The organism is Streptomyces sp. NPDC058796, assembly GCF_042745235.1.
GTDB lineage: Bacteria > Actinomycetota > Actinomycetes > Streptomycetales > Streptomycetaceae > Streptomyces.
In genome coordinates this window covers 479,741-710,426 of sequence record NZ_JBHYOP010000001.1, presented here as the reverse complement: position 1 = coordinate 710,426, position 230,686 = coordinate 479,741, and the positions used below count along the sequence as shown (strand labels likewise).

The 230,686-nt window shown below is 72.1% G+C and carries 177 protein-coding genes, 7 tRNA genes and 2 pseudogenes; 103 read left to right on the top strand and 83 right to left on the bottom strand.

Going from position 1 to position 230,686, the window contains the following annotated elements:
• Nucleotides 1–107: 107 nt before the first annotated feature.
• Nucleotides 108–181 (bottom strand) — tRNA-Gly (locus ACFW47_RS03180).
• A gap of 172 nt (nt 182–353) precedes the next feature.
• On the opposite strand from ACFW47_RS03180, the gene ACFW47_RS03175 reads away from it, so the two are divergent.
• The 5 genes from ACFW47_RS03175 (at nt 354) to clpX (ending at nt 5,230) form a co-directional block, all read left to right on the top strand.
• Nucleotides 354–430, top strand: a tRNA-Pro gene (locus ACFW47_RS03175).
• Nucleotides 431–598: 168 nt separating this feature from the next.
• Nucleotides 599–1,993 (top strand): trigger factor, encoded by a 1,395-nt coding sequence (tig, locus tag ACFW47_RS03170; RefSeq protein WP_386278714.1) that lies wholly within the window; start codon nt 599–601, stop codon nt 1,991–1,993.
• A 389-nt stretch (nt 1,994–2,382) separates the two neighbouring features.
• A complete protein-coding gene (locus tag ACFW47_RS03165; RefSeq protein WP_073723932.1) occupies nt 2,383–2,988 on the top strand; it encodes an ATP-dependent Clp protease proteolytic subunit in 606 nt (201 codons plus the stop codon).
• An 83-nt stretch (nt 2,989–3,071) separates the two neighbouring features.
• Nucleotides 3,072–3,752 carry an ATP-dependent Clp protease proteolytic subunit gene (locus ACFW47_RS03160; protein ID WP_386278716.1) on the top strand — a complete coding sequence of 227 codons (681 nt, stop codon included), beginning with the start codon at nt 3,072–3,074 and terminating at the stop codon, nt 3,750–3,752.
• 191 nt (nt 3,753–3,943) lie between these two features.
• Complete coding sequence (gene clpX / locus ACFW47_RS03155; RefSeq protein ID WP_043372961.1) at nt 3,944–5,230, top strand: ATP-dependent Clp protease ATP-binding subunit ClpX; 1,287 nt, start codon at nt 3,944–3,946, stop codon at nt 5,228–5,230.
• Between the two features lie 66 nt (nt 5,231–5,296).
• Here clpX and ACFW47_RS03150 read toward each other — a convergent pair whose 3' ends face one another.
• The gene (locus tag ACFW47_RS03150; protein WP_386304559.1) at nt 5,297–6,244 is read right to left on the bottom strand and encodes a hypothetical protein; all 948 of its coding nucleotides are present in this window, start codon (nt 6,242–6,244) and stop codon (nt 5,297–5,299) included.
• A gap of 138 nt (nt 6,245–6,382) precedes the next feature.
• Here ACFW47_RS03150 and ACFW47_RS03145 point away from each other — a divergent pair, with 138 nt between their 5' ends.
• The 20 genes from ACFW47_RS03145 (at nt 6,383) to ACFW47_RS03050 (ending at nt 36,371) form a co-directional block, all read left to right on the top strand.
• Nucleotides 6,383–9,007, top strand: a complete 2,625-nt coding sequence (locus ACFW47_RS03145; protein ID WP_386304556.1) for a valine--tRNA ligase — start codon at nt 6,383–6,385, stop codon at nt 9,005–9,007.
• 168 nt (nt 9,008–9,175) lie between these two features.
• The gene (locus ACFW47_RS03140; protein WP_386304555.1) at nt 9,176–10,699 is read left to right on the top strand and encodes a bifunctional folylpolyglutamate synthase/dihydrofolate synthase; all 1,524 of its coding nucleotides are present in this window, start codon (nt 9,176–9,178) and stop codon (nt 10,697–10,699) included.
• A 9-nt stretch (nt 10,700–10,708) separates the two neighbouring features.
• Nucleotides 10,709–11,065: a DUF4233 domain-containing protein gene (locus ACFW47_RS03135; protein ID WP_386304554.1), complete on the top strand. Its 357-nt coding sequence runs from the start codon at nt 10,709–10,711 to the stop codon at nt 11,063–11,065.
• A 146-nt stretch (nt 11,066–11,211) separates the two neighbouring features.
• The gene (gene ndk, locus ACFW47_RS03130) at nt 11,212–11,625 is read left to right on the top strand and encodes a nucleoside-diphosphate kinase (RefSeq protein WP_386278726.1); all 414 of its coding nucleotides are present in this window, start codon (nt 11,212–11,214) and stop codon (nt 11,623–11,625) included.
• 337 nt (nt 11,626–11,962) lie between these two features.
• A complete protein-coding gene (locus ACFW47_RS03125) occupies nt 11,963–12,982 on the top strand; it encodes a rod shape-determining protein (RefSeq protein ID WP_030381728.1) in 1,020 nt (339 codons plus the stop codon).
• Nucleotides 12,983–13,148: 166 nt separating this feature from the next.
• A complete protein-coding gene (gene mreC, locus ACFW47_RS03120) occupies nt 13,149–14,141 on the top strand; it encodes a rod shape-determining protein MreC (RefSeq protein WP_386278729.1) in 993 nt (330 codons plus the stop codon).
• 13 nt (nt 14,142–14,154) lie between these two features.
• Nucleotides 14,155–14,826, top strand: a complete 672-nt coding sequence (mreD, locus tag ACFW47_RS03115; protein WP_386278731.1) for a rod shape-determining protein MreD — start codon at nt 14,155–14,157, stop codon at nt 14,824–14,826.
• Nucleotides 14,827–14,933: 107 nt separating this feature from the next.
• Nucleotides 14,934–17,249 (top strand): penicillin-binding protein 2, encoded by a 2,316-nt coding sequence (gene mrdA / locus ACFW47_RS03110; protein WP_386304551.1) that lies wholly within the window; start codon nt 14,934–14,936, stop codon nt 17,247–17,249.
• Nucleotides 17,246–18,445, top strand: coding sequence for a rod shape-determining protein RodA (rodA, locus tag ACFW47_RS03105; RefSeq protein WP_386278735.1), 1,200 nt, complete (start codon nt 17,246–17,248; stop codon nt 18,443–18,445). The genes mrdA and rodA overlap by 4 nt, the downstream gene beginning before the upstream one ends.
• A gap of 118 nt (nt 18,446–18,563) precedes the next feature.
• The gene (locus ACFW47_RS03100) at nt 18,564–20,507 is read left to right on the top strand and encodes a TIGR03960 family B12-binding radical SAM protein (RefSeq protein ID WP_386278737.1); all 1,944 of its coding nucleotides are present in this window, start codon (nt 18,564–18,566) and stop codon (nt 20,505–20,507) included.
• 62 nt (nt 20,508–20,569) lie between these two features.
• Nucleotides 20,570–21,655, top strand: coding sequence for a hypothetical protein (locus ACFW47_RS03095; protein ID WP_386304827.1), 1,086 nt, complete (start codon nt 20,570–20,572; stop codon nt 21,653–21,655).
• A gap of 48 nt (nt 21,656–21,703) precedes the next feature.
• On the top strand, nt 21,704–22,480 hold the full coding sequence (locus ACFW47_RS03090) for a TIGR03936 family radical SAM-associated protein (RefSeq protein ID WP_386304549.1): 777 nt from the start codon (nt 21,704–21,706) through the stop codon (nt 22,478–22,480).
• A 273-nt stretch (nt 22,481–22,753) separates the two neighbouring features.
• Complete coding sequence (locus tag ACFW47_RS03085) at nt 22,754–26,965, top strand: Rne/Rng family ribonuclease (protein ID WP_386304548.1); 4,212 nt, start codon at nt 22,754–22,756, stop codon at nt 26,963–26,965.
• Between the two features lie 150 nt (nt 26,966–27,115).
• The gene (locus tag ACFW47_RS03080; protein WP_386278743.1) at nt 27,116–28,177 is read left to right on the top strand and encodes an iron-containing alcohol dehydrogenase family protein; all 1,062 of its coding nucleotides are present in this window, start codon (nt 27,116–27,118) and stop codon (nt 28,175–28,177) included.
• A 218-nt stretch (nt 28,178–28,395) separates the two neighbouring features.
• Nucleotides 28,396–28,716, top strand: a complete 321-nt coding sequence (gene rplU, locus ACFW47_RS03075) for a 50S ribosomal protein L21 (protein WP_004931419.1) — start codon at nt 28,396–28,398, stop codon at nt 28,714–28,716.
• A 14-nt stretch (nt 28,717–28,730) separates the two neighbouring features.
• On the top strand, nt 28,731–28,985 hold the full coding sequence (rpmA, locus tag ACFW47_RS03070; protein ID WP_003976205.1) for a 50S ribosomal protein L27: 255 nt from the start codon (nt 28,731–28,733) through the stop codon (nt 28,983–28,985).
• A 116-nt stretch (nt 28,986–29,101) separates the two neighbouring features.
• Nucleotides 29,102–30,538 (top strand): GTPase ObgE, encoded by a 1,437-nt coding sequence (obgE, locus tag ACFW47_RS03065; RefSeq protein ID WP_386304545.1) that lies wholly within the window; start codon nt 29,102–29,104, stop codon nt 30,536–30,538.
• Nucleotides 30,539–30,752: 214 nt separating this feature from the next.
• The gene (locus ACFW47_RS03060) at nt 30,753–32,546 is read left to right on the top strand and encodes a stealth family protein (RefSeq protein ID WP_386304543.1); all 1,794 of its coding nucleotides are present in this window, start codon (nt 30,753–30,755) and stop codon (nt 32,544–32,546) included.
• A complete protein-coding gene (locus tag ACFW47_RS03055) occupies nt 32,546–33,535 on the top strand; it encodes a hypothetical protein (RefSeq protein WP_386304541.1) in 990 nt (329 codons plus the stop codon). Before ACFW47_RS03060 ends, ACFW47_RS03055 begins: the two co-directional genes overlap by 1 nt.
• A 7-nt stretch (nt 33,536–33,542) precedes the next feature.
• Nucleotides 33,543–36,371 (top strand): stealth conserved region 3 domain-containing protein, encoded by a 2,829-nt coding sequence (locus tag ACFW47_RS03050; protein WP_386278754.1) that lies wholly within the window; start codon nt 33,543–33,545, stop codon nt 36,369–36,371.
• Nucleotides 36,372–36,447: 76 nt separating this feature from the next.
• Here the strand turns inward: ACFW47_RS03050 and ACFW47_RS03045 are convergent, their stop codons facing one another.
• From ACFW47_RS03045 to ACFW47_RS03035, 3 genes are all read right to left on the bottom strand, one after another.
• Nucleotides 36,448–38,181, bottom strand: coding sequence for an FG-GAP repeat domain-containing protein (locus ACFW47_RS03045; RefSeq protein WP_386278756.1), 1,734 nt, complete (start codon nt 38,179–38,181; stop codon nt 36,448–36,450).
• Between the two features lie 214 nt (nt 38,182–38,395).
• On the bottom strand, nt 38,396–40,633 hold the full coding sequence (locus tag ACFW47_RS03040) for a CDP-glycerol glycerophosphotransferase family protein (protein ID WP_386304539.1): 2,238 nt from the start codon (nt 40,631–40,633) through the stop codon (nt 38,396–38,398).
• 173 nt (nt 40,634–40,806) lie between these two features.
• Nucleotides 40,807–42,843, bottom strand: a complete 2,037-nt coding sequence (locus ACFW47_RS03035; protein WP_386279454.1) for a hypothetical protein — start codon at nt 42,841–42,843, stop codon at nt 40,807–40,809.
• A gap of 346 nt (nt 42,844–43,189) precedes the next feature.
• Here ACFW47_RS03035 and proB point away from each other — a divergent pair, with 346 nt between their 5' ends.
• From proB to ACFW47_RS03010, 5 genes are all read left to right on the top strand, one after another.
• Entirely contained in the window at nt 43,190–44,296 is a 1,107-nt protein-coding gene (gene proB, locus ACFW47_RS03030; RefSeq protein WP_386279456.1) for a glutamate 5-kinase, read from the top strand.
• Between the two features lie 136 nt (nt 44,297–44,432).
• The gene (locus ACFW47_RS03025) at nt 44,433–44,918 is read left to right on the top strand and encodes a hypothetical protein (RefSeq protein WP_386278760.1); all 486 of its coding nucleotides are present in this window, start codon (nt 44,433–44,435) and stop codon (nt 44,916–44,918) included.
• A gap of 350 nt (nt 44,919–45,268) precedes the next feature.
• Nucleotides 45,269–46,555 (top strand): glutamate-5-semialdehyde dehydrogenase, encoded by a 1,287-nt coding sequence (locus ACFW47_RS03020; RefSeq protein ID WP_386278762.1) that lies wholly within the window; start codon nt 45,269–45,271, stop codon nt 46,553–46,555.
• Between the two features lie 133 nt (nt 46,556–46,688).
• Nucleotides 46,689–47,258 (top strand): hypothetical protein, encoded by a 570-nt coding sequence (locus ACFW47_RS03015; protein WP_386278764.1) that lies wholly within the window; start codon nt 46,689–46,691, stop codon nt 47,256–47,258.
• A gap of 86 nt (nt 47,259–47,344) precedes the next feature.
• The gene (locus tag ACFW47_RS03010) at nt 47,345–48,415 is read left to right on the top strand and encodes a hypothetical protein (RefSeq protein WP_386304537.1); all 1,071 of its coding nucleotides are present in this window, start codon (nt 47,345–47,347) and stop codon (nt 48,413–48,415) included.
• Nucleotides 48,416–48,444: 29 nt separating this feature from the next.
• Here the strand turns inward: ACFW47_RS03010 and ACFW47_RS03005 are convergent, their stop codons facing one another.
• Nucleotides 48,445–49,599 (bottom strand): M48 family metallopeptidase, encoded by a 1,155-nt coding sequence (locus tag ACFW47_RS03005; protein ID WP_386304825.1) that lies wholly within the window; start codon nt 49,597–49,599, stop codon nt 48,445–48,447.
• A 141-nt stretch (nt 49,600–49,740) separates the two neighbouring features.
• Between ACFW47_RS03005 and ACFW47_RS03000 the strand changes: the two genes are divergently transcribed.
• The 9 genes from ACFW47_RS03000 to ACFW47_RS02960 all read left to right on the top strand — a co-directional run bounded on the left by ACFW47_RS03000 (nt 49,741) and on the right by ACFW47_RS02960 (nt 54,931).
• The gene (locus tag ACFW47_RS03000) at nt 49,741–49,902 is read left to right on the top strand and encodes a hypothetical protein (protein ID WP_386278768.1); all 162 of its coding nucleotides are present in this window, start codon (nt 49,741–49,743) and stop codon (nt 49,900–49,902) included.
• A 141-nt stretch (nt 49,903–50,043) separates the two neighbouring features.
• A complete protein-coding gene (locus tag ACFW47_RS02995) occupies nt 50,044–50,211 on the top strand; it encodes a hypothetical protein (protein ID WP_043373015.1) in 168 nt (55 codons plus the stop codon).
• 73 nt (nt 50,212–50,284) lie between these two features.
• Nucleotides 50,285–50,983 carry a nicotinate-nucleotide adenylyltransferase gene (nadD, locus tag ACFW47_RS02990; RefSeq protein ID WP_386278771.1) on the top strand — a complete coding sequence of 233 codons (699 nt, stop codon included), beginning with the start codon at nt 50,285–50,287 and terminating at the stop codon, nt 50,981–50,983.
• Between the two features lie 16 nt (nt 50,984–50,999).
• Nucleotides 51,000–52,721: a LytR C-terminal domain-containing protein gene (locus ACFW47_RS02985; protein WP_386304535.1), complete on the top strand. Its 1,722-nt coding sequence runs from the start codon at nt 51,000–51,002 to the stop codon at nt 52,719–52,721.
• An 82-nt stretch (nt 52,722–52,803) separates the two neighbouring features.
• Nucleotides 52,804–53,250 (top strand): ribosome silencing factor, encoded by a 447-nt coding sequence (rsfS, locus tag ACFW47_RS02980; RefSeq protein ID WP_217251888.1) that lies wholly within the window; start codon nt 52,804–52,806, stop codon nt 53,248–53,250.
• Entirely contained in the window at nt 53,247–53,918 is a 672-nt protein-coding gene (locus ACFW47_RS02975; protein WP_386278776.1) for a histidine phosphatase family protein, read from the top strand. Before rsfS ends, ACFW47_RS02975 begins: the two co-directional genes overlap by 4 nt.
• Nucleotides 53,919–54,051: 133 nt before the next feature.
• A tRNA-Ala gene (locus ACFW47_RS02970) sits at nt 54,052–54,124 on the top strand.
• A 378-nt stretch (nt 54,125–54,502) separates the two neighbouring features.
• Complete coding sequence (locus ACFW47_RS02965; protein WP_003976229.1) at nt 54,503–54,736, top strand: hypothetical protein; 234 nt, start codon at nt 54,503–54,505, stop codon at nt 54,734–54,736.
• A gap of 122 nt (nt 54,737–54,858) precedes the next feature.
• Nucleotides 54,859–54,931, top strand: a tRNA-Ala gene (locus ACFW47_RS02960).
• A gap of 49 nt (nt 54,932–54,980) precedes the next feature.
• On the opposite strand, the gene ACFW47_RS02955 is transcribed toward ACFW47_RS02960, so the two are convergent.
• Both ACFW47_RS02955 and ACFW47_RS02950 read right to left on the bottom strand, forming a co-directional pair.
• Entirely contained in the window at nt 54,981–56,594 is a 1,614-nt protein-coding gene (locus ACFW47_RS02955) for an NADH-ubiquinone oxidoreductase-F iron-sulfur binding region domain-containing protein (protein ID WP_386278782.1), read from the bottom strand.
• On the bottom strand, nt 56,591–57,859 hold the full coding sequence (locus tag ACFW47_RS02950; protein ID WP_386278784.1) for a cytochrome b/b6 domain-containing protein: 1,269 nt from the start codon (nt 57,857–57,859) through the stop codon (nt 56,591–56,593). Before ACFW47_RS02950 ends, ACFW47_RS02955 begins: the two co-directional genes overlap by 4 nt.
• Nucleotides 57,860–58,347: 488 nt before the next feature.
• On the opposite strand from ACFW47_RS02950, the gene leuS reads away from it, so the two are divergent.
• The 5 genes from leuS to ACFW47_RS02925 all read left to right on the top strand — a co-directional run bounded on the left by leuS (nt 58,348) and on the right by ACFW47_RS02925 (nt 66,837).
• Nucleotides 58,348–61,227, top strand: coding sequence for a leucine--tRNA ligase (gene leuS, locus ACFW47_RS02945; protein WP_386278786.1), 2,880 nt, complete (start codon nt 58,348–58,350; stop codon nt 61,225–61,227).
• Nucleotides 61,228–61,407: 180 nt separating this feature from the next.
• Nucleotides 61,408–62,142: a hypothetical protein gene (locus ACFW47_RS02940; RefSeq protein ID WP_386278788.1), complete on the top strand. Its 735-nt coding sequence runs from the start codon at nt 61,408–61,410 to the stop codon at nt 62,140–62,142.
• Between the two features lie 72 nt (nt 62,143–62,214).
• Nucleotides 62,215–63,060, top strand: a complete 846-nt coding sequence (locus ACFW47_RS02935; RefSeq protein ID WP_386278790.1) for a DegV family protein — start codon at nt 62,215–62,217, stop codon at nt 63,058–63,060.
• Nucleotides 63,061–63,187: 127 nt separating this feature from the next.
• Nucleotides 63,188–64,210, top strand: coding sequence for a helix-hairpin-helix domain-containing protein (locus ACFW47_RS02930; RefSeq protein WP_386304533.1), 1,023 nt, complete (start codon nt 63,188–63,190; stop codon nt 64,208–64,210).
• Complete coding sequence (locus ACFW47_RS02925; protein WP_386278794.1) at nt 64,207–66,837, top strand: ComEC/Rec2 family competence protein; 2,631 nt, start codon at nt 64,207–64,209, stop codon at nt 66,835–66,837. The genes ACFW47_RS02930 and ACFW47_RS02925 overlap by 4 nt, the downstream gene beginning before the upstream one ends.
• 44 nt (nt 66,838–66,881) lie before the next feature.
• On the opposite strand, the gene ACFW47_RS02920 is transcribed toward ACFW47_RS02925, so the two are convergent.
• The gene (locus ACFW47_RS02920; protein WP_386304531.1) at nt 66,882–67,505 is read right to left on the bottom strand and encodes a histidine phosphatase family protein; all 624 of its coding nucleotides are present in this window, start codon (nt 67,503–67,505) and stop codon (nt 66,882–66,884) included.
• A 126-nt stretch (nt 67,506–67,631) separates the two neighbouring features.
• Between ACFW47_RS02920 and ACFW47_RS02915 the strand changes: the two genes are divergently transcribed.
• The 4 genes from ACFW47_RS02915 to holA all read left to right on the top strand — a co-directional run bounded on the left by ACFW47_RS02915 (nt 67,632) and on the right by holA (nt 70,801).
• Complete coding sequence (locus ACFW47_RS02915) at nt 67,632–68,477, top strand: arylamine N-acetyltransferase (protein ID WP_386304529.1); 846 nt, start codon at nt 67,632–67,634, stop codon at nt 68,475–68,477.
• A 149-nt stretch (nt 68,478–68,626) separates the two neighbouring features.
• Nucleotides 68,627–69,508: a YceI family protein gene (locus ACFW47_RS02910; RefSeq protein ID WP_386278800.1), complete on the top strand. Its 882-nt coding sequence runs from the start codon at nt 68,627–68,629 to the stop codon at nt 69,506–69,508.
• A 15-nt stretch (nt 69,509–69,523) separates the two neighbouring features.
• A complete protein-coding gene (locus ACFW47_RS02905) occupies nt 69,524–69,769 on the top strand; it encodes a hypothetical protein (protein WP_386278802.1) in 246 nt (81 codons plus the stop codon).
• Nucleotides 69,770–69,811: 42 nt separating this feature from the next.
• The gene (gene holA, locus ACFW47_RS02900; RefSeq protein WP_386278804.1) at nt 69,812–70,801 is read left to right on the top strand and encodes a DNA polymerase III subunit delta; all 990 of its coding nucleotides are present in this window, start codon (nt 69,812–69,814) and stop codon (nt 70,799–70,801) included.
• 198 nt (nt 70,802–70,999) lie between these two features.
• Here holA and rpsT read toward each other — a convergent pair whose 3' ends face one another.
• Nucleotides 71,000–71,266 carry a 30S ribosomal protein S20 gene (rpsT, locus tag ACFW47_RS02895; protein WP_030180898.1) on the bottom strand — a complete coding sequence of 89 codons (267 nt, stop codon included), beginning with the start codon at nt 71,264–71,266 and terminating at the stop codon, nt 71,000–71,002.
• A gap of 253 nt (nt 71,267–71,519) precedes the next feature.
• Between rpsT and lepA the strand changes: the two genes are divergently transcribed.
• The 5 genes from lepA (at nt 71,520) to ACFW47_RS02870 (ending at nt 79,778) form a co-directional block, all read left to right on the top strand.
• A complete protein-coding gene (gene lepA, locus ACFW47_RS02890; protein WP_386278807.1) occupies nt 71,520–73,388 on the top strand; it encodes a translation elongation factor 4 in 1,869 nt (622 codons plus the stop codon).
• Nucleotides 73,389–73,683: 295 nt separating this feature from the next.
• Nucleotides 73,684–75,561, top strand: a complete 1,878-nt coding sequence (locus tag ACFW47_RS02885) for an AMP-dependent synthetase/ligase (RefSeq protein ID WP_386304527.1) — start codon at nt 73,684–73,686, stop codon at nt 75,559–75,561.
• Between the two features lie 195 nt (nt 75,562–75,756).
• Nucleotides 75,757–77,823, top strand: a complete 2,067-nt coding sequence (locus ACFW47_RS02880) for a SpoIIE family protein phosphatase (protein ID WP_386304524.1) — start codon at nt 75,757–75,759, stop codon at nt 77,821–77,823.
• A 43-nt stretch (nt 77,824–77,866) separates the two neighbouring features.
• Nucleotides 77,867–79,099 (top strand): radical SAM family heme chaperone HemW, encoded by a 1,233-nt coding sequence (gene hemW / locus ACFW47_RS02875; protein WP_386278813.1) that lies wholly within the window; start codon nt 77,867–77,869, stop codon nt 79,097–79,099.
• 100 nt (nt 79,100–79,199) lie between these two features.
• On the top strand, nt 79,200–79,778 hold the full coding sequence (locus ACFW47_RS02870; RefSeq protein WP_386278815.1) for a Uma2 family endonuclease: 579 nt from the start codon (nt 79,200–79,202) through the stop codon (nt 79,776–79,778).
• Here the strand turns inward: ACFW47_RS02870 and ACFW47_RS02865 are convergent.
• Together ACFW47_RS02865 and ACFW47_RS02860 are read right to left on the bottom strand one after the other, a co-directional pair.
• Nucleotides 79,756–80,574 (bottom strand): DUF3097 domain-containing protein, encoded by an 819-nt coding sequence (locus ACFW47_RS02865; RefSeq protein WP_383279542.1) that lies wholly within the window; start codon nt 80,572–80,574, stop codon nt 79,756–79,758. The two genes, ACFW47_RS02870 and ACFW47_RS02865, sit on opposite strands and share 23 nt — an antisense overlap.
• A gap of 34 nt (nt 80,575–80,608) precedes the next feature.
• A complete protein-coding gene (locus ACFW47_RS02860; protein WP_383279539.1) occupies nt 80,609–81,343 on the bottom strand; it encodes an MBL fold metallo-hydrolase in 735 nt (244 codons plus the stop codon).
• Between the two features lie 193 nt (nt 81,344–81,536).
• Here ACFW47_RS02860 and hrcA point away from each other — a divergent pair, with 193 nt between their 5' ends.
• The 4 genes from hrcA to ACFW47_RS02840 all read left to right on the top strand — a co-directional run bounded on the left by hrcA (nt 81,537) and on the right by ACFW47_RS02840 (nt 85,633).
• Complete coding sequence (hrcA, locus tag ACFW47_RS02855) at nt 81,537–82,553, top strand: heat-inducible transcriptional repressor HrcA (RefSeq protein ID WP_272585749.1); 1,017 nt, start codon at nt 81,537–81,539, stop codon at nt 82,551–82,553.
• Nucleotides 82,554–83,690, top strand: a complete 1,137-nt coding sequence (dnaJ, locus tag ACFW47_RS02850) for a molecular chaperone DnaJ (RefSeq protein WP_073722961.1) — start codon at nt 82,554–82,556, stop codon at nt 83,688–83,690. It begins immediately after the preceding gene.
• Between the two features lie 111 nt (nt 83,691–83,801).
• Nucleotides 83,802–84,887, top strand: a complete 1,086-nt coding sequence (locus tag ACFW47_RS02845) for a nitronate monooxygenase (RefSeq protein WP_386278820.1) — start codon at nt 83,802–83,804, stop codon at nt 84,885–84,887.
• Nucleotides 84,884–85,633 (top strand): 16S rRNA (uracil(1498)-N(3))-methyltransferase, encoded by a 750-nt coding sequence (locus ACFW47_RS02840; RefSeq protein WP_386304522.1) that lies wholly within the window; start codon nt 84,884–84,886, stop codon nt 85,631–85,633. Before ACFW47_RS02845 ends, ACFW47_RS02840 begins: the two co-directional genes overlap by 4 nt.
• Before the next feature lie 7 nt (nt 85,634–85,640).
• Here ACFW47_RS02840 and ACFW47_RS02835 read toward each other — a convergent pair whose 3' ends face one another.
• Nucleotides 85,641–86,000 (bottom strand): hypothetical protein, encoded by a 360-nt coding sequence (locus ACFW47_RS02835; protein WP_386304520.1) that lies wholly within the window; start codon nt 85,998–86,000, stop codon nt 85,641–85,643.
• 72 nt (nt 86,001–86,072) lie between these two features.
• Between ACFW47_RS02835 and ACFW47_RS02830 the strand changes: the two genes are divergently transcribed.
• From ACFW47_RS02830 to ACFW47_RS02810, 5 genes are all read left to right on the top strand, one after another.
• The gene (locus ACFW47_RS02830) at nt 86,073–86,600 is read left to right on the top strand and encodes a hypothetical protein (RefSeq protein WP_386278826.1); all 528 of its coding nucleotides are present in this window, start codon (nt 86,073–86,075) and stop codon (nt 86,598–86,600) included.
• Between the two features lie 72 nt (nt 86,601–86,672).
• The gene (locus ACFW47_RS02825) at nt 86,673–89,870 is read left to right on the top strand and encodes a S41 family peptidase (protein ID WP_386304518.1); all 3,198 of its coding nucleotides are present in this window, start codon (nt 86,673–86,675) and stop codon (nt 89,868–89,870) included.
• Between the two features lie 53 nt (nt 89,871–89,923).
• Nucleotides 89,924–90,277: a histidine triad nucleotide-binding protein gene (locus tag ACFW47_RS02820; protein ID WP_386278830.1), complete on the top strand. Its 354-nt coding sequence runs from the start codon at nt 89,924–89,926 to the stop codon at nt 90,275–90,277.
• Between the two features lie 23 nt (nt 90,278–90,300).
• Nucleotides 90,301–91,206: a ribonuclease Z gene (locus ACFW47_RS02815; RefSeq protein WP_386278832.1), complete on the top strand. Its 906-nt coding sequence runs from the start codon at nt 90,301–90,303 to the stop codon at nt 91,204–91,206.
• A 20-nt stretch (nt 91,207–91,226) separates the two neighbouring features.
• A complete protein-coding gene (locus ACFW47_RS02810) occupies nt 91,227–92,225 on the top strand; it encodes an adenosine deaminase (protein WP_386304515.1) in 999 nt (332 codons plus the stop codon).
• Between the two features lie 3 nt (nt 92,226–92,228).
• Here the strand turns inward: ACFW47_RS02810 and ACFW47_RS02805 are convergent, their stop codons facing one another.
• Nucleotides 92,229–93,584 (bottom strand): MFS transporter, encoded by a 1,356-nt coding sequence (locus tag ACFW47_RS02805; protein ID WP_386278836.1) that lies wholly within the window; start codon nt 93,582–93,584, stop codon nt 92,229–92,231.
• A gap of 306 nt (nt 93,585–93,890) precedes the next feature.
• On the opposite strand from ACFW47_RS02805, the gene ACFW47_RS02800 reads away from it, so the two are divergent.
• Nucleotides 93,891–95,180 carry a glucarate dehydratase family protein gene (locus tag ACFW47_RS02800; protein ID WP_386304513.1) on the top strand — a complete coding sequence of 430 codons (1,290 nt, stop codon included), beginning with the start codon at nt 93,891–93,893 and terminating at the stop codon, nt 95,178–95,180.
• 156 nt (nt 95,181–95,336) lie between these two features.
• Entirely contained in the window at nt 95,337–96,473 is a 1,137-nt protein-coding gene (locus tag ACFW47_RS02795; RefSeq protein ID WP_386279460.1) for a carbohydrate kinase family protein, read from the top strand.
• Between the two features lie 22 nt (nt 96,474–96,495).
• On the opposite strand, the gene era is transcribed toward ACFW47_RS02795, so the two are convergent.
• Together era and ACFW47_RS02785 are read right to left on the bottom strand one after the other, a co-directional pair.
• Nucleotides 96,496–97,449, bottom strand: coding sequence for a GTPase Era (gene era, locus ACFW47_RS02790; RefSeq protein ID WP_073723920.1), 954 nt, complete (start codon nt 97,447–97,449; stop codon nt 96,496–96,498).
• Between the two features lie 129 nt (nt 97,450–97,578).
• Nucleotides 97,579–100,746 (bottom strand): DNRLRE domain-containing protein, encoded by a 3,168-nt coding sequence (locus ACFW47_RS02785; RefSeq protein WP_386304511.1) that lies wholly within the window; start codon nt 100,744–100,746, stop codon nt 97,579–97,581.
• A 514-nt stretch (nt 100,747–101,260) separates the two neighbouring features.
• Here ACFW47_RS02785 and ACFW47_RS02780 point away from each other — a divergent pair.
• Nucleotides 101,261–109,054, top strand: coding sequence for a ricin-type beta-trefoil lectin domain protein (locus tag ACFW47_RS02780; protein ID WP_386304824.1), 7,794 nt, complete (start codon nt 101,261–101,263; stop codon nt 109,052–109,054).
• A 613-nt stretch (nt 109,055–109,667) separates the two neighbouring features.
• Here ACFW47_RS02780 and ACFW47_RS02775 read toward each other — a convergent pair.
• A pseudogene (locus tag ACFW47_RS02775) lies at nt 109,668–109,991 on the bottom strand (tyrosine-type recombinase/integrase); the annotation flags it as partial.
• 588 nt (nt 109,992–110,579) lie between these two features.
• On the opposite strand from ACFW47_RS02775, the gene ACFW47_RS02770 reads away from it, so the two are divergent.
• Nucleotides 110,580–111,143: a hypothetical protein gene (locus tag ACFW47_RS02770; protein ID WP_386304510.1), complete on the top strand. Its 564-nt coding sequence runs from the start codon at nt 110,580–110,582 to the stop codon at nt 111,141–111,143.
• A 56-nt stretch (nt 111,144–111,199) separates the two neighbouring features.
• Here ACFW47_RS02770 and ACFW47_RS02765 read toward each other — a convergent pair whose 3' ends face one another.
• The 8 genes from ACFW47_RS02765 to ACFW47_RS02730 form a co-directional block, all read right to left on the bottom strand.
• Nucleotides 111,200–111,553, bottom strand: a complete 354-nt coding sequence (locus ACFW47_RS02765; protein ID WP_191884081.1) for a cytidine deaminase — start codon at nt 111,551–111,553, stop codon at nt 111,200–111,202.
• Nucleotides 111,554–111,590: 37 nt separating this feature from the next.
• Nucleotides 111,591–111,950 carry an MmcQ/YjbR family DNA-binding protein gene (locus ACFW47_RS02760; protein ID WP_386304508.1) on the bottom strand — a complete coding sequence of 120 codons (360 nt, stop codon included), beginning with the start codon at nt 111,948–111,950 and terminating at the stop codon, nt 111,591–111,593.
• A complete protein-coding gene (locus ACFW47_RS02755) occupies nt 111,947–113,251 on the bottom strand; it encodes a hemolysin family protein (RefSeq protein WP_386304506.1) in 1,305 nt (434 codons plus the stop codon). The genes ACFW47_RS02760 and ACFW47_RS02755 overlap by 4 nt, the downstream gene beginning before the upstream one ends.
• Complete coding sequence (gene ybeY, locus ACFW47_RS02750; protein WP_386278846.1) at nt 113,248–113,745, bottom strand: rRNA maturation RNase YbeY; 498 nt, start codon at nt 113,743–113,745, stop codon at nt 113,248–113,250. Before ybeY ends, ACFW47_RS02755 begins: the two co-directional genes overlap by 4 nt.
• A gap of 12 nt (nt 113,746–113,757) precedes the next feature.
• Nucleotides 113,758–114,837 (bottom strand): PhoH family protein, encoded by a 1,080-nt coding sequence (locus ACFW47_RS02745; protein ID WP_386278848.1) that lies wholly within the window; start codon nt 114,835–114,837, stop codon nt 113,758–113,760.
• Nucleotides 114,838–114,958: 121 nt separating this feature from the next.
• On the bottom strand, nt 114,959–116,275 hold the full coding sequence (locus ACFW47_RS02740; protein ID WP_386278850.1) for a GH1 family beta-glucosidase: 1,317 nt from the start codon (nt 116,273–116,275) through the stop codon (nt 114,959–114,961).
• A 67-nt stretch (nt 116,276–116,342) separates the two neighbouring features.
• Entirely contained in the window at nt 116,343–116,609 is a 267-nt protein-coding gene (locus ACFW47_RS02735; RefSeq protein WP_383279503.1) for a protealysin inhibitor emfourin, read from the bottom strand.
• A 21-nt stretch (nt 116,610–116,630) separates the two neighbouring features.
• A complete protein-coding gene (locus ACFW47_RS02730) occupies nt 116,631–117,707 on the bottom strand; it encodes a M4 family metallopeptidase (protein ID WP_386304504.1) in 1,077 nt (358 codons plus the stop codon).
• 333 nt (nt 117,708–118,040) lie between these two features.
• Here ACFW47_RS02730 and leuA point away from each other — a divergent pair, with 333 nt between their 5' ends.
• Entirely contained in the window at nt 118,041–119,762 is a 1,722-nt protein-coding gene (leuA, locus tag ACFW47_RS02725) for a 2-isopropylmalate synthase (protein WP_386278854.1), read from the top strand.
• A gap of 184 nt (nt 119,763–119,946) precedes the next feature.
• Nucleotides 119,947–120,642 (top strand): TerB family tellurite resistance protein, encoded by a 696-nt coding sequence (locus ACFW47_RS02720; protein WP_386278856.1) that lies wholly within the window; start codon nt 119,947–119,949, stop codon nt 120,640–120,642.
• Here ACFW47_RS02720 and ACFW47_RS02715 read toward each other — a convergent pair.
• Complete coding sequence (locus ACFW47_RS02715; RefSeq protein ID WP_386278858.1) at nt 120,639–121,208, bottom strand: GNAT family N-acetyltransferase; 570 nt, start codon at nt 121,206–121,208, stop codon at nt 120,639–120,641. The two genes, ACFW47_RS02720 and ACFW47_RS02715, sit on opposite strands and share 4 nt — an antisense overlap.
• 275 nt (nt 121,209–121,483) lie before the next feature.
• On the opposite strand from ACFW47_RS02715, the gene ACFW47_RS02710 reads away from it, so the two are divergent.
• The 6 genes from ACFW47_RS02710 (at nt 121,484) to ACFW47_RS02685 (ending at nt 128,218) form a co-directional block, all read left to right on the top strand.
• Nucleotides 121,484–122,254 carry an SCO2525 family SAM-dependent methyltransferase gene (locus tag ACFW47_RS02710; RefSeq protein WP_386278860.1) on the top strand — a complete coding sequence of 257 codons (771 nt, stop codon included), beginning with the start codon at nt 121,484–121,486 and terminating at the stop codon, nt 122,252–122,254.
• Between the two features lie 54 nt (nt 122,255–122,308).
• A complete protein-coding gene (locus tag ACFW47_RS02705; protein ID WP_386278862.1) occupies nt 122,309–124,153 on the top strand; it encodes an SCO2524 family protein in 1,845 nt (614 codons plus the stop codon).
• Nucleotides 124,154–124,155: 2 nt separating this feature from the next.
• Nucleotides 124,156–125,073: an SCO2523 family variant P-loop protein gene (locus ACFW47_RS02700; RefSeq protein WP_386304822.1), complete on the top strand. Its 918-nt coding sequence runs from the start codon at nt 124,156–124,158 to the stop codon at nt 125,071–125,073.
• Nucleotides 125,070–126,035 carry an SCO2522 family protein gene (locus ACFW47_RS02695; protein ID WP_386278864.1) on the top strand — a complete coding sequence of 322 codons (966 nt, stop codon included), beginning with the start codon at nt 125,070–125,072 and terminating at the stop codon, nt 126,033–126,035. The genes ACFW47_RS02700 and ACFW47_RS02695 overlap by 4 nt, the downstream gene beginning before the upstream one ends.
• Before the next feature lies 1 nt (nt 126,036).
• Nucleotides 126,037–127,017, top strand: a complete 981-nt coding sequence (locus ACFW47_RS02690) for an SCO2521 family protein (protein WP_386304502.1) — start codon at nt 126,037–126,039, stop codon at nt 127,015–127,017.
• 91 nt (nt 127,018–127,108) lie between these two features.
• Nucleotides 127,109–128,218 (top strand): hypothetical protein, encoded by a 1,110-nt coding sequence (locus tag ACFW47_RS02685; protein ID WP_386278868.1) that lies wholly within the window; start codon nt 127,109–127,111, stop codon nt 128,216–128,218.
• Nucleotides 128,219–128,276: 58 nt separating this feature from the next.
• Here the strand turns inward: ACFW47_RS02685 and ACFW47_RS02680 are convergent, their stop codons facing one another.
• The 4 genes from ACFW47_RS02680 to ACFW47_RS02665 form a co-directional block, all read right to left on the bottom strand.
• On the bottom strand, nt 128,277–129,767 hold the full coding sequence (locus ACFW47_RS02680) for an alpha/beta hydrolase (protein ID WP_386278870.1): 1,491 nt from the start codon (nt 129,765–129,767) through the stop codon (nt 128,277–128,279).
• A gap of 103 nt (nt 129,768–129,870) precedes the next feature.
• On the bottom strand, nt 129,871–130,350 hold the full coding sequence (locus tag ACFW47_RS02675; protein WP_386278872.1) for a cupin domain-containing protein: 480 nt from the start codon (nt 130,348–130,350) through the stop codon (nt 129,871–129,873).
• Nucleotides 130,351–131,080: 730 nt separating this feature from the next.
• Entirely contained in the window at nt 131,081–131,314 is a 234-nt protein-coding gene (locus ACFW47_RS02670; RefSeq protein ID WP_386278874.1) for a DUF397 domain-containing protein, read from the bottom strand.
• A complete protein-coding gene (locus tag ACFW47_RS02665; protein ID WP_386278876.1) occupies nt 131,296–132,129 on the bottom strand; it encodes a helix-turn-helix domain-containing protein in 834 nt (277 codons plus the stop codon). The genes ACFW47_RS02670 and ACFW47_RS02665 overlap by 19 nt, the downstream gene beginning before the upstream one ends.
• A 115-nt stretch (nt 132,130–132,244) precedes the next feature.
• Here ACFW47_RS02665 and ACFW47_RS02660 point away from each other — a divergent pair, with 115 nt between their 5' ends.
• The 5 genes from ACFW47_RS02660 to ACFW47_RS02640 all read left to right on the top strand — a co-directional run bounded on the left by ACFW47_RS02660 (nt 132,245) and on the right by ACFW47_RS02640 (nt 135,117).
• On the top strand, nt 132,245–132,451 hold the full coding sequence (locus ACFW47_RS02660) for a hypothetical protein (protein ID WP_386278878.1): 207 nt from the start codon (nt 132,245–132,247) through the stop codon (nt 132,449–132,451).
• Nucleotides 132,448–132,684, top strand: coding sequence for a hypothetical protein (locus ACFW47_RS02655; protein ID WP_386304501.1), 237 nt, complete (start codon nt 132,448–132,450; stop codon nt 132,682–132,684). Before ACFW47_RS02660 ends, ACFW47_RS02655 begins: the two co-directional genes overlap by 4 nt.
• Nucleotides 132,685–132,706: 22 nt before the next feature.
• The gene (gene recO, locus ACFW47_RS02650) at nt 132,707–133,453 is read left to right on the top strand and encodes a DNA repair protein RecO (RefSeq protein WP_361208293.1); all 747 of its coding nucleotides are present in this window, start codon (nt 132,707–132,709) and stop codon (nt 133,451–133,453) included.
• Nucleotides 133,454–133,465: 12 nt separating this feature from the next.
• Nucleotides 133,466–134,296, top strand: a complete 831-nt coding sequence (locus ACFW47_RS02645; protein ID WP_386304499.1) for an isoprenyl transferase — start codon at nt 133,466–133,468, stop codon at nt 134,294–134,296.
• A gap of 89 nt (nt 134,297–134,385) precedes the next feature.
• Complete coding sequence (locus ACFW47_RS02640) at nt 134,386–135,117, top strand: YoaK family protein (protein WP_386278885.1); 732 nt, start codon at nt 134,386–134,388, stop codon at nt 135,115–135,117.
• On the opposite strand, the gene ACFW47_RS02635 is transcribed toward ACFW47_RS02640, so the two are convergent.
• Genes ACFW47_RS02635 through ACFW47_RS02620 form a run of 4 tightly spaced genes read right to left on the bottom strand, consistent with a single transcriptional unit; the run spans nt 135,114 to nt 138,294 of the window.
• Nucleotides 135,114–135,536, bottom strand: coding sequence for a Fur family transcriptional regulator (locus tag ACFW47_RS02635; protein ID WP_386278887.1), 423 nt, complete (start codon nt 135,534–135,536; stop codon nt 135,114–135,116). The genes ACFW47_RS02640 and ACFW47_RS02635 overlap by 4 nt on opposite strands.
• Nucleotides 135,537–135,596: 60 nt before the next feature.
• The gene (locus tag ACFW47_RS02630; RefSeq protein WP_386278889.1) at nt 135,597–136,499 is read right to left on the bottom strand and encodes a metal ABC transporter permease; all 903 of its coding nucleotides are present in this window, start codon (nt 136,497–136,499) and stop codon (nt 135,597–135,599) included.
• On the bottom strand, nt 136,499–137,269 hold the full coding sequence (locus ACFW47_RS02625; protein WP_386278891.1) for a metal ABC transporter ATP-binding protein: 771 nt from the start codon (nt 137,267–137,269) through the stop codon (nt 136,499–136,501). The genes ACFW47_RS02630 and ACFW47_RS02625 overlap by 1 nt, the downstream gene beginning before the upstream one ends.
• 26 nt (nt 137,270–137,295) lie before the next feature.
• A complete protein-coding gene (locus tag ACFW47_RS02620) occupies nt 137,296–138,294 on the bottom strand; it encodes a zinc ABC transporter substrate-binding protein (RefSeq protein ID WP_386304497.1) in 999 nt (332 codons plus the stop codon).
• Nucleotides 138,295–138,453: 159 nt separating this feature from the next.
• Here ACFW47_RS02620 and ACFW47_RS02615 point away from each other — a divergent pair, with 159 nt between their 5' ends.
• Nucleotides 138,454–139,836, top strand: a complete 1,383-nt coding sequence (locus ACFW47_RS02615; RefSeq protein WP_386278895.1) for a glycine--tRNA ligase — start codon at nt 138,454–138,456, stop codon at nt 139,834–139,836.
• Nucleotides 139,837–140,032: 196 nt separating this feature from the next.
• Nucleotides 140,033–140,650: a LysE family translocator gene (locus ACFW47_RS02610; RefSeq protein ID WP_386304495.1), complete on the top strand. Its 618-nt coding sequence runs from the start codon at nt 140,033–140,035 to the stop codon at nt 140,648–140,650.
• A gap of 6 nt (nt 140,651–140,656) precedes the next feature.
• Here the strand turns inward: ACFW47_RS02610 and ACFW47_RS02605 are convergent, their stop codons facing one another.
• Entirely contained in the window at nt 140,657–141,727 is a 1,071-nt protein-coding gene (locus ACFW47_RS02605) for a chitinase (protein ID WP_386278899.1), read from the bottom strand.
• 97 nt (nt 141,728–141,824) lie between these two features.
• Complete coding sequence (locus ACFW47_RS02600) at nt 141,825–142,193, bottom strand: VOC family protein (RefSeq protein ID WP_386278901.1); 369 nt, start codon at nt 142,191–142,193, stop codon at nt 141,825–141,827.
• A 196-nt stretch (nt 142,194–142,389) separates the two neighbouring features.
• Between ACFW47_RS02600 and ACFW47_RS02595 the strand changes: the two genes are divergently transcribed.
• Nucleotides 142,390–143,091 (top strand): hypothetical protein, encoded by a 702-nt coding sequence (locus tag ACFW47_RS02595; protein ID WP_386304492.1) that lies wholly within the window; start codon nt 142,390–142,392, stop codon nt 143,089–143,091.
• A 9-nt stretch (nt 143,092–143,100) separates the two neighbouring features.
• On the top strand, nt 143,101–147,462 hold the full coding sequence (locus ACFW47_RS02590) for an HAD-IC family P-type ATPase (RefSeq protein WP_386304489.1): 4,362 nt from the start codon (nt 143,101–143,103) through the stop codon (nt 147,460–147,462).
• 36 nt (nt 147,463–147,498) lie between these two features.
• On the opposite strand, the gene ACFW47_RS02585 is transcribed toward ACFW47_RS02590, so the two are convergent.
• Nucleotides 147,499–148,164 (bottom strand): hypothetical protein, encoded by a 666-nt coding sequence (locus ACFW47_RS02585; protein WP_386278907.1) that lies wholly within the window; start codon nt 148,162–148,164, stop codon nt 147,499–147,501.
• 171 nt (nt 148,165–148,335) lie between these two features.
• Nucleotides 148,336–149,781, bottom strand: coding sequence for an MFS transporter (locus ACFW47_RS02580; protein WP_386278909.1), 1,446 nt, complete (start codon nt 149,779–149,781; stop codon nt 148,336–148,338).
• Between the two features lie 107 nt (nt 149,782–149,888).
• On the opposite strand from ACFW47_RS02580, the gene dusB reads away from it, so the two are divergent.
• Complete coding sequence (dusB, locus tag ACFW47_RS02575) at nt 149,889–151,055, top strand: tRNA dihydrouridine synthase DusB (RefSeq protein WP_386278911.1); 1,167 nt, start codon at nt 149,889–149,891, stop codon at nt 151,053–151,055.
• Between the two features lie 10 nt (nt 151,056–151,065).
• Here dusB and ACFW47_RS02570 read toward each other — a convergent pair whose 3' ends face one another.
• The gene (locus tag ACFW47_RS02570; protein WP_386304487.1) at nt 151,066–152,850 is read right to left on the bottom strand and encodes a CDP-alcohol phosphatidyltransferase; all 1,785 of its coding nucleotides are present in this window, start codon (nt 152,848–152,850) and stop codon (nt 151,066–151,068) included.
• A gap of 482 nt (nt 152,851–153,332) precedes the next feature.
• On the opposite strand from ACFW47_RS02570, the gene ppdK reads away from it, so the two are divergent.
• Complete coding sequence (gene ppdK, locus ACFW47_RS02565; RefSeq protein ID WP_386278915.1) at nt 153,333–156,062, top strand: pyruvate, phosphate dikinase; 2,730 nt, start codon at nt 153,333–153,335, stop codon at nt 156,060–156,062.
• 145 nt (nt 156,063–156,207) lie between these two features.
• On the opposite strand, the gene ACFW47_RS02560 is transcribed toward ppdK, so the two are convergent.
• From ACFW47_RS02560 to ACFW47_RS02540, 5 genes are all read right to left on the bottom strand, one after another.
• Complete coding sequence (locus tag ACFW47_RS02560; protein ID WP_386278917.1) at nt 156,208–156,675, bottom strand: excalibur calcium-binding domain-containing protein; 468 nt, start codon at nt 156,673–156,675, stop codon at nt 156,208–156,210.
• A gap of 151 nt (nt 156,676–156,826) precedes the next feature.
• A complete protein-coding gene (locus ACFW47_RS02555; RefSeq protein ID WP_386304485.1) occupies nt 156,827–157,981 on the bottom strand; it encodes an alkaline phosphatase PhoX in 1,155 nt (384 codons plus the stop codon).
• A gap of 214 nt (nt 157,982–158,195) precedes the next feature.
• Nucleotides 158,196–158,546 (bottom strand): nitrite reductase small subunit NirD, encoded by a 351-nt coding sequence (nirD, locus tag ACFW47_RS02550; protein ID WP_386278921.1) that lies wholly within the window; start codon nt 158,544–158,546, stop codon nt 158,196–158,198.
• Nucleotides 158,543–161,143, bottom strand: coding sequence for a nitrite reductase large subunit NirB (gene nirB, locus ACFW47_RS02545; protein ID WP_386304483.1), 2,601 nt, complete (start codon nt 161,141–161,143; stop codon nt 158,543–158,545). Before nirB ends, nirD begins: the two co-directional genes overlap by 4 nt.
• A complete protein-coding gene (locus tag ACFW47_RS02540; protein WP_386278925.1) occupies nt 161,143–162,381 on the bottom strand; it encodes an NAD(P)/FAD-dependent oxidoreductase in 1,239 nt (412 codons plus the stop codon). Before ACFW47_RS02540 ends, nirB begins: the two co-directional genes overlap by 1 nt.
• A gap of 175 nt (nt 162,382–162,556) precedes the next feature.
• Here ACFW47_RS02540 and ACFW47_RS02535 point away from each other — a divergent pair, with 175 nt between their 5' ends.
• On the top strand, nt 162,557–163,339 hold the full coding sequence (locus ACFW47_RS02535) for a sulfite exporter TauE/SafE family protein (RefSeq protein WP_386304481.1): 783 nt from the start codon (nt 162,557–162,559) through the stop codon (nt 163,337–163,339).
• 35 nt (nt 163,340–163,374) lie between these two features.
• On the opposite strand, the gene ACFW47_RS02530 is transcribed toward ACFW47_RS02535, so the two are convergent.
• From ACFW47_RS02530 to ACFW47_RS02520, 3 genes are all read right to left on the bottom strand, one after another.
• A complete protein-coding gene (locus tag ACFW47_RS02530) occupies nt 163,375–164,004 on the bottom strand; it encodes a class F sortase (protein WP_386278928.1) in 630 nt (209 codons plus the stop codon).
• A gap of 122 nt (nt 164,005–164,126) precedes the next feature.
• The gene (locus ACFW47_RS02525; protein WP_386278930.1) at nt 164,127–164,657 is read right to left on the bottom strand and encodes a hypothetical protein; all 531 of its coding nucleotides are present in this window, start codon (nt 164,655–164,657) and stop codon (nt 164,127–164,129) included.
• 249 nt (nt 164,658–164,906) lie between these two features.
• Complete coding sequence (locus tag ACFW47_RS02520; RefSeq protein ID WP_386304478.1) at nt 164,907–166,553, bottom strand: M4 family metallopeptidase; 1,647 nt, start codon at nt 166,551–166,553, stop codon at nt 164,907–164,909.
• A 127-nt stretch (nt 166,554–166,680) separates the two neighbouring features.
• Between ACFW47_RS02520 and ACFW47_RS02515 the strand changes: the two genes are divergently transcribed.
• Nucleotides 166,681–167,199, top strand: coding sequence for a gamma-glutamylcyclotransferase family protein (locus tag ACFW47_RS02515; RefSeq protein ID WP_386278934.1), 519 nt, complete (start codon nt 166,681–166,683; stop codon nt 167,197–167,199).
• Here the strand turns inward: ACFW47_RS02515 and ACFW47_RS02510 are convergent.
• Together ACFW47_RS02510 and ACFW47_RS02505 are read right to left on the bottom strand one after the other, a co-directional pair.
• On the bottom strand, nt 167,156–169,330 hold the full coding sequence (locus tag ACFW47_RS02510) for a molybdopterin oxidoreductase family protein (protein WP_386304475.1): 2,175 nt from the start codon (nt 169,328–169,330) through the stop codon (nt 167,156–167,158). The two genes, ACFW47_RS02515 and ACFW47_RS02510, sit on opposite strands and share 44 nt — an antisense overlap.
• A 254-nt stretch (nt 169,331–169,584) precedes the next feature.
• Complete coding sequence (locus ACFW47_RS02505; RefSeq protein WP_386278938.1) at nt 169,585–170,271, bottom strand: vancomycin high temperature exclusion protein; 687 nt, start codon at nt 170,269–170,271, stop codon at nt 169,585–169,587.
• A 167-nt stretch (nt 170,272–170,438) separates the two neighbouring features.
• On the opposite strand from ACFW47_RS02505, the gene ACFW47_RS02500 reads away from it, so the two are divergent.
• The 5 genes from ACFW47_RS02500 to ACFW47_RS02480 all read left to right on the top strand — a co-directional run bounded on the left by ACFW47_RS02500 (nt 170,439) and on the right by ACFW47_RS02480 (nt 177,378).
• Complete coding sequence (locus ACFW47_RS02500; protein WP_386304473.1) at nt 170,439–171,278, top strand: sirohydrochlorin chelatase; 840 nt, start codon at nt 170,439–170,441, stop codon at nt 171,276–171,278.
• Between the two features lie 39 nt (nt 171,279–171,317).
• Complete coding sequence (locus ACFW47_RS02495) at nt 171,318–172,592, top strand: deoxyguanosinetriphosphate triphosphohydrolase (protein WP_386278942.1); 1,275 nt, start codon at nt 171,318–171,320, stop codon at nt 172,590–172,592.
• A gap of 145 nt (nt 172,593–172,737) precedes the next feature.
• Nucleotides 172,738–174,003, top strand: a complete 1,266-nt coding sequence (locus ACFW47_RS02490; protein ID WP_386304470.1) for an NAD(P)/FAD-dependent oxidoreductase — start codon at nt 172,738–172,740, stop codon at nt 174,001–174,003.
• A 29-nt stretch (nt 174,004–174,032) separates the two neighbouring features.
• Nucleotides 174,033–175,970, top strand: a complete 1,938-nt coding sequence (gene dnaG / locus ACFW47_RS02485) for a DNA primase (protein ID WP_386304467.1) — start codon at nt 174,033–174,035, stop codon at nt 175,968–175,970.
• 244 nt (nt 175,971–176,214) lie between these two features.
• Nucleotides 176,215–177,378, top strand: a complete 1,164-nt coding sequence (locus ACFW47_RS02480) for an RNA polymerase sigma factor (protein WP_386304465.1) — start codon at nt 176,215–176,217, stop codon at nt 177,376–177,378.
• 16 nt (nt 177,379–177,394) lie between these two features.
• Here ACFW47_RS02480 and ACFW47_RS02475 read toward each other — a convergent pair whose 3' ends face one another.
• The 5 genes from ACFW47_RS02475 to ACFW47_RS02455 all read right to left on the bottom strand — a co-directional run bounded on the left by ACFW47_RS02475 (nt 177,395) and on the right by ACFW47_RS02455 (nt 183,333).
• Nucleotides 177,395–177,667 (bottom strand): hypothetical protein, encoded by a 273-nt coding sequence (locus ACFW47_RS02475; RefSeq protein ID WP_386304463.1) that lies wholly within the window; start codon nt 177,665–177,667, stop codon nt 177,395–177,397.
• Between the two features lie 31 nt (nt 177,668–177,698).
• Nucleotides 177,699–179,627: an ABC transporter ATP-binding protein gene (locus ACFW47_RS02470; protein WP_386304461.1), complete on the bottom strand. Its 1,929-nt coding sequence runs from the start codon at nt 179,625–179,627 to the stop codon at nt 177,699–177,701.
• Nucleotides 179,627–181,360: an ABC transporter ATP-binding protein gene (locus ACFW47_RS02465; protein WP_386278956.1), complete on the bottom strand. Its 1,734-nt coding sequence runs from the start codon at nt 181,358–181,360 to the stop codon at nt 179,627–179,629. Before ACFW47_RS02465 ends, ACFW47_RS02470 begins: the two co-directional genes overlap by 1 nt.
• A 140-nt stretch (nt 181,361–181,500) precedes the next feature.
• Complete coding sequence (locus ACFW47_RS02460; RefSeq protein ID WP_386278958.1) at nt 181,501–182,955, bottom strand: FGGY-family carbohydrate kinase; 1,455 nt, start codon at nt 182,953–182,955, stop codon at nt 181,501–181,503.
• Nucleotides 182,956–183,027: 72 nt separating this feature from the next.
• On the bottom strand, nt 183,028–183,333 hold the full coding sequence (locus ACFW47_RS02455) for a hypothetical protein (protein WP_100046281.1): 306 nt from the start codon (nt 183,331–183,333) through the stop codon (nt 183,028–183,030).
• 150 nt (nt 183,334–183,483) lie between these two features.
• On the opposite strand from ACFW47_RS02455, the gene ACFW47_RS02450 reads away from it, so the two are divergent.
• The 3 genes from ACFW47_RS02450 (at nt 183,484) to ACFW47_RS02440 (ending at nt 183,896) form a co-directional block, all read left to right on the top strand.
• Nucleotides 183,484–183,556 (top strand) — tRNA-Asn (locus tag ACFW47_RS02450).
• A 5-nt stretch (nt 183,557–183,561) separates the two neighbouring features.
• Nucleotides 183,562–183,634 (top strand) — tRNA-Asn (locus tag ACFW47_RS02445).
• 188 nt (nt 183,635–183,822) lie between these two features.
• Nucleotides 183,823–183,896, top strand: a tRNA-Ile gene (locus ACFW47_RS02440).
• Nucleotides 183,897–184,269: 373 nt separating this feature from the next.
• Here the strand turns inward: ACFW47_RS02440 and ACFW47_RS02435 are convergent.
• From ACFW47_RS02435 to ACFW47_RS02420, 4 genes are all read right to left on the bottom strand, one after another.
• Entirely contained in the window at nt 184,270–184,422 is a 153-nt protein-coding gene (locus ACFW47_RS02435; RefSeq protein ID WP_386278961.1) for a hypothetical protein, read from the bottom strand.
• A 255-nt stretch (nt 184,423–184,677) separates the two neighbouring features.
• Nucleotides 184,678–185,889 carry an MFS transporter gene (locus ACFW47_RS02430; protein ID WP_386278962.1) on the bottom strand — a complete coding sequence of 404 codons (1,212 nt, stop codon included), beginning with the start codon at nt 185,887–185,889 and terminating at the stop codon, nt 184,678–184,680.
• 45 nt (nt 185,890–185,934) lie between these two features.
• Nucleotides 185,935–186,888, bottom strand: coding sequence for an EamA family transporter (locus ACFW47_RS02425; RefSeq protein WP_386278963.1), 954 nt, complete (start codon nt 186,886–186,888; stop codon nt 185,935–185,937).
• 54 nt (nt 186,889–186,942) lie between these two features.
• Nucleotides 186,943–187,584, bottom strand: a complete 642-nt coding sequence (locus ACFW47_RS02420) for a disulfide bond formation protein DsbA (protein WP_234954466.1) — start codon at nt 187,582–187,584, stop codon at nt 186,943–186,945.
• Nucleotides 187,585–187,816: 232 nt separating this feature from the next.
• Between ACFW47_RS02420 and ACFW47_RS02415 the strand changes: the two genes are divergently transcribed.
• Together ACFW47_RS02415 and ACFW47_RS02410 are read left to right on the top strand one after the other, a co-directional pair.
• Nucleotides 187,817–188,731, top strand: coding sequence for a LysR family transcriptional regulator (locus tag ACFW47_RS02415; RefSeq protein WP_384478219.1), 915 nt, complete (start codon nt 187,817–187,819; stop codon nt 188,729–188,731).
• A gap of 133 nt (nt 188,732–188,864) precedes the next feature.
• A complete protein-coding gene (locus ACFW47_RS02410) occupies nt 188,865–189,257 on the top strand; it encodes a VOC family protein (RefSeq protein ID WP_365899128.1) in 393 nt (130 codons plus the stop codon).
• On the opposite strand, the gene metF is transcribed toward ACFW47_RS02410, so the two are convergent.
• From metF to ACFW47_RS02355, 11 genes are all read right to left on the bottom strand, one after another.
• On the bottom strand, nt 189,191–190,162 hold the full coding sequence (gene metF / locus ACFW47_RS02405; RefSeq protein ID WP_386278965.1) for a methylenetetrahydrofolate reductase [NAD(P)H]: 972 nt from the start codon (nt 190,160–190,162) through the stop codon (nt 189,191–189,193). The genes ACFW47_RS02410 and metF overlap by 67 nt on opposite strands.
• 37 nt (nt 190,163–190,199) lie before the next feature.
• Nucleotides 190,200–191,183, bottom strand: coding sequence for a carbohydrate kinase family protein (locus ACFW47_RS02400; protein WP_386278967.1), 984 nt, complete (start codon nt 191,181–191,183; stop codon nt 190,200–190,202).
• Between the two features lie 52 nt (nt 191,184–191,235).
• Nucleotides 191,236–192,462 carry a methionine adenosyltransferase gene (metK, locus tag ACFW47_RS02395; protein WP_386278969.1) on the bottom strand — a complete coding sequence of 409 codons (1,227 nt, stop codon included), beginning with the start codon at nt 192,460–192,462 and terminating at the stop codon, nt 191,236–191,238.
• Between the two features lie 101 nt (nt 192,463–192,563).
• Nucleotides 192,564–193,286: a HemK2/MTQ2 family protein methyltransferase gene (locus ACFW47_RS02390; protein WP_386278972.1), complete on the bottom strand. Its 723-nt coding sequence runs from the start codon at nt 193,284–193,286 to the stop codon at nt 192,564–192,566.
• Nucleotides 193,287–193,352: 66 nt separating this feature from the next.
• A complete protein-coding gene (locus ACFW47_RS02385; RefSeq protein WP_386278974.1) occupies nt 193,353–194,312 on the bottom strand; it encodes a pseudouridine-5'-phosphate glycosidase in 960 nt (319 codons plus the stop codon).
• A 10-nt stretch (nt 194,313–194,322) separates the two neighbouring features.
• Nucleotides 194,323–198,402 (bottom strand): amino acid adenylation domain-containing protein, encoded by a 4,080-nt coding sequence (locus ACFW47_RS02380; protein ID WP_386278977.1) that lies wholly within the window; start codon nt 198,400–198,402, stop codon nt 194,323–194,325.
• Between the two features lie 133 nt (nt 198,403–198,535).
• A complete protein-coding gene (locus ACFW47_RS02375) occupies nt 198,536–199,219 on the bottom strand; it encodes an NAD(P)H-dependent oxidoreductase (RefSeq protein WP_386278979.1) in 684 nt (227 codons plus the stop codon).
• 123 nt (nt 199,220–199,342) lie between these two features.
• Nucleotides 199,343–200,014, bottom strand: a complete 672-nt coding sequence (gene upp, locus ACFW47_RS02370; protein ID WP_386278981.1) for a uracil phosphoribosyltransferase — start codon at nt 200,012–200,014, stop codon at nt 199,343–199,345.
• Nucleotides 200,014–200,715: a phosphoribosylanthranilate isomerase gene (locus tag ACFW47_RS02365; protein ID WP_365899119.1), complete on the bottom strand. Its 702-nt coding sequence runs from the start codon at nt 200,713–200,715 to the stop codon at nt 200,014–200,016. Before ACFW47_RS02365 ends, upp begins: the two co-directional genes overlap by 1 nt.
• Before the next feature lie 89 nt (nt 200,716–200,804).
• Nucleotides 200,805–201,497: a type 1 glutamine amidotransferase domain-containing protein gene (locus ACFW47_RS02360; RefSeq protein ID WP_386278983.1), complete on the bottom strand. Its 693-nt coding sequence runs from the start codon at nt 201,495–201,497 to the stop codon at nt 200,805–200,807.
• Between the two features lie 127 nt (nt 201,498–201,624).
• Nucleotides 201,625–202,404: an alpha/beta fold hydrolase gene (locus tag ACFW47_RS02355; RefSeq protein ID WP_386304458.1), complete on the bottom strand. Its 780-nt coding sequence runs from the start codon at nt 202,402–202,404 to the stop codon at nt 201,625–201,627.
• Nucleotides 202,405–202,897: 493 nt separating this feature from the next.
• Here ACFW47_RS02355 and ACFW47_RS02350 point away from each other — a divergent pair, with 493 nt between their 5' ends.
• Nucleotides 202,898–203,758, top strand: a complete 861-nt coding sequence (locus ACFW47_RS02350) for a helix-turn-helix domain-containing protein (RefSeq protein WP_386278987.1) — start codon at nt 202,898–202,900, stop codon at nt 203,756–203,758.
• 1,470 nt (nt 203,759–205,228) lie between these two features.
• Here the strand turns inward: ACFW47_RS02350 and ACFW47_RS02345 are convergent.
• The 8 genes from ACFW47_RS02345 to ACFW47_RS02310 form a co-directional block, all read right to left on the bottom strand.
• Nucleotides 205,229–205,372 carry a hypothetical protein gene (locus ACFW47_RS02345; protein ID WP_386278989.1) on the bottom strand — a complete coding sequence of 48 codons (144 nt, stop codon included), beginning with the start codon at nt 205,370–205,372 and terminating at the stop codon, nt 205,229–205,231.
• Nucleotides 205,373–205,450: 78 nt separating this feature from the next.
• The gene (locus ACFW47_RS02340; RefSeq protein WP_386278991.1) at nt 205,451–206,119 is read right to left on the bottom strand and encodes an ANTAR domain-containing protein; all 669 of its coding nucleotides are present in this window, start codon (nt 206,117–206,119) and stop codon (nt 205,451–205,453) included.
• Between the two features lie 176 nt (nt 206,120–206,295).
• Complete coding sequence (locus tag ACFW47_RS02335; protein ID WP_386304455.1) at nt 206,296–207,708, bottom strand: GAF domain-containing sensor histidine kinase; 1,413 nt, start codon at nt 207,706–207,708, stop codon at nt 206,296–206,298.
• A gap of 57 nt (nt 207,709–207,765) precedes the next feature.
• Complete coding sequence (locus tag ACFW47_RS02330; RefSeq protein WP_386278995.1) at nt 207,766–208,815, bottom strand: rod shape-determining protein; 1,050 nt, start codon at nt 208,813–208,815, stop codon at nt 207,766–207,768.
• Between the two features lie 134 nt (nt 208,816–208,949).
• Nucleotides 208,950–212,858 carry an SAV_2336 N-terminal domain-related protein gene (locus ACFW47_RS02325; RefSeq protein WP_386304452.1) on the bottom strand — a complete coding sequence of 1,303 codons (3,909 nt, stop codon included), beginning with the start codon at nt 212,856–212,858 and terminating at the stop codon, nt 208,950–208,952.
• Nucleotides 212,858–213,883 carry an AAA family ATPase gene (locus ACFW47_RS02320; protein WP_386304450.1) on the bottom strand — a complete coding sequence of 342 codons (1,026 nt, stop codon included), beginning with the start codon at nt 213,881–213,883 and terminating at the stop codon, nt 212,858–212,860. The genes ACFW47_RS02325 and ACFW47_RS02320 overlap by 1 nt, the downstream gene beginning before the upstream one ends.
• A gap of 143 nt (nt 213,884–214,026) precedes the next feature.
• Nucleotides 214,027–215,685, bottom strand: coding sequence for a trypsin-like peptidase domain-containing protein (locus ACFW47_RS02315; RefSeq protein WP_386304447.1), 1,659 nt, complete (start codon nt 215,683–215,685; stop codon nt 214,027–214,029).
• Nucleotides 215,682–216,065 (bottom strand): CU044_2847 family protein, encoded by a 384-nt coding sequence (locus ACFW47_RS02310; protein WP_386279466.1) that lies wholly within the window; start codon nt 216,063–216,065, stop codon nt 215,682–215,684. The genes ACFW47_RS02315 and ACFW47_RS02310 overlap by 4 nt, the downstream gene beginning before the upstream one ends.
• Nucleotides 216,066–216,291: 226 nt before the next feature.
• Between ACFW47_RS02310 and ACFW47_RS02305 the strand changes: the two genes are divergently transcribed.
• Entirely contained in the window at nt 216,292–219,951 is a 3,660-nt protein-coding gene (locus ACFW47_RS02305) for a S8 family serine peptidase (RefSeq protein ID WP_386304444.1), read from the top strand.
• Between the two features lie 259 nt (nt 219,952–220,210).
• Here the strand turns inward: ACFW47_RS02305 and ACFW47_RS02300 are convergent, their stop codons facing one another.
• The 3 genes from ACFW47_RS02300 to ACFW47_RS02290 are packed head-to-tail and all read right to left on the bottom strand — an operon-like array spanning nt 220,211 to nt 224,439.
• The gene (locus tag ACFW47_RS02300) at nt 220,211–221,575 is read right to left on the bottom strand and encodes a carboxyl transferase domain-containing protein (RefSeq protein ID WP_386279005.1); all 1,365 of its coding nucleotides are present in this window, start codon (nt 221,573–221,575) and stop codon (nt 220,211–220,213) included.
• Complete coding sequence (locus tag ACFW47_RS02295) at nt 221,568–223,025, bottom strand: acyl-CoA synthetase (protein WP_386279007.1); 1,458 nt, start codon at nt 223,023–223,025, stop codon at nt 221,568–221,570. The genes ACFW47_RS02300 and ACFW47_RS02295 overlap by 8 nt, the downstream gene beginning before the upstream one ends.
• Nucleotides 223,026–223,083: 58 nt before the next feature.
• Complete coding sequence (locus tag ACFW47_RS02290; protein WP_386279009.1) at nt 223,084–224,439, bottom strand: SLC13 family permease; 1,356 nt, start codon at nt 224,437–224,439, stop codon at nt 223,084–223,086.
• Nucleotides 224,440–224,613: 174 nt separating this feature from the next.
• Between ACFW47_RS02290 and ACFW47_RS02285 the strand changes: the two genes are divergently transcribed.
• Both ACFW47_RS02285 and ACFW47_RS02280 read left to right on the top strand, forming a co-directional pair.
• A complete protein-coding gene (locus tag ACFW47_RS02285; protein ID WP_386279011.1) occupies nt 224,614–225,321 on the top strand; it encodes a FadR/GntR family transcriptional regulator in 708 nt (235 codons plus the stop codon).
• A 28-nt stretch (nt 225,322–225,349) separates the two neighbouring features.
• Complete coding sequence (locus ACFW47_RS02280; protein WP_386304820.1) at nt 225,350–226,219, top strand: RimK family alpha-L-glutamate ligase; 870 nt, start codon at nt 225,350–225,352, stop codon at nt 226,217–226,219.
• Here ACFW47_RS02280 and ACFW47_RS02275 read toward each other — a convergent pair.
• A complete protein-coding gene (locus tag ACFW47_RS02275) occupies nt 226,216–226,809 on the bottom strand; it encodes a hypothetical protein (RefSeq protein ID WP_386304441.1) in 594 nt (197 codons plus the stop codon). The genes ACFW47_RS02280 and ACFW47_RS02275 overlap by 4 nt on opposite strands.
• Nucleotides 226,810–226,945: 136 nt before the next feature.
• Between ACFW47_RS02275 and ACFW47_RS02270 the strand changes: the two genes are divergently transcribed.
• Complete coding sequence (locus ACFW47_RS02270; protein WP_386279015.1) at nt 226,946–227,719, top strand: IclR family transcriptional regulator; 774 nt, start codon at nt 226,946–226,948, stop codon at nt 227,717–227,719.
• Entirely contained in the window at nt 227,716–228,579 is an 864-nt protein-coding gene (locus ACFW47_RS02265) for an SMP-30/gluconolactonase/LRE family protein (RefSeq protein ID WP_386304440.1), read from the top strand. The genes ACFW47_RS02270 and ACFW47_RS02265 overlap by 4 nt, the downstream gene beginning before the upstream one ends.
• 66 nt (nt 228,580–228,645) lie before the next feature.
• Here ACFW47_RS02265 and ACFW47_RS02260 read toward each other — a convergent pair whose 3' ends face one another.
• Nucleotides 228,646–230,040, bottom strand: coding sequence for an FAD-dependent oxidoreductase (locus tag ACFW47_RS02260; RefSeq protein ID WP_386304438.1), 1,395 nt, complete (start codon nt 230,038–230,040; stop codon nt 228,646–228,648).
• Nucleotides 230,037–230,582: pseudogene (locus ACFW47_RS02255) on the bottom strand (DUF6545 domain-containing protein); the annotation flags it as partial. The gene ACFW47_RS02260 and the pseudogene ACFW47_RS02255, both read right to left, overlap by 4 nt.
• Nucleotides 230,583–230,686: the final 104 nt, after the last annotated feature.

Genomic DNA, 230,686 nt, shown 5'->3' with positions numbered 1-230,686 from the left:
GTCCCTGCGGTACGACCTCAGGGCTCCGGACACGACCGACTGATCAGGGCCCGGAAAGCGATCAGGGCCAAGCGGAGGAATGATCCTCCGCTTGGCCCTGAGCCGTCTGGAGCGGGCGACGGGAATCGAACCCGCGTAGCTAGTTTGGAAGACTAGGGCTCTACCATTGAGCTACGCCCGCACAGCCGCGCCGCAGGTCGGTGACCGCGGCACTGGAGGCATCGTAGCGGGTCGCACCCCTTTCCCGCACACCCCTTCCGGTCCGCGCCGGAGTCCACGGGCACGTGCGCGGGCACCCGGGAAACCAGGCGTGCCCGGTGCCTGGCGGCATGTACCCTACGTGTCGCACCAGACGGGGTGTGGCGCAGCTTGGTAGCGCGTCCGCTTTGGGAGCGGAAGGCCGTGGGTTCAAATCCCGCCACCCCGACCACCGACCGATCACCGGGTGATCGCCTTTTGGGCGGTGTAGTCGCTGCCGTTACTATGCAAGCTGCACGCCCGTGTGTCTCAGAGTCTGAAGTCTCCGGGCGGCGAATCCGCCGGACGCCCCGCTGGCCCCGGCAGAACCCAAGAAGTCAGCCACCAAGGAGACCGAACCGTGAAGAGCGCCGTGGAGACCCTGAACCCGACCCGGGTTCGGCTCACTGTCGAGGTGCCCTTCGAGGAGCTCAAGGACAGCCTCGACGCGGCGTACAAGAAGATCAACCAGCAGGTCACGGTGAAGGGCTTCCGCAAGGGCAAGATCCCCGCCCGGGTCATCGACCAGCGGTTCGGTCGTGGCGCCGTCCTGGAGGAGGCCGTCAACGACGCGCTCCCGAAGTTCTACACCGACGCGGTCAACGAGGCCGACCTGAACCCGCTGGGTCAGCCCGAGGTCGACATCACCGAGCTGAAGGACGGCGAGACGCTGAACTTCACCGCCGAGGTCGACGTCCGCCCGACCGTCGAGATCCCGGACTACTCCGGCATCGAGGTCGAGGTCGACGCCGTCGAGGTCACCGACGAGGACGTGGAGAAGTCGGTCGAGCAGCTGCGCGAGCGCTTCGCCTCCACCTCCCCGGTCGAGCGTGCCGCCGAGGACGGTGACGTGGTCACCCTCGACCTGCAGGCCAAGGTCGAGGGCGAGATCCTCGAGGACGGCGTCGCCGACGGCGTCTCCTACACCATCGGCTCCGGTGAGCTGCTGGAGGGCATCGACGATGCCGTGAAGGGCCTGGAGGCCGGTGGCGAGGCCACCTTCACCTCCGAGCTCAAGGGCGGCTCGGCGGCCGGCAAGGAGGCCGAGGTCACCGTCAAGGTCACCCAGGTCGCCGCGCGCGAGCTGCCCGAGCTGGACGACGACTTCGCGCAGCTCGCGTCGGAGTTCGACACCCTGGAGGAGCTGCGCGCCGACAGCCGCAAGCGCCTCGCCAACATGAAGCAGTACGACCAGGCCACGCAGGCCCAGGAGCGCGTCCTGGACAAGCTGCTCGAGCTGGTCGAGGTCCCGGTCCCCGAGAAGCTCCTCGAGGACGAGATCAACACCCGTAAGCACAACCTCGAGCACCACCAGCTCGGCCAGATGGGTCTCGACCTCGAGAAGTACCTGGAGCTCCAGGGCAAGACCGCCGAGGAGTTCGACACCGAGACCCGCGAGGCCGCGGTCAAGGGCATCAAGACCCAGTTCGTCCTCGACGAGCTGGTCAAGCAGGAGAAGCTCAACGTCAGCCAGGAGGAGCTCACCGAGCACCTCATGCGCCGCGCCGCCTCCTCCGGCATGTCCCCCGACCAGTTCGCCCAGGCCGTCGTCGAGCAGGGCCAGGTCCCGCTCCTCGTCGGCGAGGTCGCCCGCGGCAAGGCCCTGGCCGTCGTGGTCGAGAAGGCCACGGTCAAGGACACCAACGGCGAGGTCGTCGACCTGGACGACGAGGAGGAGACGGAGGAGGCCACCGAGGCCGCCGCCGAGTCCACCGAGTCCGACGCCGACAAGGCCGAAGAGAAGACCGAGGGCTGATCACCCTCGCGCCTCCGCAGACGGACGCAGAACGGGCCCCGGGACGATCAGTGCCGGGGCCCGTTCCGCGTACGGCGGGGCAGCCCCGCCAGGGGCGCGGGCTGCCCCGTGTGCGGCTCCGCCGCGCGGGCGCGAGCAACCACGAGGGACCGCACCCGCCGACGAACCCCCAGCGCAACGGCGAGGCTCCGCACCCGCGCCCGCACCCCGCGGAGCGCTACGCCCCCGGCGAACACCCGCGGAACCGGGATGGCGCCGCAGGCCCTGCGCGTTAGGGTCCATGAATACGAGGGCAGGGGAGTCCCCGAAAGCGGCTCCAGCCCCGCAGGGAAACGTGAGACGGCCCGGCGCCGTCGTAAGACGAGCAGGTGGATTACGTGACGAATCTGATGCCCTCCGCCGCCGGCGAGCCTTCCATCGGTGGTGGCCTCGGCGACCAGGTCTACAACCGGCTGCTCAACGAGCGGATCATCTTCCTCGGCCAGCCGGTCGACGACGACATTGCCAACAAGATCACCGCACAGCTGCTGCTCCTTGCCGCCGACCCGGACAAGGACATCTTCCTGTACATCAACAGCCCGGGCGGTTCGATCACGGCGGGCATGGCGATCTACGACACCATGCAGTTCATCAAGAACGACGTGGTGACGATCGCCATGGGTCTCGCGGCCTCCATGGGTCAGTTCCTGCTCAGCGCCGGCACCCCGGGCAAGCGCTTCGCGCTCCCGAACGCCGAGATCCTGATCCACCAGCCCTCCGCCGGCCTGGCCGGCTCGGCCTCGGACATCAAGATCCACGCCGAGCGGCTGCTGCACACCAAGAAGCGCATGGCCGAGCTCACCTCGCAGCACACCGGCCAGACGGTCGAGCAGATCACCCGCGACTCGGACCGCGACCGCTGGTTCGACGCCTTCGAGGCCAAGGAGTACGGCCTCATCGACGACGTCATCCCCACGGCCGCCGGTATGCCGGGCGGCGGCGGCACCGGGGCCTGAGCCCTCCGCGGGCCCCAGCGGGCCCCAGGAGCGCGCCCCAGCCCGCCCCCAGCCGACGCCTCAGCCCCTTCCCAGGAGACACAGTGAACGACTTCCCCGGCAGCGGCCTGTACGACCGCACGCGCGCCGAGTACACCGGCCCGACCGCCGAGTCCCGCTACGTGATCCCGCGCTTCGTCGAGCGCACCTCGCAGGGCGTGCGCGAGTACGACCCGTACGCGAAGCTCTTCGAGGAGCGCGTGATCTTCCTCGGCGTCCAGATCGACGACGCCTCCGCCAACGACGTCATGGCGCAGCTGCTGTGCCTGGAGTCGATGGACCCCGACCGGGACATCTCGGTCTACATCAACAGCCCCGGCGGCTCCTTCACGGCTCTCACGGCCATCTACGACACGATGCAGTACGTGAAGCCGGACATCCAGACGGTCTGCATGGGCCAGGCCGCCTCCGCCGCCGCCGTCCTGCTGGCCGCCGGCACGCCGGGCAAGCGCATGGCGCTGCCGAACGCCCGGATCCTGATCCACCAGCCGTACAGCGAGACCGGCCGCGGCCAGGTCTCCGACCTGGAGATCGCCGCCAACGAGATCCTGCGGATGCGCTCGCAGCTGGAGGAGATGCTGGCCAAGCACTCCACCACGCCGGTCGAGAAGATCCGCGAGGACATCGAGCGCGACAAGATCCTCACGGCCGAGGACTCGCTCGCGTACGGCCTGATCGACCAGATCATCACCACCCGGAAGATGGACAACTCCTCTCTCCGCTAGGCGGGAGGCTGTATCGTCTGCCGCTCCTTGGCATGGTTTGACGCGATTCACGTCAAAGCGAACCGTGCCAAGGGGGGCCCGGACGGGGGGCCCGGCAAGGTACCGTCGGACATAAGGCAGCACCAGGAGTCCGCCGGCCGTTGACGTCACGTCGGCGGCCAGGCGTCTCCCAGGCGAAGGGGAAGCACACCGTGGCACGCATCGGTGACGGCGGCGATCTGCTCAAGTGCTCGTTCTGCGGCAAGAGCCAGAAGCAGGTCAAGAAGCTCATCGCAGGGCCCGGTGTGTACATCTGCGACGAGTGCATCGACCTCTGCAACGAGATCATCGAGGAAGAGCTGGCGGAGACCAGCGAGGTGCGCTGGGAGGAGCTCCCCAAGCCCCGCGAGATCTACGAGTTCCTCGAGGGCTACGTGGTCGGCCAGGAGGCCGCCAAGAAGGCCCTGTCCGTCGCGGTGTACAACCACTACAAGCGGGTCCAGGCCGGCGAGAACGGCGGCGCCCAGGGCCGTGACGACGCCATCGAGTTGGCGAAGTCCAACATCCTCCTGCTGGGCCCCACGGGCTCCGGCAAGACCCTCCTCGCCCAGACCCTCGCCCGCATGCTGAACGTGCCCTTCGCGATCGCCGACGCCACGGCGCTCACCGAGGCGGGGTACGTCGGCGAGGACGTCGAGAACATCCTGCTCAAGCTGATCCAGGCCGCCGACTACGACGTCAAGAAGGCCGAGACCGGGATCATCTACATCGACGAGATCGACAAGGTCGCGAGGAAGAGCGAGAACCCGTCGATCACGCGTGACGTCAGCGGCGAAGGCGTCCAGCAGGCCCTGCTGAAGATCCTGGAGGGCACCACGGCCTCGGTCCCGCCCCAGGGCGGCCGCAAGCACCCCCACCAGGAGTTCATCCAGATCGACACGACGAACGTCCTGTTCATCGTGGGCGGCGCCTTCGCGGGCCTGGAGAAGATCATCGAGGGCCGGGCCGGCGCCAAGGGCATCGGCTTCGGCGCGCAGATCCGCTCCAAGCGCGAGGTCGAGTCCAAGGACCAGTTCGAGCAGGTCATGCCGGAGGACCTGGTCAAGTTCGGCATGATCCCCGAGTTCATCGGCCGCCTCCCGGTCATCACCTCGGTCCACAACCTCGACCGCGAGGCGCTCCTCCAGATCCTGGTCGAGCCGCGCAACGCCCTCGTCAAGCAGTACGAGCGCCTCTTCGAACTCGACGGCGTGGAGCTGGACTTCGAGCGCGAGGCCCTGGAGGCCATCGCCGACCAGGCCATCCTCCGCCAGACCGGCGCCCGCGGCCTGCGCGCCATCATGGAGGAAGTCCTCCAGGGCGTGATGTACGAGGTCCCGTCCCGCAAGGACGTCGCCCGCGTCGTCATCACGGCCGACGTGGTCCTCTCCAACGTCAACCCGACGCTGATTCCGCGGGATTCGCGGGGGCGGGGTTCGGGGGAGCAGAAGACGGCGTAGCCGACAGCCATACGGAAGGGGCCCGGTCGACCGACCGGGCCCCTTCCGCGTTGTCGCGCGTCTCCGTCAGGCCTTGACGCGGACCTCCTTGCGGAGCTTGGCGGCGATCTCGGCGGACGCGGCGGGGTCGGGCTTCTTTCCGGCCGCGATGTCGAGGATGTCCATCGGCATGACCCAGCCCAGCGTGCTGTGGTCGCCCCAGATGCAGTACGTCATGTTCATCTTCTTGGGCTCGTTCGCACTGCCGTTGGAGTTGTCGACCTCTGCCTCCTGGCACTTGATGATCGCGCCCTCCAGGGAGTCCGGCTTGTACTCCTTGGGGTCGCCCTGCATCGTGATGTCCTCGTCGCTGCCGCCCTTCTCACTTTCCTTCTTCATGTGGGCGAACATCGCGTCGACGGCTGCCTCGGGGTCGTCGATGGTGCCGTAGACACCGGCGAACATCATCTGCTTGCTGGCCAGCGGGTTGTCCTCGTTCTCGGTCGAGTACGAGGCGCTGACGTCCTTGGCGTCCTTCACTCCCCAGGACTCGGCGTCCTTCAGGTCGCTCGCGTCCATGGTGCCGCTGTCGCTCTCGCCCTTCTTGTACTCGCCGAGCACCGTCGCCGGAGTCGTCAGCTTGTGCGGCCCGTCGTCCGCGATGTCCGAGCCGCCGCCACCGCCGCCGCCGAACACGAAGTACGCCCCCACGCCGATCGCGGCCACGACGGCGACCGCGCCGATGATCAGACCCGTCTTCTTCTTCCCGCCGCCCGGCGCCGGGGGCTGGGGCATGCCGTAGGGCTGCTGGCCGTACGGGGCCTGCTGGCCGTACGGCGGCTGCTGCGGCGGGACGCCGCCCTGCTGGGGCTGCTGAGGGTAGCCGTAGCCCGGCTGCGGGGGAGGCGTCTGCTGGGGGTAGCCGTAGCCGGGCTGGGGGGCCTGCGGCGGCTGCTGGCCGTACGGTCCCGGCTGGCCGTACGGTCCGGGCTGCTGGGGCTGCCCGCCGTACGGGCCCGGCTGGTTGTGACTCATTTTCTGGGTTCCCCTCCAGACGCTTACGTGGTGCTGACATCCTGACGCAGGCATGGCGTGCGCAGGTCACCGGGGGCCGCACCGTTACAAACGAAACGCGTTTCGGGACACGGTCGTGACGCCCGTAAACTGACCCCCGTGACCGAGAACTCTCAGCAGCCGCAGCCCGCGCCCACCACCGAACTGCCGACCCAGTACACGCCGGCCGAGGTAGAGGGGAAGCTGTACGAGCGCTGGGTAGAACGGGGTTACTTCGAGGCCGACGCGGACAGTGACAAGCCGCCGTACACCGTCGTCATCCCGCCGCCGAACGTCACCGGCAGCCTGCACCTGGGGCACGCCTTCGAGCACACGCTCATCGACGCCCTGACCCGCCGCAAGCGGATGCAGGGCTTCGAGACGCTGTGGCAGCCCGGCATGGACCACGCCGGCATCGCCACGCAGAACGTCGTCGAGCGGGAGCTGGCCAAGGAGGGCAAGTCCCGGCACGACCTCGGCCGGGAGGCGTTCGTCGAGCGCGTCTGGCAGTGGAAGGGCGAGTCCGGTGGGCAGATCAGCGGGCAGATGCGGCGCCTGGGAGACGGCGTCGCGTGGTCGCGTGAGCGGTTCACGATGGACGAGGGCCTGTCGCAGGCCGTCCAGACCATCTTCAAGCGCCTCTACGACGACGAGCTGATCTACCGCGCCGAGCGCATCATCAACTGGTGCCCCCGGTGCCTGACGGCCATCTCCGACATCGAGGTCGAGTACCAGGACGACGACGGCGAGCTGGTCTCCATGAAGTACGGGGACGGGGACGAGACCATCGTCGTCGCCACCACCCGTGCCGAGACGATGCTCGGTGACACCGCCGTCGCCGTCCACCCGGAGGACGAGCGGTACAAGCACCTTGTCGGCAAGCTGATCAAGCTGCCGCTGACCGACCGTTCCATCCCGGTCGTCGCCGACGAGCACGTCGACCCCGAGTTCGGCACCGGCGCCGTCAAGGTGACGCCCGCCCACGACCCGAACGACTTCGAGATCGGCCAGCGCCACGACCTGCCCGCCATCGCGGTCATGGACGAGCACGCCGTCATCACCGCCCACGGCCCCTTCCAGGGCCTGGACCGGCTGGAGGCCCGCTCCGCCATCGTCGCCGCGCTGCGCGCCGAGGGCCGGATCGTCGCCGAGAAGCGGCCCTACGTCCACTCCGTCGGCCACTGCTCGCGCTGCAAGACCACCATCGAGCCGCGCCTGTCGATGCAGTGGTGGGTCAAGGTCGGCCCGCTCGCCAAGGCGGCCGGTGACGCCGTCCGCGACGGCAAGGTCAAGATCCACCCGCAGGAGATGGAGAAGCGCTACTTCGACTGGGTCGACAACCTCCACGACTGGTGCATCTCGCGCCAGCTGTGGTGGGGCCACCGCATCCCGGTCTGGTACGGCCCGGAGGGCGAGGTCGTCTGCGTCGGCGCCGACGAGGAGCCGCCCAGCGGCGAGGGCTGGTACCAGGACTCCGACGTCCTGGACACCTGGTTCTCCTCCGGCCTGTGGCCGTTCTCCACGCTGGGCTGGCCGGAGCAGACCGACTCGCTCGCGAAGTTCTACCCGAACTCCGTCCTGGTCACCGGCTACGACATCCTCTTCTTCTGGGTCGCCCGGATGATGATGTTCGGCCTCTACGCGATGGACGGCACCCCGCCGTTCCACACCATCGCCCTGCACGGCATGGTTCGTGACCAGAACGGCAAGAAGATGTCCAAGTCCTTCGGGAACGTCGTGAACCCGCTGGACTGGATGGACAAGTACGGCTCCGACGCGCTCCGCTTCACGCTCGCGCGCGGCGCCAACCCGGGCGTCGACGTCCCGATCGGCGAGGACTGGGTCCAGGGCTCCCGGAACTTCGCCAACAAGATCTGGAACGCCACCCGCTTCGCGCTGATGAACGGCGCGACGGTGGAGGGCCCGCTGCCGGACGCGTCGAAGATGTCCGCGACGGACCGGTGGATCCTGTCGCGGCTGAACTCGGTCGTCGCCGAGGTCGACGCGTACTACGAGGACTACCAGTTCGCGAAGCTCTCCGACGCCCTGTTCCACTTCGCGTGGGACGAGGTCTTCGACTGGTACGTCGAGCTGTCCAAGACCACCTTCCAGGCGGGCGGCGAGGCGGCCGAGGTCTCCAAGCGCGTCCTCGGCGAGGTCCTGGACGTCACGCTGCGGCTGCTGCACCCGGTCGTCCCCTTCGTCACCGAGACGCTGTGGACGACGCTCACCGGTGGCGAGTCGGTCGTCATCGCCGAGTGGCCGTCGGACTCCGGATTCCGGGACGCCGACGCCGAGCGGGAGATCGAGACGCTCCAGTCCGTCATCACCGAGGTCCGCCGGTTCCGCGCCGACCAGGGGCTCCAGCCCGGGCAGCGGGTTCCGGCCCGGCTGACCCTCGTGGGCAGCGCGCTCGCCGCTCACGAGGCGGCCGTCCGGCAGCTGCTGCGGCTCCAGCCGGAGGGTGACGCCTTCACGGCTACGGCGACGCTGCCGGTGGCGGGTGTGGAGGTCGCCCTCGACCTCTCCGGTGTCATCGACTTCGCCGCCGAGCGCAAGCGCCTCGCCAAGGACCTCGCCGCCGCCGAGAAGGAGAAGGCCCAGGCCAACGGCAAGCTCGGCAACGAGGCGTTCCTCGCCAAGGCGCCGGACCACGTCGTGGACAAGATCCGGGGGCGGCTGGCCAAGGCGGACGAGGACATCGCCCGCATCCAGGCCCAGCTGGAGAAGCTGCCGCAGGCGTAGACGCCGGTACGTCAATGAAGGTCCCCGGAGCATTCCGCGCCGGGGACCTTCATCACCCAGGGGCGCGGGGAACTGCGCGACCAGCCACAACGCCGCCGCACTCACCGCGAAGCCCAAGCCACCCCACTCCGTGGGCGCCCCGTCGGCCGACCTCCGTAGACTGTCCCCGTGAGCGACATCCCCGGCCAGAACGACCAGCCCGACCCCTCCGACCCCGCCAACGACTTCGACGAGATCATCGCGGCGGAGACCACCCGCGACCCCGACCTCGCCGTCATCGAGGCCGGCAGCCGCACCCTGCGTACCCAGGGCGGCCCGCCGCAGGCCGACATCCCCGGGCGCCCCGAGGATCCCGAGGTCGACGCCGCGCTGCGCGAGGTCGAGGCCGAGCTCGCCACCCGCTGGGGCGAGACCAAGCTGGAGCCGTCCGTCACCCGGATCGCCGCGCTCATGGACGTGCTGGGGGAGCCGCAGCGCTCGTACCCCTCCATCCACATCACGGGGACGAACGGCAAGACTTCCACCGCCCGCATGATCGAGGCCCTGCTCGGCGCCTTCGAGCTGCGCACCGGGCGGTACACCTCGCCGCACGTGCAGTCGATCACCGAGCGGATCAGCCTGGACGGCGCCGCGATCTCCGCCGAGCGGTTCATCGAGACGTACCAGGACGTCAAGCCGTACGTCGAGATGGTCGACGGGCAGCAGGAGTACCGGCTGTCGTTCTTCGAGGTGCTGACCGGCATGGCCTACGCGGCCTTCGCCGACGCGCCCGTGGACGTGGCCGTCGTCGAGGTAGGGATGGGCGGCTCCTGGGACGCCACCAACGTCATCGACGGGGACGTCGCCGTCGTCACCCCCATCGACCTGGACCACACCGACCGGCTCGGTGAGACGCCCGGCGAGATCGCGGCCGAGAAGGCCGGCATCGTCAAGCAGGACGCCACCCTGATCCTCGCCCAGCAGCCGGTGGACGCCGCGCAGGTCATGCTGAAGAAGGCCGTGGACGTCAACGCGACCGTCGCGCGAGAGGGGCTGGAGTTCGGGGTCGTCGCCCGGCAGGTCGCCGTCGGCGGGCAGCTGGTGACGCTGCGGGGCCTGGGCGGTGAGTACACCGAGGTCTACCTGCCGCTGCACGGCGCCCACCAGGCGCACAACGCGGCCGTCGCGCTCGCCGCCGTGGAGGCGTTCTTCGGCGTCGGCTCGCAGCGTCCCGAGCCGCTGGACATCGACACCGTGCGCAAGGCCTTCGCCGCCGTCGCCTCGCCGGGACGGATGGAGGTGGTGCGGCGTTCGCCGACCGTGGTGCTGGACGCCGCGCACAATCCGGCCGGCGCCCGGGTGACCGCCGAGGCGGTGGGGGAGGCGTTCCAGTTCAGCCGGCTGATCGGTGTGGTCGGCGCGAGCGGCGACAAGAACGTACGGGGGCTGCTGGAGGCGTTCGAGCCGGTCTTCGCCGAGGTAGTCGTCACCCAGAACTCCAGCCACCGGGCGATGGACGCCGACGAGCTGGCCGGGATCGCCGTCGAGGTCTTCGGCGAGGACCGCGTCCAGGTCGAGCCGCGGCTGCCGGACGCCCTGGAGGCCGCGATCACGCTGGCCGAGGAGGAGGGCGAGTTCGCGGGCGGCGGTGTGCTCGTCACCGGTTCCGTCATCACCGTCGGCGAGGCCCGGCTGCTGCTGGGGAAGGGCTGAGGATTTTCCGTGCGTACGCTCTGTGCTTCGACCTTGATCGGCGAGTTCTTCGTCATCGGCTTCGCCGGGCTGGTCGCCATGAAGGACCCGGACCTGTCCATGGGGACGGTGTGGACGGTCAGCGGCATCGCCATGTTCCTGTGCGTGGCGCTGTGCGGCGTGGTGACCCGGCCGGGCGGCATCGCCTTCGGCTGGGCCCTGCAGATCGCGCTGATCGCGTCCGGTTTCGTGGTGCCGACCATGTTCTTCCTGGGGGCGGTCTTCGCCGCCCTGTGGTGGGCGTCGGTGCACTACGGGCGGAAGATCGACGAGGCGAAGGCGAGGTTCGCCGCGCAGGCCGATGCCGCCGCGCCCGATGCCGTCTGACGCTGCGTGACGGGCGGCGCGACACGCCCGGTAACCTCTGTCATCAATTCGTGCGACGCGGCGTTCGCACCGTCGCCCCCCCGCACGCGCATCACCCGTACGCGACGTGCGCACAACAGCACACCCGCATATTCCAAGGAGCCCCCGTGACCCAGCGCAGCCTCGTCCTCCTCAAGCCCGACGCCGTCCGTCGCGGCCTGACCGGCGAGATCATCAGCCGTATCGAGCGCAAGGCCGGCTGGCAGATCACCGCGCTGGAACTGCGCACCCTGGACACCGAGACGCTGGAGCAGCACTACGGTGAGCACAAGGGCAAGCCCTTCTACGAGCCGTTGGTCGAGTTCATGTCGTCCGGCCCGGTCGTCGCCATGGTCGTCGAGGGCGAGCGGGTCATCGAGGGTGTGCGCGCGCTGGCCGGTCCGACCGACCCGATCGCCGCCGCCCCCGGCTCCATCCGCGGGGACTACGGCGTCATCGTCCGGGAGAACCTGATCCACGCCTCTGACTCCGAGGAGTCCGCCGAGCGCGAGCTGAAGATCTTCTTCCCGGGCCGGGTCTGAGGCTCGACAGGCCTCGACGCCTCCGTCCGGACACGCCGGACGCGTCTTTTTTCTGACGCCGCGTCAGCCGAATGGCCCGCTGCGGACCAGGGCGGTCGCGTAAAAGCGACCGCCCTGTGGCATATGCGCGCCTGTTCGGGGGAACGGATGCCTCCGTTCGCCCGTCTCCACAAGCGAGGCGGTGCGCCATCTGCTGACAATGGCGAAGACCCTCGCGCAGTGTTCGCGAAAGCGCGTCTACGATGGAAGCCTCCACGCGTCACTGCACCCACTTCGCCTACCTGAAAAGCCCTCAAAAGCTCCTGGGAAGGCCAGTCGAATCCTGATGGGGAACTCAATGTCGTTCATCGGCCGTGACATGGCTGTCGACCTCGGGACCGCCAACACGCTGGTGTACGTCAGGGGTCGCGGGATCGTACTCAACGAGCCGTCCGTCGTCGCGATCAACACCAACACCGGTGGCATCCTCGCGGTCGGCGCCGAAGCGAAGAAGATGATCGGGCGCACGCCCGGCAACATCGTTGCCGTGCGCCCGCTGAAGGACGGCGTCATCGCCGACTTCGAGATCACCGAGCGGATGCTCCGCTACTTCATCCTGAAGATCCACAAGCGGCGGTATCTGGCTCGTCCGCGGGTCGTCGTCTGTGTGCCCTCGGGCATCACCGGCGTCGAGCGCCGCGCCGTCATCGAGGCGTCGTCCCAGGCCGGCGCCCGACAGGTGCACATCATCGAGGAGCCCATGGCCGCAGCCATCGGCTCCGGCCTGCCGGTCCACGAGGCCACGGGCAACATGGTGGTCGACATCGGCGGCGGCACCACGGAGGTCGCGGTCATCTCGCTCGGCGGCATCGTCACCGCCCAGTCCATCCGCGTGGCGGGTGACGAGCTGGACAACGCGATCATCCAGCACGTGAAGAAGGAGTACAGCCTTCTCCTGGGTGAGCGCACGGCCGAGCAGATCAAGATCACGATCGGTTCGGCGTACGACCTCGACTCCGACGAGCACACCGAAATCCGCGGCCGGGACCTCGTCTCCGGGCTGCCCAAGACCGTCGTCATCTCCGCCGCCGAAGTGCGCAAGGCGATCGAGGAGCCGGTCAACGCGATCGTCGACGCCGTCAAGACGACCCTCGACAAGTGTCCGCCGGAGCTGTCCGGCGACATCATGGACCGGGGCATCGTCCTGACCGGCGGCGGCGCGCTGCTGCGCGGGCTCGACGAGCGGCTGCGCCGGGAGACCGGAATGCCGATCCACATCGCCGAGGACCCGCTCGACAGCGTGGCGCTCGGCTCCGGCAAGTGCGTCGAGGAGTTCGAGGCGCTCCAGCAGGTGCTGGACGCCCAGCCCCGCAGATGACGTAACACTTCGGTTCCGCCGTACGAGACGATCTCCTCTCGTGCGGCGGATCGTTGATATAGAGGCTTGGTACCGCGCGTTTCGTACCGCACGTACCGAATCCCCTGAATTCCTGAACACCGCCACGTAATTGTCGAATTCGACGAGGAAGGCACGGCCGCCGCACGTGAGGGACACGAAAGAGAGCCGGCTGCTCCTGGTGCTGCTGATCGCCATCGCGTTCGCGCTGATCACGGTGGACATCCGCGGCGGGGAGGACTCACCGGTCGACGGTGCCCGGCAGGCCGCGGCCGGAGTCTTCGGTCCGATCGAGAACGGGGTGTCGTCCGCGGTCGACCCGATCGGCAACGCGATCTCCGCCGTCCGTGACTCCGGCGACCGCCACGACCGGCTCGCCGCACTGGAGACGGAGAACGCGGCCCTGAAGGCGAAGCTCGGCAGCGACGAGCGCGGCCGCAGCCGCCTGAAGCAGTTCGACAAGATGCTCGGGCTGGCCGGCGCCGGCCAGTACGGCATCAAGGGCGCCCAGGTCATCGCCATAGGAGCCGCGCAGGGCTTCTCCTGGACGATCACCATCGACGCGGGCGCCAATGACGGCATCGAGCGCGACATGACGGTGCTCAACGGCGACGGCCTCGTCGGCCGCGTCACCACCGTCGGCCCGAACACCGCCACGGTGCTGCTCGCCAACGACCCCGACTTCACGGTCGGCACCCGGATGGAGGGCAGCGACGAACTCGGCTTCGCCTCCGGTCAGGGCGGCCGCCCCCTGAGCGTCGAGCTGCTCAACGGCAAGGCCCAGGTCAAGAAGGGCGACCGCCTGGTGACCTTCGGCTCCCAGGCCGACAAGCCGTTCGTGCCCGGCGTCCCCGTCGGCACCGTCTCCCGGGTCGACCCCTCGGGCGGCGACCTGACCCGCAGGCTCGAGGTCACGCCGTTCGTCAGCTTCACCAAGCTCGACATCGTCGGCATCGTGGTCCAGGGTCCGCAGAAGGACCCGCGCGACACGGTGCTCCCGGAGAAGAAGCAGCCGAAGCCCACGCCGACCGTCACGGTGACCGCGACCCCCGGAGCCGACCCCGACGGCCAGGCCCAGGACGGTCAGGCCCAGGACGGCGGGACCGCGCAGAACCAGCAGTCCGAGCAGAACGAGCAGTAGGAGCTTTCACCCCATGCGCGTCAACCGGATCCTGCTCTCCGCCTCCCTCGTCGTCGTCGCCCTGGTCATCCAGGTGAGCGTCCTCGCCCGCCTCCACCTGCCCGGCGCCGTACCCGACCTGCTGCTGCTCACCGTCCTCGGCCTCGCCCTGGTCTACGGCCACGTCGGCGGCGCCCTCGTCGGCTTCGGCGCCGGACTCCTCGCCGACCTCGCACCGCCCGCCGACCACGCCGCCGGCCGCTACGCCCTGGTGCTCTGCGTCATCGGCTACCTCGCCGGCCTCGCCAAACCGGAGAACGGCCGGCTCAGGTCGGCCACCGGCCCCATGGCCGTCGTGGTCGTCGCCGCCCTCGGCACCACCCTGCTCTACGCGGGCGTCGGCGCCCTCGTCGGTGACACCGCCGCCCGCCATGTCGGCCTGCCCGGCCTGCTGTTCACCGCCGCCCTCTACGACCTGCTGCTCGCGCCCTTCGTCGTCCCCGGCATCATGGCGCTGGCCAGACGCGCGGAGAACGACCCGCTGGCCGACACCAACGCCGCCGGCCAGAAACCGGACATCTCCTCCGGCTGGCTCTCCGGCGGCACCGGCCTGCGCATCGGCGGCCAGCGCAACGGACTTCGGGTGAAGGCGGCGCGGGCCCGGGTGGCCCGGGCCGGACGCATCAAGGGGGTCAAGCGGCTGTGACGACGCGGCAGCACACAAGGAGCACGCACTTCACCAGGGGGAGGCAGACACGGTGACCAACTCCCGCCCGTCGCCCACCACCACCCTCAACGGAATGGGCTACGCCCATGACTAACATTCCGGAGACCGGCCGCAGCACACGCGTCCAGACCCGGCTCGTCGTCATCCAGGTCCTCGTCCTCTCCCTCCTCGCCACCCTCGGCGGCCGGCTCTGGTACCTCCAGATCCGCCAGGGCGACGAATACGCCGCGGAGGCGTCCGGCAACCACGTCCAGCAGGTCGTCCAGCCCGCACCCCGCGGCTCGATCCTGGACGCCCGCGGGGTCCCCCTCGCCGACAACGAGGCACGTCTGGTCGTCTCAGCCTCCCGCACCGACCTGCTGAAGATGAAGGACGACGGCAAGGCCGTCCTCACCAAGCTCGCCGGCGTCCTCGGCATGGAGCCCAAGGAAGTCATGGACAAGGTCCGGCTCTGCGACGCCGAGACCCCCCAGCCCTGCTGGAACGGTTCGCCCTACCAGCCGATCCCCGTCACCGACGAGGCCACCCCCAAGCAGGCCCTCCAGATCCGCGAGCGCGCCGAGGACTTCCCCGGCATCACCGCCGAGCCCATGGCCGTACGCCGCTACGCCGCCCCCGGCAAGGCAAACACCGGCCAGGTCCTCGGCTACCTCTCCCCGGTCACCGACGAGGAGATCAAGAAGGCCGAGGACACCGACTCGCCGTTCCTGCGCTCGGACCAGGTCGGCCGTTCCGGCCTGGAGCGCCAGTACGACAAGGCGCTGCGCGGCAAGGCCGGGGTCACCCGCTACGAGGTCGACAACCTCGGCCGCGTCATCGGCGAGGCCGAGTCCGACCCCGGCGTGCCCGGCTCCAACCTCGTCACCAGCCTCGACGCCCGCGTCCAGCGGGTCGCCGAGTACGAGCTGAACGAGGCGATGAAGGAGGCCCGCAAGGTCTACGACGACAACACCGGCGAGAACTACAAGGCCGACGCCGGCGCCGTCGTCGTGATGGAGGCCAAGACCGGCCGCGTCGTCGCCATGGCCTCCAACCCGACGTACGACCCCAACGCCTGGGTCGGCGGCATCTCCGCCAAGGACTACAAGAGGCTCACCGGCAAGGACTCCAACTACCCGCTGCTCAACCGGGCCACCCAGGGCCAGGCCGCCCCCGGCTCCATCTTCAAGGTGGTCTCCACCTCCGCCGCCGTCGAGGCCGGCTACGACTTCAACGGCGGCTACGACTGCTCCAGCTCCTACTCCGTCGGCGGCCAGGTCTTCAAGAACTACGAGTCCGCCAGCTACGGCTCGATCGACCTCGGCCGCGCCCTGGAACTCTCCTGCGACACCGTCTACTACCGCCTCGCCCACCAGGAGTGGAAGAAGGACGGCGGCAACAACCCCAAGAACCCCAACGACTACTTCTACAAGGCCGCCCACGAGTTCGGCCTCGGCAAGAAGACCGGCATCGACCTCCCCAACGAGGTCAGCGGCCGCGTCCCCGACCGCGCGTGGAAGCAGGACTACTGGGAGGCCAACAAGGACGCCTGGTGCAAGTCCGGCAAGAAGGACGGCTCCTACGTCGAGAGGCTCGCGTACGAGGGCTGCCTGGAGGGCAACAAGATGCGCGCCGGTGACGCCATCAACTACTCCATCGGCCAGGGCGACACCCTCACCACGCCCATCCAGATGGCCACCATCTACGCGGCCATCTCCAACGGCGGCACCCTCTACGACCCCACCATCGGAAAGGCGATCGTCAGCCCCGACGGCAAGGACGTCGAGGCGATCGAGCCCCGGGCGCACGGCAAGCTGCCCATAAGCAAGACCACCCTCGCCCAGATGGACGAGGCCCTCGCGGGCGTCGCCACGCGCGGCACCGCCGCCTGGCGGTTCGCCCAGGTCGGCTGGCCCCAGGACGAGATCCCGATGCACGCCAAGACCGGTACCGCAGAGGTCCACGGCAAGCAGACCACCTCCTGGTTCGCCACCTACACCGACGAGTACGCGATCGTCATGACGATCTCCCAGGGCGGCACGGGCTCCGGTGCCTCCGGTCCCGCCGTCCGCAACATCTACGACGCGCTCTACGGCGTCTCGGACGACGGGGAGATCGACCCCAAGAAGGCGCTGCTGCCGAAGCCGCAGGCGAAGCTGCCGGCGATCAAGGCCGACGGGACCATCCCCGCACCGAAGATCCCCAAAGACATCGTCAAGGACCTCCTGCCCGACGAGAAGGCCTCCCCGGAGGAGGAGTACGCCCCCATCGACGAACAGCAGCAGGGCGCCACGACGCCGACCCAGAACGGCGACAACCGCGACACCCGCCGCCACCGGCGACGCGGCGGCGGCCGCGGCCGCGGTCGTGGACCCGGCCGGCGCACCGCGGCCGGCCACGGAAGCCGGAGGACACACGCATGACCGGCGCCAACAGCTTCCAGGTCTCCGGATACGGACCCGAGAAGGCCGGCTGGACCCGGGTCTTCGCCCGGGACGGCATGGCACGGCGGCTCGACTGGCCGATACTGCTGGCCTGCGTCGCGCTCTCCCTGATGGGCTCCCTGCTCGTCTACTCCGCGACCCGCAACCGCACCGAACTCAACCAGGGCGACCCGTACTACTTCCTCACCCGCCACCTGCTGAACACCGGCATCGGGCTCGCCCTGATGGTCGGCGTCGTCTGGCTCGGCCACCGCGCCCTGCGCACCGCCGTGCCGGTCCTCTACGGCGCCTCCGTGTTCCTGATCCTGCTGGTGCTCACGCCGCTCGGCTCGACCATCAACGGCGCCCACTCCTGGATCAAGCTCCCCGGCGGCTTCTCCCTGCAGCCCTCGGAGTTCGTGAAGATCACGATCATCCTCGGCATGGCGATGCTGCTCGCCGCCCGCGTCGACGCGGGGGACCGGCCGCACCCCGACCACAAGACCGTCCTCCAGGCCCTCGGCCTGGCCACCGTGCCGATGCTGATCGTGATGCTCATGCCCGACCTCGGGTCGGTCATGGTCATGGTCATCATCGTGCTGGGCGTGCTGCTCGCCTCCGGCGCCTCCAACCGCTGGGTCTTCGGACTCCTCGGCGCCGGAACCGCCGGCGCCCTCGCCGTCTGGCAGCTCGGCATCCTGGACGACTACCAGATCGCCCGCTTCGCCGCCTTCGCCAACCCGGCACTCGACCCCGCGGGCGTCGGCTACAACACCAACCAGGCCCGCATCGCCATCGGCTCGGGCGGCCTGACCGGCTCCGGCCTCTTCGAGGGCTCGCAGACCACCGGCCGGTTCGTCCCGGAGCAGCAGACCGACTTCGTCTTCACGGTCGCCGGCGAGGAACTGGGCTTCCTCGGTGCCGGCCTCATCATCGCCCTGCTCGGCGTCGTCCTCTGGCGCGCCTGCAAGATCGCCCGCCAGACCACCGACCTCTACGGGACGGTCGTCGCCGCGGGGATCGTCGCCTGGTTCGCCTTCCAGATCTTCGAGAACATCGGCATGACCCTCGGCATCATGCCGGTCACCGGCCTGCCGCTGCCCTTCGTGTCGTACGGCGGTTCGTCGATGTTCGCGGTGTGGATGGCGATCGGACTCCTCCAGTCGATCACCGTGCAGAAACCGATGTCGGCGTAGCGGCGCAGGCGTAGGGCGGCCTCTGCCCGCGAGGCGGACGGGACGAGCGGTACGGGGGACCATCCGGGCCGGGTTAGGCTGGATGGTCCCCCTTGTCAGCACACGAAGGTTCCGTGAGATGCCTGCCGAAGCCGCCGAGTCTGTGAAGTCTGTTTTTCCGCAGCTCGAAGCTCTGCTCCCGCATGTGCAGAAGCCGATCCAGTACGTCGGCGGAGAGCTCAACTCCACGGTCAAGGAGTGGGAATCCTGTGACGTCCGCTGGGCCCTGATGTATCCGGACGCCTACGAGGTCGGCCTGCCCAACCAGGGCGTCATGATCCTCTACGAGGTGCTGAACGAGCAGCAGGGCGTCCTCGCCGAGCGCACCTACAGCGTCTGGCCGGACCTGGAGGCGCTGATGCGGGAGCACTCCGTCCCGCAGTTCACCGTCGACAGCCACCGCCCGGTGAAGGCCTTCGACGTCTTCGGCCTCTCCTTCTCCACAGAGCTGGGCTACACCAACATGCTGGCCGCCCTGGACCTCGCGGGCATCCCGCTGGAGGCCAAGGACCGCGGCATCGACGACCCGGTCGTCCTGGCCGGCGGACACGCGGCCTTCAACCCGGAGCCGATCGCCGACTTCATCGACTGCGCGGTCATCGGCGACGGCGAGCAGGCTGTCCTGGAGATCACCGCGATCATCCGGGCCTGGAAGGCCGAGGGCCGCCCCGGCGGCCGCGAGGAGCTGCTGCTGCGCCTGGCGAAGACCGGCGGCGTCTACGTCCCCGGCTTCTACGACGTCGAGTACCTCCCCGACGGCCGCATCGCCCGCGTCGTACCGAACCGCAGCGGTGTTCCGTGGCGGGTCAGCAAGCACACGGTCATGGACCTCGACGAGTGGCCCTATCCCAAGCAGCCGCTCGTCCCGCTCGCCGAGACCGTCCACGAGCGCATGTCGGTCGAGATCTTCCGCGGCTGCACCCGCGGCTGCCGCTTCTGCCAGGCCGGCATGATCACCCGCCCGGTGCGTGAGCGCTCCATCACCGGCATCGGCGACATGGTCGACAAGGGGCTGAAGGCGACCGGCTTCGAGGAGGTCGGCCTCCTGTCCCTCTCCTCCGCCGACCACTCGGAGATCGCCGACGTCGCCAAGGGCCTCGCCGACCGTTACGAGGACGACAAGATCGGCCTCTCCCTGCCCTCCACGCGTGTCGACGCCTTCAACATCGACCTGGCCAACGAACTGACCCGCAACGGCCGCCGCTCCGGGCTCACCTTCGCCCCCGAAGGCGGCTCCGAGCGCATCCGCAAGGTCATCAACAAGATGGTCTCGGAGGACGACCTCATCCGGACCGTCGCCACGGCATACGGCAACGGCTGGCGCCAGGTGAAGCTGTACTTCATGTGCGGCCTGCCCACCGAGACCGACGACGACGTCCTCCAGATCGCCGACATGGCCACCCGCGTCATCGCCAAGGGCCGCGAGGTCTCCGGCTCCGGCGACATCCGCTGCACGGTGTCGATCGGCGGCTTCGTCCCCAAGCCGCACACCCCCTTCCAGTGGGCGCCGCAGCTGTCCGCCGAGGAGACCGACGCCCGCCTGCAGAAGCTCCGCGACAAGATCCGCGGCGACAAGAAGTACGGCCGCTCCATCGGCTTCCGCTACCACGACGGCAAGCCCGGCATCGTCGAGGGCCTCCTCTCCCGCGGCGACCGCCGCACCGGCGCCGTCATCCGCGCCGTCTACGACGACGGCGGCCGCTTCGACGGCTGGCGCGAGCACTTCTCCTACGACCGCTGGATGGCCTGCGCCGACAAGGCCCTCGCGCCCTTCGGCGTCGACGTCGACTGGTACACCACGCGCGAGCGCGGCTACGAGGAGGTCCTGCCCTGGGACCACCTCGACTCGGGCCTCGACAAGGACTGGCTCTGGGAGGACTGGCAGGACGCCCTCGACGAGACCGAGGTCGAGGACTGCCGCTGGACGCCGTGCTTCGACTGCGGGGTGTGCCCGGCGATGGACACGGAGATCCAGATCGGCCCGACGGGCAAGAAGCTGCTGCCCCTGACGGTGGTCAAGTAGCGGTACGCGACCCGGCCGACGCCGCGGGGATCCGAACGGGTCCCCGCGGCGTCTTCGTGGACATGGTCGATCTGGAGAAGGCGTCCGCCGGCGAGAGCCCGGCACGGGAACCGGGGCCCCGGACGGACGGAGAGGGCTGTCTCGTCGTCGCGGTCCGGCTGCCGGTGCGGATCGTCGTCCTGGTGCTGGTCCTGCCGGTGCGGATGGCGTGGGACGCGCTGGCCGTCGCCGGGCGGTTCCTGCTGGACACGGTGGGGCGGCCGGTGGGGCGGGCGCTGGCGTGGACCGGGCGGGCCGTCTTCGTGTGGCCGCTGGTCGGCCTGTGGCGGTACGTCGTCGTGCCGGTGGCCAAGGGCGCGGGGTGGCTGGGGAACGTGCTGCTCGTCGTGCCGGCGGTGTGGGTGTACCGGTGGGTACTGACGCCGGTGGGGCACGCGACCGCCTGGTTCTGCCGGGGAGTGGGCGCGGTGCTCGCTGCCGTCGGGCGGGGGCTGTACGCCGGTCTGGCCTGGCTGACGCGGTGTCTCGTGGTCGTGCCCGCCGCGTGGCTCTACGCCTGGGTGCTGACGCCGGCCGGGCATCTGCTGGCCTGGTGCGGGCGCGGGCTGGCCTGGTGCGGCAGGTCAGTGGTCTGGTGTCTGGGCCAGGCCGTCACGGGCGTCGGCGTGGTGTTGTACTGGACCGCCCGGGTGCTGCTCGTGCTGCCCGCCCTCGCCGCGTGGCGGTGGGTGCTGGCGCCGGTCGGCCGGGTGCTCGCCGTCATCGGCCGGGAGGTCCTGGACGCGCTCGGGCACGCCTGGCGCGTCGCCGGGTACGTCTCGCGCGCCGTCGGACGGGCGCTGGGCACCCTGTTCCGGTGGACCGTCGCCGAACCGGCGCGGTGGGTGTACCGGAGTGTGCTCACGCCGGTGGGGCACGCCGTGCGGGACACCGTCCTGCGGCCCGTCGCGGAGGCGGCGCGCGATGCCCGGAGGGCCGGCCGGCAGGCGCTCCGCTCCGCCCGGCTGTCGGTCCGGCAGGCCCGCGCCGACCTGCGGCGGACGCTGTTCGGAGAGCCGGAGCGGGCACTGCCGGCGGACCGCCGGGAACCATCCGGCTCCGAGGCACGTACTCTTGATGGCAGTACGACCGCTCTCACGAAGGACTGAACGACACTGGGCAAGCGACAGCCCGAAGGCCCGCCGCCCGTACCCGCGGTGCAGCGCATCCGTCTGCGTTACACCAAGCGCGGCCGCCTCCGGTTCACCAGCCACCGTGACTTCCAGCGCGCCTTCGAGCGTGCGCTGCGCCGCGCCGAGGTGCCCATGGCGTACTCGGCGGGGTTCACTCCGCACCCGAAGGTGTCGTACGCCAATGCCGCACCCACCGGCACGGGCAGTGAGGCGGAATACCTGGAGATCGCGCTCACCGAGGCGCGGGACCCGCAGCGGCTCAGGGCACTCCTCGACGAGTCCCTGCCCGCCGGGCTCGACATCGTCGACGCGGTTCAGGCTCGGACCTCCGGACTCGCCGACCGGCTGACGGCCTCCGTGTGGGAGCTGCGGCTGGCCGGTCTGGAGCCGGCGGACGCCGAGCGTGCCGTGGCGGCGTTCAACTCGGCCCCGGCGGTGGAGGTCCAGCGCCGGACCAAGAACGGCGTCCGCACCTTCGACGCCCGCTCCGCCGTCGCGCACCTCGAGAGCGTCACCACGCACGGTTCGCCGGCTGATAGGCCGACCGACCAGCCCTGTGCGATACTGCGGCTGGTTGTTCGGCACGTGACGCCTGCCGTACGACCCGACGACGTCCTGTCCGGTCTTCGCGCCGTGGCCGACCTGGCGCCGCCGGTCCCCGCAGCGGTGACCAGGCTGGCGCAGGGGCTGTTCGATGAAGAGACCGGTGCGGTGACCGACCCGCTCGCGCCCGACCGCGAGGCAGAAGCGCCCGAGCCGCAACCGGCCGCCGCTTCCGCCGCCGCGAAGGCGTCGGCGTAAGGAAGGTTCCGCTCAGGGACGGACGTCGTAGCGCCGCCCTCGAACTCGGGAGCCACCTGGGTCGGGCAGCGCACCGACCACAAGACTTTCGCCAGGCCGTGCACGACAAGGGGTACGGAACCGGCGAGACAAGACACGAGAGCTTCCGAGCGGCGCCCGCGCCCCGGACGGCGGCGACCGCGCACCAGCGCGAGCCGCGGACGTCACCGGCGGTCGACCTGTCGACGCCGGACCAGGCGCGGCGCCCGGGAGCCTGACGGGAGAAACCCCCGCATGCTCGAACCGACCGAACCCACCGGGTCCGCGACCACCTCGACGGACACCGAGTCGAACACCCCCAGCGACACCCTGCCGCCGCGCCGTCGGCGCAGGGCCGCCTCCCGCCCGGCCGGCCCGCCGTCCGGCGCTTCCGCGTCGTCGGCGGAGACCGTCGCGCCGGCGGATGCGACGCCCGAGGCCGTCGAGGCCGACGAGGTGGAGACGGCGGCCGACGAGGCCGTCACCGAGGCCGCCGGGGCGACTGCTGAGCCCGCGCCCGCGGGCCGTCCGCGGCGCCGTGCCGTGCGCCGTGCCTCCTCGCCCGCCGGGACCCCGGCGTCGGCGGAGGCGGCCGAGACCGTCGTTCCGGCGTCTCCCGCCACGGAGGCCCCCGCACAGCCCGAGCAGCCCGCCGCGTCCGAGCCGGCCGCCGAGGACGCCGCGCCGCGCCGTAGCCGTCGTCGTGCCACGCGTACGGTCACCGCGCCCGCCGAGACCGTGCCCGCCGTGGCCGATGCCTCCGCGCAGCCCGAGCAGCCCGCCGCGTCCGAGCCGGCCGCCGAGGACGCCGCGCCGCGCCGTGGTCGTCGTCGTGCCACGCGTACGGTGACGGCGCCCGCCGAGCCGGCCGCCGAGACCGACGCCTCCGCGCAGTCGGAGCCGGCCGCCGCGTCCGAGCCGGCCGCCGAGGACGCCGCGCCGCGCCGTGGTCGTCGTCGTGCCACGCGTACGGTCACCGCGCCCGCCGAGCCGGCCGCCGAGACCGACGCCTCCGCTTCGGCCACGGACGCCGAGCCCGCCACCGCGCCGCAGGCGGAAGCCGTCGACGACACCGCCGGGGACGCCGCTCCCCGTCGTACCCGGCGTCGTGCCACGCGGCGCGTGTCCGCCCCTGCCGAGCCGGTCGCCGAGGCAGGCGCCGACGTGAGCGAGCCCGCGCCCGCCGCCGAGGCCGCCCCGGCACCCGAGACCTCCGCCGAGCCCGCCGAGGACGCCGCTCCGCGCCGTGCGCGCCGCCGGTCCACCCGCAAGGCCGCCACCGGTTTCGCCGCGCCCGCCCAGAGCGCCGCCGCGGCTTCCGAGGAGGCGGACGCCCCCAAGCGGCCGTCGCGTCCGGCCGTGGCCGTCTTCCAGGCCCCCGTCTTCGCCGAGCCCCAGTTCCAGACGCCCGAGCGGGCCGCGGCCGAGGCCGCCGCCGAAGCGGCCGGGGCCGCACCGGCGCAGGACGTCGAGGAGACCGAGGAGCTCCCGGAGGAGCAGCCCGCCGGGTCGCGCCGCCGTCGTCGCCGCCGGGGAGCCGCCGAGGAGAGCACCGAGGAGCGGGCCACCGCCCCCGCCGCCGCGCAGGACGAGCCGGAGGACCGGGCCGGCACCGACGCCGACGCCGACACCGACACCGACGCCGACGAGTCGGGCGAGGACCAGGACGACGCCGAGGGCTCCGAGGAGTCCGGCTCGCGCCGCCGCAGGCGCCGGGGCGGCCGTCGCCGCCGTCGCGGCGACGCCGCCGACGGGGAGAACGGCGAGGGCGCCGAGGACATCGAGCACGTCGCCGCCGAGCAGGCCGTCCAGGACGCCGAGGACACCGCCGAGCAGGCGGAGGAGGACGCCGAGGAGAACGGCGAGTCCTCCGGCGAGAGCGGCGGCTCCAGCAGCAGCCGTCGCCGGCGCCGCCGCCGTCGACGGGCCGGGGACGGTTCCGGTGAGGCCGACGCGTCCGCCGACGACCCCGAGCGCACCGTCGTCAAGGTCCGCGAGCCCCGCCCGAAGCCCGAGCCGTCCGACGAGGTGCAGTCCATCAAGGGCTCCACGCGTCTGGAGGCCAAGAAGCAGCGCCGCCGCGAGGGCCGCGAGCAGGGCCGCCGCCGTGTGCCGATCATCACCGAGGCCGAGTTCCTGGCCCGCCGAGAGGCCGTCGAGCGCGTCATGGTCGTCCGCCAGCACGGCGAGCGCACCCAGATCGGCGTCCTGGAGGACGGCGTGCTCGTCGAGCACTACGTCAACAAGGAGCAGGCCACCTCGTACGTCGGCAACGTGTACCTCGGCAAGGTGCAGAACGTGCTGCCGTCGATGGAGGCCGCCTTCATCGACATCGGCAAGGGCCGCAACGCCGTCCTGTACGCCGGTGAGGTCAACTTCGAGGCGCTGGGCATGGCCAACGGCCCGCGCCGCATCGAGTCCGCCCTGAAGTCCGGCCAGTCGGTCCTCGTGCAGGTCACCAAGGACCCGATCGGCCACAAGGGCGCCCGCCTGACCAGCCAGGTCTCGCTGCCCGGCCGCTACCTGGTCTACGTGCCCGAGGGCTCGATGACCGGCATCAGCCGCAAGCTGCCCGACACCGAGCGCTCCCGCCTCAAGACCATCCTGAAGAAGATCGTTCCCGAGGACGCGGGCGTCATCGTGCGCACCGCCGCCGAGGGCGCGAGCGAGGACGAGCTGCGCCGCGACGTCGAGCGGCTCCAGGGGCAGTGGGAGGAGATCCAGAAGAAGGCCAAGGGCGGCGGCTCCGGCGCGCCCACGCTGCTGTACGGCGAGCCGGACATGACCGTCCGGGTCGTGCGGGACATCTTCAACGAGGACTTCTCCAAGGTCGTCGTCAGCGGCGACGACGCCTGGCAGACCATCCACGGCTACGTGTCGCACGTGGCGCCGGACCTCGCCGAGCGGCTGTCCAAGTGGACGAGTGAGGTCGACGTCTTCGCCACGTACCGGATCGACGAGCAGCTCGCCAAGGCGCTGGACCGCAAGGTCTGGCTGCCCAGCGGCGGTTCGCTGGTGATCGACCGGACCGAGGCGATGGTCGTCATCGACGTCAACACCGGCAAGTTCACCGGTCAGGGCGGCAACCTCGAGGAGACGGTCACCAGGAACAACCTGGAGGCGGCCGAGGAGATCGTGCGCCAGCTGAGGCTGCGCGACCTCGGCGGCATCATCGTCATCGACTTCATCGACATGGTGCTGGAGTCCAACCGGGACCTGGTGCTGCGACGCCTGCTGGAGTGCCTGGGCCGGGACCGGACCAAGCACCAGGTCGCCGAGGTGACCTCGCTGGGCCTGGTCCAGATGACCCGCAAGCGCGTCGGCCAGGGTCTGCTGGAGTCGTTCTCCGAGACCTGCGTCCACTGCAACGGCCGCGGCGTCATCGTCCACCTCGACCAGCCGACGTCCGCCGCCGGTGGCGGCGGTGGCAAGCGCCGCAAGCGGGCGCGGGCCGGCGCCGAGCAGCCGCACGAGCACGAGGCGGTCGCCGGCGTCGAGACCGGCCCGACGGCGGAGCAGGAGGCGGAGACCGAGTCCGAGGTCGCCGCCGAGGTGGCCGAGCCGGTCGCCCTTCCGGCGCCCGAGTTCACCCCGGACGAGGAGCTGTACAGCAGCGCCGCCGAGGCCGAGGCCGCCGCCACGCGCGGTCGCGGCCGGCGCCGCACGAGCCGTCGGGCGTCCGCCCCGGCGGGTGCCCCGAAGGCCGCCACGGGCGAGAGCCCGGCCGCCGCCCAGGTGCCCACCGCGCAGGACGTCACGGCCGCCGAGGAGGCCGAGCGTCCCGTCGTGCGGGAGCCCGCCGCCGAGGTGCTGGCCGAGCCCGCCGCCGTCGAGGACGCGGTTTCCGGCGCCCCGGCCCCCGAGGCCCCGGCCACGGAGGAGGCCGCGCCCAAGGGCCGCACCCGCCGCCGGGCCACCCGGAAGGTGACCGCACCGGCCGGTTCACCCGCGGGTGCCGAGGCCGCCGTCGTGACGGTCGCGGAGACCGCGCAGGCCGAGCAGCCGCAGGCCCCCGCCGAGACGGCAGCCGAGGCCCCGGTGGCCGCGGAGCCCGCCGAGAGCGCCGCGCCGGCCCGTCCGCGCCGGCGTGCCGTGCGCAAGGCCACCGCCCCGACCGCGCCCGAGGAGACGGCCGTCGTGGTCGTCCCGTCGGCCCCGGCTCCGGACGCGGCCCCGGACGCGCAGGCCGAGGAGGGCGCGGAGACCGCCGACGAGGCCGTTCCGGCCAAGAAGGCGGCCGCCCGCAAGACGGCCAAGAAGGCGACGGCGAAGAAGGCCGCCACCAAGAAGACGGCGGCCAAGAAGACGACGACGGCGAAGAAGGCCACCGCCAAGAAGGCGGCCAAGACGACGACCGCCAAGAAGGCCACGGCGAAGACCACGGCCAAGAAGACGGCGTCGAAGAAGACCGCGGCGGCCGCTCAGCAGAGCCCGTCCTCGGTCACGGCCGCCACCGAAGAGGGCTGAACCGGCACCGTCTGATCCGGTAACTGTCGCAAAACGTGTGGTCCTGTCCGTTCGGAATCCGATCGGGCAGGACCACACGTTTCCCCGGACGTGACCGCGCGCATCATCACCGGGCAGTCACCGATCCCCCCCGTGAGGAGACAAGATCACGTGCCGGTACTGACGAGGCTCATTCCCTCGCCGCTCGCCGTGGACATCCGGCCGGGCGCACTCGACGACCTCGCGGGCGTCCTGGCGGACGAGCGGATCTCCCGCTCCGGCCGCCTCGCCGTGGCGATCAGCGACGGCTCGGGGGCACGGCTGCGCCGCAGACTGGAGCCGTCCCTGCCCGGTGCCGACTGGTTCGAGGTCGGCGGCGGCACGATCGACGACGCCGTGCGGCTGGCCGACGGGATGAAGTCGGGCCGTTACGACGCGGTCGTCGGCCTCGGCGGCGGCAAGGTCATCGACTGCGCCAAGTTCGCGGCGGCCCGGGTGGGCCTGCCCATGGTCGCCGTGGCCACCAACCTCTCCCACGACGGCATCTGCTCACCGGTGTCGATACTCGACAACGACGCGGGCCGCGGTTCGTACGGCGTGCCGACGCCCATCGCCCTCGTCGTCGACCTCGCGGTGATCCGCGAGGCGCCGATCCGCTTCGTACGCTCCGGGATCGGCGACGCGGTCTCCAACATCTCCGCGGTGGCCGACTGGGAGCTGGCGCACCGCGTGGGCGGCGAGAAGGTCGACGGTCTCGCCGCCGCCCTGGCCCGGCAGGCCGGCGAGGCGGTGCTGCGCCATCCCGGCGGCTGCGGCGACGACGGTTTCCTGACGGTGCTGACCGAGGGCCTGGTCCTGTCGGGTATCGCCATGACGATCGCCGGGCACACCCGGCCCTCGTCCGGTGCGTGTCACGAGATCAGCCACGCGCTCGACCTGCTGTACCCGAGGCGGGCGGCCTCCCACGGCGAGCAGGTGGGCATCGGCGCGGCCTTCGCGACGTTCCTGCGGGGCGACCGCGACGGTTCGCTGCTGATGGCCCGGACGCTGCGCCGGCACGGGCTGCCGGTGGTGGCCGAGGAGATCGGGTTCGGCGACGACGAGTTCGTGCGTGCCGTGGAGTTCGCGCCGCAGACCCGGCCGGGCCGGTACACGGTCCTGGAGCACCTCGACATGTCGCCGGAGCGGACCAAGGAGGCGTACGCCGAGTACGTCGCGTCGGTAGCCGGCTGAGGCGCCGCCGGGTGACCGGGGCCGGCCCGGTTTGACCCCTGTCATGCGGCCCCGTAACCTTGACCGTCGGCGTGTCGACTGACGCGTCACATTCCCGTAAACCTCATTCCCTCCGGGTGCGGGCCCTCGCGGGCCGGGACCGGGAGAGGCCGTCCGCGTATGCCGCCGGGCGGCTGGACTGCGGGGGTGCCGTTCCCGAGCGAGAGAGTGAGATCCGCGTGTACGCCATCGTGCGCAGCGGTGGTCGCCAGCACAAGGTTGCTGTCGGCGACATCGTTGAGGTTGACAAGATTTCCACCGCCAAGGTCGGCGACACGGTCGAGCTCTCGACCCTGCTCGTTGTCGACGGCGACGCTGTGACCAGCGACCCGTGGGTGCTGGCCGGCATCAAGGTCCAGGCCGAGGTCGTGGACCACCACAAGGGCCAGAAGATCGACATTCTGCGCTACAAGAACAAGACCGGCTACCGCCGCCGTCAGGGCCACCGCCAGCAGTACACGGCGATCAAGGTCACTGAGATCCCCGCGGCTGCGAAGTAAGGGACTGAGGAGACATGGCACACAAGAAGGGCGCATCGTCCACCCGGAACGGTCGCGACTCCAATGCCCAGCGGCTCGGCGTGAAGCGCTTCGGCGGTCAGGCCGTCAACGCGGGTGAGATCCTGGTCCGCCAGCGCGGCACCCACTTCCACCCGGGCGCGGGCGTCGGCCGTGGCGGCGACGACACGCTGTTCGCCCTGCAGGCCGGCGCGGTGCAGTTCGGCACCCACCGTGGCCGCAAGGTCGTGAACATCGTCCCGGTCGCCTGACCGGACACTTTCGCGAGGCGGGCCTCACTTCCCCGAGGGGAAGCGGGTCCGCCTTTCGCGTGTTACCCAAGAGACATTCCGCAGTAGGCAGTAATCGGTAACTGGAGGCACATCCCATGACCACCTTCGTGGACCGCGTCGAGCTGCACGTCGCCGCGGGTAGCGGGGGCCACGGCTGTGCCTCCGTCCACCGTGAGAAGTTCAAGCCGCTCGGCGGCCCGGACGGCGGCAACGGCGGCCGTGGCGGCGACGTGATCCTCACCGTCGACCAGTCGGTGACCACGCTCCTCGAGTACCACCACTCCCCGCACCGCAAGGCCACCAACGGCAAGCCCGGCGAAGGCGGCAACCGCTCCGGCAAGGACGGCCAGGACCTCGTCCTCGCCGTCCCCGACGGCACCGTGGTCCTCGACAAGGCGGGCAACGTGCTCGCCGACATGGTCGGGCACGGCACGTCCTACGTCGCCGCACAGGGCGGCCGGGGCGGCCTCGGCAACGCGGCCCTCGCGTCCGCGCGCCGCAAGGCACCCGGCTTCGCGCTGCTCGGCGAGCCGGGGGACCTCGGGGACATCGTCCTGGAGTTGAAGACCGTCGCCGACGTGGCCCTGGTCGGCTACCCGAGCGCCGGCAAGTCCTCGCTGATCTCCGTGATGAGCGCGGCGAAGCCGAAGATCGCCGACTACCCCTTCACGACGCTCGTCCCGAACCTCGGCGTGGTGACGGCCGGTGAGACCGTCTACACCATCGCCGACGTCCCCGGCCTCATCCCCGGGGCGAGCCAGGGCAAGGGCCTCGGACTGGAGTTCCTGCGGCACGTGGAGCGGTGCAGCGTGCTGGTGCACGTCCTGGACACGGCGACGCTGGAGTCCGACCGCGACCCGGTCTCCGACCTGGACATCATCGAGGCGGAGCTGCGCGAGTACGGCGGCCTGGACAACCGGCCGCGCGTCGTCGTCCTCAACAAGATCGACGTGCCCGACGGCAAGGACCTCGCCGAGATGGTCCGCCCGGACCTGGAGGAGCGCGGCTACCGCGTCTTCGAGGTGTCGGCGGTGGCCCACACGGGCCTGAAGGAGCTGTCGTTCGCGCTGGCCGACCTGGTGGCCACGGCGCGGGCCGCCCGGCCGAAGGAGGAGGCGACGCGGATCGTCATCCGGCCCAAGGCCGTGGACGACGCGGGCTTCACCGTCACCCGCGAGGAGGACGGCCTGTTCCGGGTGCGCGGCGAGAAGCCCGAACGCTGGGTGCGCCAGACCGACTTCAACAACGACGAGGCCGTCGGCTACCTCGCCGACCGGCTCAACCGCCTCGGTGTCGAGGACGAGCTGATGAAGGCCGGCGCCCGGAGCGGCGACGGCGTGGCCATCGGCCCCGAGGACAACGCGGTCGTCTTCGACTGGGAGCCGTCCGTGTCGGCCGGCGCAGAGATGCTCGGCCGCCGCGGTGAGGACCACCGCCTTGAGGAGTCCCGCCCCGCCGCCCAGCGGCGCCGGGACCGGGACGCCGAACGGGACGAGGCGCAGCGGGAGTTCGACGGTTTCGAGCCGTTCTGAGCGACGCGTGGCACAGCCCCCGACGCCCGTGACGGCGTCGGGGTTGCACCGTTTTTTTGTCTCCCATATCACAGATGTTGATGGTTACTGGGTGGGTGCACGAAGGCGGACGTGACGTGAACGCGTTGCATACTTGACATGTCTGTATTCCGCCCGCGTCATCATCAAGGGGATCGTCGTCCTCGACACCGGTCCCGTCGGAGGAGCTCCCGCAGTGCGAAATCCTGAAGCACCCCGGTTGGTCGGTGTCTACCGTCGTGTAGTCCCGGTGGGTGCGCGCCGTGTGATCGCCGAGCACGTGGACAGTGGCTTCCGCCAGCAGGTCAAAGAGGGCATCGCCGCCGCTGCCGCCAAGCGGGATCAGATCAAGCGGGTGCGCGTCGCCCGCAGCCACCGCAAGCTGCTGGCCCGCCACGACCGGCGGGTCGTCAGCGTGGGCAGGGCGCCGCGCATCGCCCACGTCGTACCGAGGGTCACGCCGCTGGACGCCCGGCGCGCCAACCTCGAGGACGTGACCGAGGCGCTGCGGCACGCGGACATCGACTACTTCTGCGTACGTTCGGCCTCCGAGACGTCCACCGCGGTGGCGGTCCGCGAGGACGACCGGGAGCGCGTGATCACCGCGCTGCGCCAGGCCTGCCGGGTCAGACCCGGCTACGTGGTACCCATACGCAAGGGCGAGCCTCTGGACGAGGCCGCCCTGCCTGCCTTCGGGGCCGGTCCGTGGAAGCGGGTGTCAGGATCCCCGGTCTTCCGCTGCACCTGGTACCGCACCGACGAGACGGGCCGCATGGTCTTCGGCCTGCGGTACGGCTGCGACATAGAGTTCTGGAAGCGCGAGGGCGCCGAACTGCTCTCCCCCCGCCGCAACCCGGTCGCCGAGGCCGTCCCGGCCGACGAGGAGCCGGCGGAGGCGGACGAGGCGCTCTTCACCGACCTCGCCCCGCTGCCGGCGCCCCGCGCCCCGCAGGACACCGAGGACCCGGACACCCGGGACGGCGGCCGCCCCGCGCGCGTGCGTACCCGCCCCGCCTTCGCCGCCGGAACGGTCGGACGCCGCACCTTCCCCATCGACGTGGTGTACACCTGGGTCGACGGCTCCGACCCCGAGTGGATACGCAGCCGGGCCGAGTTCTCCGACCGGCCCTACCACGAGGAAGCGGCCAACGCGGCGCGGTACCTCAGCAGGGACGAACTGCGCTACTCGCTGCGCTCCCTGAACCTGTACGCGCCCTGGGTGCGCAACATCTACCTGGTGACCGCCGACCAGACCCCCGCGTGGCTGAACACGGACCACCCGCGTCTGAAGGTCGTGAGCCACAAGGAGATATTCAGCGAGCCCACGTCCCTGCCGACGTTCAACTCGCACGCCATCGAGAGCCAGCTGCACCACATCGACGGCCTCTCCGAGCACTTCCTCTACTTCAACGACGACGTGATGCTCGGCCGGGAGACGCTGCCCCAGCACTTCTTCCTGCCCAACGGCCTCGGCCAGTTCTACCTGTCGCCCGCACTCATACCCTTCGGCGAGCCGACCAGTGAGGACCCGCCCGTCGCGGCCGCCGGAAAGAACAACCGCCGGCTGATCGCCGAGCGCTTCGGCGGCACCATCTTCCGCAAGATGAAGCACGTGCCGCACGCACTGCACCGCAGCGTGCTGGAGGCGATCGAGACAGAGTTCGCCGACGAGCACCGGCGCACCGCGGCAAGCCGTTTCCGCAGCGCCGGTGACATCTCGGTCACCTCGTCGCTCCACCACTACTACGCCTTCCACACCGGCCGCTCCTTCCCGGGCGACCAGCTCGTCTACCGCTACCTCGACGTCGGCAGGCCGGGCGCCGAACGGGTCCTGGGCCGGCTCCTCGCCGAGCGCGAGGCCCACGTCTTCTGTCTGAACGACACGACGTCCACCGAGGCCGAGCTCGCCCACCAGCAGAACCTGATGACCCGTTTCCTGGACGAGTACTTCCCGTTCCCGAGCCCCTATGAGCGCGGTGCAGACGACTGATGAGACAACTTCCCACCCCCCACCAGGTGATGCGCAAGGGCTACGCCGCCGTGCGTTCGGCACGGTCGCGGCTGGACAGCCTGGTCCTCGTCCCGCCGAGCCCGGACGACTGGCCGCGCGTCACCGCCGACCACCTGTCCCTGCTGGACGGCCGCACGCTCAACGTCTGCGTCCCTGTGCCCGACGACCTCACCGCGTCGGCCGCGTCGCTGGTCCTCGGCTCGGGCTCCTCCCCGGTCGTCGTCCCGCTGGCGCTGGTGCAGCGCGGTGACGGACGCGTCGAGGCACGGGGCACCTCGGTCATCGACCTGCTGGAGGGCGTCCGCGCCGACAGCCCGCCGGTGCCCGCGGGGATGCGCAGGTTCCTGCTGGAAGCCGGACAGTGGCGGATGTCCGTCGTCTACACCGACGTCCGTGGCGAGGAACGCCGCTTCGCGCTGGCCGCCGCGCCCCGGCTGATGCCCGACGGCCCCACGCTCCCCGAGCCCGTGCGCGACGACGGCACCTACTGTCGCGTCATCGCGTCCAGCACCGGCCGCGCGTACCTCTCCCTGGGCAGGGACCACGCCGAGGCCGAGGTCCTGACCGTCGACATCGGCTGGTCGCAGGTCACGCTGCGGGGCCGGCTCGTCAACTCCCCGGCGGAGGCCTGCAACGGGGACGTGGAACTGATCCGCCGCAACGGCAAGGTGAGCCGGACGGTCCCCGCCACCTGGCAGGGCGACGTCTTCACCTGCGCCATTGGCACCGCTGACTTCGGCGCCGTCGGTGCCAAGGAACAGATCTGGGACCTGCGCCTGCGCCGGCCGCGCGGCCGGTCGCTGAAGCTGTGCCGGCGACGGACCGACGTACGCAGCCCCGGGGACGTCTTCAAGATGCCGAACCGCCTGCTGACGGCGGACGACGGCACCGCGCTGCGGATCAACCCCTACTACACGCCCGTCGGCAGCCTGGCCTTCCGTGCCGCGCCCATCCCCTCTGGAAGTTGACAAACAGATGAAAATCACCTTTCTCCTCACCTGGGGTGACGAGATGGGCGGCACGGAGCAGGCCGTCTACACCCAGGCGACCCACCTGGCTCCCCGGCACGACATCGAGGTGCTCAGCGTCTTCAAGACGCGTGAGCAGCCGTTCTTCGGCGTCGACGAGCGGGTCTCGGTGCGCTACCTGGTGGACCGCACCGGCAAGACCGAGCGCCCGGTGCGCGAGAGCGGCCTCACCGCCGAGGAGTGCCGGCACCTCGCCGGGCTGCCGAGCGACCTGATCAGCCCGAAGTGGGAGGCGACGTTCGACGCGCTCTCCGACGTCGAGATGCAGCGCGCGCTGCGGACCATCGACACCGACGTGCTGATCACCACCTCGCCCGCGCTGATGTCGGCGGTGGCCGACCTGGCGCCCTCCCGGGTGATCACCATCCAGCAGGAGCACCGGCCGTCCCAGCTGCGCGGCGGCACGGGTGAGCCGCTGCTGCTGAGGGCGCCCGCCATCGACTCGCTCGTGGTGCTCACCGAGCGCACGAAGCAGTGGCTCGAGGAGTCCCTCGGCAAGGCGGCCCCCCGTCTCGCCGCCATCCCGAACGCGATCCCGGAGGGCTTCCGGCCGCGCTCCAGCCTGACCGGCAAGACGATCGTGATGCCGCGCCGGCTGGTGCCCGACAAGCAGGTCGACCACGCCATCCACGCGTTCGCCAAGGCACTGCCGGACCACCCGGGCTGGCGGCTGCGCATCTTCGGCGACGGGCCCCAGATGTCCCGCCTGCGCAACCTCATCCAGGGTCTGGGCCTGCACGACTCCGTGGAACTCCTCGGTCCCAGCCAGCACATGACCGAGGAGTGGGCCAGGGCCAGCCTGACCATCCTCCCGTCGCAGGACGGCGAGGCCTTCCCGCTGGTGCTGCTGGAGGCGTTCGCGGCCGGCGTCCCGGCGGTGGCGTACGACATCGTCACCGGCCCCGCCGAGATCATCCGGCACGGCGAGGACGGGCTGCTCGTGCCGCCCAACGACATCGACTCCCTGGCCGAGGCGATCTCCCGTCTGATGGGCGACGAGGAGCTGCTGCGCTCCTACGGCGAGAAGGCCTACGAGGGATCCGCGCGGTTCGCGGCCGAAGTGATCGTCAAGCAGTGGGAGGAGCTCTTCACCGAGCTGGTCTCCCGGCGTGACGACCCGCGGCGGATGGCGGAGCGCGCCGACCGCATAGCCCACCGGGTGGCCCACGGCGGCGCGGGCCGCTTCCACGCCGCCGTCGCCGCGGACCGCACGGCGCCCTCCTCGGGCGACCAGCGGGCCCGGGAAGTCGTCATCGGCGCGTCCGACCGCTCGCTGGTGCGCGCCGGTGGCCGGCTGTCCGAGGTCCGTGACGACCTGCAGGGCTCGGAGATCATCCAGCGCAACTTCGAGACGGTCGTCGAGGCGCTCGAGTCACACGGCATCCCGTACGTGCTCCTGCGGGACCGCGACGACAACCCCCGGCGCCGGCTGGCCGTCGACGCGGTCGAGCAGGGCCGCGTCCGCAAGGCGCTCGCCGGCGCGTACGAGGGCAAGGCGGTCTACGCCGAGCTGCTCAAGCCCCGTACGCACGCGCCCGGCGTGCTGCTCGCCGAGCGGCTCGAGGCGGCGGGCGAGGTGGCCGGTCTGCGGGTGTTCCGTCCGGTGGTGACCTCCAGCCGCACGCTGCGCTTCGGCCCCGCGTACGGCTGCGACATCGAGTTCTGGCGCCAGGTGCCGGAAGAGGAGGGCGGGGACGGCCAGTTCGTCGCGCCGCTCAGGCCCAGCGCCGTCGGCCCCAAGCTGCCGTCGCTGACCGCCGACGCCCGCACCCGCGTCCGCGACCGCGAGTACCCGACGCTGGAGCCGCTGACCAGGAAGCTGGTGAGCGACCTCACCTTCCCCGTGGACGCCGTCTACACCTGGGTCGACGACTCCGACCCCCGCTGGCAGGAGCGCCGTGCCCGCCGGCGCGCCGCCCTCGGGCTGGAGGCGGAGAGCTCCGGGGACGAGGCCGCCCGGTTCCGCAACCGCGACGAACTCCGCTACTCCCTGCGGTCGCTCGCCATGTTCGCGCCCTGGATCCGGAAGATCTACCTCGTCACGGACGACCAGACCCCCGAGTGGCTCAACACCGAGCACCCGGACGTCGAGGTCGTCTCGCACCGGGACATCTTCGCCGACGGCGACTGCCTGCCGACGTTCAACTCGCACGCCATCGAGAGCCAGCTGCACCACATCGACGGCCTGTCCGAGCAGTTCCTGTACCTGAACGACGACGTGTTCATCGGGCGGCCGATCGGCCCCCAGCGCTTCTTCCTGCCGAACGGCGCGAGCCGGTTCTTCTGGTCCCCGACGACCGTGCCGATCGGTGAGCCGACCGAGGAGGACGAGGGCTACTTCGCGGCGGCCAAGAACAACCGCTCGCTGCTGGAGGAGCGGTTCGGGGTGACGGTGGCCAACAGCTTCGTGCACGCGCCGCACCCGTTGCGCAGGAGCGTGCTGGAGCGCATCGAGGAGGACTTCCCCGAGAGCGTGGCCCGCACGGCCGCCACCCCGATGCGCGGCTGGCAGGACATCTCCATGGTGTCCTCGCTGCACCACCACTACGGCTACCTCACCGGGACCGCGGTGCCGAGCAGCATCCGGTGCGCGTACATCGACGTGGGCACCTACAGCCGCCACCCGGAGCTGACGCGACTGCTGGCCATGCGCGGCCACGACGTGTTCTGCCTCGGCGAGTCCCGGGACGCGGAGGTGCCGGAACACGAGCAGGCGCGCATCGTCGAGGCGTTCCTGCGGGCCTACTTCCCCGTGAAGAGCCCGTACGAGCGCTGACCCGAAAGGGCCCGGACAACGGGGAAGGGGGCTGCCGGCACGACGTGCCGGCAGCCCCCTTCGTACACCGTCCGCGTCAGTACAGGTCGCGGTAGGTGTTCCAGCCGGTGCCCAGCTTCACCCGGGCCTTGAACCGCCCGTCGGTGTAGGAGGTGTAGCGGAACAGCTCGCCGCGGGAGTTGGCGGCGATCAGGTCGGCGCGGCCGTCGCCGTCGATGTCGCCGGGGGAGGCCAGCTTGTTGTACTGCTGCCAGCCGGGGCCCAGGTCGATCTTGCGCTCGAACGGCGCGGTGCTGACGCCGGTACCGCGGTACAGGTACAGCTGGCCGGCCGGGGTGCGCGCCACGATGTCGGTACGGCCGTCCCCGGTGAAGTCACCGGCGCCGACGAGCTTGTCGTAGGCGTTCCAGCCGCCGCCGACCTCGAGCGGCGAGGACAGGTACGCTCCGTGGCCCTTGCCCCGGAAGAGGTACAGGGTGCCGGAGGTGTCCCGGGCGAGGAGGTCGCCCTTGCCGTCGTCGTTCAGGTCGCCCGGGCCGAGGAACAGGTTGTACCCGCCCCAGCCGGTGGCCAGGTAGTCGTCGGCCGTGTCGGCGTAGTTGTAGAGCACGCCGTCGTACAGCTCCAGCAGGTCCGCGTACCCGTCCTTGTCGAGCGAGGACGCGTAGGCCACCCGGGCGCCCGCCCAGCCGCCCGTGTCGCTGATCTGGGTGCGGGCGGTCAGCTGGCCGTCGTTCTTCACGCCGTACCAGTAGAGCGTGCCGCCCGTGTCCATGCCGATCACCGACGCCTTGCCGAAGTGCGGGTACGCACCGCTGCCGGCGAAGAGCTCCACCGGCTCGAAGCCCGTGCCCGTCTGCTGCTTGGCGTCGAAGTTCCCGGTGCCGTCGGCCCGGTAGTAGTACAGGTCGCCGGAGCGGGTGCGGCCGAGCAGGTCGCCGAGGCCGTCGCCGTCCCAGTCGTCGGCGGCGATGATCTGGTTGTAGTCGGTCCAGCCCTGGCCCATGTAGTCGCGGGTGGCGAGCGGGGCGGTGGCGCTGCCCTTGCCGGCGTAGAAGTACAGGAAGCCGAGGCGGGTGCGGGCCACGACGTCGCCGATGCCGTCGCCGTTCATGTCCCCCATGCCGACCAGCTGGTCGAACATCTCCCAGCCGCCGCCGACCTTCACCCGCCCGCGGAACGGGGAGTCGACGCTTCCCGTCCCCTCGTACAGGTACAGGTCGCCGCCGTAGGTCCGCGCGAGCAGGTCGGGCCTGCCGTCACCGGTGACGTCGCCGGGCGTGAGGACCTTGTTGTAGATCTGCCAGCCCGTCCCGCTCCAGGTGGCGTAACCGGTGCCGTCCACGCCCCAGCTCTGGAACAGGGACAGGGTGCCCGTCGACGACAGCGTGAGGACCTCCGGACCCCCGGTGCCGTCGAGGTCGCCGGGCGTGAGGATGTCCTTCTGCTTCTCCTCGTAGTCGTCGACGTTGATGGTGTACGGGGTGAACTCGCCCGTGGTGGTGCGCCAGACGTACGTCTCGCCGTCCTGCAGGCGCATCAGGGCGTCGGTGAAGCCGTCACCGTCCACGTCGAAGCGGGCGCCGGGGGCAGCGGCGGCGGCGCGCATCCGCTCGGACTGCTTCGGCTGGGGCACGGTGCGGTCCAGCTCGGGCAGTTCGGACGCGGGCGGCGTCACCTCGACCCCGGGCGAGGGCTTGTCGGCGGCGACGGCCGGGGTGGTGAGCAGCATGCCCGCGGCCACCGCGAGGGCGGTGCAGCCGAGCAGGCGGGAGCGCCGGGTTCTGCGGCGCGTGCGAGAAGTTGACAAGGATCCCCCCACAGGTGAAGTCGATGAGTCGGCACGGTGAAGAAGAAGTGATCACGGCCGATGATCATCGGATTGTAGGTGATGCCTGTGACAGAGGGAACGTTGATTCGACAACAACGTCTCCCGGCGCGCGGTGACGCCAGGAGACGGAGTGGGGTTCAGCTTCACGGCGGTGCCCCCGGTGGGGTGGCCCGCGCCCTGGTTCTCCTCCCGGTCAGGGGTGCTCCGGCTCGGCCACTTCGAGCGCCTGGGCCGGGGTCGGGACGGGGCGGCGCTCGTCGAACGGGACGACGGGCAGCGGTGCCTGCTCGCCCAGGAAGACGCGCCGCACGACGCGCTCCGCCGCGTGCCCGTCGTCGAACGTGCAGAAGCGGCGGCGGAACGCGTCCCGGTGCTCGGTCGCCTCCGGAGCGTCGTACTCGCCCGTGGTGAGCAGCCGGAGCAGCTCCTCCTGCGTGGTCGCCACCGCGCCGGGCGGCTCCTGGAGCAGGTCGAAGTAGGTGCCGCGGACCACGGAGTAGGTCTCCCAGTCGGGGATGTAGCTGATGATCGGACGGTCCAGTACGGCGTAGTCGAACATCGCCGAGGAGTAGTCCGTGATCAGGGCGTCCGCCGCGAGGTACAGCTCCTCCACCGTGGGGTGCCCGGAGACGTCGACGATCCGGCCCGTGCTGCGCAGCTCGTCGGCGTGGGCCGAGTTGCCGTAGAAGTAGTGGCCGCGCAGCAGCACGGTCACGTCGGGCCCGAGTTCGTCGGCGAGCCTGGCGAGGTCCAGCGGCGGAGTGAAGTCCGGCTGGTACTCGCGGTGGGTCGGCATGTACAGGAACACCTTGGTGCGCTCGCCCAGCCCCAGCGCCGCACGCGCCCTGCGCACGGCTTCGGAGTCGGCGTTGACGAGGACGTCGTTGCGCGGGTAGCCGGTCTCCAGCGTGGTGTAGGAGCAGGGGTAGACCCGCTCCCACACCAAGGTCGAGAAGCGGTTGGAGCTGATGCTGAAGTCCCAGCGGTCGCAGCGCTTGAGGAGCTTGGAGAAGCTCATGTTGGTGGACGCCGGGTACTTCCGCTGGTCCAGTCCCATGGTCTTCAGCGGAGTGCCGTGGTGCGTCTGTACGTGCACCTGGCCTTCCCGCTTCACCACGTTGTCCCCGAAGTTCACGTTGTTGACCAGGTACTTGGCGCGCGCCATGACCGCCCAGTACTCACGCGAGCCCACCCGCACGTAGTCCGTGCCCGCGGGCACCTGGTCCACCGCGTCCGGCCGGATCGCCCATACCCGGCGGATGTGCGGAGCGGCACGGGCGACTTCGGCCTCGATCGCCGCGGGGTTGCAGGAGACACTGCGGTTCCAGTAGGCGGAGAACACCGCGAGGTTCTCGTCGAGCGGCAGTCTGAGCTGGGAGCGGTAGAAGACCCCCATGGCACGGCGCTTGGACCGGTTCAGGGCGGAGCGGGCCCGCTTCTTGACCTCCTGACGCAGCCGCACCGCGCGTGTGGCGTTCACCATGGTGTTGTAGGCGCCGCGCTCCAGCATGGCGTACTTGTGGCCCTGGCCGCCGGCCGGCCGGGCGAAACCTCGCGGGACGCGGGCGCGGTAGTCGGCCGAGGCGCGGCCGAAGAACTCCGCCCGTGCCTTGTGCGGCAGACGGCCCGGGTGCTCCAGCACGGTCAGGTAGTGGTCGACCATCTTGCGGAACAGCGGGCCGCGCCACTGCTCCAGTTCCTCGTGCTCGTCGAGGTAGTCGAAGACGCGGCGGTACTGGTCGAACACGTCGAAGTGCTTGCGGCTGACCGTCTTGAGGATGTTGCCGCCCTCACGGCGCTGCCGGTAGTACACGCAGACGCGGTCCAGGAGGGTGATCCGCTCCGCACTGATCAGGGAGCAGAACGTCCAGGGGGCGTCCTCGTAGTACCCGGGCGGGAAGGTGAGCCCGGTACGGGCGACGAAGTCGCGCCGGTACGCCTTGTTCCACACGATCTGGAGGAGGTCCAGCAGCTCCGGACGGTCACGCAGCGAGATGACGTCCGGTCCGTCGTTCACCAGCAGGTCGGCCCGCTGGTTGCGCCTGACCTTGCCGTCCCAGTAGGTGCGGGCGTAGTCGTAGATGAGTATCTCGGGGTCGCCCGTGGCGTCGAGACGGTCGGATATCGCCGTCAGCGCCCCCGCGGACAACGTGTCGTCGCTGTCCAGGAACAGTACGTAGTCGCCCTTGGCCTTCTCCAGACCCGCGTTCCGCGCTCGCCCCAGCCCCACGTTCTCGGTGAGGTGAATCACCTCGATCCGCGCGTCGCGCGCCGCGTACTCGTCCAGGAGGACTCCGGAACCGTCCGGCGAGCAGTCGTCGACCGCGATCACCTCGAAGTCCGTGTAGTCCTGCCCGAGCACGGAGTCGAGGCACTCGGGCAGATAGGCCTGCACCTTGTGCACGGGGATGATGAGGGAAAGCCTGGGCATCCTTTGCAACCTGTTCCAAGGGGGCTGGCGGGGTTCCGAGACACCGTAGCGGGCCAGTCTGTGACGTGCCGCCAAGCGTAATGCCCACCCTGTGGGCCTACGCTTCGCTTCGGCCGGATTGCCTTTTGAGGATTCACACATACGTTGAACCGTGCGCACAAATCGCGCACGGTTCACACGCGCCGCTCCGGAACCCCGGCGGGCAGGGTGTCCGGCGACTGCTGCCGGGGACCGGGCAGGGGCAGCTCCGTCGCGAGCCGCCCCGCCATCCGCGCCCGGTGTTCCCCGGCCGCCGCGCACAGCGCCCGCACGGCCCCGGCGAAACGGTCCTGGGACGGCGGTTCGGCGGGGCCCAGCAGGTGCCGGGCCAGCAGGGCCCGGTCCGCCGCCCGCTCGTCGCGCTCGGGGTGCCGGACCGCGTCCAGCAGCGCGGGCACCCCGGCCGCGTCCGGCGCCAGTACGGTCGCCGCCGCCACCGTCGGGAACGTCTTGCGGAATCCGTCCTCGGCCAGCCCGCTGGTGTTGGCCACCGCGTGCGGCTTGCCGCTCGCCAGGAAGTCGCTGATGACACTCGACACATCGCTGATCAGCAGGTCGGCCCGGTTGAAGCAGGCGTACAACGGCGGCCGGGCGTCGGTGACGACCTGGTGCTCCCACTCGGGCAGCGAGGCCCAGTACGCCTCCTCCCAGGCGGCCGTCGCGCGCGCCACCGCCGCGGCCCGCCCCGGCTCCGGCGCCGGCTGCCGCAGCATCCGCTCCGCCTGGTCGGCGGCGGAGCGGAAACCGGACGTCGTCAGCCGGTCCAGCTCCGCCGTCAGCCGGCCCAGCTCGGCCACGGCCGACGCGTCCGGCCGGGGCCCGCCCCGGTCCCGGTTCGCGGCCCGCACCAGCTCCCGGATGCGAAGATCGGCGGCGCGGGCCCGCGGGTCCACCGATCCCGTCAGCGGGTGCGGCTTGTACAGCAGCCGCACGCCCGGGTCCGCGAGCAGCGCCCGCACCAGGTTCTCGCCGGCCTCCACCACCGACGTGTTGCCGGGGTTGCCGTCCCAGCCCTCCCAGGTCGGCGCGTACAGGACCGTCATGCGGGCGCCGGGCGCGGGCGGCCCCGCGTACGGCCGTACGGCGTCCAGTTGCGGGCGGCCGATCTCCACCACGTCCTTGTCCTCGACGCCGACCTCCGCCAGCGCGTACCGCTCGCGCGCCGCCGGACCGGCCACCCACACCTCGTCGTAGGCCTTCGCGTACGGATTGCAGGAGGACAGCTTGTCGCTCTCCCCGTGGTTGACGAAGGCGTGCTTGATCGTGGGGATCCGCAGGACCTGCGAGGTCTTGCCCGAGTTGGAGGGGTGCAGGAGGACCCGTAGCGTGGAGTGCTCCAGGCGCATCAGCGTGGACACCTTCGGCAGGCACACCACGGGGATGTCGGTCGCCGCGATCCGCTGCACCATGTGCCGCTCCCGCAGCACGATCACCGGGCGCCCCTCCAGCCGCGCCAGCGGCTCCAGCCACATGTTGGCCTGGTACGCCGAGGACGCCCCGCCCGAGAAGTACAGGCCGACGGTCGGCCGGTACTCCGCCAGCCAGGCGTCGAACCAGTCCAGGACCTCCTGCTCGCCCGCGGGCCGGCGCCCCGGCAGCAGCCGCAGCAGCAACACGCCCAGGCCGGCCAGCGCCATGGCCAGCGACAGCGCGAGGCCGGCCGCCCCGTACACCGGCGCGTCGACGGCGGCCGTGGCCAGCAGCCCGGCCGTCGCGGGCAGCCCGAGGACCGCCAGCCGGTGGCCGGGGCGGCGCAGCAGCGCGGGCGGGGCGGGGGACAGGCGCAGCGCGGAGGCGTCCACGTTCCGGGTCACCACGGGCAGCGTGCGGGTGCGCCGGACCAGCACGGAGGCGGCCTGGATCGCCCAGTGCAGCCCGTAGAAGGCGAGCAGGGCGGCGACCAGCGGGGCGTACGCGGGTTCCCGGTGCTGCTCGCCCAGGCGCAGCAGGCCGACCACGAGCAGCAGGTCCCGCAGCACGTGCCGCACCGTGACGTCGGCGTGCGACTTGGCGAACAGCGACACCATGCCCCGCTGCCACCGGTACAGCACCCCTTCGGCGGCCAGCGAACCGGCGGTCGCGGCGAGCAGCAGCGGCACGTGCGGCAGCAGCGCGCCGACGGCCTGTGCGACCGACGCGGTGGCCAGCACGGCGAGGACGAGCAGCTTCACGGCGGTCCGGCGGGGCAGCAGGGCGAGGCCGGGGACCCGGGGGCGTGGACGGCCCGGGCGGGGGACACGGCGGGGAAGTCTGCGGCGGGGCAGGGATAGGGGCACTGCGGTCGCTCCAGGCTTGCTCGTCGCGCATCGGACATACGGGTTAACGCACGGCGACCTCCCGACGACACGCACGTGTTGCCCCGGCCCTCGGTACGGGAGCCGGGCCGAGGGCCTGTCCGCAGCCTGGACCGCGGCGCGGGGCGCGATCCGCTTCGCGTAGATTGCCTGGCGGGCGCCCGGACGGGCGCGCGTCGACGGGGAAGGACGGGCGGCAACAGTGGCTGGGGCAAGGCAGGCCGTGGGCGATGCCCGCAGGATCGTCGTCAAGGTCGGTTCCTCCTCGCTGACCACCGCGGCCGGCGGCCTGGACGCCGACCGGGTCGACGCGCTCGTCGACGTCCTCGCCAAGGTCCGCGGCGGCGGGGAGCGGGAGATCGTCCTGGTCTCCTCCGGCGCCATCGCCGCCGGTCTCGCCCCGCTGGGCCTGCGCCGCCGCCCCAGGGACCTCGCCCGCCAGCAGGCCGCCGCCAGCGTCGGACAGGGCCTGCTGGTCGCCCGCTACACCGCGTCCTTCGCCCGCTACGGCGTCCGCGTCGGCCAGGTGCTGCTGACCAGCGACGACATGAGCCGCCGCGCTCACCACCGCAACGCCTCCCGCACCCTCGACAAGCTGCTGGCGATGGGCGCCTTCCCGATCGTCAACGAGAACGACACCGTCGCCACCGACGAGATCCGCTTCGGCGACAACGACCGGCTCGCCGCCCTCGTCGCCCACCTGGTCCGTGCCGACCTGCTGGTGCTGCTGTCCGACGTGGACGGCGTCTACGACGGAGACCCGAGCAGGCCCGGCACCTCGCGGATCGCCGAGGTGCGCGCACCGGCCGACCTCGCGGACATCGAGATCGGCAGCGCCGGCAAGGCGGGCGTCGGCACCGGCGGCATGGTCACCAAGGTCGAGGCGGCCCGCATCGCCGCGGCCGCCGGCATCCCCGTGGTGCTGACCAGCGCCGTCCACGCCGCCGAGGCCCTGGCCGGGGGCGACACCGGCACCTACTTCCACGCCACCGGCAAACGCTCCGCCGACCGGCTGCTGTGGCTCCAGCACGCCTCCACCCCGCAGGGCGCCCTCGTCCTCGACGACGGGGCGGTGCGCGCGGTCGTCGAGGGCCGCAAGTCGCTGCTGCCGGCCGGCATCGCCGGCGTCGAGGGCGAGTTCGCCGCGGGTGAGCCCGTCGAGCTGCGGGACGGGGCGGGCCGTGCGGTCGCCCGGGGGCTGGTCAACTTCGACGCCAGGGAACTGCCCCGGCTGCTCGGCCGCTCCACCCGGGAGCTGGCGCGCGAACTCGGACAGGCGTACGAACGTGAGGTCGTACACAGGGACGATCTGGTGATCCTGCACCCGTAATGGGCCGAAACGTCCCCGAATCGGCGGTGTACGTTCCGCAAAACCGCCCCGCGATCTTGCGCGGCCTGCTCAACTTTCCTTCAGGGACAGGCCCGGTCGACCACCGGGCTCGGCAGTGTGCGTGAAGGAGGCCGTCGTGAGCGGAGTGCGCCCTGGAACGGCGGCGTCCCGCGCCCGCCCGGGCGGCGGTGCCCGCAAGGGGTCCCGCACGGCCGGCGAGGAACGCCCCCTGACCAGTGTCGCGGCCGGCGACCGCTACCGGGGCGGGGAACCCGAGCACACCCCTCGCCTGTGGCACGTCACGCTCAGCGTCTCCGGCGCCCGCGCCCCGCTGCCCGAGGTCCGCCGCGCCCTGGAACAGCTCGCCCACGACCACCCCTTCCTGTTGACCAGCCGCTACGCCGACGACCACGCCGAGATCCGGTACTGGGAGGAGGCCCGCGACCTGCACGACGCCGCCGCCGTCGCCCTGCGCCTGTGGGGCGAGCACCGGCAGACCGCGGGACTGCCGCCCTGGGAGATCGTCGGCCTCGAGGTCATCGACCGGGCCACCTACCATCAGCGCATCGCCGCCGGGTACGGACCGGCCCCGGCGACACCGGTCGGGGTCCACCCGTTCTAGGCCCGACACCGGGCACCCGCCGTTGTTTCCGGGTCGTCTCCGAGCGCCGCCACCCGCGAGCTGCCCGAGCCGCTGCCGCGTTGCCGCCGGCTGCCCCGGGCCGCACCGAGCCGCCGCTGGGCTGCCCCCGAGCCGCCGTCGGGCTGCCCCCGAACCGCCCCGGAGCAGCGGGCTGCCTCCGAGGCACCCCCCACCGCCGCCACGCTCCTCCAGGCCACCACGCTCGCCTCCCGGAGCGGCGACCGATGTGCGGCCGGGGCCCGGGCCCGTCCCTTTCCGCCCCGTCCGGCGCATGTCTCGGGGTTTGGGACGACCGGTGGGCGCCCCGTCCGCCCTACTACGCTTCCCCCATGACCACGCTCTCGCCGTACGACTCGATGTCCCCGGTCACCCGGGCCGCCTACCGGGCCAAGTCCGCCGCGGCCGACCTCGCGCCGCTGCCGAGGGCCGCCAAGGACGACGCGCTGCTCGCCGTCGCGGACGCGCTGGAGGTCCGTACCAGCGAGATCGTCGAGGCCAACGCCCAGGACGTGGCCAAGGCCCGCGCCGCCGGGACCAGCGAGGCCATCATCGACCGGCTGACGCTGACCCCGGAGCGGGTCCGTGCCATCGCCTCCGACGTGCGCGACGTCGTCGCCCTGCCCGACCCGGTCGGCGAGGTCGTGCGCGGCAACACCCTGCCCAACGGCATCGACCTGCGCCAGGTCCGCGTGCCGCTCGGCGTCGTCGGCATCATCTACGAGGGCCGGCCCAACGTCACCGTCGACGCCGCCGCCCTGTGCCTGAAGTCCGGCAACGCCGTGCTGCTGCGCGGCTCCTCATCCGCCTACCAGTCCAACACCGCCCTCGTCCGGGTCCTGCGCGACGCCGTGGGCGGGGCCGGACTGCCCGCCGACGCCGTGCAGCTGGTGCCCGGTGAGAGCCGCGAGAGCGTGCGCGAGCTGATGCGGGCGCGCGGCCTGGTCGACGTGCTCATCCCGCGCGGCGGCGCCTCGCTGATCAACACCGTCGTCCAGGAGTCCACCGTCCCCGTCATCGAGACCGGCACCGGCAACTGCCACGTCTACGTCGACGCGCGGGCCGACCTCGACACGGCCGTCGACATCCTCATCAACTCGAAGGCTCAGCGGGTCGGCGTCTGCAACGCCGCCGAGACCCTCCTGGTCCACCAGGACATCGCCGCCGAGTTCCTGCCCCGCGCCCTGGACGCCCTCGCCGAGGCCGGTGTCACCGTGCACGCCGACGAGCGGGTCATGGCGTACGCCGAGGACTCGAAGGTGACGGCCGTCGAGGCCACGCCGGAGGACTGGGAGACGGAGTACCTGTCGTACGACATCGCCGCGGCCGTCGTCGACTCCCTCGACAAGGCCGTCGAGCACATCCGGCTGTGGACCTCGGGCCACACCGAGGCGATCGTGACGACCTCGCAGCAGGCCGCCCGCCGCTTCACCCAGTTGGTCGACTCCACCACCGTCGCCGTGAACGCCTCCACGCGCTTCACCGACGGCGGCCAGTTCGGCTTCGGCGCCGAGATCGGCATCTCCACGCAGAAACTGCACGCCCGGGGCCCGATGGGGCTGCCGGAGCTGACCAGCACCAAGTACATCGTCACCGGAGACGGGCACGTACGGCGCTGACGGCCGGCCCCGCGCCCCACGGCGCACACCGAGGAGGGGCGGGCGCGCCCGTGACCCGATCGGGGCATCTCGCCCACCGGATGAATTTCCCCGCCGTCTGCCCAAAACGCCCCCTCAGGTCTACTCTGGACCCGTGCCGGAGGACGTGGGGGGTAGGCCGTTCCCTGACGGCTGGGAGCCCGACGACGACCACGACCACGGGGTGTCGGACGAAGAGTTCGCCTCCGTGGTCTTCGACGAGGCCTTCGTGCAGGCGGCCGCGGTGCACGAGCCGTCCGCCGTCGAACGCCTCCTGGCCGCCGCCGAGGCCAGAGCCGAGGCCACCGAGGCGGAAGCGGCCCGCCGCGGCCGCAGCAGAGCCGAGCGCCACGACGACGGGTACGGCGATTTCGGCCACGATCCCGACCTCGACGACCCGGACGACGACCGCGACCTCCTCGACCGCCCCTACGGGGCCCCGCCGGCCTCCGGCAAGCAGGTCCGCTGGCACCGGCCGGTCGCCTGGATGCTCGCCGTCGTGATGGGCGTCGGCATGGTCGCGCTGGCCTTCGCGGCGGTCTACCGCGGCGCCTCCTCGGGCGGCGGCACCCAGCAGGTGCCCCCACCGGCCTCCACCGGCCCCGAGCAGGGCGGCAAGGTGACCCCGTCGGCCTCCGCCGATTACTCCCAGCCCGCCGTCCCGGTCATCCCGCACAGCCCCTGACCTGCGCGCCCGGCGGCTCGAAAGCTGTTCCGACTTGACCCTCGGCGGCGCGTTTACAGGGCCTCCGGCAGACCAACCCTGAAGGTATGGCAGGGCTTGGCGACCCGCCCGGAGGGACGCCCGAGGGCTCCCCCGGAGGCGGAGAGGACGAGTACCGATCCGTCGTCTTCGACGAGTCGTTCGTCCGCGCTGCCCGGCTCGAGGAGTTCTCCGCCCAGGAGCGCATGGCCGACCACGCGCACGCCGTACGCCGCCGTACCCCGCTGCGCCGGGCCGGCCTCTCCCGGCAGGCGCTGATCCTCGTTGTCCTCGTCGCCGTCGCCGTCGGCACCGCCCTCTACATGGGCGTGCGGCACCCGTACCAGAGCCCGGCCACCCAGCGGCCCGCCGAGCCGGTGCGGATGGCCGTCGTCCCGCTCGCCCCGCAGGGCGAGGTGCCCGGCGCGGACGACGCCGCCCACCTGTACGAGCACAGCCCCGCCGCGGAGTTCCGGACCGCGGCGAAGGGCGTCCCGCTGCCGGGCCACCACCGCACCGCGCACTTCTCGGACGACCAGGTGCTGAACGCCCTGACCACCGCCAAGCACTACATCGTCCGCTCCGCGCTGGACCCGGACGTGCTCGGCGGCGAGGAGGTCCGGTCGGTGCGCCTGCTGCTCGACCCGGCCCAGCTGGAACAGTTCGACCAGAGCTTCGAGAGGCCCACCCCGGACGGCCGGCACGCGGCCACCGGATGGCTGGTGCGCTTCGATCCCGCCCGCACCGAGCTGGCCGACGCCGAGATCCGGGTGCACGGCAGCATGCGGTTCACGGAGACCGACGCCTCCACGCTGGAGGTCACCGCCGACCACACCATGGTCTACCCGCTGCGGCCCGCCGGCGACGACCGGGCCGAGACGTCCCTGTTCACCGTCCGGCGCGAACTGCACTTCCGCTTCGACCGCGACGACCTGCGCCTGCGGCAGACGCAGCTCGTCGCCTCCCACGTCCAGGCCGGACCGCTCTCCTGCGCCGACGACTCGGCCGATCACCTGCGCCCGCTGCTCGCCGGCCAGAAGGCCGGGGCAGGAGTCCCCGCCGGCACCGACCCGTACACCGAGGACAACCCCACGGCTCTGTGCGGCACGCTCGCGGCGAGCGCCCAGCCGAAGGTCTAGGGCCTGTCCTCAGGCGCCCCCGCGACCTCTCAGGCGCCGCCGCCCGGCGGACGGTCGTCCGGCGTCTCGGGACCGCCCGACGTCCCCTCCGGCCCCGGCCCCTCGGACGGTGACCCGCCCTCGCCCTTGGGCGGCCTCGGCTGCGAGGACGTGAAGCCGCCGAAGCCGCGCCGCATCCGGTCGCCGAGGTCCCCGGCGCCGCCGGCGATGTCGTTCACCAGCTTCATCAGCGGGTCCTTCGAGCCGCGCACATGGGTGGCGTAGCTGGACGCCGACTCGCGGAAGGAGTCCCGTACCGAGGTGTCCTTGTCCTCCTCGCGCCGCGGGTAGTGGCCGTCCATGATCCGCTGGTAGTCCCGGGAGGCCGCCCACTTCTTCAGCTCGGCGGCCCGCACCGTCGTGAAGGGGTGCGAACGGGGCAGCACATTGAGGATCTTCAGCACGGAGTCGCGCAGGTCGCCGCCCGCCTCGTACTCGTCGGCCTGCTCCAGGAACGCGTCCACGTTCATCTCGTGCAGGTGGTTGCCGCCCGCGATCTTCATCAGGCCCCGCATGGACGCCTGGAGGTCCTGGCCGACCAGCAGCCCCGCGCGGTCGGCGGACAGCTCCGACTTGCGGAACCACTCGCGCAGCGCGGTGACGATCGCCATGATCGCCACGTTGCCCAGCGGGATCCAGGCGACCCGGACCGCGAGGGAGGTCAGGAAGAGCAGGATGGTCCGGTAGACCGAGTGCCCGGACAACGCGTGCCCGACCTCGTGCCCGACGACCGCCCGCATCTCCTCCTCGTCGAGCAGCTCGACCAGGCCCGTGGTGACCACGATGATCGGCTCGTCCAGGCCGATGCACATCGCGTTCGGCTTGGGGTCCTGGTTCACGTACATCGCCGGGACCTTCTCCAGGTCCAGGATGTAGCAGGCGTCGCGCAGCATGACGTTCAGATGGGCGAACTGCCGGTCCGAGACGCGTACCGAGTCGGACAGGAACAGCAGCCTGAGACTGCGCTCGGGCAGCAGCCCGCTCAGCGCCTTGAACACCGTGTCGAAGCCGCTCAGCCTGCGCAGCGCCACCAGCGCGCTGCGGTCGGCCGGGTGCTCGTACGCACGCGAGGAGATTCCGGGGAAGCGCCTGCGCTGCCTGCTCGGCACGTTCTCGTGCCCGTTGTGCTGGTGGCCGTCGGACATGTCTTCCCCCATGTGCGTGTGTGTGGCCTGTGCGTATGTCTGGGCCTTTGCGAACCCTTGTACGGCCCTTTGCGCCCCCGGAGCCGTGCCCAGCCTAGGCGGAGATACCGTGGACGGGCAGTACAGCGAAGGAGTCCCGTCATGGCGCACACCCCCCACACCGACTTGCTCGCCGCCGCGGCGAGGGCGGCAGAGCAGCAGGGGCCGGGGAATCTGCTCCGGATCGTGCTGATCGTGATGGTGGTGGGCTGTGTGCTGACCGCGTGGTTCCTGCTGCGGGGGTACAGCCGGAAGGACGACTGACGCCACCCGAAGGTTCCCCGGACCACCCCGGATCGCCCCGGACCGTCCCCGACGGCGGAGTCGGCGTGATCGCCCGTGAGGCGCCCGCATACGATGAGGCGACGTCTTTATTCCGCCCACACCGGATAGGTCCTGCCGAAGATGAGCTTCCACAGCACCGCTGCCCAGATCGTGACCCTCGCCTCCGAGGGCGGCGAGGAGCACAGCGGCAACCACGAGAGCCTCAGCCCCTACGTCACCGGCATCGGCGCGTTCGTCATCCTGATGCTCCTGCTGTGGATCACCACCCGGTTCAACCGCGACCGCTGAGCCCGGGGGCCGCGTGCCCCTGGACCGTGGGCCGGGCAGGAGCCTTCGCACCGGGCCGGTAGGGTCTGCACGCATGGGAGAGCAGGACATGCCTACCGGTCCGGCGCACGACACAGCGCACGCGCCGGAGCGCGGCACGCAGAACCGCGCGGTACCCGCCGGCGGCGGTGGCCCGGCGCCCTCGGGCAAGCGCCGCCTCGGCGTCATGGGCGGCACCTTCGACCCGATCCACCACGGCCACCTCGTGGCGGCCAGCGAGGTCGCCGCGCAGTTTCACCTCGACGAGGTGGTGTTCGTGCCCACCGGGCAGCCCTGGCAGAAGAGCCACCGCACCGTCTCCGCCGCCGAGGACCGCTATCTGATGACGGTCGTGGCGACCGTCGAGAACCCGCAGTTCTCCGTGAGCCGCATCGACATCGACCGCGGCGGCCCCACCTACACCGTGGACACCCTGCGCGACCTGCGCGCGCTCAACCCGGACGCCGACCTGTTCTTCATCACCGGCGCCGACGCCCTCGCGCAGATCCTGACCTGGCGCGACAGCGAGGAACTGTTCTCCCTCGCCCACTTCATCGGCGTCACCCGGCCCGGTCACACGCTGACGGACGCCGGACTCCCCAAGGGCGGCGTCTCGCTGGTCGAGGTGCCCGCCCTCGCCATCTCCTCCACGGACTGCCGTGCGAGAGTCGCCAAGGGCGACCCCGTCTGGTACCTGGTGCCGGACGGGGTCGTGCGCTACATCGACAAGCGCCAGCTGTACCGCGGCGAGTGAGCCGAGAGGGGCACCGGTGAACGACGGATACGACGCGGGATACGGCGGCGACCAGTACGAGATCGTCGGCTACGACGAGTACGGCCGGCCCGTGTACCGCCAGGCCCAGGGCCAGACCCCGTCCCAGGCAGGCGGTCAGCAGCCGTACGACCCCTACGACTCGTACGGGCAGTACCAGGCCGCGCATGACCAGCAGAGCCATCCGGACCACCAGAACCATCAGGGCTACGGCTACGCCCCGTACGCGGGCGGCGGTCAGCAGCCCTACGGTGCCCACGACTCCTACGGCTCCCAGACGGGCTGGGACACCGGTCAGCAGCCCTACGACCCGTACGACCCCTACGGCCAGGCGGCCGCCGGCACCCCGCGGCCCCCGGTCGCCGAGCAGACCGCGCACATTCCGCAGCAGGCGGGCCCGCCCGACGAACCGGAGCCCGCCGCCGAGAGCGCCGAACCCGACCGGGAGTACCACACCGAGCAGTTCGCCTTCGTCGAGGAGCCCACCGACGACTCCGAGGACGTCATCGACTGGATGAAGTTCACGGAGAACCGCACCGAACGCCGCGAGGAGGCCCGGCGCCGCGCCCGCGCGCGGATCGTCGCCCTGGTCGTCGTCCTGGCGCTGGTCGCGGTCGGCGGCGTCGGCTACCTCTGGTACGCCGGGAAGCTGCCCGGCACCTCCTCCTCGGACGACAGGACGGGCGGTACGGCGGCGGCGGGCGCCCAGAAACGCGACGTGATCGCCGTCCACCTGCACGACACCGACGGCGGCGGCACCTCCACCGCGCTGCTCGTCGACAACACCACCGCCAAGCGGGGCACCGCCGTCCTGCTGCCCAACACCCTCGCCCTGACCGCCGACGACGGCACCGCGACCACGCTCGCGAAGTCCGTCGACGAGGCCGGCCCCGACGCCACCCGCACCGCGCTCGACACGGTCCTCGGCACCGACATCGAGGGCACCTGGCGCCTGGACACGCCCTACCTCCAGATCCTGGTCGACCTGGTCGGCAACATCGAGGTCGACACCGACACCGACGTCCCCGACCCGGACGCCAAGGACAAGGGCGCCGCCCCTCTCGTCCGCAAGGGCGAGGCACAGACCCTCAGCGGCAAGATGGCCGTCGCCTACGCCACCTACCAGGGCTCCGGTGAGGAGGCCGGCGCCCAGCTGCAGCGGTTCGGGCAGGTCATGCAGGGAGTCCTGCGCAAGCTGTCCTCCGATCCGCAGGCCGCGACGACCACCGTCCAGACCCTCGGGCTGATCCTCGACCCGCCGCTGACCGAGAAGGACCTCGGCTCCTTCCTCGCCGGGCTCTCCGACCTCGCCAAGGGCGGCGACTTCAAGACCGCGCTGCTGCCAGTCCAGGGCGACGGCAGGCTCAGTGCCGAGGCCGCCGACAGCGTCGTCAAGGACGTCCTCGGCGGCACCGCCGAGAGCCCCGACAAGGACGCCGCGGTCAGCGTCTCGGTCCGCAACGCCACCGGCGACGAGGACCGCACCGCCAAGGCCCGCGTCACCCTCCTCAACGGCGGCTTCACCTTCCTGTCCGGCGGCACCGCCTCCGGTACCGAGGCGACCTCGCAGGTCGTCTACGCCGAGGCCGCCGACAAGGAGAACGCCGTCCAGGTCGCCAAGACCCTGGGCCTGTCCGCCGACGCGGTCGAGCAGGGCGAGGTCTCCGCCAACGCCAGGGTCTCCGTGGTCCTCGGCCAGGACTACGAACCGGCGTCGTAGGGGGCCGACGTTTATCGCGTGGGCCGCCGTCGGCGGTCGTGAGACCCTTGAGGTCAACCGACCGCCGACCGAAAGCCACGCAGTGACCGCGACCGACCGATCCATCGAACTCATCAACACCGCCGCCCAGGCGGCAGCCGACAAGCTCGCGCACGACGTCATCGCCTACGACGTCAGCGACGTGCTGTCGATCACGGACGCCTTCCTGCTGGCCTCCGCGCCCAACGACCGCCAGGTCAAGTCGATCGTCGACGAGATCGAGGAACGGCTCAACAAGGAACTCGGCGCCAAGCCGGTGCGCCGAGAGGGCGACCGCGAGGCCCGCTGGGTCCTGCTCGACTACGTCGACATCGTCGTCCACGTCCAGCACAGCGAGGAGCGCGTCTTCTACGCCCTGGAGCGGCTGTGGAAGGACTGCCCCGAGCTGGAGCTGCCCGCCGACGCCAAGGAGACCCGCGGCAAGGCCCAGGAGCACGCCGAGCGCCAGGCCGCCGAGGAGGCGACGGAGACCGACGGGGACTGGCGGTGAGCGCCACCGGCGAGGTGACGGCCGGCCGGCCCGGCCGCGGCCGGCGCGTCATCCTGTGGCGGCACGGCCAGACCTCGTGGAACGTGGAGCGCCGCTTCCAGGGCACCACCGACGTCGAGCTCACCGAGACCGGCGTCGCCCAGGCCCGGCGCGCCGCCCGGCTGCTGGTGCACCTGAAGCCCGACGCGATCGTCGCCTCCGACCTCGCGCGCGCCGCGAACACGGCCGCGGAGCTGGCGGCGCTCACCGGCCTGGAAGTGACCTTGGAGGAGGGCCTGCGGGAGACCTACGCGGGCGTCTGGCAGGGCCTGACCCACGACGAGATCATCGCCCGGCACGGCGAGGAGTACGCGGCGTGGAAGCGCGGCGAGCCGGTCCGCCGCGGCGGCGGCGAGCTGGAGACCGAGGTCGCCGACCGCGCCGCCCCCGTCGTGCTCCGGCACGCCGAGAAGCTCGGCGAGGACGGCACCCTGGTCGTGGTCAGCCACGGCGGCACGATCCGCACCACGATCGGCCGCCTGCTCGGTCTCGAGCCGCACAGCTGGGAGAGCCTCGGCGGCCTCACCAACTGCTGCTGGTCCGTCCTGGGCGAGGGCGCCCGGGGCTGGCGCCTGCTGGAGCACAACGCCGGCACCCTGCCGGAGCCGGTGCTCGGCGACGACGACTGAGCGGCCGGGGAGCGGGCTCCGGACGGGCCCGGTACCCGGATTTCACTTTCCGGCAGGTCGCAGGCTAAAGTTCTTCTTGTTCGCCCCGCCGAGCGGGACGGAACACCACACGGCTCCGGCCGGGTGGCAGCAAGGGGCTATAGCTCAGTTGGTAGAGCGCCTGCATGGCATGCAGGAGGTCAGGAGTTCAATTCTCCTTAGCTCCACAGCCCACGGACGAATCCCGTCCCCCTCGGGGGGCGGGATTTTTCGTTTGCCTCCGCTTGAGCGACACGTGTCCCACAGGCGTATACCTCGGTGGAACTCCGTGTCCGGACTGGTACTGAGGCGTCGCTGACCGTATTGGCCCGCTCGTGGCAGAATCAAACGGCCGGAAGGGGACCGCGACCCGACGGGAGGGAGTGGCGATGCCTGCGAGCGTCATCGAGGAGGTCGGTCACCTCCTCGGCTCAGCGGTGACACGGAACACGGCCACTCGTCTCCTCTGCCCCTCCTGCGGTTCCGGGCACGTGGCCCAGGTCCTCGGGGACAACGGCGGAATCTCGTACGTGTGCACGGCCTGCGGCCACAGCTGGAGCTGATCGATGGGTGCACACAGGCGGAAGTGCGACTGGTGCGGCAGCGGCACGCCGATCGTGCGGGACATGGAGCCGGTGAACCCGGACTACCAGTACTGGTGCGAGGAGTGCGCGCGGGCGCTGATCATAAAGGGCGACCCGATCGAGACGTACCGCGAACTCGAGGGCGAGCCGATCTACGGCCGGCTCCTGGAGGAGCACTGCACGCTCAAGCGGTTCTACTCGTTCGTCACGGCGTAGCGGACCTGTGCGGCGGCCCTGCATGCGGGCAAATCGGGCGAACCGGAAACGATTTGGTGTTGTGCCCGGTGGACCGTGTAATGTTGGCGTCGCCGCCGGGGAAACCGGGCGGAACGAAGCAAGGGGCTATAGCTCAGTTGGTAGAGCGCCTGCATGGCATGCAGGAGGTCAGGAGTTCAATTCTCCTTAGCTCCACAGGAAACAGGGAAACCCCCGGATCACCGATCCGGGGGTTTTCTCGTGTTCAGCGGCCGAGCGCCCGGCGGCCCCGGCCCGGGGAGAGGACCGGCAGGTTGGTCCGCGAGGACGGGGCGGCCTGAGACCGGGTGTCCCCCTCGATGCGCAGCGCGAGCGCCGGACAGCGGCGCACCGCGCGCACGGCCTTGGCCTCCGCGAAGCGCGGCACGTCGGCCTGCGCGACCGTCGGGAAGCCGTCGGCGCCGAGCTGGAAGACCTCCGGGAGGACGTCCGCGCACAGCCCGTGGCCCCGGCACAGCGTCCAGTCCACGAATATCTTCTGCCGGCTGGGCCCGTTCTCCTCGTCGCCGCCCGGGATGCCCGTAGGGGTCCCCCCGCCTTCCAGGAGCGGCAGGACACCCTCCACGGGCCGTCCGCAGCCGTTGCCGAGGACGTGGGCGGCGAGGTCGTCCGTGAACGCCTTGAGCGTCGACTCCAGGAACATCGCCGAACCGTCCGGGTGCGAGCAGGCGCCGCGCCGCTTCACGTTCCGTGCGACCTGCTTGACCGCCTCCAGGGCGGCCGGGCCGCCGCCGTTCAGGATGTCCTCCAGGCCCCGCGCGGCGGCCGGCAGACCGAGGTAGCAGGGGCCGCACTGGCCCGCGCTCTCCTGCGCCAGCCACTGGGCCACCCGCAGCGACTCGCCCAGCGGGCAGGTGTCCTGACCGATCGGCAGGATCGCGCCCGCGCCGAGCGAGCCGCCCACCTGCTGCAGCGAGTTGCGGGAGACGATCGCCTCGTCGACGGTCGCCGCGTCGATCCACTTGCCGTGGTAGCCGCCGGTCAGCACCCCCTGCGGCACCGGCGGGGCGCCGGTCAGCTGGAGGACGTAGCGCAGCGGCACGCCCGTCGGCACCTCGATCACCATCGGCCGGGCGACCGCCCCGGAGACGGTGAGCATGACGGTGCCCGGCTCGTCGTACAGGCCGGTGTTGCCGTAGCGCTCCGGGCCGATGCGGGCGGCGATCGCGAGCTGCGCGAAGGTCTCGGCGTTGGACAGCAGGGTCGGCGCGCCGCCCACGCCGCTCTTCGAGGCGCTGACCTTGCGGCCGGGCGGGATCGCCGGGCCGCCGTCGATGGAGCGGATCAGCGAGGCCGCCGCGCCGGTGACCATGCGCACCGGGTTGCGCTGCACGCGCGCGCGCAGGGCGGACCGGCGTCCGTTGCTCAGGCCGCGTTCGGCGAGGGCCGCCTCCATGGAGCGCTGGGTGGACTCGCGGGTGACGCCGATGACGAGGGTGCGGGCGCCCATCGCCTCGGCGCACAGCAGCGCGCCGTCCAGGATCAGGTGCGGGGCACGGTTGATCAGCACCGTGTCCTTGCGGCAGGCCGGCTCGTCCTCACTGCCGTTGACGACCACGACCGGCCGCACGCCGCGCTTGATGGCGGACTCGGCGACCGAGCGCAGCTTCTTGTGGAAGGGGAAGCCCGCGCCGCCGCGGCCCTTCAGGTTGATGCGTTCGGAGAGCTGCGCGAGCTGCTCCCCGCCCATCGGTTCGAGCGGCCCGTGCACCTTGAGGTGCATGGGCAGATCCAGGCGCTCGACAAGGTCGAAGCCCGACGTGAGCTGGGGAAGACCGACCACGCGGACTTCGGGGACGTCGGGCAGGGCCTCGTTCACTTAAAGCCTCCGGAGGGCGTGTTCCAAGGTTCGCCCGAACCCGGTGCCTCGAAGTCGTGGGACGACGAGGGCGCACCGGGGCTTGGTTCGGTTGCGGGACCGCTGTTGTACGTGTCGTTCGGGTAGTACGTGTCGTACACGGCGTTCGTCTCACCGGTGTCGTACACGTCACTCGAGCCGTAGCCCGACGAGTGGCCGGCGGGGTCCGGGGCGCCGTAGACCGGGATGGTGTGTCCGGTGTCGTTGAGCGGGTCGTACGCCGACGGTGGCGCCTCCCCGACCGGGGGCGGCGAGGGCACCGGCCAGCTTCCCGACGTGCTGCCGACGCCGTCCACGAGGGGCATCGCCTCGGTGGGCCGCAGGTCCGGCGGCAGCCGGTCGGACGCGGCCGTGTCGGCCGTCAGCGGCCGGCGGCGTCCGCCCGACGGGTTGGACACCGCGCGGTAGGCCGCCGCGAAGCCGCCCGCCGGTTCCGGTGCCGTGAGCCGCTCCGCGGGCTCGTACAGCGGTGCGGAGGACTCGTACGGAGGTGCGGAGGAGGAGGTTCCGCGCGGCCGGGACGCCGCGCGGCTCCCGTAGCCGGGCAGCGCGGCGGCCGTGGCCCGAAGCCGGCTCTCCTCCAGTTCCTCGCGGGCCACCCGCTCCTCGGTGCCCAGGAGGGCGGCGATCCGGGCGGCGACCCCGCGCTTGACCGGGCGGGGCGCCGCGCGCAGCGCCAGGGCCGCCATGACGCCGAGTACGGACAGCGCGTACAGGACCGTGAACAGCGGTTTCGCCGCGCGACCCGCGTAGAGCCCGTGCAGCAGGGCCAGGCACCACGCCGGGTAGGCCAGCATGTGCATGGCCCGCCAGCGCGAGGCCACCTGCGCCGGGGCGGCGAAGCGGTTGCGCAGGGCGCCGGTGACACCCACGAAGATCATGAGCATGCTGGCCAGGGTGCCGAAGCCGATGAGCACGGACCGGCCCCCGAACGCCTCGTCGTCCGTGGCCAGCAGCCCGAAGGGGATCACCGCGGCGACCCAGGTGGTGTGGTCCAGCGCCAGCTTGACCCCGATGTGCACCAGCAGGAACACCAGCGAGGCGACGGCGGTGGTCCGGTGCACCGCCTGGGCCAGGATGCGCCGGCGGGCATCCAGGACGACCCGGTCCTGGGCGACCAGCCCCCAGATCACGGAGCAGCTGAGGAGGACGAGGGAGAGGACGCCCGCGCCGAAGTTGAGGAACTCGGCGAAGGTGTCGTCCACCGTGCTGTCGTTCGTCACCACGGCAGACCACCCCGCGTCGGGGGGATCCGGGGAGGGGGCGAGCTGTCACTGCCCGGGTGGATCAGGGGAGGAGGGTTCATGGGGGCGACTCCGAGCGGTTCGGGAAAGCGGTCCCGCTGCCGCACTCTAAGTGGCGCCATACCCGTGAGTACGAGGTTTGAGTTATTGCGTTGTTATCAAACGACAATGCGCTCGTGGTGTTGTCCCCTTAGTGGTCGTTACGCGAAGTAACCTTTGACCTTGGTTCAGGTTGCCGGAAGCCCGTCGCGGCCCGCGCGGCGACTGCGGTACCCTGACGCCATGCGTGCCGTACGCCTTCTGCTTAGCGAGCCGCGCTGATCAGTCCCGACCCCGGTCCCGTTCCGGCGGTCGGAATCGGCGCGGCGTCCCCTCCTGTGCGAGGGGATTTTTCATTTCCCGGCAATCGCAGCCGCTGGTCTTGAAGGTCGCAGCCGCTGGCAGAGACGATCGATGGAGCTTTGAGGATCATGAGCGAGACGAACCCCGCGGCGACCGCCCCCGTGACGGCGGACGCCGCGCCGCACCGCTACACGGCGGCCATGGCCGCCGAGATCGAGGCACGCTGGCAGGACTTCTGGGACGCCGAGGGGACGTACGCCGCGCCGAACCCCAAGGGTGACCTGGCGGGCGACCCGGAGGTGGTCGCCCGGCCCAAGAAGTTCATCATGGACATGTTCCCGTACCCCTCGGGCGCGGGCCTGCACGTCGGCCACCCCCTGGGCTACATCGCCACCGACGTCTTCGCCCGCTTCCAGCGGATGACCGGCCACAACGTCCTGCACACCCTGGGCTTCGACGCCTTCGGCCTGCCCGCCGAGCAGTACGCCGTGCAGACCGGCACGCACCCGCGCGTGTCCACCGAGGCCAACATCAAGAACATGCAGAGCCAGCTGCGCCGGCTGGGCCTGGGCCACGACAACCGCCGGTCGTTCGCCACGATCGACCCGGAGTACTACAAGTGGACCCAGTGGATCTTCCTGCAGATCTTCAACTCCTGGTACGACGACGAGGCGAAAAAGGCCCGCCCGATCTCCGAGCTGGTCGCCCAGTTCGAGTCCGGTGAGCGCGCCGTTCCCGGCGACCGTTCCTGGGACGAGCTGACCGACGGCGAGCGCGCCGACGTCCTGGGCGAGTACCGCCTGGCCTACGCCTCCGACGCGCCCGTCAACTGGTGCCCCGGCCTGGGCACCGTGCTGGCCAACGAGGAGGTCACCGCCGACGGCCGCTCCGAGCGCGGCAACTTCCCCGTCTTCAAGTCCAAGCTGCGCCAGTGGAACATGCGCATCACCGCCTACGCCGACCGGCTGCTGGACGACCTGGACGAGCTGGACTGGCCCGAGGCCATCAAGCTGCAGCAGCGCAACTGGATCGGCCGCTCCGAGGGCGCCCGCGTCGACTTCCCGATCGACGGCGAGAACATCACCGTCTTCACCACCCGCCCCGACACCCTGTTCGGCGCCACCTACATGGTGCTGGCGCCCGAGCACCCGCTGGTCGAGAAGTTCACCCCGGCCGCCTGGCCCGAGGGCACCCACGACGCGTGGACCGGCGGCCACGCCACCCCGACCGAGGCCGTCGCCGCCTACCGCGCGCAGGCCGCGTCCAAGTCCGACGTCGAGCGGCAGGCCGAGGCCAAGGACAAGACCGGCGTCTTCGTCGGCGCGTACGCGACCAACCCGGTCAACGGCGAGCAGGTTCCGGTCTTCATCGCCGACTACGTGCTGATGGGGTACGGCACCGGCGCGATCATGGCGGTCCCGGCGCACGACGCCCGTGACTTCGAGTTCGCGCGCGCCTTCGAGCTGCCGATCCGCTGCGTCGTCGAGCCGACGGACGGCCGGGGCACGGACACGTCGACCTGGGACGAGGCGTTCGCATCGTACGACGCCAGGATCGTGAACTCCTCCGGTGCGGACGTCTCCCTGGACGGCCTGGGTGTCGTCGAGGCCAAGGCCCGCGTCACCGAGTGGCTGGAGCGTTCCGGTACCGGCCGCGGCACCGTCAACTTCCGCCTGCGCGACTGGCTGTTCAGCCGCCAGCGCTACTGGGGCGAGCCCTTCCCGATCGTCTACGACGAGGACGGCATCGCCCACGCCCTGCCCGAGTCGATGCTGCCCCTGGAGCTGCCGGAGGTCGAGGACTACTCCCCGCGCACCTTCGACCCCGACGACGCCGACACCCGGCCCGAGACGCCGCTGTCCCGCAACGAGGACTGGGTCAACGTCACCCTGGACCTGGGCGACGGGCCGAAGAAGTACCGGCGCGAGACCAACACCATGCCCAACTGGGCCGGCTCCTGCTGGTACGAGCTGCGCTACCTGGACCCGCACAACGGCGAGAAGCTGGTCGACCCCGAGATCGAGCAGTACTGGATGGGCCCGCGCGAGGGCCTGCCGCACGGCGGCGTCGACCTGTACGTCGGCGGCGCCGAGCACGCGGTGCTGCACCTGCTGTACGCCCGCTTCTGGTCCAAGGTCCTGTTCGACCTGGGGCACGTCTCCTCGGCCGAACCGTTCCACAAGCTGTTCAACCAGGGCATGATCCAGGCGTACGTCTACCGCGACGCGCGCGGCATCGCCGTGCCCGCCGCCGAGGTCGAGGAGCGCGACGGGGCGTACTTCTACCAGGGCGAGAAGGTCTCCCGGCTGCTGGGCAAGATGGGCAAGTCCCTGAAGAACGCGGTCACCCCGGACGAGATCTGCGCCGAGTACGGTGCGGACACCCTGCGCCTGTACGAGATGGCCATGGGCCCGCTGGACGTGTCCCGCCCCTGGGACACCCGCGCGGTGGTCGGCCAGTTCCGGCTGCTGCAGCGGCTGTGGCGCAACATCGTCGACGAGTCGACGGGCGAGGTCACCGTCGTCGACACCGAGGCCGACGAGGACACCCTGCGCGCCCTGCACAAGGCCATCGACGGCGTGCGGCAGGACCTGGAGGGCATGCGGTTCAACACCGCGATCGCCAAGGTCACCGAGCTGAACAACCACCTGACGAAGGTGGGCGGCCCGGTCCCGCGCACCGTCGCCGAGCGCCTGGTGCTGCTGGTCGCGCCGCTGGCCCCGCACGTCGCCGAGGAACTGTGGCGCAAGCTGGGCCACACCGACTCGGTCGTCCACCAGGACTTCCCGGTGGCCGACCCGGCGTACGTGGTCGACGAGACCGTGACCTGCGTCGTCCAGATCAAGGGCAAGGTCAAGGCGCGCCTGGAGGTCTCCCCGTCCGTCTCCGACGAGGACCTGGAGAAGGCGGCGCTGGCCGACGAGAAGGTCGTGGCCGCGCTGGGCGGCGCCGGGATCCGGAAGGTGATCGTGCGGGCGCCGAAGCTGGTGAACATCGTTCCGGCGTGAGGCGGGCGTCCGAGTAGGGCGGCCCCCTACGGGCCGTTTCAGGGATGTGTGCGGGCAGGTTCGGGGTTCCGTCGGAACCTGGGGCCTGCCCGCTGCGTTTACCGTGGAAGAACGGCGCGGAGAGTGCCGTGGTCTGCCGGCCTGCCGGCCGGCGGGCCGGACACTCGGAGGAGGAGCTTCGTGGAAGCAGCCATCACAGTCTTCGCCCTGCTCTTCCTGCTCGCCGTCGTGCTCGGCGTCTACGCCACGGTGAAGGCCGTCGGCGCCGCCAAGCGCAGCGTGGACCGCGGCATCACCCAGGCCCGCCGCACGGTCGAGGACCACACCCTGCGCGCCAAGTCCTTGGTCCAGGTCGGCCCGGCCGCCGAGCTCGCCCAGCTGCGGCTGACGTTGCGCACGTCGATGCGGGCCACGCAGGACGCCCTGCACGCGGGCGTCGCCGAGGACGAGTCCCTCAAGGAGTCCCTGGGCCTCTTCGAGCGGCTCAGCGCGCACGGTTTCGAACTGGACGGGGAGCTCAGGCGGCTGGAGTCCGAGCCCGACCGTGCCACGCTCGCCCAGCGCCTGCCCGAGCTGCGGGAACGCACCGAGCGCATCACCCGGTCGGCGGAGTCCCTGCGCTGGGCGGCCCGCGACCGGGCCCGCCGCTTCGCCGACGACGACCTGGACTCGCTCAGCGCCCAGATCGACGTCGAGGCCGGTGCGCTGCGGCACTGGACCGAGACGGAGCCCGCCGCGGCGCCGCCGTCCTGGCCCGAGGCCCCGGCCGCCGACGCCCCGCCCGCCGCGCAGAGTTGGCCGAAGGACCCGCGGCCGCAGCCGGCGGAGGAGCCCGCGCGGCCCGCCATCACCCCACCCGGCCCGAGCCCCGTGTACCCCTGGCAGAAGAAGGCCCGTCCGGAGAACACGACCTGATCACAGCCCTGCGAGCGCCGGTCGTCGGGGCCGGGCTGCCGTGTGGGCGCTACGGCAGGTAACCTCCAGCTCATGTCCCGCCATGTCGCGATCGTCACCGATTCAACGGCCTACCTCCCGGCCCGGACGATGGAGCGGCACGGCATCACCGCGGTACCCCTGACCGTCGTCCTGGGCGACAGGGCACTGGAAGAGGGCACCGAGATCTCGACCCGTTCGCTGGCCCAGGCCCTGCAGAAACGGCGCCCGGTCACCACCTCCCGCCCCGCGCCCGAGCTCTTCGCCGAGACCTACCGCCGCATCGCCGAATCCGGTGCCGACGCCATCGTCTCCCTCCACCTCTCCGCGGAGCTCTCCGGCACCCACGACGCGGCCGTCGTCGCCGCGCGCGAAGCGCCGGTGCCGGTGCGGGTCGTGGACACCGGCATGATCGCGATGGCCCTCGGGTTCTGCGCGCTCGCCGCGGCGGAGACGGCGGAGGCGGGCGGCACCGTGGACGAGGCGGTCACGGCAGCGGAGAAGCGGGCCGCGGGCACCTCCGCCTACTTCTACGTCGACACGCTGGACTATCTCCGCCGGGGCGGCCGGATCGGAGCCGCCCAGGCCCTGTTCGGCTCCGCGCTCGCGGTGAAGCCCCTGCTGCAGCTGGCCGACGGCCGCATCGAACCCCTGGAGAAGGTCCGTACGGCGTCCAGGGCCATCGCCCGGCTGGAGGAGATCGTCGCCGAGCGCGCGGGCAGTGCGCCCGTCGACATCGCCGTCCACCATCTCGCCGCGCCCGACCGGGCGTCGGCCCTGGCGGAACGCCTGCGGGAGCGGGTGCCGGAACTGACCGACCTGCATGTGAGCGAGGTCGGCGCGGTGATCGGGGCGCACACGGGGCCGGGGCTGTTGGGGGTCGTGGTCTCGTCGCGTTGACGCGGCGCGTCACCCGGGACGCTTCGTATCACTCGTGTGAGGGCCGGAGTTGTCCACAACCCGTTGGTAGTCCCCCGGAATCGAGCATGATCACCGCAGCGTGACGAGGTGCCCTCATCCTCGTCGCATGGCTCTTCGATCACGCACAGGTACACCGCAGGCGACCAGCGGCCCCGGCCGCGGACCGGCCTCGGACGGCCGTGCCCGCCACCGCCGCGCACTCCGTTCCCGTTCCGGTCCACCCGGCGGCCCGCGCCACGGGCGTCACCGTCCGCCGCCGGAGGACCTCCGCCTCCGCGCGGAGGCGATCTTCGGCGAAGGCGCCGGTGTGCGGGGGGAGACGGGGAAGGGACCGCCGGGCGGGGAGCAGGAGAGGGAGCCGGGCAGGGCGGGAACCGCACCGGGTCCGGTCGCCCTCCCGGCCGCCGGCGCGCTCACCTGGCGCGAGCGCGCCGGGCAGGCGCTGCGGGAGCGGGTGCCGGTGTGGCTGCAGACCCGGTGCGGGATGGAGCGGCGCAGCGCGGTCGCGCTCACGGTCCTGCTCGTGGTCGCCGCGGTCTTCGCCGTGCAGCACTTCTGGACCGGCCGCACCCAGCCGGTCTCCGCGCCCGAGGTGGTGCGGGAGGCGGCGGCTTACGGTGCCGGGGAGCAGAGCGAGGCGGCCGACGGGCGGGCGGCCACCGACACGCCGACGGGCACAGCGCCGGCGACGGCCGGGGCCGAGATCGTGGTGGATGTCGGCGGCAAGGTGCGCGAGCCCGGGGTCCACCGCCTCCCGGCCGGTTCACGGGTCGAGGACGCCCTGCGCGCCGCCGGGGGAGTACGGCCCGGCACGAAGACCGACGGCCTGAACCGCGCCCGCTTCCTCGTGGACGGCGAGCAGGTGATCGTCGGCGCTCCGGCGCAGTCCGCGGGGGCCGGCCCGAGTGGCGCGGCGGTCGGACCGGCGGCTCCCACGGCACCGGTTTCCCTCAACACGGCGACCGCCGACCAGCTCGACACCCTCCCGGGCGTCGGCCCGGTGCTGGCCCAGCACATCATCGACTACCGCACTCGGAACGGCGGTTTCCGCTCGGTCGACCAGTTGCGCGAGGTCAACGGTATCGGCGACCACCGCTTCGCCGACCTGCGGAATCTCGTGCGGCCATGAGCACCGGGACGGACGAGGCACAGGCGAGCGCCGCCGGTGGCACCGGCACCGCCCGCCCGGACCCGCAGCGGACCTCTGCCAACGGCTCGGCACCTCCGCGCGCCCCCGTGCACGCCGCCTCCGGGCACCGGCTCGGGGCTGCCCACCCCCGGCAGGAGGGCCCCGCGGACCTGCGGCTGGTCCCGCCCGCGCTCGCCGCCTGGGCCACGGCGGCGCTGCTGCTGGACGCGCCGGCGGGGTGGGCCGTGGGCGCGGTGACGGCCGGTCTGTCGGCGGCCGCCCTCCTGCTGCTGAGGACACGGACACGCGGGCCCGGACCGGGGCGGTTCCGGGCCTCGGTCGCCGCCCTCCTCCTCTGCGTCGCCGCCTCCGCGGCCTCGGCCGCGCTGCACGGCGCCGACCTGCGGCGCGGTCCGGTACCGGCACTGGCCCGGCAGTACGCCACCGTCACCGCGGAGGTCGAGATCACCGCCGACCCCCGCCTCACCCGGCCCAGGATCCGGGGGAACCGTGCCGTGCCGCCCACCGTACTGATCGAGGGCGACGTACGGGTGACCGAGAGCGGCGGAAGGGAGGTGCGGACACGGACGCCGGTGCTGATGCTCGTCGACGTGGGCGGGAGCGACGAGTCGGTCAAGGCAGGGGCCGGCGCCGCCCGGTGGCTGGAGCTCCTGCCCACCACGCGGCTCCGCGTCACCGCCCGCACGGCACCGCCGAGGACGCGCGGCGACCGCATCGCCGCCGTGCTGCGGGTACGCGGCGGGGGCAAGGCGCCCGAGGTGGTGGCCGGTCCGTCGGACGCGCAACGGCTCGCGGGACGACTGCGGGCGGGTCTGCGGGAGGCCACCGACGGTCTGCCGGCGGATGCGCGAGCCCTGCTGCCGGGGCTGGTCGTCGGGGACACCTCACGCATCACACCCGAGCTGGAGGAGGCGTTCAAGGAGACCGACCTCGCGCACACGCTGGCCGTGTCCGGGGCCAACTTCACGATCGTGCTGGCGCTGCTGCTCGGACCGCCCGGACTGGCCCAGCGCAGCGAACGCCGGGGACTGGCGCCACGCCTCGGCATCTCCCTGCGGACGACCGCGCTGCTCGGCGGGGTCCTCGCACTGGCCTTCGTCGTGGTGTGCCGCCCCGACCCGAGCGTGCTGCGTGCCGCCGCCTGCGGAACCGTCGCCCTGCTCGCCCTGGCCACCGGACGCCGCAGATCCCTGCTCCCGGCGCTGGCGACGGCGGTCCTGCTGCTGGTGCTGTACGACCCGTGGCTGGCCCGCAGTTACGGTTTCCTGCTCTCCGTGCTGGCCACCGGCGCCCTGCTCACCCTCGCCCCGCGCTGGAGCGCGGCACTGCGCCGACGCGGTGTCCCGCCCCGGCCCGCCGAGGCACTGGCCGCCGCGGGCGCGGCGCAGGCCGTGTGCGCGCCGGTCGTCGCCGTGCTGTCGGCGCGGGTGAGTCTGGTCGCGGTGCCGTGCAACCTGCTCGCGGAGTTCGCGGTGGCGCCGGCCACGGTGCTGGGCTTCGCGGCCCTCGCGACGGCACCGTCGGCGATGCCGTTGGCCAAGGCGCTGGCCTGGTGCGGCGGCTGGCCGGCCGAGTGGATCGCGGGGATCGCCCGCACCGGCGCCGCGCTGCCCGGCGCGGGAGTGGACTGGCCGGGCAGCTGGCCGGGCGCGGCGCTGCTCGCCCTCGTCACGGTGGCGGTGCTGTTCCTCGGCCGACGGCTGCTCAGGCACCCATGGTGGTGCGGTGTCTGCGCGGTGGTGCTGGCACTGGCGGTGGTGCAGCCGCTCCCGCTGACCCGGGTGATCGCCGGGTGGCCCCCACCAGGATGGCGGATGGTGATGTGCGACGTCGGACAGGGCGACGCCCTGGTCCTCGCGGCGGGCGACGACACGGCCGTCGTCGTGGACGCCGGACCCGACCCGGCGCTGGCCGACCACTGCCTGCGCTCACTCGGCATCACCCGCGTCCCACTCGTGGTGCTGACCCACTTCCACGCCGACCACGTGGCGGGACTGCCCGGGGTGCTGCGGGGACGCTCGGTGGGCGCGATCGAGACGACTGCCCTGGAAGAGCCCGCCGACCAGGCGGAGTCCGTGCGCAGACAGGCGGCGGCCCGACAGATCCCCCTGCGGCACGCCACCGCCGGAGAACGACGGCGGACCGGCCCGCTGTCCTGGGAGGTGGTGTGGCCGCCCCCGAGCACACCACCGGCCGCCGCGTCGCCGGGTTCGCCCACGCCCCCGCCACCGAGCACGGAAGGCCCCAACGACGCCAGCGTCACCCTCCTGGTGCGGACGGCGGGCCTGCGTCTGCTGCTGCTCGGAGACCTGGAGCCCCCGGCCCAGCAGGCCCTGGCGAGATCACCGGCCGCCGCGGCCCTGGAGGAGGTCGACGTGCTGAAGGTCGCCCATCACGGCTCCGCCCACCAGGACCCCGGCCTCATACGGCGGGTGGCCCCGCGGCTGGCGCTCATCAGCTGCGGTGAGGACAACACCTACGGCCACCCCGCGCCGGCCACCGTCGCCGCGCTGCGCTCGCGGGGCGCGACGGTGCTGCGCACGGACCGGGACGGGGCGCTGGCGGTCACCGGCACGGGGGAGGCGCTGCGGGTGGCGGGTGACTGAGGGAACGGGCGGCTGCCGGGCGGAACCACGCGCTATGAGCACCCTCAGATGTGCACCTCGGGGGGAAAGCCGGTCCAGCGCAGCTCGGTGGGCAGGTGGCGCATGTCGTTGGTGGTGAGGACGGAGGCGGGCCGGCCGGGCGCGTACCGGATGACCGTGAGCGCGGCGTTGCCGTGGTTGAGGCCGAGCCAGCGCCACGGCGGCGCGTGCATGGCGTCCCGTACGAGCCAGGCGATCAGGAAGTTGTGGGTGACGACCAGTTCGTGCCGGTCCTGTTCACCGTCCACCGGCCCGGTGAACATGTCCAGCGCCCGGCGGGCGAGCGCGGGTCCGTGCTTCCGCTCCTCCTTGGTGGCACCGGCGAGGAAGCGGAGGCAGAAGTCCGCCGACTCCACCGGGAGCTCGTCCCTGACCGGCACGTGAGGAACGTAGTCACCGGCGACTTCCGAGACGTGGAGAGGAACGTTCCCCAGCTGGTCACCGATGAGACGTGCGGTCTGTTCGGCCCGGGGCAGCGGGCCGTGGTGAACGGCAGCGAAGGGGATGTCCCGGAGGCGTCGGCCGAGCAGCACGGCTTGCCGGCGGCCGTTCTCCGTCAGCCCGCTCCCGCCCGACGACGCCTCGCCGTGCCGGACCAGACAGAGGTATCGGCTGGCTGTGCCGGTCATCGAAGGCTCCTCCATGTCCACCAGCGATCTTGTGCACCGATGGACGCCTCGTCCTGCATCGCCGGTTCCGTCAGCTCGGCCTGCTCGGCCTGCTCGTCAAGGAGCCAACTCCGGGAGACTGCTGGCATGGAGACATCACACGTCGACGCCTACCTCCGCCGGCTCGGAGCCGGGGCTCCGGCCCGGCCCACCCTCGACGCCCTGCGCGAGCTGCATCTGCGCCATCTGCGGACGGTGCCCTTCGAGAACCTGTCCGTCCACCTGGGCGAGGAGATCGTGCTGGAGGAGGCGCGGCTGCTGGAGAAGGTCGTGGGCGCGCGGCGGGGCGGGTTCTGCTACGAACTCAACGGGCTTTTCGGCACGTTGCTGTCCGCGCTCGGGTACGAGGTCACGCTGCTCGCGGCGCGGGTGTACGGGGACGGGGGCGTGCTCGGGATCCCGTACGACCACCTGGCGCTGCTGGTGCGCACGGCGGACGCGGGCGACTGGCTGGCGGACGTCGGGTTCGGGGCGCACAGTCACGGTCCGCTGGAGTTCGGTCAGCGGGGTGAGCAGGAGGACCCCGGGGGGACGTTCCGGATGGCGGCGGGGCCGGACGCGGCCGGGGTGCGCGGCGGGCACGACGCGGCCCGCGCTGCCGACCTGGACGTGCTGTGCGACGGGAAGCCCGTGTACCGGCTGGAGTCGCGCCCGAGGGTGCTCGGCGACTTCGTGGCCGGTGCGTGGTGGCACAGCACCTCGCCCCGGTCGCACTTCCTCCAGTCCCCGGTGTGCTCGCGGCTCACGGAGGACGGAGGGCGGGTCACGCTCAGCGGGCGCAGGCTCACGACGACCGCCGCCGGCGGGGGACGGGAGGTGCGTGAGGTGGCGACGGACGAGGAGGTGCTGGGGGTGTACCGGGACCTCTTCGGTGTCCGCCTCGACCGGGTGCCCGCTGTGCCCGCACGTGAGAAACCCGGTCGGGAGCCCTGAAACCGGGGCACACGGGAGCTACTCGTACGTACCCACAGCACATCGCCGCTTTCCCGCGATGTGGCCCCGTGTTGCCTCGAAAGCCCCAATGGTGATCGAATGTTTCTTCGTCAACCAGTCTTTTCCACGTCACACAGAGGGTGTCGCAGATGATCGGCCGCTTGCCGGGGAACCGTACGAAGCGGATGCAACGGACGGGACCCCTGGCCGCGGTGCGAACGCCGCCGAACGCGGGAGTGCTCAGCTGCCGGGTCCTCGACCCGGTCAACGAGCCGGTGGCGAACGCGGAGTTCGCGGTCAGCGACACCATGGGGCGCAAGGTGGTCGGCGGCGGGACGGACCCGTTCGGGTCGTTCGTGGCGACGGTGCCCGCGGGGGAGTACCGGCTCGCCGTGTCCGCCGACGGCTACACGCCCTACCGGGCGTCCGCGACGGTCACCGAGGACGCGCTGGCGTCGCTCGGTGACGTGACGCTGCAGGTGGCCCAGCCCCCGGAGCTGCCCGCGCCGGGCGACTGGGAGATCGAGCCGACCCACTCCTCGATCGCGTTCACCGCGCGGCACATCGGTCTGGCCCGCATCCACGGCCGCTTCAACGCGTTCGCGGGCGCGGTGCGGATCGCCGAGGACATGGAGCAGTCGGCGATGCACGTGGTGATGGACGCGGCGTCCATCGACACCAACGTGAAGATGCGCGACGACCACCTGAGGTCCGCGGACTTCCTGGACGTGCAGCGGTACCCGACGCTGGAGTTCTACAGCGAGAAGTTCACGCACCGGGGCGGCAACCGCTGGGCCGTGACCGGCGCTCTGTCGCTGCACGGCGTGACGCGCACGGTCACGCTGGACGCCGAGTACCTCGGCCTCGGCAACGGCATGGAGGGCGAGACCCGGGCGGCCTGCCGCGCCACCACCGAGCTGCACCGCGACGACTTCACGGTCAGCTGGCAGACGATGCTGGCGCGCGGCATCGCCGTCGTCGGGCCCAGCATCCGCATCGACCTCGACGTGCAGATCGTGCCCAAGGGCTGACCGACAATGGCACCCGTGAGTGATGTGAGACATGTGCTGGTGCTGCCCGACCGCGATGCCGCCCAGGAGCTCGTCCAGGAGCTCGGGGAGCGGTTCGGGATCGACGAGGAACCGCGGATCCTGAGGGACGCGCTGGCCGGCGAGGACGACGCCGAGGACGCCCAGTGGCTCGTCGTCCTGCGGGACGAGAGCGAGGCCCTGGACCCCGGCGAGCTGGACGCGTTCGCGGGGGAGTGGGAGGGCTGGCGCGAGGAGCCGTAGGACACGCCGCCGCTGTCAGTGGCGCATGCGATGCTTGTCGCGATGGCCAGGAAGACTGCGAACGACGACCCTCTCGCCCCGGTGACCCTTGCCGTGGGCCAGGAGGACCTCCTGCTCGACCGTGCCGTGCAGGAGGTGGTGGCCGCCGCGAGGGCCGCCGACGCCGACACGGACGTACGCGACCTGACCCCCGACCAGCTGCAGCCCGGCACGCTCGCCGAGCTCACCAGCCCCTCGCTCTTCGCCGAGCGCAAGGTCGTCGTCGTACGCAATGCGCAGGACCTGTCCGCCGACACGGTCAAGGACGTCAAGGCCTACCTCGGCACGCCCGCCGAGGAGATCACCCTCGTACTGCTGCACGCGGGCGGCGCCAAGGGCAAGGGCCTGCTGGACGCCGCGCGCAAGGCGGGCGCCCGCGAGGTGGCGTGCGCCAAGATGACGAAGCCCGCGGACCGGCTGGCCTTCGTGCGGACGGAGTTCCGCACCGCCGGACGGTCCGCCACCCCGGAGGCGTGCCAGGCGCTGGTCGACGCGATCGGCAGCGACCTCAGGGAGCTGGCCTCGGCGGTGTCCCAGCTGACCGCCGACATCGAGGGCACGATCGACGAGGCCGTCGTCGGGCGGTACTACACCGGGCGGGCCGAGGCCTCCAGCTTCACGGTCGCCGACCGCGCGGTCGAGGGGCGGGCGGCGGAGGCCCTGGAGGCGCTGCGCTGGTCCCTGGCGACCGGAGTGGCGCCGGTGCTGATCACCAGCGCGCTCGCGCAGGGCGTGCGGGCCATCGGCAAGCTCTCCTCCGCCCGCGGCGGCCGCCCCGCCGACCTCGCCCGCGAGCTGGGCATGCCGCCGTGGAAGATCGACCGAGTCCGGCAGCAGATGCGCGGCTGGACCCCGGACGGCGTCTCGGTGGCCCTGCGCGCGGTGGCCGAGGCGGACGCGGGTGTGAAGGGCAGCGGGGACGACCCCGAGTACGCCCTGGAGAAGTGCGTGGTGACCATCGCGCGGGCGGCCCGTTCACGGGGACGCGCGTAACCCGGTCGGACAGCCGCTCGTACCGAAGGCCCCGGCGTGCGTCCTGGGGAAGGACGGCCACCGGGGCCTTCGGATCAAGCTCGCGGATCCATGCCCGCGTGGCGAACGCAGGCCGCGCATGGATCCTGGGTGCCGGACGGGGGCGGATGAGAGAGGGCCCGCCCTGGGTCCTTCCGGCGATCAGACCAGATTAGGGGTTCAGCCCTTGAGGGCGCCGACCTTCTGGGCCAGGGCCGACTTCTTGTTGGCGGCCTGGTTCTTGTGGATGACGCCCTTGGAGACGGCCTTGTCGAGCTGGCGCGAGGCAACGCGCTGGTACTCGGTGGCCTTCTCGACGTCGCCCGCGGCAGCGGCCTCACGAGCCTTGCGGATCGCGGTCTTCAGAGAGGACTTGACGGCCTTGTTGCGCAGCCGGGCCTTCTCGTTGGTCTTGTTCCGCTTGATCTGGGACTTGATGTTCGCCACGAATGAGCCTTTGCAGGTTCAGGCACGAGGCCGCGAAGGTCCCGTGCCGGTGAATTTCTTGAAGGAGTGCCTCGCGCTGAGAGGGCATGAGACACAGCCACCCACACTACCAGCGGCCGCTCGGCCCGCCCAAACCCGGCCTCAACCCCTCCCAAACCCATCCCGGCGCCCCACCCGTGGGACGATGGAGGCTACGTATCGATCCGACCCGAGACCGCAGACACTGCGGACGCCTCAAGAATCAGGACCCTGCGTGCCCGCGATCCCTAGCCATGTGCCCGAGCCGAGCCGTACCGACCCGGCTCTGATCCGCAATTTCTGCATCATCGCGCACATCGACCACGGCAAGTCCACGCTCGCCGACCGGATGCTCCAGCTGACCGGTGTGGTCGAACAGCGGCAGATGCGCGCCCAGTACCTCGACCGCATGGACATCGAGCGCGAGCGCGGCATCACGATCAAGTCCCAGGCGGTGCGACTGCCGTGGGCCCCCACCCACGACAAGAGCAGCACGCACATCCTCAACATGATCGACACCCCGGGGCACGTCGACTTCACCTACGAGGTCTCGCGGTCGCTGGCCGCCTGCGAGGGCACCATCCTCCTCGTCGACGCCGCCCAGGGCATCGAGGCCCAGACCCTCGCCAACCTCTACCTGGCGATGGAGAACGACCTCACGATCATCCCCGTGCTGAACAAGATCGACCTGCCGGCCGCGCAGCCCGAGAAGTTCTCCGAGGAGCTCGCCAACCTGGTCGGCTGCGACCCCGACGACGTGCTCAAGGTCTCCGCCAAGACCGGCCTCGGCGTCGACGCCCTGCTGGACAAGGTCGTCGCCGAGGTCCCCGCGCCGGTCGGCGTCAAGGACGCTCCCGCCCGCGCGATGATCTTCGACTCGGTCTACGACTCCTACCGCGGTGTCGTGACGTACGTCCGTGTCATCGACGGCCAGCTCAACAAGCGCGAGCGCATCCGGATGATGTCCACCGGCGCCACGCACGAGCTGCTGGAGATCGGCACCAACTCGCCGGAGATGCTCTCCGCCGACGGTCTGGGCGTCGGTGAGGTGGGCTACCTGATCACCGGTGTGAAGGACGTCCGCCAGTCCAAGGTCGGTGACACCGTCACCAGCCAGCACAAGGGCGCCGAGGAGGCGCTCGGCGGCTACAAGGACCCCAGGCCCATGGTCTTCTCCGGCCTGTACCCGCTGGACGGCTCCGACTACCCGCTGCTGCGCGAGGCCCTGGACAAGCTCCAGCTCAACGACGCCGCGCTGGTCTACGAGCCGGAGACCTCCGCCGCCCTCGGCTTCGGCTTCCGCGTCGGCTTCCTCGGCCTGCTCCACCTCGACGTGATCCGCGAGCGGCTGGAGCGCGAGTTCGGCCTCGACCTGATCGCCACCGCGCCCAACGTGGTCTACCGCGTGGTCATGGAGGACGGCACCGAGGTCGAGGTCACCAACCCGAGCGAGTTCCCCGAGGGCAAGATCAACGAGGTCTACGAGCCGGTCGTGCGCGCCACGATCCTGGCGCCGACCGAGTTCATCGGCGCCATCATGGAGCTGTGCCAGACCCGGCGCGGCACCCTGCTCGGCATGGACTACCTCTCCGAGGACCGGGTGGAGATCCGCTACACCCTCCCGCTCGCGGAGATCGTCTTCGACTTCTTCGACCAGCTGAAGTCCAAGACCCGCGGCTACGCCTCCCTGGACTACGAGCCCACCGGCGAGCAGACCTCCAGCCTGGTCAAGGTCGACATCCTGCTGCACGGCGACAAGGTCGACGCCTTCTCGGCGATCACCCACAAGGACCAGGCGTACGCGTACGGCGTCCGGCTCGTCGCCAAGCTCAAGGAGCTGATCCCGAGGCAGGCCTTCGAGGTGCCGGTGCAGGCCGCCATCGGCTCCCGGGTGATCGCCCGCGAGACCATCCGCGCCATCCGCAAGGACGTCCTCGCCAAGTGCTACGGCGGTGACATCTCCCGCAAGCGGAAGCTGCTGGAGAAGCAGAAGGAAGGCAAGAAGCGGATGAAGATGGTGGGTTCCGTGGAGGTTCCGCAGGAGGCCTTCATCGCGGTGCTGTCGAGCGACGACAGCGCGGGGTCGGGCAAGGGCAAGAAGTAGCCGCCAGGCCGCACGCGCCGCACGCCGAGTCCGGGCGAAACGGACGCGAAGGGGCCCGTCGTACGAAAGTGCGGCGGGTCCCTTCGCATGTCACGGGCGCGCATCTGTAGGAAGTGACAGGGCGCGGACTCTTACGCCGAGGCCACTCGCCCTTTACTCTGATGCCTGCCCCGTAGTTACTCGTGAGTTAAACAAGTGATCGGGCAACCGTCCGACCCCCTGCCCGACCACCGCCCGAGAGTGAATCCAGCCGCACCTGAGCAAGCCGCACCGTCGCGGGCCCACGGAGGATGTCGTGAGCGACACACAGACACTGATCGAGAACCGTCCGCCCTCCGTGGCGGGGCTCTTCCTGGAGCGGGTGGCGGCCACGCCGGACGCCGAGGCGTACCGCTACCCGGTGCCGTCCGCGTCGGGTGACGGCCCGGACGACTGGAAGTCGCTGACCTGGGCGCAGGCGGCCGAGCGCGTCTACGCGATCGCGGCCGGCCTCATCGAACTGGGCGTGCAGCCCGAGCAGCGCGTGGCTCTGGCCTCCTCCACCCGCATCGAGTGGATCCTGGCCGACCTCGGCATCATGTGCGCCGGCGCCGCGACGACCACCGTCTACCCGCAGACCAACGCGGAGGAGTCGGCGTACATCCTCTCCGACTCCGAGAGCCGGGTGCTGATCGCGGAGGACGCCGCCCAGCTGGCCAAGGCCAGGGAGAAGCGGGCCGAGCTGCCCGAGCTCACCCACGTCGTGGTCGTCGACGCGGCCGGCGCCGACACCTCCGAGGACTGGGTCCTCACCCTCGACGAGCTGGAGCGCCGGGGCGCCGCCCGCCTGGAGCAGGACCCGGAACTGGTCAGGAAGCGGGTCGGCGCGCTCACCAAGGACCAGCTCGCCACCCTCATCTACACCTCCGGCACCACCGGCCGGCCCAAGGGCGTCCGCCTCCCGCACGACAACTGGTCGTACATGGCGAAGGCGATCGCGGCGACCGGCCTGGTCACCGAGGGCGACGTGCAGTACCTGTGGCTGCCGCTGGCGCACGTCTTCGGCAAGGTGCTCACCTCCGGCCAGATCGAGGCCGGTCACGTGACCGCCGTCGACGGCCGCGTCGACAAGATCATCGAGAATCTGCCGGTGGTCCAGCCGACCTACATGGCGGCCGTGCCCCGCATCTTCGAGAAGGTCTACAACGGGGTCGCCGCCAAGGCCCGCGCGGGCGGCGGGGCCAAGTACAAGATCTTCCAGTGGGCCGCCGGGGTCGCCCGCGAGTACGCCAAGGTCACCCAGGACAACTTCAAGCGCACCGGCACCGCGAGCGCCCCCGCCGGCCTGCGCACCAAGCACGCCGTCGCCGACAAGCTGGTGTACGCCAAGATCCGCGAGGCCTTCGGCGGCAACCTGCGCGCCTGCGTCTCGGGCTCGGCCGCCCTCGCCCCGGAGATCGGCTACTTCTTCGCCGGCGCCGGCATCCACATCCTGGAGGGCTACGGCCTCACCGAGTCCTCCGCCGCGTCCTTGGTGAACCCGGGCGAGGCCTACCGCACCGGCACCGTCGGCAAGCCGCTGCCCGGCACCGAGGTGCGCATCGCCGACGACGGCGAGATCCTGCTGCGCGGCCCCGGCATCATGGAGGGCTACCACAAGCTGCCCGAGAAGACCGCCGAGGTCCTGGAGTCCGACGGCTGGTTCCACACCGGCGACATCGGCGAACTCTCGCCCGACGGCTACCTGCGCATCACCGACCGCAAGAAGGACCTGATCAAGACGTCGGGCGGCAAGTACATCGCGCCCGCCGAGGTAGAGGGCCAGTTCAAGGCGGTCTGCCCCTACGTCTCCAACATCCTCGTCCACGGCGCCGACCGGAACTTCTGCACCGCGCTCATCGCCCTCGACGAGATCGCCATCACCGAGTGGGCCAAGGAGAACGGCCTGGAGGGCAAGCCGTACGCGGAGATCGTCGCGGCGCCCGTCACCGTGGAGATGGTCGACGGCTACGTCAGGCAGCTCAACGAGGGTCTCCAGCGCTGGCAGACCATCAAGAAGTTCCGCCTGCTGCCCCGCGACCTCGACGTCGAGCACGGCGAGATCACGCCCAGCCTGAAGCTGAAGCGGCCGGTCGTGGAGCGGGAGTACAAGCACCTGATCGAGGAGATGTACGAGGGCTCGCGGGAGGCGTAGCGCGGGCGAACGTCGTGGTCCGTACGGCGAATGCCCGGAACTGACCGGCTTCCGGCCGTGTTCGAGCATTCGCCTACCACGGATCTCACCCATGGCGACCCACTTCGGTAACTCCGCGCTTGTGGACGGGACCGGTCTGTCACTCTGTCGGCATTGACCGCGAAGCATGCGCACGCACTGCCCGGGGAGCCGTCCATGGGGGCCATTCCGACGCAACGGGAGACCGTGTCCCGCACCACAGGGGCGCCCGCGCACCCTGCCGGCGTGTCCGTCCAGGAGTGCGCGCGGGCACACGTGACCCTGCTCGGCAGCTCCCTCGCGCCGGGCGCGGCCCGGGCCATGGTGCGGGCGGCGCTGGCCGACTGGTCCGCCCTCGGCCTGCCCGGCACGGAGCAGCTGACCGAGCACCTGGCCGCCGACGCTCTGGTGGCCGTCAGCGAACTGGTCACCAACGCCGTCGTGCACGCGGGCACCGACGTCGAGGTGGTCTGCCGGCTGGAGGAGACGGGCACCCTCGTCGTCGAGGCCACGGACCACCACCCGTCCCGGGCGCCGAGGAGCGGCGACCGGGAGACGCCGCACGAGACCCCCGAGTACGGCCGGGGCCTGCGCCTCGTCGCCGCGCTCGCGGAGGCCTGGGGCATCACCTACCGGCCGGGCACCAAGACGGTCTGGGCGCGGTTGCGGGCCGCGGGCGCGGAAGCGGTGGCGGAATCGGCCGAGCGGGTCGAGGCGTACGCGCAGGGGCGTGACCTGCCGTTCGCGCCGGACCCGGACCCGGTCCCCGGCGGCCACCGGGCCCCGGACCGCACGGAACCCCCCGGCCCCGACCGCCCGGAACCCGAGCACTCACGGCCCACGGCGTTCCCCGACCGCTCCGACCCCCAGCAGTGGGCGGGCCGGCGGGACGGCCGGGACGGCACCGCCCGGCGCGGTCTCCGTGACCGCGAGTGGCTGGGCCACGGCGCCCTGTCCTTCCTCGCCGAGGCCTCCGACCTGCTGGCCGGGCAGCTCGACGAGGACCTGGTCGCCTCCCTCACCGGCCAGCTGATCGTGCCGCGCCTCGCCGACTGGTGCGCGGTGTGGCTGGAGGACGAGTCCCTGGGCCGGGGTGCCTGGAGCGACACCCCCGGCGCGGTCGTGGGCGCGCGGCTGGCCCGCGTCTGGCACGGCAGCGAGAGCCGCATCGAGGAACTGCGCCGCGCCCTGGAGAAGGACCCGCCCCGCCCGCGCGACCCGTGGCGCTCCGGCCCCGTCGCCCACCCCTGGCCCGGCGAGGCGCTCGGCCCGGACGGCACCCGCGGAGCCGCGCTCGCCTACCGCCTGGTCGCCGGGGGCCGGCCGCTGGGCACCCTGGTCATCGGACGGACCGGCCCCGCAGGCTTCCCCGACGAGATCACCGGCCTCGTGGAGGACCTCAGCCGCCGTGTCGCGCTCGCCATCGGCGCCGCCCGTCAGTACGCCCGCCAGGCCACCATCAGCGCCGTCCTCCAGCGCGGCCTGCTGCCCGGCGCCGTCGCCGAGATCCCCGGCGTGCGCAGCGCCCTCGTCCACGAACCGTGCGACAAGGGCGGCCCCAGCGGCGACTTCTACGACCTCTTCCCGGCCGGCGACGGCCGCTGGTGCTTCGCCCTCGGCGACGTCCAGGGCAAGGGCCCCGAGGCCGCCGTCGTCATCGGGCTCGCCCGGCCCTGGCTGCGGCTGCTGGCCCGCGAGGAGTACGGCGTCCCCGACGTCCTGGACCGCCTCAACCAGCTCCTCCTCGACGACGCCACCGAGGCCGCCGACGCCGCCGCCCGCGCCCTGGTCGCCGCGGGCGGCCCACCGGTTGCCCCGGGCGACGGACCCCAGACCCGCTTCCTGTCCCTCCTCTACGGCGAACTGGTCCCCCACGACGACGGCGTACGCTGCACCCTCGCCTCCGCCGGCCACCCGCTGCCCCTCCTCCTCGGCCCCGACGGCACCGTCCGCACGGTCGCCGAGCCGCAGACCCTGCTCGGCGTCGTCGAGGACGCCACGTACACGAGCGAGACCTTCGAGCTGTGCTCCGGCGACACCCTCCTGTGTGTGACGGACGGGGTCACCGAGCGGCGCAGCGGCTCCCGCCAGTTCGACGACGGGGACGGGCTGGCCACGGCCCTCGCCGGGTGCGCGGGCCTGGACGCCGGGCTGGTCGCGGAGCGGATCAGGCGGCTGGTGCACGAGTTCGGGGCCCGGCCTCCCGAGGACGACCTGGCGCTGCTGGTGCTCCGGGCCGAGTAGCCGGGCAACCGAGCAGCAGCCGCCGTACGGGACAATGGAACGCATGCCCTCCGCACTCCCCGACGGCGAGCCCGTCCCCGCCGACGGCGCCCTCCCGGCGTCCGCGCTCGCCGGCGCCGCCGACCGCCCCCTCGGCTTCTACCTGCACGTCCCGTACTGCGCGACCCGCTGCGGCTACTGCGACTTCAACACCTACACCGCGACCGAGCTGCGCGGCACCGGTGGCGTCCTGGCCTCCCGCGACAACTACGCCGAGACGTTGACCGACGAGATCCGCCTCGCCCGCAAGGTGCTCGGCGACGACCCCCGTGAGGTCCGCACGGTCTTCGTCGGCGGCGGTACGCCCACCCTGCTGGCCGCCGGTGACCTGGTGCGGATGCTGCACGCGATCCGCGACGAGTTCGGTCTCGCACCGGACGCGGAGATCACGACGGAGGCCAACCCGGAGTCCGTCGACCCGGCGTACCTCGCCACCCTCCGCGAGGGCGGCTTCAACCGGATCTCCTTCGGCATGCAGAGCGCCAAGCAGCACGTGCTGAAGATCCTGGACCGCACCCACACCCCCGGCCGCCCCGAGGCGTGCGTCGCCGAGGCCCGCGCGGCCGGCTTCGACCACGTCAACCTCGACCTGATCTACGGCACCCCCGGCGAGACCGACGACGACTGGCGCGCCTCCCTGGACGCCGCGCTCGGTGCCGGACCCGACCACGTCTCCGCGTACGCCCTGATCGTCGAGGAGGGCACCCAGCTCGCCCGCCGCATCCGGCGCGGCGAGGTCCCCATGACCGACGACGACGTCCACGCCGACCGCTACCTGATCGCCGAGGAGACCCTCGCCGCGGCGGGCTTCGACTGGTACGAGGTGTCCAACTGGGCCACCTCCGACGCCGGGCGCTGCCTGCACAACGAGCTGTACTGGCGGGGCGCCGACTGGTGGGGCGCGGGGCCGGGCGCACACTCCCACGTGGGCGGGGTGCGCTGGTGGAACGTGAAGCACCCGGGGGCGTACGCGGGGGCGCTGGCGGCAGGCAAGTCGCCGGGGGCCGGGCGTGAGGTCCTGTCGGACGAGGACCGGCGCGTGGAGCGCGTCCTGCTGGAGCTGCGCCTGCGGGAGGGCGTCCCGCTGTCCCTGCTGCGGGAGCCGGGGCTCGCGGCGGCCCGGCGGGCGCTGTCGGAGGGGCTGTTGCAGGCGGGACCGTACGAGGACGGCCGAGCCGTGCTGACTCTGCGCGGGCGGCTGCTGGCGGACGCGGTGGTGCGGGACCTGGTGGACTGATCACTCGGGTGAGTGAATGCCTGCTGAACGCGGGTTCGGTCCCTACTCTAGTTCGTAGGCTGCCGCCAAAAGGACGCGGCGGATGTGGAGGGCCACGGAGATGACCGCTGTGGACGAGCGCGGGATGACCAGGTACTTCGAGGAGCTCCAGCCTCCCGAGGGTGTGCGGGTCGAGCTTCTCCGGGGGGAAATCGTGATGATGGCCACCCCTGACCTGGTCCACAACATGATCGTGGAAGACGTACTGGACCAGATTCCGCGCAGACGTTGGTCGAGGCTGCAGACTCAGGACGTTGACATCATCGACGAAGCCAGCGAGCCGGTGCCCGATCTCGTGGTCCTCGCACGCGACGCCCTGCCGGGGTCGGGCCGACTGCTGCCGTCGGGACTTCTGACGCTGGTGGTCGAGGTCGTGTCCAAGACCAGCGTGATCCGGGACTACACCATCAAGCGGTCGATCTACGCTGCGGGCAAGGTCCCGGCCTACCTGGTAGTCGACCCGATCATGGCGCACTGTGTCCTGTTCACGCTGCCCGCCGGGGACGGAGAGGACGCGGACTACCAGGCGCAACTGACGGTGAAGTTCGGTGATCCCTTGCCGCTGGAGATGCTCGGCACCAACCTTGACACCAGCGAGTTCGGCACCTTCACCGGCGTCAGGCCCCACCGCTACCCGTGACGAAGTCGATCAGTTCCTCCACCCGCCCCAGCAGCGCCGGCTCCAGGTCCTTGTACGACCCCACCCGCGCCAGGATCGCCTGCCACACCGCCCCGGTGTTCTCCGACGGCCACCCCAGCGCCCGGCACACCCCCGTCTTCCAGTCCTGGCCGCGCGGCACCCGGGGCCAGCCCTCGATCCCCAGCGACGACGGCTTCACCGCCTCCCAGATGTCGATGTAGGGATGGCCGACGACCAGCGCGTGCTCGCTCGTCACGGACTCCGCGATCCGCCACTCCTTCGAACCCGGCACCAGGTGGTCCACCAGGACCCCGAGCCGCGCGTCCGGGCCCGGAGCGAATTCGGTGACGATCGAGGGGAGGTCGTCGACACCTCCCAGGTACTCCACCACCACGCCCTCGATGCGCAGGTCGTCGCCCCAGACCTTCTCGACCAGCTCGGCGTCGTGCCGCCCCTCGACGTAGATGCGCCCGGCGCGCGCCACCCGCGCGCGGGCCCCCGGAACCGCCACCGAACCCGACGCCGTACGGGAGGGCCGCACCGGACCCGGGGACGACGACGGCCGCACCAGCGTCACCACCCGCCCCTCCAGCAGGAAGCCGCGAGGTTCCATCGGGAAGACCCGGTGCTTTCCGAAGCGGTCCTCCAAGGTCACCGTGCCGGCCTCGCAGCCGATCACCGCGCCGCAGAACCCGGTGCCGGGCTCCTCGACCACCAGACCGGGGTCGGCCGGGACCTCGGGTACCGGCTGCGGCTTCTTCCACGGAGGGGTCAGGTCGGCGGAGTACTGGCGCATTCTGCCGACGATACGAGGAACCCAGGCCCCAAGATCAGCGCGACACGCCGAAGCGTGCCGCCAGCGCGTCCCGTTGGGCCCGCACGAACGCCGCGTCCACCACCGCCCCGTGCCCCGGCACGTACAGGGCGTCCTCGCCGCCCAGCTCCAGCAGCCGGTCCAGCGCGGCCGGCCACCGGGACGGTACGGCGTCGGAGCCCGCCTGCGGCTCGCCGGACTCCTCGACCAGGTCGCCGCAGAAGACGACCTCCACCTCGCCCGGCACCAGCACCGCCAGGTCGTGGCCGGTGTGCCCGGGGCCCACGTTGGCCAGCAGGACCTGCCGGCCGCCGCCCAGGTCGAGGGTCCACTCGCCGCACACCTCGTGCCGGACGCCGACCAGCGCGTCGGCCGCCTCCTGAGCGGACCGCGCCTCCAGCCCCTCCGCCTCCGCCTCCGCGCACAGCGCCTCCCGCCCGTGTCCGCCCCGAGCGAACACCGCGCCGGTGCCCACCGCCCCGTACACCTCCGCGCCCGCGAACGCCGCCGCGCCGAAGACGTGGTCGAAGTGCGGGTGGGTCAGCGCGAGATGCGTCACACGGTGACCGGCGAGCGCCTGCGCCGCGGCGCGCAACCGGGCGCCCTCGGAGAGGCTCGACCCGGCGTCCACGAGCAGCGCGGCGCCCGCGCCGACCACCAGCCCCGCCGTGCAGTCCCACCCCGGCAGGCGGCACCGCCCCACCCCCGGGGCCAGCCGCTCCCACCCCAGCTCTTCCCAAGTCACGCTCATGACGGCGACGCTATCGGGGCACGCGCCCCCGGCGCGGCGGCACCGTACCGGCGGTGACCGGCCCGGTGCCCGGCCTTGCCGTGGGTGTACCCCACAGCCGTACACTGGGCCGGGGAAGTCTGGCACTCGCGCACCGTGAGTGCCAGGACAGACAGGCAGGACAACGGGCCGACGACTTCTGGAGGTGTGCGCGATGCTCAGTGAACGCAGGCTGAAGGTGCTGCGCGCCATCGTCCAGGACTACGTCGGCACCGAGGAGCCCGTCGGTTCCAAGGCCCTCACCGAGCGGCACAACCTCGGCGTCTCCCCGGCCACCGTGCGCAACGACATGGCGGCCCTGGAGGACGAGGGGTTCATCGCCCAGCCGCACACCAGCGCGGGACGCATCCCGACCGACAAGGGCTACCGGCTCTTCGTCGACAAGCTGGCCGGCGTCAAGCCGATGACCGCGCCCGAGCGCCGCGCCATCCAGAACTTCCTGGAGGGCGCCGTCGACCTCGACGACGTCGTGGCCCGCACGGTGCGGCTGCTCGCGCAGCTCACCCGGCAGGTCGCCGTCGTGCAGTACCCGTCGCTGACCCGCTCGACCGTGCGCCACGTCGAGCTGCTCTCGCTCGCGCCCGCGCGTCTGATGCTCGTGCTGATCACGGACACCGGGCGGGTCGAGCAGCGCATGGTCGACTGCCCGGCGCCGTTCGGCGAGGCGTCCCTCGCCGATCTGCGGGCGCGGCTCAACAGCCGGGTGGCGGGGCGGCGGTTCACGGACGTGCCCGGTCTGGTGGAGGACCTCCCGGAGGCCTTCGAGGCCGAGGACCGGGGTACGGTCTCCACCGTGCTCTCCACTCTCCTGGAGACGCTGGTCGAGGAGAACGAGGAGCGGCTGATGATCGGCGGCACCGCCAATCTCACCCGCTTCGGGCACGACTTCCCCTTGGTGATCCGGCCGGTGCTCGAGGCGCTGGAGGAGCAGGTCGTGCTCCTCAAGCTGCTCGGCGAGGCGAAGGATCCGGGCGTGACCGTCCGTATCGGTCATGAGAACGCCCACGAAGGACTCAACTCCACGTCCGTCGTGTCGGTGGGCTACGGTTCGGGCGGCGAGGCGGTTGCCAAGCTCGGCGTGGTCGGACCGACCCGCATGGACTACCCGGGAACGATGGGAGCGGTACGCGCAGTGGCACGGTACGTCGGACAGATCCTGGCGGAGTCGTAGGTGGCCACGGACTACTACGCCGTACTCGGCGTGCGCCGCGACGCGTCCCAGGACGAGATCAAGAAGGCGTTCCGGAGGCTCGCCCGCGAGCTGCACCCGGACGTCAATCCCGATCCGAAGACCCAGGAGCGGTTCAAGGAGATCAACGCCGCCTACGAGGTGCTGTCGGACCCGCAGAAGAAGCAGGTCTACGACCTCGGCGGAGACCCGATGTCCCAGGCGGGCGGTGGCGGAGCCGGCGGCTTCGGCGCGGGCGGCTTCGGGAACTTCTCGGACATCATGGACGCGTTCTTCGGCACGGCGTCGCAGCGCGGACCGCGCTCGCGCACCCGCCGGGGCCAGGACGCCATGATCCGCATCGAGGTCGAGCTGGACGAGGCGGCCTTCGGCACGACCAAGGACATCCAGGTCGACACGGCCGTGGTCTGCAACACCTGCAACGGCGAGGGCGCCGCCCCGGGCACCTCGGCGCAGACGTGTGACATGTGCCGCGGCCGCGGCGAGGTCTCGCAGGTCACCCGGTCCTTCCTGGGCCAGGTCATGACCTCGCGGCCCTGCCCCCAGTGCCAGGGCTTCGGCACGGTGGTCCCGACCCCGTGCCCCGAGTGCGCGGGCGACGGCCGCATCCGCTCCCGTCGCACGCTGACGGTGAAGATCCCGGCCGGCGTCGACAACGGCACCCGCATCCAGCTCGCGGGCGAGGGGGAGGTCGGCCCCGGCGGCGGTCCCGCCGGCGACCTGTACGTCGAGATCCACGAGCTGCCCCACTCGACCTTCCAGCGCCGCGGCGACGACCTGCACTGCACGGTCACCATCCCGATGACGGCGGCGGCCCTCGGCACGAAGGTGCCGCTGGAGACCCTGGACGGCATGGAGGAGGTCGACATCCGCCCGGGCACCCAGTCCGGCCAGTCGATCCCGCTGCACGGCCGGGGCGTCACCCACCTGCGCGGCGGCGGCCGGGGCGACCTGATCGTCCACGTCGAGGTGACCACGCCGACCAAGCTCGACCCCGAACAGGAACGCGTGCTGCGCGAGCTCGCCAAGATGCGCGGCGAGGAGCGTCCGCAGGGGCAGTTCCAACCGGGTCAGCAGGGCCTCTTCTCCCGTCTGAAGGACGCCTTCAACGGGCGCTGACGGGCACGTGGCGAGGTAGGGCGCCAGGAGCCTTCCGATGCGGATGCTCCTGGCGTATGCCAACGGAAGCCCGGATTCGGACTTGTTCGGAGGACGTGACAACATGCGCTCATGTCCTCCGCACTGACCGATCTCTTCCCCTACCCGATCGTGCAGGCGCCCATGGCGGGCGGCGTCTCCGTGCCGCAGCTCGCGGCCGCGGTCTGCGATGCGGGAGGGCTGGGATTCCTCGCCGCCGGGTACAAGACCGCGGACGGCATGTACCAGGAGATCAAGCAGCTGCGGGGACTGACGGCCCGCCCCTTCGGCGTCAACCTCTTCATGCCGCAGCCCGAGACGGCCGACCCGGCCGCCGTCGGCGTCTACGCCCATCAGCTGGCCGGCGAGGCCGCCTGGTACGAGACGGAGCTCGGCGACCCCGAGTGCGGCCGGGACGACGGCTACGAGACCAAGCTCGCGGTGCTGCTGGACAACCCGGTGCCGGTGGTGTCGTTCCACTTCGGCGTCCCGAGCCGCGAGGTCGTCGACTCCCTGCACCGCGTCGGCACCTTCGCGCTGGTCACCGCGACCACCGCGGACGAGGCCCGGGCCGTCGAGCACTGTGGCGCCGACGCGGTGATCGCACAGGGCGCCGAGGCCGGCGGACACCAGGGCACGCACCGGGACAGTCCGGAGACCGGCGGCTCGGGCACCGGGCTGCTGTCCCTGGTCGCCCAGATCCGCGAGGCGGTCAGCCTGCCCGTCGTCGCCGCCGGCGGCATCATGCGCGGCGGCCAGATCGCCGCCGTCCTCGCGGCCGGCGCGAGCGCGGCCCAGCTCGGCACCGCCTTCCTCGCCACCCCCGAGTCCGGCGCCCACGCCCTGCACAAGCAGGCCCTGACCAACCCGCTGTTCGTGCGCACCGAACTGACCCGCGCCTTCTCCGGCCGCCCGGCCCGCGGCCTGGTCAACCGCTTCCTGCGCGAACACGGCCCCTACGCCCCGGCCGCCTACCCCGAGGTGCACCACCTCACCGCGCCCCTGCGCAAGGCGGCGGCGAAGGCGGGCGACGCGCAGGGCATGGCCCTGTGGGCCGGACAAGGGCACCGGATGGCGCGGGAACTGCCCGCCGGTCAGCTGGTGGAAGTCCTGGTGGCCGAACTCGCCTCCGCCGGGACAGCGTTGTCAGGTTTCACGACGGGAGGTACGGGCCGATGACGGCACCGGTGTTCGTGGTCGACTCCCTCACGCCGGGCGGCCTGCCCGGCGGGGAGTACGTCCTGGACGGCCCCGAGGGACGGCACGCGGTCTCCGTGAAGCGGCTGCGGCCCGGCGAGGACGTCGTCCTCACCGACGGGCGCGGGCGCTGGACCGAGGGCGTGGTGAAGGCCGCCGAGGGCAAGGACCGCCTCGTCGTCACCGACCTGGGGGCGGTCCACGAGGAGCCCGAGGAGCGGCCCCGCATCACCGTCGTCCAGGCGCTGCCCAAGGGGGACCGTGGCGAGCTGGCCGTCGAGACGATGACCGAGGTAGGCGTCGACGCGGTCGTGCCGTGGGCGGCGTCCCGCTGCATCACGCAGTGGAAGGGCGACCGAGGCGTGAAGGCGCTCGGCAAGTGGCGGGCCACGGCCCGGGAGGCCGGCAAGCAGTCCCGGCGGGTCCGCTTCCCCGAGGTCGCGGACGCGGCGACGAGCAAGCAGGTTGCCTCACTTCTGGCCGACGCCGACTTCGCCGCCGTACTCCACGAGAGCGGCGAGGAACCCCTGGCCGCCACCGAACTCCCCGCCTCCGGCGACATCGTGCTGGTCGTCGGCCCCGAAGGCGGCGTCTCCCCGGAGGAGCTGGCGCTCTTCGCGGAGGCCGGCGCCCGGCCCTACCGCCTGGGGCGCAGCGTCCTGCGCACCTCCACGGCGGGCACCGCGGCGACCGCCGTCCTGCTGGCCCGCACCGGCCGCTGGTCCTGAAGCCCCGTCAGCCGGCCGTCTCGCGGGCGGCGACGACCACGGCCGGGAACAGCTCCCAGCCGTCCAGGTCCGCGGACCGGTCCAGCAGCCCGCGCCGAGCCGCCTCGTCGACGAAGCACCGTACGACGCCCGGTTCGTGCAGGTTGAGGGCGGCGTCCCCCAGCGCCACACAGCCCGAGGGCAGGAAGCCGTCGGGGACGTACCGTCCCTCGCCGCCCCGGAACAGCAGACGGGTCCGCGTCCCGTCCCGGGACAGGGTGAGCACCTCCTGGCACGGCCCCGCGGCACTGTGCCGGTGACGCACCGACCACACGCAGGCGGCCGCCTCGTCCACCACCAGCCGTCTCAACCGGCGTCCGTCGCGCATGAGCGCAACGGTAGTGAGGAGTGGCCGTATGCGCCCTACCGCCGCCCCCGCACCGGTGGCAGGCTGCCCTCCATGGGGGCGTCGAGGCGGATTTGGCGTGTGGCTCCGGTGGTCGTCGGTTCGGTGGTCGCCGTCGGTGGTGTCGTCGGGTGCGAACCGGGCGGACTCAGCTCCGCCTCGGTGGCGTTCACGACCGACCAGACCGTGACGCGTGAGCTGGAGCGGCGGAAGGCGGAGGTCCGGTGGATCACCTGTACCGCCTCCTACGGCGACGAGGGCGACCGGGGCGGCGGCTCCGCCTCGGCGACCGAGAGCACCGTCGCCTCCGTCGACTGCGACGGCAAGACGGACGACGGCAAGGACATCACCGTCGACGGCAAGGTGACCCGCGTGGTCGACGGTGCCTGCGTGCGGGGCGACCTGACCGCGAAGGTGGCCGGCAAGCAATGGTTCCGGGTCGACGGGCTGGGCGACTGCGACGCCGCCGGCGCCCCTCCCGCGAACCGGCCTTCCCAGCAGCGGCCCGGACCCACCGTGACCGTCACGCGGACCATCTGGTGCCCGGACGATCCGCACTGCCGGCCGGTGGAGGGCAAGTAGCCCGGCGTGCCGTTGGCCGGTAAGTGATCCAAACCTCTGTCGGCGGGCGCCGCCCCTGCATAGGGTGAGGGGGTGACACAGCCCGCAGCGCCTGCCTACCTCCGCTTTCCGCACCCGCACGGCGAGTTGGTCGCCTTCACCGCCGAGGACGACGTGTGGCTCGCCCCGCTCGACGGCGGCCGGGCCTGGCGGGTCAGTGCCGACAACGTGCCGGTCAACCACCCGCGGATCTCGCCCGACGGCACCACCGTCGCCTGGACCTCCACCCGCGACGGCGCCCCCGAGGTGCACGTGGCGCCCGTCGACGGCGGTCCCGCCAAGCGCCTCACCCACTGGGGCAGCGTCCGCACCCAGGTGCGCGGCTGGACCGCCGACGGACGGGTCCTCGCCCTGAGCACCTACAGGCAGGCCAGCCTGCGCCGCAGCTGGGCCCGTGCCGTGCCACTCGACGGAGGACCGGCCGAGACGCTGCCGTACGGGCCGGTCGGCGACGTCGCGGCCGGCCCGCACACCGTGCTGCTGTCCGCCCCGATGGGCCGCGAGGCCGCCTGGTGGAAGCGCTACCGGGGCGGTACGGCGGGCAAGCTGTGGATCGACCGCGAGGGCGGCGGCGAGTTCGTACGGCTGCACGACGGCCTCGACGGCAACATCGAGTACCCCTTCTGGGTCGGTGACCGGATCGCCTTCCTCTCCGACCACGAGGGCACCGGAGCCCTCTACTCCTCCCTCGCCGACGGCTCCGACCTGCGCCGCCACACCCCGCTCGACGGCTTCTACGCCCGGCACGCGGCGACCGACGGCACCCGCGTCGTCTACTCGTCCGCCGGTGAGCTGTGGACGCTGGACGACCTGGACGGCGCCGAGCCGCGCCGCCTCGACGTCCGGCTCGGCGGCCCGCGCGTCGACCTCCAGGCCTACCCGGTCAACGCCGCCCGCTGGTTCGGTTCGGCGTCCCCCGACCACACCGCGCGCGGCAGCGCCGTCGCCGTACGCGGCGGCGTTCACTGGGTCACCCACCGCTCCGGCCCGGCCCGCGCCCTCGCGGCGACGCCCGGCGTCCGCACCCGGCTGCCGCGCACCTTCCGCGCCGACGGCGAGGAGTGGGTGGTGTGGGTGACGGACGCCGAGGGCGAGGACGCCCTGGAGTTCGCGCCCGCCACCGGACTCGCCCCCGGCAGCAGCCCGCGCCGCATCGCCGCCGGGCAGCTCGGCCGGGTGCTGAACCTCGCCATGGCACCCGACGGCAGCCGTGCCGCCGTCGCCTCGCACGACGGACGCGTCCTGCTCGTCGAGCGCGAGACCGGCGAGGTCCGCGAGGTCGACCGCAGCGACAACGGCGACGCCTCCGGCCTGGTCTTCTCGCCCGACTCCGCCTGGCTCGCCTGGTCCCACCCCGGCCCCGACCCGCTGCGGCAGCTCAAGCTCGCCAACACCACCGACCTGTCGGTGAGCGAGGCGACGCCGCTGCGCTTCAAGGACTACGCGCCGGCCTTCACCCTGGACGGCAAGCACCTCGCCTTCCTCTCCACCCGCTCCTTCGACCCGGTCTACGACGAGCACGTCTTCGACCTGGCCTTCGTCGAGGGCGCCCGCCCGTACCTGATCACGCTCGCGGCGACCACCCCGTCGCCCTTCGGCCCGCAGCGCCACGGCCGCCCGTTCGAGACCCCGGACCGGGAGGAGACCCCCGACAGCGAGGGCACCCCCACCACCCGGATCGACATCGAGGGCCTCGCCGACCGCATCGTGCCCTTCCCGGTGGAGGCCGCCCGCTACTCCGGGCTGCGCGCCGCCAAGGACGGCGTGCTGTGGCTGCGCCACCCGGTCACCGGCGTCCTCGGTGCCTCCCGCGCCACCCCGGACGACCCCGACCCGCACACCGAACTGGAGCGCTACGACCTCGCCCAGCAGCGGATCGAGCACCTCGCCGCGGACGCCGACCACTTCGAGGTCAGCGGCGACGGCAAGCGGGTGCTGCTGTGGACCGACGGACGCCTCAAGGTCGTGCCCAGCGACCGGCGGGCCTCCGGCGACGAGGACAGCGACACCAACATCACCGTCGACCTGGCCCGGGTCCGGCAGACCGTCGACCCGGCCGCCGAGTGGCGCCAGATGTTCGACGAGACCGGCCGCATCATGCGGGACCACTTCTGGCGGCCCGACATGAACGGCGTCGACTGGGACGGCGTACTCGACCGCTACCGCCCCGTGCTCGACCGCCTCGCCACCCACGACGACCTCGTCGACCTCCTGTGGGAGGTGCACGGCGAGCTCGGCACCTCCCACGCCTACGTCACGCCGCGCGGCGGCCACGGCTCCGGGGCCCGGCAGGGACTGCTCGGGGCCGACCTCTCCCGCCACGAGGACGGCACCTGGCGCGTCGACCGCGTCCTGCCCTCGGAGACCTCCGACCCAGAGGCACGTTCCCCGCTCGCCGCGCCCGGTGTCGCCGTGCGTGCCGGGGACGCGATCCTCGCGGTCGCCGGTCAGCCCGTGGACCCGGTCACCGGGCCCGGCCCGCTGCTGGTCGGCACGGCGGGCAAGCCGGTCGAGCTGACCGTCTCCCCGTCCGGCGGCGGCGAGCCCCGGCACGCCGTCGTCGTCCCCCTCGCCGACGAGGAGCCACTGCGCTACCACGCCTGGGTCGCCGACCGCCGCGCCTACGTCCACGAGAAGTCCGGCGGACGGCTCGGCTACCTGCACGTCCCCGACATGGTCGGCTCCGGCTGGGCCCAGCTCCACCGCGACCTGCGGGTCGAGGTGGCCCGGGAGGGCCTGGTCGTCGACGTCCGCGAGAACCGCGGCGGGCACACCTCCCAGCTGGTGGTGGAGAAGCTGGCCCGGCGCATCGTCGGCTGGGACCTGCCGCGCGGCATGCGGCCGTCCAGCTACCCGCAGGACGCGCCCCGGGGTCCGGTCGTCGCCGTCGCCAACGAGTTCTCCGGGTCCGACGGCGACATCGTCAACGCGGCGATCAAGGCGCTCGGCATCGGTCCGGTCGTCGGCACCCGCACCTGGGGCGGCGTTATCGGCATCGACAGCCGCTACCGGCTGGTCGACGGCACGCTGATCACCCAGCCCAAGTACGCCTTCTGGCTGGAGGGTTACGGTTGGGGCGTGGAGAACCACGGCGTCGATCCGGACGTGGAGGTCCCGCAGCGCCCGCAGGACCACGCGGCGGGCCGCGATCCCCAGCTGGACGAAGCGGTCCGGCTGGCGCTGGCGGCACTGGAGGAGACCCCGGCGAAGACACCGCCGAGCCTGCCGTAGCCGCGTAGCCGGATACGATGCCCGTGACAAGATCACCGGCGTGAGGAGGCCCCATGACGGGCGAGCCACAGGACGACTGTCTGTTCTGCAAGATCGTCGCAGGCCAGATCCCCGCGACGATCGTCCGCGAGACGGAGACGACCGTCGCGTTCCGGGACATAAACCCCCAGGCCCCCACCCACGTCCTGGTGATCCCCAAGGCCCACTACCGGGACGCCGCAGCCCTCGCGGCCGGCGCCCCGGAACTCGCCGCGGACGTCCTGCGCGAGACCCAGGCGGTCGCCGACGAGGAGAAGCTGGACAGCTACCGCACCATCTTCAACACCGGTACCGGCGCGGGCCAGACCGTCTGGCACACCCACGCCCACGTCCTCGGCGGCCGGGGCCTGGAATGGCCCCCCGGATAACCCGTCGACCCGGATAACCCACGATGTCCGTACGTGAACTCGTCGTCCTCGGCACCGCCAGCCAGGTCCCGACCCGGCACCGCAACCACAACGGCTACCTGCTCCGCTGGGACGGTGAGGGCATCCTGTTCGACCCCGGCGAGGGCACGCAGCGCCAGATGCTGCGCGCCGGGGTCGCCGCCCACGACCTGAACCGGATCTGCGTCACCCACTTCCACGGCGACCACAGCCTCGGCCTCGCGGGCGTCATCCAGCGCATCAACCTCGACCAGGTCCCGCACGAGGTCACGGCCCACTACCCGCGCTCCGGGCAGCGCTTCTTCGACCGTCTGCGCTACGCCACCGCCTACCGCGAGACGGTCGCCCTCACCGAGGCCCCGGTCGACACCGACGGCGCCCTGGCCGTCACCCCCGCCTACACCCTCGACGCCCGCAGGCTCTCGCACCCCGTCGAGTCCTACGGCTACCGCCTCACCGAGCCCGACGGCCGCCGCATGCTCCCGGAACGCCTGGCCGCGCACGGCATCAAGGGCCCCGACGTCGGCCGCATCCAGCGTGCGGGCGCCCTGAACGGCGTACCGCTGGACGAGGTCAGCGAGGTCCGCCGCGGCCAGCGGTTCGCGTTCGTCATGGACACCCGGCTGTGCGAGGGCGTGCACGCGCTCGCCGAGGGCTGCGACCTGCTGGTCATCGAGTCGACCTTTCTCGACGAGGACGAAACCCTGGCCACCGACCACGGCCACCTCACCGCGGGCCAGGCCGCACGCGTCGCCCGGGACGCGGGCGTGCGCCACCTGGTCCTGACCCACTTCAGCCAGCGCTACTCCGACCCCGAGGAGTTCGAGCGGCAGGCGAGGGCGGTCGGTTACGACGGCGAACTGACCGTGGCCCGCGACCTCACTCGCGTCCCCGTTCCGAAACGTCGGTGAGACCGCCGTACGATGCTCTGATGCCCCTGCCCAAAGCTGAACTGCACCTCCATGTCGAAGGCACCCTGGAACCGGAGCTGGCCTTCGAGCTGGCCGCCCGCAATGGCGTGTCCCTGCCGTACGCGGACGAGGACGCCCTGCGCGAGGCGTACCGCTTCGAGGATCTGCAGTCCTTCCTGAACCTGTACTACGAGCTGATGGCCGTCCTGCGCACCGAGCGGGACTTCGAGGACCTCGCGGGCGCCTACCTGGCCCGCGCCGCCGCACAGGGCGTGCGGCACGCGGAGATCTTCTTCGATCCGCAGGCGCACCTGGCCCGGGGCGTGGGGATGGGCACGGTCGTCGAGGGCCTGTGGCGGGCGCTGAGCACCAGCCGGGAGAAGCACGGCGTCTCGACCCGCCTGATCATGTGCTTCCTGCGCGACGAGTCCGCCGCATCGGCGATGGAGACCCTGGAGGCGGCCAAGCCGTACCTCGACCGCATCACCGGCGTCGGCCTGGACTCCGCCGAGGTCGGCCACCCGCCGGTGAAGTTCCGCGAGGTGTACGAGGCCGCCGCCGCCCTCGGGCTGCGGCGCGTCGCCCACGCCGGCGAGGAGGGGCCGCCCGCGTACGTCGTCGAGGCCCTGGACGTCCTCGGAGTCGAGCGGATCGACCACGGCCTGCGCTCGGTGGAGGACCCGGCACTGGTCCAGCGGCTGGTCCGCGACCGGGTCCCGCTGACCCTGTGCCCGCTGTCCAACGTCCGCCTGCGCACGGTCGACACCCTCGCCGGCCACCCGCTGCCGGCGATGCTGGACGCCGGGCTGATGTGCACGGTCAACTCCGACGACCCGGCCTACTTCGGCGGCTACGCCGGCGACAACTTCGACGCCGTGCGCCGGGCCCTCGGCCTCACCGAGGACCGGCTGCGGGAGCTGGCCCGCAACTCCTTCCTCGCCTCCTTCCTGGAGGACGACGAGGAACTGCGGGCGCGCTGCCTCGCGGAGGTGGACGCGTACGAGTTCCCGGCGGCGTAGGACTCAGCCCGTCCCGGACCCCGGTGTGGCCGCGGCCTGCCGGGGTCCCGCCGTGTCGTAGGCGCGCTGGACGGCCGGCGCCGGGGCGTCCACGTCGATCTCCACGACCGGCTGCTCCACCGCGCCGACCTCCGGGACGGCACCGCTCGGCGTACCCGTGGCGGCGGCGACCAGCGCGGCCGGGGTGCCGCCGCGGCGGCGGATCGCGCCGGGCAGCAGCGGGCGCCCGCCGGTGTGCAGGGCGACGGCGGTCATCGGCACGGCGACCAGCAGCAGACCGACGGCCAGCACCAGGCCCATGCCCGCGTAACCGGCCTGCGCCGACAGCACACTGCCGGCCAGCGGCCCGGCCGCCGCCCCGAGCGAGGACGCCGAGCCGACGAGCACCGCCCACCGGCCGCGCGCGTCGAGCGAGGCGGCGAGGCCGATCAGGTACGACAGCACGACCGGGTACAGCGTGTTCCAGGCGATCTCCCCGGTCGCGAAGGCGGCGGGGGAGGTCGCCGACGCGGTCAGGGCGATGCAGGCGGCGATGACCAGGGTCCCCGCCCCGATGGGCATCGCCCGGCCCAGCCGCGGCCCGAGCGCCCCGGCCACCAGCACACCCACCAGCCCCGCGCCCAGTGCGACGGCGAACACGGCCCCCAGAGCGGCGTCGCCCAGGCCGGCCTGCGTCAGCCCGATCCGGCCGCTGACGCCCCACAGGGAGTTCTGCGCCATGGACCAGCACAGCACCGCGCCGGCCAGGACCGGTCCCGAGCGGCGCCGGGGGAGCGGGGCGTCGGTGCCGGTGCCGGTCTCGTGCGCGGCCGTCGAGGCGGCGGTCCCGCCCGGCAGTCGTCCGGTCAGCGGCCACACCGCGAGTGCCGTCAGCGCGATCGCGGCGAGCGGCAGCCCGTGCGCCCGCCCGAGGTGCGGCACCGTCAGGTACACCGCGCCCGCCAGTGCGGACACGGTCAGCAGGCCCGCGGTGGAGGCGCGGTGGGGATCCTTCTCGGCGGCGATCCGGGTGGCGGCGACCGTGGTGGCCGTGCCCGACCCGAAGCCGCCGAGCATCGCGCCGGCGACGACGGCGGCGACCGCGGTGGTGAGCGAGGCGGCGCCGTAGCCGAGGACGGCCAGGGCGAGACCGAGGCGGGCCAGCGTCCGGGCGCCGGTCCGCTGCACCCGGGAGGCCAGCAGGAAGCCCGCGGTCGCCGAACTCAGCAGCAGCGCACTGCCGACGGCGCCCGCCTGAGTGGTGGTCAGCGGCAGGCTGGTGTCGAGTCTGCCGACGGTGGTGGGCAGCAGGTACGGAGGCAGGTACCCGGCCGTGAACAGGGCGACGAGGGGCCAGGGAGTGGTGCGGGGGGCGAACACGGGCGTTCCCAGGGCATGCGAAAGGAGGGTGGGAAAGGGAGGGGGCGACGACCGTCGACGGACAGGGGCGCGCGGGCAATTTGTATCAAGCGCGGACGGGCGGCAAACAGGCGGGACTGTGTGATCTGGATCACACATGAGTTTGGTGGTTTCAGGTCTGGGTAGCAGCGGGCGCCCGGCTCGGTGTGTGCGGCCGTGAGGGGGGCGGGAGGGGCGTTGACGCCTTCAGGGCGTCTGCTTAGTCTGCATTCTCATATGTGGGTGTGATCTGCATACGGAGACATCCGGAGACAGGAGAGCAGCCCTGTGAACCTCACCGTCACCGACGTCCGCCTGACGCCGATCCTGGTGGCCGACCCGCCCCTGCTCAACACCCAGGGCCTGCACCAGCCGTACACCCCGCGACTGATCGTCGAGGTGGAGACCGCCGACGGCGTCACCGGCCTCGGCGAGACCTACGGTGACACGAAGTACCTGGAACTGGCCCGCCCCTTCGCGCGCGGGCTGATGGGCCGCCGGGTGTCCGACCTCAACGGCCTGTTCACCATCGCGGACAAGGTCGCCGTCGACGCCTCCCGCGTCTCCGGTCGGGTCGACGTCGGCGGGCTGCGCGGCGTCCAGACCGCCGACAAGCTGCGCCTGTCCGTCGCCTCCGCCTTCGAGGTCGCCTGCCTCGACGCCCTCGGCAAGGCGCTCGGCCTGCCCGTGCACGCGCTGCTGGGCGGCAAGGTCCGCGACGCCGTGGAGTACAGCGCGTACCTGTTCTACAAGCGGGCCCGCCACCCGGAGGGCGTGGCCGGCGAACAGGACGACTGGGGCGCCGCCCTCGATCCGGCCGGCGTGGTCGAGCAGGCCCGCCGCTTCACCGAGCGGTACGGGTTCACCTCCTTCAAGCTCAAGGGCGGCGTCTTCCCGCCCGAGGAGGAGATCGCCGCCGTCCGGGCCCTCGCCGGGGCCTTCCCCGGCCAGCCCCTGCGCCTGGACCCCAACGGCGCCTGGTCCGTGGAGACCTCCCTGCGGGTCGCGGCGGAACTCGGGGACGTCCTGGAGTACCTGGAGGACCCCGCGCTCGGCACCCCGGCCATGGCCGAGGTCGCCGCGAAGACCGACGTGCCGCTCGCCACCAACATGTGTGTGACGACGTTCGCCGAGATCCCGGAGGCGTTCACCAAGGGCGCCGTGCAGGTCGTGCTCTGCGACCACCACTACTGGGGCGGGCTGCGCAGCACCCTGCAACTGGCCGCCGTCTGCCGCACCTTCGGCGTCGGCGTCTCCATGCACTCCAACACCCACCTGGGCATCAGCCTCGCCGCCATGACCCACGTGGCGGCCACCGTCCCGGACCTCCACCACGCCTGCGACTCCCACTACCCCTGGCAGTCCGAGGACGTGCTCACCGAACGGCTCGCCTTCGACGGCGGCCGGGTCGCCGTCCCCGACGTCCCCGGCCTCGGCGTCGAGGTCGACCGCGACAGGCTGGCCTTCCTGCACCGGCGCTGGCTCGACGACGACGGCCGTCTGCGCGACCGCGACGACGCGGCCGCCATGCGGGCGGCCGACCCCGAGTGGGTCACGCCCTCCGTGCCGCGCTGGTGACCGGGGGCCGGCCCCACCGGGGTGTGACGCCGGGGCCGGACACCGCCCCGCTGTCGGCGGCGTGGTGCACACTGGCGGGGTCCGCACCATGCCAGGGAGCGCACCGTGACAGCGTCCACCGTGTCCACCGCGTCCGACGTGCCCGCCATGCCCGTCATGCCGGCCGACGAGAGGACGCACCGCCACGCCCCGTCCGAGGGATCGCACCACCGGCCCCAGGTCGATCCGCTCGCCGGCCTGCGCACCCCCCAGGACCCGCCCTGGGACGTGTACCTGACCGGCACCGTCTTCCTCGACGTCGTGTTCACCGGGCTCGACTCCGCCCCGGTGCGCGGGACCGAGTCCTGGGCCCGGGGGATGGGGTCGAGCCCGGGCGGCATCGCCAACATGGCGACCGCGCTGGCCCGCCTCGGCCTGCGCACCTCGCTGGCCGCAGCCTTCGGCGACGACCACTACGGCGACTACTGCTGGGACGCCCTGGCCCAGGGCGAGGGCATCGACCTGGGCCCCTCGCGCACCGTGCCCGGCTGGCACTCGCCGGTGACGGTCTCCATGGCCTACGAGGGCGAGCGCACGATGGTCTCCCACGGGCACGAGCCGCCGCCCGAGGAGCCGTCCCCCGACTGCCCGCCCGGCGCGCGCGCCGCCGTCGCCTCCCTCACGCCCGGCGTCAGCGCCCCCTGGATCGCCAGGGCCGCCGCCCGCGGCACCCGGGTCTTCGCCGACGTCGGCTGGGACGACACCGGCGCCTGGGACCTGGCCGCGCTGCCCGACCTCGCGCACTGCGAGGCCTTCCTGCCGAACGCGGAGGAGGCCATGCGCTACACGGGCGCCGACTGCCCCCGCGCCGCCGCGCACGCCCTGACCGAGCACGTGCCGCTCGCCGTGGTCACCCTCGGCGCGGACGGCGCCTACGCGGTGGACCGGCGCACGGGGGAGAGCGCCGAGGTCCCGGCGATCGAGGTCGAGGCCCTGGACCCGACCGGCGCCGGGGACGTGTTCGTCGCCGGGTTCGTCACCGGGACTCTGGCCGGCTGGCCGCTCGCCGACCGCCTGGCCTTCGCCGGGCTGACCGCCGCCCTCTCCGTCCAGGAGTTCGGCGGCTCGCTGTCGGCGCCGGGCTGGTGCGAGATCGCCACCTGGTGGCGCAAGGTCCAGTCGCTGGAGGACCAGGACCCGGCGGCCCTCAGCCGCTACGCCTTCCTGGCCGGCCTGGTCCCGGACGACCTGGTGGCTCCCTGGCCCCTGCGCCGCGCGGTCCCGACCATCGGCTTCCGCCCCCCGGCGCCCTGACCGCCCACCGGACCCCCGGGCCTCAGAACCCGAGCCGCCGCAGCTGCTTCGGGTCGCGCTGCCAGTCCTTGGCGACCTTCACGTGCAGGTCCAGGAAGACCGGCGTACCGAGCAGCGCCTCGATCTGCTTGCGGGACTTGATGCCGACGTCCTTCAGGCGCTTGCCCTTGGGGCCGATGATGATGCCCTTCTGGCTGGGGCGCTCGATGAAGACGTTGGCGTGGATGTCCAGGAGCGGCTTGTCGGCGGGGCGGTCCTCGCGCGGGAGCATCTCCTCGACGACCACCGCGATGGAGTGCGGCAGCTCGTCCCGTACCCCCTCCAGCGCGGCCTCCCGGATCAGCTCGGCGACCATGACCTGCTCGGGCTCGTCGGTCAGGTCGCCCTCGGGGTAGAGCGCGGGCCCCTCGGGCAGCAGCGGGGTCAGCAGGTCGGCGAGCAGGTCCACCTGCTTGTTCCCGGTGGCCGACACCGGGACGATCTCCGCCCAGGTGATGCCCAGCTCCTGGCCGAGCTGGTCGATGGCGATCAGCTGCTCGGCCAGTGTCTTGCCGTCCACCAGGTCCGTCTTGGTGACGATCGCGACCTTCGGGGTCTTCTTGATCCCGGCCAGCTCCTTGGCGATGAAGCGGTCGCCGGGCCCCAGCTTCTCGTTGGCCGGCAGGCAGAAGCCGATGACGTCCACCTCGGCCCACGTGGTGCGCACCACGTCGTTGAGCCGCTCGCCGAGCAGCGTGCGCGGCTTGTGCAGCCCCGGGGTGTCCACGAGGATCAGCTGGGCGTCCTCGCGGTGCACGATGCCCCGGACGGTGTGCCGGGTGGTCTGCGGGCGGTTCGAGGTGATCGCCACCTTCTGCCCGACCAGAGCGTTCGTGAGGGTGGACTTGCCCGCGTTGGGACGGCCCACGAAGCAGGCGAAGCCGGCCCGGTGAACAGCCTCGGCCGGTTCTTCGGATGACTGGGTACGAACGCTCATGGCGCCCATTGTCCCTGATCCCCGGAGCCCCGCCGTACCACCCGCCGCACCGCCGGCGGAACGACCGGGCCCCGGCCTCCCCCGCGTGCGGGTAAGACCGGGGCCGGGGGAGTCACCGGGGCCGGGATGTCAGCCGAGGGCCTTCACCTTGCTCCAGTCCGCCGACAGGACGTTCTTCACGGCGGGGTTCGTGTTCGTCCTGGACGGGTGGTAGATCCGCATCTGGCCGTCGCCGCCGTAGCGGGCCCAGATGTCGGGGATGCCGTCGCCGCTGACGTCGGGGATGCCGAGGGCCGTGGACACGTTGGCCTCGGTCCAGGACGTGCCGTAGGACACGTCGCCGTTCAGCGAGCCGGCGGCCAGCTTGAGCGAGACCAGGTCGACGCTGCCCCTGACCGGACCGGGCTTGCCGTGCCGGACGTACATGTTGCCGTTGTCCAGGTTGCGCCACAGCAGGTCGGGCGTGCTGTCGCCGTTGATGTCGGCGACGTTGACGATGTCGCGGCGGGCCCAGGCGTCGTCGTTCATCAGCGTGGCCTCGCGGAAGGAGGCGCCGCTGTAGCCGGACAGGGTCCAGAACTCGGCTCCGGCCCGCAGGACCAGGTCGGGGTGCTTGTCACCGGTGATGTCTCCGACGGCCTTGATCTGCGTCCAGGTGGACGGCGCCGGGGTGCCCGACGGCAGCCGGACCTCCAGTCGCTCGCCGACGTCGAAGCTGCCGTAGCCGTCACCGGGGTAGAGCCAGAAGCGGCCGTCCGGGGTGACCGCGAACAGGTCGGTGGCACCGTCGCCGGGGTAGGCGTCCTGGTAGTGGGTGATCAGCGCGGCCTTGCCGGTGCTCGGGTCGTACCAGTGGTTGGCCGGGTGCAGCTTCTTGTCCGGGGTGTACGCCGCTCCGAGGCAGCTGTACAGCTCGCCCTCGGGGGCCCCGACGCAGTTGAACAGGTTGCCGCTCTCGTTGACGATCAGCAGGTCGGGGAGGCCGTCGCCACCCGTGTCACCGGGGCCGTCGGCCGTGTCGCGCGGCGGGACGTAGAAGTTGTAGTCGGAGCGGACGCTCTTGTTGCCGTGCGCGTCGTAGGCGTAGACGCCCAGCCAGTTGGGCCCGGCGTGGGCCGGCTTGAGGGCCGTGACGGTGGCGACGCCGGCGGAGTTGGCCGTCACGTACGTCCAGTTCTGTCCGTCGATGGCGTACTGGAACTTGGCCGCGCCCGCGGAGGTGAAGGTCACCGAGCCGGTCGCGCCGAACTTGACGTTCGCCCAGGTCTGGCCGTTGGACGTGGCCTGCGGAAAGTCCACACTCTCGATCTCGGGCTGCGGCGGAGCGGTGGCGTCGACGGTGAGCCGGCAGGGCTCGGTGCCCGGCGGGAAGTACGTGGAGACCGCGTCCGAGGTGTCCAGGGAGCGCACGTCCCACGAGTAGGTGGTCTTGTCGGTCAGCGGCAGGGTGGCGGGAATGACCACCCGGGCGGTGCCGGCGGAGTCCGGCTTCGCGGTGTAGGTGACCGGAGTCCCACCGGTCTTCCAGAAGCGGAACTGCAGCGACTCCAGGTTGCCGTCCGGGTCCTTGGCGTTCGCCGACAGGGTGATGTTGGTCTTGCCGATGGTCACGCCCGCGCCCGGACCCGGGGAGCAGGTTCCGCCCGGGGACGACTTGCCGCCGGTCGGCTCGCTCGGCTTGCGGTTGTAGACCACCGTCAGCGTCGCCGAGGTCGCCCGGAACTTCCGCCAGGTCTGGGTGTCGGACTCGCTGGTGGCCCGCATGCCGAAGGTGATGTTCGACCAGCCGCTGTTGGCGCCCTGCTGGGCCGCCGCGTCCACCTCGAACGACTCGTACTCGTCGGGGCAGGAGCTGGAGGACCAGCCGTGCGCGAAGGAGTTCTTGTCGAGCGACTTGCTCCAGCCCGGCTGCTTGTTCCAGGTGGTGCCGGACGAGATCGACCCGGTCAGCCAGAACTGGAACTCGCGCTTGGTGCAGGACCAGGAGTGGTTGTTCAGCACCTTGAACTTCGCGTCGGTGACCGTCGCCCCCTTCAGGGAGCTGCTGAACCTCATGCGCCAGAACGACCGTGCCGTGCCGTTGGTGTCGTCCTCGTGGCCGACCCGGGCGTCCGAGGTGCCGGAGCTGAAGTTGGTCCCGTTCCAGAAGCTGCTGTTCGGGTACGGCTTGTACGCCACCGTCCACGCCTGCCAGGGACCGTTGAGGGTCGGGTCGACGAACACCGGGAAGCGGGTGTCCGCGTCGGTGAGCAGGTCCACCGCGCCCAGGCCGAGGTCCATCCGGGCCGACTTCGTCCGGTCGCCCGTCAGCCGCACCGGCAGCTGCGTCTGCCGTGCCCCGGGCTCGATACCGCTCAGCCCGGACAGCTTCAGTACGTCGGCGGACGTGGCCACGGAGGTACGGGTCGCGCCTTCGGGCGACTCGGGGTCCCGGCCGCTGGAGTCCCAGGCGAACGGTGTCGGGACGGAGCCGATCTCCTTGCCGTCCGCGTCGAGCACCAGCACCCGGCTGCCGTCCGCGGCGTACTGGAAGACGGCCGTGCGGGAGCGCAGCCCGTAGGAGACCTTCGTCAGCGCCTCGCTGCGCGCGGCCTCGCGGTCCTTGACGATGAGCAGCTGGGCGAATCCGCCCTCCTCGCGCGCCACCAGAAGCAGGTCGACACCGGGCAGGACCTCCGGGTACAGGGCCCGGGGACCGTCCAGCACCGGCTCGGGCAGCTCGCCCGGCCAGGTGTAGGCGACGGTGTGGCCGTCGATGTCCAGCTCCGCCAGCACGGTCTCCCGCGCCGCGGGTCCGTCGGCCAGCGGCAGCCGCGCGTAGGAGCGGTCGGCGCGGTCCTTCGCGCCGGGGGTACCGCTGGCGAACCGCACCGGCATCGCGGGGTTGACCGGGCGGACACTGAGGGTGTCGCCGGCCTTCCCGGTCCGCCGCAGCCGGTTGTCGATCGGCGCCCACGCCCCCTCGGCGTTCTTCGCCCGCTGGGGCAGCGCGGTCATCTCGGTGCGCATCTTGCCGTCGGGCAGCGCCCAGGTCCGCGAGGTGGCGGTGGTCGCCGTGTCGACGGGCACCTGCTTGCGGGTGCGCCGCGCCTCGGACGCCGCGGCGGCCTCGTCGCGGGGGCCGGTCGCCGCCGGCTTGGCGTCCGCGGGCCGGTTCGCCCGTGGGGCCGGCGAGTCGTCGGGCAGCCACCACGGCAGGAGGGTGGCGGTCAGGGCGGCCAGGACGAGGCCGAGGGTGAGGGCCAGCCTGGTGCGCGTGCGCACGAGGGGGCTGAGGAAACGGGGCGGCGCGGACACGGCGGTGGTCACTCCCGTGTGGACCAGGCGGATGGGGGCAGCACAGACAGCCCCGGACGGCGGGTCGCGGGGCATGGGCGCGCACACGATCACACGATCCGCACGGGCCGTCCACGTATGAAGATTTTATGAATTTGTGATGCCCGTCCTGTGACCGCCTGTGATCGGAGTCCGGGTGTCGCATGTACGGCTTTTGGTCACCTGTTGTGCGGCGATGGCGTCGGTTTTTCGCCATACTTCTCGCCAGTCACGGAAAGTGACGTTCTGATGCGACATCAGGCGTGGCACGGATCACAGGAATTGGGTCTGGAGTCGATTTGTCGATCTTGAAGCCTGCGGCGCTCATGACAGAAGGTGCGGGCACATTCGTTTGCCTGGGTGGGAGTCGACGCGCATGCGTGCTCAGAGTCCGCTGTCCTGGCTGGGGCGTAGACGCCCGGCCCTGACGGAGTCACAACGACGGCGTCGGCGGCACGGCCGCGTGGCGACCGTCCTCCTTTTGTCCTCGACGATGATGGTCACGACCCTCAGCGCGGAGGCATGGGCGGTACCGGGCCCCGGCATGAGCCGCGAAGGGGCGATCGACCTCCCCGACCTGCCCGAGAGCACCTCCCTCGACGGGGACGAGGAGGCGGAGAAGAACCTCACGACCGCCCCCGTCGTCCCGGTCGACCCGTACGCGCCGACCGCCGTGACGCCCTGGACGGAGAGCAGCGGCACCGCCACCCTGTCCGCGGACACCGCCGCCGGCACCACGGTCCCGGTCTCGGGCGGCCTGCCCGTCGCGGTCGGTGTGCCGGAGGGAACCGACGCCGCCGCCGTCGCGGGTGAGTGGAAGGTCGACCTGGCCGCGCCGTCCGCGTCCCAGGAAGCCGGCGTCTCCGGCCTGATCATGCAGGTCACCCCGCCCGCCACCGCGGACCCGGCGGCACAGGTCGCGCTCGCCGTCGACACCACCTCCTTCGCGGACCTCTACGGCCCGCAGGCCGCCGACCGCTTCGGTCTGGTGCTGCTGCCCGAGTGTGTGCTGACCTCCCCCGACAGCGGTGACTGCGCCGCCGAGGGCGGCGCGCAGACCATGTCGGGCAAGGCCGGCGACAAGGCCGAGCGGCTGCCCAGCACGGTCGAGGTGGTACCGGCGAAGGAAGCCCCCACCAAGGCGAAGAGCCCGCGCAACGCCGCCACCCACAAGGTCCTGACCGGATCCGTACCGGTCGCCGACCTGCTCGGCGGCGACGCGGCCGCCCGGCAGGTCCCGGAGACCGGCACGGAGCAGGCCCCCGAGTCCGCCCCGGAGCCGTCCGGGGCCTCCGCCCGCACCGCGTCCGCCCGCACCGGCGCCCTCCAGGCCGTCGACGCCTCCGGCCCGCAGGTGATCGGCGCCATGGACACCGGAGCCTCGGCGGCCGGCGACTTCACCGCGACGCCGCTGCTGACCTCGGGTTCCTGGTCCGCCGGAGCCTCCTCCGGCGCCTTCACCTACGGCTACCAGGTCCAGGTCCCCGAGACCGCCGGCGGCCTGATGCCGAAGATCGCGCTGGGCTACTCCTCGCAGACCGTGGACGGGCGCACCTCCGCCACCAACAACCAGGCCTCCTGGATCGGCGACGGCTGGGACTACAACCCGGGCTCCATCACCCGCACCTACGCCAACTGCCGCCAGGACTCCAAGAAGGCCGGGTCGAACAACGCCACCCACCGCACCGCGGACCTGTGCTGGGGCTCCGACAACGCCACCCTGTCGCTCGGCGGCATGACCACCGAGCTGGTGTGGGACAAGGACCAGGGCAAGTGGTTCACCGCCAACGGTGACGGCGCCAAGGTCGAACGCATCGAGGACCCCGACACCAAGAACGGCGCCCGCAACGGCGAGTACTGGGTCGTCACCACCCGCGACGGCACCCGCTACCACTTCGGCAAGCACCGGCTCCCCGGCTGGACCGACGGCAGCGCGGTCACCGACTCGGTGCTGACCGTCCCCGTCTACGGCAACCACCCGGGCGAGGACTGCTACAAGGCCGGCGACTGGGCCGGTTCCTGGTGCACGCAGGCCTGGCGCTGGAACCTCGACTACGTCGAGGACGTCCACGGCAACGCCATGTCCCTGTGGTGGAAGACCGAGCAGAACCACTACGCCCGCAACTTCAACTTCAAGGCCCCCGTCGTCTACGACCGCGGCGGATACCTGTCCCGCATCGACTACGGCCAGCGCAAGGACAGCATCTTCTCGGCGCCCGCCCCGGCCCGCGTCAACTTCACCGTCGACGAGCGCTGCTTCACCGAGGGCTCGCTGACCTGCTCCGAGGCGAACTTCACCGACAAGGACCCGGGCAAGTACCGCATCTGGTACGACACCCCGGCCGACCTGCGGTGCGCGTCCGGCAAGACCTGCTGGAACGCGGGCCCGTCCTTCTGGACCCGCAAGCGCCTGACCCAGATCCAGACCTCCGCCCAGCGGCGCACCGACACCGACGCCCGCCAGGTCGTCGACCGGTACACGCTCAAGCAGAGCTTCCCGGTCCTGAAGACCGGCCCGAACACCGCCCTGTGGCTGGAGTCGATCCAGCGCACCGGCTTCGCCCGCAACGGCTCCACCGACGACAGTGTCGAACTCAACGCGGTGCGCTTCGAGTCCAACGCGGACGACATGCCCAACCGGGTCATGCGCCCCAACGACCCGCGCCCCGGCTTCTCCCGCCTGCGCGTCGCGCGCGTCATCAACGAGTACGGCGGCGAGACCGTCGTCACCTACAAGCCGGCCACGGGCGACTGCGCCACCGGCACCGGACTGCCCGGCAAGTCGGACACCGCCGCGCTGAAGTCCAACACGCGGCTGTGCTACCCGCAGTTCTGGAGCCCCGATCCCGAGGACGAGGAGATCGACTGGTTCCACAAGTACGTCGTCGACTCCATCGAGGAACTGCCGAACGTCGACGGCTCCTTCGGAACCCGCACGGCCTACGCGTACAAGAACGCCGGCTGGAAGCTGGCCGAGTCGGAGTTCACCAAGAAGTCCACCCGCACCTACTCCCACTTCGCAGGGTTCGAGCAGACCACGGTGATCACGGGCACGGACGAGCCGGCCATCGGCAGCAAGAAGTCCAAGGCCGTCACCCGCTACTTCCGCGGCATGGGCGACACCGTCCCGGTGAAGGACATCACCGGCGCCGAGATAGCCAAGGACCGCGAGCCCTTCGCCGGCCGCATCGCCGAGGAACTGACCTACACCAGCGCCTCCGACGCCGACACCGACTGGCTCTCGCGCAGCGTCACCGTCCCCGCCGCCACCGAACTGGGCCGGCGCGACCGCGACGACGGACTGAGCCCGCTGCGCGCCTGGCGCGTCACGGAGCCCAGGGAGGTCGCGTACACCAAGTCCTCCGGCACCGGTGACGACGACCGCACCGAGCGGGTCGTCGAGACCAAGACGGAGTACGACTCGACGTACGGCCTGCCCACCCAGGTCGAGTCGCTCGGCGACACCGGCAAGGCGGGCGACGAGTCCTGCACCCGGTCCGAGTACCTCCACCACCCCGGCAAGAACCTCATCGGCCTCACCAAGCAGGTCCTGGTCTCGCCCACCACCTGCGCGAACGCCGACTTCTCCGACCTGTCCACGCTCAGCGGCGCCACCCGCACCGCCTACGACGGCACGGGCTACGGCACCGCGCTCGCCGCCGGCACCCGTGGCCTGGCCACCGAGACCTGGTCGCTGAACGGCGCCGGCACCGGCTTCCAGACCAACGGCACCAGCCAGTTCGACGCCGTCGGCCGGGTCGTCAGGCAGACCGACCCGGACGGCAAGTCCGGCACGATCACCTACACCCCGGCCACCGGGCAGGTCTTCGAGGTCACCGAGACCAACGCCGCCGGCCACACCCAGAAGCGGGTGCTGGAGCCGGGCCGCTCCACGACCCTCAAGACCACCGACGCCAACGGACACGTCAGCGAGGCCAAGTACGACCCGCTGGGCCGCCTCCTGGAGGCCTGGGGCCCTGGCCGCACCCCGTCCAGCTCGTCCGTCCCGGACTTCAGGGCCGTCTACACCGTCCCCAAGTACGACCCGGACAACCCTGACCGCAAGCCCCCCTTCGTCACCAGCTACACCCGCGGCCACAACGACCGCGTGGAGGCCTCCGTCACCCTCTACGACGGCCTCGGCCGCGAGCGGCAGACGCAGGAGGAGGCGGACGGCGGCGGCCACCTGATCACCGACACCCTCTACAACAGCTCGGGCGAGATCTGGCAGACCAACAACGCCTACCTCACCCACGAGGCCAAGCCCGGCGAGCTGTTCACCCCGCTCGCCGACACCGCCGTCCCCAACATCACCCGCTACACCTACGACGGCCTCGGCCGGGTGCTCGAGGAGACACCGGTCCTCAAGGTCATGGACCCGGAGACCAAGGAGGCCACCTCCCAGCCGGTGCCGGCCAAGGCGACCCGCTACGAGTACGGCCAGGACTGGTCCAAGGTGATCAATCCGGCCGGTACCTCCTCGTACCGCGTCTACACCGACGCCCTCGGCCGCACCTCCCGCGTGGACACCTTCAACTCGGCCCCCAGCGGCTTCACGTCGATGCGGTACGCGTACGACAACCGCGGCCACCTCGTGAAGGCGACCAACTCCGCCGACCCCACGCACCCGTACACGTGGACCTACGACCACCGCGGCCGGCAGACCAGCGCCACCGATCCGGACACGGGCACCACACGCACCACCTACGACCACCGTGACCGGACGCTGACCACCACCAACGCCCGCGGCGTCACCGTCTGGAACGGCTACGACGTCCTGTCCCGCCCGACCCAGCAGCGCCTGGGCAGCGCCACCGGCAAGCTGCTCGCCGACCTGGGCTACGACTCGGCCCCCGGCGGCAAGGGCATGCCGGCCACCGCCACCCGCTACACCGACGGCGAGGCCTACACCCAGCGGATCAACGGCTACACCGAGGACTACGACCCGACCTCGACGACGCTGAGTCTGCCGCAGTCGCTGGCCGACACCTGGGGCCTGAAGACCACCTACACCTACGGCTACACCTACAACGACACCGGCGCCGTCAAGGAGGCCACGCTCCCGGCCGTCGGCCGCTTCGACGCCGAGAAGCTCGTCGTCCGCTACAACAAGTACGGCAAGCCCCTCTCGGTCTCCGGCAAGGACTGGTACGGCGCCGAGACGATCTACGACTCCTACGGCCAGGTGCTGCGTTCCACGCTGGGCTCCCAGCCCTACCGGGTGTGGACGCAGAGCACGTACGACGAGTCCACCGGTGAGCTGAAGGACCAGTCGGTCTACCGCGAGGGGACCGGCGACCAGAGCGTGGTCACCGGCCACCTCGTCTCCAACCGCTCCTACACCTACGACCCCTCCGGCAACGTCACCTCGATCCGCGAGCACTCCGACGGCATCGCCGAGCGCCAGTGCTTCGCCTACGACCCGCTCGGCCAGCTGAAGACGGCCTGGACCGCCAAGGACCAGACCGCCTGCGCCGGCCCGAAGAAGAGCGACGGCACCCTCGACGTGGCCGCCGGCAAGGACGGTTCCGGCTACTGGCAGGAGTACGAGTACGACCTCGTCGGCAACCGCACCAAGCTGACCGAGAAGGACCTCACCGGGGCCACCGCCAAGGACGCCACGACCACCTACTCCTACGGCAAGGCCGACGGCACCCAGCCGCACACGCTGACCAAGGTGTCCAAGACCTACACCACGCCGCAGGGCGCCCAGGTCAAGGCCGAGGCGGAGCGCCTGTACGAGCTGACCGGCGAGACAAAGTCGGTCACCTCCGTCGAGAACGGCGACAAGCAGGAACTGACCTGGACCTACGACGGCAAGATCGACCGCATCAAGGGCCAGGGCACCGGCGGCAAGACCCCGTACGTGGGTCTGGCCGAGAAGTGCCTCGACCTGAGGAGCGGCACGGCGGCGGCGGGGCAGCCCGTCCAGCTGTACTCCTGCAACGCCTCGGTGGCGCAGAGCTGGCGCTTCGCCCCCACCGCGGCCCAGACCGACCCCGACCGGGGCGCCATGGTCATCCACGACGACTGGTGCGCGCAGCCCGCGGGCAACACGGCCGGCGCGGCCGTCCAGCTCCAGAAGTGCGACGGCTCGGCCGCGCAGGAACTGAAGCGCAACGCCTCCGGTCAGCTGACCCACGTCGCGTCGGGCCTGTGCCTCACGGTCAAGGACGCGAACTCGGCGGACTCGACGCCGATCGTGCTCGCCGCCTGCGGCGCGACCAAGGCCGAGCAGCAGTGGGCCGCGCAGAACGACACCCGCTACATCTACGGTCCCGACGGCTCCCAGCTGCTGCGGATCAAGGACAAGCAGGCCACCCTGTACCTGGGTGAGGCCGAGGTCACCGTCCGTCCGGGCGGCACCCTCGTCCACACCCAGCGCACCTACTCGGCCCCCGGCGGCGCGGTCATGCGCTACGCCAACGGCAACGGCACCGAGGCCCTGGTCGCCCTGGCCGGCGACCACCAGGGCAGCACCTACGCGGAGGTCGCCCTCTACGGCGACATGGCGGTACGCATCCGCAAGCAGGACCCGTTCGGCAACCAGCGCGGCACCGACACGGTCGGCCACGACCTGCAGACCCACTCCGGGTTCCTGGGCGCCACCCGCGACGACTCCTCCGGCTACCAGCCGCTGGGCGCCCGGCTCTACGACCCGGTGGTCGGGCGCTTCCTGTCCGCCGACCCGGTGCTGGACCTGAACGACCTGCTCCAGTCCAACGGCTATTCCTACGCGCACAACAACCCGGTGACGATGTCCGACCCGACGGGTCTGGCCATCTCCCTGACCGCCTCCGAGCGGGCCGCGGCCCTCGCGGGAGCCGGGCTGTCGGCGGCGCAGGTCTCGCAGGCGCAGGCCACCATGGGCAAATCCCTGACCTCGGTGATTCTCGGCGCGGCCTGGAGCACGCTGAAGGACTTCATCGGGATCAGCGACGCCATGGCCTGCTTCGGCGGTGACATGTGGTCCTGTGCCGGGATGGTCCTCGGGGCGATCCCCTGGTTCAAGGCCGGCAAGATCCCCGGCGTCCTCAAGGCCATCGACCGCACCATCGACGCCATCCAGGCCTTCCGCAAGGCCAAGAAGGCGGCCGAGGCCGTGCTGAAGGCCGCGAAGGCGGCCGAGGCAGCGGCGCTGAAGGCCAAGAAGGCGGCGATCGAGAAGGCCAAGAAGGAGGCCGCGCAACGCGCCAAGAAGAAGGCGGCGGAACAGGCGAAGAGAACCGCCGACAAGGCCGCGGCACAGGCCAAGAAGACCGGCAACGCCGTCCAGAAGCGGGCCCAGGCCAAGGCGGCCCCGAAGGTGTCCTCGGCCAGCAAGGCCTCGGGCGGCGGCAAGAAGGCGACCTCCAAGCCCGGCGGCAACTCCGGCGGCTCCTCCCGCAGCAAGGGCGGCAGCAGCGGAAGCGGCGGCTCCGGCAAGGCGGACGGCGGTTCCTGCCCGATCAACAACAGCTTCGTGCCGGGCACCCACGTCCTGATGGCCGACGGCACCACCAAGCCGATCGAGCAGGTCAAGGCCGGCGACAAGGTGATCGCCACCGACCCGGAGACCGGCGAGCGCCGGATCGAGACGGTCACCGCCGAGATCAAGGGTGAGGGCCTGAAGCACCTGGTCAAGGTCACGATCGACACCGACGGCAAGGCGGGCACGAAGACGGCCGAGGTCACCGCGACCGACGGCCACCCCTTCTGGGTCCCCGAACTGGGCAAGTGGCTCGACGCAACCGACCTCCGCTCCGGCCAGTGGCTCCAGACCAGCGCGGGCACACACGTCCAGATCACCGCGGTACAGCGCTGGACGAGCCCCGGGGCGACGGTCCACAACCTCACGGTCGGCAACGTCCATACGTACTATGTGCTGGCGGGGCAGACCCCGGTACTCGTCCACAACTGCAACACGACGGTTTATCGGTACCAGGAGCATCCCGAAAGCATGCGCCTTTCGGTTGACGGCGGTGGGAATGTCTCGATCAATGGAGACGGGATGCTTCATCTCAACATGAGCGGTGACATCAGTCATTCGCAGGCATACCGTGGAACAAGTGGGCACATTGTCGCGTTTGATGTGCCAACGTCCTACGTTGACTCCATTCGGGCTTCCGCAATCGATCAGAGGCGACCTCCTGGTATGAGCAGAAGGAATTGGAATATATTCTCTTCTGGGCGTCCCCAGATTGATGACCGCCGGCAGACGGACCTCTTCGGGATACCATCTTCGATGTTTGACGAGTTGCTGGGCCAGATAGTGCCTGGCTCTGGTCGAGTACTCCCCGGGGGAGGGTGAAACGTGGATCGATGGTCGTTCCATGATGAGGTGCGGCGCTTGAAAGCGCGGGCCGACCTTTCTGACGCTCCGGCGCTGCTGGCATCGCTCGTGGTGGAGGTGGCTGGGGACCCCAGTGCGTACGCAAGGCGTGTGAGGTCCGCCTTGGCTGCGGGCGTGCAGCTTGCCATTCGGGGAGAATTTGAGTCCGACGATCTGTCCGAAGCAAATGTCCCCAGCTGGTTTTCATCTGCAGAGGAAGGTGAAGTGGGTGCATCTGAGGTGCCCGAATCAATCGAAGGGCGACGTCGATACATCGAGCATCGCGGAGAGGAACCCTGGGAAGTCCAGGACTGGCTTTGGAGTTTCGAGCCGGGAAAGCGTCAATGGTTGTGGTGGGATTTGACGGCAGCTGGAGGGAACGTCGTACAGATCTGGCTTTACTCGCGTTCTGAGCCGGTTTTTCAGTGCGAGGACGTGAGGTGGCTTGCCTACTCAGCAGGCGGTCGCGCTGTGGTCGGACCGATTCTTCTTCCGTCGCAAGTCTGGCACGGCCAGACATCGCTCGGGGTATGAAGACGAAGAGCCCCACCAGTGTTGCTGATGGGGCTCCTTCGGATGCTTGACGGCAACGTCAGCGCACGACGGCTGCGGAGGGCAGGCCGTCGGAGTCGTTGTCCGTCGAGCTGAGGGCGTTGCCGAGGGTGTCGATAGCTTGGCGTTGGAGGTGGAGTCGGACGTGGGCGTAGACGCCGGCGGTGACGCCGATGTGGGCGTGGCCGAGGAGTTTCCTGATCACGACGAGGTCGACCCCCTGTTCCAGGAGCAGGGTGGCGATTGAGTGGCGGAGGTCGTGGACGCGGATGCGTCGGAGTCCGGCCCGGCGGGTGCGTTGGAGGGAGCGCCGGACGGTGGCAGTCCCGCCGTCGAGGTCGAGGTCTTCCCAGTGGAAGCCGACATGGCCTCTTACCTGGGCGTCGTCGGACGGCTACCACGCAGCGCGGCACTTCGCACACTCCGTGTCGCAAAATGCCCTGGCCCGTAAATGCGGAGTGACGGCCAGACAGCTCCTACGGTCACCGTGTCCCTATCAGCGACCCAGCTGGGGGTGCACGGTGACCAAACCCAGGAGCGACGCGGACCGCATGCGGCGCCGGGAACCTTACGACGCGGCGGCAGGCGTGGCCGGCCCCCGCTTACCCCCGTGGACCACCGCGGACGGGTACCCCTGCTACCTCAGGACCGACGGCAGGGGCTACCTGTCCACACTCGCCGACAGTATCGAAGCCATCCAACTCGGCATGGGCGAGGAACTGCTGAACACGCCCGCGAGGTCGTGACCCCCGACCCGCGAGCTCTGTCGGTCACCGCGTACCGCTGGCTCGCCTCCCGACTGGCCGAGGCCCTCACCGACGCGCTTCGGGTGGCCGAATCACGAGGACTGCGCAGTCCGGACCCGCAGGAAGATGCGGCCGAGCATGTCTGACTCCGCACACACCGGCGCTCCCCCCACAGCCGTACTGACCGTCCGAGAAGGAGTAAGTACATGCAGGACACGGCCCGCGGCGTTGCCCTGGCCTTCAACGCCTCTGCGGTCCTGCGGATAGGGGGCGCGGTCTTCGCCGCCTGTCCGGACGAACGTCTCCGGTCCCTGTACTACCGGATGGACGCCGGGATGCGAGCCGTCTGGCGCCACCTGCGCGGCTCCGACATCCATCCCCGGGTCGTGTCCGAGGCCGAGGACGCGAATCGTGCGTTGGGGGAGCAGTCCCGGGCGCTCGGTCTTCCCGAGGAATTCCTCCGGGGTCACCGCGACCTCGCCGCCACGGCGCTCGCCCATTTCGCGGGGCGGGAGGAGGCGTCACAGGAGGACATGTCCGCACGGGCCGTGGAGACGGCCGGCTTCCTGGAAGCCGGAGTGGGCAGCGCGCAGGGGGCGGTGGATTTCGAGCGCTCGTGCCAGGTGGCCGCCCAGTCGTTGCTCCAAGGCTGGGCCGATGACCCGCTGTCCACGATGAGGAAAGTACGCCGCGAGACCGGCGTGTGGGCCCTGGCCTACCAACGGTTCGTCACCCCGGTGCCCGGAGCCGATCCTGACATCGCGGACTGACCCGCTCCGGACAGCGGGCCAGGCCGACGGCCCGAGAGACAGGCATACGGCCTCGGTCAGCCCGCGCTGACCGCGCCCCGCACCGTCCCGTCCGGCGAAGCCACCAGCACCGGCGTCCCCGCACCCCCCAGGTCCCGTACCGCCGCCCGGTCCTCCTCCGACGCCGACTCCGCCTCCGTCACCACCGCCGCCGCCTCCAGCGACTTCGCGCCGGACGCCACCGCCATCGCCACCGCCGTGCGCAGGGCGCTGAGCTTCAGGGAATCGAGGGCCACCGTGCCGGCGACGTACGTGCGGCCGGTCTCGTCGCGTACGGCGGCGCCCTCGGGGACGCCGTTGCGGGCCCGGGCGGAGCGGGCCAGGGTGACGATCTTGCGGTCCTCGGGGTCGAGGTCGGGAGTCTCGGTCATGGGGTGAGCATACGTAGCCACGCCGGTCGCCCGGAGGTCAGGGACGGTCGAGGCGGAGCCGCTCCGCGCGCGGCAGGCCGGCGACCACCAGGTCGTACGAGTCCTCGACCAGCTCCCGGACGAGACGGTCCGGGAGACCGCCGTCCACGGTGACCGTGTTCCAGTGCCGCTTGTTCATGTGCCAGCCCGGGACGACCAGCCCCGGGTGGTCGGCGCGCAGGCGGATCGCGTCGTCCGGGTCGCACTTCAGGTTGGCGGTGAGCGGGTCCCCGTCCAGGGACGACAGCGCGAACATCTTTCCCAGCACCTTGAAGACCGAGATCTCCGGGCCGAAGGGGAAGTCCTCCACGGCGGCGTTGAAGGACAGGCAGAAGTCGCGCAGCTCCCCGGGGGTCATTCGGACGCGGCCTCCTTCGCGGGCCTCGCCGCGTTGACCGGCTCCACCAGCACCGTCACGATCTTGTTCCGGCGGCCCGCCGCGGCCTCCGCGGTCAGCCGCAGCTCCCGCCCGTCTGGCAGCTCCACGATCGAGGAGGCGCCGGCGATCGGCACCCGGCCCAGCGCCTTCGCGAGCAGGCCGCCCACCGTCTCCACGTCCTCGTCGTCGAACTCCTCCAGGCCGTACAGCTCGCCCACGTCACCGATGTCGAGGCGGGCGGTGACCCGGAAGCGGCCCTCGCCCAGCTCCTCGACGGGCGGGAGCTCCCGGTCGTACTCGTCGGTGATCTCTCCGACGATCTCCTCCAGGATGTCCTCGATGGTGACGATGCCGGCCGTGCCGCCGTACTCGTCGATGACGACGGCGACGTGGTTGCGGTCCTTCTGCATCTCGCGCAGCAGGTCACCGGCGTTCTTGGTGTCGGGCACGAAGGACGCCGGGCGCATCGCCGTGGAGACCAGGTCGCTCTCCGCCTCCCGGCTGACGTGCGTCCGGCGGGCCAGGTCCTTCAGGTACACGATGCCGACGACGTCGTCCTCGCTGTCCCCGGTGACCGGAATGCGCGAGAAACCGGAGCGCAGGGCCAGGGTGAGCGCCTGGCGGACGGTCTTGTAGCGCTCGATGACGACGAGGTCGGTCCGCGGGACCATGACCTCCCGCACCAGGGTGTCGCCCAGCTCGAACACCGAGTGCACCATGCGGCGCTCCTCGGCCTCGATCAGCGACTCCTTCTCGGCGTAGTCCACCAGTGCCCGCAGCTCCGCCTCGGAGGCGAAGGGGCCGCGGCGAAAGCCCTTGCCGGGCGTGAGCGCGTTGCCGATGAGGATGAGCAGCGACGGGATCGGACCCATGATCCGGTCGAGCGGCACCAGCACGTACGCCGCCGCCGTCGCCGTGTTCATCGGGTGCTGGCGTCCGATGGTGCGCGGGGACACCCCGACGGCGACGTACGAGACGAGCACCATGACCGCGATGGCGATCAGCAGGGCCTCGGTGGTGTTGGCGAACTCCTTGAGACAGGCGTACGCGACCAGCGCGGCGGCCGCCATCTCGCAGGCCACGCGGACCAGCAGCGCCACGTTCAGATAGCGCGTCGGGTCGGCGGCGACCTTGGCGAGCCTGACGCTGCCGCGCCGCCCGGACCGCACGGCCTCCTCGGCGCGGAAGCTGGAGACCCGGGCGAGCCCCGCCTCCGCGCACGCGGCGAGCCAGGCGATCACCACCAGGGCGACCGCGCCGGCGACCAGGGGGAGACTCATGAGACGGTCGGGGCCGGGGACGGGCCGGTCAGACCCTTCTCCGCACGCCAGCCGTCCACGATGGCGGCCTGCAGTGAGAACATCTCGGCCTTCTCGTCCGGCTCCTCGTGGTCGTAGCCGAGCAGGTGCAGCACCCCGTGGACGGTCAGGAGCTGGAGCTCCTCGTCCATGGAGTGCTGGGTCTGGGCCTCCGCGCCCTGCTTGGCGGCGACCTCCGGGCAGAGCACGATGTCGCCGAGCAGCCCCTGCGGCGGCTCGTCCTCGTCCTTGCCCGGCGGGCGCAGCTCGTCCATCGGGAAGGACATGACGTCCGTCGGACCCGGCAGGTCCATCCACTGGATGTGGAGCTGCTCCATGGCGTCGGCGTCCACGACGATCACCGAGAGCTCGGAGAGCGGGTGGATGCGCATCCGCGCGAGCGCGTAGCGGGCGATGTCGAGGATCGCCTGCTCGTCGACCTCGGTTCCGGACTCGTTGTTGACGTCGATCGACATGGTGGTGCTGGTCTACTTCCCCTTGGTGCCCTTGGCACCGGACGCCCTGCCGTGCGGCTTGTGCGCGCCGTTCTCGGTGCCGTGGTCGTTGTCGTACTTCTCGTAGGCGTCGACGATACGGCCCACCAGCTTGTGCCGGACGACGTCCTGGGACGACAGCCGGGAGAAGTGGACGTCCTCGACGCCCTCCAGAATCTCCTGCACCTGCCGCAGACCCGACTTGGTGCCGCCGGGCAGGTCGACCTGCGTCACGTCACCGGTGATCACGATCTTCGAGTCGAAGCCGAGCCGGGTGAGGAACATCTTCATCTGCTCGGGGCTGGTGTTCTGCGCCTCGTCCAGGATGATGAACGCGTCGTTCAGCGTCCGGCCGCGCATGTACGCCAGCGGCGCGACCTCGATCGTCCCGGCCGCCATCAGCCGCGGGATCGAGTCCGGGTCGAGCATGTCGTGCAGCGCGTCGTACAGCGGGCGCAGGTACGGGTCGATCTTCTCGTACAGCGTGCCCGGCAGGAAGCCGAGCCGCTCGCCGGCCTCGACCGCCGGGCGGGTCAGGATGATGCGGTTGACCTGCTTGGACTGCAGGGCCTGCACCGCCTTGGCCATCGCCAGGTAGGTCTTGCCGGTGCCCGCGGGGCCGATGCCGAAGACGATGGTGTGCTTGTCGATCGCGTCGACGTACCGCTTCTGGTTCAGCGTCTTGGGGCGGATCGTGCGGCCGCGCGAGGACAGGATGTTCTGCGTGAGCACCTCGGCCGGGGTCTCCTGGCCGTCGCTCTCCCCGTTCTCGCTCGCCTTGAGCATGGCGATCGAGCGTTCCACTGCGTCCTCCGTCATCGGCTGCCCGGTGCGGAGCACCAGCATCATCTCGTCGAACACGCGCTGGACGAGGCCCACCTCGTGGGCGTCGCCGACCGCGCTGATCTCGTTTCCCCGGACGTGGATGTCGGCCGCCGGGAAGGCCTTCTCGATCACGCGCAGGAGGGAGTCGCCGGATCCCAGTACGGTCACCATGGGGTGCTGGGCGGGGACGGTGATCTGTGCTCTCGCCTGCCCCTGCGCGGGGGTGTGAGCTGAGGGTGTCTGAGTCATGGGCCGGCGCTCGAGGCCTGCTCGTCCTCCTCTGCGGCGTGCGCCGCGTGACGGGTGTGTCTGCTGTCTCCAGCGTACGACTCCCCGCCGACAGCACCGAGGACTTTTATCGGACTGGCGTTCACCGCCGGCCGCGGACCAGGTCCCGGTACCAGCGGTAGGAGGCCTTGGGCGTGCGCTCCAGGGTCGTGAAGTCCACGTGGACCAGGCCGAACCGGCGCGCGTATCCCTCGGCCCACTCGAAGTTGTCCAGCAGCGACCACACGAAGTAGCCGCGCACGTCCACCCCGGCCTCCAGCGCCCGGTGCAGGGCGCGCACGTGCCCGTCGAGGTAGGCGACGCGGTCCCGGTCGTCCAGGCCCTCGTAGGAGCAGCCGTTCTCGGTGATCACAACCGGCGGGAGCCGGTCGCCGTAGCGGTCGCGGAAGCCGGTCAGCAGCTCCGTCAGGCCCTCGGGTACGACCGGCCAGCCGAAGTCCGTCAGCGGCCGGCCCTCGACCGCGACGACCGAGAAGGGCAGCTCCGCGGGGAGCGTCACACCCCCGAACTCGATCTCGGCACCCCGCGGGGCGGCCACCCGCGTCGGCGCGTAGTAGTTCACGCCGTACCAGTCCAGCGGCTCGGCGATGACCTCCAGGTCCGCCCGCACGTCCCCCGGCATCAGCTCCCCGATGCCCTCCGGGTACCGGCCGGTCAGCACCGGGTCGGCGAACATCCGGTTCAGCAGGACGTCGTAGAACTCCGCCGCCTCCCGGTCGGCCGCCCCGCCGGAGGCGGGCCACGTGGGCCCGTGCGAGTTGGCGATCCCGACGTCGGTGGCGCCGCACGCGCGCAGGGCCCGTACCGCCAGTCCGTGCGCGAGGAGCTGGTGGTGGGCCACGGGCAGGGCGCCGAACAGCAGCCGCTCGCCCGGCGCGTGCACACCGAGCGCGTGGCCGAGCAGGGTGTGCTCGGCGGGCTCGTTGAGGGTGATCCACTTGCCGACGCGGTCACCGAGCCGGCCGGCGACCCGTGCCGCGTACTCGGCGAACCGCGACGCCGTGTCCCGCTCCCGCCAGTCCAGCCCGGCCGGCAGGTCCCAGTGGAAGAGCGTCGGCACGGGGCGGACGCCCGCCGCGCACAGCTCGTCCACGAGGCGGTCGTAGAAGCCGAGGCCGCCGGGGGAGTCCGCCCGCGGCCAGGAGACCGAGAAGCGGTACGCGCCGACGCCCAGGTCCGCCAGGAGCGCGACGTCCTCGCGGTAGCGGTGGTAGTGGTCGCAGGCCACCGCCGCCGTCGAGCCGTCCTTCACGTGCCCGGGTACGGCCGTGAAGGCGTCCCACACGGACGGCCCCCGCAGGCCGGCCGCGCCCTCGATCTGGTGCGCGGACGTCGACACGCCCCACAGGAACCCCTCCGGGAACCGCGGCATCGCGTCCGTGCCCGACTCAGTCGCCATGCGCGGATCATCCGTACCGCCGGTGAGGGAAGTCAACGCCCGTGCACCGCACCGGCGTCCCGTCCCCCTAAGCCCCCTCCTTCAGCACCCGCGAGATCAGCCGCCGCTGCTCCTCGGTCAGCCGGGGATCGGCGGCGTACACCGTCGCGCCGTCCACGGTGATCTGGTAGCTGAAGCCGTCGGGCACCCCGACGGGCCGTGTGGTCCGCCCGTCGGCGACCGCCCGTTCGGCCAGGGCGTGCCACTCCGCCGCGTCGGGGCGGCCCGCCGTCTCGACCTCCGCGTGGCGTTCGATGCCCGCGAAGCCTCCTGTGCGCCTCACCTGAATCCGCATGGACCCGTGTCTAGTACGGAACTACAGCGTCCGCACCCCGACCTGCTCCCAGGCCTTGCGCACCGCCTCCAGCTCCGCCGCGTCCCCGTACCGCTCCCGGGCCGCCTTCACCGTCAGCGTCGCGAAGTCCGCGAACAGCGCGTCCTGGGCCAGCTCGCCGCCGGTCAGCACGTCGTACCAGACCAGTCCCGCCCGCTCCCAGGCGTGCCCGCCGAGCGCGGTGGCGACGAGGTAGAAGGCGTGGTTGGGGATGCCGGAGTTGATGTGCACGCCGCCGTTGTCGCGGCCGGTGCGCACGAAGTCGTCCATCGTCGCGGGCTGCGGGTCCTTGCCCAGTACGTCGTCGTCGTAGGCCGTGCCCGGCGCCTTCATGGAGCGCAGCGCCTCGCCCGTCACGCTCGGCGCGAGCAGCCCGGCGCCGATCAGCCAGTCGGCCTCGGCGGCGGTCTGCCCGAGGGAGTACTGCTTGATGAGGGCGCCGAAGACGTCGGACACCGACTCGTTGAGGGCGCCCGGCTGGCCGTAGTAGGTCAGGTTGGCGGTGTGCTGGGTGACGCCGTGGGTCAGCTCGTGGCCGATGACGTCGAGGGGGATGGTGAAGTCGAGGAAGATCTCCCCGTCCCCGTCGCCGAAGACCATCTGCTCGCCGTTCCAGAAGGCGTTGTTGTACTCGCGGTCGTAGTGCACGGTCGCGTCCAGCGGCAGTCCGGCGCCGTCGATGGAGTCGCGTCCGTACACCTTCAGGAAGTGCTCGAAGGTGGCGCCCAGGCCCGCGTAGGCGCGGTTCACGGTGGCGTCCTTGCCGGGCTCCTCGCCCTCGCCGCGCACCTTCCTGCCCGGCAGGTCGGTGCCGTGCCGGGCGTCGAAGACCGTGCGCTGCGGCTGCCCGGCCTCGGCACCGGCGCCGGGGCGCGGGGCGACGGTGGGGGCGCCGATGACCGTGGTCAGCGAGCGGTGGGTGCGCTCGAAGGCGTCGCGCTGGAGGGTCCGGCGGGCGGGTCCGGCGAGCACGGGGTCCTCGTGCTGGGCGAGCTTGTCGAGGACGTGGGGCGGCACGATGGTGCAGAAGACGGGCTCGAAGCCCCCGTATGTCGTCATGTCCGGCACCCTTGCACTGCGTGACTCCCCTGTCACCATTGGCAACCGCGATTGGTGAAATCCGGCACCAGGACGCCCCGTGACCGGCGGCGAGTGGTATACGGCACTTTTTGCCCCGGTTGTCCCCGCGGTCCCGCATACTGATACGCACCCGCGTGACCGGCGTGACTCGGCTAAGGTGCTGGGCACCATGCGTTTCGGGCTGCTTCTCCTTAGCTGCCGCGGCGAGGGCCTGTAAGAGGCCGACTCCCTCCCCGCGGTGCTGAGTGGTGCGCGTCGGCCGTCCTTCAGGACACGCGGACACCGCGGACATCACGAGGAGCCCACGCCATCATGGCCAACCGTCAGCAGCCCAGCCCCATGCCGACCGGCAAGTACCGAGGCTACGAGCAGGTCGACATCGCCGACCGCACCTGGCCGGACCAGCGGATCACCACCGCCCCCCGCTGGCTCTCCACCGACCTGCGCGACGGCAACCAGGCGCTGATCGACCCCATGTCGCCCGCCCGCAAGCGCGCGATGTTCGACCTGCTGGTCAAGATGGGCTACAAGGAGATCGAGGTCGGCTTCCCCGCCTCCGGCCAGACCGACTACGACTTCGTACGCTCCGTCATCGAGGAGCCGGGGGCCATCCCCGACGACGTCACCATCTCCGTACTGACCCAGGCCCGCGAGGACCTGATCGAGCGCACGGTGGAGTCCCTGAAGGGCGCCAAGAGGGCCACCGTCCACCTGTACAACGCGACCGCCCCGGTCTTCCGCCGGGTCGTCTTCCGCGGCTCGCGCGACGACATCAAGCAGATCGCGGTCGACGGCACCCGCCTGGTCATGGAGTACGCCGAGAAGCTGCTGGGCCCGGAGACGGAGTTCGGCTACCAGTACAGCCCCGAGATCTTCACCGACACCGAGCTGGACTTCGCCCTGGAGGTCTGCGAAGCGGTGATGGACACCTACCAGCCCGGCCCCGGCCGCGAGATCATCCTCAACCTGCCCGCCACGGTGGAGCGTTCCACGCCGTCCACGCACGCCGACCGCTTCGAGTGGATGGGCCGCAACCTGTCCCGCCGCGAGTACGTCTGCCTGTCCGTCCACCCGCACAACGACCGCGGTACGGCGGTCGCGGCGGCCGAACTGGCGGTCATGGCCGGCGCCGACCGCGTCGAGGGCTGCCTGTTCGGGCAGGGCGAGCGCACCGGCAACGTCGACCTGGTCACCCTGGGCATGAACCTGTTCTCCCAGGGCGTCGACCCGCAGATCGACTTCTCCGACATCGACGAGATCCGCCGCACGTGGGAGTACTGCAACCAGATGGAGGTCCACCCACGCCACCCGTACGTGGGCGACCTGGTCTACACGTCCTTCTCCGGCTCCCACCAGGACGCCATCAAGAAGGGCTTCGACGCCATGGAGGCCGACGCGAAGGCCAAGGGCGTCACCGTCGACGACATCGAGTGGGCCGTCCCTTACCTGCCGATCGACCCGAAGGACGTCGGCCGCTCCTACGAGGCGGTCATCCGCGTCAACTCGCAGTCCGGCAAGGGCGGCATCGCCTACGTCCTGAAGAACGACCACAAGCTGGACCTGCCCCGCCGGATGCAGATCGAGTTCTCCAAGATCATCCAGGCCAAGACGGACGCCGAGGGCGGCGAGATCACGCCCACCGCCATCTGGGACGTCTTCCAGGACGAGTACCTGCCCAACCCCGACAACCCCTGGGGCCGCATCCAGGTCGCCAACGGCCAGACCACGACCGACCGCGACGGCGTCGACACCCTCACCGTCGAGGCCACGGTCGACGGCGCGGAGACCACCCTGGTCGGCACCGGCAACGGCCCGATCTCGGCGTTCTTCCACGCGCTGCAGGGCGTCGGCATCGACGTACGGCTGCTGGACTACCAGGAGCACACGATGAGCGAGGGTGCCTCCGCGCAGGCCGCCTCCTACATCGAGTGCGCCATCGGCGACAAGGTGCTGTGGGGCATCGGAATCGACGCGAACACCACGCGCGCCTCGCTGAAGGCGGTCGTCTCCGCCGTCAACCGCGCTACCCGCTGACCAGCCGAATCGGTGGTTCGAGGCCCCGCTCGCCGGAAAACGGCGGGCGGGGCCCCGTCGTATACCGGCCATCTCCCCGCGCAGGTCACGGAAAGGTCTCTTCCCGGGTACTGACTCCACGACGGTGATGTGGCTAACATCACGCCAGCGCGACGATGCTGTCGCGCGGTTACGGAGGTGCGACGTGCTGCCTGGACGGGGACGAAACGGCCGAGCTGCCCGGCTGCCACGCATCCTGGGCACCCGCACCGCGTGGACGCCCGTCGGCGACGGCGAGTTCTTCTGCCCCGGCTGCGGGGGCGACCGCAACTACCAGCGTCTGGCCGGCCGCCGCCGCTTCACCCTCCTGGGCGTCCCCGTGCTGCCGCGCGGCGAGTCCGCGCCGACCGTCGAGTGCGCCGCCTGCCGCGGTCACTACGGCACCGACGTCCTCGACCACCCCACCACCACCCGCTTCTCCGCCATGCTCCGCGACGCCGTGCACACCGTCGCACTCGCCGTCCTCGCCGCGGGCGGCACCTGCTCCCGCACCTCGCTGGAGACGGCCGCCGTCGCGGTGCGCGCGGCCGGCTTCGAGGATTGCGACGAGGACCAGCTGAACGCGCTGGTGGAGGCGCTGGAGGCGGACACCGGCCGGGTCCGCGGCGAGCCCTGCGTGCCCGGTCTGGCCATAGAGCTGCACGAGGCCCTGGACCCGCTTGCCCCGCACCTCGCCGCCGTCGGCCGCGAGTCGATCCTGCTCCAGGGCGCCCGCATCGCGCTCGCCGACGGCCCCTACACCCCCGCCGAACGCGACGCCCTGGCGACGGTCGGCGCGGCCCTGACCATCTGCTCCGACGACGTGACCCGCCTGCTGGAGTCGGCGGGCACGCCCTCCTAGGCGAGAACCCGCTCCGGCGGACCGGGGTCGAGGTCGAGCCGCATGATCTGGCGGTGCGCCCCCGGCCCGAAGTAGTCCGGGCGCAGGCCGCCGTCGGGCTCCTCCGGGCGGAAACCGAGGCCCCGGTAGAGGAAGATGGCCGCGAGGTTGGCGGGCTCCACGGTCAGCCGCACCACCCGTATGCCGTCCCGGCGCAGCCGGTCCAGCACCTCCCTCATCAGCTCCCGGCCCAGCCCGTGGCGCCGGCGGTCCCGCGTCACGCACAGCCCGAGTATCCAGCTGTCCGCGCCCAGCGCCCGGGTGCCCGCCAGCACGTAACCGCGCAGCCGGCCCGTGCCGTCGTCCAGCACCAGGAAGTGCTCCTCGTACATGTCGAAGAGCTGGCGCAGCAGGAAACCGGGATAGGCGAACTCCTGGAAGACCTCCTCGTCCAGCCGCCGCAGCTCCGGCAGGTCTGCCTCGTCGGCCGTGCGCAGGACCAGGGGCGGGTCGTCCGGACGGTGAGGACTGGGGTCCGTGAGCCGGTCGTGGTGGTCGAGGGAACGTTCCAGCGGTTCGGCGGTCATGCAACCCCCCAGTCGGGACGCGCGAGGTCAACTCGACGGATGCGCTGTTCAATCGTTGGAGTGCGCGCCTTCGTATGGCGGCCGGAGACTCCTTCTGGCTACAGTGAGCGTCCAACTTCCCCCGTGCAAGGGCGAGTTAGGGTGTGCGACGATGCGCCCGACGTGCGCCCGGCGGAGAGGGCTGGCGTGTTTCAGGCTTTTCGGCATGTCCTGGTGGCTTACCTTGCACGGCACTGGGGCTTGTCCGGAATCGGAAGAAATGCGGCAGGGTGACTATGGATCGCAACGCCGACGCACCGTGGTCGAAGTTCGATCCAGAGGTGTACGTCGACAACAATTACCGGACGCCGCTCGAGGTCGACCTGCTCATCGTCCGGCTGATGCGCGACTGGTTCAGCCGCTGTCTCACGGAGACCGGAAGCGGATCCGCGGCCGCCCCCGGCGCCGTCCGGGGCATCGACGTCGGTGCCGGCGCCAACCTCTACCCCGCGCTCGCCATGCTCCCCTGGTGCGAGAAGGTGCTGCTGCTGGAGTACGCGCTCCCCAACGTCGAGTACCTGGAGCGGCAGTGCTCCTCCGGCGGCTACGACACGGCGTGGGACGCGTTCTGGAACGAGCTGCGCGAGGCCCCGGCCTACGCCGCGACCGAGCCCAGGAGCCGGTTCGCCGAGATCGTCCGGGTGGAACGCGGCAACCTCTTCGACCTGGAGGACGGCAGCCGCCGCTGGGACCTCGGCACGATGTTCTTCGTCGCCGACTCGATGTCCGAGTGCGCCGACGAGTTCCACCGGGGCGTGCGCTGCTTCATGAACGCGCTGAGCGACGGCGCGCCGTTCGCCACCGCCTTCATGAAGGAATCGGTCGGCTACCGCGTGGGAGACCACGACTACCCGGCCTACCGGGTGAACGAGGACCAGGTCAGGGAGAGCCTGGAGCCGTTCACGGAAGAGCTGGAGATCCACGATCTGCACCACATGGTGCGGCCGGGACACGAGGGAATGATCCTCGCCCTGGGGCGGCGCAACGCGGTGGTTGCCGCCCCGTAGGAACGGGGACCATGCTGAACACAGGGCAAGCGGATCTGTACGAGGGGTGCGGGGATGCAGATCAAGCCACGCCAGCATCTGCTGGACATCTGGCAGGCCATGGCCCGTCATTCGTTCGAGGACGGGAAGCTCGTCTGGGGGGACACCGACGGGCTGAGCAGCGTCGCGGACGCCGAACGCCTGCTGTGCCTGCTCTACCCGGCCACCGAGGTCCCCGCCTTCCGGCTCGACCAGCCGGACACCACCGAACGTGACGTGCTGCGCGCCCTCGACCGGGTCGGCAGCCGCCTGGAGATCCCGCCCAACCTGATCACCGCGCTGACCCAGTTCATGCGCACCCACACCGGCACGGACGACAGCCCCACCTTCTCCGGCGGGCACTACTTCCGCCCCGCCGAACCCGACGGCCGGATCACGCACGAACAGGCCCAGCTGGGCGTGGTCGACTCCTACTCCATGTCCGTCACGCTCTGCCTCGCCACCCTCGGTTTCCTCAAGGTCTACGAGACCACCACCGCCCGCCCCGAGGTGCACCGGTCGATCGCCGAGCTGCGCGAGGCCACCAACGCCCGGCTGACCGCCGCCATGGTCAGCCTGCTGCGCTCCTTCACCGTCAACGTCTTCGACGCCGAGTCCGAGCAGGGCAGGAGACTCATCCAGGTCGTCGGCCAGGGCAGACAGTCCGACCGGGCCGTCCTCCAGCAGTTCTCCCGCAGGTTACGTCCCCTGCGCGCCACCATCATCGAGAGCCTCTCGCGCGGCATCGAGGTCGACGAGGGCATCCGCGACGAGAGCCAGCTCTTCGAGTGCGGCTGGGCCTGGGGCGTCGTGCAGGACGCCCCCGAGATCACCCACCTGTCCGCACCGGTCCCCGGCCAGCCCGCCGGGATCGCCGACCGGCTGCCCTACGTGTACTTCACCGTCGTCGCCCTCGACGGCATCCAGGACCTGTTCTCCGACCGCACCCTCACCCTCGGACTGCTCGACGAGGACCAGCAGAAGCTCGCGGAGATGCTCCGACTGCGCTGGGAACTCAGCCAGCAGTACTGGTCCGCGATCGCCCGCTTCGGCACCGAACGCTGGCCCCTGGAGGACCTGCCCTGGCAGACCACCGGTCTGCGACTGGAGTCCGAGTACTTCTCCCTCACCGTCGCCGCCATCCTCGTCCACGACCTGATCCGCCGGAAGGCCACCGACGACGACCTCACCCGCACCGTCGCCGTCATGGAACGCCTCGCCGACCGGGGCCGGGTCACCAGCCGGATGACCAGGAACGACCCCACCATCACCCTGCACAACCCCGGCGTCACCATGCCGCTCGCCGGGTCCGAGCGCAGCGGCGGACAACTGATGTGGCGGATGCGGGACTTCTCCGCCCAGCTCCTCAAGCGGATCATCCAGCTCGCCGAACTCTCCCGGAACATCGGCGCCCAGGACCGGCTGCTGCGCCTCGCCGAGCAGGCCTTCGAGCACCTGTGGGCCCGGCGGATCGACGACGAGGACGGCGCCGGGCTCTGGGACGACGTCCAGGCCGTCTACCCCGAGGCGCACCACGCCGAGCTGCGCATGTCGTGGAGCATGACCGAGCGCGTCACCGAATGCCTCGTGGCCGCCCGCAACCTCTACGAACAGCAGCCCATCCGCAGCCCCGAACTCGCAGAGCTGGCCCGCGAACTGCTCAGTGAGGCCACCCACCTGTTCGGCAAGGAGCAGCTGGAGGCCTCCGCCGCCGCCGACGGCAGCAGAGCCCGGGCCATGCGCAGCATCGAGAACCGCCTCGACCGCGCCCGCGGTCTCGTCGACGACCGGCCCGCCACCGCCTTCGCCCTCGCCCTGCCCGTCCTCCAGGAACTCGACACCCTGGCCCAGGCCCGGGGCGCCGCCGCACAGGAGGTGTGAGCGTGCTCGTCTTCGCGGCCTCCGACAAAGGAGGCACCGGACGCTCGGTGACCAGCGCCAACCTGGCCTACCAGCGCGCCCTCACCGGCGACGACGTGGCCTACGTCGACTTCGACTTCGGCTCGCCCACCGCCGCCGCCGTCTTCGACGTGCCCGGCGCGATGCGCGGCACCGAGGAACACGGCCTGCACTCCTACCTGGAGGGCGAGGTCGCCGAACCGGCCCGGATCGACGTCTGGCGGCAGACCGAGCACCCCCTGCTGCGCGCCCGCCCCAACCAGTCCGGCCGCCTGGTCCTGCTGCCCGGCGACGCGGGCGGCGGCGAGTTCGCCATCGGCGAGGAGTCGCTTCAGCGGTGCATCGACCTGCTGCTGCGGCTCAACGGCGAGTTCGACGTCACCGTCGTCGACCTCAGCGCCGGCCGCAGCTACGCCGTCGACATGGTGCTCGCGGCCACCGCCCACCCCCGGATGCGCAACGTCCCCTTCCGCTGGCTCGTCTTCCACCGCTGGACCCGGCAGCACGTCATCGCGGCCTCCGGCCTGGTCCACGCCCCGCACGGCATCGTCGGCGGCGGCGTCGAACGCGGCCACGACAAGGCGGCCCTGCAGGCCGCGATCCGCTTCGTGCGGGCGGCCGTACCCGACCCCGAGTCGCCGCTGTGGTCCCAGGGCTCGCCCGCTCAGGCCGCCTGGATGCAGGCCTGCGACGAGGCGCTGCGCCGGCTCGCCGCCGAACAGCGCATCGGCGACAGCGTGGTCCTCGGCATCGTGCCCCTGGAACCCATACTCCAGTGGCGCGAGCAGCTGATCACCGAGGAGGACGTCCTCGCCACCCAGATCGCCAACAAGGAGACCCTGGAGGCGCTGGAGGAGATCGCCCGGCGCCTGACGGACGACGCGCACTGGGGGCGGCCGTGACGGACGCAGTCTTCCGCGAGACGGCCGCCGAGCCGCGCAACCGGTCGGTGCCGCTGGCCCACCTCTCCCTGGAGCTGGGCCACCTCTACATGGAGGACTTCGAGGCCGGACCGGAGCGCCTGCGCCGCCACTTCGCCGAGGTACGCCCGTGGGCGGAGGCGGCCCGCGCCGCCGCCACCGCCCGCACCGGCGGCAAACGCGCCCGGATCAGCACCTGCTTCCTCATCGACGACTACTTCACCCGTTTCTCCACCCCCGCCGAAGTCGTCCCCATGCTCCTCGCCGAGGCCGAGCGGGCCGGGCTGAGCGTCGACTACCTGGCCCGCGAGTCCGGGTGCGCCGTCACCGGGAAGGTGCCCGTCGCCGAGGCCGTCGCCGGCCGCATCGTCGAGTCGCCGCCGCCCGGCAGCCACGGCCTGCGCCCGCCCGCCGCGCAGACCGGCTGGCTGGCCAACGGCGAGCGCAGCCCCGTCGCCCGCGCCCCGCAGGCCATGAAACGGGCCGTCCCCTGGCAGCCGCCGCACGAGACCGCCGCCCGCCGCCACTCCGTCTTCCTCGACGTCGAACTGTGGAGCGACGACGCCGAAGGGCACCGCACCTGGTCCTGCCCCTTCCTCGCCGCCGTCTGGCAACTCGCCCGCCTCGGTCTGCTGCGCAACGACGGCGAGCCCGTCCTCGTTCCCCAGCCGCGCACCACCACCGGTTTCCCCGACACGTGGGACGAGCTGCCCACCCTGCTGAAGCTCCACGACCGCGCCGACCCCTTCGCCGCCTACCGCACCTGCTCCGTCCTGCCCACCCGCTTCCTCCCCGTCGAGCACGCCGTCCGCGTGATCCTCGACCAGATCGAGGTCGACCCCGGGGCGCTGGAGCAGGTCGCCGAACGATCCGGCCGCGAACGCACGCCCGTCCCCGACTCGGTCGCCGACCGGGTCTCCTACGTCTTCTACCCGGGGCACTGACATGGCGCCGCGGCAGAGCACCCCGCGCGCCGTACTCGCCTGCGGCGAGATCCGCACCTGCCTGCTGCCCGCCCGGCAGGCCCTCGACGTCCGGGCCGCCGCCCAGCTCCTGGCCCTGCGCGCCGACGAACGCGTCCTGACCTCCGAACGCCCCGGCCTCTACGCGCGTTCCCCCGACACCCTCACCGGCGTCGACTGCCCGCTGCCCAGCGCCAACGGCGCCCGCGTCCGCGCCGTCGGCACCGTCGCCGCCCGCGCCGCGCTCACCGAGGGCCGCGTCCTGCAGGCCTCCGCCCGCCTCCAACTGCCCGGCACCGGCCCCGACCAGCGGCGCCCCTGGGGCGAGTACCTGGTGCGCCCGTCAGTCGTCGAACCGCTCGGCAAGCTCCCCCACGAGGCGGTCGCGCAGGGTGTCCTCGACGGGCCGCGCCACGGCGACCTCGACGCCGGCCTGATCGCCGACGGGCTGCTCACCCGCCTGTTGCGCCACCCCCTGCTCGACCAGAGCCCGCCCTTCCGCTCCCGCCCCACCCGCCTGCGCTGGGCCGCCCTGCCCGCGCACCCCGGCGAGGGCCCCGCCCTCGAACACTTCACCCTCGCCGAGGACGAACTGCGCACCGTGCGCCTCCGCGTCCCCCAGGACACCTCCGCCGCCGACCTCGCCGCACTCTGCGAGGACCTCGCCCTGCACGACTGGCTGCTCACCACCGTCGTCCGCATGCTCGACGGCGTCCGCCTGGGCAGCGGCACCGCCCGCGACACCGCCGCCGTGGTCCGCAGCCTGGGCCCGGCCGTCGACCACCTGCTGCACCTGTGGATGCCCCGCGCCCGGGTGACCCCCGAACTGGCCCCGCTGTGGGACCCGCTGGAGGAACGCCCCGGCTTCACCCGGCAGTGGCGCACGCTGGTGCAGCGCATCCGCGACCAGCTCACCCTGCACGCCATTCCCGCACCCCATCGGGAGGTGGAAGCGGTCCCCTGACCGGCCGCCGGCGCCTCCCACGCACATCCCCGCACCCGGGCCACCCGGTCCACCCCGATCCGACGCGTATCCCAACGGGGGGAGAAGCGAGATGAGCACGGCACAGTCACCCCGACCCGACGACACGAACCGGCCGCCCGGTCTGAGGGGGGAGTCCCCCTGGGCGCGCATGCTGCTGACCGCCCTGGTCGTCGGCGGTCTCGTCTGGAGCGTCACGGCCCTGCTGAGCCCGGACGACGGCACCCTGCGGCAGTTCGCGGCCGCCGCGCTCTGCGCGGGCGCGGCACTGCTCGTCCAGTACGTCACCGGCCTGGCCCCGCGCCCCGGACACGCGCGGCTGGAGGAACACACCCGACGGGTGGAGAGCGCCCTCGCCGAGAACACCGCCGCCGTACGGGAGGGCCTGACCCGCTACGACGACGAACTGAAGACCGGCCTGACCCGGCACACCGAGGACGTGAAGCAACTCGTCGAGACCCACGTCACCCAGGTCGACCACGGACCGGCGCCCGCGGAATCCCGCCCCCTGGACCCGGTCCGCATCGACAGCGTGCCCGACCTGGCCAAGGGCTTCGCCGACGTCCTGATGCCCGAACCGTCCATCCTGCACACCTTCGTCCACCTGGAGATGGCGCGGGTCGTCGGCCACATGGCGGACCTCACCAACCTCAGCGCCGAGTGCCCCGGCGAGAACCACGACTGGATGCTCACTCTCACCCGCGCCGCCGAGCACTCGATCTGCGCCACCAGCACCTCCGTCGACCGGTTGTTCTGGAACAGCGAACCGGCCGGCCGCTACCTCGACGCCCAGCAGGCCGCGATCGACGAGCAGGGCGTGACCGTACGCCGCCTGTTCCTCCTGGAGAGCGCCCGGGAACTCGACGACCGGCTGCTGCGCCTGTGCGAGGAGCAGGAACTGCGCCGCATCGACGTACGCGCCGCCGTCCTGCCCGAACTGCCCCCGCACCTCCAGCGCGGCACCACCAACGACTTCATCCTCTACGACGAGGAGGTGTCCTTCGAGATCGAGCAGGACCTGCGCGACGTCAACGTCCGCACCCGGCTCACCGCCCGCCAGGAGTACGTACGGGACCGGCTCAAACGCTTCCGGGAACTGTGGGACGCGGGCATGGGCCTGCGCGAGCTGGAGGTACGGGTCGACGCCGAGGAGGACGGCAACTGGATGGTCGACCGGGCCTGACCGGCCGCCCGGTTCGCATCACAGGGAAACCGGGCACCCGAGTGACACCCGGCACCGGTCAGCGGCAGTAGAGGTCCGAGTCCGGCCGGTCCCCGGTCGCCAGGAAGCGGGAGACGACGCGGTCGCCGCAGGCGTTGCCGTTGGCGAGGTAGGCGTCGTGACCCGTGGAGTCCACGGTGACCATGACCGCCCGGCGCCCGAGCGCCTCCCGCATCTTCCGCGCGCCGGCGAGCGGGGTGGCGGCGTCCCGCTCGTTCTGCACGAGCAGGATGTTGGACGGCCCCGCGTCGGCGATCCGCACCGGTGCCTCACGCGGCGGGTACGGCCAGGCGGCGCAGAGCATCGCGTTGCGGGGCATGCCGGCGGTGAGCGGGTACTTGGCGCGGCTCTCGGCGACGCCCTTCTCGTACACGGCCTGGGACTTGGGCCACGCCACGTCGTTGCACAGTGTCCCGGCACCCACGGCGGCGACGTTCTGCAGCACCTCCTCGGGCGGCGCCGCCGGCGCGGGCGGCACGGTGCCCTGCCGCGCGGCCCGTACCAGCTCGGCGAGCGCCGGATAGCGGCTGGGCCGGTAGAGGCCGTCCAGCAACGCCTGGCGCAGCACGTTGCCGTTCAGCTCCTCCGGATTGGCGCCGGGCCACGGGATCGGCTCACGGTCGAGCTGCTCGGCGAGCCGCAGGAACATCGGCCGGACATCGGCGGCTCGGCGTGCCAGGCGGTCCGGATTGCCGGGTCGCGAGGCCCATGCGGCGAAGTGCGGGAAGGTGTCCTCCACGCCCTGCTCGTGCCCGGCCAGCCAGGCGCGGGCGACGCGGCTCGGGTCGGGGTTGTCGACGCTGTCCAGCACGATGCGGTCGGTGCGGTGCGGGAAGAGCTGCGCGTAGACCGCGCCGACGTACGTCCCGTACGACACTCCCCACGCGGAGATCTTCCGCTCGCCGAGCGCCGCCCGGACGCGGTCGACGTCGCGGGCCTCGTTGGCGGTGCTGAGGTGCTTGATCAGCTCGCCGCCGTTGCGTGCGCAGGCGTCGGCCATGCGGCGGGCGGTGGCCATGTTCCCGTCCACCGAGCCGTCCGGGGCGGGCCAGGGACGGAGTTTGGAGGTGGCGAGGTCGCCGTGCTCCAGCCCGCAGGTGACGGGGGTGGAGGGGGCGAGTCCGCGCGGCGCGAATCCGATGAGGTCATGGGTGTCGCGGACCTGCTGCGGCAGCTTCTGCCCCTTGCCCGACGGATCGTTGAGGCTGGAGCCGCCCGGTCCGCCGGCGATGAGCAGCAGAGCCCCGCGCCGGGCCTCCGGATCCTCGGCGGGGATCCGGGACACGGCGATGTCGATCCGTGGGCCGTCCGGATCGGCGTAGTCCATGGGGACCTGGAGGGTGGCGCACTGCTGACGGGGGTCGACGGTGGCGCCCTCGCAGTCCGTCCAGGCGAGGGGCTCGGCCGGGGCTGCGGTCGTGGCGGTGGCGGCGGGCGCGGTGATGCCGAGGAGGGCGGTGGACACGCCGGCGACGGCGGCGTTGCGGAGGAGTCGCGTGCGTTGCGTCATGCGACGAGCCTCGCGGATGTCCGGCGCCCTCCCCATCCGGACAACTCCCGGAACGGCAGGGGGGATTACCCCAGTCCTCCGAGTCGGGGTCCACCCTGACCCGTCAGACGAAGAAGCTGTCGTGCTTCACCTGGAACTCCCGCAGTTCCTCGCCGCCCCGCTGCGCGAACTCGGCGACGCGCTCGAAGTACTCCTCGCGCGGGGCGCCCGGAGAGAAGAGCATCAGCATGGACACGGGGTCGTCGCTGTCGTTCTTGAAGGCGTGCAGTCCGCCGACCGGGACGTACAGGAAGTCTCCCTGCCGTCCGGTGACCCAGCGCTCGCCGTTGTAGAGCTCCACCTCGCCGGAGAGGACGTAGAAGGACTCGGAGATGCTCCGGTGGAAGTGCGTCCTGGCGCCGGGCGCCTTGGGGCCCATGTCCACCTTGTACAGCCCGAACTCACCGCCGGTGGAGGTGTGGCTCGCGAGGTAGTGGGTGGTAGTGCCGTTGGGGGCCACGATGTCGGGCGGGGTGTCGGCCGCCCTGAACACGGCGTTGATCTCGCCCTTCTCGCCGAGGTAGCGCGGCTCCGGGTACGACATGGGTTGCCCCCTTTGCTCGTTGCGGGTCTGAGGGGCAAGTCTTCCGCACAAGGGTGTTGTTGGGTGGCCGTGGGGCCGCCCGCTTCTTGGTCAGTGTCGTGCTTCCGCGAGCCGAGTAAAGGGCGCTCCCTGCGGTCGCGTCGCCTTCGGCGATGCCCCTTCGGGTCACCCTTGACTCGGCTCGCTCCAGCACAGGTGAGAAGCGTGCGGGCGGCCGGAGAAAGGCGGGTGGCCGGCGTACGTCGGTCCCTTCCGCCGGCTGCGTACGCGCCCGGCGTGCGGGGCGCGTCCGCGTCTCGCCAGCACGCCGCGTGGGTTTAGCGGCGACCGCTGGGTGGGTGGTGGGGAGTAGTGGGTGATGGGTGGTGGGTGACGGCGGGTGGGGGCTGGGGGTGGTCTAGGAAATGGATGACACTTTGGGTCGAAGTGTCATCCGTTTTTGGAGGGTGGTCCGGGGGGGGTTCTGTGGTGCCCGCTCGGGTTGGCCGCTGGGACGGCGCATGTGACCGGTACTGCCCACCGGGGGTGAGCCGCTGAGCCGAGGTGGCGTGCTGGCGAGGCGCTAGGTGCGTTCCGCCGTCGCCGGGTGGGTACGCAGGGGGCGGTTGATCGTGAACCCGGCTCGGCCACCCGTGTTTCCGGGCCGCTCGATCGCTTCTGACCCGTGGTGGAGCGAGCCGAGTCAAGGGTCGGCCGCAGGCCGATCGCCGAAGGCGACGCGCAGCGCCCTTTACTCGGGTCGCGGAGGCACGACACTGGCAAGGAAGCGGGCGGCCCCGACGGTGCGTACGAACTCCGTCCAGGCCGCCGACCCCACGACGACCACCGGCCCGGCAGCCGCCTTGCTGTCCCGGACCGGCACGACGCCGGGGACTCCGTCGGCGACCTCTACACAGTCGCCGCCTTGGCCGTTGCTGTAGCTGCTCTTCGTCCAGCGGGCGTTGCTCAGGTCGTACTCGCGCATCGTCTGAAGTCCTCCGCCGCCGAGTCGATCAGAGCCAGGGACGCCTCCGGCGACAGCGCGGCGACCCTGAGCAGATCGTATGTGCGCTGGGTGTGCACCACCACGGCTGGAGCATCGATGAGAGTCCCCGAATACTCCGTCTCTGTATAGGCGACCGGAGGCGCGTCTTCGAAGCTCATGAGCTTCAGCATCCCGCCCATCGCCGCATGCGCCCCCGCCTCGTACGGCAGCACCGTCACCATCGCCGCCCGCTCCCGCATCAGTCGTGCCACGTGCTCCAGTTGCGCCGCCATCGACTGCGGGCCGCCCACCGGAATCCGCAGCACGTTCTCGTGCAACGTCACCCAATACTCGGGCCGTGTAGCGTCGTCGAGGATCAGCGACCGCTCCAGGCGGGCGGCGACGATCTCGTCGACGTAGGAGTCCGGCTTGAACGGGTTCGCGGCGATCGTGACCGCGCGTGCGTAGTCCCTGGTCTGGAGCAGGCCGGGAACGACCGTCGGCGCGAACTCGCCAATCCGTGTGGCCAGTCGCTCCAGCTCCACCACTTGCGCGAAGTAGTCCGCATACCTCGGATCATCAATCAGCTTCTGGCACAGCCGCTCGAAAATACCGTCGGTTTGCAGCGCCTCGTCAATCCGCTGCGCAACATCCAGCTGAGGCTTGCGAATTGCCTGTTCGAACTGGCCGATGTATCCCCCGGACACGAAAACCCGCGCGCCAAGCTCCACTTGCGTGATTCCCGCGTCCTCGCGCCGGCGTTTCAGTTCCGTTCCGAAGAACTCCCACGCCGCTTGCCGTGAACCATTGGCCATAACCAACCCCCTGGCACTGACCCGCACTTGTAGTGCGCAGACTCCGACCGAGTGTAGTCACGGCAGGGCATTCTGGGGACACGAAGAGTGAAACCGTAAAGGCAAGGGGAACACGGTGAAGGCACCACACTCGGCGCCCTGCGTCGAAGAAGCGGAGGACACGGTGAAAGAATTGCGCGCGGCGCTCGCGGAGGCCGGAATTACTCTTCCCTCCCTCGGGCTCGACCCGGTGAGTCTTGCGCGGGAGGCACCGTGCCCGCTCGTCGAATTGGGGCGGTGTTCCGTCGAGACCGCGCAGCGCCTCGCGGCGGTGCTGCGATGACCCACCCGCATCCGCACCCGTACCCGCCCGTCGGGGCCTACGCCATCGACACCCGCACCGGACGCGTCGGCCTAGTCATGGGCCACGAGGGACCGTACGTGCAGATGCGACCGTACGGCGGCGGGCGGGAGTGGGACGCCCAGCCGGGTGACGTACGCCACGCCACCCCGGCGGAGCGCCTCAGCGCGGCGACGGCGTACACGAACGCCAGAAGCAGGGGCGAGGTGCCCTGACGCATGCGCGAGAATGGTCCGCATGAGTCTGTTCCGCGACGACGGCATCGTGCTGCGCACCCAGAAGCTGGGTGAGGCGGACCGGATCATCACGTTGCTCACGCGCGGTCACGGCCGCGTACGCGCCGTGGCGCGCGGGGTGCGGCGGACGAAGTCGAAGTTCGGGGCGCGGCTGGAGCCGTTCTCGCACGTGGACGTGCAGTTCTTCTCGAAGGGCAGCGAGCTGGTCGGGCGCGGGCTGCCGCTGTGCACGCAGAGCGAGACCATCGCGCCGTACGGCGGCGGGATCGTGACCGACTACGCGCGCTACACCGCCGGGACGGCCATGCTGGAGACGGCTGAGCGGTTCACCGACCACGAGGGCGAGCCGGCGGTGCAGCAGTACCTGCTGCTGGTCGGCGGGCTGCGGACCCTCGCCCGGGGCGAGCACGCGCCGAACCTGGTGCTCGACGCGTTCCTGCTGCGCTCGCTGGCCGTGAACGGTTACGCGCCGACCTTCGGGGACTGCGCGAAGTGCGGTCTGCCCGGTCCGAACCGGTTCTTCTCGGTCGGATCGGGCGGTTCCGTCTGCGCCGACTGCCGGGTGCCCGGCAGCGTCGTACCCTCGCCGCAAGCCCTGGAACTGCTCGGCGCGCTGCTTGCGGGAGACTGGGGCACGGCGGACGCGGCCGAGCCGCGGTACGTCCGGGAGGGGAGCGGACTGGTCTCCGCCTACCTGCACTGGCACCTGGAGCGGGGACTGCGCTCCCTGCGGTACGTCGAGAAGTAGGAGAGAACTGAGATGGCGGTACGCGGGATCCTGGGGCGGCAGCGCCGGGAGTACAGGACGCCGGAGCCGCACCCGTCCGGCGCGCGGCCTCCGAAACTCGGCGAGCTGGTCCCCGAGCACGTGGCGATCGTCATGGACGGCAACGGGCGCTGGGCCAAGGAGCGCGGGCTGCCGCGCACCGAGGGGCACAAGGTCGGCGCCGAGCGGGTGCTGGACGTCCTCCAGGGCGGCATCGAGATGGGCGTGAGGAACATCTCCCTGTACGCCTTCTCCACCGAGAACTGGAAGCGGTCGCCCGACGAGGTGCGCTTCCTGATGAACTTCAACCGCGACTTCATCCGCAAGACCCGGGACCAGCTCGACGAGCTGGGCATCCGTGTGCGCTGGGTGGGGCGGATGCCCAAGCTGTGGAAGTCGGTGGCCAAGGAGCTGCAGGTCGCGCAGGAGCAGACCAAGGACAACGACCGGCTCACGCTGTACTTCTGCATGAACTACGGCGGGCGGGCCGAGATCGCCGACGCGGCGCAGGCGCTGGCGGAGGACGTGCGGGCGGGGCGGCTCGACCCGTCGAAGGTGAACGAGAAGACGCTCGCGAAGTACCTGTACTACCCGGACATGCCGGACGTGGACCTGTTCCTGCGGCCGAGCGGCGAGCAGCGGACGTCGAACTACCTGCTCTGGCAGAGCGCGTACGCCGAGATGGTCTTCCAGGACGTGCTGTGGCCCGACTTCGACCGGCGCGACCTGTGGCGGGCCTGCCTGGAGTTCGCCTCCAGGGACCGGCGGTTCGGCGGAGCCATCCCGAACGAGGAGCTGCTCGCCATGGAGGGCAAGCAGGCCTAGGGCCCGTCCGGTGCGGCGGCCGGGTGCTTCGGGGGCGTGTCACGCGCGGGGTGCGGTGGCCGTCCGGGCGTGCTGCTCATGCTGGCGCCATGCCCGAGCCCTCCGCCGCCCCGCCCGACGTCCGGCGTACGGCGGTCATGACCGTGCTCACGGTGCTCGCGGGCGCCGTGGACGCCGTGAGCTTCCTGACCATGGGCAAGGTCTTCTGCGCGCTCGCCACCGGCAACGTGCTCTTCCTGTCGTTCGCGCTCGCGGGGGAGGGGGACGTGCCGGTGGCGCGGCCCGCCACGGCCATCGGCGCGTTCGTGCTGGGTGCCGCGCTGGGAGCCGTGCTGCTGGCGTGGCTCGCGGGGCGCGGGCGGGCCTGGTTCGCGGCCGGGCTGGCCGGTGAGGGGCTGCTGCTGGTCCTGGCAGGTGCGGTGGCCCTCGGGCGGCACGGCACCGGGCCCGCGGCGGTCGGCGGGGCGGACCTCGTGGTCGTCGGGACGGTCGCGCTCGCCATGGGGCTGCGCGCCTCCACCGCGCTGCGCGTGCACGTGCCGGGAATGCCGACGCTGCTGAGCCAGACCGCGATCGCGCAGCTGGTCAACGACGTGCTGCGGCGGCCGCGAACGGTGCTGCGCGGCATGTCCGGGCCGCAGCGGCTCGCTCGGGCCCGGTGGACGGCCACCGTGGCCGGGATCTTCGCGGGCGGCGTGCTGGGCACCCTGCTGCTGGTGCCGCTGGGCACCGGGCGGGCGCTGCTCGTGATCGCCGCGGTGGTGCTGCTGCTCGCGGCGGGGAGCCTCGCGGCACCGCGGAAGGTGCCGGGCTCCCCCTAGGCCTTCCGCTCTCCGGCCGCGCACTCCGCGCAGGTGCCGAAGATCTCCACCGTGTGCGCCACGTTGACGTAGCCGTGCTCGGCGGCGATGGCCTCCGCCCACTTCTCCACCGCGGGCCCCTCGACCTCGACCGCCTTGCCGCAGGTGCGGCAGACCAGATGGTGGTGATGGTCGTCGGTGGAGCAGCGGCGGTAGACGGACTCGCCCTCGGCGGTGCGCAGGACGTCGACCTCGCCGGCGTCGGCGAGGGACTGCAGGGTGCGGTAGACCGTGGTGAGCCCGACCGAGTCGCCCTTGTGCTTGAGCATGTCGTGGAGCTCCTGCGCACTGCGGAACTCCTCGACCTCCTGCAGCGCCGCCGACACGGCGGCCCGCTGCCGGGTGGCACGGCCCTTCACGGGCGGTCCAGCGGTCGTCACCGGATTCCTCCTCACGTCTGCGGCTTGCCGGGCCATTGTGCCAGCCCGGCCCGCCGGCAGTCAGACGCCGATCTCGTCCCCGGCCCCCCGAGTGCCCGGAATCTTGCACTCCGCCGGATCCGCGGCGGGCTGTGCCGCGGTGGCGGCCCGCGCGCGTCGCCTCGCCAGCGGCGCGGCCAGCGCGGTCAGCAGGACGAACGCGCCGATGGTGAGCAGCACGATCGTCGCGCCGGGCGGCACGTCCTGGTAGTACGACGTGACCGTGCCGCTGATCGTCACGGTGACGCCGACGGCGACGGAGACCGCGAAGGTGGCGGCGAAGGAGCGGGTGAGCTGCTGGGCGGCGGCCACCGGGACCACCATCAGCGCCGACACCAGCAGCAGTCCGACGACGCGCATCGCGACCGTCACGGTCACGGCGGCGGTGACGGCGGTGAGCAGGTTCAGCGCGCGCACCGGCAGACCGGTGACCCGGGCGAACTCCTCGTCCTGGCTGACCGCGAACAACTGGCGGCGCAGGCCGAGGGTGACCAGGACCACGAAGGCGGCCAGCAGGCAGATCGCGGTCACGTCGGACTCGCTCACCGTCGACAGGGAGCCGAAGAGGTACGAGGTGAGGTTGGCGTTGGAGCCCGTCGGCGCGAGGTTGATGAACATCACGCCGCCGGCCATGCCGCCGTAGAAGAGCATGGCGAGGGCGATGTCGCCGCGGGTCTTGCCGTACCAGCGGATCAGCTCCATGAGGACCGCGCCGAGGACGGAGACCAGGGTCGCCATCCACACCGGGGACCAGGTGAGCAGGAAGCCCAGGCCGACACCGGTCATCGCCACGTGGCCGATGCCGTCGCCCATGAGGGCCTGGCGGCGCTGGACCAGGTAGATGCCGACGGCGGGGGCGGTGATGCCGACCAGGACGGCCGCCAGCAGCGCCCGCTGCATGAAGGCGTAGTTCAGGATTTCCATCAGCTCAGCAGTCCCGTGCGGATCGGTTCGGCGCCCGCCGGTGCGTGCGGGTGTACGTGGTCGTGTCCGGGCAGGGCGTGCTGGCCCACCGCCTTGGGGGGCGGGCCGTCGTGCACGACGCAGCCGTCGCGGAGGACGACCGCCCGGTCGATCAGGGGCTCCAGGGGACCCAGCTCGTGCAGGACGAGGAGGACGGTGGTGCCGGCGGCGACCTGGTCGCGCAGGGTGTCGGCCAGGACCTCCTGGCTGGCCAGGTCGACTCCCGCCATCGGCTCGTCCATGATCAGCAGCTCGGGTTCCGCGGCGAGCGCGCGGGCGATCAGCACCCGCTGGTGCTGGCCGCCGGAGAGGGCGTTCACCGAGTCCCTGGCGCGGTCCGCCATGCCGACCAGGCCGAGGGCGCGGCGTACGGCCTCGCGGTCGGCCTTGCGCAGCACGCCGAAGCGGGCGCGGGAGAGGCGGCCGGAGGAGACCACCTCGGTCACCGTGGCGGGTACGCCGCCCGCGGCCGTGGTGCGCTGCGGGACGTAGCCCACCCGCGCCCAGTCGCGGAAGCGGCGCCGCGGGGTGCCGAACAGCTCGACCTCGCCGGCCGTGACCGGCACCTGGCCGATGACCGTGCGCACGGCCGTGGACTTGCCCGAGCCGTTGGCGCCGAGCAGTGCCACGACCTCGCCGCGGCCCACGGTGAGGTCGATGCCGCGCAGGACGGGGCGTGAGCCCAGCTCGGCGCGGACGCCGCGCAGGGAGATGACAGGCTCGTCGCTCACGATGCCCTCCGTAACGATCGAAACGCTCACTTGGCGCCGAGGGCGGCCTCGAGCGCCTTGAGGTTGGACTGCATGACCTCGAAGTAGTCGTCGCCCTTCGACTTGTCGGTGATGCCCTCCAGCGGGTCGAGCACGTCGGTCTTCAGGCCGGCGTCCTTGGCGAGGGTCTTCGCGGTCTTGCCGGACACCAGTGTCTCGTAGAAGACGGTGGTGACGCCGTCGGCCTTGGCCTCGTCCTGGAGTTCCTTGATCCGGGCGGGGCTGGGCTCGCTCTCCGGGTCGAGGCCGTTGATGGCCTCCTGGGTCAGGCCGTAGCGCTCGGCGAGGTAGCCGAAGGCGGCGTGGTTGGTGAAGAAGACCTTGGTGTCGGTGTTGGCCAGTCCGTCCTTGAACGAGGTGTTCAGGCCGGCCAGCTTCTTGGTCAGCGTCTCCGCGTTCTTGCGGTAGTCGGCGGCGTTGTCCGGGTCGGCCTTCTCGAAGGCCTTGGCGACGCCCTCGGCGACCTCGGCGTACTTCACCGGGTCCAGCCAGATGTGGGGGTCGCGGGCGTGCTCCTCCTCGGAGTGCGCCTCTTCGGAGTGCTCCTCGGCCGCGTGCTCCTCGCCCTCGTGCCCGTGGTCGTGGCCGTGGTCGTGCTCGACGTTCCCGTGGTCCTCGAGCTTCGTCAGCGTGGCCGCGTCGATCTTGGTCTTCACGTCGGACTGGGCGACGGCCTCGTCCACGGCGGGCTGGAGGGACTTCAGGTAGAGCACCGCGTCCGCCTCGCCCATCTGGGCGGTCTGCCTGGCGCTCAGCTCCAGGTCGTGCGGCTCCTGGCCGGGCTCGGTGAGGGTGCTGACGTTCACGTGGTCCCCGCCGATCTGCTCGGCGAGGAACTGCATCGGGTAGAACGACGCGACGACGTCGAACTTGTCCGTGTTGCCCGCCGCCGCGCTGTCGCTGGAACAGGCGGAGAGGGTCCCGAGGCCGACCGCGGCGGCCGCGGTGACTGCTATGCCGGATATGTTGCGCCGTCGTACGTTCATGGCATTCATTTTCAACAAATATGGAAACCGTTGTCAACTAACGGCCGGTACGTCGGGGAGAGCCCCCGATTTGGTCGAGGGGCGGCCCACGCCGGTAACCTGAAGCATTCTCTGGAAGCATCTCGCTTCGTCGCCCGTCGTCGTAATGAAGAGAGCACCGTGGCCGCCGACAAGATCGACACCATCGTCAGCCTGAGCAAGCGCCGTGGCTTCGTATTCCCCTGCAGTGAGATCTACGGCGGTCAGCGCGCCGCCTGGGACTACGGTCCGCTGGGTGTCGAGCTCAAGGAGAACCTCAAGCGCCAGTGGTGGCGCTACATGGTCACCTCGCGCGAGGACGTCGTCGGTCTCGACTCGTCCGTGATCCTGGCCCCCGAGGTCTGGGTGGCCTCCGGCCACGTCGCCACCTTCACGGACCCGCTGACCGAGTGCACCTCCTGCCACAAGCGGTTCCGCGCGGACCACCTGGAGGAGGCCTACGAGGAGAAGAAGGGCAAGGCCCCGGAGAACGGCCTCGCCGACCTCAACTGCCCCAACTGCGGCAACAAGGGCACCTTCACCGAGCCCAAGCAGTTCTCCGGTCTGCTCTCCACCCACCTCGGCCCGACCCAGGACAGCGGCTCCGTCGCCTACCTGCGGCCCGAGACCGCGCAGGGCATCTTCACCAACTTCGCCCAGGTGCAGACCACCTCGCGCCGCAAGCCGCCGTTCGGCATCGCCCAGATGGGCAAGTCCTTCCGCAACGAGATCACGCCCGGCAACTTCATCTTCCGCACCCGCGAGTTCGAGCAGATGGAGATGGAGTTCTTCGTCAAGCCGGGCGAGGACGAGAAGTGGCAGGAGTACTGGATGGAGCAGCGCTGGAACTGGTACACGGGCCTTGGTCTCCGTGAGGAGAACATGCGCTGGTACGAGCACCCGGCCGAGAAGCTCTCCCACTACTCCAAGCGCACCGCCGACATCGAGTACCGCTTCCAGTTCGGCGGCAGCGAGTGGGGCGAGCTGGAGGGTGTCGCCAACCGGACCGACTACGACCTCTCCTCGCACGCCAAGGCCTCCGGCCAGGACCTCTCCTACTTCGACCAGGAGGCCGGCGAGCGCTGGACGCCGTACGTCATCGAGCCGGCGGCCGGTGTCGGGCGCGCGATGCTCGCCTTCCTGCTCGACGCGTACATCGAGGACGAGGCGCCGAACGCCAAGGGCAAGCTGGAGAAGCGGACCGTCCTGCGGCTCGACCCGCGCCTGGCGCCGGTGAAGGTCGCGGTGCTGCCGCTGTCCCGCAACCCGGAGCTGTCGCCGAAGGCCAAGGGGCTCGCGCAGGCGCTGCGGCAGAACTGGAACATCGAGTTCGACGACGCCGGGGCGATCGGGCGCCGGTACCGGCGCCAGGACGAGATCGGCACGCCGTTCTGCGTGACGGTGGACTTCGACACGCTGGACGACAACGCGGTGACCGTGCGGGAGCGGGACACGATGAAGCAGGAGCGGGTGTCGCTGGACCAGATCGAGGGGTACCTGGCTTCGAGGCTCGTCGGCTGCTGAACGTCCGGTTCGGCTGACGTACCAGGGGGCTCCGCCCCCTGGTACCCGGCCTTCGCCCACCCACCACCCGAGAGGGGTGGGCGCCCCGGTCGGGGAGGGGAGCGGTCCTCGTCGTCGGCCGCCCGTGATTGGCCCTCGATACGGGACCCGCAGTGGTCCTGTGCCGGGGGCCGTCGTGTCGTCAGGGTGGTGAGCCATGAGCATCGCGTTTCTGCTGACCGCCCTCGTGGTCGCCGCGACCCCCGGCACCGGGGTCGTCTACACCCTCGCCGCCGCCCTCTCGCGTGGGCGCCGGGCGAGCGTCGTCGCCGCCCTCGGGTGCGCGCTCGGGATCGTGCCGCACCTGCTGGCCACCGTCACCGGCGTCGCGGCGGTGCTGCACGCCAGTGCCACCGCGTTCCAGGTCCTCAAGTACGCCGGTGTGGCCTACCTGCTCTACATGGCGTGGGCCACCCTCCGGGACAAGGAGGCGCTCGTGGTGCCGGGCGAGGAGGCGGCCGGGCCCGTTCCGGCGGGGCGGGTGATCCTGCGCGGTGTGCTGATCAACATCCTGAACCCGAAGCTGACCTTGTTCTTCTTCGCCTTCCTGCCGCAGTTCGTGGACCCGGCCGAGGCCGGCGCCCTGCTGCGGATGCTGCTGCTGGGCGGCGTGTTCATGCTGGTGACGTTCGCCGTGTTCGCCGGGTACGGGGTGCTGGCCGCGTCCGTGCGCAGCCACGTCATCTCCCGGCCGGGGGTGAGGGCGTGGCTGCGGCGGAGCTTCGCCGGGTCGTTCGTGGCGCTGGGGGCGAAGCTGGCGTTCACAGCGCGGTGAGCGGCGTCAGCGGCCCTGGAGGGCCTTGACGTTGTCGCCGAAGGTCCAGTTCTTCGAGCCGTCCCAGTTGAGCGACCAGGTCATCAGACCCTTCAGGGCGCCGCCGTAGTGGTTCCAGGCCTGGGCGACCTGGGACGGCGTCATGTGGCCGCCGCCCGCGCCGGGTTGGGCGGGCAGGCCGGGGACCTGCTTGTCGTAGGGGACGCGGATCGTGGTGCCCTGGACGACCAGGCCCTTGTCCAGGCAGTCGGTCTGGGCGGTGAAGCCCCGCACCGTGCCGGCGGAGTAGGAGTCGCCGGCGCAGCCGTACATGCTGCCGTTGTAGTACTGCATGTTCAGCCACCAGAGGCGGCCGTTGTCGGCGTACTTCTTGATGATCGGCAGGTAGGCGCCCCAGATCGAGCCGTAGACCACGCTGCCGCCGGTGACGTACGCGGTCTCCGGTGCCATGGTGAGGCCGAAGTCCGACGGCATGCGGGCCAGGACGCCGTCGATGATGCGGATCAGGTTGGCCTGGGAGGCGGACAGTCGGCTGATGTTTCCGCTGCCGGTCAGACCCGTCTCGATGTCGATGTCGATGCCGTCGAAGTTGTACTTCTTCAGGATGGGGACGATCGTCTCGACGAAGCGGTCGGCGACGGCGGTCGAGTTGAGGTCGATGCCGGCCGTCGCGCCGCCGATGGAGAGCAGGATGGTCTGCCCGGACGCCTTGGCCGCGCACATCTCCGCGGGCGTCGCCACCTTCACGTCCCGGTCCATGCCGTCCTCCCACAGGGCCGTTCCGTCGGGGAGGATCACCGGGAAGGCCGCGTTCAGCACGTTGTAGCCGTGCGCGCCGATGCGTGAGTCGGTGATCGGGGTCCAGCCGAAGGGCGGGTGGACGCCGTTGGCGGCGCCGTCCCAGTTCTCCCAGTAGCCCTGGAGGACCTTCCCGGTGGGCTTGGGCTTCACGGCACAGGTGTCGGCGGCGGGGGCGGGCGCGGCCGGGGGAGCGGCGGACGCCGTGGTGGCGCCGAGCGGGACGAGGACGGCGGCCGCGAGGGCGGTGGCGAGCAGGCGGATCTTGCGGCGGATCATGCGGGGCCTCCCGGTGGGGACGGTGAGGTTCCTGTCGTAGGCATGACAGTGATCTGGTCCAGACCTTTCGTCAAGAGGTCTGGACCAGAAACGGTGCTCAGCGAAGGATGCAGAAGGGGTGCCCGACCGGATCGGTGAGGACCCGCGCCTTGTCCCCGTGGGGCTGGTGGTCGGGCTTGTGCGCACCGGACTCCAGCAGCCGGGCCTCGACTTCGTCCAGGTCTCCCTCGACCCGGAAGCAGATGTGCAGTTGCTGGGGAACGGTCTGGCCCGGCCAGCTCGGTGCGCGGTAGCCGTCGACGCGCTGGAAACCGAGGAGCAGGCCGTGTTCGCCGTTCAGGCCCGCGAAGTCGGGGTTCGAGTCGGGGTGCCGTGCCAGGCCGGTGGCCTGCTCGTAGAACGCCGCCAGAGCCGGCGGGTCGGGGCAGTCGAGCGTGATCGCGACCAACTTCATCCGCGGGGGCATGGCGTCTCCGGATCTCTCGGTCTCTCGGTGGTGGGTCTCGGACAGGAACCCTAGGGGCCTCGGGCGCGGCCTCGGGGCCGATCGGCCCGCGGAGCGACTTCGCCGGGATGAGCGCTCGAAGTGCGGGAACCCGGAGATGTGCGGAAGGTGATGTTCCAGGGTTTCGACAGCACGCACAGGGCGAGGACGAACAGTCATGGCTGAGCAGAAGTCGGCGCAGACGCTCCCGCGGCCGTTGCACGCGGCCGCCTCGGCGCTGCGGAAGGTGCCGGGCGCCGGGACGGTCGGGAGGGCCGCCGAGGGCGCCCTCGACAGGATCGGCGCGGTGTCGCCGCGCGGCAGGCGCGCGGTCGTGTACACGGGGGCCGGGGTGCTGGGCATCGCCGGACTGGTGGAGTGGCCGGTGGCGCTCACCGCGGGCGCGGTGGCGTGGCTGACCCGGCCGCGGCCGCAGGAGTCGCCGGAGGCGGACGCCGCCCGGGTGCTCCAGGACGGGGAGGCCGGGGAGGAGAAGACCCCCGCTCGGCGGAGTGCCGCCAGGAAGACCGCCGGCACGCAGGCCGCCGCCCGGAAGAGCCCGGCCGCGAAGTCGGGTGCCGCCGGGTCGGGTACGGCCGGGACGAGCGCCGCGAAGGCCGGTACCGCCAAGAAGACCACGGCGAGAACGAGCGCGGCGAAGAAGAGCGCCACCGCGAAGAAGAGCGCCGCCGGCAAGAGCACGTCGGCCGCCAAGAGCACCGCCGGCCGCCGGCCCGCCAAGAAGAGCGCCTCCGCCACCAGCCCCGCCAAGAAGGCGGCCAAGAAGACGACGGCCGGGGCTTCCAAGGCGAAGGCGTCCGCCGGTTCCGGGGGCGCCCGGAGCCGGAAGTCGACCACCTCCACGCGGAAGGCGGGCTGAGAGACAACGATGGTCGGTGCAGGACTTCTGACGCGGTCGCAGGACGCCGTCACCGGATTCGTGCTGGCCGGGCCCCGGCTGCTGGCCCGCGGCACCGCACCCGCGGTGGGTGCCGCGGCCGGCGCCGTGGCGGGCACCGCGCGGGCCGGTGTGCGCGGCGCGGACTTCGCGGCGCGGGCGGCGCGGGTCGCCCGTGCCGCGCTGCCCGGGGGCGGCAGCGCCCGGGAGTGGCGGGCCGGGAACCGCGCGCACCTCGCGCTGCGGCCGGCCGCGACGGACGAGGTGCGCCGCGCGGGCGGCACCGAACGCGTCGCGCGGCGGGTCGCGGCGGCACTGGCCGAGCACCCGGACGTGGCACTCGCCTACTGGGACACCGGCCTGGCCCGCCTGGTGGTGACCGCCACCGAGGACGCGCTCACCGACCGGGTGGTGGACCGCGCCACCGAACTCGCCGAACGGCACGGACTGACCCGGACGGAGCAGTCCCCGGACGATCCGGTGGAGGAGCTCGCCCACCCCGGCGACCCGGCCTCCGTACGCGTCGCGGCGACCGCCCTCGGCGCCGACGTGCTGGGCATCGCCGCCGCCATGACCGGCGCCCGCCTGCGGCTGCCGCCCTCGCCGCGCCTGGTGACGGCCGTGGCGACGCTGCTGCGCGAGAACCCGACCTTCCGCGCCTGGCTGCGCGAGCGCCTCGGCGCCCACGGCATGGACGTGGCGCTGGCCGCCGCCAACGCGGCCGTCCACGGCGCCGGGCAGAGCCCGACCTCGCTGTGGCTCGACGGGGCGCTGCGCACCTGCCAGCTGACGGAGGCGGTGACCCGGACGGCGGCCTTCGAGGTGGTGCACGACGGGCTGTGCGTTCCGGAGCGCGGCAGCCTGCCCGCCGACCCCGCCCTGCGCCCGCCGCTGCGAAGCACCCCGGCCCAGGACTACGCCGCCCACGCCTCCACCGGCAGTGTGGCGGGCGCGGCGGCGACGCTGCTGGTCAAGCACGACGTCGCGGAGGCCGCCGAGGCGGTCCTCGCCGGGTCGCCCAAGGCCGCGCGCTACGGGCCCGCCGCCTTCCACGCCGTACTGAGCGCCGCCCTGTCCCGCACCGGAGTGCTCGTGCGCGACCCCGAGCGGCTGCGGCAGCTGGAAATGGCCGCCACGGTCGTCCTGCATCCCAGCGCCCTGCGGGCGCCCGAGGCGGGGGCGGACCCGTGGACCGAGGACGTGCTGGACGCGGCGCGCCGCGCGGGCCTGCGCGTCGTGATGGTGGAGGACCCGGCGCTCGCCGACTTCACCGGCCTCGCGGACCAAGTGGTCAGCGGAAAGCGGCCGTTGCGGGAGGTCGTGGACGAACTGCGTGCCGAGGGCGGCGTCATCACCGTCGTACGGCCCCGGCCCGGCGACGACGGTTCGGTGCTGGCCGGGCTGCTCGGCGGGGACGTGGCCGTCGCGCTGGCCGACGGGGACGCCCCGGTGGCCTGGGGCGCGGACGTGCTCGCCCCGCAGGGCCTGACCGACGTGTGGCGGCTGCTGCGGGCGGTGCCCGCGGCCCGCGGGGTCGGGCGGCGGTCGCAGACGCTGGCCCGGTCCGGGGCCGCGCTCTCCGGGCTGCTGGTGGCGGTCGGTGAGGCGCGCGGCAAGGGCAAGAAGGGGGGAGGGGGCTCCTCGTTGCCGGGGCTGCGGCACGCGCCCGTCGACGTGAGCGCGGCGGCGGCCCTGTTCTCCGGCACGCGAGCAGCGCTGGGCGTGGCGATGGCCCGTGCCCCGCACCCCCGGGCACGGGTGGCCTGGCACACGCTGGACCCCACGGGCGTACGGGAACGCCTGGCGCGGGAGAAGGAACCGGAGCCGTCCCTCGCCGAACAGCTGACGGCGCGGATGAAGGCGGCGGCCGACCGGGCGGGCCGGGTGCCCGTCCTCGCGCCGGTGAAGTGGACGTGGCAGCTGGGGCAGGCCGTGCGGGGCGAGCTGGACGACCCGCTCACTCCGGTGCTGGCGGTCGGGTCGGCGGCCGAGGCGATCCTCGGCTCCGTCATGGACGCGCTGCTCGTCGTCGGCGCGCTCGACCTGAACGCCCTGGTCGGCGGTTTCCAGCGGCTGCGGGCCGAGCGGGCGCTGTCCGGGCTGCTCGCGCAGCAGAAGCAGAAGGCGCGGGTCTCCGAGGAGGAGACGCACGACCCGTCGGCCGAGCCCCGGGTCGTGGACGCGACCAAGCTCCACCCGGGCCACATCGTCGACCTCAAGGCCGACGACGTCGTGCCGGCCGACGCGCGGCTGCTGTGGGAGGACGGCCTGGAGGTCGACGAGTCCGCGCTCACCGGCGAGTCCCTGCCGGTGGACAAGTGCGTGGACCCGGTGACGAACGCGCCCGTCGCCGAGCGGCACTGCATGGTCTTCGAGGGCACGACCGTGGTCGCCGGACGCGCCCAGGCCGTCGTCGTGGACACCGGCGAGCACACCGAGGCCGCCCGGGCGGTCTCGCTGGCCGCGCGCACGCCGTCGGCGGCCGGTGTGCAGGCCAGGCTCCAGGAGCTGACCCGCAAGGCGCTCCCGCTGACCCTCGCCGGCGGGGCCGCGGTGACGGGCCTGTCCCTGCTGCGCGGTACGCCGATCCGCCAGGCGGTCTCCGGCGGAGTGTCGGTGGCGGTGGCCGCCGTGCCCGAGGGGCTGCCGCTGGTGGCGACGGTGGCGCAGCTCGCGGCGGCCCGCAGGCTCAGCCGGCACGGCGTCCTCGTACGCACCCCGCGCACCCTGGAGGCGCTGGGCCGCATGGACACCATCTGCTTCGACAAGACCGGTACGCTCACCGAGAACAGGCTGCGGCTGACCCGCGTCGCGGGCCCCGACGGCACGGTCCGCAAGGTGGGCGACCCGGACGCCGCCGACGCCGTACGGATCGCCGCACGGGCCTGCCCCCGCCTCAACGGCGACGGCGCCCGCCCCACCCACGCCACCGACGAGGCCGTGCTCGACGCCGCCGGTCCCGACCCGGAGTGGACGCAGGAGGAGGGCCTGCCCTTCGAGACCTCGCGCGGTTACGCCGCCGCCGTCGGACGGGACGGCGACGGGGCGCCGGTACTGGTGGTCAAGGGTGCCCCGGAGACCGTGCTGCCCGCCTGCGCCGACCTGCCCTCGCACGCCACCGAGGTGGCACACGGGCTGGCCCGCGACGGACTGCGCATCATCGCGGTGGCCAGCAGGCCCCTGCGCAAGGGGGAGAAGGCCGCCGACGTCCTCGAACAGGAGCCGGAGAAGCTGGAGTTCACGGGGATGCTCGGACTGTCCGACGTCCCGCGCGAGACGTCCCCGGCCCTGGTGCACGGGCTGCGCGAGGCGGGCGTACGGCCCGTGGTGCTGACCGGCGACCACCCGCAGACCGCCCACGCCATCGCCGTGGACCTGGGCTGGCCCGAGGACGCGGTCGTGGTCACCGGTGACGAGATCGCCGCCGCCGACCGCACGGCGCGCTCCCGGATGCTGCGCGACGCGGACGTCGTCGCCCGGGTGGCGCCCGAGCAGAAGCTCCAGGTCGTCGAGTCGCTGCGGGACGCCGGGCGGGTCGTCGGCATGGTCGGCGACGGGGCCAACGACGCCGCCGCCATCCGCGCCGCGGACATCGGCGTCGGCATCAGCGCCCGCGGCTCGGCCGCCGCCCGCAACGCCGCGGACCTGGTCGTCACGGGCGACGACCTGCTGGTCCTGGTGGAGGCGGTGCGGGAGGGCCGGGCCCTGTGGCACAGCGTCGCCGACGCCATCGCCATCCTGATCGGCGGCAACGCGGGCGAGGTCGGCTTCGGCATCCTCGGCACGGTGCTGGGCGGTTCCGCCCCGTTGTCCACCCGGCAGATGCTGCTGGTCAACCTCTTCACGGACCTGTTCCCCGCGATGGCGGTGGCGGTGACGGAGACGGGCGACCCCGAGCAGGCCGAGGACGACGCCGGGTCTCCGCTCGGTACGGCGGTGCTGGGCGCGCCCCTGATCCGCCAGATCCGGCACCGGGCGATGACCACGGCTCTCGGCGCGACCGCGGCCTGGCTCTTCGGCCGCTTCACGCCGGGCACGGGGCGGCGCTCGACGACGATGGCCCTGTGCGCCGTGGTCGGCACCCAGCTCGCCCAGACCCTCGCCGACCGCCGGGGCAGCCGCCTGGTCCAGGTCACCTCGCTGGGCTCCGCCGCCGCGCTGGTCGCCCTGGTCCAGACCCCGGGCGCCAGCCAGCTCTTCGGCTGCACACCGCTGGGTCCCCTCGCGTGGGCGGGCGTGGCGGCGGCGATCGTCCTGGCACTGGCGGGACAGCGGGCGCTGCCGGCGGTGGAGGAGGCGGTCGCGAGGTACTGGCCGAAGGTGTCGGAGCGGCTGCCGGAGTTCGCGCGGTGAGTGCGGGCACCTGACCGGTGCCGGGGTGCCGTGCGGTTACGTCGCGAGCGGCACTCCGTGCTCGTCGGCGAAGGACCGGCGGCACAGACCGTGGCAGAAGCCGTACAGGACGCCCTCGTACACCAGCGTGGGCGGGGAGCCGGCGAGGTCGACGGTCATGCCACACACCGGGTCGGTGAGCCTGCCGCGGGTGGGCCGGCGCGCCGGGCGGGCGGGGGCGGTGTCCCGGGACGGGGTGGCGTCACGGTAGGGCCGGGAGACGAGTTCCATGAGGTCCAGACTGCTCACGGCCCTGCCGTGGATGCCGATGCCGCCCTCGGAGACGCCCTCGACCAGGACCACGGCGTCGGGTTCGCGCCGTACCCGCTCCGGGTCGCGGCCGGCGGCCCGTTCGGTCTCGGCCAGGACACCGGTGACGATCTCCACGGTGTCGCCACTCATCTCCTTGCGCCACGGCGCCGGGACGGTGACCCGCACCACGTAGCGGGGCGGGTCCGCCGGGTCGGTGCTGGGGCGTCGGCCGAGGACCCAGGTCGCCGGTTCGTGCACGAGCACCTGGGTGAGCGTGCGCTGGGCGTCGAGGACCTCGGCGGCGTGGCTGTCGTCCTCGGTCATGAGCGTGTCGATGAGCCGTTGGGCCAGGGTCTGCCGTTCCTCGTCGCTCAAGGCGTTCTTGGGTACGAACACGTCGATCAGCAGCATGCGGTGCTCCTGTCGTGCGGCCGGATTCGGGGTGTACCGGCCAATATGCCCGATGCGGGGCCGAGTGCCCGTCCGCCGTCGGCAGGATCCGTGCCTACTGAGGGCGGAGCAGTCGGCGAGGTCTTCTGCCACCGGAGTACCAGGCTCCCGTCCGAGACGTGCGGGATGCGGTCAGGTCCGGACGCCCGCCGCCTCCCGCGCCTCCGTCGACTCCAGCCGTCCCGCGTTCCGTTCCGCCGTGCGGCGGGCCCAGTGGCCGGTGGTCAGGGCGCCGAGGAGCAGGACCGCGAGGCCGCACCCGGCCAGGATCCACCAGCCGGGGCGGGCGGCGGAGACGAAGGTGTCGCGGTACGAGGAGGCGCCCACGCCCGCCGCCAGCACCGCGCCGACCACCGCCACGCCCAGCGTCTGGCCCAGCTGGCGGCTGGTGGACGCGACGGCGGCGGCCACCCCGGCCTGGGCGCGGGGCATGCCGGAGACGGCGGTGTTGGTGATGGGGGCGTTGACGAAGCCGAAGCCGACGCCGAACAGGACGTAGCCGATGAAGAGGGTGACGTTCGAGGTCTCGGCCTCGAAGGCGGCGAACAGCACCCCGCTCACCGCCAGCGCGCCGCCCGCGACCAGCAGCGGCAGCCGCGGCCCCCGGCTGCCGACGAGCCGTCCGGCCAGCGGGGCGCACAGGAAGGTCGGCACGGCCATCGGCAGCATCCACAGCCCGGCGTGCAGGGCGCTCAGTCCGCGCACGTTCTGCAGGTAGAGCGTGGACAGGAACAGGAAGCCGCCCAGCGCGGCGAACGCGCTGACCGCGATGACGGTGGCCCCGCTGAACGGCGCCGAGCGGAAGAAGCGCAGGTCGATGAGGGGTTCGGCGCGGCGGGGCTCGTAGAGGAGGAGGCCGAGCAGGGCGGCCAGTGCCAGTGCGGCGAACGGCAGCACCGTCGTGAACCCGGCGTTCGGCGCCTCGATGATCGCGTACGTCAGGGAGCCGAACAGCACGATCACCATCAGCTGGCCCAGCGGGTCGGGGCGGCGGGCCTTCGGCGCGCGGGACTCGGGGACGAAGCGGAGGGTGAGGAGCAGGGCCGCCAGGCCCACCGGCAGGTTGACCCAGAAGATCGAGCGCCAGCCGACCGACTCCACGAGCAGGCCCCCGACCAGCGGGCCGGCGGCCATGGATATGCCGACCACCGCGCCCCACACGCCGATCGCGCGGGCGCGCTCGCGCGGGTCGGTGAAGGTGTTGGTGATGATCGACATGGCGACCGGGTTGAGCATGGAGCCGCCCACCGCCTGGATCATCCGGAAGACGACCAGAGAGGACAGGTCCGGGGCCAGCGAGCACAGCAGCGAGCCGAGGGTGAAGACCACGAGGCCCGTCATGAAGACCCGCTTGCGGCCGATCCGGTCGGCCGTGGAGCCGGAGAGCATCAGCAGCGCGGCCAGCACCAGCGTGTAGGCGTCGATCGCCCACTGGAGTCCCGACGTGCTCGCGTGCAGATCGCGCTGCATGGCGGGCAGGGCGACGTTGAGGATCGTGTTGTCGATGCTCACGATCAGCAGGCTCATGCAGCAGATGGCGAGCACGAGCACGCGTCGGCGGTGGGTGAGCTCGGGCATGGCTGCCATCGTACGCCCATTTCGATAGTGCGGTTAACTAATGACCCATACATGATCTTTGTCCACAGGCACCGCGAGCACCACCCCGCGTGCGTGACAATGGAGGAATGTCCACGCCCACCGCACCCGCCCCCAGCACCACCGCCCGGCCGTTGCAGGTCGGCCCGCACACCGTCGCGCCGCCCGTCGTGCTGGCGCCGATGGCAGGGATCACCAACGCGCCGTTCCGCACGTTGTGCAGGGAGTTCAGTGGCGGCAAGGGCCTGTTCGTGAGCGAGATGATCACGACCCGGGCGCTGGTCGAGCGCAACGAGAAGACCATGCAGCTGATCCACTTCGACGCGACCGAGAAGCCGCGCTCGATCCAGCTGTACGGCGTCGACCCGGTGACCGTCGGCAAGGCCGTCCGCATGATCGCGGAGGAGGACCTCGCCGACCACATCGACCTGAACTTCGGCTGCCCGGTGCCCAAGGTGACCCGCAAGGGCGGCGGCTCCGCCCTCCCGTACAAGCGGCACCTGCTGCGGGCCATCGTCCGCGAGGCCGTGACCGGCGCCGGCGACCTGCCCGTCACCATGAAGATGCGCAAGGGCATCGACGACGACCACCTCACCTACCTCGACGCCGGCCGGATCGCCGTCGAGGAGGGCGTCACCTCCATCGCCCTGCACGGCCGCACCACCGCCCAGCACTACGGCGGCACCGCCGACTGGGACGCCATCGCCCGCCTCAAGGAGCACGTCCCGGAGATCCCCGTGCTGGGCAACGGCGACATCTGGTCCGCCGAGGACGCGCTGCGGATGGTGCGGGAGACCGGCTGCGACGGTGTCGTGGTGGGGCGCGGCTGCCTGGGGCGGCCGTGGCTCTTCGCCGATCTCGTCGCCGCCTTCGAGGGGCGCACGGAGGACTACGTACGGCCGACGCTGCGCGAGGTCGCCGACGTGATGGTGCGGCACGCCACCCTGCTCGGCGAGTGGATCGGCGACGAGTCGCGCGGCGTCATCGACTTCCGCAAGCACGTCGCCTGGTACCTCAAGGGCTTCGCGGTGGGCTCCGAGATGCGCAAGCGGCTCGCGGTCACCTCCTCCCTGGAGGCACTGCGTGCCGGGCTGGACGAGCTGGACCTCGACCAGCCCTGGCCCACCGGTGCCGACGGTCCTCGCGGCCGCACCTCCGGCAACAACCGGGTGGTCCTGCCGGACGGCTGGCTGAAGGACCCGTACGACTGCGCGGGCGTCGGCGAGGACGCGGAGCTGGACACCTCCGGCGGCTGACGGCGGCCGGTCAGTCTCCGGCCCCGGTGGGGTGCGGGGTGGAGCCGTATGCCGTCAGGAAGCGGTCGCGGAAGGAGTCCATCTTCCACACCGGGGCGTCCCCGGCGGGCTCGAGGCCTTCCGTCCAGTTCCAGTCGTCGATCGCGTCCAGCACCTCCGGGTCCTTGGCGACGATCGAGACGGGGACGTCCCGGCTCGCCCTGTCGCCGCTGACCCGGGCGAGCGGCTGGTGGTCGCCGAGGAAGACCAGGACGGTGTCGTCCGTGCCGTAGCGCTCCAGCCACTGGGTGAGGCTCGTGACCGAGTACTCGACCGACTTGCCGTACTCCTCCTTCGACCGGGTGGAGTCGGCGATGACGTCGGCAGCCTCCACGCCCGACGCCTCGATGCCCTCGTAGACCGAGCCGTCGCCGATCTCGTCCCAGCCGACCATCCTCGGCAGCGGCGCCCAGGGCTGGTGGCTGGAGGTCAGGATGACCTCCGCCATCAGCGGCCTCTCCCGCTCCCTGCCGTGCTCCAGGCGCTGGAACGCCTCCAGCGCGTACTGGTCCGGCATGGTCGACCAGCTGAACTTCGGCCCCCGGTAGCCGACGTCGAACGCGTCGTAGACCTTGTCCAGCCCGTACCACTCGGCCTCCGGCCACGCCTTCTGCACGCCCGGCATGACACCGACCGTGTCCCAGTGGCCGGTCTTGCCGAACGCCTTGGTGAGGGTGAGGTGGTCGCTCGCGGTGACGGTGCGGTAGCGCTGCTGGTTGTCCACCCACAGGCCCGACATGAAAGTGGAGTGGCCGAGCCAGCTGCTGCCGCCGAACGTGGCGGACGTGAGCCAGCCGCTGCGCGCCCGGAAGCCCGCCTCCGCCAGCGCCTTCGTACCGGTGCCGAGGGTGCGGCCGACGCCGGGCGCCGTCACCGGGTCCTCGATGGCGCTGCGGCCGTAGCTCTCGATGAACGCGAAGATCACGTCCTTGCCGCGCAGGTCCGGCACGAGCTGGTCGCCGGGCGTCGCGCCGAACCGGTCCGACTCCGCCTCCTTCGCGAACGCCGCCTCGTCCCGCAGCGTGTCCGTCACCCGGTGCGCCTGCGCCTGGAGCAGGGCGGAGGCGTTCGTCGTGGCGATCCGTGTCCCGAAGGTCTGCACGCCCAGTGCCACGCAGGTGATCCACACGGTGGCCGCCATCAGCGCCCCCCGTGCCGCCCGCTCCCGGTGCGCGGCGAGCAGCTCGCCGAGCCGTACCGCCGCCAGCGCCGTCACCACCAGCAGCGAGACGGCCAGCCCGGCCGCGCCCACGGCGGCCCAGGCCGCCGCCGCCCCGCCCATCGAGTCCGCCACGTACGACTGGGCGTCGTCCAGCAGCCCCCAGTCCAGAACGACGTTGAAGCCCCGCCCCAGGAACTCGGTGAAGCCCATGTCGAGCAGGTTCAGCACCGTCAGCGCCCCGAGGACGGCGCCGAAGAGGGCCGACGCCGCCAGCCGCGCGGGCCGGGGCAGGCAGAGCAGCAGGACCGCGCCGACGACGGCTTCCGCCGGGATGCGCGCGAACCGGTTGGGTTCGAGGGCGGCGAAGGTGTTCGGCAGCAGCAGGGCGCCGAGCACGAGCGCGGCGGCGAGGACGGTCGTGGTGCGGCGGACGACGAGGGCGGTGCGCGGGTGCCGGGTGCGCCAGGCGCGCCAGTGGGCCAGGCGGGCCTGGAGAACTTTCAGGGGCGAAGGTGCGGCGGGAGCGGGTGTGCCGGATGCGGCGGGGGTGTCGGCGCCGTGCGGCGGCCGGCGGAAAGGCGTGCTGACAGGCACCCGGAGGTCCTTCCGTACGAAACCCGGTGGTCGGCGGACCCGGCGAGGGGGCCGGGTCCGCCGCACCCTGACGTACGTGCGCCGCGAGCCGTCCGTTCACCGGTCCGCATGGTGAAATCCGGCAGCCTGTGGCAGCGTGATTCTCGCCACCTCTGATAGAGGTGACGCTCAGATGAGCGGATCTTGAGCGGTTCCACTTCTCCAAGGGGTGGCACTGAGTGCCATGTCATGATCGTTCATCGATCGAACTCAAACGTAGCGATTGGCGCTCAGGTGAGCGCCTAGTCCGGGATTCGAGAGTTCATCCGTTCAAGAAGTGAAAACACAAGCCGTCGGTCGCTTGCCAAGCCTTGACTTTCGATCCGCTGGCGGACGAGTGGTTACAGGCGCATGACGCGCAAGTGGACGTACCCAGGTGCCTTTGATCTGGGTACATTCCTCGCCGTCAGGGCAGCCACCGCGTCCTCGAGGAGTCGAGACCCGTGTCGGAAAACAAAGAACCTCAGGTAACGAACGCGCCGAAGTTCGTTTACGACTTCACCGAGGGCAACAAGGACCTCAAGGACCTCCTCGGCGGCAAGGGCGCCAACCTCGCCGAGATGACCAACCTGGGTCTTCCGGTCCCTCCCGGCTTCACCATCACCACCGAGGCGTGCAAGACCTACCTCGACAGTGGCGAGGAGCCGACGGCACTGCGTGACGAGGTGAGTGCGCACCTCGACGCCCTCGAAGCGAAGATGGGCAAGAAGCTCGGCCAGGCCGACAACCCCCTCCTCGTGTCGGTCCGCTCCGGAGCCAAGTTCTCCATGCCCGGCATGATGGACACGGTCCTCAACATCGGCCTCTCCGACAAGTCGGTGCAGGGCCTGGCCAAGCAGGCCGGCGACGACCGCTTCGCCTGGGACTCCTACCGCCGCCTGATCCAGATGTTCGGCAAGACCGTCCTCGGCGTGGACGGCGACCTCTTCGAGGAGGCGCTGGAGGCGGCGAAGGCGGCCAAGAAGGTCACGGTCGACACCGAGCTGGAGGCCGCCGACCTCAAGAAGCTCGTCACCAAGTTCAAGAAGATCGTCAAGACCGAGGCCGGGCGGGACTTCCCGCAGGACCCGCGCGAGCAGATGGACCTCGCCATCAAGGCCGTCTTCGACTCCTGGAACGGCGAGCGCGCCAAGCTCTACCGCCGCCAGGAGCGCATCCCGCACGACCTCGGCACCGCCGTCAACGTCTGCTCCATGGTCTTCGGCAACCTGGGCCCCGACTCCGGCACCGGCGTCGCCTTCACCCGCGACCCCGCCTCCGGCCACCAGGGCGTCTACGGCGACTACCTGCAGAACGCCCAGGGCGAGGACGTCGTCGCCGGCATCCGCAACACGGTGCCGCTCGCGGAGCTGGAGCAGATCGACAAGAAGTCGTACGACCAGCTGATGCAGATCATGGAGACGCTGGAGAACCACTACCTGGACCTCTGCGACATCGAGTTCACCATCGAGCGCGGCCAGCTGTGGATGCTCCAGACCCGCGTCGGCAAGCGCACGGCGGGGGCGGCCTTCCGCATCGCCACCCAGCTCGTCGACCAGGGCCTGATCGACGAGGCCGAGGCCCTCCAGCGCGTCAACGGCGCCCAGCTCGCGCAGCTGATGTTCCCGCGCTTCGACGAGGACGCCAAGGTCGAGAAGGTCGGCCGGGGCATCGCGGCCTCGCCGGGCGCGGCGGTCGGCAAGGCGGTCTTCGACTCGTACACGGCCGTCAAGTGGTCCCGCTCGGGCGAGAAGGTCATCCTGGTGCGCCGCGAGACCAACCCCGACGACCTGGACGGCATGATCGCCGCCGAGGGCATCCTGACCTCGCGCGGCGGCAAGACCTCCCACGCGGCCGTCGTCGCGCGCGGCATGGGCAAGACCTGTGTCTGCGGCGCCGAGGAGCTGGAGGTCGACACCAAGCGCCGCCGGATGACCGTCCCCGGCGGGCACGTCGTCGAGGAGGGCGACGTCATCTCCATCGACGGCTCCTCCGGCAAGGTCTACCTGGGCGAGGTCCCGGTCGTGCCGTCGCCGGTCGTCGAGTACTTCGAGGGCCGCATGCACGCCGGTGCCGAGGACGCCGACGAGCTGGTCGAGGCCGTGCACCGCATCATGGCCTTCGCCGACCGCAAGCGCCGGCTGCGGGTGCGCGCCAACGCCGACAACGCCGAGGACGCGCTGCGCGCCCGCCGCTTCGGCGCCCAGGGCATCGGCCTGTGCCGCACCGAGCACATGTTCCTCGGCGACCGGCGCGAACTGGTGGAGCGGCTGATCCTGGCCGACACCGAGGCCGAGCGCGAGGAGTCCCTGAAGGAGCTGCTCCCGCTGCAGAAGCAGGACTTCGTCCAGCTCTTCGAGTCGATGGACGGTCTGCCGGTCACGGTCCGCCTGCTGGACCCGCCGCTGCACGAGTTCCTGCCCGACATCACCGAGCTGTCGGTGCGCGTCGCGCTCGCCGAGTCCCGCCAGGAGCCGCACGAGAACGAGCTGCGCCTCCTCCAGGCGGTGCACCGCCTGCACGAGCAGAACCCGATGCTGGGCCTGCGCGGTGTCCGTCTCGGCCTGGTCATCCCCGGCCTGTTCACCATGCAGGTGCGGGCGATCGCCGAGGCGGCGGCCGAGCGCAAGGCCGCCAAGGGCGACCCGCGCGCCGAGATCATGATCCCGCTCGTCGGCACCGTCCAGGAGCTGGAACTCGTCCGCGACGAGGCCGACCAGGTCATCGCCGAGGTCGAGGCCGCCACCGGCGCCAAGCTCAAGCTGTCCATCGGCACGATGATCGAGCTGCCGCGCGCCGCGCTGACCGCCGGTCAGATCGCCGAGGCCGCCGAGTTCTTCTCCTTCGGCACCAACGACCTCACCCAGACCGTGTGGGGCTTCAGCCGCGACGACGTGGAGGCCAGCTTCTTCACGGCCTACCTGGAGAAGGGCATCTTCGGCGTCTCCCCGTTCGAGACCATCGACAAGGACGGCGTCGGCTCCCTGGTCGCCGCCGCCGCGAAGGCCGGCCGCGAGACCCGCCCCGACCTGAAGCTCGGCGTCTGCGGCGAGCACGGCGGCGACCCCGAGTCCGTCCACTTCTTCCACGAGGTGGGCCTGGACTACGTCTCCTGCTCCCCGTTCCGCATCCCGGTGGCGCGGCTGGAGGCGGGCCGGGCGGCGTCGCAGTCGAAGGGCAGCGACCACCGGTAAGCCCCCGAGAGGGGCACAGGGCCCCGGAGCCGCCGTCTGTCACCCGACCACCCTCACCGATCGGCGGCGGCTCCGGTCCACGGGAAGAGGCGGCACCCTTGTGCGGGGGTGCCGCCTTTCTCGTCAGCCGGTGCTTCCGTGCGCGTCAGCCGGCGCCGTTGCCCCGGCGCCGACGCGCGGCCAGCAGCAGTCCGCCGCCGGCGAGCACGACGGCCGCGCCGCCCGCCGCGATGTACGGCGTGGTGTCGTCGCCGCCGGTCTCGGCGAGGCCGGTGCCCTGCTGCCCGGCGGCCTCCTCTCCGCCGCCGGAGTTCTCCGCGTTCCCGGAGTCCTTGGAACCGGCCGCTTCGTCGGAGTCCTTGTCGCCGGAGTCCTTGTCGTCGGCGGGCACGAAGCCCGCGGGCGGCTTGTCGCAGCCGACGCCGTCCTTGTCGCGGTCGAGGTGGTCGCCGTAGTGCTCGTCGCCCTTCGGGATGTTGTGGTACCCGGCGTCGTAGGCCTCGGTGCAGTTCTCGAACGGGTGGTTGCCGTCGTGCGCCTGGGCGGCGGCAGGCAGGGCGGCCAGGGCCACCGCGGCCAGGGCGACGGCGGCGGGCTTGCGGAGCAGCTTCATCAAGAGTCCCGGGAATGGTGTGGTGGAGCGGATGTGAGATGACGAAGCTATTGAGGTGCGCGGGATGTGGTGGAGATATGAAGGAGTCGTGACGGGAACGTGATGTGACCGGACGGTAGCTCTCCGCTGTCCCTCGGCTGCCCGTGGCGGGCTACGCCCTGAACGGTCCGCGCACCTCGTAGGTGATCCCGCCGGAGGACCTCCCGCTCGTGCCCCGCTGGCTGGAGAAGTACAGCCGGGTGCCGTCGGGCGAGAAGGCGGGGCCCGTGATCTCCGAGCCGGACTGGCCGTCGATGCGCAGGAAGGGGGCGATCACGTCGCTCGGTGTGATCACGCAGATCTCCATGGTGCCGCCGTCCTCGGCCACGAACAGGTCGCCGGAGGAGCTGCCGGTGACGTTGTCCACGCCGGTCAGCGGGGCCGTGCCGGACGTCACCAGGGAGTCGTCGTAGGCGAGTTCGATGGTCTGGGCGGCGGCGTTGTACTGCCAGACGCGGTTGTCGCCCTTGGTGGTGAACCAGCAGGTGTCGTCGGCGTAGTGGCAGCCCTCACCGCCGTTGAACCGCTTGGCGCCGGAGACCTGGTGGCGGGTGGCCGTCGCGCCGGACGGGTCGGGGACCCTCGCCCAGGACACCGGGCCGCTGGTGGCCGAGCCCGCGACCAGGACCTCCAGCGTGCCGGAGGACAGGTCGCCCCAGGTCGTGGGGCGGAAGCGGTAGAAGCAGCCGTCACTGACGTCCTCCGTCAGGTAGACGGCCCTGCGCACCGGGTCGGCGGCTGCCGCCTCGTGCTTGAAGCGGCCCATGGCGTCCCGCCGCACCGCGGCCTTCACGCCCCACGGGTCGGTCTCGTAGACGTATCCGCGGTCCACCTCCTCGCAGGACAGCCAGGTGTTCCACGGTGTCCGGCCGCCCGCGCAGTTCTGCCGGGTGCCGGAGAGGACGCGGTACGCCGAGGTGACCGCCCCGGTGGCCGAGAACTTCACCGCGCTCGCCCCGCCGGAGGGGTTGATCTCCGAGTTGGAGACGTAGATCCAGCCCGAGCCGTCCGGGTAGCAGGCGCCGCCGTCCGGGGCGTTGTGCCAGGTGTACGAGGTGCCCGCGACCTTCTGTCCGGAGCGGGCGATCACCCTGCTGGTGAAGCCGGCGGGCAGCCGGATGCCGTTGGCGTCGGGCGCTCCGAGCGCCCCGTACGGGCCGCTGCCGGGCTGGGCGGGGGCGGCGTGAGCGGCACCGCGCCACAGGGCTCCGCCGAGCACGGCCGAGCCGCCGACGACGGCCGTGCGCAGAAGGGTACGACGTTCCACTGCTGCCTCCGGGTGTCCTGACCGGGGCCCGCCGCCGGTCGGCGGCGGGGGTGTGCGGCTACGGACCCTAGAGCGCCACGGTTGACGGTGCATGGACAATCTGTGACGGCCGGACGGCGCGCTCCCCCAGCGGTCCACCGCCACCACCACCGCCGAGCACCGTACGCCGGGGCGGGTCGGCGCGGTTCCGGGCCGTGGTGCGACCGCCGCAGTCCTACGCCGCCTTCACCTCGTACGTCTCCACCCGCACCGTCTCGTCGTCCAGGCACACCCCGGTCGCCAGGTCGAAGCGCTGCTTGAGCAGCGGGGAGGCGACGAAGGGGCGGCCCTGGTGGGTGCCGGTCAGGCCGCGGGAGAGGACCGCCGCGCCGGTGAACGGGTCGCGGTTGCCGATGGCGTACAGCTCGCCCGACCGGTCGCGGAACAGGGCCACCTGGCCGCCGTCCGGCAGCAGGGCCGCGACGCCCCGGCCGGGCAGCAGGGCGCCGAGGTCGCAGGCCGTGAACCAGTCGTCCGTCAGCCGGAGCCGGACCTTGAGGTCGGTCGTCTCGGGTGCCAGGGTCATCGCCGGGTCATTCCTTCCAGGAGGTCGTCTTCCGAGGGGCGCCGCAGGCCGATGTCCAGCAGCGGCAGGTCGGGCTTCATCTGGTCGCGCTCGGGCACGAAGCCCACGACCGGGTCCGGGGTGTCGGGCGCGTTCACGAAGGACACGAACCGGGCGAGCTTCTCGGGGTCGTTGATGGTCTCGGCCCACTCGTCGCGGTAGTGCGAGACGTGGGCCCGCATCAGGGACTCCAGTTCGTCGCAGATGCCGAGCGAGTCGTGCACGACGACGTCCCGTACGTGGTCCAGGCCGCCCGGGATGCGCTCCAGCCAGGTGGAGGTGCGCTCCAGCTTGTCGGCGGTGCGGATGTAGAACATCAGGAACCGGTCGATCAGGCGGACCAGTTCGGCGTCGGAGAGGTCCTGTGCGAGCAGGTCCGCGTGGCGCGGGGTGGCGCCGCCGTTGCCGCCGACGTAGAGGTTCCAGCCGTTGGAGGTGGCGATCACGCCGAAGTCCTTGGACTGGGCCTCGGCGCACTCGCGGGCGCACCCGGAGACCGCCGACTTCAGCTTGTGCGGGGAGCGCAGGCCCCGGTAGCGCAGCTCCAGGTCGATCGCCATGCGCACCGAGTCCTGGACGCCGTAGCGGCACCAGGTCTGGCCGACGCAGGACTTCACCGTGCGCAGCGACTTGCCGTAGGCGTGCCCGGACTCGAAGCCGGCGTCCACCAGCCGCGCCCAGATCACCGGCAGCTGCTCGACGCGGGCGCCGAACATGTCGATGCGCTGACCGCCGGTGATCTTCGTGTAGAGCCCGAAGTCCCGGGCGATCTCGCCGATGACGATCAGCTTCTCCGGCGCGATCTCACCGCCGGGGATGCGCGGGACGACGGAGTACGAGCCGTTCTTCTGGAGGTTGGCCAGGAAGTGGTCGTTGGTGTCCTGGAGGGCGGCCTGCTCGCCGTCCAGGACGTAGCCGCTGGCGCCGATGCTCGGGGCGAGGGAGGCGATGATCGAGCCGATCGCGGGCTTGCACACCTCGCAGCCCTCGCCGCCCCGGGCGTCCTCGCGGCCGTGCCGGTCCAGCAGCTCCCGGTAGGAGGTGATCCGCAGCGCGAGGACGATCTCGTACAGCTCCTCGCGGGTCTGGGCGAAGCAGCCGCACAGGCCCTTGTCGACCTCGACGCCGCTCGCCTCCAGCTCGGCGGTGACCAGCTGGCCGAGCACCTTCACGCAGGAGCCGCAGCCGGTGCCGGCCTTGGTGCACTTCTTCACCTCCGGCACGGTCGTGCAGGAGTGCTCGGTCACCGCGCCGCGGACCGTGCCCTTGGTGACGTTGTGGCAGGAGCAGATCACCGCGTCGTCGGGCAGGGCGGCCGGGCCGAGCTGGGCGGGGGCGCCCGCACCGGCGGGCAGCACCAGGGACTCGGGGGAGACCGGCGGGACCGAGCCGGTGAACGCGCGCAGCGTGCCGTACGCCTCCGCGTCGCCGACCAGGATGCCGCCGAGCAGCGTGCCGTCGCGGCCCACGACCAGCTTCTTGTACAGGCCCGCCCGGGAGTCGGAGTAGACGACGTCCAGGCAGTCGTCGGCGGTGCCGTGCGCGTCGCCGAAGGACGCCACGTCCACACCGAGCAGCTTCAGCTTGGTGGACAGGTCGGCGCCGGTGAAGGAGGCCTCCTGGGCCGCGATGGTGGCGGCGGCCGTCTCGGCCTGCTCGTACCCGGGTGCCACCAGCCCGTACACCCGCCCGTCGGCGGCGAGCGCGCACTCGCCGATCGCGAAGACCCGCTCGTCGGTGACCGTCCGGCACCGCTCGTCGACGCTGATGCCGCCGCGCTCGCCGACCGCCAGTCCGCAGTCGCGGGCCAGCTGGTCGCGGGGGCGGACACCGGCGCTGAAGACCACCAGGTCGGTGGCGAGTTCGGAACCGTCGGAGAGCCTCATGCCGGTGACGGCGCCGTCCTCGCCGGTCAGGATCTCCTGCGTGCCGACGCCCGTGTGCACGGACAGGCCCATCCCCTCGATGGTGCGCAGCAGCGCCGCGCCGCCGCCCTCGTCGACCTGGACCGGCATCAGACGCGGCGCGAACTCCACGATGTGCGAGGTGAGTCCGAGCCCCTTGAGGGCGCCGGCCGCCTCCAGCCCGAGCAGCCCGCCGCCGACCACCGCGCCGGTCGTCGCGGTCTTCGCGTACGCCTCGATGGCGAGCAGGTCCTCGATCGTGCGGTAGACGAAGCAGCCCTCGGCGTTCTTGCCGGGGACGGGCGGCACGAACGGGTACGAGCCGGTCGCCAGCACCAGTACGTCGTAGTCGACGACCAGCCCGGAGCGGGCGGTCACCGTGCGCGCCTCGCGGTCGACGCTCTCCGCCGGATCGCCGACGCGCAGTTCGACGCCGTGCTCCTCGATGAACGCCGCGTCGGTCATCGACAGGTCCTCGGGGGTCTTCCCCGAGAAGTACGAGGTGAGCTGGACGCGGTCGTAGGCGGGGCGCGGCTCCTCGCACAGCACGACCACGCGGTGCGTGGCGGTCAGGCCGCGCTCGGCGAGCGCCTCCAGGAAACGCTGGCCGACCATGCCGTGGCCGACGAGGACGATGGTCGGGGTGGCGGTCATCAGGAGCCTCCGTCATGGGTGAGCAGGTGGAGCAGGGGGCCGCCGTCGGACGGGAGCGGCTCTGCTCCCTCCCAGGCGCGCGCGAGCGCGCCGACGGTGCCGAGTTCGCCGACCAGGACCCCGCCGACCAGCCGGTCGTCACGGACGACGACCTTGCGGTAGGTGCCCCGGGTGGCGTCGGCGAGCTGCACGACGTCGTCACCGGGGCGGGGGTCGGTCTCGCCGAACGCGGCGAGGTCGAAGGAGCCCTCGGGCCCGAGGGGGCCGCCGGTCCCGGTGAGGGTGAGCCGGGTCAGAGAGCGGGTGCCGGTGTAGCGGGCGGCGGTGCCGTCCCCGGCGAGCAGTCCGGCGAGCGCGCCCGCCTGTTCGAGGGCCGGCGCGGCCAGCCCGTACACGCGCCCCGCGTGCTGGGCGCAGTCGCCGATCGCGCGGATGTGCGGGTCACTGGTGCGCAGCTCGTCGTCGACGACCACGCCCGCCGCCACCTCCAGCCCGGCTGCCCGCGCCAGCCCCACGCGCGGCCGGACCCCGCACGCGAGGACGACGACGTCGGCGCCCAGCGCGTACCCGTCGGCCATTTCCACCGACCGCACCGCCCCGCCGACGCTCCGCACGTCCCGCACCCGGCACTCGGTGTGCACCTCGACACCGAGGTCCTCCAGGTGGCGCCGGACGAGGGCGGAGGCGGCCGGGTCGAGCTGGCGTTCCATGAGCCGCTCGGACTGCTGGGCGAGGACGACCTGGGCGCCGCGCACGGCCAGCGCGCGGGCGGCGGACACGCCGAGCAGCCCGCCCCCGACGACGACCGCCCGCGCCCCCGGCCGCAGTGCCTTGGACAGTCCCAGGCAGTCGTCCATCGTCCGGAACGCGTGCACGCCCTCGGGCAGCTCCCGGTCCGGGGTGAACAGGCCGCGCAGCGGCGGCAGTACGGCGTTGGAGCCGGTGGCGAGGACCAGCGTGCCGTAGGCGATCACGGAGCCGTCGGCGCAGTGGACGGCGCGCCGGGCCCGGTCGATGCCGGTGACCCGGCCGCGCAGCAGTCCGGCCGGCGCGGGCAGCGCGACCACCTCGGGGCCGTACCGTCCGGCCAGCACCTCGGCGAGCAGCACCCGGTTGTAGGGGCGGTGCTCCTCGTCGCCGACGACCAGCGCGGGCGTGCCGAGCTCACCGAGCCGCCGGGCGAGGGTGACGCCCGCGAGTCCGGCGCCGATCACCACCACACGCGTATTCGAGGTCATGGCACCGAGCGTGCGGTGCGGGTGTTACCCGGTGGCATCGCGACTGTTTCCCAGGGGGAACGCTGCCCTCAGCGGGGCCGGGCACCGGGTGTGAGGGACGCTGGAGGCGTCCGTAACCTCAGAAGACCCTCATCTCGATGGACGGCACATCCATTCCGTCCATAGGGTCACGATCATGCCCGACATATCGCTGACCACGGTCGTCCTGCTCTGCCTCGCCGCCCTCGCGGCCGGCTGGATCGACGCCGTGGTCGGCGGTGGCGGGCTCCTGCTGCTGCCCGCGCTGCTGCTCGGCCTGCCCGCCGGGACACCGGCCGCGCACGCGCTGGGCACCAACAAGGCGGTCGCCATCGTCGGCACCACGGGCGCGGCGGTGACGTACGCCCGCAAGGCGCCCGTGGACGTCGGCACCGCCGTACGGATCGGCCTCGCGGCCCTGGCCGGATCGTCGGGCGGGGCCTTCTTCGCGGCCGGGATGAGCACCGAGGTCCTCAAGCCCGTCATCATGGTGGTGCTGCTGGCCGTCGCGGCCTTCGTGATCCTTCGACCCGCCTTCGGCACCGCCCCCGCCACCGGCCCCGCCACCCGCCGCCAGACGCTCGCCGCGATCGGCCTCGCGGGCCTCGGCATCGGCTTCTACGACGGCCTCATCGGCCCCGGCACCGGAACCTTCCTGGTGCTGGCCCTCACCGCCGTCCTCCACCTGGACCTGGTGACCGCCTCCGCCACCGCGAAGATCGTGAACTGCTGCACCAACGCGGGCGCCCTCGCGATGTTCGCCTGGCAGGGCGCGGTGCTGTGGCAGCTGGCTGTCCTGATGGCGGTGTTCAACCTGGCGGGCGGCACCCTCGGCGCGCACACGGCGCTGAAGCGGGGCAGCGGATTCGTGCGGATCGTGCTGCTGACGGTGGTGTTCGCGCTGGTGGCGAACCTGGCGTACGAGCAGTGGATCGCGTAGGAAGGGTTCAGGGCGGGGTCTCACCGGCGGCCGTCTCACCGGCTGTCGGTCAGGTGCGCGAAGACGACCACGTTCCCCTGGTAGCCGGTACCGCGTGCGTAGTCGCCGCCGCAGGTGATGACGCGCAGCTCGGGCCGGTCGGCCGCGCCGTACACCTTCTCGTCGGGGAAGTCCTCGGCCTCGTACACCTCGACGGCGTCCACGGCGAAGACCGCGACGCCGCCGTCCTGCCGGCCGACCTCGATCAACGAGTCCTTCTCCAGGGCGCCGAGGCGGTAGAAGACGGCGGGGCCCTCGGCGTTGTCGACGTGCCCGGCGACGATCGCGGTGCCCGTCTCGCCGGGGGTGGTGCCGGCCTCGTACCAGCCGGCCAGGTTCTCCTCCTCGGCGGGCGGTACGTCGAGACTGCCGGACGGTGTCAGCCCGAGGCCCGTCATGGGGGCGTCCACGCCGATCGCCGGGATGCGGATGCGGTCGGGAGGGGAGGGCGGCAGCGCCGGTGCCGCGGGCGCCCGCCCCGCCTGCCCGGCGCCGGTACGGGCGGCCTGCGCGGCCGACGGCTGCGGCGGTGCCTCGGCGCCGGTCCGGCCGAGCAGCAGCCACGCCCCGGAACAGAGGGCGAGCGCGGTGACCGCGGCTATCGCCCAGTCGCCGATCCTGCGCATGACGCGCCCCTCTCCCTCGGGTCCCTCGGGGGATCCCCTGCCCCCTCCGGGCCGCGAGGGGCATCGGACCCGGAGGGGGTGGGGAAGTGCGGTACCGGCGGACGGGCAGCGGAGGGTGCCCGTCAGATCCCGTCGCCTCTCGCCCGGCGATGCAGGAGCCAGGTACCGCCCGCGGCGGCGACGGCCAGAGCCGCAACACCGGCCGCGGTCTGCACGGGATCGGGGCCAAGAGCGCCGCCGACCCCCGTCTTCACGCTTCCTCTGGGGTACACCTGCTCACGGGCCGCGGTCAGCGTGACCACCAGGTCACCCGCCACCCGCTTGCCGCTCCCGCCACAGGTCGCGACGATCTCGTACGTCCCCGGCTGGGCGCTCGGCGGCACCTGGAAGCCGCCCGTCGTCGCGCCCTCCCCGGCGCCCGGCGCCAGCGGGAACTCACCGGCGCCCACCGCGCTGGCGTCCCCCGCCGCGCCGTCCTCGCCGCACGCCGCCGTGCGCACCGTGGCCCGTTCGCCCGGCACGACCGAGGACGGATACACCTCCAGACCACCGGTGACTCGGGCCTGACCGGCGTACGCGGGCGCCGGGGAGGCGAGGCCGACGGCCGCGACGGCGAGCGCGGTGCCGGTCAGCAGGCGGGCGGTACGTCGCATCGGTGCTCCTTCGAGCTCTTCGGTGGCCCCTGCCCTACCGAGGAAAGTCGCACCGGGCGCGGCCCGCTCCCCGAGAGCGAGCCGGGAATGGGATGAACGGGTGTCGCCCGCGCTTCCGGCGTCCCCGTGCGTGACGCCGTTCCGGCAGGTCACGGGCGTACGAGGGGCCCACCCGGGGAAAGTTGTGCCGGTGCGCGGGGCACGCGTGTGAACGGGTGACCGTGCCGCCGAACGGGCCCGCGTCGCGCGTCAGCCGACGTTCACCGCGCTCCACGCCGCGCCCACCGCGGCGTACTCCGCGCTGTCGGCGCCGTACAGGTCCCTCGCCGCGTTCAGGGTGGCCGTGCGGGCGCCCGCGTAGTCCGTGGACGAGGTCATGTAGACGGTCAGCGCCCGGTACCAGATGTCGCCCAGCTTCTCCCGGCCGATCCCGGAGACGGTGGAGCCGTCGCAGGTGGGGGAGTCGTAGTGCACTCCGCCCACGGTCTTCGCGCCGCTGCCCTCGGCCAGCAGGTAGGCGAAGTGGTTGGCGATCCCGGAGGAGTAGTGGACGTCGAGGTCGCCCGCGGCCGTGCTCCAGCAGTCGGCCGAACTGCCGTCCCGGCTCGGCCGGTCCATACGGCGCAGCGCGTCGCGGCCGAAACCGTCCCGGACGACCTTCTCGCCGATCAGATAGTCCCCGGGGTCGGTGGCGTTGTCCGCGTGCCACTCCACCAGCGCGCCGAAGATGTCGGAGGTCGCCTCGTTCAGCCCGCCGGACTCGCCCGAGTACGTCAGCGCCGCCGTCGACGAGGTCACGCCGTGCGTCATCTCGTGCGCGGCGACGTCCAGCGAGACCAGCGGACCGAAGGCCGTCCCGTCACCGTCGCCGTACGTCATGCAGAAGCAGCCGTCGTCCCAGAAGGCGTTGTTGTACCGGGTGCCGTAGTGCACGCGGTTGTACGAGCCCTTTCCGTCGCCCGCGATGCCGCTGCGGCCGTGGACGTCCTCGTAGTAGTCCCAGGTGACGTCCGTGCCGTACTGCGCGTCCACGGCGGCCGAGGCGCGGTCGTCGGCCGTCCCGGTGCCCCAGTGGTTGTCGGCGTCGGTGAAGACCGCCGAGGGGGCCCGGACGAGGCAGACGTTGAGGAGGCACAGGTCGGTCTGGTTCCCGGCGTCGCCGGTGTGGGTGCCGCCGCGTGTCGGGTCCTTGAGCCGGTACGACGACCCGGACGGAGTGGTCCGCAACGGCACCGTCCCGCCGTACAGCGACCTGCCGTCGCCCTCGGCCGCCGATTCGAGGGCGTCCCAGGCGTCGATCCGGGCGCCCGTGGCCGCGTCGGTCAGCACCGTGCGCGCGACCGGGTTGCCGAGGGAGTCCAGCGCCACCGCGTTGGTTTGCCAGGCCAGCTTCGGGGCGCCGTGCAGCGCGTCGACGACCAGCTCGGGCTCGGCGGTGAGCCGCTTCAGCAACTGGCCCGGGTTGGCGGCGCGCAGCGCGGTCGCGGCGAGGTCGGCGGCCTTGGGCGCGGACAGTTCCGGGGTGACGGTGGGCAGGGAGACGGCCGCACTCGTCGCGCGGTCGGCGCCCCGGTAGCCGCCGTCGGGGGCGAGGTGGACGACGAAGTCGCCGCCCAGGACGGGCAGGCCGCGGTACGTGCGGTCGTAGCGGACGTGCTGGGTGCCGTCGGCGTCGACGATGACGTCGCGGACCTCCGTCTCCTGGGCCGGGGTCAGGCCCAGGGCCGGGGCGCGGTCCACGAGGACCGCCGCCGCGTTGCCGAGGGCGGTGGCCGGGGTCGGGCGGTCGGCGGCGCCGGCGGTGGGGGCGGGCGCGCCGACCAGGAGGGAGGCGGCGGTGGCGGTGACGGCGGCGGTGGTGAGGCGGGAACCGCGGACGGGCCGTATTCGGCTCATCGGTCTCCTTGGAGAAGGCGCGTGGGGACGCAGAGGTTGGGGGGAGTGGGGGAGTGCTGACTCGGATTCAAGGGCTCCCGGACATGTCATGTCCATAGCGCGCACGTGGAGATCGTGAGGGGAGAGAATGACCCTCGTGGATGCCCTGCCGGATGGTGTGACGGATGCCGGGAGACTGCCGTTCTTCGTCTACGGGACGCTCCGCCCCGGCGCCCCCAACCACGCCCGTTTCCTCAGCGGCCGCACCCGCGCCGAGGAACCGGCCCGGCTCAACGGCGCCGTCCTGTACCCCGGCCCCGGCTATCCCTACGCCGTCGAGGCCCCGGGCGGCGTGGTGACCGGTGACCTCGTCACCGCCCGGCCGGAGACGTACGCCGACCTGCTCGCCACGCTCGACCGGCTGGAGGAGTACGCGCCGGGCGACCCGCGCAACCTCTACGACCGGGTCGCGAGGAGCGTCGTACGGGCCGCCGACGGCTCGCCCGTCCGCGCCTGGGTCTACGTCGCCGCCCCGGCCGTCGCGGCCAGGCTGCGCGCCCGCGCCATGCCCATCGAGGGCGGCGAGTGGCGGCCGACGGACCGGCGACCCCGGCGGACGGGCCCTACGGCCCCGCCACCGCCTCCACCCGCACCGCGCACACCTTGAACTCCGGCATCCGCGAGGTCGGGTCGAGGGCCGGGTTGGTCAGGGTGTTGGCGCGGCCCTCGCCCGGCCAGTGGAAGGGCATGAACACCGTGTCGGGCCGGATGGCGGAGGTGATGCGGGCGGGAGCCACCGCCCGGCCGCGCCGCGACACGACGGCCACCGGATCGCCCTGGGCGACCCCGAGCCGCGCCGCCAGCCGCGGGTGCAGCTCCACGAAGGGGCCGGGCGCCGCGGCGTTCAGCTCGCCCACCCGCCGGGTCTGTGCCCCGGACTGGTACTGCGCCACGACCCGGCCGGTCGTCAGCAGCACCGGGTACTCGTCGTCCGCCTCCTCGGCACTCGGCCGGTGCGAGACGGGGACGAACCGGGCCCGGCCGTCGTCGGTGGCGAAGCGGTCGAGGAAGAGGCGCGGGGTGCCTGGGCGGGGGGCGGGTGTTCCGGTGGTTGAGGTGGTTCGGTCGGTTCCGGTGGTGGTCCGCTCCGTGCCGGTGGTCCTGTCGCCGTCGTGCGCCCCCGCCGGCGCCGGGCACGGCCAGAACACCCCGCCCTCCCGAGCCAGCCGCCGGTAGTCGATCCCGGAGTAGTCCGCGGGGCCGCCCGCGCTCGCCCGGCGCAGTTCCTCGAAGACCTCCTCGGGGTCGGTCGGGAAGCCCTTCTCCACCCCGAGCCGGCCGGCCAGCCCGTGCAGCACCTCCAGGTCGCTGCGGACGCCGTCCGGCGGTGTGATCGCCCGCCGCCGCAGCAGCACCCGGCCCTCCAGGCTGGTCGTGGTCCCCGTCTCCTCCGCCCACTGCGTCACCGGCAGGACCACGTCCGCCAGCGCCGCCGTCTCGGAGAGCACCACGTCGCACACGGCCAGGAAGTCCAGCTCCCGCAGCCGCCCCTCGACGTGCGCCGCGCGGGGCGCCGACACCACCGGATTGGACCCCATCACCAGCAGCGACCTGATCTCCGTCCCCAGCGCGTCCAGCAGCTCGTACGCGCTGCGCCCCGGACCCGGCAGCGAGTCCGGGTCCACGCCCCACACCCCGGCCACGTGCCGCCGCGCCGCCGGGTCGGTCAGCTTGCGGTAGCCCGGCAGCTGGTCGGCCTTCTGCCCGTGCTCGCGTCCGCCCTGCCCGTTGCCCTGCCCGGTCAGGCAGCCGTACCCCGACAGCGGCCGCCCGGCCCGCCCGGTCGCCAGGCACAGGTTGATCCACGCGCCCACCGTGTCCGTTCCCTTGGCCTGCTGCTCGGGCCCGCGCGCGGTCAGCACCATCGCCGCGTCCGGGCCGCAGAACAGCCGCACCGCCTCCCGCAGTTCCGGAACGGACACCCCCGTGATCCGCTCCACGTACTCCGGCCAGTGCGCCATGGCCGCCGCCCGCGCCTCCTCCCAGCCCGCCGTGCGCTCCTCGACGTACTCCGCGTCCACCCGCCCCTCGGCGACGACCAGGTGCAGCATGCCCAGCGCGAGCGCGAGGTCCGTACCGGGCCGGGGCGCGAGGTGCAGGTCGGCCTGTTCCGCGGTCTTCGTCCGCCGCGGGTCGACGACGATCAGCGTGCCGCCGTTCTCGCGCAGCTCGGTGAAGTAGCGCAGGGACGGCGGCATGGTCTCCGCCGGATTGGACCCGACGAGGATCACGCACCCGGTCCTCGGGATGTCCTCCAGCGGGAACGGCAGTCCCCGGTCCAGTCCGAACGCCTTCGTGCCGGCCGCCGCCGCCGACGACATGCAGAACCGCCCGTTGTAGTCGATCTGCGAAGTGCCCAGCACCACCCGCGCGAACTTCCCCAGCGCGTACGCCTTCTCGTTGGTCAGCCCGCCCCCGCCGAACACCCCCAGCGCGTCCGCGCCGTACTCCGCCCGCGTCCGGGTGAGGTTCCCGGCGATCCGCCCCAGCGCCTCGTCCCAGCCCGCCGGCACGAGCGTCCCCTCGTCCGACCGCACCAGCGGCGACGTCAGCCGCACGCCTGACGAGAGCACCGCCGGCGCCGTCCGCCCCTTGCCGCACAGCGCGCCCCGGTTCACCGGGAAGTCCGGACGCTCGGACACCTCGACGGTTCCGTCGGCGGCGGGCGTCAGGTTCATCCCGCACTGCAGCGCGCAGTACGGGCAGTGGGTGGGCGTGGGCGCGGCGGTGTTCTGCATGCCGCCAGCGTGCGACGTGCGTGTTACGCGTCCGGGCGGCCGTTTGTTACGCCGCCGGGACGGTGACCTCCCCGTCGGCCCCGGGCGGCCGTGAGGGAGACGCGTGCCATGCCGGCTCCGGCGGGCGGCCCGGGGCAGCACTCGTCGGGCGTGATCGCCGGTGGGGCCTGGTCGGCCGACGCGGTCCCGGCCGCCGCCGGCAGCGCGAACAGCCTGGGCAGAACGCCCGGATTCGTCCGCTCAGGCATGCGGCCTCAGCCGGGCGTGCCCAACGCCCGTGACACCCCCGGCTCCTCGGGTCCCAGGAACCGGGGGTCGGGCTCGAACACCGCGTCGAGCGCCGCCTTCCCCGCCGCCAGGACCTCCCGGGCGCCCCCGTAGTACCAGGTCACGTCGCGCACCTCGCCGACCCCGACGCCGTACGACGCCACCCCCGCCTCCTGGCACAGCGCCACCGCCCGCCGGATGTGGAAGTCCTGGCTGATCAGCACCGCCCGGTCCACACCGAAGATCTTCTTGGCCCGGACGCACGAGTCCCAGGTGTCGAAGCCCGCGTAGTCGCTGACGATCCGCCCGCCGGGCACCCCGTGCCGGACCAGGTAGGCGCGCATGGCGTCCGGCTCGTCGTACTCCTCACGGCTGTTGTCCCCGGTGACCAGCACCACCTCGACCCGGCCCGCGCGATACAGGTCCGCCGCCGCGTCCAGCCGGTGCGCCAGGTACGGCGACGGCTCCCCGTCCCACAGCCCCGCGCCGAACACGACCGCGACGTCGGCAGGGGGCACGTCGGCGGTGGAGCGCAGCCGGTCGTCCGTCACGACGTGCAGCCACGCGCTCGGCAGCAGCGCCAGGACGCACCCGGCCACCACCGCCCGCACCAGCCGCCGCCGCCCCTTCCGGGTGCGCGGAAGGCGCGGTCCGCGAGGTCTCCAGTGGCGCATCGGTGTCGGTCCCCTCCCGGTCGGCACTCCCGACTCCAGGGACGTCCGGGCGCGCGGTCCGGTTCACCCGCCGCTCACACGCACCGCCCGGCGCCGCGTGAACCGACGGAAAACACCCGTGACATCCGCGCAACGGGGAGGCAACGTCCGGCCGCCACCCTCGACACATGACGGCCACGACACCGATGGGCAGGACGACCGGCACGGCGACCCCCGGCGGCACCCCCGCCCTGGTCGTCGTCGCCCACGGCAGCCGCGACCCGCGCGCCCTGAGTACGGTGCGGGCCTTGCTCGACCGGGTCCGCACCCTGCGCCCCACCCTGCCGGTGCGCCTCGGCCACATCGAGCTGAACGAGCCCCTGCTGCCCGACACGCTCACCGCCCTCGGCGACGGGGACGCGGTCCTCGTCCCCCTTCTCCTCAGCCGGGGCCACCACGTCAAGCGGGACATCCCGGAGACGGCCGCGGCCTGCCCGGCCCGCACCCGGATCGCCGCCCCGCTCGGCCCGCACCCCCTCCTCGTGGACGCCCTGCACGACAACCTCCTGGAGGCCGGCTGGCCCCTCCACGCCCCGCGGGACGCCGCCGTCGTCCTCGCCGCGGCGGGCTCCCGCGACCCGGACTCCAGAACCGACACGGACCGCACGGCATCACTCCTGTCCGCCCGCCTCGACGTCCCGGTCCTCCCGGCGTACGCCTCGGCGGCCGCCCCGACGGTCCCGGAGGCCGTACGCGCGCTGTCCTCCCGGGGCTACCGCAACGTGGCAGTCGCCTCGTACTTCACGGCGCCGGGCCGCTTCGCGACCCAGTCCGCGACAGCCGCCCCGTGGATCGCGTCGACCCCCCTGGGCACCCACCCGGCCATGGCCCGCCTCCTCCTCCACCGCTACGACCAGGCACTCGAAGGAGACGGTGACGACCACGCAGCCGAAGGGGCACGGGGAACCGCGCGACCAGCCACGATCGGGCCCGCACTCGCCCGGCGACCCCACCCGGCACACGTATAGGCGACCCGACTGTCACACCTTCCGCTTAGTGTTCATGGCATGGAAGGCACCCGCACCGCACCCCCCTACGACCCGGCGTCAGCCGCCCGCTACGCCCCCGAGCCCGACAAACGCCCCGGCCGCACCGCCTTCCAGCGCGACCGCGCCCGCATCCTGCACTCCGCCGCCCTGCGCCGCCTCGCCGGAAAGACCCAGGTCGTCGCGCCGGGGGAGGGCAACCCCATGTGGGACGCCAGCCCCCGCACCCGCCTCACCCACTCCCTCGAATGCGCCCAGGTCGGCCGCGAACTCGGCGCCGCCCTCGGCTGCGACCCCGACCTCGTCGAGGCCGCCTGCCTCGCCCACGACCTGGGCCACCCGCCCTTCGGCCACAACGGCGAACAGGCGCTGAACGACTTCGCCGAGGACTGCGGCGGCTTCGAGGGCAACGCCCAGTCGCTGCGGCTCCTCACCCGCATCGAACCCAAACGGTTCACCGAGGCCGGCTCCGTCGGCCTCAACCTCACCCGCGCCACCCTCGACGCCGCCACCAAGTACCCGTGGCCACGGGGCGCTCATCCCACCGACCCGGCGTCCCCCAAGTTCGGCGTGTACGACGACGACCGGCCCGTTTTCGCATGGCTGCGCGAGGACGCCCCCGGCGCCCGCACCTGCTTCGAGGCTCAGGTCATGGACTGGGCCGACGACGTGGCGTACTCCGTGCACGACGTCGAGGACGGCCTGCACGCCGGACACATCGACCCGAACTGCCTGCTCGCCGACGTCGAGCGGGAGGCGGTCTTCGAGGCGGCCGTCGGGCGGTACGCCCCCGACGGCACCGACCACGCCGAACTCGCCGCCGCCCTCGACCGCCTCCTCGCCCAGGACTGGTGGCCGCACGGCTACGACGGCTCGGCCGTCGCCCAGGCCCGGCTGAAGGACGCCACCAGCCAGCTCATCGGCCGCTTCTGCCTCGCCGCCGAGACCGCCACCCGGGCGGCGTACGGCGGCGGGCGGCTCACCCGCTACACGGCGGAACTGGTGGTCCCCCGCCCGACCCGCATGGAGTGCGCCGTGCTCAAGGCGGTCGCCTTCCGGTACGTCATGCAGCGCACCGAGCAGGAGCGGCTCCGCGCCGACCAGCGCGTCGTCGTCGCCGAGCTGGCCGAGGCGCTCACCGCCCGCGCCCCGGACGGGCTCGACCCCCAGTTCCGCGCCCTGTTCGACACGGCGGCCGACGACCGTGCCCGCAAACGGGTGATCGTCGACCAGATCGCCTCGCTCACCGACGCCTCGGCCCGCTCGCTTCACGCCCGCCTGACGGGGCATCGGTGAGACTGACGGGACAGGAGTGACCCGACAGACCGGATGGCGCCGGAAACAGCGTCCTCCGTGGCCTGATCGGGTCACTCCCTCTTCCCGCGCCACGCCACGTGCGGGACGCTCGCATGTGGCGGCACCCTGACGAGGAGGCAGACAAGTGGTCGACGCGGATCAGACATTCGTCATCGTCGGAGGCGGCCTGGCCGGCGCGAAGGCGGCCGAGACACTCCGCACGGAGGGGTTCAGCGGACGGGTGATCCTCATCTGCGACGAACGCGACCACCCCTACGAGCGCCCGCCGCTGTCCAAGGGCTTCCTCCTCGGCAAGGAGGAACGCGACAGCGTCTTCGTCCACGAGCCCGCCTGGTACGCCCAGCACGACATCGAGCTGCACCTCGGCCAGACCGTCGTCGCCGTCGACCGCGCCGCCAGGACCGTCCACTACGGCGACGACGGCACCCACGTCAGGTACGACAAGCTGCTCATCGCGACCGGTGCCGAGCCCCGCCGCCTCGACGTCCCCGGCACCGGCCTCGCGGGCGTCCACCACCTGCGCCGCCTCGCCCACGCCGAGCGCCTCAAGGGCGTCCTCGCCTCCCTCGGCCGGGACAACGGCCACCTCGTGATCGCCGGTGCCGGCTGGATCGGCCTGGAGGTCGCGGCGGCGGCCCGCGAGTACGGGGCGGAGGTGACGGTCGTGGAGCCCGGACCGACCCCGCTGCACGGCGTCCTCGGCCCCGAGCTGGGCTCCGTCTTCGCCGAGCTGCACGAGGCGCACGGCGTCCGCTTCCGCTTCGGCGTGAGGCTGACCGAGATCATCGGCCAGGACGGCATGGTGCTGGCCGCCCGCACCGACGACGGCGAGGAGCACCCCGCGCACGACGTGCTCGCCGCGATCGGCGCCGCCCCGCGCACCGCGCTGGCCCAGGCGGCGGGCCTGGAGATCGCCGACCGCGCGGCCGGCGGCGGCATCGTCGTCGACGCGAACCTGCGCACCTCCGACCCCGACATCCACGCCGCCGGTGACGTCGCCTCCTTCCACCACGCCCTCTTCGACACCCGCCTGCGCGTCGAGCACTGGGCGGGCGCCCTCAACGGCGGCCCGGCGGCCGCCCGCGCGATGCTCGGCAAGGGACCGGTCCACGACCGTGTGCCCTACTTCTTCACCGACCAGTACGACCTGGGCATGGAGTACTCCGGCTGGGCGCCGCACGGCTCGTACGACCAGGTGGTGATCCGCGGCGACGCGGCCAGGCGCGAGTTCATCGCCTTCTGGGTGAAGGAGGGCCGGGTGCTGGCCGGGATGAACGTCAACGTGTGGGACGTCACGGAGCCGATCCAGCAGCTGATCCGCTCGAAGGCCCAGGTGGACACCGAGGCGCTGGCCGACCCGCACGTCCGCCTCGAAAGCCTCGTCGCATAGCTGTCGTACCGCCGCCGTAGACTTCAGGCGTGGCAGGACGGATCAACGACGAGGACGTGAAGGCGGTACGGGACGCGGTCCCGATCGACGCCGTCGTCTCGGAGTACCTCCAGCTGCGGAACGCGGGCGGCGGCAACCTGAAGGGCCTGTGCCCGTTCCACGACGAGAAGTCCCCGTCCTTCCAGGTCAGCCCGAGCAAGGGTCTCTTCCACTGCTTCGGCTGCCAGGAGGGCGGCGACACCATCACGTTCGTGATGAAGATCGACCACCTCACCTTCTCGGAGGCGGTCGAGCGCCTGGCCGGCCAGGCCGGCATCACCCTGCGGTACGAGGAGGGCGGGTACAACCCGACCCACCAGCGCGGCGAACGCATCCGCCTGGTCGAGGCCCACAAGATCGCCGCCCAGTGGTACGCGGAGCAGCTGGCGACCGGCCCCGAGGCGGACACCGGCCGCGCCTTCCTCGCCGAGCGCGGCTTCGACCAGGCCGCCGCCCAGCACTTCTCCGTCGGCTACAGCCCCCAGGGCTGGGACCACCTCACCCGCTTCCTGCGCGGCAAGGGCTTCAGCGACAAGGAGCTGCTGCTCTCCGGTCTCGCCCAGGAGGGCCGCCGGGGCCCCATCGACCGCTTCCGCGGCCGGCTGATGTGGCCCATCCGCGACATCGGCGGCGACGTCGTCGGCTTCGGCGCCCGCAAGCTCTACGAGGCGGACAACGGCCCGAAGTACCTGAACACCCCCGAGACCCCGATCTACCGCAAGTCCCAGGTCCTGTACGGCATCGACCTGGCGAAGAAGGACATCGCGAAGGCGTCCCGCGCGGTCGTCGTCGAGGGCTACACCGACGTCATGGCCTGCCACCTGGCCGGGGTGACGACCGCCATCGCGACCTGCGGCACCGCATTCGGCGGCGACCACATCAAGATCCTGCGCCGGCTGCTGATGGACAACGGCTCGGCCCGCGTGATCTTCACCTTCGACGGCGACGCGGCCGGCCAGAAGGCGGCCCTGCGCGCCTTCGAGGACGACCAGAAGTTCGCCGCCGAGACCTACATCGCCATCGCGCCCGACGGCATGGACCCCTGCGACCTGCGCCTGGCCAAGGGCGACGAGGCGGTCGCCGACCTGGTGGAGCCGCGCACCCCGCTCTTCGAGTTCGCGCTGCGCCAGATCGTGAGCCGCTACGACCTGGACACCCCGGGCGGCCGCGCCGCGGCACTGGACGAGGCCGCCCCGGTCGTCGCCCGCATCAAGAACAGCGGCGCCCAGCACGAGGTCGCCGTGCAGCTCGCCGGCATGCTCGGCATCCTCGACACCCAGTTCGTGGTCAAGCGGATCGCCCAGCTCGCCCGCTGGGCCCGCGACCGCGGCGGCAAGGGCCCCGGCCCCGACCGGCAGCAGCACGGCAACGGCGGCGGGCCGCAGGCGTACGCGTCCGCCGCCGCACCGGGCCCCCGCGGCGGCGGCCCGGCCCTCAACCTCCGCAACCCCGTCTTCGCCACCGAACGCGAACTGCTCAAGCTCGCCCTCCAGCGCCCCGAGCTGGTCTCCCCGGCCTTCGACGCGTACGGCGTGGACGAGTTCACCGCCCCGCCGTACGCCGCCGTACGCCAGGCCATCCTGGAGGCGGGCGGCGCCGAGTTCGGCGTCCAGGACCCGCAGGACTACCTGGTCCGCGTCCGCGACGCCGCCCCGGACGACACCGTCCGCGCGACGGTCACCGAGCTGGCCGTCGAGGCGATCATGCTGCACCGGGGCGTCAAGGACGTCGACGAGGTCTACGCGGGCGCCCAGCTGGTCACCGTCCGCCGCCGCGCCGTAGAACGCCGCATCCGTGACATCACGGGCCGCCTCACCCGCCTCACCGGCCACGGCGACCCCGCCGAACTGGCCGCCGTGCAGAACGAGCTCTGGGTCCTCCAGCAGTACGACCAGACCCTGCGCGAACACGGCGCCGCCGCGCTCTGAACGCCCCCGGGTAACCGTCCGGTCACGCCCCGGACGCAAAAAGTCACCGCACGCCCCTCGTGGCGGCGATGTGTCGTACCCCACACTGGGTGCGGTGCCTGAGTCCTCGGAGCGCGGCCGGGTCCCCCGATCCCCGCGGTTCCGTCCCACGCGTACGGGGCGGACAGCGGCGTGCGAGCCGGCTCCGTCCCCGAAGTACCGCCGCCGGCCCCCGCCGGCCGCGTCCATCCTGGAGGTCGCCCCCGTGCAGACCCAGACCCTCACCCAGACCGACACCAGTACCGACGGCGCGGAGCCGGACGCGGCCGGCGGCGTCCTCGTCGCGATGCCGCAGCAGCCCCGTGCCGTGCACCACCCCGGCGACCGGCCCGCCGGCACCCCGGAGCCCGACGGGGCGCCCGAGCCCGCCGAGCACGTGGAGCCCGTCGAGGACGACGCGTCCGCGGACGCCGTGGTGTCCGTCGAACCGCCGCCGCCCACCCGCACGGAGAGCGGCGGGCCCTCCTCCGACCTGTTCCGCCAGTACCTGCGGGAGATCGGCCGGATCCCGCTGCTCAGCGCCGCCGAGGAAGTCGAGCTCGCCCGGCGGGTGGAGGCCGGGCTGTTCGCCGAGGAGAAGCTGCGGCTCACCCCCGACCTGGACAGCCGGCTCGCCCTGGACCTCGACCGGCTCGTCGTCATGGGGCGCCTGGCCAAGCGCCGCCTGATCGAGGCGAACCTCCGGCTCGTGGTGTCGGTGGCCAAGCGGTACGTCGGACGCGGACTGACCATGCTGGACCTGGTCCAGGAGGGGAACCTGGGGCTGATCCGGGCCGTGGAGAAGTTCGACTACGCCCGCGGCTTCAAGTTCTCCACCTACGCCACCTGGTGGATCCGCCAGGCCATGTCGCGGGCGCTGGCCGACCAGGCGCGCACCATCCGCGTCCCCGTCCACGTCGTGGAGCTGATCAACCGGGTGGTCCGCGTCCAGCGCCGCATGCTCCAGGAACGCGGCTACGAGCCGACGCCGCAGGAGGTCGCCGCCCACCTGGACCTGGCCCCCGAGCGGGTCGGCGAGGTGCTGCGCCTCGCCCAGGAGCCGGTCTCGCTGCACGCCCCGGTGGGGGAGGAGGACGACGTCGCCCTCGGCGACCTCATCGAGGACGGCGACGCCACCAGCCCCGTCGAGTCCGCCGCGTTCCTGCTGCTGCGCCAGCACCTGGAGGCGGTGCTCTCCACCCTCGGCGAACGCGAGCGCAAGGTCGTCCAGCTCCGGTACGGCCTGGTCGACGGCCGGCCCCGCACGCTGGAGGAGATAGGCAGCATCTTCGGGGTCACCCGCGAGCGGATCCGCCAGATCGAGTCCAAGACGCTCAACAAGCTCCGGGACCACGCCTACGCGGACCAGCTGCGCGGGTACCTCGACTGAGACCGGGCCGGGCCGGTCAGGCGTCCGGGTCCGCCGCCTCCCGCCGCTTCCTGGCGTCGATACCGGCGCCGACCGCCACGCCGCACCCGATGCCGAGAGCGACACCCAGCCCCAGGTTGCCGCTCAGCTGCCCGAGGCTGACGCCCAGGGCGACGCCGATGGGCAGCCACAGTCCCAGTGCGGTGTCCGAGCGCCGGCGGGTGCCGTCGTGGGCGCCGGCCGGCGTCACGTTCCGCCCCGGCTGCCCCGCCTGGCCCCGGACCTCCGGGTCGCCGTCTTCGTTCGCCATGGTGTCCTGCCTCCCCTGTGCCCGGCCGCCCTCAGTCGACCTCGGCGACCGCCTGCGCGAACTGCGCCGCGTACAGGCGCGCGTACCCGCCGCCGGCCGCCAGCAGTTCGCCGTGCGTGCCCTGCTCGATGATGGACCCATTCTCCATCACCAAGATCACGTCGGCGTCGCGGATCGTCGACAGCCGGTGCGCGATGACGAACGACGTCCGCCCGTGCGCCAGCTTGGCCATCGCCTTCTGGATCAGCACCTCGGTACGGGTGTCCACGGAACTCGTCGCCTCGTCCAGGACCAGGATCACCGGGTCGGACAGGAAGGCCCGCGCGATCGTGATCAGCTGCTTCTCGCCCGCGCTCACCCCCGTGCCCTCGTCGTCGATCACCGTGTCGTAGCCGTCGGGCAGCGTCCGCACGAACCGGTCGGCGTGTGCGGCCCGCGCCGCCTCCTCGATCTCCCCGCGCGTCACCTTCCGGGACGCCCCGTACGCGATGTTCTCCGCGATGGTGCCGCCGAACAGCCAGGTGTCCTGGAGCACCATGCCGATGCCGGAGCGCAGTTCGTCCCGGGACATCTTGGCGATGTCCACGCCGTCCAGGGTGATCCGGCCGCCGGAGACCTCGTAGAACCGCATCAGCAGGTTGACCAGGGTGGTCTTGCCCGCGCCCGTGGGGCCGACGATGGCGACCGTGTGGCCCGGCTCCACCTTCAGCGACAGGTCCTCGATCAGCGGCTTCTGAGGGTCGTAGCGGAACGACACGTGCTCCAGTTCCACCCGCCCGCGCAGGTTCTCCGGCCGGACGCCCGGGATCGGGTCCGCCGACTGCTCCTCGGCGTCCAGCAGCTCGAAGACCCGCTCCGCCGACGCCACGCCCGACTGCACCAGGTTCGCCATCGACGCGACCTGCGTCAGCGGCATCGAGAACTGCCGGGAGTACTGGATGAAGGCCTGCACGTCACCGATGGAGAGGGAACCCGAGGCCACCCGAAGGCCGCCCACCACCGCGACCAGCACGTAGTTCAGGTTGGACACGAACATCATCAGCGGCTGCATGATCCCGCTGTTGAACTGCGCCTTGAACCCGGCCTCGTACAGCGCCTCGTTCTGCTCGGCGAACCGCTTCGCCGACTCCTCCTGCCGCCCGAACACCTTCACCAGCGTGTGCCCGGTGTACATCTCCTCGATGTGCGCGTTCAGCGCGCCCGTCGAGCGCCACTGCTGCACGAACTGCGGCTGCGACCGCTTGCCCACCCGCGTGGCCACCACGAACGACAGCGGCACCGTCACCAGCGCCACCAGGGCCAGGATCCAGGAGACGTAGAACATCATCGCCAGCACGCCGATGATCGTCAGCAGCGAGTTGATCAGCTGTCCCATCGACTGCTGCAGCGTCTGCTGGATGTTGTCGATGTCGTTGGTGGCCCGGCTCAGCACCTCACCGCGCTGCCGCTGGTCGAAGTACGACAGCGGCAGCCGCGACAGCTTCGTCTGCACGTCCTCGCGCAGCCGGAACATCGTGCGGTTCACCGCCCGGTTCACCAGCCGCGTCGCCACCGCCATCAGCAGCCCGGCCGCGCCGAACACCGCCAGCGCCAGCAGCAGCACCTCGCCCACCGCGCCGAAGTCGATGCCCTGGCCCGGCGTGAAGTCCGTGGAGCGGAGCATGTCGGCGACGTTGCCGTCCCCGCGCTCCCGCATCGACTCCAGGACCTGCTCCTTCGTGGCACCGGACGGCATGTCCCGCCCGACGATGCCCGCGAAGACCAGGTCGGTGGCCCGGCCGAGGATCTTCGGTCCGACCACGCTGAGGCCGACGCTGACGACCACGCACGCCACCAGCGTGAACAGGGTCGTCCGCTCCGGCCGGAACCGGGACATCAGCCGCTTGACCGACCCCTTGAAGTCCATCGAACGCTGGTCGGGGCCGCCCCCGGCCATCATGCGACCCGCAGGACCCGCCATCAGGCAGCCTCCGCTTCCGTGAGCTGGGAGAGCACGATCTCCCGGTAGGTCTCGTTGTCCGCCATCAGCTCGTGGTGCCGGCCCGCGCCGACCACCCGCCCCTCGTCCAGCACGATGATCCGGTCCGCTTCCCGGATGGTCGCCACCCGCTGCGCCACGATCACCACGGTCGCCTCGGCCGTCTCCCGGGCCAGCTCGGCCCGCAGCGCCGCGTCGGTCGCGTAGTCGAGGGCGGAGAAGGAGTCGTCGAAGAGGTAGATCTCCGGGCGCTGCACGAGGGTCCGGGCGATGGCGAGCCGCTGCCGCTGACCGCCCGACACGTTGGTGCCGCCCTGGGAGACCGGCGCGTCCAGCCCGCCCTCCAGCGCGGAGACGAACTCCTTGGCCTGCGCCACCTCCAGCGCGTGCCACAACTCCTCGTCCGTGGCGTCCGGATTGCCGTACCGCAGGTTGGTCGCGACCGTCCCCGCGAAGAGGTACGGCTTCTGCGGCACCAGCCCCACCACCCTGGCCAGTACCTTCGGATCGAGGGTCCGTACGTCCACCCCGTCGACCAGCACCTCGCCCTCGGTCGCGTCGACCAGCCGGGGCACCAGGCTCAGCAGGGTGGACTTGCCGCTGCCGGTCGAGCCGATGACGGCGGTCGTCTCGCCCGGCCGGGCCACCAGGTCGATGTTCCTGAGCACCGGCTCCTCGGCCCCCGGGAAGCGGAAACCGGCCCCCCGGACCTCCAGGTGCCCGTGCCGCCGCAGCTCGGTGACCGGCGCCGACGGCGGCACCACGCTGCTCTCCGTGCCCAGCACCTCCTGGATGCGCTCGGCGCACACCTCCGCGCGCGGCACCATCATGAACATGAAGGTGGCCATCATCACGGACATGACGATCTGCATCAGGTAGGCGAGGAACGCGGTCAGGTCGCCGATCTGCATCCCGCCGCTGTCGATCCGGTGCGCGCCGAACCACACCACCGCGATCGACGACAGGTTCACCACCGTCATGACCACCGGGAACATCAGCGCGAGCAGGTTGCCCGTGCCGAGGGACACCTCGGTGAGGTCGGCGTTGGCCTTCCGGAAGCGCTGCTGCTCGTACTCGTCGCGCACGAAGGCCCGGATGACGCGGTTGCCGGTGATCTGCTCGCGCAGCACCCGGTTCACCGTGTCCAGCCGCTCCTGCATCGCCCGGAACAGCGGGCGCAGCCTGCGCACGATCAGCGTGACGCAGATCGCCAGCACCGGCACGACTCCGACCAGCACCCCGGACAGCGGCACGTCCAGGCCGAGGGCCATCACGATGCCGCCCACGCACATGATCGGCGCCGACACCATCAGCGTGAACGTCATCAGGGCCAGCATCTGGACCTGCTGCACGTCGTTGGTGGTCCGGGTGATCAGCGAGGGCGCGCCGAAGCCGCCGACCTCGCGGGCCGAGAAGGACTGCACCCGGTCGAAGACGGCACCGCGCACGTCCCGGCCGAGCGCGGCGGCGGTGCGGGCGCCGAAGTAGACGGCACCGACGTTGCCCACCACCTGCACCAGCGAGATGGCGATCATGAGGGCGCCGTAGCCCAGGATGTAGCCGGTGTCGCCCTTGACGACACCGTTGTCGATGATGTCCGCGTTCAGCGTCGGCAGGTAGAGGCTGGCGCAGGTCTGCACGAACTGCAGCGCCACCAGCAGGGCGATGGGTTTCCGGTAAGGGCTGAGGTAGGCCCGCAGGAGTCGTATGAGCACGCTGGGTCTCTCGGAGTCGGCGACGGGGCCGGTTGGTTGCCCCTGGCCCCTATCGTCGAACACTCCACCCGCGTTACCTCAACCGATTAACCCAAGAGCGCGGCAAATTCCGGCCTACGAGCGGTACCGGGCCCTCCGGTTCACCCGTGCAGCGCCCCCGGGTGCGTCTGCTCCCGCACCGACACGAACTGCTGCCGCACCGCCTGCCCCACCGCCAGCTCCTCGCCCGGCTCCAGCACCTGGGCCACCGCGCCCTGCCAGAGAGGGGGAGTGCGCGGGTCCAGCGTGCCCTGGGACACGCCCAGCGCCCAGGCCGCCTGCCGGGCCGAGCCGATCGCGGCGTAGTCGGCGGGCTGCGGCACGACGACCTGCGTCCCGAACAGCATGGGCGCCGCCGCCTGCACCGCCGGCAGCTCGGCCGCCGCGCCCAGCAGGAAGACCCGCCGCACGTCCACGCCCCGGCCGCGCAGCACGTCCAGGGCGTCGGCGAGACCGCACAGCATCCCTTCGAACGCGGCCCGCGCCAGGTGCTCGGGCTTCATCGACTCGCGCCTGAGGCCGGCCAGCGTCCCGGCGGTGTGCGGCAGGTTCGGTGTGCGCTCGCCCTCCAGGTAGGGCAGCAGCACCAATCCGTGCGCGCCCGGCGTCGACTTCATCGCCAGCTCCGACAAGCTCTCCAGGTCCGCCGTGCCGAGCAGTTCGGCGGTGCCGCGCAGGGTCCGTACGGCGTTCAGGGTGGTGACGACGGGCAGGTGCATGCCGGTGGCGTCCGCGAGGGCGGTGATCATCCCGGACTGGTCGACGAGCGGCTCGGTGTGCACGGCCATCACGGACCCGGAGGCTCCCAGCGACACCACCGCGTCGCCCAGCCCGATGCCGAGCCCGAAGGCGGCGGCCTGGGTCTCGCCGGTCCCGGCGGAGATCAGCAGCCCCTCCGGCGTCGTACCGGCCGCGTCGGCGGGGCCGATCACCTCCGGCAGCACCGCCTGGTGCCCGAGCGCCAGCTCGACCAGATCGGGCCGGTACCCGCCGGTCGCCGCCGACCAGTACCCGGTGCCGGATGCCCCGCCCCGGTCGGTGGTCCGCCGCGCCGGCCGCCCGAGCAGCTGCCACACCAGCCAGTCGTGGGCCTGGAGCAGCACGGCGGTCCGCGCGGCGGCCTCCGGCTCGTTCCGGGCCAGCCAGCGCAGCTTGGTCACCGCCTGCGCGGCCTGCGGGACGCAGCCCACGGCCTGCGCCCAGGCCTCGCGCCCGCCGAAGGCGTCGATCAGGTCGGCCGCCGCCACCTGCGAGCGCTTGTCACCGCCCACCATGGCCGGGCGCACCGTGTTGCCCTGTGCGTCCAGGGGCACGACCGAGTTCGCCTGCGCGGACACGCCGATGGCCTGCACGCCCTCCAGCAGCCCGCCGCCGGCCGCCTCGCCCAGGGACAGCAGCCAGGCCTGCGGATCGACGTCGGCGGGCCTGCCCCCGCCCTCGGGGCTCTCCACCGGATGAGGCGCGTAGCCCTGCCGCAGCACGGCACCGGTGTCCGAATCGCAGACGACGATACGAGTGAAATCGGGCGAACTGTCCAACCCGGCGACTATCCCCATGCCCGAAATTCTGCCGTACCGGGAGAGGTGTCCGTACCCGGCGGGGGCACGGATCCCCACGGGGTACGGGCGTCAGGTGTTGCTGGTGCCCCAGTCGTCCGCGCCGCTGCCGTTGCCGTTGCGTTCGCGCAGGGAGCGGACCCGCTGGGCCACCGAGTCGGGCATCCGGTCCCCGACCCGGTCGCTCACCACGTGGTACGCCTTGTCGGCGAACTGCCTGCCCTGCTGGGCCGCGGACTCGGCGGTGTTGCGCACGGCCGGGTTCTGCGCGACCTGCCGGGCGGACTTCCGCAACTGCTCGTAACGTTCCCGCCCGGCCTTCGTGCCCAGCACGTAACCCACGGCGAGTCCGACGACGAACGTGAGCCGGTAACGCATGGCGGCCACCCTTCCCTTGCTCTGGCTCCGAGGTGCCGGGGAGTACCGATTGGCGGAGCACCCCCCTGCTTGCGCTAATGTATGTGTCGCAGCGAGCGCGCGCCCCCTGGCGAATACCCAGGCCAACGCGTTCGATGCGATACGAGACCTTCCTCGGTAGCTCAATTGGCAGAGCAGCCGGCTGTTAACCGGCAGGTTACTGGTTCGAGTCCAGTCCGGGGAGCTCGGTCCTCCGTAGCTCAATTGGCAGAGCAGCCGGCTGTTAACCGGCAGGTTACTGGTTCGAGTCCAGTCGGGGGAGCATGGTGAACGAGGACCCCTCCGGGGTCCTTTTTCATGTCCTGCTCCGTGTCCGGGAACCGCGCGGCACGCTGCGGAGTCCTCAAGGTCATGAAGGCGCCGCGGTAGCCGACCAGCCGAGGCAGGAGATCGTATGAGCGGCTATGCTGCGGCAGACGGCGCGCACAGATGTACGCGACACGCCGCTATGGGGCGGTAGCTCAGCCGGTTAGAGCAGCGGACTCATAATCCGTCGGCCGTGGGTTCGAGTCCCACCCGCCCCACTCTGCCCTTCACGGGCAAAATCGTTCGGACCTGCGTCGGAGCGTTCGGCGTCGGGCTCGGCTCCCGCGTCCGGGGCCGATTCTTCCCGCGGGGTGGTCGCAGAGTGGTCACGCTCGCCGGAAGATCGCTCAGACGGAGTCTTCCGGGTCCGGGCGATGAGCGCCGCGGCCCGCTCCGCGCCCTTGCGGGCCTCCGGGCAGAAGGTGTGCGTACACCTTCGACGTGATCTGCTCGATCACGCGGCCCTCGCTGGTCTTCGTCTTCGGGCCCCCGAAGCTCACGCCCAGTGCCCGGCCCCGTAGTACGGGCACGGCGCCGCCGCCTGCTTCCGCTTCTTCCGCCCGGACTCCTGCGCCACCTGCCGACGCACCGTCAGCGTGCGCCCGACGAGGTCGATGTCGCCCCAGCGCGGACCCAGCGCCTCACCCCGCCGACCTCGAACGGGCCGCCGAGCCGGTTGCCGCCGATCGCGTCGAGGAAGGCGCCCAGCTCCTCACCGGTCCACGGCTCGACCACCTGCTTCACTCGCCCCGGGATCAAGCGGTAGAACGTCTGCGCGATACCTGTGCCTGCGTAATCGCCCGGGCGGATGGTCCGGGACGCGAGAACCCGCCGGACAAACGCAAGTGGACGCGCGCTCCGCCGTCGCCGGTCGGAACACGCGCCCACGGCACCGGAGGCGGTGCGGATCGTCGCGGCGGGGGATGACGCGACGTCCGCTCCCGGGGCCCCGCCCCGTGTGAGGGCGGGACCGCGACCGCGCTTCGGTGGTCAGGGGGGTCAGCTCGCCGGCGCGGTCCGGCGACCGGAGGAGGCGCGGAGGATCACGGCGAGGGCGACCAGGACGATGCCGAACCAGACGACGCTCGTGACGCCCACGTGGTCGGCGAACAGGCCGCCGATGAGGGCGCCCAGGGCGATGCAGGTGTTGTAGGCCATGGTGTTGAGCGACATCGCGGCCTCGAAGGTGTCGGGGGCCGCCGAGAGCGTCATGTTGATCTGGCTGAGCTGGACGACACCGAAGGCGAGGCCCCACAGGACCATCGCGGCGATCACGCCGACGTCGTTCGTGCCGATGGCCAGCAGCATGGCGAGTGAGGCGATCATGACCAGGCCGCCCACGATGAAGCTGCCCCGCAGGCTCTTGTTGACGGTGTGGCCGCCGATGAAGTTGCCGATCGCGCCGCCGATGCCGAAGACGATGAGGACGACGGTGATGAAGCCGACACTGGCGGAGGTGCTGTCCTCGAGGTAGGGCCGGACGAACGTGTACGCACCGAAGTGGCCGAGGACGAAGAAGACGACCATGACCAGGACCACCCGCAGCGGCACGTTCTTGACGGGCAGTTCGAAGACCTCGCGGACCGAGACCGCGTTGGCCGACGGCAGCGACGGGATCGTGAAGGCGACCGCGAGGAGCACCAGGGCGCTGAGGCCGGCCCAGATCAGGAAGGTGGCGCGCCAGTCGCTGGCGCCCTCCAGCAGGGTGCCGAGCGGGATGCCGACGACGGTGGCGATCGAGATGCCGGACATCACGACGGCGGCGGCCCGGTTGGCGTGCTTCTCCGGGACGATGCGCATGGCCATGCTGACGCCGATGGCCCAGAAGACGCCGCTGGCGAAGCCCATGATCAGGCGGGTGCCCAGGATCAACGGGTAGTTCGGGGCGATCGAGGTGATCAGGTTACCGACGGCCAGGACGGCCAGCAGCGCGGTCAGCAGTCGGCGCCGGTTGACGCGCCGGGTCCACGCCACGATGAACGGCACCCCCAGACCGGCCGCGACGCCCTGTGCCGTGACCATGAGGCCGGCCGAGCCCACGGAGACCCCGAGGCTCTCGCTGAGCGGGGTGAGCAGGCCGATCGGCATCAGCTCGGTGGTGAGGAAGACGAACAGACTGGCGGTGATGGCGGCCACACCCAGCCATCCCCGGGTCGGGCTCACCGGCTTCTGTGGTGTGGCGGGGGAATTTGTCTCATCCTGAATGGTCATGTCATCTCTCCGGATGTGGTCATGGCGTGGAAGGTGCGCCCGCCGTTATCCGCTGCGTTCCTGTTCCAGAGCGGGTTGGTCGGGGGAGGGTGAAGCGGTGGTGCGGGGAGGAGCCGACGGAGTCTGCTCGGGCTTCGGTTTGGCCGGGCGGGGCTGGCCGAGCACGACCGCCAGGAGGATGACGACCATGCCGACGATCTGGAGGGCGGACAGCGTCTGGTCCTTGATGAGGTAGCCCAGCAAGGTCGCCACGATCGGGCTGCCCAGCGCGAGGAAGGAGACGGCGACGGCCGGCAGCCGCTCGATGCCTCGGAACCAGACGATGTAGCTCAGGACAGCGCCCAGGGTGATGAGGTAGGCGAACCCGATGACGTTGGAGCCGGTGAGGCCGTTTGGAAGGTCTTCCAGCGACAGCCAGAACGGCAGCAGGACCAGGCCGCCCGCCGTGAGTTGCCACCCGGTGAACGTGAGCAGGCCGACGCCCTCCGGCCGGCCCCACCGCTTGGTCAGCGTGATGCCCGAGGCCATGCACAGTGCTCCGCCGATCGCGGCGAGGACACCGACGGTGTCGAGCGAGACCGTGCCCTTGAAGACGAGCAACGCCACGCCCCCCGCGCCCATGACGCAGGCCAGGGCGTGGACGAGTCTGATCCGCTCGCTGAGGAAGAGGGCGGCGAGGAGGACCACGAACATGGGCTGCGCCGACATGATCATGGCGGCGATGCCACCGGGCAGCCGGTAGGCCGCGACGAAGAGCAGGAAGTTGAAGGCGCCGATGTTCAGAACGCCCAGGACCAGCGCGCGCCACCACCAGATGCCGACGGGGAGCTTGCGGCCGAGGGCCAGCAGCACCAGGCCACCGGGCAGAGCCCGCATGGTGGTCGCCAGGAGCGGCCGGTCCGCAGGCAGCAGCTCGGTGGTCACCAGGTAGGTGCTGCCCCAGACCGCCGGAGCCAGGCCGGTCAGGGCCGCCGTGAGTACGTTCTGTCTGTTCTTCATCTTGCCTCGCATCCCGTGGGAATCACCGTGGCTCCCGACGTCCGTCCGGCCGGCTCAGTCGAAGATCGGGTCGCGATCGCGGCCGCGCTTCAGCTCGAAGAAGCCGTCCGTGCCCGCCACGGCCAGCACGCCGTCCCAGAGCCTTCCGGCTGCCTCGCCACGGGGAGCGGGGGTGAGCACGGGGCCGAAGAACGCCAGCGGCTTCCCGTCCGGACCGGGCACGTGGATCACGGGGGTGCCGACCTCGGAACCGACCGGGTCCATCCCCTCGTGGTGCTCGGCCCGCAGCGGCTCGTCCCAGGAGGTGTCCTCCGCGGCCTCGATCAGGTCGGCGGGCAGATCCGCCTCTTCGAGGGCGGCGCGGATCATGTCGTGGCCGAGCCCGGCCTTCTCGTGGTGGATCAGGCGGCCCATGGCGTTGTAGAGGGGGCGCAGCACCTCGTTGCCGTGCCGCTGCTGTGCCGCGACGCACACCCGCACGCAGGCCCAGCCGTCGATCATGCCCTGGCGGTACTTCTCCGGGACCTCGCGGCCCTCGTTGAGGACCGACAGGCTCATGATGTGGAAACGGGTTTCCAGCGGCCTGACCTGCTCGACCTCCAGCATCCAGCGTGAGGTGATCCACGCCCAGGGGCAGCGGGGATCAACCCAGATGTCGGCGACGGTCGTCTCGGAACGCGGTGGCGTGGTGCTCATGGCGGTCGCTCGTCCTTTCGGTGTCACACGGCGTGAGGGCGCGCGCGGGCATGCCTCGGCGTGGTGCGCCCAGGTCCGGGAGTGAGTAGGGGAGATGGCAGCGGCGGAGCGGCTTGCGAGCAGGCCGGAGGGACCCCGACCAGGGGCCCGCCCGGCGCGGTCGGCCCGAGGACGTTCCTGCCGTGTGTGGTCGCCACCAGTGTCGGGCCGGGGATGTCGATGAGTCCAACACATGCTTGTCACGCGATGGATCTCGTATCACGATGGATCCGTGGAGCTTCAGCAGATGCGGTACGTGATCGCCGTGGCCGAGACGAGCAGCTTCACGCGGGCTGCCCAGCGCTGTCTGGTGGTCCAGTCCGCGCTCAGCCACCAGATCGCGCGCCTGGAGAAGGAACTGGGTGCGAGGCTCTTCGAACGCACCAGCCGCCGGGTCCGGCTGACCCCGGCGGGCGCGGCCTTCCTGCCCGCCGCCCGCCAGTGCCTGGCCGCGGCGGAGCGGGCCGCCGCCGAGGTCGCGGCGGCCGTCGGGGAGGTGCGCGGACGCCTCGCGGTGGGGCTGATCCCCACTGTCGCCGCCGTGGACGTTCCCGCCGTCCTCAAGGACTTCCAGCAGCGCCATCCGAAGGCCCGGATCAGCCTCAGCGTGGGAGCGAGTGACGAGCTCGTCGAGCAGGTCAGGGAGGGCGAGATCGAGGTGGCCTTTCTCGGTATCCCGGTCACGGCACGCCCCCGGGGCGTCATGGCCCGGAAACTGGCCCAGGAGCGGCTGGTCGCCGTGGTCGCCCCGGACCACCCACTCGCCGGCGAGGCCTCGGTCGACCTCCGCCGACTGTCCTCGGAGGTGTTCGTGGACCTCCCGGCGAAGACCGCCGGCCGGGCCCAGTCCGATCTGGCCTTCACCGCCGCCGGCCTGACCCGCGAGGTCGCCTTCGAGGTGACCAACGCGGACTACCTGGCCCGTCTGGTCGGCGCGGGCCTGGGCGTGGCCCTGCTCCCGCCCGCGTACGTCGCGGGCCTGGCCGGTATGGCCACGATCGAGGTCACGGACGCACCGGCCCGCGCCGAGTACGTGATCTGGGGCCGGGAGAGCCGCACCCCGGCGGCCGCCGCCTTCCTGGAGCTGCTGGGCATCAAGGAGGAGTGACCGGCCGGGCCCGGTCCGGGGACCGTCTGTTCTTCCCCTCCCGGCCAGGGTTTCATGGACATCGGATCATCCCGCGAACACGGCTGCGGGCTGCCGAGCCGTACGGGGCCGTCATCACTGGAAGGCATGTTCCATGCGAGTGCGAGTAAAAGACTTCGATCACTTGGTGCTCAATGTGCGCGATGTCGAGCGTTCCCTGGAGTTCTACTGCGGGTCACTGGGCCTGGAACCGGTCCGCGTGGACGAATGGCGGGCCGGTAAGGCCCCGTTCCCGTCGGCACGGGTCAGTCCGACCCTGATCATCGATCTGTTCAACCGCCCGCGCACCGAGTCGAATGTCGACCACTTCTGTCTGAGCGTCGAGCCGCTGGACTGGCAGGAGGTCATCGCCTCGGGCGAGTTCACCGTGCTGGAAGGCCCCGTCGGCCGCTACGGCGCCCGAGGCGACGCGCAGTCGATCTACGTCGAGGACCCGGACGGCAACACCGTCGAGCTGCGCTGGTACCCGCAGGACGTGCGGGGCTGACGGGCCCCGAGGGGGTGCCGGGTGCTCCTCGCGCCCCGTACGTTGCGGTGAATCTCCAGCGTCGCCGTCGAGCGGTTGAGCGTGATGTAGTGCAGCCCCGGCGCCCCCTCCGCGAGGAGCCGCTCCGCCATGGCGGTGGCGTACTCGACGCCGATGCGAAACCCGTCCGCGGGGTTGTCGGCCGCGGCGTCCAGGCGGTGGGCCAGGTCCTCGGGGAAGGCCGCGCCGCTGAGCTGCGCGAAGCGGGCGATCTGGCGTACGTCGGTGGCGGGCATGATCTCCGGGATGATCGGGGTGTCACAGCCCGCGGCGGCCACCCGGTCACGGAGCCGCAGGTAGTCCTCGACGTGGAAGAACATCTGAGTGACCGCGTAGTCGGCCCCGGCCCGGCACTTGGCGACGAAGTGCCGGATGTCGCTCTCCCACTCCGGTGAGCGGGGATGGCGTTCGGGGAAGGCGGCCACGCCGACGCTGAAGTCCCCCGACTCCTTGACCAGGCGCACCAGTTCGTGAGCGTGGGTGAAGCCGTCGGGGTGCGGGACCCAGGGCGCGTTCGGGTCGCCAGGGGGGTCGCCGCGCAGGGCCAGGACGTCCCTGACGCCGGCGTCGGCGTACTGGCCGATGATGTGGCGCAGTTCGGCCACCGAGTGGCCCACCGCGGTCAGATGGGCGACGGGCCGCAGCGTCGTCTCGGTCGCGATCCGCTTGGTCACCTCGACGGTACGGTCCCTGGAGGAACCACCGGCCCCGTAGGTGACGGACACGAAGGTCGGGGCCAGCGGCTCGACCCGGCGGATCGCCTGCCACAGCGAACGGGCCCCCGCATCGGTCTTCGGCGGGAAGAACTCGAAGGAGAACGACGGCTCCTGACGTCCGAGAGCCTCACGCAGCGCGATCGTGGTCATGCCCGGCCCCTCCCCGCGTCGAAGCGGCTCGCCCCGGTCATGCGCCGTCCCCCAGCAGCGGCCCGATACCCCGCGCAGCCTCCTGGCCGTAGGCCCGGCTGATGCGGGCCAACAGGTCCGAGGGAAGCAGCTTGTACTCCTGGGTGCCGACGGATTCGAGGACCACCGTGGCCAGAGCGCAGCCCAGGCGGGCGGCGCCTTCGTACGGCAGGTTCCCGGCCAGGCCCGCGAGGAATCCGGCCCGGAAGGCGTCGCCCCCGCCGGTCGGATCGACCACCATCTCCGTCGGCACCGCCGGGACGTCCTTGCGGGGAGCACCGGCGGTCATGATCGATACACCCCCGGCACCCCGCGTGACGAGCCAGGTGCCGACGCGCTCCAGCACGTCCTGCTCGCTCCAGCCGGTGCGCTCCCGCAGCAGCGCGCTCTCGTACTCGTTGGTGAACAGCAGCCGGGCTCCGTCGACCAGTTCCCGGGTCTGCCCGCTGTCGAGACGCGCCAGCTGCTGGGAGGGGTCGGCGGCGACCGGGGTGCCGAGCCGGTGCGCGGTGGCCGTGTGCCGGAGCATCGCCCCGGGGTCGTCGGCGCCGACGAGGACGAGGTCGAGGCCGCCGGTCCGCCGGTGCGTCTCGGCCAGGTCGATCCGGCCGGCCTCGGCCATGGCGCCCGCGTAGAAGGTGGCGATCTGGTTCTGGTCGGCGTCCGTGGTGCACACGAAGCGGGCCGTGTGCAGGGTCTCGCTGACCCGGACGGAACCGGTGTCCACTCCGGCTTCGCGCAGCCGGTCCCCGTACGCCGCGAAGTCGATGCCCGCGGCCCCCACGAGCACCGGCCGCAGGCCGAGCCGGCCCAGGCCGAAGGAGATGTTCGCTGCCACGCCTCCCTCCCGGACCTCGAGACGGTCGGCGAGGAAGGACAGGGACACGTGGTCGACCATCTCGGTGATCAGCTGTTCCGCGAACCGGCCGGGGAAGACCATGAGATGGTCGACCGCGATGGAGCCTGTCACAGCGATACGCACTACGGTTCTCCTTGAACTCGGTCACGACGACGCAGGTGACGCAGGGCAGCGGTCAGTGCAGGCCGGCGGCCGTGCGCAGGGCGTCCACGCGGTCGGTGCGCTCCCAGGTGAAGTCGGGGAGTTCGCGGCCGAAGTGGCCGTACGCCGCAGTCCGGGCGTAGATCGGGCGGAGCAGGTCGAGGTCGCGGATGATCGCGGCCGGGCGCAGGTCGAAGACCGCGCCGATCGCGGTCTCGATCCTGTCGGTGTCGATCGTGTGGGTGCCGAAGGTCTCCACGAACAGGCCGACGGGCTCGGCCTTGCCGATGGCGTAGGCGACCTGGACCTCGCAGCGGGAGGCCAGGCCCGCGGCGACGACGTTCTTGGCGACCCAGCGCATCGCGTACGCGGCCGAGCGGTCGACCTTGGACGGGTCCTTGCCGGAGAAGGCGCCGCCGCCGTGGCGGGCCATGCCGCCGTAGGTGTCGATGATGATCTTCCGGCCGGTGAGGCCGGCGTCGCCCATCGGGCCGCCGATCTCGAAGCGGCCGGTCGGGTTCACCAGCAGGCGGTAGCCCTCGGTGTCCAGCTTGATGCCGTCCTCGTGGAGCTGGTTCAGCACCTGCTCCACGACGGACTCGCGCACGTCCGGGGTGAGCAGCGCCTCCAGGTCGACGTCCGCGGCATGCTGGGTGGAGACCACCACGGTGTCGAGGCGGACCGCCTTGTCGCCGTCGTACTCGATGGTGACCTGGGTCTTGCCGTCCGGGCGCAGGTACGGGATCGTCCCGTCCTTGCGGACCTCGGTGAGGCGGCGCGACAGCCGGTGGGCCACCTCGATCGGCAGTGGCATCAGGTTCGGGGCCTCGTCGCAGGCGTAACCGAACATCAGGCCCTGATCACCGGCGCCCTGCCGGTCCAGCTCGTCCTCACCGCCACCCGCGGCGGAGGACTCGACGCGCGTCTCGTAGGCGGTGTCGACGCCCTGCGCGATGTCCGGGGACTGGGCGCCGATGGAGACCGAGACGCCGCAGGAGGCGCCGTCGAAGCCCTTCGCGGACGAGTCGTAGCCGATCTCCAGGACGGCCTCGCGCACCAGTGCGGGGATGTCGGCCCAGGCGGACGTGGTCACCTCGCCGGCCACATGCACCTGGCCGGTGGTGATCAGGGCTTCCACCGCCACCCGGGACCGCGGATCCTGGGCCAGCAGGGCATCGAGGACGGTGTCGCTGATCCGGTCGGCGATCTTGTCGGGATGACCCTCGGTCACCGACTCGGACGTGAACAGACGTTGGGACACGGTGTGGCGCTCCTGTCGTACGGACGGGCGTGGACGGGGCACGGCGGGGCCTGCGGCGGGCCGGGGCCTCCCGGTGGGGGAGGCCCCGGTGGGTGTCCGGGTCAGGACAGGCGGTGCACGGTGAACTCGACCGGAACGTCGAAGACGGGCTGGGTGGTGGAGAAGACCACCTTGTGCTCGAAGCCCTCCTCGGCCACCAGCTTCTCGAAGTACTCCACGTCACCCATGGTGCTGAAGAAGAGGACCATGCGCCCCTTCTCCGTCAGGTGGGCGCGGGCCTCGCGGAAGAAGCGGGTCAGTGCCTGGTAGCCGGCGTCGGTGCCCGCGACGTCCGCGTAGTCGGTGGCGGCGAACCACTGGAACGGCGGGTTGAAGACGATCAGGTCGAAGCGGCCCTCGACCGAGTCGAAGACGTCGCTCTCGCGCGACTCGACGCGGTCGGCGACCCCGTTCAGCTCCGCGTTGGCACGGGTGGCGGCCACGGCGTGCGGGTTGAGGTCCACCGCCACCACGTCGGCGCCCTTCTTGGCGGCGATCAGGGCCAGCGAACCGCTTCCGGTGCCCATGTCGAGGACACGGTCACCCGGCCGGACCTCGGCGAAGACCGCGCCGCCGAGCATCGGGGACACGGGGCAGGGGGTCATGACCTGCGAGGGGACCCGCAGGGTCAGGCCCAGGAACGGGTGGACCTGTTCGCCCTCCTCGCCGCCGCCCAGCGAGGTCATGGTCTGGCGCAGTTCCTTGATCTCCTCCACCCGCTCCTGGGAGGCGAGCGGGCGGTAGGACTCGGCTTCGGACGTGGACTGGTGGACGAGCTTCGTCATGGTGTCCTATCCATTCGTGTGTCGAGCGCGAGGGGACGCGTTCGGTCGGTTGGGTGGTCGGAGCTGTCAGGCGGACCGGGACTCGGCCCGGAGCCGGGCGTGGGCCGCGGCCAGCCGGCCGCCGACCTCGGCCGTGCTGACGAGCACGGCCATGTTGGCCTTGGACGAGCGGCCTTCCGTGGCCGCGTCCACCGCCCGCATCAGGTACTTCGTGATCGCCTGGCCCCGGATGCCGTCCCGGTCGGCGGCGGCCATGGCCTCGGTGATCGCGGCATCGACCTCGTCGCTGTCGATCGCCTCCTCCGGTCGGACCGGCGTGGTGATCAGGAACGAGCTGTTGTTGCCCAGCGCCCAGTGGTTCTCGACCGACCGGGCGATCACCTCGTCGTCGTCCAGCCGCATCGGGCTGCGGAAACCGCTGGACTCGCAGTAGAAGGCCGGGAAGTCGTCCGAGCGGTACGAGACCACCGGCACGCACTGGGTCTCCAGGTACTCCAGCGTCAGGCCGAGGTCCAGGATCTTCTTCGCGCCGGCGCACACCACCGCGACCTTGGAGCGCGTGAACTGGATCAGGTCGGAGGACACGTCCATGGTCTTGTCCGCGCCCCGGTGCACCCCGCCGATGCCGGCCGAGGAGAAGAACGGGATCCCCGCGAGTTCGGCCGCCACCAGGGAGGAGGCGACCGTCAGCGCGCCCATCCGGCCCTGGGCCAGGACGACGGGCATGTCCCGGCTGCTGACCTTGGGGATGCCCGGTGTCGAGGCGAACCGGTCGATGTCGGCGTCGGTCATGCCGACCACGACCTTGCCGCTCTCCACGGCGATCGTGGCCGGGACCGAGCCGCCCGCCCGGACGGCCTCCTCGACCTTCCGGGCGGTCGCGGCGTTGTCGGGGTAGGGCAGGCCGTGGGTGATGACGTTGGACTCCAGCGCCACCACCGGGCGGCCCGCGTGGAGCGCGTCGGCCACCTCGGCACTGAAGACGAGCGGGATGTCCTGGTGGGTGAGAGAGGTCGTGGCGGTCACAGCCGGCTCCTCAGTGGGTGTCGGGGCCGTAGTTCGGGACCTTGCCGAGGATGTGTCTGCGGTTGACGATCTCCGGTATGTAGACCTCCTCGTTCCACAGCTCCCTGTCGATCGACTCGACCGCGATCGACACCACCCCCTCGTCGCAGCCGAAGGCGTCGGTGACCGCCTTGGTCACCGCCGACACCAGCTCGGACTGCTGCTCGTCGCTGAGTGCGATCGGGAAGTGCTTGATGTTGACGTGCGGCACGACGGTTTCCTTCCGGATGTAAAGGCGTCGGCGGATGGCTGTCGCGAGTTCGTCGATGTCCGGTGCCCTGAGCAGGGAGTAGTGGTCGGCCTCCAGCTCGACGACGGTCGGTGGGGCGGAGGAGTAGCCGCTGCTGCCGTCGAGGAAGGAGTACTCGTCCCCCCGCGCCTTGAAGATGGTGATGGGCGCCGAGATCCGTCGCTCCCGCAGTTCGCGGAAGGTGTAGCTGAACTCGAAGGTCGTCGCGACGACCCGGACGATCCGGCGCACCAGGTCGATGTCGAGGTTCGGGAGGTTCTCGCTGACGAAGCCGGCGAACGTCTCGTCGTCCTTGACCGAGGCGAGGCACTTCTCCAGCAGCGGACTGCTGATCGTGCCCGTGAAGACCGACAGGAGGATCGCGACGTAGGCCCTGTTCGCGTAGGTGGCGACGCGCTCCTCGCCGGTCGTGCCGTCCGTGCGGACCTTGGGCGAGCCGGGGGCGATCAGGAAGACGTGGTCGACGGTGTGGCCCGCCGCCTCCAGCTGGTACGCCGCCTCGAAGGCGACCCGGGCTCCGAAGGAGTAGCCCCACAGCGTGTACGGGCCCTCGGGCTGGACCTCCCTGATGGCTTTGACGTCCTCGGTCGCCATCTCCCTGATCGTCCCGTACGGCGTCTCGCCCGGGTTGATCCCGTGCGCCTGCACCCCGAAGAACGGCCGGTCCGTGCCCAGCCGCTCACCCAGGAGCCGCAGGTTCATGGGGTAGCCGCCCAGACCGGGCCAGCAGTGGACGGGGCGTCCGGTGCCCCTCTGCTGCAAGGGCACGAGACGCGAGGTGCCGCTCGTGGACCCGCCGGCGAGCCGGCGGGCCAGCCCCTCCACGGTCGGCGAGGTGAAGATGACCTCCAGCGGCAGGTCAGCCCCGAAGGTCCGGTTGATCCGGTTGATCAGGGCGACGGCGAGCAGCGAGTTGCCGCCACAGGCGAAGAAGTCGTCCTGCACGGAGACGCTCTGCCGCTTCATCGCCTGCTTCCACAGCGCGGCCACCCGGCGTTCGGTCTCGTCCCGCGGGGCCACGAAGGGGCGGTCGGCCGTGCCCACGTCCACCTTGTCGGAGGCGGCGAGGGCCTTGAGGTCGATCTTGCCGTTGGCGGTGGTCGGCAGCGCGTCGAGGACGACGACCTTGTTCGGGATCATGTAGTCCGGCAGGTAGTTGACGAGGTCGTCGCGGATCAGCTCCGCGGGCCCCCGCATGTGGACCACGTCCTCCCGCATGCCCTCGTGCCGCCGCTGCTCCTGACTCACCCGGCCGCCGACGAAGAAGTACGAGGCGCCGCCGGGCCGGCCGAGCCCGCGCAGGATGCCGTCCATCCGCCGGGCGGACGGCAGGTCGTCGCCGCCCTGCGAGCTGTAACCCGCGGACATGAACCCGATGTCGAGGTCGTTCATCGACAGGCGCTGCAGCGTACGGCCGAGGTCGATGTAGCGCCGCCACTCCTGCGGGCTGCGGCTGATCACCGAGACACCGAAGCCCGCCCGGTCGTAGACCGCCTGGTTGATCGCGATGACGTGCTTGCGCAGGATCAGGTCGGGGGAGACGAGGCGCATCCGGCCACCCTCGTAGACGTACTGCCCGGCCGGCCGGTCCGACCCCTTGCCGGGGTGGATCTGGACGTACAGGTCGATGTCCTCGTCCGTGCGGGGGCCCCGGTAGGGCACCCAGTCGAAGGCGCCGAGGTAGTGGTCCTCGTCGGCGACCCGCAGGCCGGCCTTGGCCTCCGGGACGAACGGGGCGGCCTCGACGTCGAGCCCGTACTGCGGCAGGACCTCTTCGAGGAGTCCGACCATGTGCCCGGCCTCGATCTCCAGGACCTCCCGGATGTTCTTCTTGTAGACGGGCTCGATGGCACCGCGCCGGCCCAGGAAGTGCGCCCGGATCCGGGGGCCCGCGGTCGCGCCCCGCGTCTCGGGGATCTCGGAGACCATCACCAGCTGGTGGGTGATCGGGTGGTGGTAGTGGATGCCCGAAGGGATTCCCGGGAAGCCGGTGATCTCCAGGTACAGCTGGGTGGCGTAGAGGGAACCGGGTGAGGCGTAGGCGTACTTGGGGAGCAGCCGCTCCGGACTCAGGTGCTGCCCGAGGTTGCGCAGGATCGCGCCGAGACCGTCGGTGTCCAGCTCCGCGAGTTCCCGTCCGGGTACGGCGGCGGGGCGGCGGGCCAGCAGCTTCAGCAGGTCGGCCTCCACCACCGGGGCGTCGCCCTCGTAGAAGCGGTAGGTCTTGCGGGCGAAGGCGAGGCCGCGCTGGGCCGGCGTGGGCGTCCGGCCGGGCAGGTCGACGACGGGGAGGCCGGCGAGCTCGGCCGCGGGCCGGATGCCCGGGTTCGACAGCTGGGCCTTGACCTGGAGCTTGCTCTCCTTGGACTGGTGGTGCGCGCCGTGGCTCCCCTGGTCCATCAGGGCGGCTTCCTTCGGGTCGAGTTCGACGCAGGCGATCAGGTTCTGGAAGCCCGTCCTCGGATCGTCCTTGACGAGCACGGCCGCGTGCCGGATCCAGTCGTGGGTCTCGATGGCGAGCCTGATCTCGTCGAGTTCGACGCGGAACCCGCGCAGCTTGACCTGGTTGTCGGCGCGGCCGGTGAACTGGACGGTGCCGTCGGCGTTCCAGTAGGCCAGGTCGCCGGTCCGGAAGAGCCGCCCGGGACCGAACGGGTTGTCGGTGAAGCGCTGCTCGGTCAGGTCGGGCCGGTGCAGGTAGCCGCGCGCCACCTGGACGCCGCCGATGTACAGCTCGCCGATCTCGCCCACCGCCAGTTCGGTGAGGCCGGGGCCGAGGATGTGGTACTCGGTGGAGTCGACCGGGGCGCCTATGGGGATCGAGTTGGGGCCGTCGTCGACGCCGTCCTTGGCCACGGTGAAGGACGACGAGTTGATCGTGCACTCGGTCGGCCCGTAGAGGTTGATCAGCCGGCACCCGGGGAGGGTCTCCAGGAAGGCGCGGGCCAAGGGCTTGGAGAGGGCCTCGCCGCCGGTGAAGACCTGCTCCAGCGAGAGGCACGATGCGAACTCCTGCGTGTCCAGCAGCGCTTGAAGCAGGGTCGGTACGCACTGGAGCGTGGTCACGCCGTGGGTCTTGACCGCGTGCACCAGCCGTTCGGCGTCCCGGTGGATGCCGGGGCCGCCGATCACGACGACGGAACCGAGGGCCGGGGCGAGGACCTCCCACTGGGCGGCGTCGAAGCTGATCGGCGTCTTCTGCAGGACGACCCGGGTGTGGTCGATGCCGTGGGCGGTCCGTAACCAGGACATCTGGCTGGCGATGCTCCGGTGCTCGATCATGACGCCCTTGGGGCGGCCGGTGCTGCCCGAGGTGTAGATGACGTAGGCCAGCGAGTCGGGGGCGATGCCGACATCCGCGCCGGGGGCCTCCTTGCGGGCGTCCTCGATCCGGACGATCACGGTGTCCGCGGGGGTCAGCGCGGCCAGGCGCTCGACGAGGTGGCCCTGGGCGACGATCACCTTCGCACCCGAGTGCTCGATCATGTAGCGCAGGCGCTCTTCGGGGTACTCCGGGGCCAGCGGCAGGTAGGCTCCGCCCGCGAACAGGATGCCCCACACCCCGATCATCAGGTCGGACGAGGGCTCGATGAACAGCCCCACGCACTGGTCGGCGGTCACGCCGAGGTCCCGCAGGTGTCCGGCCAGTCCTTTGCTTCGGCCCACCAGTGCGCCGAAGGTCACGTGTTCGTCACCGCTGATCACCGCCGTTTCGTCGGGGCGTTCCGCGGCCGTACGCAGGAGCAGTTCGGGCAACGACAGGCGAGTGGCCGGGGTCCGGTCAGACGCGTCGGTGGTCATGTGAGTCCCCCTGGGTGTGCGTGTGTGCCGTGTGGTGGGCGGGTCGGCGGTGCTTGCCTGCTCGTGCCGAGGACTCGGCCGATGTGGGGGCCGGCCGAGTGTCAGGTGGCCGTGCCGGGACGCGGGCCGGTGGTCACCGGTCTGCGTCGGCGGTCCGGCCCCTTCGCAGGGCGTCGGCGACCTCGACCATGCGGCGTGTCTGGTAGGCGATGGCGGCGAGGTTGTCCTCGGTGACGTTCTCCGCCAGCCGGCCCGGTATCGCCTGCCGACCGGAGACGGAGCTGACGCCGTAGGGGTTGCCGTTGCTGGGCGCGGCCATGATGGCGTCGGTGCTGCCGGGCGGCACGATGATCCCGCCCCAGTGGTAGAAGACGGTGTTCAGCGACAGGATGGTCGCCTCCTGCCCGCCGTGCGGGGCGCCCGTCGAGGTGAACGACGACATGACCTTGCCCGACAGGCCCCCGCGCGCGTTGAGGGGCCAGGCGAGGTCGATGAAGTGCTTGAGCGGCGCAGCGATCATGCCGAACCGGCCGGGGCCGCCGAGCAGAATCGCGTCGGCCCAGTCGAGGTCGTCCGCGGTGGCGGTGGGGATGCCCGCGACGGCCTCGGCGTTCTCGCGCCACGCCGCGGTCCACTCGGTGAACTCCGGAGCCAGGGAGGCCTCGACGTACTCGCGGACCCGGCGCAGCCGGACCTCGGCGCCGGACTTCGCCGCGGCCTCCTCGGCGGCCACGGCGAGCTTGTGGACGTTGCCGGTGCCCGAGTAGTAGACGATCGAGACCTTCGTTGTCGACGAAGCTGTGTCGGCGGTGGACACGGGTGAGAGCTCCTTAGTGCGGTGGTCGAGGGGGCGAAGAGGCACAGGGCCGGAGGGCCGAAGGCCAGGGGGAGGGACGGGACCCGGGGGTGCGGAGCCCCGCCCGCTCCGATGGGGAGTGACTCAAGCCTTGGTGTCGGTCCCGAAGTAGCGGTCGCCGAAGTCACCGATGCCGGGAAGCATGAACGCGTGCTCGTTGAGGCGCTCCTCGACGGAGGAGGTCACGATCCGCACCCCGGGGTGACGGTCGTGGACGGCCTTGATCCCTTCGGGGGCGGAGAGCAGGTTCACGAAGACGATGTGCTCCTCGGGCACGCCGTGGTCGAGCAGGACGCCGATCGCGGCCAGCGCGGTGCCGCCGGTGGCGAGCATGGGGTCGAGGAGCAGCACGTGGCCCCGGTCGATGCCGGCGGGCAGCGCCGCGTAGTGCAGGTGCGGGAGTTTGGTGACCTTGTCCCGCTGGATCAGGATCTTGCCCAGGCGGGTCTCCGGCGCCATCACGCGCAGCTCGGACTCCATGCTGTCGCCGGCCCGGGCGATGGAGACGCCGAAGACCTGGGAGGCCAGGGAGAGGCCGGGGTAGGTCCGGCCGACCGGCGTGCGGACGTCGCGGGGCTCGTAGGGGAGCAGGTCCAGCGCGGCGTCGAGGAGCCCGCGGATGATCCGGTTGGCGGTGGGGACGAAGTCCTCCCGCCTGGCCTCGTGGTCCCGGACGATCGAGTGCAGGGCACGCAGCCGGTTGGTCTGGGGCAGGACGTGGGTCACGCCGCGGAGCGGCTCGGTTCGCGTGGTCATCAGGACCGGCTCCGCCCGTTCTCCGCGGAGACCCGGTCGAAGGCGGCGCGGGCCTCCTTCACGAACGTGCGCACCTTCTGGCGGTCCTTGCGCCGGGTGGCGGGGTCCTCCAGGCCGGTGTGCGCGTCCACGGCGGCGGGGCGGACGGCCTCGATGGCCGCCGCTACGTTCTCCGGGGTGAGCCCGCCGGCCAGCATCAGGGGCTTGGGGGAGATCCGGACGAGTTCGGCGCTGACGGCCCAGTCGTGGGTCAGCCCGGTCGCCCCCTTGGCTCCGGTGGCCGGGTTGAAGCTGTCGGTGATGAACATGTCGACCCACTCGGCGGAGGTCGCGACGACCTCGCGGAGCTCGTCGATGTTGTCCGTCTTCACCACGAGGCTCTTGAGGACGTAGAGGTCCGGGGCCAGGGTGCGCAGCCGGCGCAGTTCGGCGGGGGTCACGTCGCCGTGGAGCTGGATCGCGCCGACGCCCATCTCGGCGCAGAAGGCGGCGATCTCGTCGGCATCGGTCAGGTAGGTGATGATGACGCCCTTGTTGTCGGGCTGGATCGCCTTGACGATGGCGGCGGCCTCGGCCTCGGACAGGTCCTCGTTCTTGGCGGGAAGGCGCAGGGCGAAACCGAGCCAGTCGGCGCCCTCCTCGATAATGAGGTCGGCCTCGGACTGGTCGATGATTCCCGCGACCTGGATCAAGCCGTACATGTCTGCCTCCTCGGGCCGCGGCGGTGCGAGCCGCGGCCGATCTGCAAAGGGGATTGAGCCGGTGACGACGGCGGTGGAACCGGGGCGCCTCAGCGGTCGCCGGCGGCCCGGTCGAGCTCGGCGAGGACGAGCCGCGCCACGGGGGCGGCGGAGGCGGGGTTCTGCCCCGTGACGACCCGGCCGTCGCTTGCGGTGTGGGCCTCGTACATGGGTGCCTTGGTGTGCAGCGCCCCGGTCTCCTTCAGCCGGTCCTCGAGGAGGAAGGGCATGACCTCGGTGAGACCCAGCGAGTTCTCCTCCTCGTTGCTGAACGAGGCGACGCGCTTGCCGCGCACGAGGTGGGTGCCGTCCGGCAGGCGCAGGTTGACGAGGGCGGCGGGGCCGTGGCAGACGGCGGAGACGACCCCGCCGCTGCCGTGGATGGCCATGGCGATGCGGGCCAGGTCCGGGGAGTCGGGAAAGTCCCACATGGCGCCGTGGCCGCCGACGTAGAAGATCGCGGAGTACTCGGAGGGGTCCACGTCGGCCGCCCGGCGAGTCGCCGCGAGCTTGCCCTTGACGGTCTCGTCGGCCAGGAAGCCGATGATCTCCGGGTCGTTCTCCTCGCCGTCGAAAACGACGGCCGGAGGCTCGCCGCCGCGCACGGAGACGAAGTCGACCTCATGGCCGGCGCCGATGAAGACGTTGTAGGGGTGGGCCGCCTCGGAGACGCTGTAGCCCGTCCGGTTGCCGGTGTCCCCCAAGGTCTCGTGACTGCTGACGGCAAGCAGGATCTTGGCCATGGTTCCTCCTGGATTCGCTGCGGAGTGTGCTCCGCGGGTGGTCGGGCGTCGCCACGCGGCCGCCGAGTCCGGCGGGCCGCGCCCGGGATGGTGGGCGAACGGCGGGTTCGCTCGTGCTCGGAGGGCCTCAGAGCTTGTGGATGAAGTCCTGGACCAGCTTCACGAACTCGACCGGCTTCTCGAAGATCACCATGTGGCCGCTGTCGATCTCGGTGTAGGAGGAGCCGGGAATGGCGGCGGCCAGCTCACGGGAGTGCTCGGCGGGCACCGCGGCGTCCGGGTACGGGGCCAGGACGAGGGTCTCGGCCCGGACCTTCCCGACCAGGTCGCGGATGTCCACCTGGACGAGCAGTTCGAGCTGGCGGAGGCGGCCTTCGGAAGGGCTCAGCTCGGAGCCGAGGTTCTCGACGTCGCTCAGGCTGGGCTGGCTGCGGATGAAGCGCGGGCTGAAGGCCGTGGTGCTGAGCACCCGGCCGAAGGCCTTCGCGTCGTGCTTCTGGCTCAGGGTCAGACCGATCAGGTTCTCGATGTAGAGGTCCGACTTGACCAGGCCGCCGACCGGGATCAGGCGACGCACGAGCTCGGGGTGCAGTGCGGCGGTGGCAGCGACGACGGCTCCTCCGAGCGAGAAGCCCACCAGGTCCACGGGACCGAGACCGGCGTGCTCGATCACGGCGGCGACCTCGCCGGCCAGCTGCTCGACGGTCAGCGGCGTGCCGTCGTCCTCGGCGGTCTCGCTGCCGGACAGCTCGGGAAGGATGACGGTGTTGCGGCGGGCGAACTCCTCGACGAGATGACCGAAGGTGACCTGACCGCCCTTGCCCACGCCGTGCACCAACAGCAGGGCCGGGCCTTCGCCGGTCACGGTGTAGTGGACACGCGAGTTACCAACGGAAATCGTAGGCATGACAGATCGCCTCCTGTGACGACTTGGGAAGGAATGCGTGAAAGCGCGAATGCGTGCATTCGAGGAACTGGTATGGGAGAGGGCATGCGAATTTCGCCGGCCCCGCCGGGTTCGAGTGGACTCGGACCGCCGTGTTCCACCGGATGCGGACGCACGGGAATTCGACGACGCGGGTCGTCCCCCGAGCCCGCACCTCCTCCTCGATGGCCGAGGTGCAGGTGTAGTCCCAGGTGGCGACCGACCCCCGATCACCTGAAGAAGAATTTATCTACTTCTAGTGATTCAGTCAAGTGTCCCTGGATCGCTCGGGGGTGGGCCGACGGCAAGTGAATCCAGGCAAGCGGTGGCAAGGAGGGTGTGGCGCGGGTGACGCTCTCGAGGGCGGGTATGACTTCCGCGATGATTGCGAGCTCACGTCTATGCCCCGGATGCCGAGGTCCGCTCCTGGTGGGGGCGCTAGAATCCACGCAACCCTTACTTGTGGAGCATGCTCATGCCCGACCGTGTGTTCGATGGCGGTAAGTTGCGTGACCGCCGTGTCATCAAACGCCTGTCGCAGGCCACTCTCGCCCAGGGGCTTCACGTGAAGGTGAACGCGGTCTATCGCTGGGAGAACGGCTTGGCGGCCCCCCCGCCGGAGCGATTGCCGGCGATCGCCGTATTCCTGGATGCCGACCTGGATGAACTCTTTCCGCGCACCGGATCACCGAATCTCGCCGATCTGCGGTGCGACGCCGGCATGACCCAGGCGGACACGGCCCACTACACCAACACCTCGTCCCCCATGCCGGTGCGAGCCGCCGAACAGGGCAAGCGGCCGCTGTCCGACCGGGCGGTGACTGCGCTGGCCGCCGCCTACAACGTGACCCCCGCCGAACTCCTCGCCGCGCAGCGGCGTTCCTTCGGGCTGCCCGAAGAGCCGGCGGGGGAGTCATCGGCCGTCGGTGCCCGTGTGGCCCGCAAGTTGGAGTCGCTGCGCACCGAGGTCTACGGAGGGGAAGCGCCCTCGGACGCGCACCTCGCGTCCGAGGGGAACCGGAAGAGCGGCTCGACGGTGCTCACCGAGGCGATGGTGCGGGCCCTGCGGGCCGGCGAGGTCGCGGAACCGGAGGACGAGGCCCTTGACGCCTTGGCGCTCGCCTTCGACGTGCCGCCGGTCTACTTCCGCCAGGACGACCCGGAGGTCGACGCCCTGATCCTGTCGACCCGTGCCGTGCGCAACAGGTTCACCGTGATGGTCGCGCGCGGTGCGGACCGGGACATGCCCAAGGAATCCTGGGACCATCTCCGCGACTTCATCGGCGAGACGATGCGAGAGATACTGACCGATGATGAGAGCGGGCGCTCGGCGTAGTCGGTTCAGCCGACGGCTGCCGGCGTCACGGCCGGGCGGCGGGGCTCCGCCAGGGTGCGGGACGTCGCGGCGTGGCCGGTCCCCGCCGACGGCCCGGTGCGTGCTCCTCTGGCTGATGAGTCGAGCCGCGTGGTCGGCGCGCAGTTCGATGAGCGCGTCGTGGTCCGGGGGCCTGTTGGCCGAGGGTCCGCGGTCCGGCGTCACCTCAAGTGCCCGCAGGAGGCCGGGCGATCCGACCGTGCCGGTATTGTCCCCGGCCCAGAGGTGCACCAACTGGTGCACCTTCAGGGCGAGTTCGTCGGGCGGCGAGTAGCTCTTGGGGTAGAGGATCAGGTCGACCGGACGGGTGTCGTGCTTGACGAGGAGGCCACACATGCCGTCGAGCCCACTCAGGTGGTCCGGGATCGGCTTCATGACGATCTGCCGGCCGCTGACCTTCGCGATGTTCCCGACCAGCTGGTCGAGGTTGAAGGGGTCCGGGAGCGGCATGGAGGCGATTAAGCGCTCACTTTCCCGTTTGGCCTGAACATGCAGTCGGTCGGTGCGTAAACGGCGGTAGAATCTTGAGACTATTCCTGCTGTGGGATTGCTGCGACGGGAGATCCAATTCATTCCGCGGATCCCATCCCTATGGGCTGCCGCCGACCGGCGTTCCCTCTACCCGATCTCCGGCACCGGGTTTGTGCGCGGCCTACCCTGGGCATTGTGTGTTTCCCCCCTCTTGTGCGGCTGCTCGCGGCGTCGTCCGGCACGCGAGTGTTGCTCACTGGGCAGTCGACGTGCTGGGAAATCCAGGTGTCGCACGTCTCGGCGACGTGGACCTTGGTTCCGGGTGAACGGTGCATGTGGATTGCCTGCCTGCTCAAGGTGGACAGGTCCGTGCCCGGCTCACCCCTGTGAACGCGGACGTGCGAGGGCGCGGCGGGATGACTGAGATGTCTCCGTCGCTGCGGCTCGTCGTCGAGTCTCAGGGCTGCGGACTGCGGAGATCGCCCTTGTGGCCAGGGCGGGTCCGGGAGTCCCCGTGATGCCCGCTCGCCGGGCGCGAGGTGTATTCAGGCCGGCATGGCGAGCAAGTAGTGGTGAAGACCTTGGCGGCGACCCCGTCTGTACATACCTTCTACTGCTCCCCCGTGAGCGATTCGGCCGATCTCGGTCGAGCGCACCGAGACCCGCATGCCGCAGCTACGATAAGTGTTCGATACTCGCCGTGGTGAGATCCCTTCGGATTTGGCCGAAACTGGGCAACTGTCGACGGTGGGGCTCGACGTCGGCCCCGATGGAGCGTATCGAACTCGGCCATATCGAGAGGCGGCCCACTGGTGCCGCGGACGCTGCCGGAGCGCGAGGCGCAGAGGAAGTGCAGCGGAAGGGTGAGAAGCCTCACCGCATTGGGTTCCAGTCCCACCCGCCCACTCCGCGTCACCTCTGCGGAAACCTTTTCTGGACGGACGGTGGCGGCGCGCCGGCCTATCCGGCCGGCCCGGTCTCCGTGGCGTCCTCGTCGTCCCGCTCACCCTCCGCCTGGGACGGTGTGGTGTGCGGCACGTCCGGGACGTCGTCCCGTTCGTCGTCGCGTTCGCCCTCGGCCTGGGACGGGGTCGGCTCGCTCATCGTGGTCCTCCTCCTGCCGGACGGGGTCGCGGGCCCGAGTACCCCACCCGCACCGCCCGCACCACACGGGACGCGGTTTCAGCGGCGCAGCCGGGCCAGCGCCGTCCGCAGGGCCGCGCGCACCTCCGCGGGCGGCGGCGGACCGTCGCTCTCGGCGCCGGCGGTGACCGCCGCGGCCACGGTGCGCAGCTTGGTGTTGGAGAGCTGCGACGCCTCCCGCAGGATGTGCCACGCCTCGTCCGACGTGCAGGCGTGCAGCGCCATGAGTACGCCCCGGGCCTGGTCGATGACCGGGCGGGAGGCGATCGCCCGGCGCAGCTGCTCCACCTCCTCCTGGAGGACGTGCAACCGTTCGGCGGGGGGCGCGTCGGGCTCGGTCGCGGGCTCGGGCCGGTGGGCCGTGGTGCACAGGGGGTCGGCGGGGTCCAGTCCGGCCAGCTCCAGGGCGCGCAGCGGCTGCCCGTGCCAGTTGGTCGCCGTGGCCGGCACGGCCTGCCGGTTGCTGTAGCCGCCGAGCAGGTCCAGGAACTGGAGTCCTGCGGTGTCCATGAACACCACGTCCCGCATGTCCAGGTCCACCCGGCTGATGCCGTCGGGCAGCGTGGCCAGCGCCTGGGCCAGGATGTCCGCGCACCCGTGGACGAGTTCTCCCCGTGGCAGGAGCAGGGCCCGGCCGGAGTGCACCTGGCCGTCGATGACCAGGGCGGCCGGACTCCCCGCCAGACGTGGTGGTGCCGCTGAGGTCATGTCACCGCCTTGTCCGTCCATGTCGATCTCCGGCAGACGTTCGCAACGTCACACAGTCCCCGTCGGTGCACCTGCCCGCCGGGCGGGGGACTACACCCGGGTGCGGGGAATGACCGGCCCACGGGTGGGTAAAGGCGCCGTCCGTCCACTGCCGCGCGGTTCCGTCCCCGGAGCGCTCACAGCGGCGACCACCAGGTGACGGGCGTTCCCCCGCCGTCGTCAGAGACCGTCAGCCGTACGCCGCCCGGGCCGTCCCGGCCGTCCGGTGAAACGGCGGTCGTTCCGACGGCGACCTCGACGCGGGTCACGTCCGGCCGGCCGGCCGCGTCGGCCAGGGCCCGGCGCAGCGCGGTGAGCAGACGGTCCCCGACCGCGTCCGGTACGCGGGTGTCGACGGCGCCGGTGAAGTGCGTGGACGGGGTGAAGCCGAGCCGGGCGGCGGCGGACGCGGTCTCCCGCAGCACCCGGCCGCGCAGCCCCGTGGGCGGGCCGTCCGGGGGCTGCCGCAGCGCCAGGATCGTCGTACGGACCTCCTGGACCGTGGACCGCAGCTCGTCCACCGCCCGGCCGAGGGCGTCCCGGACGTCGTCCGCGCCCGGCCGTCGCTGCGTGGACTCCAGCATCAGACCGGTGGCGAACAGCCGCTGCACCACCAGGTCGTGCAGGTCCCGGGCGATGCGGTCCCGGTCCTCGTAGACGGCGAGACGCTCCCGGCCGCGCCGGGCGTCGGCGAGGACCAGGGCGAGCGCGGCCTGCGAGGCGAACTGCGTCGCGAGCAGCCGTTCGACGGCGGTGTAGGGGCGGTCGCCGCGGCGGCGGGGCAGGGCGAGGGTGCCGATCAGCCGGCCGTCCGCCCGCAGGGGCAGCATCATGCTCGGCCCGAAGCGGTGCCGCACGTGCGTCGTCATGCGCGGGTCGGTCGCCGAGTCGGCGATGAAGACGGGCTGCCCGCCGAGGAGCTGTTCCAGGACGGGGCTGCCCGGTGCGATCGTCGCGCCGACGATGCCGTCCGGGTCCTCGGGCGTCGAGGCGGTCACGATCTCCATGCCGCCCTCGGCGGTCGGCTGCAGGATCACTCCGGCGCTGGCGCCGGCGAGCAGCCGGGCGCGTTCGGCGACCGTCGTCAGCGCGTCGTCCGCGCCCTCCTCGGTGAGCAGCGCGTTGGTGACGGCCGCCGCGCCCTCGATCCAGCGCTCGCGCTGCCGGGCCGCCTCGTACAGGCGGGCGTTGCCGATCGCGATGCCGGCCTGCGCGGCCAGGACCCGCAGCAGCTGCTCGTCCTCGGCCGTGAACGGTTCCCCGCCGGGCCGCCCGGCCAGCCGCAGCTCGCCGAACTCCTCGTCGCGCACGTGGATCGGCATCCGGAGCCGGGGCACCGGGTCGCGCTCGCCGGGCCGGCCCGGGCTGCGGATCTCGGTCAGGCCGTCCCGGGCGGGGTCGGCGGTGGACAGGGCCGCCGAGGTGGCGCCGGTCAGCTCGGCGGCGCCGTCCACGATGTGCTGCAGCGTGCTGCGCAGGTCGAGGTCGGTGCCGACCTCCAGGACCGCTTCGAGCAGGCGGGTCAGACGGGGCGCGGGCTGAGTGGTCATGCCGTGCGGCCTCGTCGGTCTCTTCGCTTCCCCGGCTTCCGTTCTTCCGCGCCGCTTTCAGTCCGCCGACGTCGGGTTCAGCGCCAGCGGCTCGATGCGGCCCTCCAGCATCGTGCCGAGGCCCTGGACCGCGCACACGTCGGGGCGTTCGGCGATGTGCACCGGCATGCCGGTCGCCTGACGCAGCATCTGGTCGAAGCCGGGGAGCAGCGCGCTGCCGCCGACCATCATGATCCCGCGGTCGGCGAGGTCCGCGACCAGGTCCGGCGGGCAGTCGCGCAGCACCTTGCCGATCCCGTCGAGCACGCCCGTCAGCGGTGTCTGGATGGCGTTGCGGACGGCGGCGGTGTCGACCCGCACACTGCGCGCCAGCCCGGTCGCCACGTCCCGGCCGTGGATCTCGGTGGACGCCGGGCCCTGCGGGGACAGCCCGTTGCCGGACAGGGCGACCTGCAGCGGGCGTACGGACTGGCTGGGCAGCACCAGTTCGTGCTGGTGGCGCAGGAGCTGCACGATCGCGTGGTCGACGGCCTCACCGCCGACCGGGATGCGCTCCGCGGTCACGATCGAGCCGAGGGAGAGCACCGCGACCTGCGTGGCGTGCGCCCCGCAGACCATGATCATGGTCGCCTCGGGCTGTTCCACCGGCAGCCCGCAGCCGACCGCCGCGGCGATCAGCGTGTCGACGAGTTCCACCCGGCGCGCGCCCAGCCCGACCAGCGTCTCGATCGCCGCCCGCTGGGAGAGGGGATCCGCGTCGTGCGGGGTGCACACGGCGGCGCGCAGCCGGGGCTTGCGGCGCAGCGCGCGGCGGATCTTGTCGCCGAGCAGGTGCCGCAGCATCCGCTGGGCCATCTCGATGTCGACGATCGTGCCGCCGGACACGGGCCGTACGACGCGGATGTAGCCGGGGGTGCGGCCCGTCATCTTCTCCGCAAACTCACCGACCGCGATGAGCGCGCCGGTGCGGGTGTTGACCGCGGCGGCGGACGGCTGGTCGACGACGAGCCCGGCACCCTTCACGTACACGCGGGTCCGCGCCGCGCCCAGGTCGACGGCGAAGTGGCAGCGGCGCAGCGCCTCCAGGCTGGCGGTACTGGCGGTCATGGCGGATCCTCCCGAGAGCGCGGACCGTGCGGGGTCGGCGGGTGGCCGGCCTCCTTGGCATCGTGCGCGGGACGGCGAGCGGGCGCGCCTTGGAGGGGGCCGGGCGGGGGGCCGCCGAACGGGGGGGTGAGCGGTCAGCGGGCGGGCGGCGCCCCGGGCCCCCCGGCGGCCCGCCCCACCGGCCGGTACCAGCCGGTGTCGTCGGCCAGCGGCCGGAAGGTGTCCGGGGGGAAGACCGGGCCGTCCTGCCCTTCCTCGTACACCTCGTCGTAGTAGAGGGAGTCCGAGAGGGCGACGAGCGCCTGGGCGCCGGAGGTGTCGAGGGCGTCGCGGACCGACCGGGGGTCGGCCCGGAAGACCTGTTCCTCGCCGCCGTCGAGGCGGAACTCCACCTGCCAGAACTCCGCGATCAGCCGCGGACCGCCCAGGTGCGCCAGCAGCCCGGGCAGGCCCTCGACGGTCGCCCGCAGCAGGGGGGAGGCATCCACCCGCGGCGCCAGCAGCACGAGCAGGTCGCCCGCCCGGTCGTCCAGGAGCTGGTACGCGTCACCGTGCAGCCCGCTGTCCGCGAGCAGGTCGGTGACGACGCGGTGCAGGGCCGCGCGGGCCTCGCCGCCCTCGGGGCCGTCGGGGAAGGCGTAGCGGGCGCAGTCGTGGAAGTCGGTGTCGATGTCGGCGTCGCCGGCGCCGGCGCCTTCGGCCTCGTCGGCGTCGTCCGCCGTGCGTGCCGCCCCGGAACCCCACGCGGTCCCTGTCCGGTCCTCCTCCGGCACCGCCCACATGTCCACGGGGAGGGAGGAAGCACCCGCCTCCGTCTGCTCGGCCGCCTCCGCCTCCCGCTCGGTGGGGCGGCCCTCCTCGTCCTCGCCCAGCAGCGGCGTCCACAGACCGTCCTCCGTGGGGAAGGGCCCCTCCGGGAGCTCGTCCGGCGCGGACACGACGGTCTCCGGCCCGCCCGGGTCCGCCGTCCCCTCGTACTCGTCCCACGGGGCGTCGTCCGCCGGCCCGGCGTGCTCCTCGCGCAGTTCCCGGCCCAGCGCCACCAGCGCCGGGCTCCTCCCTCCGGACAGCTCGTACTCCCCGTACACCTCCAGCGCCTCCTCGACCCGGCCCTGGCGGCGCAGGGCGATCAGGTACAGGCGGCGGAAGTCCTCCCGGTGCGGGTGCGTGCGCAGCAGGCCGGCCAGGTCGGCGGCGGCCCGGTCGTACTCGCCCAGCGCCAGGTCGAGTTCGGCCCGCTTGGTGTGCAGGGCGAGGCGGAGCCGCGTGAGGCGGGTGCGGGCGGTGCGGGCGCCGGGGCCGGGCACGTCCGCCAGGGGTTCCGTGCCGCGCCACAGCGCCAGCGCCTCGGTGACGTGCGCGCGGGCCTCGGCGAGCGCGCCCGCCAGCCGCGCCGCGTCGGCCCGGCGCACCAGCTCGTCGCAGTGCACCACGTCCACGTGGTCGCAGCTGGTGTGCAGGGCGTAGCCGTGGGCGGACGTCGCCAGTACGCCCGGACCCAGCAGGGCGGCCAGCTCGCCGGCCGCCCTGGTCACCTCGGCCCGGGAGTCGCGCGGCTCGTCGCCCGGGTCCCACAGCCCCCACCGCAGCTCCTCGTGCGTCACCGTGCGGCCGTGCTTGAGCAGCAGCGTGGCGAGCAGGGCGCGGACGGTGGGCGGCAGCGTGGGGGAGCCGTCCGGGAGGTCGACCCGCAGCGGGCCCAGGGCGGTGTACCGGCGCGGCTCGTACGCCTCGCGGGCCCTGGCCGGCGGCTCCGGGTGGGTGAGCAGGTCCCGGCCCCGGGCCTGGGTCTCCAGCGACGGGAACATCAGCTGGTCGAAGGCGTGCGCGTAGTGGATGCGCAGGGCCGGAGGCAGCCGGTCCAGGCGGCGGGACTCGATCGGGACGGTCAGGCGCGAGGTCCCCGACGTCAGCAGCAGCACGACGTCGCACAGGGCCCGCAGGTCCTCGGAGCGTCCGGCCGGGCCCGAGGTGCGTCCCGGTTCGAAGAGGCTGAGCCGGGCCGTGCCGTCCGGGAGCAGGACCACCCGGGACGCCTCCAGACCGCCGTGCGTGACGCCCGACTCGTGCAGGGCGGTGAGGGCCCGTGCGAGCTGGGCCCCGACCGACACCGTCAGCGGCGGCGGCAGCCGCCGGCCGTTGGACCGGAAGAGCGCGTTCAGGGAGATGCCGTCGAGGTGCTCCATGACGACATACGGGACGCCGTCCTCGACGCCGCCGTCGAGGACGGTCACCACGTTCGGGTGAGCGAACTCCGTCAGGCGGCGCGCGTCCCTCAGGAACGCCCGGCGCGAGGCGGCGTCGGGGAGCGGATCGTGCAGCCGGACCGCCACGGTCCGGTTGGTCCCGGTGTCCTCGGCCAGCCACATCCTCCCGGCCGGTGCGAGCCGCCGCACCGGCCGGTAACGGGCGCGCAGCCCGGGCGGGAAGGGCGAGGGGCCCGGTGGACGCGGCGGCGTGGACAGCTGCCGTGCGCTCTCCTGGCTGATCGCCGCGAACGATCCCCTCCCGTCGGCCCGTTCGGTGCCCTCCCGCGAGGGGATCAGCGCACGGAACTCGCCGGGCGAGCGCCCGGCCCGCTCGTCGATCAGACCGCCGGTCCGCAGCAGCAGGTCGTGGGTGCGGGCGCGCGCGGTGCGGGGCAGCCCCCGCAGGAGCAGCTCGCGTACGCCGGGGCGGAACTCGTAGGAGCCGGGCGGCCCCGGGACGGTGGTGAGCAGGCCGCTGAGGATGACCTCGGCCAGGTGGCTCGGGAGCGGGTCCGGTTCGACGGCGGCCTGCACCAGCCGCATCACCGGCAGGTCCGGGCGCCCGAGCGCGAGGTGGCCGGCCAGCCGGAAGGCCTGCGGGGACGCGCCCGCGCGAAAGCGCAGGACCAGTTCCTCGGCGGACAGCCGCGCGACGTCGGCGCGGTCGTCGGCGTCGGCGGGCAGGGGGCGGTGCAGTACGGCCGCCGCGCCCGGGTACCGGGCGCCGCCCGGACTCGCGACCAGCGACGCCCAGTTCGCCAGCCACTGAGGGCCCGGCTCCAGCACCGGCACGTGCACGGAGCCCCGGGGGGCCGGGGGCGCGGTGCCGTCGTACGGGGTGAAGTCGAGCGCGGCGCTGGGCGCGGCCCGGTGCGGGGCGGACAGCAGGCCGGGCACCGGCGGCAGCGCGGTGTCCCGCCACAGCTGCTCGGGCAGCGGCTGGAGGACGGCGAGGGGCGTGCGGTGGGCCCAGCGGCGCAGGGTGGCGAACCACCGGGCGCCTGCCGGGCCCTCGCGCCACTGCGGTCCCATGCAGTCGCTGATCAGCAGGGTGACCGTACGGCCGTCGGCGGGTGCCTGGGCGCCGTCGCCGGGGACCGTGCCGTCGGCCTCCGCGCGGTGCAGGGTGACCGTGCGGAAGACGCCCGACTGGGCCAGCGCGGCGTGCAGTTCACGCACCAGGGGCCGCCAGACGGGCATCGTGGGGCCCGCGTCGTGCACCAGGTTCAGCCGCAGCCACCGCTCCCGTACGGGGCGCAGCACCGGAAGCCACCACTCGGGGCCGGCGCCGAGCCGGGCGATGCGGTCGGCGGTCGCTGCCTCGTCCACCTCCTGGCCCACCGGGGCGTCGGTACGGCGCTTGAGCGGGCGCAGTGACCGCTGCAGCGCCAGGGGGTGGCGCAGCATCGGCGGGGCGGGCGCCAGCAGGGCGCTGTGCGGTTCGGTCGCGGCCGTCCCCGGGGCGGGGGCCGGGGACGGCAGGCGCAGGGGGCTGCGGGGGGCGGCCGGCTCGGGTGCCGGAGGGGGGACGGCCGGACGGTCCTGCCGCCGCGGCTCTCGGGGGCGGCCGGCTGCCGGCGGTACGGGAGCGGGCGTGGGCGGCGGCTCGGGCGCCGGGGGTTCCGTACCGGCCGACTGGCCCGGGCCGTCGTGTCCGGCGGACTCCATGTGCCCCGCCAGCCACAGGAGTTCAGCCAGCTCGAGCGGGGTCGGGCGGGGGCCCGAGGACGCCCGGCCGAGGATGTCGGCGAGGCGGGGCAGGGGGTCCGGCGGGCCGGGGCGGTCGGCGGGCATCAGAAGGCGTCGGGCTGCGGGGACCGGCCCAGGTACGGCATCAGCCGCTCCGCCAGCTCGTCCAGGGAGTCGGTGCCCAGACCGGAGGAGCGGGCCAGGTAGATGGCGTTGAGGAGCTGGTCGGTGGCGAGTTCGCCGCTGCCCACGCGGGACAGGAAACGGTCGATCAGCTGCTGGGCGTATGCGTCGGGCTCGCCCAGGTGGGCGCGGACGATCTCGGCGAGGTGGGCGTCGTCGGGCTGCCGCAGGCGCAGCGAGACGCAGCGGCGCAGGAACGCGGGAGGGAACTCGCGCTCGCCGTTGCTGGTGAGGACGACGAACGGGAAGGCCCGGCAGCGGACCCGGCCGCGCTCGACCGGTACCCGCTGGTCGGTGCCGTCGATCAGCACCTCGGCGCGTCCGCCGGGGGTGTCCCGCGAGGCGCGCACGAGTTCGGGGATCTCGTACTGGCCCTCCTCCAGGACGTGCAGCAGGTCGTTGGGCAGGTCGAGGTCGCTCTTGTCGATCTCGTCGATGAGCAGGGCGCGCGGACGGGCGTAGGGGAGGAGGGCGGTGCCGAGCGGGCCGAGGCGCAGGTGGTTCTCGATGCCCGTCCCGGCCGCCGGGTCGTCGGTACGTCCGGTGGCGTGGCGCGCCGCGTACAGGCGGGAGAGCGGGTCGTAGGCGTAGAGGCCGTCGTGGAGGGTGCTGCGGCTGGTGATGTTCCACCTGAGGACCGGGCCGAGCCGCAGCTCGCGCGCCACCGCGTAGGCGAGGGACGACTTCCCGGTGCCGGGCGGGCCGGTGACCAGCAGCGGGCGCCGCAGGTACAGGGCCGCGTTGACCAACTGCACCGTGTGCTCGGTGGCCTGGTAGGTCGCGGCCCGGTGGGCGCGGTCGGGAGAGGTGGCCGGGGCGTCGCCGTCGTCGTCCGGCGGGTCGAGCACGGGGTGGCCGTCGAAGGCGCGCCAGGGCGGGGGCGGGGGCAGCCTGGTGATGCCGTCGTGCGGGTCCGGCGCGCCGGTGTAGACGGGCCACAGGGGCATGGTTCTTCTCTCCGAGCGATCGTGCGGCGGGGTGGTTCCGGTGGGTTCGGGGTTCGGGGTTGGGGCGTTCGGTGGTTCGGGGAGGCGGGGGTTCGGGTGGTCCGGGCGGTTCCCGTGGTTCCGGCGGCGTCGGGCGGGCGGCTTCAGGCGACGGGTGAGTGGAGCAGGGCGGCGGGTTCGGCGAAGCAGCGGGGGTCGTCCCACAGCAGTTGGAGGTCCCTCGCCCAGTGCCCGTCCGGGTCGTCGGCCGCGTCCGCCGTCTCGCGCAGCTCCATGACCAGGCGGGGGAGTTCGGACGGCGGGACCCCCGCCACGGACACGGCGAGTTCGTCGAGGAACGCGGTGCCGGAGCAGTCACCGTCGTGCCCGTCGCCGGGGCAGCCCGCGCGCGGCCACAGCAGTACGGGTACGGGCAGGTTGAGACCGACCTCGAAGTGCTCCCGGGCCGCCGTGGGCGGGGCGGCGAAACCGGCCAGTTCCGCGTCGTCCCGCAGCCGCCTGCGCAGTCCGGCCGGCCGCTCCGGGGTGCCGCAGTCGACGCGGTGCAGTGTGCCGCCCGGGCTGACGCCGAGCTTGCGCCACCTCTTGCGCAACTGGTGGCGGAGGCGTCCGCTGCGGTGGCGGTACCGGTCGGTGACGACCAGTGGGTAGGCGCAGCCGAGCGGGGTGGGGTCGTCCTCGCTGCACGCCCAGTGCGCGACCGGTTCGTTCAGCCACTCGCGCGGCAGGACGAAGGTGAGCAGTTCCTCGGCGCCGGGGTCGAGCTGGGTGAACGCCTCGTCGATGCGCTCCTGCACGAAGGCCCGCACCGCGCTCCGGGCCATCCGGCGCGAGGCCACCGGGCGGCGCTGCCCGTCCCGGTAGGCGGACACCTCGACGGTGACCTGGTCGGCGCCTGCCCCGCTGTGGTCGATCTCCACGACGATGGGTGACCACGTCGCGGGCCGCGGCGGGGGCTGCCCTTCCGCCAACTGCCGCTCCAGCCGGTCGGCGAACCGCGCCACGGCGTCCGGCTCCGTCACCTCCCACTGGACGTAGACGGCGGCCTCCCGCAGGGAGGCGAAACCGCCCTGCGGGGGCGGTGGGGCGAAGGCGTCCATGGCGGAGACGTACAGCCGGTTCGGATCGCAGGCAAGGCCCGTCTCCTCGGCCCGGCGCACCAGCGCGTACAGCCGCCGGCGCGCGTCCGGCCGGTGGCCCGGGGTGGGGACCAGTTCGCCGAGCTCGGGCCAGTAGCGCGCCATGACCTCGACCGGCAGCATCCGCCCGACGCGCACGTCCCTGGCGCCCGCGACCGCGGAGACCATGCCGACGACCGTCCCGTCGGCCAGCGTCACCGCCGCCCCGCTGAACCCGGCCGCCAGCGGCTGCCCGTGCCCCGTCAGCGCCTCCAGCTGGACCCACTCGTCCGAGATGAGCGGGCCCGGCAGGGCCCGGTAGGAGGCGAGCATGCCCTCGTCGTACCCCTTCGGGAAGCCGTAGGCGACCAGCTCGGGGGCGGGCACGGTCCGTTCCGCGCCGGGGCGGGCGAAGGCGGCCGGGGCGAGCGGCACGTCGCGCTCCAGCTCCAGTACGGCCAGGTCGCCCCGGTCGGCGGCGCCGCCCCGCCAGCCGCCGTGCACGGCGACCGTCGCGGACAGCTCACCCAGCTCCCGGTGGCCGGGGAAGGTCACCGTGACCGCGGCGTCCTCGCTCCACCTGACGACATGGGCGCAGGTGAGCAGCCGGCGCCCCGAGACCAGGAACCCGGCACCGACCTCCTGGCCGCACTCGACGCGGGCGTGCCACGCGGCACCGCTCATGACCGGCCGGCGGCGTCCGGACCCCCGGCACCCTCGGAGTCCCCGGGGGCCCCGGAACCCTCCGCGGGCCGGGGCGACCAGCTCAGCTTCACGATCAGGTGGCCCTCGGCAGCCCCCTTGGCGATGACCGCGCCGGTCTCCGCGGTCAGCTTGACCCCGAACTCCAGCTCCACCGAGTCGGGTCTGAGCGAGCCGTCCCGGAACACCCGCAGCGCGGACCCGGCGGCGGCCCGCACGCCCTCCAGGGACCCCTCGAAGGTGCGGGCCGCCCGGGCCGGTCCGTCGCCGCGCGAGACCAGCCGCGCGCCGTCCTCGTCCTCGACGCCCTCGACGACCACCAGCGCACCGTCCTCGGTGCTGAACTCGACCAACCGGTCCATGACGCCGTTCGCTCCCCGTTCGCCGTGCGTACCCGTGCGGAACCTCATTGTGACGGACGGTACTTGACGGTGTCCCGCCCTCCGCCGCCGGTGCCGCGCGGGGCTGGCGGAAACCCGCCAGGGCGCCAAACCGCCACCCTTGGTCAACTCCCCAGCCCCGCACGCCCCCTGAGACTGCTCTCAGCACTCGTCACAGCACTCTACGACGACACGAAGAGAGACGTGGATGAGCACAGGACCAGTCAGACGCGGGGCGACCCTCCTGTCGGCGGGGCTCGTGATCGCGCTGCTGCCGGCCGGAGCGGCGGCGGCGCAGGAGCCGCCCGGAGCGGCGGCCGGCCGCACCCAGGCCGCCGACGCCCGCGCCGACGCCCGTGAAGGCGCCCGCACCGTCACCCTCGTCACCGGCGACCGGGTGACCGTCGGCGACCTCGGCGGTGGCCGGAAGACCGTCACGGTCGAGCGGCCCGAGGGCGCCACCGGCGCGGTGCACACCCGCAGCAGCGACGGGCGGACGCTGGTCGTGCCCGACGAGGCGCTGCCCCACCTGCGCGACGGCAGCCTCGACGAACGGCTCTTCGACGTCGGGGCGCTGCTGGAGCAGGGGCTCGCCGACACCGAGACCGGCGAGCTGCCGCTGATCGTGACCTACGAGAAGGGCGCGCGTGCCGCCGCCCTGAAGGGGGCCGAGCGGACGCGGTCGCTGCCCAGCGTGCGCGGGGCCGCCGTCGAGGCGGACAAGGGGCGCACATTCTGGCGGGAATTCACCCGTCGGGGCGGTGCCGTCGACCGCGTGTGGCTCGACGGGCGGGTCACCGCCGCCATGGCCGAGTCCAACGCCCAGATCGGCACGCCCGAGGCCTGGGAGGCCGGGCTCACCGGCAAGGGCGTCACCGTCGCCGTCCTGGACAGCGGCGTGGACGCCGGTCACCCCGACCTGGCGGGCCGCGTCGCCGAGAGCCGCAGCTTCATACCGGGCGAGGAGGTTGCCGACCGGCACGGCCACGGTACGCACGTCGCCTCCACCGTCGGCGGCAGCGGCGCGGCCTCCGACGGGAAGGAGAAGGGCGTCGCGCCCGGCGCCACCCTGGCCGTCGGCAAGGTCCTCTCCGACGAGGGCTTCGGCAGCGAGTCCGAGATCATCGCCGGCATGGAGTGGGCCGCCCGGGACGTGGACGCCGACATCGTCTCCATGAGCCTCGGCTCCACCGAGCCCAGCGACGGCACCGACCCCATGGCGCAGGCCGTGAACACGCTGTCCGCCGAGACCGGGGCCCTGTTCGTCATCGCGGCGGGCAACACCGGCGCCCCGTCCTCCATCGGCTCGCCCGCGGCCGCCGACGCCGCCCTGACCGTGGGCGCCGTCGACTCCGCCGACCAGGCGGCCTGGTTCACCAGCGCCGGTCCGCGGTACGGGGACAACGCCCTCAAGCCCGACCTGTCCGCCCCGGGCGTCGGCATTCTCGCCGCCCGCTCCCGGCTCGCCGAGGGCAGCGGCGACTACACGTCCATGGACGGTACGTCGATGGCGACGCCGCACGTCTCCGGCGTCGCCGCCCTGCTCGCCGAGCAGCACCCGGACTGGAGCGGCGCCCGGCTCAAGGACGCGCTGATGTCCACCTCGAAGCAACTCGACGCCTCCGCCTACCGGCTGGGCGCGGGCCGGGTCAGCGTGCCGGACGCGATCGGCGCCGAGGTCACCGCCACCGGAAGCGCCGACCTCGGCTTCCACTCCTGGCCCCACGACGCCAACGAGCCGGTGACCCGCACCGTCACCTACACCAACTCCTCGGACACCGACGTCGAGTTGAAGCTGTCCGTGCGGGGAGCCCCCGAGGGCGTCGCCACCCTCGCCGACACCACCCTCACCGTGCCCGCGCACGGCACCGCCGCGACCACCGTCACCGGCGAGGGCGCCAAGGCCCCGGTCGGCCGGACCAGCGGCCGGATCGTGGCGGCCGGCGCGGACGGCACGCCCGTCGCGCACACGGCGTTCGGACTGGTGAAGGAGGAGGAGCGGTACACGCTCACCGTCCACGTGAAGGACCGCGACGGTGCCGCCGCCCCGGCCGACCTGACCGTCCAGCGCCTCGCCGAGGGCGTCGACCCCGTCCCCGCGCACGTCGGCGACTCCGGCACCCTCGAACTGCGCCTCGTGCCGGGGACGTACAGCCTGACCTCCTTCCTCGACGTGCGCGGCAGCCACGGCGCCGACTCGCTCGGGCTCGGCTTCCTGGCCGCCCCCGAGGTCGTCGTCGACCGGGACCGTGAGATCACCCTCGACGGCCGTGAGCTGCGCGAGATCAGCGCCGACGTCCGCAAGCGCACCGAGACCCGGCAACTGATCATGGAGTACGACCGCAGCGCGAACGGCTCCGACCTGTTCGGCGCGGTGCAGGTTCCCCTGACCTACGACAGCGTCTTCGCCGCGCCCACCGGCGACAAGGTCACCGAGGGCGACTTCGAGTACCGGACGGTGTGGCGGCTCGGCAAGCCGCTGCTGGAGGTCCGGGGGGTCGGTGACGCCGCCGTCCAGTCGGGCGGCACCCTGATCGAGGGCCGCACCCGGCTGCCGCTGACCGACGTCGGGAACGGGCCCTTCCCCGAGGGGGTGCGGGGCGGGGCGGTCCTCGCCGAGCTGGCCGGGGACACCGAGCCGACGGCCCTGGCGCAGGCCGCGCAGGACGCGGGCGTGAAGGCGCTGTTCGTCACCGACGCCACCCCCGGGCGGCTGATGTCCTGGTGGGGCACGGACGACAACGCCGACCGGCCGCTGCAGATCGCCACCGTGAACGCGGCCGACGCCGAGCGGCTGCGGCGCGCCGGACGCGTCGACATGACCGGGACGCGCAACACGCCGTACACGTACGACCTGTCCGAGGGCCATCGCGGTGCCGTGCCCGACCGGGACCTCACCTATGAGCCGGGCCGCCGTGACCTGGCCACGCTGCGGGCCGGCTACCACGCGGCCGAGCCCGCGGGCGGCGGCGAGTTCCGGTACTCCATCACCGACACCTTCCCGATCGGCCTCGGCTTCAAGGAGCGGATCGACTTCCCGGCCGAGCGCACCGAGTACGTGTCGACCGGGCCCGGCCAGCTGTGGCACGAGTCCGTGACGACCGCCGACGGCGCGCTGGAGCAGCGGTCGGGGACGGTCCGGTACGAGGGCGGCTCGCGCACCGGCCTGGACTGGTTCAAGCCGGTGTGGCACCCCTATCTCGGCACCGGTCTCGGCTGGGGTCAGCAGCGGGCCGGCAACAGCATCCGGCTGAACGCGCCGGGCTGGGGCGACTCCGGCCCCGACCACACCGGCTTCGGCGACGTGTGGAGCGAGGGCAGCGGGATGACGCAGACGACGTCCGTGTACCTGGACGGGGAGCTGGTGGACCAGGGTCCGAGTTCCGCCGCCTACGTCTGGGACGCGCCGGCCGACGAGCGCACGTACAAGCTCGTCACCGAGACCGCGCTCGACGCCGGGCGCTGGTCGCCGGCGACCGAGGGCCGCGCGGAGTGGACCTTCCGCTCGGCCGCCACGCCGGAGGACCGCTGGACCCGCCTGCCGCTGATCAACCTCTCCTTCGACGTGGACACCGATCTCGCGGGGAAGGTGCGCGGCGGGAAGAAGCTGCGGGTCGGGATCGGCGCCGAGTACGTCGCCGGTGCCCCGGACACCGGGACGATCGGCGGCGGAAAGCTGGAGGTGTCGTACGACGAGGGGAAGACCTGGCGGCAGGTCCGGCTGCGCGGCGGTGACGGGGAGGCGTCCTGGCACGGGACACTGAGCGTGCCCCGTGACGCGGAGCACGTCTCGCTGCGGGCCTCGGCGAGCGACGACCGGGGCGGCTCGGTCACGCAGGAGCTCGTGCGGGCCGTGGCCGTGCGCTGACACCCGGACGGCGCCGCCTCCCTGGGACGGGGAGGCGGCGCCGCCTGGTTTCTCGGACCGTCAGACCAGCCAGCCGACGAAGTGGACGACGCCGGCGAGGATGTCGGTGAGAAGGTTCATGATCGAGCAGCTCCTTGCGCTGTGCTGTGTGGGACCTACTGGCTAGGACCTACGACTACTTGGGACATGTGCGTCAACTACGGTCTGCAGCACGTTGCTTGCACACCGTAAGTATCGTTGGTCGCTGCAGTCACAAGCGTCATTCCGATCGACGATCACCTGTTCCAGGGAACAACTGATCGCCTGTTCGGATCACTCCCAGCTCCGCCAAGTCCTGGGGACACAGGCGCAGTTGGCCGGACGTCGCCTCGGTCTCCTCCGGCCGCCGCTTCAGGATCGCCGCCGCGAGCTCCGGCGCGATGACGGAGAAGTAGCTGTCCGGCGTGGCCCAGGTGCGGCCGGGCGCGGCCAGCGCCAGCGCCCCGCCCGAGCCGCCCTCGCCGATCAGCAGCGTCGTCACCGGCGTGGTCACCGACGCCAGCGCGGCGAACAGGTCGGCGATCGCCGGGCCCGCGCCCTGCCGCTCCGCCTCCGCGTCGGCCGCCGCGCCCGGGGTGTCCACCAGGGTCAGCACCGGGACGCCGAGCCGGTCCGCGAGCCGGAGCAGCCGGGCGGCGGTGCGGTAGCCGGCGGGACGCGTCGCCGTCCCGGTCTGGGCGGCGTACGCCACCGTCCGGCCCGCGTGCTCGCCGAAGCCGCAGAGCATGCCGTCCGGGTCGGTGCCGCCGCAGCGGTCGCCGGACAGGGCCACGCGGTGGGTGAAGTAGGCGTCCAGGTACGCCCCGGCGCGCGGGCGTCCGGGCGACCGGGCCCGCCGGACCGCGTCCCAGCCGCTCACCGGCAGGTCCCGCGCTCCCAGCGGCTCGGGCACGGGCGCCGGTCCGGCCGACGGTGCCGTCAGCAGCCGCAGCCACCGCCCCAGCGTCGCGCGCAGCTCCCCGGCCGGCACCACGGCGTCCGCGCTGCCCGCCGCCACCTGTGCCTCGGCCGTGTACGCCGCCGGGTCGGCGTCCGGCGGCCGGACCCGGGACCCGGCGAAGCCGACCTGGGCGCCGGGCAGCGCGAGGACCACGTCGGCGCCGGCGCCCAGCGTCGCCCAGCCGCCGCCGGTGGCCGGGTCGCGCAGCACGGCGATCTGCGGCAGCCCGGCCTCCCGGGTGAGCGCCGACTGCCGGGCCACCCGCTGGAGCTGGGTCAGCGCGAGCATCCCCTCCTGCATCCGGCTGCCGCCGGTCGCGACCAACGGCACCACCGGCAAGCGGTGTTCGCGGGCGTAGGCGTACGCGGCCTCCAGCCGGTCGCCGGTGTGCCGGCCCAGCGAGCCGCCGAGGAAGCCGAACTCGAAGGCCAGCAGCACGGCCGGGGTGCCCTCGACGCGCCCGGTGCCGCAGACCACGGACTCCTCCTCGCCGGTGCGCTCGGCGGCGCGGGCACGGGAGGCGTCGTAGCCGTGCCAGCCGAGGGGGCCGTCGGGCGGCTCCGGCCGGGCCGGCGGGCGGGGGAGTTCGGTGAAGTCGTCGGTGAGCAGCGCGACGAACGCGCGCGCGGACAGGCGGTCAGCCATGGGTCAGCGCCCGCTTCATGATCTTCCCCATGTCGTTGCGGGGCAGGGCGGCCACGTGCCGGACGACGCGGGGCCGCTTGTGCGGGGCGAGGCGCCGGGCGACGTGGTCGGCCAGCGTCTGGAGGGCGGGCGGGGAGGCCGGATCGGCGGGCACGATCCACGCCACGATCCGCTCCCCGAGGTCCGGGTCGGGCTCCCCGGTGACGGCGGCCTCCCGCACCTCCGGGTGTTCGAGGAGCGCGTTCTCGATCTCGCCGGCCCCGATCTTGTATCCGCCGCTCTTGATCAGGTCGGTGGCCTTGCGGCCGACGATGCGGACATAGCCGTCGGGGTCGCGCACCGCCATGTCGCCGGTGCGGAAGAAGCCGTCGGGGGTGAAGGCGGCGGCGGTGGCGTCGGGGCGGTTCAGGTACTCGGTGAACAGGTTCGGGCCGCGCACCTGGATCTCGCCGACGCTCTCCCCGTCCGGCTCCGCGATCGGCGTGCCGTCCTCCTCCACCAGCCGCAGCTCAACACCCGGCAGCGGCACGCCCACGGTCCCGGCGCGCGGCTCACCGTCCGCCCGCACACTGGTGTTCATCAGCGTCTCCGTCATGCCGTACCGCTCGATGACCCGCCGTCCGGTGGCGGCGGCGATCCGCTCGTGGTCGTGCACGGGCAGCGCGGCCGACCCGGAGACCAGCAGCCGGGCCCCGGCCAGCGCCTTCGCCAGCTCCGGGTCGCCGGGCAGGGACTCGGCGATCCGGTGGTACATCGTCGGTACGCCGAACAGCATCGTCGCGCCGTCGTTCAGTTCGCGGGCCGCGCCCTCGGTGGAGAACCTGCCCAGGTGCCGCACGGACCCGCCGCGCCGCAGCGGCCCCAGGATGCCCAGCACCAGCCCGTGCACGTGGAACAGCGGCAGCCCCTGCACCAGCACGTCGTCGCCGGTCCACTGCCAGGCGTCGGCGAGCGCGTCCAGCGTCGTCGCCAGCGCGCGCCTCGGGATGACCGCGCCCTTGGGCGGGCCGGTGGTGCCGGAGGTGTAGACGACGAGGGCGGGGTCGCCGTCCTCGGCGCGGTCCTCGGGGACGGGGCCGGTGGCGCGCGCGTCGACGTCGATCCGCTCCAGGGCGTCCAGCGCGGGCGGGAGTTCGGCGCCCGGGGGCGTGAGGACCAGCGACGGCTCGCTGTCGGACAGGATGTGCGCCAGTTCCTTGTCGCCGGACTTCGGGTTGAGCGGCACGGCGGGGATCCCGGCCAGCAGCGCCGCCACGACGGCGACGGCGGTCTCCATCGCCGGGGTCGCCCAGACGGCGACCCGTCCGGCCCCCCGGATCCGTCCGGCCGTGCCGCCCGCCGCTGCGGCCAGTTGCGCGTACGTCAGGGAGCGCTCGCCGAACCGCAGGGCGGGCCGGTCGGCCGGAGCGCCGGTCGGGGCCGGGGTCAGGGCCGGGAAGAGAGAGGACACGCGTCGTACTCCTTAGTCGTTTCGCTGCTGCTCGCGATCGCCGGTTCCTTGCCTGGACCTACCCGAAGCCGGGCACGACCAGCACGAGCCACGCCAGCGCGGGGACGGCCGCCACCACGATGCCTCCGTAGATCATCAACTGCCGGAAGAACCGCTCGCGGTCGACGTCCGGGGCCGCGGCCAGCACCAGCGCGCCGTTGGTCGAGAACGGGCTGACGTCCACGACCGTCGCCGACACCGCGAGCGCCGCCACCATGCCGACCGCCCCGATCTCGCCCTGCGCGAGGAACGGCACCGCCAGCGGGATCAACGCGCCCATGATGCCCACGGAGGAGGCGAAGGCCGACACGATCGCGCCGATGTAGCAGAGCAGCACGGCGGCCAGCAGCGGAACGCCGATCCCGCCGACGCCCTCACCGGCCCAGGTGATCGTGCCCATCTCCTCCAGTACACCGACGTACGTGAGGACACCGCAGATCAGCAGCACTGTGGACCAGGCGATCTCGCCGACCGCGCGGCGGCTGTCGTCCGGCCAGGCGGTGCTCAGCACGACGGCGAGGGTGACCGCGGTCAGTCCCGCGTCCAGGTCGAAGCCGAGGACGGCCACGACCAGGGCGGCCAGGGCGACGAGGGTGGCGATCCGGGCGGGAGCGAGGCGGGTGGCGCCGTCGGTGCCGTCGGTGTCCTGGCCGGGGCGGACGGCTACAGCGGTGGGGGCGGTGCCCGCCGGTCCGGACCCGGTGCCGGTCCCGGTGGGCTCCGTGCCCTTGCCCACCGTGCCGCCGTCCTCGGGCGTCACCGACCCCCGCGCCCACAGCTTCCGCCCGCCGAAGAGCACGAACAGCACACCCGCGATCAGGAGGTTGGCGATCAGCGAGGCCAGGAAGAGGGTGACCTCGCTGCCCGGGAGGCCCTCGCGCTCCACGATGCCGTTGACGATGGAGCCGTAGATGCTGATCGGCGAGAAGCCGCCGGCCTGCGCCCCGTGCACCACCATCGTGCCCATGAGCAGCGGACTGATCGCGTACCGGGTGGCGAAGCTCAGCGCGATCGGCGCGACGATCGCCACCGCGGCCGGGCTCACCGCGCCGATCGCCGTGAGCGCGCCGGTCAGCGCGAACATCACCCACGGGATCAGTGCCACCCGCCCCCGCACCAGCCGGACGGCGGCGTGCACCAGCCAGTCGGTGGTGCCGTTGGCGCGGGCGATGGCGAACAGGTAGGTGACACCGACGAGGACGACGAACAGGTCGCCGGGGAAACCGGCGAAGATGCCGTCCGCGTCGAGGTCCGCGACGAGCGTGCCCACCCCGAAGGCGGCGGCGAAGGCGAGGGCGCCCATGTTGACGGAGCGGGTGGTGGCGATGACGAACACCACCACGAGGACGAGGATCGAGACGAGTTCGGGGGACATGCGGGGGCTCCCGAGGCTGACCTGACTGGCAGAGTGGCTGAGCCACTTGGACGGTGCGACTGGTCGGTCAGCGTGGGCCCGCTCCCGGCCCGCGTCAAGGGGTCGCGCGCGAATTGGCTCAGCCACTCGGCCATCGACGGCCCGGTGTTACGCTCCCGGCGAGAGGGGGGAACCGTGACCGACGCCTTGCGCCCCATGACCAAGCAGCGCCTGTACGAGCAGGTGCTGGAGCGGCTGCGCCAGTACGTCACCGACGGCGGCCTGCGGGCCGGCGACCGTCTTCCGCCCGAACGGGACCTCGCCCGGCGCCTCGGCGTCAGCCGGGCCTCGGTGAAGCAGGCGATCGTGGTCCTGGAGGTCCAGGGCCTGGTGGAGGCGCGGCACGGCGGCGGCACGTACCTGGTGCGCGACAGCCTCGACGTCGAGCCCGTCGAGGACATGGTCGAACGCCGGCGGCGGCTCCCGGACGTCCTGGAGGCCCGCGAGGCGCTGGAGACCAAGCTCGCCGAACTGGCCGCCGAGCGCCGCACGGAGGACGACCTGGCGGCGATGCGGTCGGCGCTGGCGGTCATGGCCGAGGAGGTCGAGGAGGGCGGTCACGGCGTCGAGGGCGACCGCCTGTTCCACGCGGCGGTGACGGCGGCGGCGCACAGCAGCCTGCTCGCGGAGTTCATGCGCTCCATCGCCCACCAGATCGCCGAGAGCCGCACGGAGTCCCTGCGCCAGCCCGGCCGCCCCGGCCGCTCGCTCGCCCAGCACCAGTCCATCCTCGACGCGATCGCCGAACGCCGCCCCGGGCAGGCCGCCGCCGCGATGCGCCGCCACGTCCGTACGGTCGCCAAGGTCCGCCTGCTGGACTGGGACCCGGGAGAGGAACGATAGAGCCGTGTCCTTGCCACCGCCCCTGCCCCTGCCCCGCATAGCCCTCGTCACCTGCCGGCCGGGCCCCCGGGTCAGTGCCGACCACGACCTCCCCGTACTCGTCCGGGCCCTGGCGGACGCCGGGGCGACGGCGTCCGCCGAGGTGTGGGACGACGACGGCGTCGACTGGGGCGCCTTCGACCTCGCCGTCATCCGCTCGACCTGGGACTACAGCTGGCGGGCCGCCGAGTTCACGGCCTGGGCCGAACAGTGCGGGAAGCTGACGCGGCTGGCGAACCCGGCACCCGTCGTGCGCTGGAACACCGACAAGCGCTACCTGGGCGAGCTCGCCGAGGCCGGCGTGCCCACCGTCCCCACCCGCTACGCGGCGCCCGGTGAGACGCCCGACCTGCCCGACGGCCACGAGTACGTCGTCAAACCGACCTCCGGCGCCGGGGCCCGCTTCGCCGCCCGCTACACCCCGGGCGAGCACGCGACCGCGCTGCGGCAGGTGGAGCGGATGCACGCCGAGGGCTTCACGGCGATGGTGCAGCCGTACGTGCGCGGCATCGACACCACCGGGGAGCGGGCGCTGCAGTTCTTCGGCGGGCGTCTGCTGCACGCCAGCCGCAAGGGTGCCGTCCTCACACCCGGGACGCCGTACGACGAGCGCAAGGTCGCGCACCCGGGCCTGGAGCCCTGGACGCCGACCGCGGCCGAACTCGCCGTCGCCGAGGGCGCCCTGGCCGCCGTACCGGACACTCCCGAGCTGCTGTACGCCCGGGTCGACCTGGTGGACGGGGACGACGGGCGGCCGCGGGTGATGGAGCTGGAGCTGGTGGAGCCGAACCTGTTCCTGTGGCTGCACGAGCGGTCCCTGCCGCGCGTGGTGGAGGCGGTGCTGGACGCGGCTCGCTAGCGGTCGCCGACCGCCGTCCGCTGGAGCAGGCCCCAGGTGAACTCGGCGACGACCTCGTGCCGCCGCCCGTCCGCGTCCGGGGCGGTGAAGGCCAGCCCCCAGCGGGTCGGGGCCGAGCCCTGGAGCGGGCGGGCGGGCGCGAAGGCGCGGGCCGCCTCGTCGACCGTGCAGGACCAGGGCGTGAGGTCGTCCAGGGCGCGCAGCGGCGGCGCCTCGGCGCCCGGGGCGCGGACCAGCCACTCGTTCCAGACGACGCCCTTGTCGGCGACGAGCACCTCGAAGCGCAGGTCGGGCCAGAGGGGGAGCGCCCACTGCCGGGCCTCGCACTCCAGGTCGCCGATCCGGCGGGGCGCCTCCGACTCGGGTTCGCCCAGGACCGAGCGGTAGCGGGCGGCGGACGAGCGGGAGTGCGGGGAGCGGAGCATCGCCTGCCAGCGGCGGTTGGCCTCCCGCATCTGAGCGATCGAGGCGCCCAGCTCCCGGCGGGCGTCCTCCACCGGGCCGGGATTGTGGTCGGCCATGCGGCGCAGCAGCACGAGCTGGAAGTCGCGCGGGGTGAACGGGCCGGAGGGCCGCTTTCCGGTGGGCATGGGTCCATCGTGGCCCATGGGGTGGGGAGCACGCGGGGCGCACGCCCATTGCCCCGGCAAACGCGATGTGAGTAGCCTGTGTTCGTTATTCCGATCGCCTGTTGAAATCTCGAACAACTTAGGGAGGGGGCCGGACATGGGACGCCTCGTACCAGCCGTGACCCGGGCTCTCGACATACTCGAGCTCTTCCTCGACGGGGACGGCACGCTCTCCGCCCCCGACATCGTGCGCCGGCTCCAGCTGCCGCGCACCACCGTGCACGAGCTGGTCACCACGCTCGCCGCCCGCAAGTACATCGTCCCCGTGGCCGGGCAGCCCGGACGGTACCGGCTCGGTGTGCGCCCGTACCAGCTCGGCGCCCGCTACGCCGAGCACCTCGACCTCGCCGCCGAGGGCCAGCAGGTCGCCCGGTCCGTCGCCGAGACCTGCGACGAGACGGTGCACGTGGCGATCCTCGAGGACACCGACGTCATCTACATCGCCAAGGTCGACTCCACGCACGCGGTGCGCATGGTGTCCGCGGCCGGGCGGAAGCTGCCCGCCCACTGCACCTCCGTCGGCAAGATGCTGCTGGCCTCCCTCCCCGAGCCGGAACTCGCCGCCCGCTTCCCGGACGGCACCGAACTGGCCGCGATGACGCCGAACAGCATCACCGACCCGGCCGCGCTGCGCGAGGCCCTGGCCGGCATCCGCGAGCGCGGCACCGCGGTGGAGAACCGCGAGTCCAACCCGGACGTCTCCTGCGTCGCCGCGCCGGTCCGCGACCGCACCGGCCGGGTCGTCGCCGCGCTGTCCATCTCCGTGCCCATGATCCGCTGGAGCGAGGAGCGCCTCGGCGAGCTGGAGGAACTGGCCGTCAAGGGCGCCGCCGACCTGTCCGAGCGCCTCGGCCACCGGGGTACGTCATGACGGCCACCGGCACGGCGTACGAGGTGGCCGTCCGGGCGGAGGCGGCGCTCGGCGAGGGACCCACCTGGGACCCGGCGACCGGCCGCCTCCTGTGGATCGACATCCTGAACTGCCGCGTCCACACGTACGACCCGGCGACCGGCCGGCGCACGGTGCGCCGCACCGAGCAGCACGTGGGCGCGGTCAAGCCCCGCGCGGGCGGCGGGCTCGTCCTCAACCTGCGGGACGGCGTCGGCCTGCTCGACCCCGACGGCACCTTCGGCTGGCTGCACCGGGAGGTCGTCCCCGGCCGCCGCGCCAACGACGCCGCCGTCGCCCCCGACGGCACGCTGTGGGCCGGCACCATGCGCTACGACGAGGCACCCGGCGGCGGCACGCTGTCCCGGTTCGCCGGGGACGGCACGGTGACGACCGTGCTGGACGACGTGGCGGTGAGCAACGGCACCGGCTGGAGCCCCGACGGGCGGCTGATGTACTACGTCGACACACCGACCCGCCGCGTCGACGTCTTCGACGTCGCCGCCCCCGACGGCCGGGTCACGGGCCGCCGCCCGCTGGCCACGGTCGAGGACGGCGCCGGTTTCCCCGACGGGCTGTGCGTCGACGCAGAGGGGTGCGTGTGGGTCGCCCTGTGGGACGGCGGCGCGGTGCGCCGCTACACGCCGGCCGGCGACCTGGACCGGGTGATCCCCCTCCCGGTGCCGCGGGTCACGGCCTGCGCGTTCGGCGGCCCCGGACTGAGGGACCTGTACATCACCACGGCCCGCGTCGGCCTCACCGCCCCGCATCCCCTGGCGGGTTCGCTGCTGGTGGTGCCGGGCGCGGGGCGGGGGGTGGCGCAGCCGGCGTTCGAGGGCTGAGGAGGGGGCGCGGTCGCCGGTTCGGGGCGTGTGCGGCCGCTCCGGGGGCGGGCCGCACACGTACGCCTACAGCAACCCGGCGGCCACGCGCTCGCGCTTCGTCAGCGGTGGTCCGCTCAGCTCCGGCTTGAGGGGGCCGGCCGCCGCGGCCACGAGCACCCGCGGCGCCAGCAGTACGTGCGCGCCCCGCTCCAGTGCCATCACGTCCGTCACCCGGCGGGCGACGCGCCCGTTGCCCGTGGCGGTGTACGTGAGCCGCCCGACGTAGGCCGCCGACAGCCGCTCCCGCAGTGACGGCCCGCCCTGCGCGGCGCCGGGGAAGAACACGTCCTGTCCGACCGCGAGTTCCCACGCGGCGCCCGCCGGACGGGCCACCGCGCGCTGGGCCGACCGTGCCAGGTCCGGCGCGTCCCAGCCGGACCGGCCGAGCACCGAGCGGAGCGCCAGCGCGCTCTGCGCCGCCACCGACATGCCGTGCCCGTAGACCGGGTTGAGGGCGGCCAGCGCGTCCCCGAGCACGACGAGGTTGTCCGGCCACACGGGCATGCGCTCGTAGTAGTGGCGCCGGTTGGCCGTGGTCCGCGTGGCCGACACGCCGCCCAGCGGCTCCGCCCGCGCCAGCAGCTCGCCGATCAGGGGGTGCCGCAGCTCCTCGCGGGCGTACCGTTCGAAGTCGTCGGCGTCGGCCGACGGTTCGCCGCCGCGGGTGCCGAACAGCGTGACCAGCCACCGTCCGTCCTCGACGGGCAGCAGCACCCCGCCCCGGCCCGGCCCCGGGGACCGCGGGTCCGGCTGCACGTTGACCACCGGGAAGCCGTCACGGGCGTCCCGAGGTGCCCGGTACAGGCGGCTCGCGTACCGCACCCCCGCGTCGACCCGCCGTGTCCTCGGCGCGGGCAGCCCGAGTTCCGCCAGCCACCGGGGGGTGCGCGACGCACGCCCCGTGGCGTCGACGACCAGGCCGGCGGGGAGCGTGCGCCCGGGGCCGCCCCCCACCCGTACGCGCACTCCCGTCACGGATCCGCCCGAGCCGTCGAGCCCCAGCGCCTCGGCGTCCTCGACGACCTCGATCCGTTCGTCGGCGCGCACCAGCTCCCGCACGGTGGCGTCCAGCAGGTCGCGCGTGCACAGCAGCATGTGGTGGGACTCGTCCCACCGCCGGTACCAGCCCCGGGGGGAGAGCGCCACCATGTCCGTGGTGACGGGCAGCCGGTGGGCCCCCGCCCGGCGGAGCCGGGCGGCGACGCCCGGTACGAGTTCCTCCAGCGCCCGTATCCCGCCCGACCACAACTGGTGGGCGTGCCGGGCCTGGGGCAGTCCCCGGCGTGCTCCGGGCCCCGCGGGCAGCGCGTCGCGCTCGACCACGGTGACCCGGCCCGCGTACGGCGCCAGGGCGCGGGCGGCGAGCATGCCGGTGAGCGAGCCGCCGAGGACGACGGCTCCGGTGGTGCGATGGCTCATGTGCGGGTGCTCTCTGTGGGGGCGGCCGCACGGGCGCGTACCGCCTCGATCTCGTCGGGACGGCGCAGCGCCCGGGACATGGCCCCGATGTCGCGGAGGAGGTCCGTGCTGTCCACCTCGCCGGTGCCGTCCTCGCGTTCCGGCGCTCGCCGTCCGTGCTCCACGGCGTCCAGGACCACCACCGCGGCGGCCAGCGCCTTGGCCCGCTCCGGAGCGAAGCCGAGAGCGAGGGCCGCCTCGTACGACCGCCTGCGCCGCGCCTCGTCGATGTGCCGGGACAGAGGGAGCAGCGCGTCCCGGATGAACGTCTCGCGGCGGACGAGGCGCAGTTCCGGCGTGGAGCGCAGGACGAACGGCAGGCCGGCGCTCTCCCCGGACCGCAGCAACTGGTACAGCGGCCGCAGTTCGCGGTGGGCGAGCCTGACCAGCCGGCGTTCGTGCAGGTACTGGCCGGCGTGCGGGAGGATGAAGCCGAGGGCGATCACTATGGCGGACAGGCAGGCGACGGGCGGCGCCAGATCGGTGCTCAGCCAGTCCGCGTCGGGGGGCGGGCCCCGCGCCCCCCCCCGCGGGGGGTTTGGGGGGGGGCGAAGACCCGTGGGCGGGGGGGGGCCCCCCCGGGAACAAAAAGACCCCCCCCCCCCCC

Coding starts and splice junctions, on each gene's coding strand:
- ACFW47_RS03055 (WP_386304541.1), top strand. CDS start 32,546: ATGAGACAACTTCCCACCCCCCACCAGGTGATGCGCAAGGGCTACGCC.
- ACFW47_RS02830 (WP_386278826.1), top strand. CDS start 86,073: ATGGGGGCGTCGAGGCGGATTTGGCGTGTGGCTCCGGTGGTCGTCGGT.
- ACFW47_RS02335 (WP_386304455.1), bottom strand. CDS start 207,708: ATGACCACTCAGCCCGCGCCCCGTCTGACCCGCCTGCTCGAAGCGGTC.
- ACFW47_RS02305 (WP_386304444.1), top strand. CDS start 216,292: ATGAGCACAGGACCAGTCAGACGCGGGGCGACCCTCCTGTCGGCGGGG.
- dusB (WP_386278911.1), top strand. CDS start 149,889: ATGTCCACGCCCACCGCACCCGCCCCCAGCACCACCGCCCGGCCGTTG.
- ACFW47_RS02260 (WP_386304438.1), bottom strand. CDS start 230,040: ATGAGCCATCGCACCACCGGAGCCGTCGTCCTCGGCGGCTCGCTCACC.
- ACFW47_RS02500 (WP_386304473.1), top strand. CDS start 170,439: ATGACGGCCACGACACCGATGGGCAGGACGACCGGCACGGCGACCCCC.
- mreD (WP_386278731.1), top strand. CDS start 14,155: ATGCGCGTCAACCGGATCCTGCTCTCCGCCTCCCTCGTCGTCGTCGCC.
- ACFW47_RS02815 (WP_386278832.1), top strand. CDS start 90,301: ATGTCCGTACGTGAACTCGTCGTCCTCGGCACCGCCAGCCAGGTCCCG.
- ACFW47_RS03100 (WP_386278737.1), top strand. CDS start 18,564: ATGCCTGCCGAAGCCGCCGAGTCTGTGAAGTCTGTTTTTCCGCAGCTC.
- ACFW47_RS02655 (WP_386304501.1), top strand. CDS start 132,448: ATGACCCACCCGCATCCGCACCCGTACCCGCCCGTCGGGGCCTACGCC.
- ACFW47_RS02930 (WP_386304533.1), top strand. CDS start 63,188: ATGGCTCTTCGATCACGCACAGGTACACCGCAGGCGACCAGCGGCCCC.
- ACFW47_RS02915 (WP_386304529.1), top strand. CDS start 67,632: ATGGAGACATCACACGTCGACGCCTACCTCCGCCGGCTCGGAGCCGGG.
- ACFW47_RS02315 (WP_386304447.1), bottom strand. CDS start 215,685: ATGAGCGGTGCCGCGTGGCACGCCCGCGTCGAGTGCGGCCAGGAGGTC.
- ACFW47_RS03050 (WP_386278754.1), top strand. CDS start 33,543: ATGAAAATCACCTTTCTCCTCACCTGGGGTGACGAGATGGGCGGCACG.
- leuS (WP_386278786.1), top strand. CDS start 58,348: ATGAGCGAGACGAACCCCGCGGCGACCGCCCCCGTGACGGCGGACGCC.
- ACFW47_RS02600 (WP_386278901.1), bottom strand. CDS start 142,193: ATGCCCCCGCGGATGAAGTTGGTCGCGATCACGCTCGACTGCCCCGAC.
- nirD (WP_386278921.1), bottom strand. CDS start 158,546: ATGACCCTGGCACCCGAGACGACCGACCTCAAGGTCCGGCTCCGGCTG.
- ACFW47_RS02540 (WP_386278925.1), bottom strand. CDS start 162,381: ATGACCTCGAATACGCGTGTGGTGGTGATCGGCGCCGGACTCGCGGGC.
- ACFW47_RS02835 (WP_386304520.1), bottom strand. CDS start 86,000: ATGCGCGACGGACGCCGGTTGAGACGGCTGGTGGTGGACGAGGCGGCC.
- ACFW47_RS02270 (WP_386279015.1), top strand. CDS start 226,946: ATGGGACGCCTCGTACCAGCCGTGACCCGGGCTCTCGACATACTCGAG.
- ACFW47_RS03165 (WP_073723932.1), top strand. CDS start 2,383: ATGCCCTCCGCCGCCGGCGAGCCTTCCATCGGTGGTGGCCTCGGCGAC.
- metF (WP_386278965.1), bottom strand. CDS start 190,162: ATGACCACGATCGCGCTGCGTGAGGCTCTCGGACGTCAGGAGCCGTCG.
- ACFW47_RS02935 (WP_386278790.1), top strand. CDS start 62,215: ATGTCCCGCCATGTCGCGATCGTCACCGATTCAACGGCCTACCTCCCG.
- nadD (WP_386278771.1), top strand. CDS start 50,285: ATGGGAGAGCAGGACATGCCTACCGGTCCGGCGCACGACACAGCGCAC.
- ACFW47_RS02530 (WP_386278928.1), bottom strand. CDS start 164,004: ATGCGCAGGATCGGCGACTGGGCGATAGCCGCGGTCACCGCGCTCGCC.
- ACFW47_RS02880 (WP_386304524.1), top strand. CDS start 75,757: ATGGGGGCCATTCCGACGCAACGGGAGACCGTGTCCCGCACCACAGGG.
- ACFW47_RS02670 (WP_386278874.1), bottom strand. CDS start 131,314: ATGCGCGAGTACGACCTGAGCAACGCCCGCTGGACGAAGAGCAGCTAC.
- ACFW47_RS02735 (WP_383279503.1), bottom strand. CDS start 116,609: ATGCGGATTCAGGTGAGGCGCACAGGAGGCTTCGCGGGCATCGAACGC.
- ACFW47_RS02730 (WP_386304504.1), bottom strand. CDS start 117,707: ATGACGACATACGGGGGCTTCGAGCCCGTCTTCTGCACCATCGTGCCG.
- ACFW47_RS02870 (WP_386278815.1), top strand. CDS start 79,200: ATGACCGCTGTGGACGAGCGCGGGATGACCAGGTACTTCGAGGAGCTC.
- ACFW47_RS02410 (WP_365899128.1), top strand. CDS start 188,865: ATGCGAGTGCGAGTAAAAGACTTCGATCACTTGGTGCTCAATGTGCGC.
- ACFW47_RS03150 (WP_386304559.1), bottom strand. CDS start 6,244: ATGAGTCACAACCAGCCGGGCCCGTACGGCGGGCAGCCCCAGCAGCCC.
- ACFW47_RS02810 (WP_386304515.1), top strand. CDS start 91,227: ATGCCCCTGCCCAAAGCTGAACTGCACCTCCATGTCGAAGGCACCCTG.
- ACFW47_RS02820 (WP_386278830.1), top strand. CDS start 89,924: ATGACGGGCGAGCCACAGGACGACTGTCTGTTCTGCAAGATCGTCGCA.
- ACFW47_RS02965 (WP_003976229.1), top strand. CDS start 54,503: ATGGGTGCACACAGGCGGAAGTGCGACTGGTGCGGCAGCGGCACGCCG.
- leuA (WP_386278854.1), top strand. CDS start 118,041: ATGGCCAACCGTCAGCAGCCCAGCCCCATGCCGACCGGCAAGTACCGA.
- holA (WP_386278804.1), top strand. CDS start 69,812: ATGGCCAGGAAGACTGCGAACGACGACCCTCTCGCCCCGGTGACCCTT.
- ACFW47_RS02505 (WP_386278938.1), bottom strand. CDS start 170,271: ATGCGCCACTGGAGACCTCGCGGACCGCGCCTTCCGCGCACCCGGAAG.
- ACFW47_RS02620 (WP_386304497.1), bottom strand. CDS start 138,294: ATGAACGTACGACGGCGCAACATATCCGGCATAGCAGTCACCGCGGCC.
- ACFW47_RS03020 (WP_386278762.1), top strand. CDS start 45,269: ATGACCACGCTCTCGCCGTACGACTCGATGTCCCCGGTCACCCGGGCC.
- ACFW47_RS02665 (WP_386278876.1), bottom strand. CDS start 132,129: ATGGCCAATGGTTCACGGCAAGCGGCGTGGGAGTTCTTCGGAACGGAA.
- ACFW47_RS02560 (WP_386278917.1), bottom strand. CDS start 156,675: ATGAAGCTGCTCCGCAAGCCCGCCGCCGTCGCCCTGGCCGCGGTGGCC.
- ACFW47_RS03005 (WP_386304825.1), bottom strand. CDS start 49,599: ATGTCCGACGGCCACCAGCACAACGGGCACGAGAACGTGCCGAGCAGG.
- ACFW47_RS02765 (WP_191884081.1), bottom strand. CDS start 111,553: ATGACCGAGACTCCCGACCTCGACCCCGAGGACCGCAAGATCGTCACC.
- ACFW47_RS02365 (WP_365899119.1), bottom strand. CDS start 200,715: ATGTACGGCTTGATCCAGGTCGCGGGAATCATCGACCAGTCCGAGGCC.
- era (WP_073723920.1), bottom strand. CDS start 97,449: ATGAGCGTTCGTACCCAGTCATCCGAAGAACCGGCCGAGGCTGTTCAC.
- ACFW47_RS02495 (WP_386278942.1), top strand. CDS start 171,318: ATGGAAGGCACCCGCACCGCACCCCCCTACGACCCGGCGTCAGCCGCC.
- ACFW47_RS02330 (WP_386278995.1), bottom strand. CDS start 208,815: ATGACCGCCAGTACCGCCAGCCTGGAGGCGCTGCGCCGCTGCCACTTC.
- ACFW47_RS02860 (WP_383279539.1), bottom strand. CDS start 81,343: ATGAGCGTGACTTGGGAAGAGCTGGGGTGGGAGCGGCTGGCCCCGGGG.
- ACFW47_RS02755 (WP_386304506.1), bottom strand. CDS start 113,251: ATGAGTCTCCCCCTGGTCGCCGGCGCGGTCGCCCTGGTGGTGATCGCC.
- ACFW47_RS02310 (WP_386279466.1), bottom strand. CDS start 216,065: ATGGACCGGTTGGTCGAGTTCAGCACCGAGGACGGTGCGCTGGTGGTC.
- ACFW47_RS03000 (WP_386278768.1), top strand. CDS start 49,741: ATGGCGCACACCCCCCACACCGACTTGCTCGCCGCCGCGGCGAGGGCG.
- nirB (WP_386304483.1), bottom strand. CDS start 161,143: ATGACCGCCACCCCGACCATCGTCCTCGTCGGCCACGGCATGGTCGGC.
- recO (WP_361208293.1), top strand. CDS start 132,707: ATGAGTCTGTTCCGCGACGACGGCATCGTGCTGCGCACCCAGAAGCTG.
- ACFW47_RS02300 (WP_386279005.1), bottom strand. CDS start 221,575: ATGGCTGACCGCCTGTCCGCGCGCGCGTTCGTCGCGCTGCTCACCGAC.
- rpmA (WP_003976205.1), top strand. CDS start 28,731: ATGGCACACAAGAAGGGCGCATCGTCCACCCGGAACGGTCGCGACTCC.
- ACFW47_RS02715 (WP_386278858.1), bottom strand. CDS start 121,208: ATGACCGCCGAACCGCTGGAACGTTCCCTCGACCACCACGACCGGCTC.
- ACFW47_RS02520 (WP_386304478.1), bottom strand. CDS start 166,553: ATGAGCCGAATACGGCCCGTCCGCGGTTCCCGCCTCACCACCGCCGCC.
- ACFW47_RS02760 (WP_386304508.1), bottom strand. CDS start 111,950: ATGACCCCCGGGGAGCTGCGCGACTTCTGCCTGTCCTTCAACGCCGCC.
- ACFW47_RS03085 (WP_386304548.1), top strand. CDS start 22,754: ATGCTCGAACCGACCGAACCCACCGGGTCCGCGACCACCTCGACGGAC.
- obgE (WP_386304545.1), top strand. CDS start 29,102: ATGACCACCTTCGTGGACCGCGTCGAGCTGCACGTCGCCGCGGGTAGC.
- ACFW47_RS02690 (WP_386304502.1), top strand. CDS start 126,037: ATGGCGCCGCGGCAGAGCACCCCGCGCGCCGTACTCGCCTGCGGCGAG.
- hrcA (WP_272585749.1), top strand. CDS start 81,537: ATGCTCAGTGAACGCAGGCTGAAGGTGCTGCGCGCCATCGTCCAGGAC.
- ACFW47_RS02535 (WP_386304481.1), top strand. CDS start 162,557: ATGCCCGACATATCGCTGACCACGGTCGTCCTGCTCTGCCTCGCCGCC.
- ACFW47_RS03125 (WP_030381728.1), top strand. CDS start 11,963: ATGTCGTTCATCGGCCGTGACATGGCTGTCGACCTCGGGACCGCCAAC.
- ACFW47_RS02770 (WP_386304510.1), top strand. CDS start 110,580: ATGCAGGACACGGCCCGCGGCGTTGCCCTGGCCTTCAACGCCTCTGCG.
- ACFW47_RS03040 (WP_386304539.1), bottom strand. CDS start 40,633: ATGCCCAGGCTTTCCCTCATCATCCCCGTGCACAAGGTGCAGGCCTAT.
- ACFW47_RS02425 (WP_386278963.1), bottom strand. CDS start 186,888: ATGAAGAACAGACAGAACGTACTCACGGCGGCCCTGACCGGCCTGGCT.
- ACFW47_RS02525 (WP_386278930.1), bottom strand. CDS start 164,657: ATGCGACGTACCGCCCGCCTGCTGACCGGCACCGCGCTCGCCGTCGCG.
- ACFW47_RS02610 (WP_386304495.1), top strand. CDS start 140,033: ATGAGCATCGCGTTTCTGCTGACCGCCCTCGTGGTCGCCGCGACCCCC.
- mrdA (WP_386304551.1), top strand. CDS start 14,934: ATGACTAACATTCCGGAGACCGGCCGCAGCACACGCGTCCAGACCCGG.
- ACFW47_RS02350 (WP_386278987.1), top strand. CDS start 202,898: ATGCCCGACCGTGTGTTCGATGGCGGTAAGTTGCGTGACCGCCGTGTC.
- ACFW47_RS02920 (WP_386304531.1), bottom strand. CDS start 67,505: ATGACCGGCACAGCCAGCCGATACCTCTGTCTGGTCCGGCACGGCGAG.
- ACFW47_RS02795 (WP_386279460.1), top strand. CDS start 95,337: ATGCCGGCCGACGAGAGGACGCACCGCCACGCCCCGTCCGAGGGATCG.
- ACFW47_RS02420 (WP_234954466.1), bottom strand. CDS start 187,584: ATGAGCACCACGCCACCGCGTTCCGAGACGACCGTCGCCGACATCTGG.
- upp (WP_386278981.1), bottom strand. CDS start 200,014: ATGACCACGCGAACCGAGCCGCTCCGCGGCGTGACCCACGTCCTGCCC.
- ACFW47_RS02740 (WP_386278850.1), bottom strand. CDS start 116,275: ATGGCGACTGAGTCGGGCACGGACGCGATGCCGCGGTTCCCGGAGGGG.
- ACFW47_RS02515 (WP_386278934.1), top strand. CDS start 166,681: ATGACCCTCGTGGATGCCCTGCCGGATGGTGTGACGGATGCCGGGAGA.
- ACFW47_RS02995 (WP_043373015.1), top strand. CDS start 50,044: ATGAGCTTCCACAGCACCGCTGCCCAGATCGTGACCCTCGCCTCCGAG.
- ACFW47_RS02745 (WP_386278848.1), bottom strand. CDS start 114,837: ATGACTCAGACACCCTCAGCTCACACCCCCGCGCAGGGGCAGGCGAGA.
- ACFW47_RS02910 (WP_386278800.1), top strand. CDS start 68,627: ATGATCGGCCGCTTGCCGGGGAACCGTACGAAGCGGATGCAACGGACG.
- ACFW47_RS02585 (WP_386278907.1), bottom strand. CDS start 148,164: ATGCTGCTGATCGACGTGTTCGTACCCAAGAACGCCTTGAGCGACGAG.
- ACFW47_RS02580 (WP_386278909.1), bottom strand. CDS start 149,781: ATGCCCGAGCTCACCCACCGCCGACGCGTGCTCGTGCTCGCCATCTGC.
- ACFW47_RS02470 (WP_386304461.1), bottom strand. CDS start 179,627: ATGGCGGGTCCTGCGGGTCGCATGATGGCCGGGGGCGGCCCCGACCAG.
- ACFW47_RS02640 (WP_386278885.1), top strand. CDS start 134,386: ATGCCCGAGCCCTCCGCCGCCCCGCCCGACGTCCGGCGTACGGCGGTC.
- ACFW47_RS02780 (WP_386304824.1), top strand. CDS start 101,261: ATGGTCACGACCCTCAGCGCGGAGGCATGGGCGGTACCGGGCCCCGGC.
- ACFW47_RS02475 (WP_386304463.1), bottom strand. CDS start 177,667: ATGGCGAACGAAGACGGCGACCCGGAGGTCCGGGGCCAGGCGGGGCAG.
- ACFW47_RS02290 (WP_386279009.1), bottom strand. CDS start 224,439: ATGTCCCCCGAACTCGTCTCGATCCTCGTCCTCGTGGTGGTGTTCGTC.
- ACFW47_RS02430 (WP_386278962.1), bottom strand. CDS start 185,889: ATGACCATTCAGGATGAGACAAATTCCCCCGCCACACCACAGAAGCCG.
- ACFW47_RS02630 (WP_386278889.1), bottom strand. CDS start 136,499: ATGGAAATCCTGAACTACGCCTTCATGCAGCGGGCGCTGCTGGCGGCC.
- ACFW47_RS02840 (WP_386304522.1), top strand. CDS start 84,884: ATGACGGCACCGGTGTTCGTGGTCGACTCCCTCACGCCGGGCGGCCTG.
- ACFW47_RS02360 (WP_386278983.1), bottom strand. CDS start 201,497: ATGGCCAAGATCCTGCTTGCCGTCAGCAGTCACGAGACCTTGGGGGAC.
- ACFW47_RS02325 (WP_386304452.1), bottom strand. CDS start 212,858: ATGCCCGCCGACCGCCCCGGCCCGCCGGACCCCCTGCCCCGCCTCGCC.
- ACFW47_RS02460 (WP_386278958.1), bottom strand. CDS start 182,955: ATGGGGATAGTCGCCGGGTTGGACAGTTCGCCCGATTTCACTCGTATC.
- ACFW47_RS02685 (WP_386278868.1), top strand. CDS start 127,109: ATGAGCACGGCACAGTCACCCCGACCCGACGACACGAACCGGCCGCCC.
- ACFW47_RS02675 (WP_386278872.1), bottom strand. CDS start 130,350: ATGTCGTACCCGGAGCCGCGCTACCTCGGCGAGAAGGGCGAGATCAAC.
- ACFW47_RS02510 (WP_386304475.1), bottom strand. CDS start 169,330: ATGCAGAACACCGCCGCGCCCACGCCCACCCACTGCCCGTACTGCGCG.
- ACFW47_RS02320 (WP_386304450.1), bottom strand. CDS start 213,883: ATGCCCCTGTGGCCCGTCTACACCGGCGCGCCGGACCCGCACGACGGC.
- ACFW47_RS02390 (WP_386278972.1), bottom strand. CDS start 193,286: ATGACGAAGCTCGTCCACCAGTCCACGTCCGAAGCCGAGTCCTACCGC.
- ACFW47_RS02845 (WP_386278820.1), top strand. CDS start 83,802: ATGTCCTCCGCACTGACCGATCTCTTCCCCTACCCGATCGTGCAGGCG.
- ACFW47_RS02415 (WP_384478219.1), top strand. CDS start 187,817: ATGCTTGTCACGCGATGGATCTCGTATCACGATGGATCCGTGGAGCTT.
- ACFW47_RS02380 (WP_386278977.1), bottom strand. CDS start 198,402: ATGACCACCGACGCGTCTGACCGGACCCCGGCCACTCGCCTGTCGTTG.
- ACFW47_RS02645 (WP_386304499.1), top strand. CDS start 133,466: ATGGCGGTACGCGGGATCCTGGGGCGGCAGCGCCGGGAGTACAGGACG.
- ACFW47_RS02595 (WP_386304492.1), top strand. CDS start 142,390: ATGGCTGAGCAGAAGTCGGCGCAGACGCTCCCGCGGCCGTTGCACGCG.
- ACFW47_RS02455 (WP_100046281.1), bottom strand. CDS start 183,333: ATGCGTTACCGGCTCACGTTCGTCGTCGGACTCGCCGTGGGTTACGTG.
- ACFW47_RS02710 (WP_386278860.1), top strand. CDS start 121,484: ATGGATCGCAACGCCGACGCACCGTGGTCGAAGTTCGATCCAGAGGTG.
- ACFW47_RS03095 (WP_386304827.1), top strand. CDS start 20,570: ATGGTCGATCTGGAGAAGGCGTCCGCCGGCGAGAGCCCGGCACGGGAA.
- ybeY (WP_386278846.1), bottom strand. CDS start 113,745: ATGTCGATCGACGTCAACAACGAGTCCGGAACCGAGGTCGACGAGCAG.
- ACFW47_RS02925 (WP_386278794.1), top strand. CDS start 64,207: ATGAGCACCGGGACGGACGAGGCACAGGCGAGCGCCGCCGGTGGCACC.
- ACFW47_RS02265 (WP_386304440.1), top strand. CDS start 227,716: ATGACGGCCACCGGCACGGCGTACGAGGTGGCCGTCCGGGCGGAGGCG.
- rodA (WP_386278735.1), top strand. CDS start 17,246: ATGACCGGCGCCAACAGCTTCCAGGTCTCCGGATACGGACCCGAGAAG.
- ACFW47_RS02355 (WP_386304458.1), bottom strand. CDS start 202,404: ATGCCTACGATTTCCGTTGGTAACTCGCGTGTCCACTACACCGTGACC.
- hemW (WP_386278813.1), top strand. CDS start 77,867: ATGCCCTCCGCACTCCCCGACGGCGAGCCCGTCCCCGCCGACGGCGCC.
- ACFW47_RS03010 (WP_386304537.1), top strand. CDS start 47,345: ATGGCAGGGCTTGGCGACCCGCCCGGAGGGACGCCCGAGGGCTCCCCC.
- ACFW47_RS02345 (WP_386278989.1), bottom strand. CDS start 205,372: ATGAGCGAGCCGACCCCGTCCCAGGCCGAGGGCGAACGCGACGACGAA.
- ACFW47_RS02275 (WP_386304441.1), bottom strand. CDS start 226,809: ATGCCCACCGGAAAGCGGCCCTCCGGCCCGTTCACCCCGCGCGACTTC.
- ACFW47_RS02590 (WP_386304489.1), top strand. CDS start 143,101: ATGGTCGGTGCAGGACTTCTGACGCGGTCGCAGGACGCCGTCACCGGA.
- ACFW47_RS02705 (WP_386278862.1), top strand. CDS start 122,309: ATGCAGATCAAGCCACGCCAGCATCTGCTGGACATCTGGCAGGCCATG.
- ACFW47_RS02680 (WP_386278870.1), bottom strand. CDS start 129,767: ATGACGCAACGCACGCGACTCCTCCGCAACGCCGCCGTCGCCGGCGTG.
- ACFW47_RS02605 (WP_386278899.1), bottom strand. CDS start 141,727: ATGATCCGCCGCAAGATCCGCCTGCTCGCCACCGCCCTCGCGGCCGCC.
- ACFW47_RS02340 (WP_386278991.1), bottom strand. CDS start 206,119: ATGACCTCAGCGGCACCACCACGTCTGGCGGGGAGTCCGGCCGCCCTG.
- ACFW47_RS02865 (WP_383279542.1), bottom strand. CDS start 80,574: ATGCGCCAGTACTCCGCCGACCTGACCCCTCCGTGGAAGAAGCCGCAG.